The organism is Chromobacterium sp. HL1 (assembly GCF_057418835.1).
The window spans coordinates 784,864-1,002,388 of record NZ_CP162399.1; the positions used below are offsets into that span (position 1 = coordinate 784,864).

Annotated in this window: 237 protein-coding genes and 4 tRNA genes (1 of these 241 cut by a window edge); 126 read left to right on the forward strand and 115 right to left on the reverse strand. The window is 63.2% G+C overall.

What is annotated here, in order from left to right; all coding sequences use genetic code 11:
* Positions 1–120 precede the first annotated feature (120 nt).
* The 7 genes from grxD to purM form a co-directional block, all read right to left on the reverse strand.
* Positions 121–432: a Grx4 family monothiol glutaredoxin gene (gene grxD, locus AB1Z25_RS03580; RefSeq protein ID WP_107798222.1), complete on the reverse strand. Its 312-nt coding sequence runs from the start codon at positions 430–432 to the stop codon at positions 121–123.
* A 79-nt stretch (positions 433–511) separates the two neighbouring features.
* A complete protein-coding gene (locus AB1Z25_RS03585; protein ID WP_107798223.1) occupies positions 512–1,894 on the reverse strand; it encodes a chloride channel protein in 1,383 nt (460 codons plus the stop codon).
* Positions 1,895–2,005: 111 nt separating this feature from the next.
* Complete coding sequence (locus AB1Z25_RS03590) at positions 2,006–3,256, reverse strand: RsmB/NOP family class I SAM-dependent RNA methyltransferase (RefSeq protein ID WP_370445212.1); 1,251 nt, start codon at positions 3,254–3,256, stop codon at positions 2,006–2,008.
* Entirely contained in the window at positions 3,252–4,421 is a 1,170-nt protein-coding gene (locus AB1Z25_RS03595) for a DUF3108 domain-containing protein (RefSeq protein ID WP_486636574.1), read from the reverse strand. Before AB1Z25_RS03595 ends, AB1Z25_RS03590 begins: the two co-directional genes overlap by 5 nt.
* Positions 4,422–4,425: 4 nt before the next feature.
* Positions 4,426–5,055 carry a phosphoribosylglycinamide formyltransferase gene (gene purN, locus AB1Z25_RS03600; protein ID WP_486636575.1) on the reverse strand — a complete coding sequence of 210 codons (630 nt, stop codon included), beginning with the start codon at positions 5,053–5,055 and terminating at the stop codon, positions 4,426–4,428.
* Entirely contained in the window at positions 5,052–5,279 is a 228-nt protein-coding gene (locus AB1Z25_RS03605) for a hypothetical protein (RefSeq protein ID WP_146176566.1), read from the reverse strand. Before AB1Z25_RS03605 ends, purN begins: the two co-directional genes overlap by 4 nt.
* Positions 5,248–6,285: a phosphoribosylformylglycinamidine cyclo-ligase gene (gene purM, locus AB1Z25_RS03610; protein ID WP_107798228.1), complete on the reverse strand. Its 1,038-nt coding sequence runs from the start codon at positions 6,283–6,285 to the stop codon at positions 5,248–5,250. The genes AB1Z25_RS03605 and purM overlap by 32 nt, the downstream gene beginning before the upstream one ends.
* An 86-nt stretch (positions 6,286–6,371) precedes the next feature.
* Between purM and AB1Z25_RS03615 the strand changes: the two genes are divergently transcribed.
* From AB1Z25_RS03615 to AB1Z25_RS03625, 3 genes are read left to right on the forward strand one after another with little or no spacing between them, the layout of a single operon-like run.
* Positions 6,372–7,466, forward strand: a complete 1,095-nt coding sequence (locus tag AB1Z25_RS03615; RefSeq protein WP_486636576.1) for an AI-2E family transporter — start codon at positions 6,372–6,374, stop codon at positions 7,464–7,466.
* A gap of 10 nt (positions 7,467–7,476) precedes the next feature.
* Positions 7,477–8,151, forward strand: coding sequence for a DnaA regulatory inactivator Hda (gene hda, locus AB1Z25_RS03620; RefSeq protein WP_043591991.1), 675 nt, complete (start codon positions 7,477–7,479; stop codon positions 8,149–8,151).
* On the forward strand, positions 8,148–8,837 hold the full coding sequence (locus AB1Z25_RS03625) for a histidinol-phosphatase (RefSeq protein WP_107798230.1): 690 nt from the start codon (positions 8,148–8,150) through the stop codon (positions 8,835–8,837). Before hda ends, AB1Z25_RS03625 begins: the two co-directional genes overlap by 4 nt.
* Before the next feature lie 89 nt (positions 8,838–8,926).
* On the opposite strand, the gene AB1Z25_RS03630 is transcribed toward AB1Z25_RS03625, so the two are convergent.
* The gene (locus AB1Z25_RS03630) at positions 8,927–9,202 is read right to left on the reverse strand and encodes a hypothetical protein (protein ID WP_146176567.1); all 276 of its coding nucleotides are present in this window, start codon (positions 9,200–9,202) and stop codon (positions 8,927–8,929) included.
* Positions 9,203–9,224: 22 nt separating this feature from the next.
* On the opposite strand from AB1Z25_RS03630, the gene AB1Z25_RS03635 reads away from it, so the two are divergent.
* The 7 genes from AB1Z25_RS03635 (at position 9,225) to trhA (ending at position 13,750) form a co-directional block, all read left to right on the forward strand.
* Positions 9,225–9,839 carry a MotA/TolQ/ExbB proton channel family protein gene (locus tag AB1Z25_RS03635; protein WP_107798231.1) on the forward strand — a complete coding sequence of 205 codons (615 nt, stop codon included), beginning with the start codon at positions 9,225–9,227 and terminating at the stop codon, positions 9,837–9,839.
* Positions 9,840–9,841: 2 nt separating this feature from the next.
* The gene (locus AB1Z25_RS03640; protein WP_107798232.1) at positions 9,842–10,255 is read left to right on the forward strand and encodes an ExbD/TolR family protein; all 414 of its coding nucleotides are present in this window, start codon (positions 9,842–9,844) and stop codon (positions 10,253–10,255) included.
* A 4-nt stretch (positions 10,256–10,259) separates the two neighbouring features.
* Positions 10,260–11,282, forward strand: coding sequence for a tetraacyldisaccharide 4'-kinase (gene lpxK / locus AB1Z25_RS03645; RefSeq protein WP_486636577.1), 1,023 nt, complete (start codon positions 10,260–10,262; stop codon positions 11,280–11,282).
* Positions 11,272–11,454: a Trm112 family protein gene (locus AB1Z25_RS03650; RefSeq protein ID WP_048408720.1), complete on the forward strand. Its 183-nt coding sequence runs from the start codon at positions 11,272–11,274 to the stop codon at positions 11,452–11,454. The genes lpxK and AB1Z25_RS03650 overlap by 11 nt, the downstream gene beginning before the upstream one ends.
* Positions 11,451–12,224 (forward strand): 3-deoxy-manno-octulosonate cytidylyltransferase, encoded by a 774-nt coding sequence (gene kdsB / locus AB1Z25_RS03655; protein WP_486636578.1) that lies wholly within the window; start codon positions 11,451–11,453, stop codon positions 12,222–12,224. Before AB1Z25_RS03650 ends, kdsB begins: the two co-directional genes overlap by 4 nt.
* Before the next feature lie 70 nt (positions 12,225–12,294).
* On the forward strand, positions 12,295–12,951 hold the full coding sequence (gene adk / locus AB1Z25_RS03660) for an adenylate kinase (protein ID WP_486636579.1): 657 nt from the start codon (positions 12,295–12,297) through the stop codon (positions 12,949–12,951).
* Positions 12,952–13,132: 181 nt separating this feature from the next.
* Positions 13,133–13,750: a PAQR family membrane homeostasis protein TrhA gene (trhA, locus tag AB1Z25_RS03665; RefSeq protein WP_019100472.1), complete on the forward strand. Its 618-nt coding sequence runs from the start codon at positions 13,133–13,135 to the stop codon at positions 13,748–13,750.
* A 108-nt stretch (positions 13,751–13,858) separates the two neighbouring features.
* Here trhA and AB1Z25_RS03670 read toward each other — a convergent pair whose 3' ends face one another.
* From AB1Z25_RS03670 to AB1Z25_RS03740, 15 genes are all read right to left on the reverse strand, one after another.
* Positions 13,859–15,457 carry a DUF3369 domain-containing protein gene (locus AB1Z25_RS03670; RefSeq protein ID WP_107798236.1) on the reverse strand — a complete coding sequence of 533 codons (1,599 nt, stop codon included), beginning with the start codon at positions 15,455–15,457 and terminating at the stop codon, positions 13,859–13,861.
* On the reverse strand, positions 15,454–16,998 hold the full coding sequence (locus AB1Z25_RS03675; protein WP_107798237.1) for a sensor histidine kinase: 1,545 nt from the start codon (positions 16,996–16,998) through the stop codon (positions 15,454–15,456). The genes AB1Z25_RS03670 and AB1Z25_RS03675 overlap by 4 nt, the downstream gene beginning before the upstream one ends.
* A 77-nt stretch (positions 16,999–17,075) precedes the next feature.
* The gene (locus tag AB1Z25_RS03680) at positions 17,076–17,993 is read right to left on the reverse strand and encodes a DMT family transporter (protein WP_486636580.1); all 918 of its coding nucleotides are present in this window, start codon (positions 17,991–17,993) and stop codon (positions 17,076–17,078) included.
* Positions 17,994–18,108: 115 nt separating this feature from the next.
* Positions 18,109–19,599: an NAD(P)H-hydrate dehydratase gene (locus AB1Z25_RS03685; RefSeq protein WP_486636581.1), complete on the reverse strand. Its 1,491-nt coding sequence runs from the start codon at positions 19,597–19,599 to the stop codon at positions 18,109–18,111.
* A gap of 45 nt (positions 19,600–19,644) precedes the next feature.
* Positions 19,645–20,280 (reverse strand): flavin prenyltransferase UbiX, encoded by a 636-nt coding sequence (locus AB1Z25_RS03690; RefSeq protein WP_107798240.1) that lies wholly within the window; start codon positions 20,278–20,280, stop codon positions 19,645–19,647.
* A 34-nt stretch (positions 20,281–20,314) separates the two neighbouring features.
* Positions 20,315–21,157, reverse strand: a complete 843-nt coding sequence (rapZ, locus tag AB1Z25_RS03695; RefSeq protein ID WP_486636582.1) for an RNase adapter RapZ — start codon at positions 21,155–21,157, stop codon at positions 20,315–20,317.
* Entirely contained in the window at positions 21,138–22,094 is a 957-nt protein-coding gene (gene hprK, locus AB1Z25_RS03700) for an HPr(Ser) kinase/phosphatase (protein WP_019104261.1), read from the reverse strand. Before hprK ends, rapZ begins: the two co-directional genes overlap by 20 nt.
* Positions 22,087–22,548: a PTS IIA-like nitrogen regulatory protein PtsN gene (gene ptsN / locus AB1Z25_RS03705; RefSeq protein ID WP_107798242.1), complete on the reverse strand. Its 462-nt coding sequence runs from the start codon at positions 22,546–22,548 to the stop codon at positions 22,087–22,089. The genes hprK and ptsN overlap by 8 nt, the downstream gene beginning before the upstream one ends.
* Before the next feature lie 121 nt (positions 22,549–22,669).
* On the reverse strand, positions 22,670–22,984 hold the full coding sequence (hpf, locus tag AB1Z25_RS03710) for a ribosome hibernation-promoting factor, HPF/YfiA family (protein ID WP_019104259.1): 315 nt from the start codon (positions 22,982–22,984) through the stop codon (positions 22,670–22,672).
* Between the two features lie 67 nt (positions 22,985–23,051).
* Entirely contained in the window at positions 23,052–24,473 is a 1,422-nt protein-coding gene (locus AB1Z25_RS03715) for an RNA polymerase factor sigma-54 (RefSeq protein ID WP_235084266.1), read from the reverse strand.
* 3 nt (positions 24,474–24,476) lie between these two features.
* Positions 24,477–25,205: an LPS export ABC transporter ATP-binding protein gene (lptB, locus tag AB1Z25_RS03720; protein ID WP_227107056.1), complete on the reverse strand. Its 729-nt coding sequence runs from the start codon at positions 25,203–25,205 to the stop codon at positions 24,477–24,479.
* Entirely contained in the window at positions 25,202–25,756 is a 555-nt protein-coding gene (lptA, locus tag AB1Z25_RS03725) for a lipopolysaccharide transport periplasmic protein LptA (protein WP_107798245.1), read from the reverse strand. Before lptA ends, lptB begins: the two co-directional genes overlap by 4 nt.
* Positions 25,746–26,315: an LPS export ABC transporter periplasmic protein LptC gene (lptC, locus tag AB1Z25_RS03730; RefSeq protein WP_107798246.1), complete on the reverse strand. Its 570-nt coding sequence runs from the start codon at positions 26,313–26,315 to the stop codon at positions 25,746–25,748. The genes lptA and lptC overlap by 11 nt, the downstream gene beginning before the upstream one ends.
* A complete protein-coding gene (locus AB1Z25_RS03735; RefSeq protein ID WP_107798247.1) occupies positions 26,312–26,836 on the reverse strand; it encodes a KdsC family phosphatase in 525 nt (174 codons plus the stop codon). Before AB1Z25_RS03735 ends, lptC begins: the two co-directional genes overlap by 4 nt.
* Before the next feature lie 25 nt (positions 26,837–26,861).
* Positions 26,862–27,842: a KpsF/GutQ family sugar-phosphate isomerase gene (locus tag AB1Z25_RS03740; RefSeq protein WP_107798248.1), complete on the reverse strand. Its 981-nt coding sequence runs from the start codon at positions 27,840–27,842 to the stop codon at positions 26,862–26,864.
* Between the two features lie 119 nt (positions 27,843–27,961).
* Between AB1Z25_RS03740 and AB1Z25_RS03745 the strand changes: the two genes are divergently transcribed.
* Complete coding sequence (locus AB1Z25_RS03745) at positions 27,962–29,935, forward strand: monovalent cation:proton antiporter family protein (RefSeq protein ID WP_107798249.1); 1,974 nt, start codon at positions 27,962–27,964, stop codon at positions 29,933–29,935.
* A 79-nt stretch (positions 29,936–30,014) separates the two neighbouring features.
* On the opposite strand, the gene AB1Z25_RS03750 is transcribed toward AB1Z25_RS03745, so the two are convergent.
* The 4 genes from AB1Z25_RS03750 to pdxR all read right to left on the reverse strand — a co-directional run bounded on the left by AB1Z25_RS03750 (position 30,015) and on the right by pdxR (position 34,395).
* Complete coding sequence (locus AB1Z25_RS03750) at positions 30,015–32,165, reverse strand: AsmA family protein (RefSeq protein ID WP_107798250.1); 2,151 nt, start codon at positions 32,163–32,165, stop codon at positions 30,015–30,017.
* Positions 32,166–32,228: 63 nt separating this feature from the next.
* Positions 32,229–32,302 (reverse strand) — tRNA-Gly (locus AB1Z25_RS03755).
* 120 nt (positions 32,303–32,422) lie between these two features.
* Positions 32,423–32,902, reverse strand: a complete 480-nt coding sequence (locus AB1Z25_RS03760) for an SRPBCC family protein (RefSeq protein ID WP_227107062.1) — start codon at positions 32,900–32,902, stop codon at positions 32,423–32,425.
* 44 nt (positions 32,903–32,946) lie between these two features.
* A complete protein-coding gene (gene pdxR / locus AB1Z25_RS03765; RefSeq protein WP_235084263.1) occupies positions 32,947–34,395 on the reverse strand; it encodes a MocR-like pyridoxine biosynthesis transcription factor PdxR in 1,449 nt (482 codons plus the stop codon).
* A gap of 123 nt (positions 34,396–34,518) precedes the next feature.
* On the opposite strand from pdxR, the gene AB1Z25_RS03770 reads away from it, so the two are divergent.
* Both AB1Z25_RS03770 and AB1Z25_RS03775 read left to right on the forward strand, forming a co-directional pair.
* Complete coding sequence (locus AB1Z25_RS03770; protein WP_486636583.1) at positions 34,519–35,583, forward strand: FAD-binding oxidoreductase; 1,065 nt, start codon at positions 34,519–34,521, stop codon at positions 35,581–35,583.
* Between the two features lie 37 nt (positions 35,584–35,620).
* Positions 35,621–36,313: a M24 family metallopeptidase gene (locus AB1Z25_RS03775; RefSeq protein WP_486636584.1), complete on the forward strand. Its 693-nt coding sequence runs from the start codon at positions 35,621–35,623 to the stop codon at positions 36,311–36,313.
* A gap of 164 nt (positions 36,314–36,477) precedes the next feature.
* On the opposite strand, the gene AB1Z25_RS03780 is transcribed toward AB1Z25_RS03775, so the two are convergent.
* Positions 36,478–36,954 (reverse strand): nuclear transport factor 2 family protein, encoded by a 477-nt coding sequence (locus tag AB1Z25_RS03780; protein WP_486636585.1) that lies wholly within the window; start codon positions 36,952–36,954, stop codon positions 36,478–36,480.
* 190 nt (positions 36,955–37,144) lie between these two features.
* Between AB1Z25_RS03780 and treR the strand changes: the two genes are divergently transcribed.
* The 7 genes from treR (at position 37,145) to AB1Z25_RS03815 (ending at position 44,534) form a co-directional block, all read left to right on the forward strand.
* Positions 37,145–37,852: a trehalose operon repressor gene (treR, locus tag AB1Z25_RS03785; RefSeq protein WP_199225800.1), complete on the forward strand. Its 708-nt coding sequence runs from the start codon at positions 37,145–37,147 to the stop codon at positions 37,850–37,852.
* Positions 37,853–38,085: 233 nt separating this feature from the next.
* Positions 38,086–39,516 (forward strand): PTS system trehalose-specific EIIBC component, encoded by a 1,431-nt coding sequence (gene treP / locus AB1Z25_RS03790; RefSeq protein WP_486636586.1) that lies wholly within the window; start codon positions 38,086–38,088, stop codon positions 39,514–39,516.
* Between the two features lie 16 nt (positions 39,517–39,532).
* Complete coding sequence (gene treC, locus AB1Z25_RS03795) at positions 39,533–41,185, forward strand: alpha,alpha-phosphotrehalase (RefSeq protein ID WP_486636587.1); 1,653 nt, start codon at positions 39,533–39,535, stop codon at positions 41,183–41,185.
* A gap of 96 nt (positions 41,186–41,281) precedes the next feature.
* On the forward strand, positions 41,282–42,502 hold the full coding sequence (locus AB1Z25_RS03800; RefSeq protein ID WP_253313854.1) for a maltoporin: 1,221 nt from the start codon (positions 41,282–41,284) through the stop codon (positions 42,500–42,502).
* A 122-nt stretch (positions 42,503–42,624) separates the two neighbouring features.
* Entirely contained in the window at positions 42,625–43,416 is a 792-nt protein-coding gene (locus AB1Z25_RS03805) for an arylamine N-acetyltransferase family protein (protein ID WP_107798260.1), read from the forward strand.
* 73 nt (positions 43,417–43,489) lie between these two features.
* Positions 43,490–44,176 carry a DUF1345 domain-containing protein gene (locus AB1Z25_RS03810; RefSeq protein ID WP_227107074.1) on the forward strand — a complete coding sequence of 229 codons (687 nt, stop codon included), beginning with the start codon at positions 43,490–43,492 and terminating at the stop codon, positions 44,174–44,176.
* Positions 44,177–44,198: 22 nt separating this feature from the next.
* Positions 44,199–44,534 carry a YnfA family protein gene (locus AB1Z25_RS03815; protein WP_166450669.1) on the forward strand — a complete coding sequence of 112 codons (336 nt, stop codon included), beginning with the start codon at positions 44,199–44,201 and terminating at the stop codon, positions 44,532–44,534.
* Between the two features lie 82 nt (positions 44,535–44,616).
* On the opposite strand, the gene AB1Z25_RS03820 is transcribed toward AB1Z25_RS03815, so the two are convergent.
* The 4 genes from AB1Z25_RS03820 to aceB form a co-directional block, all read right to left on the reverse strand.
* Positions 44,617–45,228: a glutathione S-transferase gene (locus AB1Z25_RS03820; protein WP_048415078.1), complete on the reverse strand. Its 612-nt coding sequence runs from the start codon at positions 45,226–45,228 to the stop codon at positions 44,617–44,619.
* Positions 45,229–45,325: 97 nt separating this feature from the next.
* The gene (locus AB1Z25_RS03825) at positions 45,326–46,015 is read right to left on the reverse strand and encodes an SIMPL domain-containing protein (protein WP_107798261.1); all 690 of its coding nucleotides are present in this window, start codon (positions 46,013–46,015) and stop codon (positions 45,326–45,328) included.
* Between the two features lie 63 nt (positions 46,016–46,078).
* Positions 46,079–47,272 (reverse strand): GGDEF domain-containing protein, encoded by a 1,194-nt coding sequence (locus tag AB1Z25_RS03830; protein ID WP_486636588.1) that lies wholly within the window; start codon positions 47,270–47,272, stop codon positions 46,079–46,081.
* 235 nt (positions 47,273–47,507) lie between these two features.
* Positions 47,508–49,103, reverse strand: a complete 1,596-nt coding sequence (gene aceB, locus AB1Z25_RS03835; RefSeq protein ID WP_107798263.1) for a malate synthase A — start codon at positions 49,101–49,103, stop codon at positions 47,508–47,510.
* A gap of 185 nt (positions 49,104–49,288) precedes the next feature.
* On the opposite strand from aceB, the gene AB1Z25_RS03840 reads away from it, so the two are divergent.
* From AB1Z25_RS03840 to AB1Z25_RS03855, 4 genes are all read left to right on the forward strand, one after another.
* Complete coding sequence (locus tag AB1Z25_RS03840; protein ID WP_227107082.1) at positions 49,289–50,179, forward strand: LysR family transcriptional regulator; 891 nt, start codon at positions 49,289–49,291, stop codon at positions 50,177–50,179.
* Between the two features lie 4 nt (positions 50,180–50,183).
* Positions 50,184–50,645, forward strand: coding sequence for a DUF4136 domain-containing protein (locus tag AB1Z25_RS03845; RefSeq protein WP_486636589.1), 462 nt, complete (start codon positions 50,184–50,186; stop codon positions 50,643–50,645).
* A 320-nt stretch (positions 50,646–50,965) separates the two neighbouring features.
* Positions 50,966–52,354 (forward strand): branched-chain amino acid transporter BcaP, encoded by a 1,389-nt coding sequence (gene bcaP / locus AB1Z25_RS03850; RefSeq protein ID WP_486637341.1) that lies wholly within the window; start codon positions 50,966–50,968, stop codon positions 52,352–52,354.
* Between the two features lie 93 nt (positions 52,355–52,447).
* Positions 52,448–52,972 carry an O-acetyl-ADP-ribose deacetylase gene (locus AB1Z25_RS03855; protein ID WP_486636590.1) on the forward strand — a complete coding sequence of 175 codons (525 nt, stop codon included), beginning with the start codon at positions 52,448–52,450 and terminating at the stop codon, positions 52,970–52,972.
* Here AB1Z25_RS03855 and AB1Z25_RS03860 read toward each other — a convergent pair.
* Positions 52,965–53,840, reverse strand: coding sequence for an ion transporter (locus tag AB1Z25_RS03860; protein ID WP_486636591.1), 876 nt, complete (start codon positions 53,838–53,840; stop codon positions 52,965–52,967). The two genes, AB1Z25_RS03855 and AB1Z25_RS03860, sit on opposite strands and share 8 nt — an antisense overlap.
* Before the next feature lie 194 nt (positions 53,841–54,034).
* On the opposite strand from AB1Z25_RS03860, the gene cysK reads away from it, so the two are divergent.
* Together cysK and AB1Z25_RS03870 are read left to right on the forward strand one after the other, a co-directional pair.
* Positions 54,035–54,970 (forward strand): cysteine synthase A, encoded by a 936-nt coding sequence (gene cysK, locus AB1Z25_RS03865; RefSeq protein WP_486636592.1) that lies wholly within the window; start codon positions 54,035–54,037, stop codon positions 54,968–54,970.
* 90 nt (positions 54,971–55,060) lie between these two features.
* Complete coding sequence (locus AB1Z25_RS03870; RefSeq protein ID WP_107798269.1) at positions 55,061–55,933, forward strand: ATP-binding protein; 873 nt, start codon at positions 55,061–55,063, stop codon at positions 55,931–55,933.
* Here AB1Z25_RS03870 and AB1Z25_RS03875 read toward each other — a convergent pair.
* Entirely contained in the window at positions 55,925–57,634 is a 1,710-nt protein-coding gene (locus AB1Z25_RS03875; protein WP_107798270.1) for a potassium/proton antiporter, read from the reverse strand. The two genes, AB1Z25_RS03870 and AB1Z25_RS03875, sit on opposite strands and share 9 nt — an antisense overlap.
* 818 nt (positions 57,635–58,452) lie before the next feature.
* Between AB1Z25_RS03875 and AB1Z25_RS03880 the strand changes: the two genes are divergently transcribed.
* From AB1Z25_RS03880 to AB1Z25_RS03890, 3 genes are all read left to right on the forward strand, one after another.
* Positions 58,453–58,656, forward strand: coding sequence for a hypothetical protein (locus AB1Z25_RS03880; protein ID WP_107798271.1), 204 nt, complete (start codon positions 58,453–58,455; stop codon positions 58,654–58,656).
* A gap of 125 nt (positions 58,657–58,781) precedes the next feature.
* Entirely contained in the window at positions 58,782–59,720 is a 939-nt protein-coding gene (locus AB1Z25_RS03885; RefSeq protein ID WP_486636593.1) for a Nudix family hydrolase, read from the forward strand.
* Positions 59,717–60,145 carry a hypothetical protein gene (locus tag AB1Z25_RS03890; protein WP_107798273.1) on the forward strand — a complete coding sequence of 143 codons (429 nt, stop codon included), beginning with the start codon at positions 59,717–59,719 and terminating at the stop codon, positions 60,143–60,145. Before AB1Z25_RS03885 ends, AB1Z25_RS03890 begins: the two co-directional genes overlap by 4 nt.
* An 11-nt stretch (positions 60,146–60,156) precedes the next feature.
* On the opposite strand, the gene AB1Z25_RS03895 is transcribed toward AB1Z25_RS03890, so the two are convergent.
* The 3 genes from AB1Z25_RS03895 to AB1Z25_RS03905 all read right to left on the reverse strand — a co-directional run bounded on the left by AB1Z25_RS03895 (position 60,157) and on the right by AB1Z25_RS03905 (position 61,973).
* Positions 60,157–60,609, reverse strand: coding sequence for a DUF4442 domain-containing protein (locus AB1Z25_RS03895; RefSeq protein ID WP_107798274.1), 453 nt, complete (start codon positions 60,607–60,609; stop codon positions 60,157–60,159).
* 89 nt (positions 60,610–60,698) lie between these two features.
* Positions 60,699–61,211: a superoxide dismutase [Cu-Zn] SodC gene (gene sodC, locus AB1Z25_RS03900; protein ID WP_253313860.1), complete on the reverse strand. Its 513-nt coding sequence runs from the start codon at positions 61,209–61,211 to the stop codon at positions 60,699–60,701.
* 99 nt (positions 61,212–61,310) lie between these two features.
* Entirely contained in the window at positions 61,311–61,973 is a 663-nt protein-coding gene (locus AB1Z25_RS03905; RefSeq protein ID WP_107798276.1) for a cytochrome b, read from the reverse strand.
* A 337-nt stretch (positions 61,974–62,310) separates the two neighbouring features.
* On the opposite strand from AB1Z25_RS03905, the gene gspG reads away from it, so the two are divergent.
* The 18 genes from gspG to AB1Z25_RS03995 all read left to right on the forward strand — a co-directional run bounded on the left by gspG (position 62,311) and on the right by AB1Z25_RS03995 (position 93,030).
* Positions 62,311–62,739 (forward strand): type II secretion system major pseudopilin GspG, encoded by a 429-nt coding sequence (gene gspG / locus AB1Z25_RS03910; protein ID WP_107798277.1) that lies wholly within the window; start codon positions 62,311–62,313, stop codon positions 62,737–62,739.
* Positions 62,729–63,196, forward strand: a complete 468-nt coding sequence (locus AB1Z25_RS03915) for a transglycosylase SLT domain-containing protein (RefSeq protein WP_107798278.1) — start codon at positions 62,729–62,731, stop codon at positions 63,194–63,196. The genes gspG and AB1Z25_RS03915 overlap by 11 nt, the downstream gene beginning before the upstream one ends.
* 1 nt (position 63,197) lies before the next feature.
* The gene (locus AB1Z25_RS03920; protein WP_486636594.1) at positions 63,198–64,379 is read left to right on the forward strand and encodes a type II secretion system F family protein; all 1,182 of its coding nucleotides are present in this window, start codon (positions 63,198–63,200) and stop codon (positions 64,377–64,379) included.
* 9 nt (positions 64,380–64,388) lie between these two features.
* Positions 64,389–65,969, forward strand: coding sequence for a GspE/PulE family protein (locus AB1Z25_RS03925; protein WP_253313863.1), 1,581 nt, complete (start codon positions 64,389–64,391; stop codon positions 65,967–65,969).
* Between the two features lie 7 nt (positions 65,970–65,976).
* Positions 65,977–66,696 carry a hypothetical protein gene (locus tag AB1Z25_RS03930; RefSeq protein WP_486636595.1) on the forward strand — a complete coding sequence of 240 codons (720 nt, stop codon included), beginning with the start codon at positions 65,977–65,979 and terminating at the stop codon, positions 66,694–66,696.
* Positions 66,684–67,217 carry a hypothetical protein gene (locus tag AB1Z25_RS03935; RefSeq protein WP_486636596.1) on the forward strand — a complete coding sequence of 178 codons (534 nt, stop codon included), beginning with the start codon at positions 66,684–66,686 and terminating at the stop codon, positions 67,215–67,217. The genes AB1Z25_RS03930 and AB1Z25_RS03935 overlap by 13 nt, the downstream gene beginning before the upstream one ends.
* A gap of 8 nt (positions 67,218–67,225) precedes the next feature.
* The gene (locus AB1Z25_RS03940) at positions 67,226–67,804 is read left to right on the forward strand and encodes a GspMb/PilO family protein (protein ID WP_486636597.1); all 579 of its coding nucleotides are present in this window, start codon (positions 67,226–67,228) and stop codon (positions 67,802–67,804) included.
* Positions 67,801–68,244, forward strand: a complete 444-nt coding sequence (locus tag AB1Z25_RS03945; protein WP_486636598.1) for a hypothetical protein — start codon at positions 67,801–67,803, stop codon at positions 68,242–68,244. The genes AB1Z25_RS03940 and AB1Z25_RS03945 overlap by 4 nt, the downstream gene beginning before the upstream one ends.
* 49 nt (positions 68,245–68,293) lie before the next feature.
* A complete protein-coding gene (locus AB1Z25_RS03950) occupies positions 68,294–70,132 on the forward strand; it encodes a secretin N-terminal domain-containing protein (RefSeq protein ID WP_486636599.1) in 1,839 nt (612 codons plus the stop codon).
* Positions 70,133–70,139: 7 nt separating this feature from the next.
* Positions 70,140–70,616, forward strand: coding sequence for a type II secretion system protein (locus AB1Z25_RS03955; RefSeq protein ID WP_107798285.1), 477 nt, complete (start codon positions 70,140–70,142; stop codon positions 70,614–70,616).
* On the forward strand, positions 70,591–70,977 hold the full coding sequence (locus tag AB1Z25_RS03960; protein WP_107798286.1) for a type II secretion system protein: 387 nt from the start codon (positions 70,591–70,593) through the stop codon (positions 70,975–70,977). The genes AB1Z25_RS03955 and AB1Z25_RS03960 overlap by 26 nt, the downstream gene beginning before the upstream one ends.
* Entirely contained in the window at positions 70,964–71,422 is a 459-nt protein-coding gene (locus AB1Z25_RS03965; protein WP_107798287.1) for a type II secretory pathway, pseudopilin PulG, read from the forward strand. Before AB1Z25_RS03960 ends, AB1Z25_RS03965 begins: the two co-directional genes overlap by 14 nt.
* 241 nt (positions 71,423–71,663) lie before the next feature.
* Positions 71,664–72,353: a response regulator transcription factor gene (locus AB1Z25_RS03970; RefSeq protein WP_227107114.1), complete on the forward strand. Its 690-nt coding sequence runs from the start codon at positions 71,664–71,666 to the stop codon at positions 72,351–72,353.
* A gap of 177 nt (positions 72,354–72,530) precedes the next feature.
* Entirely contained in the window at positions 72,531–74,795 is a 2,265-nt protein-coding gene (locus AB1Z25_RS03975; protein ID WP_486636600.1) for a sensor histidine kinase, read from the forward strand.
* A gap of 137 nt (positions 74,796–74,932) precedes the next feature.
* Positions 74,933–76,399, forward strand: coding sequence for a lytic polysaccharide monooxygenase (locus tag AB1Z25_RS03980; protein WP_486636601.1), 1,467 nt, complete (start codon positions 74,933–74,935; stop codon positions 76,397–76,399).
* A gap of 263 nt (positions 76,400–76,662) precedes the next feature.
* Entirely contained in the window at positions 76,663–78,099 is a 1,437-nt protein-coding gene (locus AB1Z25_RS03985) for a lytic polysaccharide monooxygenase (protein ID WP_486636602.1), read from the forward strand.
* Positions 78,100–78,485: 386 nt separating this feature from the next.
* The gene (locus AB1Z25_RS03990; RefSeq protein ID WP_486636603.1) at positions 78,486–92,555 is read left to right on the forward strand and encodes a hypothetical protein; all 14,070 of its coding nucleotides are present in this window, start codon (positions 78,486–78,488) and stop codon (positions 92,553–92,555) included.
* The gene (locus AB1Z25_RS03995; protein WP_253314319.1) at positions 92,545–93,030 is read left to right on the forward strand and encodes a hypothetical protein; all 486 of its coding nucleotides are present in this window, start codon (positions 92,545–92,547) and stop codon (positions 93,028–93,030) included. Before AB1Z25_RS03990 ends, AB1Z25_RS03995 begins: the two co-directional genes overlap by 11 nt.
* A gap of 129 nt (positions 93,031–93,159) precedes the next feature.
* Here the strand turns inward: AB1Z25_RS03995 and AB1Z25_RS04000 are convergent, their stop codons facing one another.
* The gene (locus tag AB1Z25_RS04000) at positions 93,160–93,489 is read right to left on the reverse strand and encodes a hypothetical protein (protein WP_486636604.1); all 330 of its coding nucleotides are present in this window, start codon (positions 93,487–93,489) and stop codon (positions 93,160–93,162) included.
* A gap of 1,184 nt (positions 93,490–94,673) precedes the next feature.
* Between AB1Z25_RS04000 and fliQ the strand changes: the two genes are divergently transcribed.
* The 44 genes from fliQ to AB1Z25_RS04220 all read left to right on the forward strand — a co-directional run bounded on the left by fliQ (position 94,674) and on the right by AB1Z25_RS04220 (position 133,831).
* Complete coding sequence (fliQ, locus tag AB1Z25_RS04005; RefSeq protein WP_107731646.1) at positions 94,674–94,940, forward strand: flagellar biosynthesis protein FliQ; 267 nt, start codon at positions 94,674–94,676, stop codon at positions 94,938–94,940.
* Positions 94,941–94,951: 11 nt separating this feature from the next.
* Positions 94,952–95,716 (forward strand): flagellar biosynthetic protein FliR, encoded by a 765-nt coding sequence (locus AB1Z25_RS04010; protein WP_253314317.1) that lies wholly within the window; start codon positions 94,952–94,954, stop codon positions 95,714–95,716.
* Positions 95,717–96,778 (forward strand): EscU/YscU/HrcU family type III secretion system export apparatus switch protein, encoded by a 1,062-nt coding sequence (locus tag AB1Z25_RS04015; protein ID WP_486636605.1) that lies wholly within the window; start codon positions 95,717–95,719, stop codon positions 96,776–96,778.
* A gap of 37 nt (positions 96,779–96,815) precedes the next feature.
* Positions 96,816–98,867, forward strand: coding sequence for a flagellar biosynthesis protein FlhA (gene flhA / locus AB1Z25_RS04020; protein ID WP_235084207.1), 2,052 nt, complete (start codon positions 96,816–96,818; stop codon positions 98,865–98,867).
* A 12-nt stretch (positions 98,868–98,879) separates the two neighbouring features.
* Positions 98,880–99,560, forward strand: a complete 681-nt coding sequence (locus AB1Z25_RS04025) for a flagellar hook-basal body protein (RefSeq protein ID WP_486636606.1) — start codon at positions 98,880–98,882, stop codon at positions 99,558–99,560.
* Between the two features lie 15 nt (positions 99,561–99,575).
* A complete protein-coding gene (gene flgG, locus AB1Z25_RS04030) occupies positions 99,576–100,355 on the forward strand; it encodes a flagellar basal-body rod protein FlgG (protein ID WP_166451307.1) in 780 nt (259 codons plus the stop codon).
* Positions 100,355–101,278 (forward strand): flagellar basal body P-ring formation chaperone FlgA, encoded by a 924-nt coding sequence (flgA, locus tag AB1Z25_RS04035; protein ID WP_486636607.1) that lies wholly within the window; start codon positions 100,355–100,357, stop codon positions 101,276–101,278. The genes flgG and flgA overlap by 1 nt, the downstream gene beginning before the upstream one ends.
* Positions 101,279–101,308: 30 nt before the next feature.
* Complete coding sequence (locus tag AB1Z25_RS04040; RefSeq protein ID WP_486636608.1) at positions 101,309–102,433, forward strand: flagellar basal body P-ring protein FlgI; 1,125 nt, start codon at positions 101,309–101,311, stop codon at positions 102,431–102,433.
* 14 nt (positions 102,434–102,447) lie between these two features.
* The gene (locus AB1Z25_RS04045; protein WP_166451304.1) at positions 102,448–102,789 is read left to right on the forward strand and encodes a flagellar basal body rod protein FlgB; all 342 of its coding nucleotides are present in this window, start codon (positions 102,448–102,450) and stop codon (positions 102,787–102,789) included.
* The gene (locus AB1Z25_RS04050) at positions 102,790–103,233 is read left to right on the forward strand and encodes a flagellar basal body rod protein FlgC (protein ID WP_486636609.1); all 444 of its coding nucleotides are present in this window, start codon (positions 102,790–102,792) and stop codon (positions 103,231–103,233) included.
* A complete protein-coding gene (gene fliE, locus AB1Z25_RS04055; RefSeq protein WP_235084201.1) occupies positions 103,230–103,508 on the forward strand; it encodes a flagellar hook-basal body complex protein FliE in 279 nt (92 codons plus the stop codon). The genes AB1Z25_RS04050 and fliE overlap by 4 nt, the downstream gene beginning before the upstream one ends.
* A gap of 180 nt (positions 103,509–103,688) precedes the next feature.
* Complete coding sequence (fliF, locus tag AB1Z25_RS04060) at positions 103,689–105,071, forward strand: flagellar basal-body MS-ring/collar protein FliF (protein WP_253314311.1); 1,383 nt, start codon at positions 103,689–103,691, stop codon at positions 105,069–105,071.
* Positions 105,071–105,610: a hypothetical protein gene (locus tag AB1Z25_RS04065; protein WP_486636610.1), complete on the forward strand. Its 540-nt coding sequence runs from the start codon at positions 105,071–105,073 to the stop codon at positions 105,608–105,610. The genes fliF and AB1Z25_RS04065 overlap by 1 nt, the downstream gene beginning before the upstream one ends.
* Positions 105,603–106,286, forward strand: a complete 684-nt coding sequence (locus AB1Z25_RS04070; RefSeq protein WP_486636611.1) for a FliH/SctL family protein — start codon at positions 105,603–105,605, stop codon at positions 106,284–106,286. The genes AB1Z25_RS04065 and AB1Z25_RS04070 overlap by 8 nt, the downstream gene beginning before the upstream one ends.
* A complete protein-coding gene (locus tag AB1Z25_RS04075) occupies positions 106,283–107,605 on the forward strand; it encodes a FliI/YscN family ATPase (RefSeq protein ID WP_486636612.1) in 1,323 nt (440 codons plus the stop codon). The genes AB1Z25_RS04070 and AB1Z25_RS04075 overlap by 4 nt, the downstream gene beginning before the upstream one ends.
* Entirely contained in the window at positions 107,606–108,043 is a 438-nt protein-coding gene (locus AB1Z25_RS04080; RefSeq protein ID WP_486636613.1) for a flagellar export protein FliJ, read from the forward strand. It abuts the gene before it with no gap.
* Positions 108,040–108,726, forward strand: coding sequence for a hypothetical protein (locus AB1Z25_RS04085; protein ID WP_486636614.1), 687 nt, complete (start codon positions 108,040–108,042; stop codon positions 108,724–108,726). Before AB1Z25_RS04080 ends, AB1Z25_RS04085 begins: the two co-directional genes overlap by 4 nt.
* 2 nt (positions 108,727–108,728) lie before the next feature.
* Positions 108,729–109,145: a flagellar hook assembly protein FlgD gene (locus AB1Z25_RS04090; protein ID WP_166451295.1), complete on the forward strand. Its 417-nt coding sequence runs from the start codon at positions 108,729–108,731 to the stop codon at positions 109,143–109,145.
* Entirely contained in the window at positions 109,142–110,335 is a 1,194-nt protein-coding gene (locus AB1Z25_RS04095) for a flagellar hook-basal body complex protein (protein ID WP_253314305.1), read from the forward strand. The genes AB1Z25_RS04090 and AB1Z25_RS04095 overlap by 4 nt, the downstream gene beginning before the upstream one ends.
* A complete protein-coding gene (locus AB1Z25_RS04100) occupies positions 110,332–111,117 on the forward strand; it encodes a FliM/FliN family flagellar motor switch protein (RefSeq protein ID WP_486636615.1) in 786 nt (261 codons plus the stop codon). The genes AB1Z25_RS04095 and AB1Z25_RS04100 overlap by 4 nt, the downstream gene beginning before the upstream one ends.
* Positions 111,114–111,431: a FliM/FliN family flagellar motor switch protein gene (locus AB1Z25_RS04105; RefSeq protein ID WP_253314303.1), complete on the forward strand. Its 318-nt coding sequence runs from the start codon at positions 111,114–111,116 to the stop codon at positions 111,429–111,431. Before AB1Z25_RS04100 ends, AB1Z25_RS04105 begins: the two co-directional genes overlap by 4 nt.
* A 5-nt stretch (positions 111,432–111,436) precedes the next feature.
* Positions 111,437–111,850, forward strand: a complete 414-nt coding sequence (locus AB1Z25_RS04110; RefSeq protein WP_486636616.1) for a flagellar biosynthetic protein FliO — start codon at positions 111,437–111,439, stop codon at positions 111,848–111,850.
* Between the two features lie 5 nt (positions 111,851–111,855).
* Positions 111,856–112,569 carry a flagellar type III secretion system pore protein FliP gene (gene fliP / locus AB1Z25_RS04115; protein ID WP_486636617.1) on the forward strand — a complete coding sequence of 238 codons (714 nt, stop codon included), beginning with the start codon at positions 111,856–111,858 and terminating at the stop codon, positions 112,567–112,569.
* Between the two features lie 6 nt (positions 112,570–112,575).
* Entirely contained in the window at positions 112,576–113,292 is a 717-nt protein-coding gene (locus tag AB1Z25_RS04120; RefSeq protein ID WP_253314301.1) for a sigma-70 family RNA polymerase sigma factor, read from the forward strand.
* A gap of 163 nt (positions 113,293–113,455) precedes the next feature.
* Positions 113,456–114,130, forward strand: coding sequence for a flagellar basal body L-ring protein FlgH (locus tag AB1Z25_RS04125; RefSeq protein WP_253314300.1), 675 nt, complete (start codon positions 113,456–113,458; stop codon positions 114,128–114,130).
* Between the two features lie 28 nt (positions 114,131–114,158).
* Entirely contained in the window at positions 114,159–114,752 is a 594-nt protein-coding gene (locus tag AB1Z25_RS04130; RefSeq protein ID WP_486636618.1) for a hypothetical protein, read from the forward strand.
* Between the two features lie 27 nt (positions 114,753–114,779).
* Positions 114,780–115,157, forward strand: a complete 378-nt coding sequence (locus tag AB1Z25_RS04135) for a hypothetical protein (RefSeq protein ID WP_166451287.1) — start codon at positions 114,780–114,782, stop codon at positions 115,155–115,157.
* Positions 115,154–116,296 carry a tetratricopeptide repeat protein gene (locus tag AB1Z25_RS04140; RefSeq protein WP_486636619.1) on the forward strand — a complete coding sequence of 381 codons (1,143 nt, stop codon included), beginning with the start codon at positions 115,154–115,156 and terminating at the stop codon, positions 116,294–116,296. The genes AB1Z25_RS04135 and AB1Z25_RS04140 overlap by 4 nt, the downstream gene beginning before the upstream one ends.
* A 726-nt stretch (positions 116,297–117,022) precedes the next feature.
* A complete protein-coding gene (locus tag AB1Z25_RS04145) occupies positions 117,023–117,544 on the forward strand; it encodes a fimbrial protein (RefSeq protein ID WP_253314297.1) in 522 nt (173 codons plus the stop codon).
* A complete protein-coding gene (locus AB1Z25_RS04150; protein ID WP_227107118.1) occupies positions 117,525–118,319 on the forward strand; it encodes a fimbrial biogenesis chaperone in 795 nt (264 codons plus the stop codon). Before AB1Z25_RS04145 ends, AB1Z25_RS04150 begins: the two co-directional genes overlap by 20 nt.
* Positions 118,320–118,329: 10 nt before the next feature.
* Positions 118,330–120,906, forward strand: a complete 2,577-nt coding sequence (locus tag AB1Z25_RS04155) for a fimbria/pilus outer membrane usher protein (RefSeq protein ID WP_486636620.1) — start codon at positions 118,330–118,332, stop codon at positions 120,904–120,906.
* Positions 120,907–120,914: 8 nt separating this feature from the next.
* The gene (locus tag AB1Z25_RS04160; RefSeq protein WP_235084182.1) at positions 120,915–122,330 is read left to right on the forward strand and encodes a fimbrial protein; all 1,416 of its coding nucleotides are present in this window, start codon (positions 120,915–120,917) and stop codon (positions 122,328–122,330) included.
* Positions 122,320–123,087: a fimbrial biogenesis chaperone gene (locus AB1Z25_RS04165; RefSeq protein WP_486636621.1), complete on the forward strand. Its 768-nt coding sequence runs from the start codon at positions 122,320–122,322 to the stop codon at positions 123,085–123,087. The genes AB1Z25_RS04160 and AB1Z25_RS04165 overlap by 11 nt, the downstream gene beginning before the upstream one ends.
* A gap of 112 nt (positions 123,088–123,199) precedes the next feature.
* Positions 123,200–123,802, forward strand: coding sequence for an HD domain-containing protein (locus AB1Z25_RS04170; RefSeq protein WP_227107123.1), 603 nt, complete (start codon positions 123,200–123,202; stop codon positions 123,800–123,802).
* A gap of 109 nt (positions 123,803–123,911) precedes the next feature.
* On the forward strand, positions 123,912–125,246 hold the full coding sequence (gene hemG, locus AB1Z25_RS04175; protein WP_486636622.1) for a protoporphyrinogen oxidase: 1,335 nt from the start codon (positions 123,912–123,914) through the stop codon (positions 125,244–125,246).
* 37 nt (positions 125,247–125,283) lie between these two features.
* On the forward strand, positions 125,284–126,018 hold the full coding sequence (locus AB1Z25_RS04180) for a substrate-binding periplasmic protein (protein ID WP_158274228.1): 735 nt from the start codon (positions 125,284–125,286) through the stop codon (positions 126,016–126,018).
* Between the two features lie 137 nt (positions 126,019–126,155).
* Positions 126,156–127,046 (forward strand): glycine--tRNA ligase subunit alpha, encoded by an 891-nt coding sequence (glyQ, locus tag AB1Z25_RS04185; RefSeq protein WP_107798300.1) that lies wholly within the window; start codon positions 126,156–126,158, stop codon positions 127,044–127,046.
* A 44-nt stretch (positions 127,047–127,090) separates the two neighbouring features.
* Entirely contained in the window at positions 127,091–127,516 is a 426-nt protein-coding gene (locus AB1Z25_RS04190; protein ID WP_227107127.1) for a surface-adhesin E family protein, read from the forward strand.
* A gap of 14 nt (positions 127,517–127,530) precedes the next feature.
* A complete protein-coding gene (glyS, locus tag AB1Z25_RS04195) occupies positions 127,531–129,591 on the forward strand; it encodes a glycine--tRNA ligase subunit beta (RefSeq protein ID WP_486636623.1) in 2,061 nt (686 codons plus the stop codon).
* 48 nt (positions 129,592–129,639) lie between these two features.
* Positions 129,640–130,185: a D-glycero-beta-D-manno-heptose 1,7-bisphosphate 7-phosphatase gene (gene gmhB / locus AB1Z25_RS04200; RefSeq protein WP_019103520.1), complete on the forward strand. Its 546-nt coding sequence runs from the start codon at positions 129,640–129,642 to the stop codon at positions 130,183–130,185.
* Between the two features lie 26 nt (positions 130,186–130,211).
* Positions 130,212–130,988, forward strand: a complete 777-nt coding sequence (locus AB1Z25_RS04205) for a lysophospholipid acyltransferase family protein (RefSeq protein WP_107798303.1) — start codon at positions 130,212–130,214, stop codon at positions 130,986–130,988.
* On the forward strand, positions 130,948–131,658 hold the full coding sequence (locus tag AB1Z25_RS04210) for a M48 family metallopeptidase (RefSeq protein WP_486636624.1): 711 nt from the start codon (positions 130,948–130,950) through the stop codon (positions 131,656–131,658). The genes AB1Z25_RS04205 and AB1Z25_RS04210 overlap by 41 nt, the downstream gene beginning before the upstream one ends.
* Before the next feature lie 19 nt (positions 131,659–131,677).
* A complete protein-coding gene (gene gloA, locus AB1Z25_RS04215; protein ID WP_227108547.1) occupies positions 131,678–132,058 on the forward strand; it encodes a lactoylglutathione lyase in 381 nt (126 codons plus the stop codon).
* 363 nt (positions 132,059–132,421) lie between these two features.
* Positions 132,422–133,831 carry a sodium:proton antiporter gene (locus tag AB1Z25_RS04220; RefSeq protein WP_107798304.1) on the forward strand — a complete coding sequence of 470 codons (1,410 nt, stop codon included), beginning with the start codon at positions 132,422–132,424 and terminating at the stop codon, positions 133,829–133,831.
* Between the two features lie 58 nt (positions 133,832–133,889).
* Here the strand turns inward: AB1Z25_RS04220 and AB1Z25_RS04225 are convergent, their stop codons facing one another.
* Positions 133,890–135,992, reverse strand: coding sequence for a multicopper oxidase family protein (locus AB1Z25_RS04225; RefSeq protein WP_253314290.1), 2,103 nt, complete (start codon positions 135,990–135,992; stop codon positions 133,890–133,892).
* A gap of 225 nt (positions 135,993–136,217) precedes the next feature.
* On the opposite strand from AB1Z25_RS04225, the gene mpl reads away from it, so the two are divergent.
* Positions 136,218–137,597, forward strand: coding sequence for a UDP-N-acetylmuramate:L-alanyl-gamma-D-glutamyl-meso-diaminopimelate ligase (gene mpl / locus AB1Z25_RS04230; RefSeq protein ID WP_486636625.1), 1,380 nt, complete (start codon positions 136,218–136,220; stop codon positions 137,595–137,597).
* A 63-nt stretch (positions 137,598–137,660) separates the two neighbouring features.
* On the opposite strand, the gene AB1Z25_RS04235 is transcribed toward mpl, so the two are convergent.
* Positions 137,661–138,215, reverse strand: coding sequence for a flavodoxin family protein (locus AB1Z25_RS04235; protein WP_107798306.1), 555 nt, complete (start codon positions 138,213–138,215; stop codon positions 137,661–137,663).
* 243 nt (positions 138,216–138,458) lie between these two features.
* Complete coding sequence (gene aceA, locus AB1Z25_RS04240; RefSeq protein ID WP_019101049.1) at positions 138,459–139,757, reverse strand: isocitrate lyase; 1,299 nt, start codon at positions 139,755–139,757, stop codon at positions 138,459–138,461.
* Positions 139,758–140,218: 461 nt separating this feature from the next.
* On the opposite strand from aceA, the gene grpE reads away from it, so the two are divergent.
* The 6 genes from grpE (at position 140,219) to AB1Z25_RS04270 (ending at position 147,279) form a co-directional block, all read left to right on the forward strand.
* Positions 140,219–140,767 carry a nucleotide exchange factor GrpE gene (gene grpE, locus AB1Z25_RS04245; protein WP_107798307.1) on the forward strand — a complete coding sequence of 183 codons (549 nt, stop codon included), beginning with the start codon at positions 140,219–140,221 and terminating at the stop codon, positions 140,765–140,767.
* Between the two features lie 116 nt (positions 140,768–140,883).
* Positions 140,884–142,815 (forward strand): molecular chaperone DnaK, encoded by a 1,932-nt coding sequence (gene dnaK, locus AB1Z25_RS04250; protein ID WP_107798308.1) that lies wholly within the window; start codon positions 140,884–140,886, stop codon positions 142,813–142,815.
* A 143-nt stretch (positions 142,816–142,958) separates the two neighbouring features.
* Positions 142,959–144,083 carry a molecular chaperone DnaJ gene (gene dnaJ / locus AB1Z25_RS04255; RefSeq protein WP_486636626.1) on the forward strand — a complete coding sequence of 375 codons (1,125 nt, stop codon included), beginning with the start codon at positions 142,959–142,961 and terminating at the stop codon, positions 144,081–144,083.
* A 274-nt stretch (positions 144,084–144,357) separates the two neighbouring features.
* Positions 144,358–145,869 carry an alanine/glycine:cation symporter family protein gene (locus AB1Z25_RS04260; RefSeq protein WP_227107141.1) on the forward strand — a complete coding sequence of 504 codons (1,512 nt, stop codon included), beginning with the start codon at positions 144,358–144,360 and terminating at the stop codon, positions 145,867–145,869.
* 152 nt (positions 145,870–146,021) lie between these two features.
* Positions 146,022–147,026, forward strand: coding sequence for a porphobilinogen synthase (gene hemB / locus AB1Z25_RS04265; protein ID WP_107798311.1), 1,005 nt, complete (start codon positions 146,022–146,024; stop codon positions 147,024–147,026).
* Between the two features lie 61 nt (positions 147,027–147,087).
* Positions 147,088–147,279, forward strand: coding sequence for a hypothetical protein (locus AB1Z25_RS04270; protein ID WP_107798312.1), 192 nt, complete (start codon positions 147,088–147,090; stop codon positions 147,277–147,279).
* Here the strand turns inward: AB1Z25_RS04270 and AB1Z25_RS04275 are convergent.
* The 3 genes from AB1Z25_RS04275 to AB1Z25_RS04285 all read right to left on the reverse strand — a co-directional run bounded on the left by AB1Z25_RS04275 (position 147,276) and on the right by AB1Z25_RS04285 (position 149,843).
* On the reverse strand, positions 147,276–148,055 hold the full coding sequence (locus AB1Z25_RS04275) for a DODA-type extradiol aromatic ring-opening family dioxygenase (RefSeq protein WP_227107143.1): 780 nt from the start codon (positions 148,053–148,055) through the stop codon (positions 147,276–147,278). The genes AB1Z25_RS04270 and AB1Z25_RS04275 overlap by 4 nt on opposite strands.
* Before the next feature lie 147 nt (positions 148,056–148,202).
* A complete protein-coding gene (locus AB1Z25_RS04280) occupies positions 148,203–148,343 on the reverse strand; it encodes a hypothetical protein (protein ID WP_486636627.1) in 141 nt (46 codons plus the stop codon).
* A 516-nt stretch (positions 148,344–148,859) separates the two neighbouring features.
* A complete protein-coding gene (locus tag AB1Z25_RS04285; protein WP_227107145.1) occupies positions 148,860–149,843 on the reverse strand; it encodes a recombination-associated protein RdgC in 984 nt (327 codons plus the stop codon).
* Positions 149,844–149,937: 94 nt separating this feature from the next.
* Here AB1Z25_RS04285 and AB1Z25_RS04290 point away from each other — a divergent pair.
* From AB1Z25_RS04290 to AB1Z25_RS04305, 4 genes are all read left to right on the forward strand, one after another.
* Positions 149,938–150,014: transfer RNA gene (locus tag AB1Z25_RS04290), tRNA-Pro, on the forward strand.
* 81 nt (positions 150,015–150,095) lie between these two features.
* Positions 150,096–150,172 (forward strand) — tRNA-Pro (locus AB1Z25_RS04295).
* Between the two features lie 153 nt (positions 150,173–150,325).
* Positions 150,326–150,401 (forward strand) — tRNA-Thr (locus tag AB1Z25_RS04300).
* 336 nt (positions 150,402–150,737) lie between these two features.
* Entirely contained in the window at positions 150,738–151,493 is a 756-nt protein-coding gene (locus AB1Z25_RS04305; RefSeq protein WP_486636628.1) for a class I SAM-dependent methyltransferase, read from the forward strand.
* Positions 151,494–151,580: 87 nt separating this feature from the next.
* Here the strand turns inward: AB1Z25_RS04305 and AB1Z25_RS04310 are convergent, their stop codons facing one another.
* Genes AB1Z25_RS04310 through tadA form a run of 3 tightly spaced genes read right to left on the reverse strand, consistent with a single transcriptional unit; the run spans position 151,581 to position 153,389 of the window.
* On the reverse strand, positions 151,581–151,994 hold the full coding sequence (locus tag AB1Z25_RS04310) for a DUF2721 domain-containing protein (protein ID WP_019104308.1): 414 nt from the start codon (positions 151,992–151,994) through the stop codon (positions 151,581–151,583).
* On the reverse strand, positions 151,994–152,650 hold the full coding sequence (locus AB1Z25_RS04315) for a L,D-transpeptidase family protein (RefSeq protein WP_486636629.1): 657 nt from the start codon (positions 152,648–152,650) through the stop codon (positions 151,994–151,996). Before AB1Z25_RS04315 ends, AB1Z25_RS04310 begins: the two co-directional genes overlap by 1 nt.
* 4 nt (positions 152,651–152,654) lie before the next feature.
* Positions 152,655–153,389, reverse strand: a complete 735-nt coding sequence (gene tadA, locus AB1Z25_RS04320; protein ID WP_227107151.1) for a tRNA adenosine(34) deaminase TadA — start codon at positions 153,387–153,389, stop codon at positions 152,655–152,657.
* Positions 153,390–153,493: 104 nt separating this feature from the next.
* On the opposite strand from tadA, the gene AB1Z25_RS04325 reads away from it, so the two are divergent.
* Entirely contained in the window at positions 153,494–154,486 is a 993-nt protein-coding gene (locus AB1Z25_RS04325) for a hypothetical protein (protein WP_486636630.1), read from the forward strand.
* Here AB1Z25_RS04325 and AB1Z25_RS04330 read toward each other — a convergent pair whose 3' ends face one another.
* From AB1Z25_RS04330 to AB1Z25_RS04410, 17 genes are all read right to left on the reverse strand, one after another.
* Entirely contained in the window at positions 154,487–154,765 is a 279-nt protein-coding gene (locus AB1Z25_RS04330) for a hypothetical protein (protein WP_107798318.1), read from the reverse strand.
* Positions 154,762–155,151 carry a phage holin family protein gene (locus AB1Z25_RS04335; protein ID WP_107798319.1) on the reverse strand — a complete coding sequence of 130 codons (390 nt, stop codon included), beginning with the start codon at positions 155,149–155,151 and terminating at the stop codon, positions 154,762–154,764. The genes AB1Z25_RS04330 and AB1Z25_RS04335 overlap by 4 nt, the downstream gene beginning before the upstream one ends.
* A gap of 3 nt (positions 155,152–155,154) precedes the next feature.
* Positions 155,155–155,472 carry an ElaB/YgaM/YqjD family protein gene (locus AB1Z25_RS04340; protein WP_048415023.1) on the reverse strand — a complete coding sequence of 106 codons (318 nt, stop codon included), beginning with the start codon at positions 155,470–155,472 and terminating at the stop codon, positions 155,155–155,157.
* Positions 155,473–155,608: 136 nt separating this feature from the next.
* Entirely contained in the window at positions 155,609–156,916 is a 1,308-nt protein-coding gene (locus AB1Z25_RS04345; RefSeq protein WP_107798320.1) for an MFS transporter, read from the reverse strand.
* A 358-nt stretch (positions 156,917–157,274) separates the two neighbouring features.
* On the reverse strand, positions 157,275–157,607 hold the full coding sequence (locus AB1Z25_RS04350) for a hypothetical protein (protein ID WP_486636631.1): 333 nt from the start codon (positions 157,605–157,607) through the stop codon (positions 157,275–157,277).
* Between the two features lie 37 nt (positions 157,608–157,644).
* Positions 157,645–158,148, reverse strand: coding sequence for a hypothetical protein (locus tag AB1Z25_RS04355; protein ID WP_486636632.1), 504 nt, complete (start codon positions 158,146–158,148; stop codon positions 157,645–157,647).
* Position 158,149: 1 nt separating this feature from the next.
* Positions 158,150–158,581 (reverse strand): lysozyme, encoded by a 432-nt coding sequence (locus AB1Z25_RS04360; protein WP_486636633.1) that lies wholly within the window; start codon positions 158,579–158,581, stop codon positions 158,150–158,152.
* 58 nt (positions 158,582–158,639) lie between these two features.
* A complete protein-coding gene (locus tag AB1Z25_RS04365) occupies positions 158,640–158,915 on the reverse strand; it encodes a phage holin family protein (RefSeq protein ID WP_486636634.1) in 276 nt (91 codons plus the stop codon).
* An 18-nt stretch (positions 158,916–158,933) separates the two neighbouring features.
* Positions 158,934–159,224: a DUF5658 family protein gene (locus AB1Z25_RS04370; protein WP_486636635.1), complete on the reverse strand. Its 291-nt coding sequence runs from the start codon at positions 159,222–159,224 to the stop codon at positions 158,934–158,936.
* Positions 159,209–160,291 carry a tail fiber domain-containing protein gene (locus AB1Z25_RS04375; RefSeq protein ID WP_486636636.1) on the reverse strand — a complete coding sequence of 361 codons (1,083 nt, stop codon included), beginning with the start codon at positions 160,289–160,291 and terminating at the stop codon, positions 159,209–159,211. The genes AB1Z25_RS04370 and AB1Z25_RS04375 overlap by 16 nt, the downstream gene beginning before the upstream one ends.
* Positions 160,284–160,520: a hypothetical protein gene (locus AB1Z25_RS04380; protein WP_486636637.1), complete on the reverse strand. Its 237-nt coding sequence runs from the start codon at positions 160,518–160,520 to the stop codon at positions 160,284–160,286. Before AB1Z25_RS04380 ends, AB1Z25_RS04375 begins: the two co-directional genes overlap by 8 nt.
* A complete protein-coding gene (locus AB1Z25_RS04385; protein ID WP_486636638.1) occupies positions 160,517–160,879 on the reverse strand; it encodes a hypothetical protein in 363 nt (120 codons plus the stop codon). The genes AB1Z25_RS04380 and AB1Z25_RS04385 overlap by 4 nt, the downstream gene beginning before the upstream one ends.
* A gap of 10 nt (positions 160,880–160,889) precedes the next feature.
* Entirely contained in the window at positions 160,890–164,936 is a 4,047-nt protein-coding gene (locus AB1Z25_RS04390; protein ID WP_486636639.1) for a TipJ family phage tail tip protein, read from the reverse strand.
* Positions 164,927–165,310 carry a hypothetical protein gene (locus tag AB1Z25_RS04395; RefSeq protein WP_486636640.1) on the reverse strand — a complete coding sequence of 128 codons (384 nt, stop codon included), beginning with the start codon at positions 165,308–165,310 and terminating at the stop codon, positions 164,927–164,929. Before AB1Z25_RS04395 ends, AB1Z25_RS04390 begins: the two co-directional genes overlap by 10 nt.
* A 9-nt stretch (positions 165,311–165,319) precedes the next feature.
* A complete protein-coding gene (locus tag AB1Z25_RS04400) occupies positions 165,320–165,796 on the reverse strand; it encodes a DUF1833 family protein (RefSeq protein ID WP_486636641.1) in 477 nt (158 codons plus the stop codon).
* 253 nt (positions 165,797–166,049) lie between these two features.
* Positions 166,050–166,397 carry a hypothetical protein gene (locus tag AB1Z25_RS04405; protein ID WP_486636642.1) on the reverse strand — a complete coding sequence of 116 codons (348 nt, stop codon included), beginning with the start codon at positions 166,395–166,397 and terminating at the stop codon, positions 166,050–166,052.
* 8 nt (positions 166,398–166,405) lie between these two features.
* Complete coding sequence (locus AB1Z25_RS04410) at positions 166,406–169,471, reverse strand: phage tail tape measure protein (protein ID WP_486636643.1); 3,066 nt, start codon at positions 169,469–169,471, stop codon at positions 166,406–166,408.
* 66 nt (positions 169,472–169,537) lie between these two features.
* Between AB1Z25_RS04410 and AB1Z25_RS04415 the strand changes: the two genes are divergently transcribed.
* The gene (locus AB1Z25_RS04415; RefSeq protein WP_486636644.1) at positions 169,538–169,921 is read left to right on the forward strand and encodes a hypothetical protein; all 384 of its coding nucleotides are present in this window, start codon (positions 169,538–169,540) and stop codon (positions 169,919–169,921) included.
* A 38-nt stretch (positions 169,922–169,959) separates the two neighbouring features.
* On the opposite strand, the gene AB1Z25_RS04420 is transcribed toward AB1Z25_RS04415, so the two are convergent.
* From AB1Z25_RS04420 to AB1Z25_RS04430, 3 genes are all read right to left on the reverse strand, one after another.
* A complete protein-coding gene (locus AB1Z25_RS04420) occupies positions 169,960–170,673 on the reverse strand; it encodes a phage antirepressor KilAC domain-containing protein (RefSeq protein WP_486636645.1) in 714 nt (237 codons plus the stop codon).
* A 1-nt stretch (position 170,674) separates the two neighbouring features.
* Entirely contained in the window at positions 170,675–170,920 is a 246-nt protein-coding gene (locus AB1Z25_RS04425; protein ID WP_486636646.1) for a hypothetical protein, read from the reverse strand.
* Positions 170,921–171,014: 94 nt separating this feature from the next.
* Entirely contained in the window at positions 171,015–171,185 is a 171-nt protein-coding gene (locus AB1Z25_RS04430) for an Arc family DNA-binding protein (RefSeq protein WP_141111155.1), read from the reverse strand.
* A gap of 108 nt (positions 171,186–171,293) precedes the next feature.
* On the opposite strand from AB1Z25_RS04430, the gene AB1Z25_RS04435 reads away from it, so the two are divergent.
* Positions 171,294–171,605 (forward strand): Arc family DNA-binding protein, encoded by a 312-nt coding sequence (locus tag AB1Z25_RS04435; protein ID WP_486636647.1) that lies wholly within the window; start codon positions 171,294–171,296, stop codon positions 171,603–171,605.
* 30 nt (positions 171,606–171,635) lie between these two features.
* Here AB1Z25_RS04435 and AB1Z25_RS04440 read toward each other — a convergent pair whose 3' ends face one another.
* The 18 genes from AB1Z25_RS04440 to AB1Z25_RS04525 form a co-directional block, all read right to left on the reverse strand.
* Positions 171,636–172,061, reverse strand: a complete 426-nt coding sequence (locus AB1Z25_RS04440; protein ID WP_486636648.1) for a superinfection immunity protein — start codon at positions 172,059–172,061, stop codon at positions 171,636–171,638.
* A gap of 60 nt (positions 172,062–172,121) precedes the next feature.
* On the reverse strand, positions 172,122–172,484 hold the full coding sequence (locus AB1Z25_RS04445) for a DUF1799 domain-containing protein (RefSeq protein WP_486636649.1): 363 nt from the start codon (positions 172,482–172,484) through the stop codon (positions 172,122–172,124).
* On the reverse strand, positions 172,436–172,747 hold the full coding sequence (locus AB1Z25_RS04450; RefSeq protein ID WP_486636650.1) for a phage tail assembly chaperone: 312 nt from the start codon (positions 172,745–172,747) through the stop codon (positions 172,436–172,438). Before AB1Z25_RS04450 ends, AB1Z25_RS04445 begins: the two co-directional genes overlap by 49 nt.
* Positions 172,748–172,760: 13 nt before the next feature.
* Complete coding sequence (locus tag AB1Z25_RS04455) at positions 172,761–173,405, reverse strand: phage tail protein (protein ID WP_486636651.1); 645 nt, start codon at positions 173,403–173,405, stop codon at positions 172,761–172,763.
* Positions 173,406–173,456: 51 nt separating this feature from the next.
* Positions 173,457–173,891 (reverse strand): hypothetical protein, encoded by a 435-nt coding sequence (locus AB1Z25_RS04460; protein WP_486636652.1) that lies wholly within the window; start codon positions 173,889–173,891, stop codon positions 173,457–173,459.
* Positions 173,891–174,241, reverse strand: coding sequence for a DUF3168 domain-containing protein (locus AB1Z25_RS04465; protein WP_486636653.1), 351 nt, complete (start codon positions 174,239–174,241; stop codon positions 173,891–173,893). Before AB1Z25_RS04465 ends, AB1Z25_RS04460 begins: the two co-directional genes overlap by 1 nt.
* Before the next feature lie 2 nt (positions 174,242–174,243).
* Positions 174,244–174,765 (reverse strand): HK97 gp10 family phage protein, encoded by a 522-nt coding sequence (locus AB1Z25_RS04470; RefSeq protein WP_486636654.1) that lies wholly within the window; start codon positions 174,763–174,765, stop codon positions 174,244–174,246.
* Positions 174,766–174,772: 7 nt separating this feature from the next.
* A complete protein-coding gene (locus AB1Z25_RS04475; RefSeq protein ID WP_203389909.1) occupies positions 174,773–175,075 on the reverse strand; it encodes a phage head closure protein in 303 nt (100 codons plus the stop codon).
* A 1-nt stretch (position 175,076) separates the two neighbouring features.
* Positions 175,077–175,394 (reverse strand): head-tail connector protein, encoded by a 318-nt coding sequence (locus AB1Z25_RS04480; protein ID WP_203389910.1) that lies wholly within the window; start codon positions 175,392–175,394, stop codon positions 175,077–175,079.
* On the reverse strand, positions 175,375–175,713 hold the full coding sequence (locus AB1Z25_RS04485; RefSeq protein WP_486636655.1) for a hypothetical protein: 339 nt from the start codon (positions 175,711–175,713) through the stop codon (positions 175,375–175,377). Before AB1Z25_RS04485 ends, AB1Z25_RS04480 begins: the two co-directional genes overlap by 20 nt.
* A 48-nt stretch (positions 175,714–175,761) precedes the next feature.
* A complete protein-coding gene (locus AB1Z25_RS04490) occupies positions 175,762–177,003 on the reverse strand; it encodes a phage major capsid protein (RefSeq protein WP_486636656.1) in 1,242 nt (413 codons plus the stop codon).
* A gap of 73 nt (positions 177,004–177,076) precedes the next feature.
* On the reverse strand, positions 177,077–177,871 hold the full coding sequence (locus AB1Z25_RS04495) for a head maturation protease, ClpP-related (protein WP_486636657.1): 795 nt from the start codon (positions 177,869–177,871) through the stop codon (positions 177,077–177,079).
* On the reverse strand, positions 177,822–179,135 hold the full coding sequence (locus tag AB1Z25_RS04500) for a phage portal protein (RefSeq protein ID WP_486636658.1): 1,314 nt from the start codon (positions 179,133–179,135) through the stop codon (positions 177,822–177,824). The genes AB1Z25_RS04495 and AB1Z25_RS04500 overlap by 50 nt, the downstream gene beginning before the upstream one ends.
* The gene (locus AB1Z25_RS04505) at positions 179,132–180,790 is read right to left on the reverse strand and encodes a terminase large subunit (protein ID WP_486636659.1); all 1,659 of its coding nucleotides are present in this window, start codon (positions 180,788–180,790) and stop codon (positions 179,132–179,134) included. The genes AB1Z25_RS04500 and AB1Z25_RS04505 overlap by 4 nt, the downstream gene beginning before the upstream one ends.
* Complete coding sequence (locus AB1Z25_RS04510; protein WP_486636660.1) at positions 180,783–181,292, reverse strand: HNH endonuclease; 510 nt, start codon at positions 181,290–181,292, stop codon at positions 180,783–180,785. The genes AB1Z25_RS04505 and AB1Z25_RS04510 overlap by 8 nt, the downstream gene beginning before the upstream one ends.
* A gap of 82 nt (positions 181,293–181,374) precedes the next feature.
* Complete coding sequence (locus AB1Z25_RS04515; RefSeq protein ID WP_486636661.1) at positions 181,375–181,818, reverse strand: terminase small subunit; 444 nt, start codon at positions 181,816–181,818, stop codon at positions 181,375–181,377.
* A 168-nt stretch (positions 181,819–181,986) separates the two neighbouring features.
* A complete protein-coding gene (locus AB1Z25_RS04520; protein ID WP_486636662.1) occupies positions 181,987–182,319 on the reverse strand; it encodes an HNH endonuclease in 333 nt (110 codons plus the stop codon).
* A gap of 2 nt (positions 182,320–182,321) precedes the next feature.
* On the reverse strand, positions 182,322–182,522 hold the full coding sequence (locus tag AB1Z25_RS04525; protein ID WP_486636663.1) for a hypothetical protein: 201 nt from the start codon (positions 182,520–182,522) through the stop codon (positions 182,322–182,324).
* Between the two features lie 50 nt (positions 182,523–182,572).
* On the opposite strand from AB1Z25_RS04525, the gene AB1Z25_RS04530 reads away from it, so the two are divergent.
* Positions 182,573–183,127: an ATP-dependent Clp protease proteolytic subunit gene (locus tag AB1Z25_RS04530; RefSeq protein ID WP_486636664.1), complete on the forward strand. Its 555-nt coding sequence runs from the start codon at positions 182,573–182,575 to the stop codon at positions 183,125–183,127.
* A 78-nt stretch (positions 183,128–183,205) separates the two neighbouring features.
* On the opposite strand, the gene AB1Z25_RS04535 is transcribed toward AB1Z25_RS04530, so the two are convergent.
* From AB1Z25_RS04535 to AB1Z25_RS04570, 8 genes are read right to left on the reverse strand one after another with little or no spacing between them, the layout of a single operon-like run.
* Positions 183,206–183,694, reverse strand: a complete 489-nt coding sequence (locus AB1Z25_RS04535) for a hypothetical protein (protein WP_486636665.1) — start codon at positions 183,692–183,694, stop codon at positions 183,206–183,208.
* Positions 183,695–183,717: 23 nt separating this feature from the next.
* On the reverse strand, positions 183,718–184,089 hold the full coding sequence (locus tag AB1Z25_RS04540; protein WP_486636666.1) for a PDDEXK family nuclease: 372 nt from the start codon (positions 184,087–184,089) through the stop codon (positions 183,718–183,720).
* Complete coding sequence (locus tag AB1Z25_RS04545) at positions 184,089–184,289, reverse strand: hypothetical protein (RefSeq protein WP_486636667.1); 201 nt, start codon at positions 184,287–184,289, stop codon at positions 184,089–184,091. Before AB1Z25_RS04545 ends, AB1Z25_RS04540 begins: the two co-directional genes overlap by 1 nt.
* Positions 184,286–184,669, reverse strand: a complete 384-nt coding sequence (locus tag AB1Z25_RS04550; protein WP_486636668.1) for a hypothetical protein — start codon at positions 184,667–184,669, stop codon at positions 184,286–184,288. The genes AB1Z25_RS04545 and AB1Z25_RS04550 overlap by 4 nt, the downstream gene beginning before the upstream one ends.
* Complete coding sequence (locus tag AB1Z25_RS04555) at positions 184,666–185,472, reverse strand: ATP-binding protein (RefSeq protein WP_486636669.1); 807 nt, start codon at positions 185,470–185,472, stop codon at positions 184,666–184,668. Before AB1Z25_RS04555 ends, AB1Z25_RS04550 begins: the two co-directional genes overlap by 4 nt.
* Complete coding sequence (locus AB1Z25_RS04560; RefSeq protein WP_486636670.1) at positions 185,472–186,236, reverse strand: helix-turn-helix domain-containing protein; 765 nt, start codon at positions 186,234–186,236, stop codon at positions 185,472–185,474. Before AB1Z25_RS04560 ends, AB1Z25_RS04555 begins: the two co-directional genes overlap by 1 nt.
* Positions 186,233–186,814, reverse strand: a complete 582-nt coding sequence (locus AB1Z25_RS04565; protein ID WP_486636671.1) for a hypothetical protein — start codon at positions 186,812–186,814, stop codon at positions 186,233–186,235. The genes AB1Z25_RS04560 and AB1Z25_RS04565 overlap by 4 nt, the downstream gene beginning before the upstream one ends.
* A 23-nt stretch (positions 186,815–186,837) precedes the next feature.
* A complete protein-coding gene (locus AB1Z25_RS04570; protein ID WP_486636672.1) occupies positions 186,838–187,047 on the reverse strand; it encodes a hypothetical protein in 210 nt (69 codons plus the stop codon).
* Positions 187,048–187,150: 103 nt separating this feature from the next.
* Between AB1Z25_RS04570 and AB1Z25_RS04575 the strand changes: the two genes are divergently transcribed.
* Positions 187,151–187,516 (forward strand): helix-turn-helix domain-containing protein, encoded by a 366-nt coding sequence (locus AB1Z25_RS04575; protein ID WP_486636673.1) that lies wholly within the window; start codon positions 187,151–187,153, stop codon positions 187,514–187,516.
* Between the two features lie 371 nt (positions 187,517–187,887).
* Here the strand turns inward: AB1Z25_RS04575 and AB1Z25_RS04580 are convergent, their stop codons facing one another.
* The 6 genes from AB1Z25_RS04580 to AB1Z25_RS04605 form a co-directional block, all read right to left on the reverse strand.
* Positions 187,888–188,652, reverse strand: coding sequence for an autoinducer binding domain-containing protein (locus AB1Z25_RS04580; RefSeq protein WP_486636674.1), 765 nt, complete (start codon positions 188,650–188,652; stop codon positions 187,888–187,890).
* A 70-nt stretch (positions 188,653–188,722) separates the two neighbouring features.
* Positions 188,723–189,058 (reverse strand): helix-turn-helix domain-containing protein, encoded by a 336-nt coding sequence (locus tag AB1Z25_RS04585; protein ID WP_486636675.1) that lies wholly within the window; start codon positions 189,056–189,058, stop codon positions 188,723–188,725.
* A gap of 108 nt (positions 189,059–189,166) precedes the next feature.
* Entirely contained in the window at positions 189,167–189,835 is a 669-nt protein-coding gene (locus AB1Z25_RS04590; RefSeq protein ID WP_486636676.1) for a hypothetical protein, read from the reverse strand.
* A 2-nt stretch (positions 189,836–189,837) separates the two neighbouring features.
* Positions 189,838–190,170 carry a hypothetical protein gene (locus AB1Z25_RS04595; protein ID WP_486636677.1) on the reverse strand — a complete coding sequence of 111 codons (333 nt, stop codon included), beginning with the start codon at positions 190,168–190,170 and terminating at the stop codon, positions 189,838–189,840.
* Between the two features lie 8 nt (positions 190,171–190,178).
* On the reverse strand, positions 190,179–190,367 hold the full coding sequence (locus AB1Z25_RS04600) for a hypothetical protein (RefSeq protein WP_486636678.1): 189 nt from the start codon (positions 190,365–190,367) through the stop codon (positions 190,179–190,181).
* On the reverse strand, positions 190,357–190,698 hold the full coding sequence (locus tag AB1Z25_RS04605; protein WP_486636679.1) for a hypothetical protein: 342 nt from the start codon (positions 190,696–190,698) through the stop codon (positions 190,357–190,359). Before AB1Z25_RS04605 ends, AB1Z25_RS04600 begins: the two co-directional genes overlap by 11 nt.
* Positions 190,699–191,159: 461 nt before the next feature.
* Between AB1Z25_RS04605 and AB1Z25_RS04610 the strand changes: the two genes are divergently transcribed.
* Positions 191,160–191,330, forward strand: a complete 171-nt coding sequence (locus AB1Z25_RS04610) for a hypothetical protein (protein ID WP_486636680.1) — start codon at positions 191,160–191,162, stop codon at positions 191,328–191,330.
* Here the strand turns inward: AB1Z25_RS04610 and AB1Z25_RS04615 are convergent.
* Complete coding sequence (locus AB1Z25_RS04615) at positions 191,317–191,514, reverse strand: hypothetical protein (protein ID WP_486636681.1); 198 nt, start codon at positions 191,512–191,514, stop codon at positions 191,317–191,319. The genes AB1Z25_RS04610 and AB1Z25_RS04615 overlap by 14 nt on opposite strands.
* Positions 191,515–191,938: 424 nt before the next feature.
* On the opposite strand from AB1Z25_RS04615, the gene AB1Z25_RS04620 reads away from it, so the two are divergent.
* The 14 genes from AB1Z25_RS04620 (at position 191,939) to AB1Z25_RS04685 (ending at position 199,831) form a co-directional block, all read left to right on the forward strand.
* Positions 191,939–192,211 (forward strand): hypothetical protein, encoded by a 273-nt coding sequence (locus AB1Z25_RS04620; protein ID WP_486636682.1) that lies wholly within the window; start codon positions 191,939–191,941, stop codon positions 192,209–192,211.
* Between the two features lie 130 nt (positions 192,212–192,341).
* Positions 192,342–192,527 (forward strand): hypothetical protein, encoded by a 186-nt coding sequence (locus AB1Z25_RS04625; RefSeq protein WP_486636683.1) that lies wholly within the window; start codon positions 192,342–192,344, stop codon positions 192,525–192,527.
* Between the two features lie 598 nt (positions 192,528–193,125).
* On the forward strand, positions 193,126–193,263 hold the full coding sequence (locus AB1Z25_RS04630) for a hypothetical protein (RefSeq protein WP_279720939.1): 138 nt from the start codon (positions 193,126–193,128) through the stop codon (positions 193,261–193,263).
* A 79-nt stretch (positions 193,264–193,342) separates the two neighbouring features.
* Entirely contained in the window at positions 193,343–193,684 is a 342-nt protein-coding gene (locus AB1Z25_RS04635; RefSeq protein ID WP_486636684.1) for a hypothetical protein, read from the forward strand.
* A 37-nt stretch (positions 193,685–193,721) separates the two neighbouring features.
* Positions 193,722–194,627, forward strand: a complete 906-nt coding sequence (locus tag AB1Z25_RS04640; RefSeq protein ID WP_486636685.1) for a recombination-associated protein RdgC — start codon at positions 193,722–193,724, stop codon at positions 194,625–194,627.
* A complete protein-coding gene (locus tag AB1Z25_RS04645) occupies positions 194,620–194,901 on the forward strand; it encodes a hypothetical protein (RefSeq protein ID WP_486636686.1) in 282 nt (93 codons plus the stop codon). Before AB1Z25_RS04640 ends, AB1Z25_RS04645 begins: the two co-directional genes overlap by 8 nt.
* On the forward strand, positions 194,901–195,194 hold the full coding sequence (locus AB1Z25_RS04650) for a hypothetical protein (RefSeq protein WP_486636687.1): 294 nt from the start codon (positions 194,901–194,903) through the stop codon (positions 195,192–195,194). Before AB1Z25_RS04645 ends, AB1Z25_RS04650 begins: the two co-directional genes overlap by 1 nt.
* A gap of 94 nt (positions 195,195–195,288) precedes the next feature.
* Positions 195,289–196,710: a DNA cytosine methyltransferase gene (locus AB1Z25_RS04655; RefSeq protein WP_486636688.1), complete on the forward strand. Its 1,422-nt coding sequence runs from the start codon at positions 195,289–195,291 to the stop codon at positions 196,708–196,710.
* An 88-nt stretch (positions 196,711–196,798) separates the two neighbouring features.
* Positions 196,799–197,098, forward strand: a complete 300-nt coding sequence (locus AB1Z25_RS04660; protein ID WP_486636689.1) for a hypothetical protein — start codon at positions 196,799–196,801, stop codon at positions 197,096–197,098.
* A 12-nt stretch (positions 197,099–197,110) separates the two neighbouring features.
* Positions 197,111–198,292, forward strand: a complete 1,182-nt coding sequence (locus AB1Z25_RS04665) for a hypothetical protein (protein WP_486636690.1) — start codon at positions 197,111–197,113, stop codon at positions 198,290–198,292.
* 240 nt (positions 198,293–198,532) lie between these two features.
* Positions 198,533–198,721 carry a hypothetical protein gene (locus AB1Z25_RS04670; RefSeq protein ID WP_486636691.1) on the forward strand — a complete coding sequence of 63 codons (189 nt, stop codon included), beginning with the start codon at positions 198,533–198,535 and terminating at the stop codon, positions 198,719–198,721.
* Positions 198,722–199,028: 307 nt separating this feature from the next.
* A complete protein-coding gene (locus tag AB1Z25_RS04675; protein WP_486636692.1) occupies positions 199,029–199,355 on the forward strand; it encodes a hypothetical protein in 327 nt (108 codons plus the stop codon).
* Entirely contained in the window at positions 199,348–199,521 is a 174-nt protein-coding gene (locus AB1Z25_RS04680; protein ID WP_486636693.1) for a hypothetical protein, read from the forward strand. The genes AB1Z25_RS04675 and AB1Z25_RS04680 overlap by 8 nt, the downstream gene beginning before the upstream one ends.
* Positions 199,522–199,570: 49 nt before the next feature.
* On the forward strand, positions 199,571–199,831 hold the full coding sequence (locus AB1Z25_RS04685; RefSeq protein ID WP_043635992.1) for a helix-turn-helix transcriptional regulator: 261 nt from the start codon (positions 199,571–199,573) through the stop codon (positions 199,829–199,831).
* A gap of 2 nt (positions 199,832–199,833) precedes the next feature.
* Here the strand turns inward: AB1Z25_RS04685 and AB1Z25_RS04690 are convergent, their stop codons facing one another.
* The 4 genes from AB1Z25_RS04690 to smpB form a co-directional block, all read right to left on the reverse strand.
* The gene (locus tag AB1Z25_RS04690; RefSeq protein ID WP_486636694.1) at positions 199,834–201,258 is read right to left on the reverse strand and encodes a tyrosine-type recombinase/integrase; all 1,425 of its coding nucleotides are present in this window, start codon (positions 201,256–201,258) and stop codon (positions 199,834–199,836) included.
* A 98-nt stretch (positions 201,259–201,356) separates the two neighbouring features.
* Positions 201,357–202,940, reverse strand: coding sequence for a glutamine-hydrolyzing GMP synthase (guaA, locus tag AB1Z25_RS04695; RefSeq protein WP_107798321.1), 1,584 nt, complete (start codon positions 202,938–202,940; stop codon positions 201,357–201,359).
* Between the two features lie 86 nt (positions 202,941–203,026).
* The gene (locus tag AB1Z25_RS04700; protein ID WP_107798322.1) at positions 203,027–203,380 is read right to left on the reverse strand and encodes a hypothetical protein; all 354 of its coding nucleotides are present in this window, start codon (positions 203,378–203,380) and stop codon (positions 203,027–203,029) included.
* On the reverse strand, positions 203,380–203,835 hold the full coding sequence (gene smpB, locus AB1Z25_RS04705) for an SsrA-binding protein SmpB (RefSeq protein WP_081546054.1): 456 nt from the start codon (positions 203,833–203,835) through the stop codon (positions 203,380–203,382). Before smpB ends, AB1Z25_RS04700 begins: the two co-directional genes overlap by 1 nt.
* A 196-nt stretch (positions 203,836–204,031) precedes the next feature.
* On the opposite strand from smpB, the gene AB1Z25_RS04710 reads away from it, so the two are divergent.
* Entirely contained in the window at positions 204,032–204,469 is a 438-nt protein-coding gene (locus AB1Z25_RS04710) for a type II toxin-antitoxin system RatA family toxin (protein WP_107798323.1), read from the forward strand.
* A gap of 1 nt (position 204,470) precedes the next feature.
* On the forward strand, positions 204,471–204,770 hold the full coding sequence (locus AB1Z25_RS04715) for an RnfH family protein (RefSeq protein WP_235089797.1): 300 nt from the start codon (positions 204,471–204,473) through the stop codon (positions 204,768–204,770).
* 172 nt (positions 204,771–204,942) lie between these two features.
* On the opposite strand, the gene AB1Z25_RS04720 is transcribed toward AB1Z25_RS04715, so the two are convergent.
* The 5 genes from AB1Z25_RS04720 to pyrG form a co-directional block, all read right to left on the reverse strand.
* On the reverse strand, positions 204,943–206,751 hold the full coding sequence (locus AB1Z25_RS04720; protein ID WP_486636695.1) for a GGDEF domain-containing protein: 1,809 nt from the start codon (positions 206,749–206,751) through the stop codon (positions 204,943–204,945).
* 79 nt (positions 206,752–206,830) lie between these two features.
* Complete coding sequence (ftsB, locus tag AB1Z25_RS04725) at positions 206,831–207,121, reverse strand: cell division protein FtsB (protein WP_019103546.1); 291 nt, start codon at positions 207,119–207,121, stop codon at positions 206,831–206,833.
* Between the two features lie 4 nt (positions 207,122–207,125).
* A complete protein-coding gene (gene eno, locus AB1Z25_RS04730; protein ID WP_107798326.1) occupies positions 207,126–208,409 on the reverse strand; it encodes a phosphopyruvate hydratase in 1,284 nt (427 codons plus the stop codon).
* A gap of 82 nt (positions 208,410–208,491) precedes the next feature.
* A complete protein-coding gene (kdsA, locus tag AB1Z25_RS04735) occupies positions 208,492–209,343 on the reverse strand; it encodes a 3-deoxy-8-phosphooctulonate synthase (RefSeq protein ID WP_107798327.1) in 852 nt (283 codons plus the stop codon).
* Positions 209,340–210,986 carry a CTP synthase gene (pyrG, locus tag AB1Z25_RS04740; protein ID WP_107798328.1) on the reverse strand — a complete coding sequence of 549 codons (1,647 nt, stop codon included), beginning with the start codon at positions 210,984–210,986 and terminating at the stop codon, positions 209,340–209,342. Before pyrG ends, kdsA begins: the two co-directional genes overlap by 4 nt.
* Positions 210,987–211,277: 291 nt before the next feature.
* Between pyrG and rpmB the strand changes: the two genes are divergently transcribed.
* Positions 211,278–211,511, forward strand: coding sequence for a 50S ribosomal protein L28 (rpmB, locus tag AB1Z25_RS04745; RefSeq protein WP_011137003.1), 234 nt, complete (start codon positions 211,278–211,280; stop codon positions 211,509–211,511).
* A gap of 36 nt (positions 211,512–211,547) precedes the next feature.
* Positions 211,548–211,703 carry a 50S ribosomal protein L33 gene (gene rpmG / locus AB1Z25_RS04750; RefSeq protein ID WP_017506994.1) on the forward strand — a complete coding sequence of 52 codons (156 nt, stop codon included), beginning with the start codon at positions 211,548–211,550 and terminating at the stop codon, positions 211,701–211,703.
* A 119-nt stretch (positions 211,704–211,822) separates the two neighbouring features.
* Here the strand turns inward: rpmG and AB1Z25_RS04755 are convergent, their stop codons facing one another.
* The 6 genes in view from AB1Z25_RS04755 to cheZ are tightly spaced (at most 51 nt apart) and all read right to left on the reverse strand, a layout consistent with a single transcriptional unit that may run on beyond the window.
* Entirely contained in the window at positions 211,823–212,665 is an 843-nt protein-coding gene (locus AB1Z25_RS04755) for a uracil-DNA glycosylase (RefSeq protein ID WP_486636696.1), read from the reverse strand.
* Positions 212,662–213,105, reverse strand: coding sequence for a ribosomal protein S18-alanine N-acetyltransferase (gene rimI, locus AB1Z25_RS04760; RefSeq protein WP_107798330.1), 444 nt, complete (start codon positions 213,103–213,105; stop codon positions 212,662–212,664). The genes AB1Z25_RS04755 and rimI overlap by 4 nt, the downstream gene beginning before the upstream one ends.
* Positions 213,102–213,776, reverse strand: a complete 675-nt coding sequence (tsaB, locus tag AB1Z25_RS04765; RefSeq protein ID WP_107798331.1) for a tRNA (adenosine(37)-N6)-threonylcarbamoyltransferase complex dimerization subunit type 1 TsaB — start codon at positions 213,774–213,776, stop codon at positions 213,102–213,104. The genes rimI and tsaB overlap by 4 nt, the downstream gene beginning before the upstream one ends.
* A gap of 46 nt (positions 213,777–213,822) precedes the next feature.
* The gene (locus AB1Z25_RS04770) at positions 213,823–215,046 is read right to left on the reverse strand and encodes an EAL and HDOD domain-containing protein (RefSeq protein WP_486636697.1); all 1,224 of its coding nucleotides are present in this window, start codon (positions 215,044–215,046) and stop codon (positions 213,823–213,825) included.
* A 19-nt stretch (positions 215,047–215,065) separates the two neighbouring features.
* On the reverse strand, positions 215,066–216,967 hold the full coding sequence (locus AB1Z25_RS04775; RefSeq protein ID WP_486636698.1) for a chemotaxis protein CheA: 1,902 nt from the start codon (positions 216,965–216,967) through the stop codon (positions 215,066–215,068).
* A gap of 51 nt (positions 216,968–217,018) precedes the next feature.
* Positions 217,019–217,525, reverse strand: partial view of a protein phosphatase CheZ gene (gene cheZ, locus AB1Z25_RS04780; RefSeq protein WP_107798333.1) — the 3' portion only. 252 nt of this gene lie beyond the right edge of the window; 507 of the gene's 759 nt are visible here — the last part of the coding sequence; its start codon lies off the right edge, out of view; it ends in the stop codon at positions 217,019–217,021.

Below are 217,525 nucleotides of genomic sequence, written 5' to 3' on the forward strand. Positions count from 1 at the left end.
CGATTTGGGTCGGGCAAGCGGATGTCACCCTGATTGTATGACATGGCGGGTGTTTTCGAAACGCTAAATTCCGCTTCAAAAACAAAGGTCCCGGGCATGGCCGGGACCTGGGAGAGGCGCTTACAGGTCTTTCAGCAGCTCTTGCAATTCACCGTTTTGGAACATTTCATACATGATGTCGGAGCCGCCGACGAACTCGCCTTTGACGTAGAGCTGCGGAATGGTCGGCCAGTTGGAGAAGTCCTTGATGCCCTGGCGGATGTCGGCGTCTTGCAGCACGTCCACGGTCGCGAACTGTTCAAGGCCACAGGCCTTGAGGATTTGCACCGCGCGGGAGGAGAAGCCGCATTGCGGGAATTGGGCCGAGCCCTTCATGAACAGCACTACCGGGTTGTCGGTCACGGTTTGCTGGATGGTTTGTTGCGCGCTCATTCAGTGGTCCTTGCTTGGATCGTCAATGTGGCTGCGGGGCCGCCTGCGGCGAAATACCCGAGCGTTTCAATGGGTTATTTTACTTTTCGGCCGCCCGCGGGTCAATTTGCTTCGCAGCGGGCGCCGCCTGCGCGGCGTGCCATTGCCGCAGGAAGATGTGCACCTGGCCGTCGTAGAGCGCGCGGCGGGTAATCAGCCGCGACACATTGGATGCCAGCAGCGCGGTGGCCATCAAGGGGATGATCATCGCCGAGGAGTCGGTCATCTCCATCACGATGATGAAGCCGGTCATCGGCGCGCGGGTCATGCCGGCGAAGAAGCCCACCATGCCCAAGAGCACGATCAGGGTCTGCGGCAGAAAGGGCAGCAGATTGGCCATGTTCAGGCCGAAGCCGGCGCCCACCGCCAGCGACGGCGCGAACATGCCGCCGGGCACCGCGCTGATGAAGCTGATGAACATGCTGAGCAGTTTGAGCAGGCCGTAGCCCTGCATGCCGGCGCCGCTGCCCTCGATGATTTCGCGGGCGCGGAAATAGCCGGTGCCGAAGGTGACGCCGTCGCTGGCGATGCCGATCACCGCCAGCGCCAGGCCGCAGCCGGCGGCGAACAGCACCGGTTTTTGCAGCCGCCAGCCGTGCAGCGGGCCGGGCAGGCGCTGGGTCAGCGCCAGCATGATGCGGCAGCAGACGCCGCCGAGCAGGCCGCCGATGATGCCGCAGACCGGGATGGCCAGCCAGGACTGCTCCAGTTCCATATTCACCGACACCATGCCGAAATAGCTGTAATTGCCGAGGATGGCGGTGGCGGTCAGGCCGGAGACGATCACGGACAGCAGGATGGTGGAACTGGCGCGCAAATCGAAGGTGCGGCCCATTTCCTCGATGGCGAACACGATGCCGGCCAGCGGCGCGTTGAAGGCAGCAGCCACGCCGGCGGCGCCGCCGGCCAGGATGAAGCTGCGCGCCGCGCCCTCGTGGCGCAGCGCCGCGTGGCGGTTCAGCGAGTATTTGATCGCCGCGCCCACCTGCACGATGGGGCCTTCATAGCCGAAGGTGGCGCCGGAGCTGATGCCGATCAGGGTCAGCAGCATTTTGCCGATGGCGGCGCGTATGGTCAGGATGCGCTCGCGCAGCGCCTGCATGCCGCCTTCCAGCGCGGCGATGGACTGCGGGATGCCGCCGCCGGCGGAGCCGGGAAAGTAATGGCGCATCAGCCAGATGGCCAGGGCGAGGCCGGCCGGAGTGATCAGCAGGCTCCAGTACGGTGAGTTGTCGTAGATGCGGGTGAAGATGGCGTGCGACAGATGGCTGCCGTTGGCGAAGACGCTGGCCATCAGGCCAATCAGAATGGCGGCGGTCCAGATCGGGATGTGGCGGCGCCACAGGACTGCGGACAAGTAGAGGTAACGCAGGCGGCGCTGGACGCGGCTGCGGACTTGTCTGGCAGTGGGGGTGTCTGGCATGGAGCCGGCCTTTGCGAATGAATATGTGAGATTTTTCTAATATTCAATGGTAAGGCGTATTGCCCGGAATGACAAACCCCGGCCGCATCAAGGGCCGGGGTTTGAGCATGCTCAGGCGTTTTTTTCCAGCACCGCGGCGAAGAAGCCGTCGGTATTGTGCAACTGCGGTTTCAGTTCCAGATAATCGCCCATTTGCAGCGAGATCTTCTGCTCCGCCAGCACCTCGTCCATTTTCACCAGCTTGAACTCGGGGTGATCGGCCAGGAAGGCGGCGACGATGTCCTGATTCTCCTGCGGCAACAGGCTGCAGGTGGCGTAGACCAGGCGGCCGCCGGCGCGCACCAGGCGGGCGGCGGAGGCCAGGATGGACGCCTGTTTGGCGTTCAGCTCGGCCACGCTCTCCGGGCTCTGGCGGAATTTCAGGTCCGGATTGCGGCGCAGCGTGCCCAGGCCGGAGCAGGGCGCGTCCACCAGCACGCGGTCGGCCTTGCCGGCCAGGCGCTTGACCTTGGTGTCGTTTTCCGAGGCCAGCAGCTGCGGGTGGACGTTGGACAGGCCGGAACGCGCCTGGCGCGGTTTCAGCTTGGCCAAGCGCTTTTCCGAAACGTCGAAGGCGTACAAGCGGCCGCTGGAAGCCATCTGCGCGCCCAGCAGCAAGGTCTTGCCGCCGGCGCCGGCGCAGAAGTCGACGACCATTTCGCCGCGGCGCGCGCCGGTGATCAGACCCAGCAGCTGGCTGCCTTCGTCCTGCACTTCGAACACGCCGGCCTTGAACAGCTCGTGCTTGGCCAGCGAGGGCTTGGTTTTGAGACGGATGCCCAGCGGAGAGTAGGGCGTGGCTTCGCACTCGAGGCCGTCGGCCTGCAGCCGGCCCAGCAATTCGTCGCGCTTCATCTTCATGGTGTTGACGCGCAGATCCAGCGGCGCGCCTTCGGCCAGGCCCTTGCCCAGCGCGATCACCTGTTCCGGCGTCTGTTCGCCCAGGCGCTCTATCACCCATTGCGGCAGTTCGGCGTCCACTTCCAGGCTGGCCGGCAGCGCCTTGCCCTTGATCTGGCCCAGCCATTCCTTTTCGCCGGCGCTGGCGGCGTCGCCCAGCTCCTTGACGTTGAGCCTGTGGATTTTCAGCAGGGCCACCAGGGCCAGCCGGCGCGGGGTGGCCTTGTCCGGCGCGATCAGCGCGCGCAGTTGCAAGAGGCGGCGCAGCGCGCCGAAGGCGGTTTCGGCGATGATGTGGCGGTCGTTGGCGCCCAGTTTGCTGTGTTCGCGGAAATAGGCCGACAGCACCGCGTCGGCCGGGCGGTCGAAGCGTATCATCTGGCCGATGACGGTTTCGATATGTTTCAGTTGATGGTGATTAATAGTCATTCTTGTGTTTTCTCGTGGGTTGCGGCGGCAGCTTCCATTGCGGCGCGCCGTTCACGTCGATGCGGACGGCTCTGAGGTCGATCCGCTTGTCCTTGTCGATGCGCTTGATGCGCACCGGCAGATTGGAGAATTCCGGCGCCAGCCAGAATTCATTAATGTCGCCGTCGCCCTCGGCGCGGAACACGATGACCCGGATCTTGCCCGCGCCGGTGTCGTAAACGGCTTCGCCGCTGGGGCGCATCGGGTACTCGTACACTTTTTTGCCGGTGGTGATCTGGATCGCTTCCGGTCCCAGTTCGCCGCCTTTCAGCCCCAGCTGGAAAGCCAGGCTGAATACGTCCTGCGCGCCGGGCTTCAGGTCCAGCAGCTTGTCGCCTTGGTCGCCGTAGCGCAGCTGACCCGCATTGTAGTCGAAATGCGCGGACTCTTTGGCTTGCTCGCCGCGCCAGGCCTGCAGGCTGTCCGGCCGCAACCCGTTTTTTAGCTGGAAGCCGCCCTCGGAAAGATAGCGCAGCTTCGGGCCGATAAAGGGATTGGCGCTGATGTCCAGGCGATAGCCGCCGTTGCCGCGGCTCCATTCCAGCGTGCCGGTGCCGGCCATGACCGAACCCCAGAACACTTGGTAGCCCAGTGTGGCCTGGCGCGGAAAGCCGCGCAGCGCGCCCTTGGGATGAATGTAGCCGTCATCGGCGGCGGTTTCGGCCGCCGGCGCGCTGGCTTCGTCCTTGTCGTTCGCCGCCATATTGTCCGCGACCGGCGCCGACGAAGCGAGTTTGTTCTCCGCGTCGGGCATGGAGGCGTCGGGCTTGGCCTCCGCCAGCGGCGCGCTGCCGGCGTTCTTGTTTGGCCGCGCCTGGGCGGCCATCGGCTCCGACGCCGCCTGCGGCGCCGACGCCTCCGTCTTCTTGGCGGCGGGCTTGGGCTTGGCCGGCGCCGGTTTGGGCGCAGCCGGCCGCAATTGGGCGACCGCGCCTTGCGGCGCCGGCTTGGCCGCCGGCTCATCGGCGTCCAGCGCCTGCATCTTGACGCTGATGCTGCGCAAGTCCTGATCCGGGGGCAGTTCCAAAGCCGCTTCCGGCAGCAGGCCGGAGCCCAGCACGCCCAGATGCAGGGCGAGCGACAGGGCCAGGGCCAGCAGGATCAGGCGACGGCTTTTCATGGGTTCAGGGCGCGGGCGCCATCAGGCTGCCGGCAAGCGCGGCGCGGCTGGCGATCTTGCCGGCGACGATGTTCAGCTCGCCGGCGACGAAGCGGCGCACTGCGGCCGGGTAGAGTTGGTGTTCCAGTTGCAGCACGCGTTGGGCCAGCGTGTCGGCGCTGTCGCCGTCCAGCACTTCCACCACACCCTGGGCGACGATGGGGCCGTGGTCCAACTCGGCGGTGACGAAGTGCACGGTGCAGCCGGCCACCTTGCAGCCCATTTCCAGCGCGCGCTGGTGGGTGTTGAGGCCGGTGAAGGCCGGCAGCAGCGAGGGGTGCACGTTCAGCATGCGGCCTTCGTAGCGGCGGGTGAAGCCGGCGCTGAGGATGCGCATGAAGCCGGCCAGCACCACCAGGTCCGGCTGGTGGCCGTCTATCAGCTGCGCCAGCGCGGCGTCGAAGTCTTCGCGGCTGGCGAAGGCTTTATGGTCCAGCGCCGCGGTGGCGATGCCGCGCTCGGCCGCCCAGGCGAGGCCGGCGGCGTCGGGTCGGTTGGAGATCACCGCGGCGATGCGCGCGCCGGCGATCTTGGCGTCGACGATGGCCTGCATATTGGAGCCGCGGCCTGAAATCAGGATGACGATATTCTTCATGATGGAATCGACGGAGACTTTGCCAGATAGTGTTCCCAGTCGGCGGCATCGGTGATGCAGCGCAACTCTTGTTCGTGCCAGCCGCCGCCCAGGTCCAGGCAGCGATCGAGGTCGGCCAGGATGGCGGCCTCGCGATAAATGACAAACGCCGCCAGCAGGGCCAGCGGCGCCAGTAGCATCCAACGCAGCGCTTTAGGCGATCTGAGTTTGATGTTCGTCTCCATTGCGGGCGCGCACCGCGCCGATCCGGTACGCGGTCTCGCCTTCGGCCTGCAGCAGGGCGACGGCCTGTTCCGCCTGTTCCGCCGCCACGATCACCACCATGCCGATGCCGCAGTTGAAGGTCCGGTACATTTCCTGGCTATCGACCTTGCCTTCCTGTTGCAGCCACTGGAACAGTTTGGGCTGCGGCCAAGCCGCGGCGTCGATCTGGGCGACGACATGTTCCGGCAGCACGCGCGGCGTGTTCTCGGTGATGCCGCCGCCGGTGATGTGGGCCATGCCTTTGACCGGCAGCGCCTGCATCAGCTTGAGCAGAGGCTTCACATAGATGCGGGTGGGGGCGATGATGGCGTCGCGCAGGCTGCGGCCGTCCTCGAACGGTGCGTCCAGGTCCGGCTGGGCGCGGTCGATGATCTTGCGCACCAGCGAGTAGCCGTTGGAGTGCACGCCGTTGGATTTCAGGCCCAGCACCACGTCGCCCGGGGCGATGTCGCGGCCGCTGATCACGGCGCTCTTCTCCACCACGCCGACGGCGAAGCCCGCCAGATCGTATTCGCCGGTCGGGTACATGCCGGGCATTTCCGCGGTCTCGCCGCCGATCAGCGCGCAGCCGGCCTGTTCGCAACCGGCGGCGATGCCCTTGATCACGTCGGTGGCTTGGGGCACGTCCAGTTTGCCGCAGGCGAAATAGTCGAGGAAGAACAGCGGTTCCGCTCCTTGCACCAGGATGTCGTTGACGCTCATTGCCACCAGGTCGATGCCCACGGTATCGTGACGATTCCAGTCGAAGGCCAGTTTCAGCTTGGTACCGACGCCGTCGGTGCCGGAAACCAGCACCGGTTCCTTGTATTTCTTGGAAATCTCCACCAGTGCGCCGAAACCGCCGATGCCGCCGATCACCTCCGGGCGCATGGTGCGCTTGGCATAAGGCTTGATGTTCTCGACCAGCGCGTCGCCGGCATCAATGTCGACGCCGGCATCACGGTAACTGAGGGAAGTGGTGTTCAAGGTAAACTCGCTTTCTGCAAATCTTGAAGTATTTTTACATCAAGCTTTCGCCGACGCGAAAGCAGCACATTTTAACTGAAGTCGCGATGAAACGCTCCCAAAACCGTCTGATTCCCTGGGTCATCGGCGCAACAGCCCTGCTGTTCGCCGGCTGGCTGTTGCAGCAGTTGGCAGCCGCGCTGACGCCGTTCGCGGTGGCCGCGGTGCTGGCCTATGTGCTCAATCCCGCGATGCGCTATCTGGCCGGCAAAGGCCTGCCGCGGCCGCTGGCCGCCGGCTTGGTGACGCTGGCCGGCATGGCCGCCACCTTCGCCTTGCTGCTGGTGGTGGCGCCCATGCTGTTCAAGCAGACCCAGGGCCTGATCGACCGCCTGCCGGTCTTGGTGGACTTCGCCCAGGGCCGGGTGCTGCCCTGGCTGCGCGCCGAGTTCGCCATCCAGCTGGAGCTGGACGCCGCCGGCTGGAAGCGGGTGCTGGCCGCCAACGCCGGCGCCTTGAAGAGCGCGCTGTCGGCGGTGGCCCTGCGCGCCACCCAGAGCGGTTTCATGCTGGCCGGCCTGTTGTTCAATCTCTTGTTGCTGCCGGTGCTGCTGTTTTATTTCCTGCAGGACGGGCCGCGGATGGCGGCGACGCTGGCCACGCTGGTGCCGCGGCGCTGGGCGGACGAGGTGGCGGCCCTGGCGCGGGAGCTGGATAGGGTGCTGGGCGAATTCCTGCGCGGCCAGCTGTCGGTGATGCTGATCATGGCGGTGATCTTCGCGTCCAGCCTGGCCTTGCTGGGCCTGGAGTCCGGCATCGCCATCGGCGTGGTGGCCGGCCTGCTGGTGTTCATTCCCTATCTGGGCACTTTTCTCGGTTTCGCGCTGGCGGGCCTGGCCGCCGCGCTGCAGTTTGATTCCGCCGGCGAGGTGCTGCTGGTGCTGGGCGTGTTCGGCGCCGGACAATTGCTGGAAAGCCTGCTGATCACGCCTTGGCTGGTGGGTGAGCGCATCGGCCTGTCGCCGGTGGCGGTGATCTTTTCCCTGCTCGCCTTCGGGCAGTTATTGGGCTTCGCCGGCCTGCTGCTGGCCTTGCCGATGGCGGCCGCCACCTTGGTGATCTGCCGCTTTCTGGCGCGCGCTTATTTCAACACACGCTTTTATCAGCGTAAAATCAGGAATAGACATCAAAACCTAGTTTGATCGCCTTCACTTGGACCAGTTAATACTTGATTTGACGCCCACCCCCTTGCCGGCCTTCGACAATTTCCTGGCCGAACGCAACCGCGAGGTGATTACCGCGCTGACGGCCGAGGCCGGCGAGCGCTTCATCTATCTGTGGGGCGAGCCCGGCTGCGGCAAGACGCATCTGTTGCAGGCCTGGATCGCCCACGCCGAGCGGCTGGGGCGCGCCTCCATCTATCTGGATGGCAAGACCGAGCATCTGCCGGACTTCGCGCGCGAAGCCAGCTTCATCGCCGTCGACCATGTCGACGACCTGGCGCCGGACGACCAGATCACTCTGTTTTCCTTCTACAACTCGCTGAAAGAGAGCGGGGAGTCGCGGCTGTTGATGGCCGGCCGCCAGCCGCCGATGGCCTTGGCGGTGCGCGACGATCTGCGCACCCGCCTGGGCTGGGGCCTGGTGTTCGAAGTCAAGGCGCTGTCGGACGAGGACAAGCTGGCCGCCTTGCGCAGCCACGCCGCCAGCCGCCAGCTGTCGATTCCGGACGATGTCTACCGCTACCTGCTGACCCATTGGCGGCGCGACCTGTCCAGCCTGATCGGCATGATTGACATATTGGACCGCTATTCTCTGGCCATGAGGCGGCCGATCACCGTGCCGCTGGTGAAAAACGTTTTGCAAACCGCAAGCCCGGAACCATGACCGACACTTCTGCATTGCGCAATCTGGCGCTGTTCGACCTAGACCACACCCTGATCGCCGGCGATTCCGATTTCGAATGGCCGCGCTTCCTGATCCAGCGCGGCATTCTGGAGCAGGCGCATTACGACGAGCGCAACAATTATTTCTACCGGCAGTATCAGCAGGGCACGCTGGACATCCACGAATACCTGGTGTTCGCGCTGGAGCCCTTGAAGCGTTTCAGCCGCGCCGAACTGGACGCCTTGCATGCGGACTACCTGGAACAACACATCAAGCCCATCATCACCCGCAAGGCGCGCGATTTGCTGGCCGCGCACGCGGCCCAGGGCGACGAGATCATCATCATCACCGCCACCAACCGCTTCATTACCGGGCCTATCGCCCGCGAGCTGGGCGTGGAGCATCTGATCGCCATCGAGCTGGAGGAAGACGAGCAGGGCCGCTTCACCGGCCGCGTCAGCGGCGTGCCCAGCTTTCAGCAGGGCAAGATCACCCGTTTGCAGCAGTGGCTGGACGAGCGCGGCCTGAGCATGGACAGCTACGGCCAGAGCTTTTTCTACAGCGACTCGCACAACGATCTGCCCTTGCTGAAGCTGGTGGATCATCCAGTGGCGGTGGACCCGGACGACACCCTGCGCGCCCACGCCGAGCAAGAGGGCTGGCGGGTGATTTCGCTGCGCGATTGAGGCGCGGCAATTATCCACAGCGGCGGCTGAATAACCTTGTGGATAACTGTGTGGATCGCTTGCCAGGGCTTGGCTTTTGCTGGCAAAGGTTAAAAAAGCGGCAGCCTCCAATCATGGCGCGGATCTTGATAGTCTGGGTTGAAAGCCTTGCCTGGCGCGGCTTTCGCCGGCTTGAGTTTCGAGCGGCGCCGATGAAATGGGGCCGGCATTCGAAAGCCTTTATAAAAGATGGGTTTAGACGGCTTTGTTGACAACTCTGCGTAGTTTTCGCCGCTAAGCGCCTGTTTGAGGGCGCGGCGGCGGCGGCGCGTAGCGGAGCCGGTTGCTGAACCGGCATGGATGCCGCTAAAGTTCAGCGTTTGCAATCGTTTTTCGGAGAACCTCCTCGTGTGGTCAATCATTGAAGCGGCCGGCTGGCCGATCTGGACCATCATCGCCGCCTCGGTCGTGTCGCTGGCGATTATCTTTGAACGCTTGTTCAGCCTGAGGAAGAGCAGCGTGGCGCCGGAGGGCCTGCTGGGGCAGGCTTTGCAGGAGTACCGCCGCGCCGGCGCCAGCGAGGAGCTGTTGCGCAAGCTGCAGGAGCATTCGCCGCTGGGCCGCCTGTTCTGCGCCGGCCTGCGCAATGTCGGCGGCAATCGCGAAGTGATGAAGGAAGCGATCGAGGACGAGGGCCGTGTGGTGGCGCATCAACTGGAGCGCTTGCTGACCACGCTGGGCACCATCGCCGCGATGGCGCCCTTGCTGGGCCTGCTGGGCACGGTGATCGGCATGATCGAGATCTTCGGTTCGCAGTCGCCGGCGGGCAACAACCCGCAAGCATTGGCGCACGGCATTTCCATCGCGCTGTACAACACCGCCTTCGGCCTGATCGTCGCCATTCCCAGCATGATGTTCTATCGCCATTTCCGCTCCAAGGTGGACGGCCTGCTGGTGGAGATGGAGTCGCAAGCGGTCAAGCTGGTGGAAGTGCTGCACGGCGAGCGTAAAAACGGGGGTTGAGCATGAATTTCCGCCGAGGCCGCAGCCGCGAAGAGCCCGAGATCAACTTCATTCCCCTGATCGACGTGCTGCTGGTGATCCTGATCTTCCTGATGGTCACCACCACTTATTCCAAGTTCGCCGAACTCAAGATCAATCTGCCGGCCGCCCAGGGCGAGCAGGCCAAGACCAAGTCGTCGGAAATCACCGTGGCGGTGGCCGCCAACGGCGAAATGGCGGTGGGCGAGGCCAAGTTGGCCGCCGGCGACAAGGCGGCGCTGTTGAGCAAGCTGAAGGACGACGCCGCGGGCAAGAGCGATGTGATCGTCATCGTCAACGCCGACGCCAAAGCCACCCACCAATCGGTGGTGACGGTGATGGAGGCGGCGCGCGAGGCCGGTCTGAACCAGCTGACCTTCGCCACCCGTTCGCAATAGCCGTATGCATTGGATAGAACGGCAATGGTATCGGCCGCGCTGGTGGCTGACGGCCCTTCTGGCTCCGCTGGAAGGGCTGTTTGCCCTGTCGGCGGCGACCAGGCGGCTGGCTTACCGCCGCGGCTGGCTGCGCGCGGAGCGCCTGGCCGCGCCGGTGGCGGTGATCGGCAACATCAATGTGGGCGGCGTCGGCAAGACGCCGCTGACCCTGGCCCTGTTGCGCGATTTGCAACAAGGCGGCGTCAAGGCGGGGGTGATCAGCCGCGGTTACGGCGGCAGCCACCGCCAGCCCACGCTGGTGCGGCCGGACAGCTCGCCGGAAGAAGTGGGCGACGAGCCGCTCTTGCTGGCCGCCGCCGGCGCGCCGGTGGTGGTGGGGCGCGACCGGGTCGCCGCCGGCCGTCATTTGCTGGCGCTGCATCCCGATTTGGAATTGATACTGACCGACGACGGTCTGCAGCATTACCGCTTAAGCCGCGATCTGGAGATCGTGGTGCTGGACGGCGCGCGCGGCGGCGGCAACGGGCGGCTGCTGCCGGCCGGTCCCCTGCGCGAGCCGTGGTCTCGGCTGTGCTCCGTCGGCGCGGTGGTGATCAACGGCGGGGACGCCGCCGGCCTGGCCTTGCCGGCCGGGCCGCGGCGTTTTGCCATGCGTTTGCGTCCGGCCGCGCTGCAGCGGCTGGACCGGCCCGAGGAGACGCGGGCGGCGGCGGATTTCGCCGGCTTGCGGCTGGCGGCGATGGCCGGCATCGGCCACCCGCAGCGCTTCTTCGACACGCTGGCTGGCCTGGGCCTGCGGCCTGAGCTTTGCCTGGCCTGGCCCGACCATCATCAATTCGCCGCGGCGGACCTGCCGGCCGACATGGACGCGGTGATCGTCACCAGCAAGGACGCGGTCAAGCTGCGGCGGGTGATTCATGATGCAGCGCAGCGTGCTAGACTATGGGTTTTGCCGGTTCAGGCGGAGTTGGAGCCTGATCTGAGCGCTTGGATTCTGGATCGACTGAAGATAAAACATGGACGCTAAATTCCTGGATATTCTGGTGTGCCCGCTGTGCAAGGGCCCGCTGGTTTTCGACAAGGCCAAGCAGGAACTGGTCTGCAAGGGCGACCGACTGGCTTACCCGATCAAGGACGGCATCCCGATGATGCTGGAAGCCGAAGCCCGCGAGCTGGCGCCGGAAGAAGAAATAAAATGAGCCGCGGCTTTTGCGTGGTGATCCCGGCGCGTCTGGCGTCCAGCCGCTTGCCGGGCAAGCCGCTGGCCGATCTCGCCGGCAAGCCCATGGTGGCGCGGGTCGCCGAGCAGGCGGCCAAGAGCGGCGCGACGCGGGTGATCGTGGCCACCGACCACGCCGATGTGCTGGACGCCTGTCGCGCTCACGGCGTCGAGGCGTTGATGACGCGCGCCGACCACGCCAGCGGCACGGACCGGCTGGCCGAAGTGGCGCAGGCCTTGAACCTGGCCGACGATGAGATCGTGGTCAATGTCCAGGGCGACGAGCCGCTGATCGATCCGGCGCTGATCGATCAGCTGGCGGCGCTCCTGGCCGCCGGCGACGCGCCGGTGGCGACGCTGGCGCATCCGTTCCGCGACGCCGCCGACATGTTCAATCCCAATGTGGTCAAGACGGTGCTGGACCACGCCGGCCGCGCATTGTATTTCAGCCGCGCGCCGATTCCCTATGCCCGCGACGCCTTCGCACAGGATGCGAGCGCGCTGCCCGCGGACCTACCGGTGCTGCGGCATATCGGCATGTACGCCTATCAGGCGGGTTTTCTGAAGACCTATAACCGTTTGGAACCGGCGCCGCTGGAGCGTTTCGAAGCGCTGGAGCAGTTGCGGGTGTTGTGGCACGGCTTCGCCATCAAGGTGGCGGTGGTCGAGTCCGCGCCGCCGGCCGGCGTGGATACGCCGGAGGACCTGGAGCGGGTGCGCCGCTTGCTGGGCGCCGGACGGAACTCATAAGCCGGGCCGCGTCGGCGCGGCCCGGATTTCGATATCAAATCATCTTATTCAAATTGACGGAGCGATCTTCATGCGACTGATCCTGTTGGGGGCGCCTGGCGCCGGCAAAGGCACCCAGGCCAATTTCATCAAGGAAAAATTCGGCATCCCGCAAATCTCCACCGGCGACATGCTGCGCGCCGCGGTCAAGGCCGGCACGCCGCTGGGCCTGGAAGCCAAGGCGATCATGGACGCCGGCGGCCTGGTGCGCGACGACATCATCATCGGCCTGGTCAAGGAGCGCATCGCCGACGCGGATTGCGCCAACGGTTTCCTGTTCGACGGCTTCCCGCGCACCATTCCGCAAGCCGAGGCGATGATCGCCGCCGGCGTGGACATCGATTACGTGGTGGAGATCGACGTGCCGGACGCGGCCATCGTCGAGCGCATGGCCGGCCGCCGCGTGCATATGGCCTCCGGCCGCACCTACCACATCAGCTTCAACCCGCCCAAAGTGGCCGGCAAGGACGATGTGACCGGCGAAGAGCTGGTCCAGCGCGACGACGACCGCGAAGAAACCGTGAAGAAGCGTTTGTCGATTTACCACGAACAGACCGCGGTGCTGGTGGGCTTCTACGGCGAGCGCGCCGCCAGCGGCGACGCCAAGGCGCCGAAATACGTCAAGATCGACGGCACCCGCGCGGTGGAAGTGGTGCGCGACGAGGTGCTGAAGGCGCTGGGCGCCTGAGAACCTGTTCCGGGTTCTCCAAGAAGACAAGCGGGCCTTATGGCCCGCTTTTCTTTTGACGTGTAGAGAAAGGGCTGGCGCGGCGGCGGCAACAGGCGGACAATTGAACCCGGAGCCCGCGAGCGGCTCCAAAAGTTTTTGTGCGTCAAGCCGGCGCGATGCCGGCGCAAGGATAATACCTATGTATCACGGGGAACGTTTCAACGGGATTTCCCATTTGATCGGCACTTTGCTGGCCATTACCGGCCTGGTGGTGCTGGTGACCATGGCCGCGCGCGAGGGCGACCCCTGGAAGGTGGTCAGCTTCAGCCTGTACGGCGCCACGCTGGTGGCCTTGTATCTGATTTCCACGCTGTATCACAGCTTCCGCGGCCGCGCCAAGGCGGTGCTGCAGAAGTGCGACCATTCGGCGATCTATCTGCTGATCGCCGGCAGCTACACGCCGTTCGCGCTGGTGACTTTGCGCGGCGCCTGGGGCTGGAGCCTGTTCGGCGTCAGCTGGGGCCTGGCCGTGTTCGGCATCATCCAGGAACTGACCCTGGGCCGGCGCACCCGTTTGCTGTCGATGATTCTTTACGTGGTGATGGGCTGGCTGGTGCTGGTGGCCTTGCCGCCCTTGATCGAGTCCTTGCCCAGCGGCGGCCTGTTCTGGCTGGCCTTGGGCGGGATTCTGTACAGCGTCGGCATCTATTGGTTTCTCAACGACGAGAAAATCCGCCACGGCCACGGCATCTGGCATTTGTTCGTGCTGGGCGGCAGCGTCTGCCAGTTTGTCAGCGTCTTGTTCTACGTGGCCTGAGCCGAGGCTTGAAGTCCTCCGCACCGCGGCGGGACGAAGAAGAAGGGCGAAACCAGCGCAAACGCTGCTTTCGCCCTGTTTTATTGCGGCGTGGACGCTGGCGCTCGCTCAGGCGTCCGGCAAGTCCTGCAGCCGGCGCTCCTTGACCAGGGTTTCCAGCGCGCGCACCACTTCCGGATCGAACTGGCTGCCGGAGCGGCCGGAAATGTATTCCATGGTGTCGTGCAGCGTCCACGGCTCCTTGTAGGGCCGCTTGTTGAGCAGGGCGTCGAATACGTCCACCACCGCGACGATGCGCGCCGACAGCGGGATTTCGTGCGCTTTCTGCTTCCTGGGGTAGCCGTTGCCGTCGAAGTGCTCGTGGTGGCCGCCGGCGATTTCCGAGCCCAGGGACAGATAACTCATCCCCTCCACCATGCTGGCCGATCTGGCCAGAATCTGCGCGCCTATGGTGGCGTGCTGCTCCATGATCACCCGTTCGTCCGGGTCCAGCTTGCCTGGTTTGAACAGGATGTGGTCCGGCGTGCCCACCTTGCCGACATCGTGCAGGATGCTGGCCATGCCCACCATGTCCATGAATTCCTTGCCCATCAGTTCCGGATAAGCGCCGTTGTCCCGCATCTGCCCGGCGATGGCGTCGGTCAGCCGCTGCACGCGCAGCACGTGATTGCCGGTGTCGGTGTCTCGGAATTCCGCCAGATCCGCCAGCGCCACCACCGTGGCCTCCTGCGCGCTGCGCAGCTGGCTGTAGAGGTAGAGATTGTCGTAAGCGGCGGAAATGCGTTGGCAGAACACGTCGAGCAGATCGCGCTCCACTTCTTCCAGCGGCCATTGCGGGGTGAAGTGGATGATGAACTCGCGGCCGTTGCGCGAGGTGATGTAGAGCACGTCGTAGGGGTGTTGGTAGATGCTGCGCTTCTCGGCGAAGGAACGCAGGATCACCTGCTCCAGCTCGGGGAAGGGACTCAGGTCGCCGCTTTGCCCCAGCGGTTCGTAATTGCCGGAGGCGGCCAGGATTTCCAGTTCCGGCCGGCCGTTGCTGCTGTCGTTGCGCACGCAGAGGATGCCGTCGCTGCCGATGTCCAGCAGCGCGCTGATCTGGCGCAGCACGCCGGAGGCGAACTCGCGCAGCGAATACAGCTGGTACAGATCGGACGCGCTTTCCAGGATCTTGGACAGGCCTTGGCGGTTCTTCTCCAGCGACAGCAGGTTTTCGTAGGCGCGCAGCGAGGAGATGATGGTGGTGAACAGCTTTTGCACCGTCAGCTCGGTCTTGGTCTTGTAGTCGTTGATATCGTAGTTGAGGATGACTTCCTGCTCCGGCGCCTGTCCGGGCTGGCCGGTGCGCAGCACGATGCGCACCAGGCCGTTCTTCAGGTCCTGGCGGATCTGGTGCACCAGCTTCAGGCCGGCATCCTCGCTCTCCATCACCACGTCCAGCATGATCAGCGCGATGTCCGGATGCTGGCGTACCACTTCGTAGGCTTCCTTGCCGGAGTGGGCGCTGAGCAGTTCCAGCGGCCGTTCTTTGTAGCGGATGTTGCGCAGCGCGATGCGGGTGGCGGTGTGCACGTCCTTCTCATCGTCGACGATCAGGATTTTCCACGGGTGGCGGCCGTCGCCGGCGGCGGAGGCTGGGGAGGACGCAGACGGAGCGTCATCATCGTCCAGCAGCCAGTCGTCTTCCTGGTTGGTGATGTCGCTCATGCTATGTTCTCCTTGCTCTGATTGACCGGGGCGGAGCAGGGCATGGTGATGGTGAAGGTGGTGCCTTTATTCACTTCGCTGTGCACCTCGATCGACCCGCCCAGGCGTTGCCGTACGATGTTGTAGACGATGTTGAGCCCAAGACCGCTGCCGCCGCTGCCGCGGCGGGTGGTGAAGAAGGGGTCGAACACGCGGCTCAGGTTTTCCGGCGGAATGCCCTTGCCGTCGTCGCTGAGCGTCAGCGTGATGTAATGCGGATTGTTGCGCCTGGCCTCGATCAGGATTTTGCCGCTGCTGCGGTTTTCAAAGCCGTGCACCAGGGAGTTGACCATCAGATTGGTGACCACCTGGGCGAAGGAGCCCGGATAGCTGTCCAGCAGGATGTCTTCCTCGCACTGCACGCTGATGGTGGTGTTGGCGTGCTTGAAGCGCGGCTTCAGGCTGGTGATCACCTCGTTCAGATAATCCTGCAACTGGAAGCTGCGCCTCGCCTCGCTGGTCTGATCCACCGCCACCTGCTTGAAGCTGTGGATCAGGTTGGCCGCGCGCTCGGCGTTGGACAGGATCAGATCGCTGCATTCCTTGGCGGTGTCCAGATAAGCCTGGAAGTCGCTTTTCTTGACGGTGCCGCCGTCCACCTTTTCTATGATGTGGCTGGTGGCGGTGCCCAGATGGGAAGCGGTGGTCAGGGTGATGCCCACCGGGGTGTTGATCTCGTGGGCGACGCCGGCCACCAGGCTGCCTAGCGAGGCCATCTTCTCGGTTTCCACCAGGGTTTGCTGCGCTTCCATCAACTGGCGGTAAGCTTCTTCCGCGCGGTCGCGCTCGGCGCGGGCCACCGCTTCGGCCTCGGTGCGCTTGGCCAGATCGCCGGCGGTGCGAGCCACGATGCGGTTGAAGCCGTTGACGATGCCGCCGATCTCGTCGTCGGCGACGTGGGTGACTTGGGCGCCGCTGGCGTCCGGCGCGCGGATGGCGGTGTTCAAGGCCTGTTGCAGCCGCGCCAGCGGCTGGAACAGGAAGCGTTGCAGATTGAAGGACATGATCATGAAGATCATCACGTCCAGCAGCAGGATCTGGGCGGACAGTTCGATCAACTGGTCGCGCTGATGCTTGGCCAGCGCCTGGCGCGACAGATAGACGGTGGCGTTGCCCAAGTGCTCCTTGCCCTGGTAGACGATGGGAATGTTGAGCATGTCGTCGGAACGCGGCTCCTCCGACGGCGGCATGTCGCGGATGCTGCCGTCGCTGTCATGGCTGCGGCCCAGGCTGAGCCCGGATTCCCCCTTGACGCTGATGGCGATGATGGATGGCCAGCTCAGCTCGCTGTCCAGCGTCAGCCTGACGTTTTCATCGTCCAGCTGCCAGACGCTGTGCGGCAGCGACATCGCCAGGCGGGCTTTGACCGCGGCGCGTTGGGATTGGTAATCGGCCTCATTGCGTTCCTGGTTGTGCAAATAGGAAAACAGGCCCGTCGTCCCCAGAATGGCGGTGATCCAGGCCATCAACCAGAACATCAATTTGGTTTTTATGCTTTTCATTATGTTCACAGTTCCAAGTGCCCACACTGAATCCTAGGCAGTTCTGGCGCGAATACCAAATCCGGATGCGCGCGGAGCTAGCCGCCGCCGTCGGCGCTCAGCGCCGCGGCGGGCTTGGCGCGCGGGGCCAGTTTTTGCAGCGCCAGCCCGCTCAGGATCAGGCCCAGACCGACCAGGGTGGAGGGCAGGATGGCCTCTCCGATCAGGAAATGAATCAGCGCCAGCGACAGCAGCGGCGACAGGAAAATCAGGTTGGCGATGCGGGCGGTGCTCGGCGTCAGCTTCATCGCCGTCAGCCACAGAACAAAGGTGAAGCCCATCTCGAAGGCGCCGACATAGGCGGCGCCGGCCAGGCCCTGCCAGGCCACCAGGCCCAGCTGTCCGGTATAGGCGCACCAGGCCAGGCTCAGCGGCAGCGAGAAGGCGAAATTGAGCGTCAGGCCTATCACCGGCTCGCGCGCGTCGCGGGCGTTGAAAATCCAGTAGCCGGCCCACAGCAGGGTGGAGGCCAGCGCCAGCGCCACGCCCAGCGAGTCGGAAAAGCGCAGCTCCAGCACCTGGCCGCGGGTGCCGATCACCAGCACGCCCAGATAGCAGACCAGCGCGGCGGCGATGTCGCGGCGTTGCAGCTTTTGTTTGAGCAGCGGCACCGCCAGCAAGCTCATGGTCAAGGCCCAGGTGTAGTTGATGGCCTGGGCCTCCTGCGCGGGCAGCAGCGCGTAGGCCTGGAACAGAATCAGATAATACAGCGCCGGATTGACGGCGCCGAAGATCAGGGAGGCGCGCCAGTGGCGGCGCAGGGCCGGGGCGAGCTCCGGCAGCCTGCCCTGGACGGCGAGCAAGCCCAGCAGGCAGAAGAGAGAGGCGGCGCTGGCGTAGAGCACCAGCTGGGCCGGGCTGAGGTGGGCGAGACTGATCTTGAAGGCGCTGGCCACCGTGGACCAGGCCAGGACGGCGGCGAGTCCGTAGGCGTAAGCTTTAGATTGTGACTGCAAGGTAATCCCCAGGGTGACGGATGAGGGGCCGCGGGACGGCCATGCCGCCGGCCCGCGCGCCGATGACCCATTCTAATGCAAATGGATTTCCCCGGGGGCTTGCGGGGTCTTGGATCTAGGTGGCCTGTTCCTGCGCGCGTTCCTGGATCAGGCGGTTCAGCATCAGGCTGGCGCGCCAGGCGGTGTCGGAGGCGGACAGGCCGATGGGGCCGCCGGTTTCCATTTCGAAATCGTCGCCGGCCAGGCCATGGATGTGCACGGCCAGGCTGGCGGCTTCGAACGGCTCCATGCGCTGGGCCAGCAGCGCGGCGATGATGCCGGTCAGGACGTCGCCCTGGCCGGCCACCGCCAGCGCCGGGCCGCCGCTGGTGTTCAGATGGTAGAAGCCGTCCGGGCCGACGATCAGGCTGCCGGCGCCCTTGAGCACCACCACGCAGTTGAAGTGGTTGGCCAGCCGGCGCGCGGCCATCAGCCTGTCCTTTTGCACCGTCTCGGTGCTTTGTCCCAGCAGGCGAGCGGCTTCCGCCGGATGCGGGGTCAGCACGGTGCCGGCCTGGCGTTTGGCGATCAGGGCGGCGGCGGCGTGGTCGTTGGCCAGCAGGTTCAGCGCGTCGGCGTCCAATACCAGCGCCTGCGGCAGCTGGATGACTTGGTCCAGCAGGCGGCCGGCCCGTTCTTGCTGGCCCAGGCCGGGGCCGACGGCCAGCACGTCGGCGTCGGGCAGGCCGGCCGCTTCGTCCAGCGCGGAAATCATCAGCTCCGGCACCACCGGGTCCACCGGCAGCCGGTTGTCCAGCGGGCAGACATGGACTTTGCCGGCGCCGCAGGCCAAGGCGCTGCGCCCGGCCAGCAGCGCCGCGCCCAGCATGCCCGGCGCGCCGCCTATTACGCAGACGGTGCCGAACAGGCCTTTGTGGCTGTTGCGCGGCCGCAGCAGCGCGCGGACGTCCGGCTGGTTGATGCTGCCGTCCGCCGCGGGGATCAATCTGGGCGGGCAGTCCAGCAGTTCCAGTTCCACATTGCCGGCCAGATCGGCGCCGGAGGCGCTGAACAGGCCGGGCTTCTGGCACAAAAAGGTCAGGGTGTGGCTGGCCTGGATCGCGGTGTTGGCCGGCACGCCGGTATAGGCGTCCAGGCCGCTGGGGCAGTCCAGCGCCAGGATGGGGCTGCCCAGCTGGTTGATGCGGTCGATCAGCGTGGTCCATTCCAGGTCGAAGTCCCGGCTCAGGCCCACGCCGAACAGGCCGTCTATGACCAGTTGCGGCGCGCGGTAGTCGCGCGGCAGATCGAACATCACATGGCCCTGGGCCTGCTCCAGCTCATGCAGGGCTTCCGAGGTGGCGGGGCTAGTGGGCTGGGTGGGCACCAGCACGTCGACGCGGAAACGACGGCGCATCAGTTCCAGCGCCGCGTACAGCGCGTCGCCGCCGTTATTGCCGGGGCCGGCGCAAATCAACAGCCGGGACGCGCTGGGCAGGTGGTGGCTGACCCAGTCCGCGGTGGCCATCGCCGCGCGCTGCATCAGGTTGTAGCCGGCGTCGGTGGCTTGGCGCTCCAGTTGGCGCAAGGCGTCCAGGCTGAGAATGCTTTGGTCTTGTGTCGGCATCCCAAGATTCCTCTTTGACCGGGCCGCAAGCGGCGCGGCGGCTGGCTAGGGGGCCGCGGGGCGGTCCGGGGCGGGCTCGCCCCAGCGCGGCGTCAATTGATTGTCGATGCGGAGCTGATCCAGAATTCGCGCCACCACGAAGTCGATCATATCGTCCACGGTCTTGGGATGAGTATAGAACCCCGGAGACGGCGGCAGGATGACAACGCCGAGACGAGCCAGCTTGAGCATGTTTTCCAGATGGATGGCGGAGAACGGCGCCTCGCGCGGCACCAGCACCAGCTTGCGCTGTTCCTTGATGCTGACGTCGGCGGCGCGTTCGATCAGATTGTCGCTGCTGCCCTGGGCGATGGCGGCCAGGGTGCCCATCGAGCACGGGCAGACCACCATGGCGTCGGCCGGGTTGGAGCCGGACGCCACCGGCGCGAACCACTCTTCGCGGCCGAAGACCGCCAGCTGGCCGTCGCGCGCGCCGCTGCGTTGCATCAGCCATTGCCGGGCTTCGGCCGGGCGCGAGGGCAGGGTCAGGTCCATTTCCTGTTTGGCCACCACTTGCGCGGCCTGCGAATACAGCACCCAGACGCGGACGCCGGCGGCGATCAGGCAATCGATCAGCCGCAGGCCGTAGGGCAGTCCGGAGGCGCCGGTCAGGGCAACGGTGACGGTTTGGATCGGGCGCATGAATGTCTCCTGTAGGCGGGCGGCCCGAATGCGTTCAGTTCTGGCGGTAGAGCTGGCGATGGCGCACCAGCACCTGTTCGGCGGCGAACAGGCGGGCAAGGTGTTCCGTGATGTAGACCGAGCGGTGCTGACCGCCGGTACAGCCGACGGCGACGGTCAGATAGCTGCGGTTTTCCATGCTGAAACAGGGCAGCCATTTGCTGACCATCTGCTGGATGTCGTCCACCATCTGCTGCACTTCCGGCGTTTGCTGGAAGAAGTCGATGATGGGCTGGTCGCGGCCGGTGAACGGGCGCAGCTGCGGGTCGTAATAGGGATTGGGCAGGCAGCGGACGTCGAAAACGAAGTCGGCGTCCCGCGGCAGGCCGTGCTTGAAGCCGAAGGATTCGAAGATCAGGGTCAGCCGGCTGCTGTCGGCGTCCACCAGCTCGCGCACCCAGCTGCGCAGCGCGTTGGCGGACAGCTCGCTGGTGTCGATGCGGGTGCCCAGCTCCATGATCTCGGCCAGCATGTCCTGTTCCAGCAGAATGCTTTCCTCCACCGTGACGTCGGCGCCGGACAGCGGGTGGCGGCGGCGGGTTTCGGAGAAGCGCTTGACCAGGGTGGCGGGCGTGGCTTCCAGGAACAGCAGGCGCACGTCCACATGTTGGGCCCGCAGCTTTTCCATTTCCGCCGGCAAGGCGCCCAGCGACGGGCCGGAGCGGGTGTCCACGCTGATGGCAATCTGTTCGTAGCCGTAGTCGGCGTACAGCGACATCGCCTCGTGCAGCATGGTGGCCGGCAGATTGTCCACGCAGTAGAAGCCGGCGTCTTCCAGCGCGCGCAGCGCCACCGACTTGCCGGAACCGGACAGGCCGCTAATCAATATCAGGCGCATTTTCCTGGTCTCTGAGGAAGTTGGTGTGGCGTTCGATGAATTCGCGGGTGCTGTCTATGCCGCGCAGCTGCAGGATGTAGTTGCGCACCGCGGCTTCCACCAGCACCGCCAGGTTGCGGCCGGCGGCCACCGGCAGCACCACTTTGCGGATGGTGACGCCGATGATGTCCTGGGTTTCCGACTGAATGTTGAGGCGGTCCAGCGCCTGCATCGCCTGGTCGTTGGCCTTGACCAGGTGGATGATCAGCCGCAGCACCTTCTTCGGCCGCACGGCGGTTTCGCCGAAGATGGTGCGGATGTTGAGGATGCCCAGGCCGCGCACTTCCAGGAAGTCGCGCAGCAAGGGCGGGCAGCGGCCTTCCAGCGTGTCGGGGCCGATGCGGTACAGCTCCACCGCGTCGTCGGCCACCATGCCGTGGCCGCGGGAAATCAGTTCCAGCGCCAGCTCGCTCTTGCCCATCGCCGAATCGCCCATGATCAGCACGCCGATCTCGAACACGTCGAGGAAGACGCCGTGCAGCACGGTGGACACCGCCAGCGCCCGCGCCAGATAGATGCGCAGCACATCCATCAGGTAGGGGCTTTCCAGCTTGGTGGTCATCAGCGGGACGTTGTGGGTGTGGCAGTAGTCGCGCAGCAGCTTGGGCACCGGCTGGTCGTTGGCCACCATCACCACCGACATGCTCTTGTGGAACAGTTGGTCCAGCGCGGTCTTGGCGGCGGACTGCTCCAGCCGGTTCAGGTAGTCCACCTCGGCGAGGCCCAGCACCTGGACCCGGTTGGGGTGGATGAAATTGAGGTGGCCGACCAGCGCCTGCGTGGGGCGCTGTTCGTCGTTGCCTATCATATTGTCGGCGCCGCCGGTGCCTGCGACCCAGGTCAGGTTGAGCTTCTGCTGGTTTTCCTGGTACAGCCGGCGGACGCTGATGCTAGGCATTGGGCACCCAATTATTGAGCAGCTGATAGAGCTCGTCGCGCAGGGGGATGCCCAGCATCTGCTCGCGCATCTGGCGGCTGGAGAACAGCTGCGCCAGTTCGGACAGCACTTGCAGGTGCAGGTCCGTGGCCTGTTCCGGCACCAGCAGCACGAACAGGCACTGCACCGGCTTGCCGTCGGGCGCGTCGAAGGGAATCGGGGTCTTCAGACGGATGAATACGCCCATCGCGTCCTTGAGGCCGCGCGCGCGGCCGTGCGGAATCGCCACTCCCTGGCCAAGGCCGGTGGAGCCGAGCTTTTCGCGGGCGAACAGGCAATCGAAGATTTCGCTGCGCGCGATGCCCCGGGTATTTTCAACCAAGAGGCCGACTTGCTCGAACACGCGCTTCTTGCTGGCGACGTCCAGATCCAGCAGGACGTGTTCGGGTGTCAGGATTTTGCCGATGAGGTTCATATTGGATTATGCATGCGGCTGAGAAAAACCCGGCAATTCTACGTTGCCTTGATAGTACTGAAAACGGGCAAGTGCAAAGAAAAGCGGGAACCCGCAGGCCCCCGCCTTCCAATTCAAGGGATTACAGGCTGGCTTCAGGCGCCGGAGCACGGTGTTCAGACTGCTTTTCCTTGTGTTTCAGCACTTGACGGTCCAGCTTGTCGATCAACAGATCGATGGCGGCGTACATATCGGATTCGGTGGCTTCCACGTGGATGTCCTTGCCGGACAGATGCACGTTGACTTCGGCCTTTTGCACCAGTTTATCAACAGACAGAGTAACGGAAATGTCGATCACATGGTCGACATGTCGAGTAACGCGCTCCATTTTGGTTTCAACGTATTCGCGCAGGGCGGGAGTTACTTCCAGATGCAGTCCAGTTACTTTGAGGTTCATACCCTAGCTCCTTCTGGTGTTGACAGTCCGGTCGGGTCGGCCGGATCGCTGTATTCCGCCGCCTGGGTCACAGCGTCTTGCGCTGGTTGACCGGCGGTATCTGCATGGCTTCACGATACTTGGCTATCGTGCGTCTGGCAACTTGTATTCCCTGTTTGGCCAGCGCTTCGACCAGGGCGCTGTCGGACAGCGGTTTGCTCGGCGATTCGGCGTCGATCAGGCTGCGGATGTGGGCCTTGATCGCGGTGGCGGAGCACTCGCCGCCGCTGTCGGTTTCCAGCGCGCTGCCGAAGAAATACTTGAGCTCGAACAGGCCGCGCGGGCAGAGCAGGTATTTCTGGGTGGTGACCCGGGACACCGTGGATTCATGCAGGCCCAGCTCGTCCGCGATGTCGCGCAGAATCAGCGGGCGCATGGCCACTTCGCCGTGTTCAAAGAACGATTGCTGCCGTTCAACGATAGCTTCCGCCACTTTCAGGATAGTGTCAAATCGCTGCTGGATGTTCTTCACCAGCCATTTGGCCTCCTGCAGCCGCGAGGACATTTCGCCGTTGCCGCCGCGGTTTTCCGCCAGCAGCCGCGCGTACATCTGGTTGACGCGCAAGCGAGGCACGGCGCCGCCGTTGAGGGCGGCCACCCAGCGTCCCTTGCGTTTTCTGACCGAGACGTCGGGGATCACGTACTGGGTGTCGCTGGCGCCGAAACCGGCGGTGGGGCGGGGGTTGAGGCGGGCGATCAGCGCCTGGGCGGCGCGCAGCGCGGCGTCGTCCACGCCCAGCTGTTTTTTCAGCCGGGTGTAGTCGCGGTTGCCCAGCAAGGCCAGGTGGTCGCGGACGATGGCCAGCGCCAGGCCGCGCTGCGGCTCGTCCGGGTCCAGCCGCTGCAATTGCAGCGCCAGCGCTTCCGGCAAGGAGCGCGCGCCGACGCCGGGCGGGTCGAACTGCTGCAGCAGGCGCAGGCCTATCATCAGTTCGTCGGCCTCGATTTCCAGTTCCAGCGGCAGGTGGCTGGCGATGTCTTCCAGCGTCTGGCCCAGATAGCCGTCGTCGTCCAGCTCTTCAATCAGCAGCTGGACGATGGCCTGATCGCGCGTAGGCAGCGCCACTTCGCCCAACTGCGCCAGCAGGTGCTCGCGCAGGCTGATAGGACAGGGCACGTTCAGCATCGGGTCCAGCTCGTCGTCGCCGTCGCCGCGGCGTCCGCCGCTGCCCCAGTCGCTCAGTTCGCCGGTCTCCGCGCCGCGTTCGCCGTCGTCGCCGGAGGCGTCGTCGCGGCTTTCCGCCGGGGCCTCCGGTTCCTGGGCGGCGGCGTCCGGCGCTTCGCCCTGCGGCGCTTCGTCGCCGCGCTCCAGCAAGGGATTGTCCAGCAAGAAGCGCTCGACTTCGGTCTGCAGGTCGAGGGTGGACATCTGCAGCAGCTTGATCGATTGCTGCAGCTGCGGCGTCAGGGTCAGCTGCTGCGATACCTTGAGCTGAAGTGTCTGTTTCATCGCTTACAGGTGGAAGTGTTCGCCAAGGTAAACTTCGCGCACCTTCTCGTTGTTGACCAGTTCTTCCGGCTCGCCGGAGGCGAGCACCGAGCCTTCGCTGATGATGTAGGCGCGGTCGCAGATGCGCAGGGTTTCACGCACATTGTGGTCGGTGATCAGCACGCCGATGCCGCGTTCCTTCAGGAAGGAGATGATTTTCTGGATGTCGATCACCGCGATCGGATCGACGCCGGCGAAGGGTTCGTCCAGCAGGATGAAGCGCGGCCGGGTGGCCAGCACGCGGGCGATCTCCACGCGGCGGCGTTCGCCGCCGGACAGCGACAGCGCGCTGCTGTCGCGCAGGTGGCCGATATTGAGGTCGTCCAGCAGCAGGTCCAGTTCCTTGTCCAGTTCCTTGCCTTTGAGGCCGGACACTTCCAGGATGGCGGCGATGTTCTCCTCCACCGTCATGCGGCGGAAGATGGAGGCTTCCTGCGGCAGATAGCCGAGGCCCAGGCGCGCGCGCTGGTGGATGGGGTAGTGGGTGATCACCTGATCGTCCAGGCGAATCTCGCCGTCGTCGGCGCCGATCAGGCCGACGATCATGTAGAAGCTGGTGGTCTTGCCGGCGCCGTTGGGGCCGAGCAGGCCCACCACTTCGCCGCTGGCGATTTCCAGCGCCACGTCCTTGACCACGGTGCGTTTCTTGAAGCGCTTGCGCAGGCGCTCCACCTTGAGCACGCTTTGCGTCATTTGGCGGCTCCGCTGGCGGGTTTGGCCGTCGCCGGCTGGGAGGCGGTGTTCTTGGGCTGCAGGATCACGGTGACGCGGCCCTTGTTGGGGCCGGTGGCGGTGCCGCCGGTCACTTGGTAGGTTTCGTTCTGGGTGTTGTAGGTGATCACATTGCCCACCACCAGGTCGCCTTCGCGCTTGACCCGGGCGTTGCCGGTCAGCACCGCGAGGTTGGCCGCGCTGCTGTAGTCGAGGCGGCTGGACTGGCCTTCCACCCATTCGTTCTTGCCGTCCATTTTCTGGCGGAAGGTGACGATGCGGCCGGTGGCCACCAGGGTCTGGTTGCCTTGCTTGTCCTGGGTGGCGACGACTTTGTCGGCGTTGAGCCGCAAGGTGCCCTGGATGATCACCACATTGCCTTCGCAAGTGGAGACGCCCTTGATCTGGTCCATGGTGCAGCCGTTGTCGCTGGTGATTTCCATCGGCTTGGTGCGGTCGGCTTGTTCGGCGTGGGCGACGGAGGCGGCGGCCAGCGCCAGGCCGGCCAGCAGGAGACGGAGCTTATTTTTCATAAATGATCTTGGTGTGAGACAGCAGGTTCAACAAACCTGTCTGTTGCTGGTAGACGAAGCCCACGGAGTTGCCGTGCGATTTGCCCTGGAAGAATACGGTGGGCGCGGCGGAGCGGGCGATTTTCTTGCCGGTGTCGACATGCATGGCGCTGGTGACGACCTTGGTCTCCGGCTTGTCCGCGGCGGCGGGCTGGATCATGGTCGCCTTCTTGTCGAAATAGGCTTGCTGGGTCTTGTTGTTGTAACGGCCGACGTCGCCGATCAACTGGTATTGCAGCGCGCCTTGCTGGTACTGGTAGAGCTCGGGGTTTTCGAAGAAGGCGTCGTCCTTGCCCGGGTATTGCCACATGCGCGAGGCGATCAGCCGCTCGTAGAGCTTGCCTTGCGGGTCGAAGCGGGTGGCGATCAGGTGTTCGGCCACGTACTCGGGCTTGTCCGGGTCCAGTTCGCGGCGGTTGCTGTCCCAGCGCGAGACCTGGTCCAGCCACACGGTCAACAGGCCGGTCAGGCCCACCAGCAGCAGCGGGAACAGGCGGTGGGAGCGCAGCAGGCGGATCATGCCAGATACCTGGCCAGGATGGCGTCGAAGGAACCCTGGGCCTGCATGATCAGCTCGGCCAGCTCGCGCACCGCGCCCTTGCCGCCGGAGCAGCCGGTCACGTAGTGGGCGCGCTGGCGCACCAGGGCCGGCGCTTCCGGCACCGCGACGGCCAGGCCGACGCGGGTGATGATGGGCAGGTCGATCAGATCGTCGCCGATGAAGGCGCATTCCTCGGCCGTCAGGCCGGTGAGTTCCAGCAGTTCGCCCAAGGCCAGTTTCTTGTCGTGCACGCCGCCGTAGTAGTGGTCGATGTGCAGCGCCTGGGCGCGATGCTCGACGCAGCGGTCGGCGCGGCCGGAGATGATGGCCAGCTGGACCCCGGTGGATTGCAGCAGGCGCAGGCCCAGGCCGTCCTGCACATTGAAGGATTTGCTTTCTTCGCCGTGGGCGTTGTAGTAGATGCGGCCGTCGGTCATCACGCCGTCCACGTCCATGATCAGCAGCTTGACCTTGCGGGCCTGCTCAAAAATGCTTTGCATGCTTGTCCTTGCTAATGCCGGCGACTCAGATCACGCCGGCCCTGAATAGATCGTGCAGATGCAGCGCGCCTATCAATTTGTTGCTTTCATCTACGACCAGCAGGCTGGTGATCTTGTTCTGTTCCATCAGGAACACCGCCTCGGTGGCCAGCTTTTTGGGGCTGATGGTGCGCGGCGAGCGGCTCATCACCTGATCGATGGTCAGATCGTAAAGGTTGGCGGAACGTTCCAGCGTGCGGCGCAGGTCGCCGTCGGTGTAGACGCCCAGCAGGGCGTCGTCGGCGGCGCAGACGGCCAGCATGCCCAGGCGCTTGCGGGACAGTTCCAGCAAGGCGTCCTTCAGCGGCGTGCCCGGCGCCACCCGCGGCAATTCCTCGCCGCTGTGCATGATGTCGGAAACGTGGACCAGCAGCTTGCGCCCCAGGCTGCCGCCCGGATGCGACAGCGCGAAATCGCCCTGGCCGAAGCCGCGCGCGTCCATCAGCGTGACCGCCAGCGCGTCGCCCAGCGCCATCTGCACCGTGGTGCTGGTGGTGGGGGCCAGGCCCAGCGGGCAGGCTTCCTTCTCCACGCGGGCGTCCAGGTGGATGTCGGCCTCCTGCGCCATGGTGGAGCTTTCGCGTCCGGTCATGCAGATCAAGCGCACGCCCTTGCGCTTCAAGGCCGGCAGCAGGGCGATGATTTCGTCGCTTTCGCCGGAGTTGGACAGCGCCAGCACGATGTCCTGGGCGGTGATCATGCCCAGATCGCCGTGGGCGGCCTCGCCCGGGTGAACGAAGAAGGCCGGCGTGCCGGTGCTGGCCAGCGTGGCGGCGATCTTGCGCGCCACGTGGCCGGACTTGCCCATGCCGGTGATCACCAGACGGCCGGCGCTGGCCAGGATCAGGTCCACGGCGGCGAGAAAGTCGCCGTTCAGGCTGCGCGACAGCGCGGTGAGGGCTTCGGACTCTATCTGCAGGACTTCCCGGGCCAATTGGAGCCGGGACGGAGCTTGTACTTTTTCCATAATTCGAAAGTATATCAAAGGTTATAATCGCTGAACGCAGGCTGGTGCATCTTTTGCTTGGCATGTGTTAAAAATTGCAGTCTTTTTCCTTTCTCTCGCTTCAGGAGCCCCGCCGCGCGATGCATTCGTCACTAGCCCCTATCGTCTTGGTTCTGCTGGCCGCGGTGTTGTCGGTGACCTTGTGCCGCAGCCTGAAAGTGCCGGCCATGCTCGGTTATCTGGTGGTGGGCTTTCTGGCCGGCCCCGGCGTGATGAATCTGATTCCGCAAGGCGAGGAAACCGCCTTTCTCGGCGAGATCGGCATTGTCTTCATGATGTTCTCCATCGGCCTGGAGTTTTCCCTGCCCAAGCTGCGCGCGATGCGGCAGCTGGTGTTCGGCGTCGGCTTCGGCCAGGTGGCGGCCACCATGTTGCTGGTGGGCCTGGCGGTGGGCTGGCTCAGCGGCAGTCCGCTGACCGGTTTCGCCGTCGGCGGCGCGCTGGCGATGTCGTCCACCGCCATCGTCAGCAAATTGCTGAACGAGCGTCTGGAGCTGAACCAGGCCCATGGCCAGCTGGCCATTGGCGTGCTGTTGTTCCAGGACATCGCGGTGGTGCCCTTGCTGATTCTGTTCCCGGCCTTCGCCGGCGGCAGCGACACCTTGTGGATGGATCTGGGCCTGGCGGCGCTGAAGGTGGTGGTGGTGCTGGCCTTGCTGCTGTTCTTCGGCCAGCGCCTGCTGCGGCCGTGGTTCCATCTGGTGGCGCGCCAGCGCTCGGGCGAGCTGTTCATGATCAATGTGTTGCTGGTGACGCTGGGCGTGGCCTGGCTGACCGAGCTGTCCGGCCTGTCGCTGGCCTTGGGCGCCTTCGTCGCCGGCATGTTGATTTCGGAAACCGAATACCGCTATCAGGTGGAGGAGGACATCCGGCCGTTCCGCGACATTCTGCTGGGCTTCTTCTTCGTCACCGTGGGCATGAAGCTGGAACTGACGGTGTTGTTCGAGCGTTTCGGCGAAGTGCTGCTGATGCTGGCCCTGCTGCTGCCGATCAAGGTGGCGGTGGTGTTCGGCGTGGCGCGCGGCTTCCGCCACAAGTCCAATGAATCCATGCGCGCCGCGCTGGCCCTGGCCCAGGGCGGCGAGTTCGGCTTCGTGCTGCTGGCGCTGGCCTTGAACCTGCATCTGGTGCCGGCCGGCACCGCTCAGGCGGCGATCGCCGCGATTCTGATCTCGATGCTGATCGCGCCCTTCCTGATCCTGTACGGGGACAAGATCACCCGCCGTCTGATCAAGCAGGATTGGATGTTCCAGGCGCTGGACCTGCACCATATGTTGGTGGAGAGCATGTCCAAGAGCGACCACGTGGTGATCTGCGGCTACGGCCGCAGCGGTCAGGCGCTGGCGCGCTTGCTGGAGGCGGAGGAGATCCCGTTCTTCGCGCTGGACATGGACCCGGAGCGGGTGCGCGAGGCCGGCGAGGCCGGCGATCCGGTGGTGTTCGGCGACGCCGGCAAGCACGAGGTGCTGGTGGCGGCCGGTCTGATGCGCGCCAAGGCGGTGGTGGTGACCTTCGCCGACACCCACGCGGCCTTGCGTATTTTGAGTTCGGTGGAGCATGCGCGGCCGGGGCTGCCGGTGATCGTGCGCACGGTGGACGACAGCGATATGGATCAGCTGCGCCACGCCGGCGCCGACGAGGTGGTGGCCGAGGTGATGGAGGGCAGCCTGATGTTGGCCTCGCAGGCGCTGCTGGTGGTCGGCGTGCCGCCGAGTCGGGTGGTGCGCCGCATCCGCGCGGTGCGCGAGGAGCGCTACGGCCTGTTCCGCGGCTTCTTCCGCGGCGTCAGCGATGAGGGCGAGGGCATGGACGAGGCCTTGGTGCCGCGGCTGCAGAGCATTCAGGTCTGCACCGGAGCGGCGGCGGTGGGCCAACCGTTGGCCAATCTGCATCTGCGGGATTTGGGCGTGGAATTGAAGGCGATCCGCCGTCAGCGGGTGCGGCGCACCGATTTCGACGACAGTTTCGAGGTGGAGCAGGGCGACGCGCTGGTGTTGCTGGGCACGCCGGAGCAGCTGGCGCTGGCCGAGTACCGGATTCTGCAGGGGGAATAAAGGTCAGGCGGGAGGACGTCGAACGGCCCTCGCGGCGTGAGCCGCGGGGGCCGTTCGTTTTGATGCTGTTTGTCGGGCGTTAAGGCAGGATGGTGGTGATCTGCTTCTGCAACTGCTGCTTCAGCGCCTGCTGTTTTTCCACCTCGGTCTTCTTGCCCTTGACCATGGCGTTGAAGTCCAGCGCGTAGACCGGCGCGTTCAGCGGGCCGGTGATCTTCAGCGGCACGTTGACGCCCTTGAGGCGGGCGAAGGCCAGCGGGTTGGCCTGCACGTCCATGGTGTAGTCGACGATGCTTTGCTTCAGGTCTATCTTGCCGCCGCCGCCCACATTCATCAGCTGCGAGGCCAGTTTCAGGTCCTGGCTGCGCGCCACGCCCTTGTCCAGGCGGAAGCTGCTGGACAGTGTGGCGAAGGTGGTTTTCTGGTCGTTCTGCGCGGCGCTGTTCCATTCCTTAAGCTCGGCCGGCAGGTTCTTCAGCGCCGCCACCAGGTCGATGCCGGTCAGCGCGCCGTTGTTCAGGCTCATCTGCACATTGCCGCTCAGGGTGTCGCGCAGCTGGGCGAAGGATTTGCCGTCGGCGTTGATGTCTATCTTGCCGTTGCCCTTGCCGTCCAGGCGGCTGAAGTTGAACAGGTCCACCAGCAGCGGGCGGATCTTCATGCCCTGCAGCGTCTGGTTCACTTTCAGTTGCGGCACGTCGCGGCGGCTGAGGCTGGCGTCGCCTTGCAGCCTGCCTTCGTAGATGTCGGCCGACATCTGGTCCAGCTCCAGCTCGCGCGGGTTGATGCGCACATTGCTGCTGATCTGCTTGATGCGGAAGCGGCCCACCGCCAGCTCGCCCACCGCCACCTTGCCGGTGAGGTCGAACAGGTCCAGCCAGTCCAGCGGGATGTCGCCGGTGTTCTGGAAGATGGCCACCGGATCGCCCTTGCTTTCCGGCAGGTAGCGGTTCAGGTCCAGACGGCCCACCGACACCGTGGCTTCGTGGCGCGGCTTGATCAGGCCGTACTGGCTGACGGTGACGGCGAGGTCGGAGCCGTCCATCTTGCCGGCGACGCGCAGATTGAAGCGCGGCTCGTCCAGATCGCCGTCCAGCGCGCCGTCCATGGTGGACACCAGCTTGCCGCGCGGCAGCAGCGGGGTGGTGATGGTGGAGGTCAGCGCCAAGGGCTGCATCCGCAATTGATTCATGCCGGCCAGGGACAGCGGCGCGTTGAGCTTGACGTTGACCTTGGTGGAGCCGGCCAGCCAGTTGAAGTCGCCGTGCAGCTTGTCGGCGTACAGGCCGGCTTCGTTGAGTTTGAGGTTTTCCAGCGCGGCTTCCAGCTGGTACTGGCTGCGCGCGTAGCTGAGCTTGGCGCTCAGCTGGCCGGAAGGCATGGTCAGCTCGTCGAAGCTGGCGTTGATCTGCGGCAGCGCCAGGTGGACTTCGCTGCTGGGCCGCTCGCTGCTGAAGGCGAGCGCCACATTGCTGCCGGTGGCCTGCAAGGTGGCGAAATTGAGTTTGTACTGGCCGCTGACGGTGAGTTTGCTTTCGCCCAGGCCGGGAACCTGGGTCATCGCCACCGCGTCCAGCGCCTCCAGGCTGACCTGGTCGTCCTGGATGGACAGCGGCGTGTTGACCGCCAGGCGCACCGGGCGCGAGCCCTGTTCCAGGATGGCGCCGGCGCTGAGGCTGGCGCCGCCGCGCAGATCGTCCGCGTCCAGGCTGATGCTGGCGACGCGGCTGTCGGTATGGGTCATCTGGTCGGACAGCACCAGGGTGCCCTCGCGTATCTTCAGCGTGTCCAGCTTGATGGAGAAGCTGCTCTGACTATGGCGCTGAAACAGATCGGCGATGGACAGGCGGCCGTCTTCGCCGCGGCTGATGTTGGCGCTGGGGCCGTACAGCGCCACCGAGCTCACTTCGCGGTTGCCGAACAGCAGCGGCCACCAGGCCAGGCCGACGCGCAATTCCTCCACGCGGGCAAACGGCGTTTGCTGGCCCGGTTCGGAGACGGAGAGCTTTTCGATCTGGATGCCGGGGGAGGGGAACAATATCGGGGTGACGCGGCCTTCGATGCTGATGACGCGGCCGGTGTCCTGCAAGGCGTGCGACAGGGTGCCGCGCACCTGAGCTTCATTAAATTGCCAGTAGATCAGCGATTGCACCAGCACGACGACCGCCACTAGCGCGGTGAGGCTGTAAACAGCGATGCGAAGCCACAGCCGGCCGGAGTTCAATTTCATGGGTGGATGCTCGGATGGGCCATGCCAGCGGTTTGATCTAGGTTACGGGTTGGGAAATCGGACTGGAGCGGGTGAAGGGAATCGAACCCTCGTCGTAAGCTTGGGAAGCTTCTGCTCTACCATTGAGCTACACCCGCGCGTTTTCGGCTAGAGCGCCCGAATGTAGCGTTTTTTGCCTGTTTTGGCAAGGCGCGCCGCCGCTGTGGGCGGTTCCGGCGACGGCGCGGGCGCTAAGCGATTGATAAAAAAGCACACGCTCAAGCGCCTCCGCCCAGCCCGGCCAGCAGGTCTTCCAATTGATCGGTGGCCTGGCCCCAGCCGCTGGCGAAGCCCATCGCCTCGTGTTCGCGCAGGTCGGCCTCGGTCCAGTGCAAGACGTCCGCGCGGTAATGCGTCTTGCCGTCGCGGGGCTGGAATTCCAGCGTCACGGTCATGAAGGGCTTGGCCGAAGGCAGCCAGGCTTCGGTGTAAGCGTCGGTGAACACCAGGCGGCGCCCGGGCCGCACTTCCAGATAGACGCCGCGATTGGGGAAGTCCTGTCCTTCCGGACTGCGCATCACCACCAGGCTGGAGCCGCCGGGCCGGACGTCCAGTTCGGCCGAGGCCACCGTCCACGGCCGCGGGGTGAACCATTGGCATAGCAGTTCGGGGTCGGTCCAGGCGCGGTAAACCTGTTCCGGCGGAGCGTCGATCAGGCGTTCCAGCGTTAGCCGGTAGGGGGCGTGGGCTTGGCTCATGCGCGGCCTTTCGGGTGAGGGTGTCGGCTCAGATTAGTTCTTTGTCATGAGCTCCGCAATCCCGTCGCCGGAATTTGCCGGCGCAGCGCCTGCGCCAGGCGGGCGACGCCTTGCTCCAGTTGCTCCGCTTCCAGCGCGCCGAAGCCCAGGCGCAGCGCCGGGATGTCGCGGCCGTCGTCGGCGAAGGCGCCGCCGGGCAGAAATCGCACGCCCGCGCTGCGCGCGTCCGCGCCCAGCCGCGGCATGTCCACCCAGGACGGCAGCCGCAGCCAAAGCGCCAGCCCGCCTTCCGGCAGCTCGTATTCGGCCAGGCCGGCCAGATGGCGGTCTATCGCGTCGGCCAGCGCCTGGCGGCGCGCGCGGTAGATGCGCAGCGCGCGGCGGAGATGGCGTTTCAGTTCGCCGCTGTGCATCAGTTCGGCCACCGCCAGTTCGGTGACGGCGTTGCCTTGGCGGTCTATCAGCATGATGTCGGCGGCGCAGCGCTGGATGAGGGCGGGCTCGGCCACCAGGTAGCCGACGCGCAGCCCCGGCGCCAGCACTTTGGACAGGGAGCCGACGTAAACGATGCGCTCGGCGGCGTCCAGGCTGGCCATGGGCAGCACCGGGCTGCGGCTGTAGTGGAATTCGTGGTCGTAGTCGTCCTCGATGATGGCGAAACCGTAGCGTCGCGACAGGGCCAGCAATTGCAGCCGGCGTTCGGCCGGCATCATCCGCGTGGTCGGATACTGGTGGTGAGGGGTCAGGTAGACGGCCTTGACCGGCTGGCTCCGGCACAGCCGCTCCAGCGCGTCCGGACGCATGCCGGCGGCGTCCTGTTCCACGTCCAACGGCCGCGCGCCCAGAGAGCGAAAGGCTTCGCGCGCCGGCGGATAGCTGAGCGCGTCCAGCGCCACCGCGTCGCCGGGCCGCAGCAGCGCGCGGCCGGCCAGATAGATGCCCATCTGGCTGCCGCGCACCAGGCAGATGCGTTCGGCGTCGGCGTTGAGCCCGCGCTCCATGTCCAGCATTTCCGCCAAGGCCTGGCGCAAGGGCAGTTCGCCGCGCGGGTCGCCGTAGGCCAGACGCCCGGCGCGGGCCGCGGCGATCAGCGCGCGGCGGTAGGCGCGGCCCAGCACGTCGAAGGGAATCAGCCGCGAATCCGGCACGCCGTCGCCAAAGTCGATGTCGTCGTGCGCGGGGACGCTTGCGGGCGTTCGCGCGGCGGCCGGCGCGGACCGCGGCGACAGCAGCGGCAGGCTGGGCGCGACGAAGGTGCCGCGCCGGCCCTGGGTCAGCAGCCAGCCTTGCGCCGCCAGTTCCTCGTAGGCCAGCACCGCGGTCTTGCGGTTGATGCCCAGTTGCGCCGCCAGTTCGCGGCTGCCCGGCAGCGGCGCGCCCGGCCGCAGCCGGCCGCGTTGGATGTCGGCGCTGATCTGCTGGGCGATTTGCAGATGCACCGGCAGCCCGCCGTCTCTATCCAGGCTCAGTTGCAAATCCCATTTTCGCAGCATGCCGCGGACTCCTTTCCTGGTTCTCGTTCCCGTTTCTGGACCATCGATCTTATCAAAACTGGATGTTTTTGCTGGTCCAGCGGCGGCTTAAAGTGATCGAGATGGACATTCAAGGAGCGGCAAATGACACAAGAGGCAGACAGCGGCGCAGGCCGCTACCGGCTGGCGGCGATAGAGAGGCTGGGGCGCGAGGTCTGCGGGCTGCGGCTGGAGTGCGCCGACGCGGCGCCGCTGTTTTTCCGCAGCGGGCAATTCGTTTCGGTGACGGCTCCGGGCGGGCTGACGCGCAGTTACTCGATGGCGGCTCCGCCGCGCGCCGACGGCGGCGTGGAGTTGCACGTGCGGCTGCAGCCGGGCGGGGCGTTTTCGGAATGGCTGCGCCGGCAGGCGCGGCCGGGCGACGCGCTTTGGCTGCAAGGGCCCTATGGCGATTGCGTGTGGCGGGAGGACTCCGGCGTCGATCAGGCCGTGATGCTGGCCACCGGCACCGGGATCGCGCCGCTGCGGGCGATGTTGCAGCAGGGCCTGGGCGCGGCCGGGCGGCGGCGGGTGACCCTGTACTGGGGCGGCCGCAACGCGGACGACCTGTATTTGCTCGAGGAGCTGCGAGCCTGGGAGCGCGAGCGGCCGGGATTCCGTTTCGAGCCGGTGCTGTCCGAGCCCGATCCGGGCTGGGACGGCCGGCGCGGTTTCGTCCAGCAGGCGGCGGCCGAGGATTTTCCCTGTTTGCGCACCGCGGAGGTCTACGCCTGCGGCGCGCCGGCGATGGTGGACGCGGCGCGCCGATTGCTGACGCGGCAGCGCGGCTTGCCGGAAGAGCGTTTCCTGGCCGACGCCTTCCAGCCGGCGGCGCCAGCCGCGCCGAGTGAGGCCGTCATGGCGGTGAGCGTTCGCGCCGCGGACGGCGGGGAGCGGCGGCTGGAAGCGCCCGCCGCCGGCAGCCTGATGCAGGCGCTGGCCGCCGCCGGCCTGATGCGCGGCGTCTGCGGCGGGCAGGCCGCCTGCGGCACTTGCCTGGTGCGCGTCGAGCCGGACTGGCTGCCGCGTTTGCCGGCGATGGAGCGCGCGGAGCGTCGGCTGCTGGCGGCGCTGGAGCTGTCGGAGGCGGACGAGGGCCGCTGCCGGCTGGCCTGCCAGATCGCCCTGCAGCCAAGCTTGCACGGTTTACAGATAGCCATACCCGGGTAGGCGACCGCCTGCCCGTACTCAAGCACAGGAGCATGAAATGGTAGCAAGCATTGAACAATCGGCGCTGGAGGGCGTGGGCCCGGCCTTCGATCCGCAGCAATTGATGGCGGTGCGGGACAAAACCCGGCAGGCGATCGCCCTGATCGCCGCGGCGATGCGGCCGGGCATGCTGGAGGAGGACGCGGTGGAACAGGCCAAGGACATCCTGGCCGAGCGCGGCATGCTGCGCGGCTGGCACGACGTCTACGTGCGTTTCGGCCGCAACACGCTGAAGACTTTCGGCGCGGCCTCCGATCCCGGCGTGCGTCTAGGCGAGGACGATATTTTCTTCATCGACATCGGCCCGGTGTGGAAACAGTGGGAAGGCGACGGCGGCGACAGCTTCGTCACCGGCGCCGATCCCGAGATGGCGCGCTGCGCCGCCGACGCCCGCGCCATCTTCCACGAGGTGAGGCGCAAATGGGCGAACGAGGGCTGTAGCGGGCGCGAGCTGTACCGTTTCGCCGAGGACTGCGCCGCCGGCCGCGGCTGGGCCTTGAATCTGGATCTGTCCGGCCACCGGCTGGCGGACTTCCCGCACGCGGCCATCCACGAGGGGCCGCTGGCGGAGGTGGACTTCACGCCGGCGCGCATGCTGTGGGTGTTGGAGATCCACATCCGCCATCCGTCCCGGCCCTTCGGCGCTTTCTTCGAGGACATGTTGCTGGAGGATGCCTGCTTCGCGGAGTGAGGGCCGCCTAGGTCTGGTTTAGGGCCTGTTCAAAGTCTCGCGAGCAAGGGCGAGACAAGGCGAAAACGAGCGAAAAAGCGGAATGTACTCGTGGTACATGAGCATTTTGAGCTTGTACTCGCCGTGCAAGGCGGCCTGAAGCGCAGCAGGCTTTGAATAGGTTCTTACAAGCCCAGTTCGCTCAGACCGGGATGATCGTCCGGCCTGCGCCCCAGCGGCCAGTGGAACAGGCGCTCGTCCTCGCGGATGGCTAGATCGTTGATGCAGGCGTAGCGGCGTTGCATCAGGCCGTCGGCGGCGAACTCCCAGTTTTCGTTGCCGTAGGAACGGAACCACTGGCCGGCCTCGTCCCGCCATTCGTAGGCGAAGCGCACCGCGATGCGCTCGCCGTCGTGGGCCCATAGTTCCTTGATCAGCCGGTACTCGTGTTCGCGCCGCCATTTGCCGGCGAGGAACTCGATGATCTGCGCGCGGCCGCGCGGGAATTCGGCGCGGTTGCGCCACTGGCTGTCTTCGGTATAGGCCTGAGCCACGCGTTCCGGATTGCGGCTGTTCCAGCCGTCTTCGGCCAGGCGGACCTTGAGGATGGCGCTGTCGCGATCGAAGGGCGGCAGCGGCGGGCGGAGTTCTGGTGCGTGCATGACGACGTTCCTGTCTGGTGAGGGAAGGCGCCCAGTGTGCGCCGGGCCGGCGGCAGGCGGAATATCCGCGGCGGACAATGCAGTGTTGCGCGGAGCGGAAGAACGCGTCCGGCGCGGACTGGCGCGCCGCCCGCGCTTGAGGCAGACTGCCGGACTGGGGCGCTCCGCCAGATCTTGCCGAATCCACGCCGTGAACAAATACAGCCAAATCTTTTCCGACATCGTCGCCGACATCGACAACCAGCGTTACCAGCAAGGCGACCGCATTCCTTCCGAAACCGAGCTGATGCAGGGCTACGAGGCCAGCCGCGGCACCGTGCGCAAGGCGGTGGACATGTTGCAGGAGCGCGGCTATGTGCAGAAGATTCACGGCAAGGGCGTGTTCGTGCTGCGCTCCGGCAATATCGAGTTCCAGCTCAGCGGCATCGTCAGCTTCAAGGAGGCGCATCAGCACCTGGGTCGCCGCGTCAGCTCCCGGGTGGCGGAGATGGAGACGGTGCCGGCGGACGCGCAACTGGCGCGTCTGCTGGACGTGCGCGAGAAAACCCCGCTGCTCAAGATCAAGCGGGTGCGCAATATCGATAATGAAAACGTGATCCTGGACATCAATTACTTCGTGGCCAGCCTGGTGCCGGGCCTGGACCGGGAGGCCGCCGCCGGCTCCATCTACGAATTCATCGAACAGCGGCTGGGCCTGAACATCAGTTACGCGCGCCGGGTGATAGAGGCGCAGGCCTGCGGCGACGACGATCGCCGCTATCTGGATCTGAACGGCATGGACCACGTGATCGTGGTCAAGAACCACACCCATCTCTACGACGGACGTCAGTTCGAATACACCGAGTCCCGCCACCGGCTGGACAAATTCTTCTTCTCCGACGTCGCCCGCCGCAAATAGCGGCGCGGCGGCGCGCGCCGTCATTCCTTGATCTGAAGCGATCCGTCGCGCCTGTTGCGTTCACGCACGGAGGCGTTTGATTTTGCGCAAACTCGTCTATACGAGTGTTGACACAACTCGTCTGTACCAGTTAGCGTGCCATCAGCATCGGCGGCGCTTGCCAATATCGCCGCCAGGTTTGATAACGGGCTAGACGGCGCAGACCGTCGGCCGAGAGATACAGGGACCCTCAGATGAGCCACGATTACCAGAAGATAGCCGCGCAGATACTCGAAGCGGTGGGCGGCCGCGACAACCTCCAGCAGGCCGCGCACTGCATTACCCGGCTGCGCCTGTCCTTGAAGGACGAAAGCCGGGTGGACCAGGAGGCCTTGCGCCAGGTGGACCTGATCAAGGGTCAGTTCAGTCACGGCGGCGTGTTTCAGATCGTGATCGGCTCCGGCGACGTGGACCGGGTCTACCAGCCCTTGATCGAACTGGCGGCGCTGCAGCGCGCCACCGTGGCCGAGGTCAAGGCCAGCGGCGATCAGAAGCAGGGCCGCTTGCAACAGCTGGTCAAGGTGTTCTCCGACGTGTTCATGCCCATCCTGCCCGCCATCATCGTGGCCGGCCTGCTGATGGGCTTGAACAATCTGCTGGGCGCCAAGGGCATGTTCATCGACGGCAAGAGCCTGCTGGACGCCTACCCGGGCCTGGACGGGGTGTGGGGGCTGATCAATATGATGGCCAACACCTCCTTCGTCTTCCTGCCGGCGCTGGTGGGCTGGTCGGCGGCCAAGCGCTTTGGCGGCAGTGAGGTGCTGGGCATCGTGCTGGGCCTGCTGCTGGTGCATCCGGACCTGCTCAACGCCTGGAACTACGGCAAGGCCGCCGCCGGCCTGGACGGCGCCGCGCTGCCGTATTTCGATGTGCTGGGCTGGTTCCGCATTGAGAAAGTGGGCTACCAGGGGCAGATTCTGCCCATCCTGGCCGCCACCTGGGTGATGTGCAGGGTGGAGCTGTGGCTGCGGCCGCGGGTGCCCAATTCCGTCCAGCTGCTGGTGGTGCCCATCGTCACCATCGTGGTCAGCGGGGTGCTGGCGCTGGCGGTGATCGGCCCGGTGGCGCGCCACCTGGGCATCGCCATCACCGACGCGCTGGTCTATGTGTTCAACCTGGCGCCCGTGCTGGGCGCGATGCTGTTCGGCGCCTTGTACGCGCCGCTGGTGTTGACCGGCATGCACCATATGTTCATCGCGGTGGATCTGCAGCTGATCGCCAACCAGGGCGGCACCTTCATCTGGCCGATGATCGCCTTGTCCAATATCGCCCAGGGCAGCGCCGCGCTGGCGATGTTCTGGCTGGCGCGCGCCAGCAATGAGAGGAGCATGGCGTCCACCTCGGCGATTTCCGCCTTCTTCGGCATCACCGAGCCGGCGATGTTCGGCGTCAACCTGCGCTACAAGCTGCCGTTCTACGCGGCGCTGGCCGGTTCCGCGCTGGCGGCGGCCACCATCACCCTCAGCCATGTGCGCGCTTCGGCGATAGGCGTCGGCGGCCTGCCGGCCTTCATCTCCATCATTCCGCAGCAGATTCCGATGTTCCTGGTGGGCATGGTGGTGGCCCTGGTGACGCCGTTCGCGCTGACCTGGGTATTGGCGCGCCGTCAGCTGCCGCAGTCCTGATACGAAAGCCGTTCCGATGAACAAGAATTTGAAATCCGCGGTGGTGTACCAGATTTACCCCAAGAGCTTTTACAGCCACCACGGCACGGCCACCGGCGATCTGCTGGGGGTGGCGGACAAGCTGGACTACCTGGCCTGGCTGGGGGTGGATTATCTCTGGCTGACGCCGTTCTACCGCTCGCCGCAGCGCGACAACGGCTACGACGTCAGCGATTACTACGCCATAGACCCGGCCTACGGCAGCATGGCCGATTTCGAACTGCTGCTGGCCGAGGCGCGGCTGCGCGGCATCGGGGTGATGCTGGACATCGTGGTCAACCACACTTCCACCGAGCATCCGTGGTTCCGTCAGGCCTTGCAGGGCCGGGACAATCCCTATCGGGATTTCTACATCTGGCGCGACCGGCCCAATAACTGGCGCTCCAAGTTCGGCGGATCGGCCTGGGAGTGGGACGAGGCCAGCGGCCAGTATTATCTGCACCTGTTCGACAAGACCCAGGCGGATCTGAACTGGGACAACCCGGCGGTGCGGCGCGCGGTGTTCGACATGATGAACTTCTGGGCGGACAAGGGCGTGTCCGGTTTCCGGCTGGACGTGATCAATCTGATTTCCAAGGACCCGGCCTTTTCCGAGGACGACAGCGACGGCCGCCATTTCTACACCGACGGCCCACGAGTGCACGAATACCTGCAGCAGATGCACCGCGAGGTGTTCGCCGGCCGCGATCTGATGACGGTGGGGGAGATGTCGTCCACCTCGCTGGAGCACTGCGTCGCCTATTCGCATCCCGAGCGGCGAGAGTTGTCGATGACCTTCAACTTCCACCATTTGAAAGTGGATTACCCGGACGGCGAGAAATGGCGCGCGGCGCCCTTCGATTTCATCGCGCTCAAACGCATCCTGTCTGATTGGCAGCGCGGCATGCACGAGGGCGGCGGCTGGAACGCGCTGTTCTGGTGCAACCACGATCAGCCGCGAGTGGTGTCGCGCTTCGGCGACGCCGGCCGCTACCGGCTGGAGTCCGCCAAGATGCTGGCGACCACGCTGCACGGCCTGCAAGGCACGCCCTACATCTACCAGGGCGAGGAAATCGGCATGGCCAACCCCGGCTTCGCCGATATCGACGACTACCGCGACGTGGAAACCCGCAACGCCTATCGCCAGCTGCTGGCCGACGGCCTGGGGCGGGAAGAGGCGATGGCGGCGATCCGGCAGAAGTCGCGCGACAACTCGCGCACGCCTATGCAATGGGACGACGGCCGCTTCGCCGGCTTCTCGCGGCGCGAGCCGTGGATAGGGCTGGCGCCGGACGCGGAGACGGTGAACGTCGCCGCCGCGCGCCGCGACCCGGACTCGGTGCTGCAGCATTACCGGAGTTTGATCGCGCTGCGCAAGCAGTACCCGATCTTCAGCGACGGCGATTACCGCTGCCTGACGCCGGACGATACGGCGCTATGGGTCTACGCGCGGACCGGAGCGCGCGAGAAGCTGCTGGTGATCAGCAATTTCAGCGCCGAGGAGCGCGACTATTCGCCGCCGGCCGACTACCTGGGCCCGGATCACGCCTGGCAGCTGCTGTGCGCCAATTACGCCGACGCGGCGGCGCATCCCGCCCGGGCGCGGCTGCGGCCTTACGAATCGTTGATGTACCGCGCCGTTCTGAACTGAGCCTCAGATTTTCGAGGAGTGAATCCTCTGCGAGCTGCCGGCATTCCCGGCCGGCAGGCCGCGCTGTGCCCAAAACTAAGGGAAATGGAGAGAACAATGACTCAATTCGCACCCCGCGGCCTGGCCTTGCTGGCCTTGTCCGCCCCCTTGCTGCTGCCCGCCGCCGCCCAGGCGCTGGACTTTCACGGCTACGCCCGCCTGGGCGCCGGCGGATCGGACGGCGGCGGCAAACAGAGCTGCTTCCAGCTGGCCGGCGCCGAAACCAAGTACCGGCTCGGCAACGAATGCGAGCAGTACGCCGAACTGGAACTGGGCCAGCAGCTGTTCCAGGCCGACAACGGCAGCAAGCTCAGCGTGGTGGGCATGGCCAGCCTGTACAACCGCAACGGCCATTCGCTGACCTTCCAGGGCGACAACGGCAATGTCCGGCTACCGCAGGCCTACGCCAAATGGAGCGACATCCCGCAGCTGAACGGCGCCACGCTGTGGGCCGGCCGGCGCTACTACAAGCGTCACGACGTGCATATCGCCGACTTTTATTTCTGGAACCCCAGCGGCACCGGCTTCGGCCTGGAGGATTTCAAGCTGGGCCGGGAGCTCAAGCTCAGCTACGCCTTCTCGCGCAACGACAATTGGTGGCAGGCGGACCAGGCTAATAAGCACGATCTGCAATTGGGCGGCATCGCCGTCAATCCCGGCGGCGAGCTGAGCCTGGGCCTCAGCTACATCCAGCGCGCCGGCCAGGTGGCGGGCGCGAACAGCGGCTGGTCGCTCAGCGCGCTGCACGAGCAAAAAGGCGTGTTGGGCGGCCGCAATCTGTTCTCGCTGCAATACGGGGTGGGACCGGGCACCGGCCTGGGCGGCACCGGCAGCCTCGTCAGCGACAGCGGCGCGCGCCGCAGCCGCCTGGTGGAGGCGCTGGACTGGCAGGCCACGCGCGAGTTCGGCGGCCAGCTGATGCTGGCCTGGCAGCGCGACGCGCGGCCGGACGGCGGGCAGACCTGGTGGTCGGCCGGCGCGCGGCCGGTCTACGCCTTCGGCGAGCGCTTCAAGCTGGCGGCCGAGCTGGGTTTCGACCGGGTCAAGGCCGCCGACGGACAGGTCCGCACTCTGAGCAAGTTCACCATCGCGCCGACGCTGGCGCTGGACAAGGCGTTCTGGAGCCGGCCGGAACTGCGCTTCTTCTACACCTACGCGCGCTGGAACCGCGCCGCCCAGCAGGCGGCCGCGCCCGGCTCGACGCTGGCCGAAGGCGGCGCCTTCGGCAACGCGCTCAGCGGCTCCACCTTCGGGGTGCAGCTGGAACATTGGTGGTGAGCGGCGTTTGAGCGCAAGGGGGCGGACCATCAAATTTTTTGAACGTCTCGCCCGGATAATTGATCTGTCGATCCCGTCCGGCGACTGTTAGATTGCCTGTCTGACGCTAGACGGGAGGGACTATGCCGGACATCAACGCTCTTTTTCGGGCCCGCGTCGGCTGGGACGCGCAGCGGCCGCTGGCTTTCGAGGACATCGACGCCTTGCTGCGCGAGACGGCCTTGAGCCTGCCGTTTGAAAACCTGAGCCTGTTCCAGGGCGGGCCCGAGCCCATCAGCGAGCACAGCCTGCTGGAAAAAATCGCGCTGCGCGACGAAGGCGGCCTGTGTTACGAACTCAATCCCTTGCTTTATCTCTTCCTGCGCCGTAACGGCCTGGAAGCCAGCCTGATCCGCGCGACGATCTTCGATGAAGACAGCCAGGACTGGTTGCCGCTGGGCGGCACCCATGTCGCCATTCTGCTGTGGCATCAAGGCCAGGGCTATCTGCTGGATTGCGGCTACGGCCTCAAGCAGCCGCTGCGCATGGTGCCGCTGTGCGGCGAAGTGGCGCGCTCCGCCAACGGCGACTACCGAGTGGCCTGGCCGGCCGGCGCCGGCTTCGCGCAACTGGAGCGGCGGCCGCCGGGGGAGGGCGAGAGCTGGCGCATCGCCTACGGTTTCGATCTGGACGACGAGATCGCCGATTGCGGCGCGCTGAGCGAGATCCAGCGCCGCATCGCCGAGGATCCGCGCTCGCCGTTCAACAAGAGCCGGCTGATGGCCCTGCTGACCGCCGAAGGCAGCCGGGTGCTGACCGAGGACGCGCTGACCGAGACCCGCAACGGCAGGCAATGCCGGCTGACGCTGGCGCCGGGCGAGTTCGAGACCTTCCGCCGGCTGTTCACCCGGCGCTTTAGCGCGTCGCCGGGCTGAGCGGCGAGGGCTTGCCGCCCGCGCCGGGACAGGTACACTGAGGCCCTGATCCATTGCCGGGAGTTTCGCCGCCATGTCCGCCCTGTTTCGCTCCGTCCGCCGGTTCGCGCCGGCGCGCATGCTGCTGGCCCGTCCGCGGCTGGTGATCGCCGCCGCCGTCGGCCTGCTGACCGTGCTGGCGCTGCCCTGGCTGTTGCCGATGCGGGAGATCACCCGCTACATCGTCGGCTGGAACGCCGGCGCCGCGCTCTATCTGGCGCTAGTGGCCTGGATGATGTTCAGCGAGGGCCGTCAGCACATCCGCCATTGGGCCAGGCTGGAGGACGAGGGGCAGACGCTGGTGATGACGCTGGCCGTTTTGGCGGCGCTGGCCAGCCTGGCCGCCATCGTGCTGGAGCTGGCGGCGGTCAAGGACCTGCACGGCTGGCCGCGCGCCGTCCACGTCGCGCTGGCCATCCTGACCATTTTTTCCTCCTGGGCCTTTATTCACGTGATGTTCGCGCTGCATTACGCGCGCGCCTACTACGCCGCCCACGCGCGCGGCCTGGCGCCGGGCCTGGAGTTTCCCGGCAAGGAGGAGCCGGATTACGGCGACTTCCTCTATTTCGCCTGCATCATAGGCACGTCCGGACAGACGGCCGACGTCAGCTACACCACCAGCGCCATGCGCAAGGTGGGCACGCTGCATTGCGTGCTGTCCTTCTTTTTCAACGCCACGGTGTTGGCCTTGATGATCAATATCGCCGCCGGCCTGATCTGATGCCGGCGCGCAGCGAGACCCCATGTTGAATGCTTTGAAATTATTGCTCTTGTTCGGCCTGACCGCGGTGGCGGAAATCGTCGGCTGTTACTTGCCCTGGCTGTGGCTGCGCAAGGAGGGGCCGTGGTGGCTGTTGCTGCCGGCGGCGCTGGCCTTGACGCTCTTCGTCTGGTTGCTCAGCCTGCATCCGGCGGCGGCGGGCCGGGTCTATGCCGCCTACGGCGGCGTCTACGTGGCGGTGGCGCTGTTGTGGCTGTGGCTGGTGGACGGCGTGCGGCCCAGTGTTTGGGACATGGCCGGCGCGGCGGTGGCCTTGTGCGGGATGGCCATCATCATGCTGGCGCCGCGGCCGGTCTGAGAACGGATTGTCTATCCGCCGCGTGGCGAGACGACATGAAAAAACCGGGCTTGGGCCCGGTTTTTTTTGACGGCGGCGCGGCTCAGGCGGCCGGCGGCAGGGTGTCGGCGAAGGACGGCCGCGTCATCAGCCGCTCCAGCAGGCTGGCCAGATTGGGATGGCTGTCGCGCCAGTCTATTTCCGGGAAGCGGAAATCCAGATAGCCCAGGCAGGCGCCGACGGCGATATCGGCCAGGCTGTAGCTCACGCCGTTGCACCATTGGCGGTCGGCCAGATCGGCGGCGAGCGCGGCCAGGCCGCGGTCTATCTTGCCGCGTTGGCGCGCGATCGCTTCCGGCATCTGCTTGTCGTCCGGGCGCCGTTTTTCCAGCACGATGGCCACCGCGGCGTCGACGATGCCGTCGGCCAGCGCTTCCCAGCGGCGGGTGGCGATCAGCAGGCGGTTTTCCTGCGGCAGGATGCGCGACACCGGGGAGATATTGTCCAGATACTCGGCGATGACGCGCGAGTCGTACAGCGTCGAGCCGTCATCCAGTTCCAGAACCGGCACCTTGCCCAGAGGATTGTAGTCGCCGACGCGGGTATCCGCGTTCCACGGCACGTCCTCCTCCAGCGGGCAGTCTATTTTCTTTTCGGCCAGCACGATGCGCACCTTGCGGGCGTAGGGGCTGGTCAACGAGGCGATCAGTTTCATGTTTCGGGTCGTTCTGGATGATGGCTGGCGAAGTGCTCGCCGGACGCGAGGCCTGGCGAGCGACTACTTTAGCGCAATGCCGTGGCGGCTGGAAGGCTTACTTCAACTCCACCTTGCCGCTGACTTGCAGTTGCAGTTGCGATTGTCCTGGCTGCAGGTCCGGTTGGGCCACTTCCGCGTTGGCTGCCATGCCGGCGGCCTTCATCATCATCGGCGGGCGGAAGATGGGCGACTGGCTGCCTATGTCCAGTTCCTTGATATTGCTGACGTTTTTGCCAATCGCCTTGGCGGCGATCTTGGCCTGGGCTTCCAGATTGGCGATGGCCTCCGGCAGCATGCTCTGCTCGGCTTCCTTGCGCGCCTGGTCGGACACGCTGAATTGCAGTCCTTGCAGCAACAGGTTCTGTTGCAGTTTGGCCATCAGTTCGGCGGCCTGGGTGAAGTCGCGGCTCTTCAGCTGGATTTCCACCCGGCCTTGCCAGCCCTGAATCTTGCCGTTTTTGTCGTAATTGGGCCAGGTGTTGTAGCCGCCGCTGGACAGCTGCACCTTGGAGTAGTTGCGGCCCAGCGCAATGCCCTGGGCGGCGGCCTTGTTAAGCCTATCGGCCAGCACCGCCGGCTGGGCGTTGCTCATTTGCTGGTAGAAGGTGGCGCTGATCTGGTCGTTGGCCACTTCGCGCTGCGCGCTGGCGGACAGATTGAGCTGGGTGCTTTCGGCCAGCGCCGGGGCGGCGCTGACGGCGAACAGGGTTCCGAGGCTGGCAAGCAAGAGAGTTGGTTTGTTCATGTGTCGATTCCCATGACATTGTTGTCTTGATCGGAAAAGTCCGATTTGCAGTGTGTAGGCCCATCATGCCCGAGAAAAGTTTCCGACGGCATACTGCCCTTCGGCCAGTTCTATCCGGTTGCGGCCGTTGCGCTTGGCCCGGTAGAGCTGGCCGTCCGCGGCGCGGAACAGGCTGGAGAGGCCGTCGTAAGGCTGCTGGCTGGTGCTGGCCACCCCGATGCTGACGCTGACGCGCAAGGGCGGGGCGGCGGCGGCCGGTTGCGGCCGCAGCGCGTCCACCGCGCGCAGGATGCGTTGCGCGGCCGCGTGCGCGTCCTCCAGGCCGGTGCGCGGCAGCAGCATCACGAACTCCTCGCCGCCGTAACGGCCGACGATGTCGTCGCGGCCCGCCTCCGCGCGCAGGCAGGCGGCCAGTTGCTGCAGCACCAGGTCGCCGCACTGGTGGCCGTAGCGGTCGTTGATGCTTTTGAAGTGGTCCACGTCCAAGAGCAGCAGCGCCAGCGGCTTGCGCTCGCGCCAGGCGCGGCGGCAGGCGGCCTCGGCCAGTTCGCGGAAGCGGCGCTGGTTGAGCAGATTGGTCAGGCCGTCGTGGCTGGCCTGGTGCTGGGTCCGCTCCAGCGCGCGCTCGTAGCAGATGTACAGCGCGCACAGGATGAAGCTGAAGCTGAGCCAGTGCATGCCCAGCGAACTGAGCATGGTGAAGCGCATCGCGTCGGCGTCGTAGACCTCGCCGGCCCAGCCGGCGTGGACGATGCGCGCCAGCGCCAGCAAGGCGTACAGCAGGCAGACCGTCAGCGCCATCTTGCGGCCGGCGCCGCCGATGCGGGAATGTCCGGGCCACAGCTCGCGCGCGGCCAGCAGCCAGGCGATCAGATAAACCAGGCAGACCGCGGCGGTGCGGCGTCCCATATCGGCCGGGCCGGCCAGTATATAGGCGCTCATGCCGGCGGCCGCCAGCAACAGGCTTTGCCAGACGCGCGGACGCTTGCCGTTCAGGTGGCGGATGCCGCAGAGCGCGACGGGATGGAACAGCATCCACAGCAGATTGTTGAACACCAGTTGCGGCCACGGCGGCAGGCCGATGGGCAAGAGGCTGAACACGCCGCCCAGGCTGACGCAGACGCCGGCCGCGCAGAAATACAGAAAGGCCCGCTCGTCGCGGTTGCGCAGCCAGAACATCGTGATGACGGCGGTCAGCACCAGGCCGTAACCGGTGGTGCTGAGCACGGTGGCCTGGAAGTCGAGGATGCTTTGCATGTAGGAGTCTGTTCAAAGTCCGCTGCGCGCGTTGAAAGCTCGCGCGGCGAGCGCGGCGCCCTGTGTCGCGGGCGGGCGCCAGAGCTTGAACAGGCTCCGAGGCGGGCGCGCTTTGCAAGGTGAATTATGACAAGCGGCCCATCATAGGGCCCTTGTCCATGCTCTTCAATCCGCAAAGCTACGCAGCCGGGCTGACAAATCCCGACAATGAGGCCGCCGGGATTCATTTGTCCTGTCAGGCCAGGTATTCGTATCCCGGCAGCGTCAGGAACTCGACGAAATCGTCCGAGGTGGTCAGCAGATCGAACATCGCCGCCGCGTCGTCGTACTGGCGGGTCCAGCGCGCGCCGTACTCGGCCTTGAGCTTGGCCGTCTCCGCCGCGTGCAGCTGGCGGAACAGCTCGACGGTGACTTTGCGGCCATCGTCCAGCACGCCCTTGGGGCTGCGCATCCATTGCCAGATCTGAGAGCGGGAGATCTCGGCGGTGGCGGCGTCTTCCATCAGATTGTGGATGGGCACGCAGCCGTTGCCGGAAATCCAGGCGCCCAGGTACTGGATGCCGACATTGATGTTCATCGCCAGCCCGGCTTCGGTGATCGGCGCTTCCGGCTGGAAGTTGAGCAAGTCGGCGGCGCCGACCTGAACGTCCGGCCGCTGCTTGGCGATCTGGTTGGGCGCGTCGCCCAGCACCTTGCCGAAGGCCTCGGCGGCGATGGGCACCAGGCCGGGGTGGGCCACCCAGCCGCCGTCGTAGCCGTCGGCGGCGTCGCGTTCCTTGTCCGCCCGGACGCCGGCCAGCGCCTTCTCGTTGGCCTCCGGATCGTTCTTGATCGGAATCAGCGCCGCCATGCCGCCTATCGCCGGCGCCGCGCGGCGATGGCAGGTTTTCAGCAGCAGCAGCGCGTAGGCGCGCATGAAGGGCACCGTCATGGTGATCTGGGCGCGGTTGGCCAGGCAGAAGTCGCGGTTCTGGCGGAATTTCTTGATGCAGCTGAAGATGTAGTCCCAGCGGCCGGCGTTGAGGCCGGCGCTGTGCTCGCGCAATTCGTACAGGATTTCGTCCATTTCGAAGGCGGCGAGTATGGTTTCGATCAGCACCGTGGCCTTGATCGTGCCCTGGGGGATGGACAGCTCCTGTTGGGCGAAGACGAACACCTCGTTCCACAGCCGCGCTTCCAGATGGCTTTCCATCTTGGGCAGGTAGTAATAAGTGGCGCTGCCCGAGCCGCGCAAGAATTCGATGTTGTGGAAGAAGGACAGGGCGAAGTCGAACAGCGCGCCGGAGACGATGTCGCCGTCCACCTTGACGTGCTTTTCCATCAAATGCCAGCCGCGCGGCCGCAGCAGCAAGGTGGCGGTGTCGGCGTTGAGCCGGTATTGCTTGCCGTCCGGGTTGGCGAAGGAAATGGTCTTGCGGTAGGCGTCGCGGACATTGATCTGGCCGTTGATCTGGTTGTCCCAGCTTGGGCAGTTGGAGTCCTCGAAATCCGCCATGAAGCTCTTGGCGCCGGAATTGAGCGCGTTGATCATCATCTTGCGGTCCACCGGGCCGGTGATTTCCACGCGGCGGTCCAGCAAGTCGTCCGGCAGCGGAGCGATCTTCCAGTCGCCGGCGCGGATGGCGGCGGTGTCGGGCAGGAAGTCCGGCAGCTTGCCGGCGTCCAGTTCCGCCTGGCGCGCGGCGCGGGCGGCCATCAGCTCGCGGCGGCGCGGCTCGAAGCGGCGGTGCAGCTTGGCGACGAAGGCCAGCGCGTCGTGGCTGAGGATGTCGGCGTAGGCCGGGGTGAGCGTAGCGAGGATTTCCATCCCCTGGGGAAGCGCGGCTGCCATGCTGGGACTCCTTTGCATCGTTGGACGGGGCGGCGAGCGGACGCGCCGGGACGGGCGGCGCCCGCGTCCGGACCTGGGACAGTGAAACGGGACCTGGCTAGTCTATCTAGGCAAAGCGTAAAAAAAAATGCATATATAGACATATCATCTTTTACTTTTTGTTAGCTAATCGTGGGGCGGCCCGGATGTTGAAACAATTGGAGACCTTTGTCGCCGTGGTGTCGCAGGGCAGTTTGTCGGCCGCCGCGCGCCAGGAGGGCGTGGTGCCGGCCATCATCGGCCGGCGCATTGACGCGCTGGAGGAGAGGCTGGGCGTCAAGCTCCTGACCCGCAGCACGCGCAGCCTGGCGCTCACTCAGGAGGGCGCGGCCTTTTTCGAAGACTGTCAGCGCATCCTCGCCGACCTGGAGGACGCCGAAGCGGCGGTGGCTTCCGGCAGCGGCCGCGCGCGCGGCCATCTGCGGGTGTCGGCGCCGGCCGGCTTCGGCCGCAAGCATGTGGCGCCGCACATCGCCGGTTTCCAGCTACGCCATCCGGACGTCAAGGTGACGCTGGATCTGTCGGACCGGCTGGTGGACCTGCAGCGCGACCGCATCGATTGCGCGATCCGCATCTCCGACCTGGCCGATTCCTCGCTGGTGGCGATCCGGCTGGCGGAAAACCGCCGCGTGGTGGTGGCGGCGCCGGCCTATCTGGCGCGTCACGGCCTGCCGCGCCGCTTGGAGGATCTGGCCGAGCACAACTGCCTGTCGCTGGGCGAGAGCCAGAGCCGTGGCTGGGCGTTCCGCCGCGACGGCGAGGCGGTGAACCTGCGCGTGAGCGGCCGGCTGGAGTGCAACGACGGCGCGGTGCTGCACGACTGGGCCTTGCAGGGCCTGGGCCTGGCCTGGCGTTCGCTGTGGGAGGTGAAGGACGATCTGTCCGACGGCCGGCTGGTGACGGTGCTGGATGAATTCTCCGCGCCGGACTATCCGGTGTGCGCGGTGGTGCCGCAGCGCCGCCTGCTGCCGGCGCGGGTACGGCACTTCGTCGACTATTTGCGGTCAGTGTATGCTGACGCGGCTTATTGGAATTGAGGCGATGAAGATGAAAACAGCGATGGCGGCGCTCTTGGCGCTGCTGGCGGCCGGCCCGTCCTGGGCCGGCGCGAGCACGGTGGGACTGAGCTGCCTGCCGTCGGCCGGCGCCGGCGTGGACATGCGCGAGTGGCTGCTGGACCGGCTGGTCTTGAAGGGGGCGGCGGTGGACGAGGCGCATCCGCAATGGAAGCTGTGCTTCAAGCAAAGCCAGCAGCGCCAGGTGTATTGGCCGGCGGACGGCTGGTACGCCGGCGGTTGGCGCGATTGGCGCTACGGCGGCGGCATGTATTGGTCGCCGGACTATCAGGTGCGCACGGTGCGCACGCTGGCGCTGGAAGTGGTCAACAGCGCCGACGGCGCCGTGCTGTGGCAGGGCCAGCAGGAATTGGGCGACGGCGACAACGGCCGTCAGCAATTGGAGAACGCCGCGCGCAAATTGATAGATTTAATGCCATTGCCATGATTTGTTTTGCGCTATGATGACACGCAGGGTTTGATGGCCGCGGGCTATATGGGGTTTCCCGTATTGCCGGCGGCCGGCCCTGCGGTACTATCGCATTCTTCCCCGGCATGAACTGCGTGGATCGGCGGCTTAAGCACCGCGCTCGACAACGGCAAGCCCTTGTTATCGCGTTTATTTAAAGCCAACGACAGACAGAGCAGCGGGGAGAGGACACAACAGATCATACAGGCCCTATCCGAGTATGAAGCGCCCGCCGGGACAGCGGGCGCTTTGTCGTTGTACCGGACGGCCGTTACGGGACAGTGAAACAAATGAGTTTGATGCGCAAAAAGAGCGTCCAGGGAATGCTGGCTACCGCTCAGACCTCGCGTGGGCTTCGCAAGGAGCTTTCCGCTTTCGACCTTACCATGCTCGGCATCGGCGCCATCATCGGCACCGGCATCTTCGTGCTGACCGGCACCGGCGCCACGGTGGCCGGCCCCGGACTGGTGCTTTCCTTCGTGATCAGCGCCTTCGCCTGCGGCTTCGCCGCGCTGTGCTACGCCGAGTTCGCTTCCATGCTGCCGGTTTCCGGCTCCACTTACACTTACGCTTACGCCACGCTGGGCGAGATGATCGCCTGGATCATAGGCTGGGACTTGCTGTTGGAATACCTGCTGGCCTCGTCGGCGGTGTCGGTGGGCTGGTCCGGTTATTTCCAGAGCCTGCTGTCCGGCTTCGGCGTGACCCTGCCTGAATACCTGACCGCCGCCGCCGGCTCGCTGCCGGGCAAGCAGACGCTGTTCAATCTGCCGGCCTTCTGCGTGGCGATGGTGATCACCGCCTTGCTGGCCTTCGGCATCAAGGAATCCAAGCGCGTCAACAATGTGGTGGTGCTGATCAAGGTGGGCGTGGTGTTGCTGTTCATCGGCATCGGCGTGTGGCACGTCAAGCCGGTGAACTGGCAGCCGGCACTGCCCTTCGGTTTCTCCGGCGTGTTCCACGGCGCCGCCATCGTGTTCTTCAGCTTCATCGGCTTCGACGCGGTGACCTGCGCCGCCGAGGAAGTGAAGAACCCGGCCAAGGACATCCCGCGCGGGGTGATCTGGTCGCTGGGCGTGTGTTCGCTGCTCTATGTGGTGGTGGCCGCCATCATGACCGGCATCGTGCCTTATATGCAGTTCGCCGGCGTCGACCACCCGGTGTCGCTGGCCTTGCAAGTGGCCAAGCTGGACTGGTTCGCCGGCTTCGTCGACCTGGGCGCCATCCTCGGCATGATGACGGTGATCCTGGTGATGACTTACGGCCAGACCCGCATCCTGTTCGCGATGTCGCGCGACGGCCTGCTGCCCAAGATCTTCTCCGAGGTGAACCCCAAGTACGGCACCCCGTACAAGGCCACCTGGCTGATCGGCACCATCATCGCCTTGCTGGCCGGCTTCGTGCCGCTGCACACCCTGGCCGAGCTGGTGAACATCGGCACCCTGGCCGCCTTCACCCTGATCGCGCTGTCGGTGATCGTGCTGCGCAAGCGCGAGCCGGATCTGCCGCGCAAATTCGTCTGCCCGGGCGTGCCCTACATCCCGACGCTGGCCATCCTGTGCTGCGGCTTCCTGATGACTCAGCTGTCGCTGCTGACCTGGCTGTGCTTCATGGCCTGGTTGTTGATCGGCCTGGTGGTGTACTTTGGCTATTCGCGGCGCAATTCGCTGTTGAACAATCCTGCTTAAGGCGGAAAAAGGAAAAAGCCGGCGTCAGCCGGCTTTTTTTGCGCCCGGCGCCGGCGGGCGGATAATGGCGGCTTGGACGGAGGAGGGGACGCAATGGAAGCGAAGACCGAATTGACGGCATGGCAGGGCGACATCACCACGCTGGCGCTGGACGCCATCGTCAACGCCGCCAACACCCGCTTGCTGGGCGGCGGCGGCGTGGACGGCGCCATCCACCGGGCCGCCGGACCGGAACTGCTGGCGGAATGCCGGAGCTTGCACGGCTGCCGCGTCGGCGAAGCCAAGCTGACCGCCGGCTACCGGCTGCCGGCGCGGCATGTGATCCACACCGTGGGCCCGGTGTGGCAGGGCGGCGCTCACGGCGAGGCGGAGCTGCTGGCCGCTTGCTACCGCAACAGCCTGGTACTGGCGGCGCGGCATGGTTTGGACGGCATCGCTTTCCCGGCGATCAGCTGCGGCGTCTACGGCTATCCGCAGCAGCAGGCCGCCGCCATCGCGGTGGAGACGGTGCGCGATTGGCTGGTGCGCGAGCCGCATGGCCTGCGGCGGGTGTTGCTGGTGGCCTTCGACGACGCGATGGCCGGCCGCTACCGGCAGTTGCTGGCCGGCGTTAGCTGACCTCGCCCTTGGACGGACGCGGCAACTGTCCGCCGCAGTGCTTGCAGAAGCGCGCGTCCCAGTCGTGGCCCTCGGTGAAGCAGTGCGGGCACAGCCGGGTGCCGGACACCGCCTCCGTGGTCTTGCTCTTGGCGCCGCTGCCGCGCGCGATTTCGGCGGTGACGATGCCGGTGGGCACCGCGATGATGCCGTAGCCGGTGATCATCACCACGCTGGCCAGCGCCTGGCCCAGCGGCGTCTTGGGCGTGATGTCGCCGAAGCCCACCGTGGTCAGGGTGACGATGGCCCAGTAAATGCTGACCGGGATGCTGGTGTAGCCGTGCTCCGGTCCTTCGATCACGAACATCAGCGTGCCCAGAATCACCACCAGCAAGACCACGGTGACCAGGAAGACCGTGATCTTGCGGCGGCTGGCCAGCATCGCCCGTTTCAGTTCGCTGGCCTCGCCGATATAGCGCGTCAGCTTGAGGATGCGGAACATGCGCAGCAGCCGCAGGATGCGGATATCCGCCAGGAAGCGGCTTTCCGGGATGAACAGACCCAGATACATCGGCAGCACCGCCATCAGATCGATGACGCCGAAGAAGCTTTTCACATAGCGCATCGGTTTATGGATGCAGATCAGCCGCAAGGCGTATTCAATAGTGAACAGAATGGTGAAACACCAGTCTAGAATCTTGAGCTGGACGCCCCAGGCCGCTTGTATGCTTTGCACGCTCTCCAGAATCACCGTCAGCACCGACAGCAGGATGGCGACGATCAGGGCCAGGTCGAAGATGCGGCCGGGCCGGGTGTCTGCCTCGTAAATGATGATGTAGAGCTTGCGGCGCCAGCCGGTGAGCGGGATCAGGGTTTCCTGTGTGGGCATAGGCGGGGAATGGACCTTGGTCTGCGGGTGATGGGCGATGGTTTCAGTGTAGCCGCCGGGCCGCGGAGAGCGCGTGGCCGGCTGAGACTGCCAAGTTTGTCGATTATAAGCAAACAATATTTTGGATCGTCGCTCGGCTTGTTTATGATGCTGGGTAATATGGTTTTCTTCAAAACTGTCTGTGGAGAATAAAGATGCGAATTGCCAATGCAGTGACGGATTTGATCGGCAACACCCCGCTGGTGCGGCTTAATCGGGTGACCGACGGCTGCGGCGCCGCCGTGGCGGCCAAGCTGGAGTTCTTCAACCCGGCTCACAGCGTTAAGGACCGCATCGCGGTGGCGATGATAGACGCCGCCGAGCAGGCCGGCAAAATCGGCCCGGACACCACCATCGTCGAACCCACTTCCGGCAATACCGGCATCGGCCTGGCCATGGTCTGCGCCGCGCGCGGCTACAAGCTGGTGATCACCATGCCGGAAACCATGAGCCGCGAACGCCGCCAGCTGCTGCGCGCCTACGGCGCCGAGCTGATCCTGACCCCGGGGCCGGACGGCATGGGCGGCGCCATCGCCAAGGCGCGCGAGCTGGTGGAGCAGAATCCGGACAGCCATTTCATGCCGCAGCAGTTTGAGAACCCGGCCAACCCGGCCATCCACCGCAACACCACCGCCGAAGAAGTGTGGAACGACACCGACGGCCAGGTCGACATCTTCGTCGCCGGCGTGGGCACCGGCGGCACCATCACCGGCGTGGGCGAAGTGCTGAAGGCGCGCAAGCCCGGCGTGCAGATCGTGGCGGTGGAGCCGGACGCCTCGCCGGTGCTGTCCGGCGGCGCCAAGGGCCCGCACCCCATCCAGGGCATCGGCGCCGGTTTTGTGCCGGCCATCCTCAACACCGGCATTTACGATGAAATCATCCGCGTGAAGAACGAGGACGCGATGGAGACCGCGCGCGCGGTGGCCGCGCGCGAAGGCCTGCTGGTGGGCATCTCTTCCGGCGCGGCGGTGTGGGCGGCGCTGGAACTGGCCAAGCGTCCGGAAAACGCCGGCAAGCTGATCGTGGTGGTGATTCCCTCCTTTGGCGAGCGCTATCTGTCCACGCCCTTGTTCCAACATCTGGCGGACTGAGTTCGGCCGCGGCCGCGGCCGCGAATATCGACAGCCTGGCGGCTTTCTGCCAGGCTGTTTGTTTTTGTCGTTTCGCATCGAGGGGAAATCATGGAGCAGTTGCAAGCCTTCCTGGCCCGGGCCGAAGCCATGCTGGCGCGCCTGGAGCCCTTGCTGCCGCCGGCGCGGCCGGAGCCGGATTGGAGCGCATTGGCTTTCCGCTGGCAGCGCCAGGGCATGGCCGGCTGGCTGGAGGCGGTGGCGGAGCCGCACGCGCCGGAACTGGAGCGGCTGACCCATATCGACGCTCAGCGCGCGCAATTGCTGCGCAACACCCGCCAGTTCGTCAAGGGGCGGCCGGCCAACAATGTGCTGCTCACCGGCGCGCGCGGCACCGGCAAGTCCTCGCTGGTCAAGGCGCTGTTGCCGGCCTTCGCCGCCAAGGGCCTGCGCATCATCGAGGTGGACAAGGCGCAGCTGGGCGATCTGAACCGCATCGTCGAGATGGTGGCCGGACGCAAGGAGCGTTTCATCCTGTTCTGCGACGATCTGTCCTTCGAACAGGGCGACGACGCCTACAAGGCGCTGAAGACCGCGCTGGACGGCGGCCTGGCGCGCCGCGTCGACAATGTGCTGGTGTACGCGACGTCCAACCGCCGTCATCTGATGCCGGAAAAAATGAGCGAAAACCGCGAAGGCTGGGTGCAGGACGGCGAAATCCATCCGGGCGAGGCGATAGAGGAAAAGGTGTCGCTGTCCGACCGTTTCGGGCTGTGGCTGTCCTTCTATCCCTTTGATCAGGACGCTTATCTGGCGGCGGCGGCCGAGTGGCTGGCGCATTTCGGCCTGAAGCTGGACGCGGAGGCGGAAAAGGCGGCGCTGCACTGGAGCCATCTGCGCGGCAGCCGCTCCGGCCGCGTCGCCTGGCAGTTCGCCTGCGACTGGGCCGGGCGCGGCGCCAAGGAGCGCAAAGCCTTATTGTGATTTCAAATAGCGCAGGCCCACGCTCTTGACCTGGCCGTCGGCGGCCGCGCGTATCACCATCTCCAACCGGTCCAGCCGCAGCACGTCGCCGGCCACCAGCGGATAGCCGCAAGCGCGCTTGCAGTAGTCGGCGATGCTGTCGGCGCGGTCGCGGTCGCTCAGATTCAGGCCGTAGCTGTCGGCCAGATCGGCCAGCCGCGCCAGGCCGGACACGGTGAAGTAGCCGTAATAGGGGTCTTCGCCGGGCGGGTGGAAGGCCTCGCCTGCCGTTTCCAGCGCCGGGCCGGGGCCGATCAGGCAGGCCCAGTCGCCGGCGCGCAGCGTCTGGCTCGCCGTCGGTTCCAGCGCTTGTTCGTCGCGGTACAGCGCCGCCAGCCGCACGCCGCTGGGCAAGGCCAGCTCGCCGGCCAGCTGGCCTTCGGCCGGGCTGTCGGCGCGCACCTGGCAGGAGGCCGCCTCGTAGCGGGCTTCCTGGCCGCTGACCACCGGCACCCGGTGTTCCACGTCCGGCCGCGCCGGCAGTTTCAACTTCAGCCTTTCAGCCAGCGGCGCGATGGTCCAGCCCTGGAACAGCAGCGACATCATCACCACGAAGAAGGCCACGTTGAAGAAGAGCTGGCTATTGGGCAGCCCCGCCATCAGTGGAAAAATGGCCAGAATCACCGGCACCGCGCCGCGCAGGCCCACCCAGCTCATGAACAGCTTTTCCGCCTTGGGCACCGGGAAGGGCAGCATGCACAGCCATACCGCCAGCGGCCGCGCCACCAGCATCAGCACGATGGAGATCGCCAGCGCGTAGGGTGCCACCGGCAGCAGATTGGACGGCGTCACCAAGAGGCCCAGCACCAGGAACATGGTCACTTGCGCCAGCCAGGCGTAGCCGTCGTGGATATTCAATAGATTGGGCAGGTCCGCCACCCGGGCGTTGCCCACCACGATGCCGGCCAGGTAGATGGCGAGGAAGCCGCTGCCGCCGGCCGCCGTGGTCAGGCTGAACAGCGCGCCGGCGGTGCCCAGGCTGAACAGCGCCAGCATCGCGCCGCGCGGCCCCAGGCGCTGGAACAGCCAGACCATGGCCTTGCCGCCGGCCCAGCCGGCCAAGGCGCCCAGGCCCATCTGTTTGACGAACAGCCACAGCATGGCGGCGACGCCGGCGTCCTGGCCCTGCTGGCCCAAGACCCCGATCAGCGCCGAGGTCAGGAATACCGCCATCGGATCGTTGCTGCCGGATTCTATCTCCAGCGCGCTGCCGACGCGGCGGTTGATCTCCAGGCCGCGGCCGGACAGGAGGGCGAACACCGCGGCGGCGTCGGTGGAGCCGACGATGGCGCCGATCAGCAAGCCCTCCAGCCAGCTTAGATTCAGCACCCAGGCGGCGAACAGGCCGGTCACGCCAGTGGTGATCAAGACGCCCAGCGTGGCCAGCACTCCGGCCGGCTTCAGGCTGATGCGGAAGCTGTCCTGGCGCGTGCGCAGGCCGCCGTCGAACAGGATCACCACCAGGGCGATGGTGCCGACCACATAGCTGAGCTGGTAATTGCTGAACACGATCTTGCCGGGGCCGTCCTCGCCGGCCAGCATGCCCAGCGCGAGGAAGACCAGCAGCAGCGGCGCGCCGAAGCGGGAGGCGATGGAGGACACCACCAGGCTGGCGAGGAATACCAGCGAGCCGGCCAGAATGAGTGAGTTTAAGGTGTCCAAGTGCAAGCTCCTTCGGCGGGATGGGGGAGGTCATGACGAAATCGATCAAGCCCGGCGGCGGAGCGCAAAAGGCCTTCCCAGTGTCGCTACACGCGGCAACGAAATGACAATCGGGATAAATGTGCAGATTTCGCAGGTTTACGGAGCTAATGGTAACACTTTGAGGCTTATCGGCCGTGCTTGAAACGGGCAATCCGTTAATTTTTGCGCTCTAACGGGGCATGATCATTTTATTTTGGGTGTTAATACTGCCAAATATATGACGAAACAGTTATTTTAATGCTTAGATTAATGTATATTAATTATGCATTTTTTGTTTGTATTTAAATGATAAATAATTATTGAGGTGAGTATGATTATCCGTAAAATTGCCCTGCTGGTGGCGGGTCTGAGCGTGTCCTGGATGGCTTTTGCTTCCATGGCTCCTTGGTACCTATGGGAAAGCAAGTCCGACGGCCATCTGGTGTGCTCGCAATTCTCCTATGGACCGGGTTGGGTTTTGCTCAATAGCATTCCTTACAAAGACGCGGGTTGCCGCGTTCAAGGCCGTCCTGGCTGATCGGGGGCTGCTGCCGACGGCTACGGCCCAGAGCAGCGCGCGCCATTCCGGACGCGGGTAGGAAGACGAGGGCGCCGCGGCGCCCTTATTGCTGCGCGTTAGTCAGGGGGAGGCGCGCAGAGCTTGGCGCATTCTTCCAGGCAAAGTGGCATGAGGCGCTTTATGCCAACAGTATGATGCAGTATATTGTCATGGCATTTTCCTGCCTGGCCGCTTCATCTTGGCCGTGGTGTCCTTCACTTTGTCTGAGGTATGCGCAATGACTCGCAAAATCATTCTGGCCCTGGCGGCCTTGTCCTTCCCCTTGATGACCCTGGCCGCGCCGGCGCCCTGGTATCTGTGGCAAAGCAAGCTCGACGGCAAGCTCGCTTGCTCGCAATTCTCCCTGGGGCCGGGCTGGACGCAGTTCAGCTCCCAGCCTTATAAGGACGCCGGCTGCACCAAGCCGGGCCGCCCGGGTTGAGGTCTTAGACAGTTGGTTGAGTCAATAAGGGCGCCGCGGCGCCCTTATTGCTGGGGAGCGCTTGCGGTAGAATGCGCTGCCGGCCGCGGAGAGCCGGAACGATATTCACCGGGCAAGACCAAGCAATGAGCGACAGCAAGATCATCGAGGTAGTGGCCGGCGCGCTGATGCGGCCGGACGGCAGTTTCATGCTGGGCAGCCGGCCGGAGGGCAAGCCTTACGCCGGTTACTGGGAGTTTCCCGGCGGCAAGGTGGAGCCGGGCGAAAGCGGCGAACAGGCGCTGGCGCGCGAACTCTACGAGGAAATGGGCATTGAAACGCTGGCCGCGACGCCGTGGCTGAGCAAGGTCCATCATTATGAGCACGCCTCGGTGCGGCTGCGTTTCTTCCGGGTCTGGTCCTGGCGCGGCGAGCCGCAGCCGCGGGAAGGCCAAAGCTTCGCCTGGCAGAAGCCAGGCGCTTGCACGGTGCAGCCCATGCTGCCGGCCAACGGGCCCATTCTCAAATCGCTGGAATTGCCGGCGGCCTACGCGATCACCTGCGCGCACGAAATCGGCGTGGACGCCCAATTGCGGCGGCTGGAGCAGGGGCCGGCCTGGGGCATGGTGCAGGTGCGCGAGCCGCAGATGGCGCGCGCCGAGCTCGCCGATTTCGTCGCCAAGGCGGCGGCCATCGTCCATGAGCGCGGCGGCAAGCTGATGGTCAACGCCGATCCGGCCTGGGCGGCGGAATGGCCGGTGGACGGCGTGCATCTGAATGCGGCGCGGCTGGCCTCGCTGAAGGAGCGCCCGGCGTTCGCCTGGGTGGGCGCCTCGGCGCACGAGGCGGCGCAGGTGGCGCGGATAGGTGAACTGGGGCTGGATTACGCCTTGCTCGGCCATGTGGCCGCCACCGCCAGCCATCCCGGCGCGGCGCCCTTGGGCTGGGACGGTTTCCGGCTTTGTCTGGCGGACGGCGCGCCGACGCCGGTCTACGCGCTGGGCGGCATGAGCATGGATGATCTGGAGGCCGCCCGCCGCCACGGCGCGCATGGGGTGGCGCTGATGCGGGGGGCTTGGCGATGACGGCCAAACAGCGTAAATGGCTGGCGCTGGGCGGCGTTTTGCTGCTGCTGGCCTGTATCAAGTTCGGCCTGATTTACCGCTGGTACAGCGAGCGGCAAGCGGTCAAGCCGTCGCCCTTGGCCTGCGTCGCCGGCCAGGCGAGCTGCGCCCTGCCGGGCGGCGGCGTCTGGCGTTTCGCCTCGCCGCCGCAGCACGGCAGACCGTTTGAAATCCGCTTGCAGGGCGTCGCGGCGCGGGAAGCGCCGCAGGTGGAGTTCAATATGGCCGACATGGACATGGGCTTCAACCGTTACACCTTTGTGCGCGACGGCGCGGACTGGAAGGCGACGGTGACGCTGCCGCTGTGCGTCAGCGGCAGCCGCGACTGGCTGGCCGTCCTGAGTCTGGACGGCAAGCGCTACCTGCTGGCGTTTTCCGCGCGCTGAAGCGCGGCGCCTCATTTCTTCTTGCGTTTGATGTACAGCGTCTTGAACACCCTCGCCACCAGCTCGTTCTGTTGATCGACGATGTCCACCTGCAATTGCGGCAGGTATTTGTCGCCCGAGGCGGTGCGCAGCCTGATGTCCTCCAGCATGCCCGGCGCCAGCCGGAAGCGCGCGCTCACCGTGCCGCGGCCCGGCTTGACGTAGTCGATGCTGCCGCTCTTGTCCCACACATAGTAGTCCCGCCCCAGTTGGTGCATCAGCATCAGCATGAAGAAGGGATCGGTCATCGCGTACAGGCTGCCGCCGAAATGGGTGCCGACATAGTTGCGGTTGCTGAAGCCCAGTTTCAGCCGCACTTCGATATCGCTGAAATCGGCGGCCAGCCGTTTGACGCGGATGCCGGCGCCCAGGAAGGGCGGCCACAGATTGAGCAGGAATCGGAACAGCCAGGCGGGTGGTTTCATCTCGGTTGAAACGGTCGTTTGAATTCTGTCATCGTCAATAAAAAAACCGGCCTTGTCAATCGCGCCGGTTTTTCCTTGCCGAGTACGGTTTATTCGACCACGCCGCAGGCCATGCGCGCGCCGCCGCCGCCCAAGGGCTGCGGATGATCGCTGTGATTGTCGCCGCCGGCGTGCACCATCAGCGCGTGGCCGGAGAAGTCCGCCGCTTTCAGCCGCGGCGCCAGCACCGGATAACTCGCCTTGCCGTCGGCGCCCACGTACAGCGCCGGCAGATCGCCCTTGTGGCCGCGGCCGTAAGGGCCGGCGTGCGCGCCGGTCTTGTCCGGGTCCCAGTGGCCACCGGCGGCGCCGGCCGGCGTGACCGCGCCGTTGGCGCCGACGGACGGCGCGCAAGAGGGTTTTTCATGGACGTGGAAACCGTGCACGCCGGGCGGCAGTTTTTCAAGCTTGGGCGTCAACAGCGCGCCGTAGGGCGTGTCCTCGATCAGGACGCTGCCGGCCGGGCCGGCGTCGCCCTTGGCGTCGACGAAGGACAGCTCCACGCTTTGCGCCAGGGCCAGCGCGGGCAGACAGCACAAGACGGCGGATAGGGGACGTAACATGGGTAGGTTCTCCGTATAGGCGGGGGAACAGTCAAGACCTCGATTGTGCCATCCCGGTTCCAGGCCGGAGCCTGGCTGTTCGGGTGGGGCGGGCGCGCGTCAGGAGGCCAGCCGGTCCGCGGACGTCAGTTCCTCGTTCTGCGCCAGGGTGTCCGGCGAGCAACGGTGGCAGTCGGCCGCGGCGGGAGCCGCCGCCGGCGCCGGCCGCCGCCAGCTCATGCGCCGCAGCGTGTCGTCCTTCAGCGCGACATGGTGCCAGACGGCGGCGGCGATGTGGACGGCGAGCAGACCGTAGAAGATCCAGCCCAGCCATTCGTGCAGGCCCACCGTCGCGGCGACCAGGGCCGGGTCGGCCGCGACCAGGCGCGGGAAGTCGAAGCCCAGCAGCGGCATCGGGATCGCCAGCCCCTTGGCGTTGACGATGATCCAGCCCAGCAGGCAGGACGCCAGAATGAGGCCGTAGATGGCCAGATGGGCGGCATGGGCGCAGGCGCGCTGCGCGCGGCTGCTGCCGGCCAGCGGCGGCAGCGCCGGACCGGCCAGCCGCGTGGCGGCGCGCAGCAGGGTCAGGAACAGCAGGGCCATGCCGCAGCCTATGTGCACGATCATCACGCTGCGCATGTCGGCGACGGCGTGGCCGGCCAGCAGGTGACGCAAGCCGCCGGCCAGCGCCAGGGCGGCCATCAAGAGCACGCTCAGCCAGTGAAACAGGATTTGCAGACGCGGATAGCCAGGGTTGGCGGCCGGGGCGGAAGAGGGCATGCGTTTCTCCAAGGCGCGGCCGCTGGGACGGATGCCCGCGGCGCGTTCGATTAAAAACGCTATTCAAGCGCCGCCGCCGGCGACGGCGCCATGATTCTGAAACCATTCTCAAGCCGCCCGTCCGCGCCGCCGGACGCCCTTCCCGGCGCCGGCCGTCAGGCCCCGCCGCGGTCGTTTTAGATTCCTTTCAGAAATATTGAGAACGGCGAAAGCCCCGTGTGAGCATGCGCTGGCAAGGGGCGGAACCGTCGCCGTCCCTGCCGGGGTCCGGCGCGGACGCCGCTTATATCTTCCAGCGCACGCTCTTGCGGCGCGGTTTTTTGGACAAGCGAATCTTATGACGACGATGAACGCTAGACGGCGCTCCGCCGGACAAGGCGGCTTCACGCTGCTGGAATTGCTGGTGGTGCTGCTGATCATCGCCCTCTTGGCCGGTTATGTCGGGCCCAAGCTGTTTTCCCAGGTGGACAAGGCCAAGGTCAAGGCCACCCAGGCGCAAATGAAAACCCTGGGCGACGCCTTGGCGCAATACCGGCTGGACGTTGGCGGCTATCCCAGCGCGGAGCAGGGGCTGGGCGCGCTGCTGAAGGCGCCGCCTGGCGTGGCCGGCTGGCATGGGCCCTATCTGGCCAAGGATGTGCCGATGGACGCCTGGGGCCGGCCGTATCAATGGCGGGTGCCCGGCGGCGAGAGCGAGGCTGAGATCGTATCCCTGGGCGAGGCCGGGCGGGCGGGAGGCGACGGTGAACTGGTCCATGCGCTGTAAGGGACTGCTGCCGCTGCTGGCCGCCTGCGCCGCGCTGGCCGACGGCGCGCAGGCGGCGGCCAATTGCTGGCGCGAGGCCGGCGCGCGCCACCGGGTGGATCCGCTGCTGCTGTATTCCATCGCCAAGGTGGAATCGGCGCTGAATCCGCGCGCCGTCAACTACAACAAGGACGGCAGCCACGACATCGGCCTGATGCAGATCAACAGCCTTCATCTGCCGGGGCTGGCCAAGCGCGGCATCACGCGTCAGCGCCTGCTGGACGAGCCCTGTTTGAGCATACAGGTGGGCGCGTCCATCCTGGCGGACTTCATCGCGCGCTACGGCTACACCTGGCGCGCGGTGGGCGCTTACAACGCCGGCGGCGCGGCGACGCGCGAAGGCGCGCGCAAGCGCTATGTGGACAAGGTGTGGCGGCAGTATCTGCAATTGCGCGCCGAGCGCGAGGCGAGGGGCTGAGATGGCGGCCTACCGGATCAGCGTCCTGGCTCAGGGCGAGGTGAGGACGCGCCTGGTGCGGGCGGACAACGAGGCCGCCGCGCGGGCCCAACTGGGCGCGGACGACGGCCTGGTGCTGGAGGCGAGGCGCGAGGCCGGCGCGGAGGGCGCGCTCAAGGGCGCGGCGCTGGGCTTGCTGCTGCAGGAGCTGTCGGCGTTGCTGGAGGCCGGCCTGGCGCTGATCGAGGCGCTGGAAGCGCTGCGCGACAAGGCCGGCGGCGGCGACAAGGCCTTGCAGGGCGTGCTGGACCGGCTATTGCAAGCGCTGTACCAGGGCCAGCCGCTGTCGCGCGCGATGGAGGCCCAGCCGGAAGCCTTCCCGGCCTTGCTGGCGGCCACCGTGGCCGCGTCCGAAGGCAGCGGCCAGCTGCCGGCGGCGCTGAAGCGCTATCAGTATTACGAGCTGCGCATCGTCGCCATCCGCAAGCGGGTGACCGGCGCCCTGGTCTATCCGGCGCTGGTGCTCTCCGTCGGCTTCGGCATTCTGCTGTTCATGCTGTTCTTCGTGATTCCCCGTTTCGCCGTGGTGTTCGAATCGCTGCGCGAACTGCCGGCCAGCGCCGTCGCCATGCTGTGGTGGGCGCGCCTGGTCCAGGCTCACGGCGGCTTGCTGGGCGCGGGCCTGGCCGTCGGCCTGACGGCGCTGTGCCTGCTGCTGCGCGCCCGGCGAACCCAGCGCGCGCTGCTGAGCTTGTTGTGGACGCTGCCCCGGCTGCGGGATGTAGCGCGCCTGTTCGTGCTGGCGCGCTTTTACCGCACCGCCGGCTTATTGATCGCCGGCGGCACGCCGGCCTTGCCGGCCTTCGACTTGTCCGCGGGGCTGTTGCCGGACGCCTACGCGCAGCGCTTGGCGCGCGCGCTGGAGGAGTTGCACGCCGGCCGGCCGGTGGCGGACACCCTGGCGCGCCACCAACTGACCACGGCGGTGGCGGAGCGCTTATTGCGCGTCGGCGAACAAAGCGGCGATCTGGGCGGCATGTGCGAGCGCATCGCCCAGTTCCACGACGGCGCGCTGGATCAGGCGATCGAGGTGTTCAGCAAAGTGTTCGAGCCGATTCTGATGTTGGCGGTGGGCGGCCTGGTCGGCCTGATCGTCGCCCTGCTGTATATGCCGATATTCGAACTGGCCGGCGGCATGGGCTGAGGAGACGTGATGCGAGCATTGATGGACCCGACGACGACGGCCGGCTGGCAATGGCGGCGCGAGAGCGGAGAGGAAGACCTGCCGATGGCCGAGCTGCTGAACCGGCAGCTGGAGCGCGAGCCGGCCAGCCTGCCGCAGGCGGCGCGGCTGCTGGGCCTGGCCGCGCTGAGCGAGGCCCAGGTGGGGGAGGCGGCGGCGCGCTTCGATCTGCTGCCGCTGCCGGAAGCGCTGTCCTGCCGGGCGGCGCCGCTGGAGTGGCGGGGCGAATTGTACCTGCTGCTGGCCGAACCGCTGCGGCTGGACGCGCGTCTCGGCCTGCAAAACCGACTGCTGGGCCGCGGCCAGCGCTTCGCCCTCAGCCTGCCCGGCGTGGCCGACGCCTGGCTGAAACAGGCCGAGGCCCGCGAGCGGGTGATGGACGGCGCGGCGGTGGACCTGGCCGAGGACAGCCTGGCCAAGGCGGTGGAGTCTATCTCGCTGACCAGCCTGGCCAAGGACGAAAGCCCGGTGATCCGCCTGGTCAACATGACCTTGTACGACGCGCTGCAAAGCCGCGCCAGCGACATCCACCTGGAGTCCCGCGACGACGGGCTGCAGATACGCTACCGCATCGACGGCGTGATGCAGGCCATACGCAAGGTGCCGGGGCAGTTGGCGGCCAGCCAGACCATGTCGCGGCTGAAAGTGCTGTCCAGCCTGGACATCGCGGAAAAGCGCGTGCCGCAGGACGGCCGCTTCAAGGTGGCGCTGCAAGGCCGCGAAGTGGACTTCCGCGTGTCCATCATGCCGGGCGCCCACGGCGAAAACGCGGTGCTGCGCCTGCTGGACAAATCCCAGCGCGGCGACAGCCTGAACCTGGACAGCCTGGGCTTTCACGGCGAAACCGCGCGCCGCGTGCGCGCGCTGGCGCAACTGCCCTACGGCCTGACCCTGATCACCGGGCCCACCGGCAGCGGCAAATCCACCACCTTGTACGGCGCGCTGGCGGAGATCAATACCGGCGAGGAAAAGATCATCACCATCGAAGACCCGGTGGAGTACGAGATGGCCGGCATTCTGCAAATCCCGGTCAATGAGAAAAAGGGCCTGACCTTCGCCCGCGGTCTGCGCTCCATCCTGCGCCACGATCCGGACACCATTCTGGTGGGCGAGATCCGCGACGCCGAAACCGCGGCCATCGCGGTGCAGTCCGCGCTGACCGGCCACCGCGTGCTGTCCTCGGTGCACGCCAACGACGCCTTCAGCGTGATAGACCGCTTTCTCTACATGGGCGTGGAAGCGGCCACTTTCCTGGAAGCGCTCAACGGCGTGGTGTCGCAGCGCCTGGTGCGCCGGCTGTGCGTCGCCTGCGCCGGCGCCGGTTGCGAGCACTGCCGCGGCGGCGGCTTCCACGGCCGCATCGCGCTGGCGGAAGTGCTGCGCCTGGACAGCCGGCTCAAGGAAGCGCTGCTGGAGCGCTCGCCGCAGAAGCGCCAGCAGGCGCTGGCGCAATGCGCCGATTATCAATCGCTGCGCGACGCCGCCCTCGAGGCGGTGGCGCGCGGACTCACCACCTATCAGGAGGTCAGCCGTGCCGTGGCCATGGAATGACAGAACCGTGTTGATCGACGCCGAACTGGCGACCTTGCTGCCGCCGGCCGGCGCCCCGGCCCAGCCGCGGCGTTGCCGCCATCACGGCAAACCGGCGGAGGCGCTGGCCATGCTGCTGGGCGGGGCCGCGCGCCGGCGTCCGGCCTGGCGCAACCGCGTGCGGCTGCTCTTGGGCTATCCGTGGGCGCACAGCCAGCTCTTGCCGTGGCAAGACGGCTTGTCCGGGCAGCGCGCCCAGTGGCGCGCCTATGCGCGGGGTCTGCTGCGCGAGCGCGGCGTCGCGGGCGAACTGGACATTCGCCTGGCGCCGGCGGCTTACGGCGCGGCGCGGCTGGCCTTCGCCGCCCAGGCCCCGCTGCTGGCCGATTTGAGCGCGGCGGCGCGGGCGGCCGGCTGGCGCTTGGCCGGCTGCCGCGATCTGCTGTCGTCCTGCCTGCAAGCCCATCCGCGCGCGTTGGCGTCGGACGCGCTGGTGTTGGCGGAGGCCGGGGCCGTCACCTGCCTGTGGCGCGGCGAGCGCGGCTGGGAGGATCTGATCACCCTGGCGCTGGCGCCGGGACAGAGCGCGGCCGAGGGCGTGGCGGCGGCGGAGGCGCTGTGCGGCCGCGAGCCCGGCGGCGACTACGATTGGTGCGCGACCCATGACCCGGCACAGCCGCCGGCGGCGCGGGCGCGTTGGCTGGGCTTTGCCCATCCCCTGCTTGCGAGCCAGCCATGCGCCGCCTGAACGCCCGCGGTCTGGACTTCAGCCGTCCCGAGGCGAGCGCGCCGCTGGCCGGCGTCGCCGCCATGCTTTTGTTGATGCTGCTGGCGGCGCTGGGCTGGCGGCAGTGGGAGTTGGAACGGTTGGCGGAGGACACCGCGGCCTGGGAGCGGCGGCAGGAGCAACAGCGGTTTCTGCGCGAGCGCGAACAGCGCCGCGCCCAGGCCGCCTCGCCGGAGGCGAGCAAGGCCCAGGCGTTGCTGCTGGTCCAGGGCGACGATCAAACCCGGCTGCGCCCGGCGCTGCTGCGGGCGATAGAACAAGCCTGGTCGCCGCGGCTGGGCATCTTGTCCCTGCATCTTGAGGGCGCGGGCAAGCAGGCCCGGCTGGAACTGAGCGCGGCGGACGTGCGGGAATTGTTCCATTTCGTCGAGAGGCTGAACCAGTCGTCCGGCCATGGTCGGGCGCGGCTGCTGCGGCACGGGCTTAAGCCCGGCGATCCCAATCAGGCGGTGCTGGCCACGGTGCAGGTGGCTGAGCGATGAGGGCCTGGATGCGAGACACCGGCCGCCGGCTGGCGGCCTTTAAACGCGGCGGCCGGCCGGCCGGCGGCGGAAGTCATTGGCGGGCCCGGCTGCGCTGGCATCGGCAGACGCTGGCCTGCCGGCTGGGGCGAGGCGGCCGGCTGTCGCTGGCGGCCTGCTGTCTGCTGTTGGTCTTCGGCGCGCTGGAGCAAGAGACGCGGCAGGCGGATTTGCAACAGCGCCGTCAGCAATTGAGCGCGCCGACGCCCGCCTTGCCGGCGACGGCGGGGCGCGAGCGGCAATGGCAGGCCCAGCTGCGGCTGGCGCTGGCCCCGCGCAAGCTGGCCTTGCTGGAGCAGCTGCGCCAGTCCGGCCTGAGCGTGCATGAGGCCAGTTATCGCGAAGAGGCGGAAGCCGGCGGCGCGCTGCGCCGCGTCTCGGTGGAACTGAGCGCCAGCGGGCGCTATCCGGAACTGAAGGCGGCGCTGGGCGCGCTGACGGCGCAGCCGCTGTTGCGCTTGGAGGCGCTGACGCTGGACCGGGCGCGAACCGATGCCGCGACCTTGAGCATGCGCATGCGCTTCAGCCTGCTGGGAGCCGGACAATGAGGCGGCGGGCCCATTGGCTGAGCGGCCTCGCGCTGGCCTGGGCGGCCTTGGCCCAGGCGCAAGAGCCGCGGGCCGACGGCGTCGACCTGTTTCCGGTCCAGAGCTGGGCGTCGCTGCGCGAAGAGGCCAAGCCCGTCGTCCCGGCGGCGGACGCCGCTCCGGTCTTGGCGGCGCCCTTGCCGCCGCCGCCGCTGGAAGCCGCGCCGCCGCCGTTCAGCGCCGTGGGCGAATGGCGGCAGGACGGCCAGCGCGTGGTGGTGCTGGAAGGCCGGGCGCGCAGCTACCTGCTCTGCGTCGGCTGCAAGACGCCCAATGCGCTGCAGCCGGGCGCCCGGCTGACGGAGCAATACACGTTCAAGGCCCTGGAGGCGGAGCGCGCGCTGCTGTTGGACGCCGAAGGGCGGGAGCACTCGATCCCGCTGACTCCATTGGCTCACTGAGGCGTCGCCGCCACCGCGACGACGCCGTTTTCACCAGGCATTAGGCATCATGAAACATTGCAAACCCACACTGCTGGCCCTCGCCCTCGGTTTGACCCTGGGCGGATGCGCGCTGCCCGGACCGGTCAAGAAAATCTTCGGCCCGGCCGATCAGCCCGGCGCGGAAGAACAATTGCGCGCGGCCGAAACCGCCTTGCGGCAGAAGCCCGACGATGTGGAACGCCGCAAAAACGTCGTGGCCAAGAGCGCGGCGCTGGCGGAGGAGGCCTTGCGGGCGGCCAAGACCAAGATGGACGCCGGCGACGACGCGGCCGCGCTGGCGGAGGTGAGCCGGCTGCTGGCGCTGGCGCCGGAACATATGCGCGCCCAGCAGCTGAAACGGCAGCTGGAGCGCCGGCTGCGGCTGAAACTGGAGCTGGACGCCGCCGCCGAGATCGGCGCGCAGCGCCCGCAAGAGGCTTTGGAGCGGCTGGGCCGCATCCTGCAGGAGCAGCCCGGTTACCGGCAGGCGCAAGCCTTGCGTGACGAGCTGCAAAGCCGGGAGGCCGCCCGCCGCGACGCGCGTCCCAGCCTGGCCGAGGCGTTGCGCCAGCCGGTGACGCTGAACTTCAAGGTTCAGCCGATTTCCAGCATCTTCGACGCCATCTCGCAATTGGCCGGCATCGATTTCGTGTTCGATCCGGAAGTGCCCGTCGCCGCCCCGGCCAGCATCGTCGCCAGCCGGACCACGGCGGAAGACGCCATCAATCTGCTGCTGCGCACCCATCAGCTGGAGAAAAAAGTGCTCAGCCGGCACAGCATGCTGATTTATCCGGCGCGCTCGGAAAAAGCCAAGGAATACCGGGAGCTTATGACCCGCGCCTTCTACCTGAGCCAGGCCAACGCCAGCCAGGTGCTGGCCGCGCTGCGCCAGATCAGCTCGCCCAAGAACGTGCATCTGGACGAGCGCACCAATGCGGTGATCGTGCGCGACACGCCGGAAGTGATGGCGGTGATAGAGCGGCTGGTGGCCAGCCTGGACATCGCCCAGTCCGAAGTCACCATGGACGTGCAAGTGCTGGAAGTGAACACCAACGACGTGCTCGACGTCGGCGTCGACTATCCGGCGGAACTGCGGTTTTCGGTGCTGCCGAAAGAGGGCTCGGACAGGGTGACGGTGGGGGATCTGCTGGGCCTGAACCGCGACGGCATCGGCGTCGGCGGCAGCAACGGCGGCGATCTGGGCGCGGCGATCAAACTGCTGCAAAGGCAGGGCAAGACCAAGGTGCTGGCCAACCCCAAGATCCGCGTGCGCAATATGGAAAAGGCCAGCATCAAGATAGGCGAGAAAGTGCCGGTGGTCACCACCACCAACGCCAACGGCGTGGTGACGGAATCGGTCAACTACCAGGACGTCGGCCTGATCCTGCAAGTGGAGCCGCGGATCAGCCTCAGCAACGAGGTCAGCGTCAAGGTCAATATGGAAGTCAGCAACCTCAAGAGCGAAGTCAAGACCGCCGGCGGCGGCACCGTCTACCCGATGAGCACCCGCAACGCCGAAACCGTGATGACCGCGCGCGACGGCGAAACCCAGGTGCTGGCCGGCCTGGTCAAACAGCAGCACGACCGCAGCAGCAGCGGCCTGCCCGGTCTCAGCACCCTGAGCTGGCTGGGCGGCCTGTTCGGCAGCCAGAAGCGCGGCGTCGAAAACACCGAGCTGATCCTGCTGCTGACCCCGCGCATAGAACGGGCGCTGGACCTGCCGGCCGCCTCCAACAGCTATTTCCATTCCGGCACCGAAAGCCGGCTGAGCGTGGAACCGCTGCGGACCGAGGCGCAGCCGCCCGCCGCCGCGCTCGCGCGGGACGCTTCCGCGCCGGCGCTGGACAGCCCGCTGGCCGCGCCCTGAGGTGCTTATGCCGCGTCAAACCGGTTTCACCCTGATCGAGACGCTGGCCGCGCTCACCCTGTTGGCGCTGTTGCTGAGCGCCAGCCTGCCGCTGAGCGAACTGGCCAGACGGCGGGCCCAGGAGGCCGAGCTGCGCCACAGCCTGCGCCAGATCCGCACGGCCATCGACGCCTACCGGCAGGCGGTGACGGACAAGAAGATAGACGCTTCTCCGGATCGGAGCGGCTATCCGCCCAGCCTCGCCAGCCTGGTGGACGGCGTGCCGGACAAGAGCGACGCCGCCGGCGGCAAGCTCTATTTTCTGCGCCGTCTGCCGGCGGATCCGATGTGCGAAAGCTGCGACGGCGCGGACCCGGCGGCGAGCTGGGACACGCGCGGCTACGACAGCTCGGCGGAAGCCTTCGCCTCCGGCGGCGACGTATACGACATCCGTTCCAAGAGCCTCAGAAAGGGCATCAATGGCATACCCTACCAACAATGGTGAAGCGGCGCGCGGCTTCACCCTGATCGAGCTGCTGGTGGTGATGAGCATCATCGGCGCGCTGATGGCCCTGATCGGCCCCAACTATTTCAAACAGCAGGACCGCGCCCGCGAAACCGTGCTGCGCCACAATCTGGCCGCGCTGCGTCAGGCGATAGACGACTACCGCGCCGACCACGGCGCCAATCCGGCCGCCTTGCAAGAACTGGTGGCCGGCCGCTATCTGCGCGAACTGCCGCTCGATCCCATCGCCGGCCGGCGCGACGGCTGGCAAGCCAAACCGGCGGAGGAGGGCGGCGTCGGCGACGTGGCCAGCGGCGCGCCGGGAACCGGCCTGGACGGCAGCCGCTATGGCAGCTGGTAAGCAGCGCGGGCTGGCCTATCTGGGGGCGCTGACGCTGGTGCTGGCCATGAGCGCGGCCCTGGGCGCGGCGGCCGGCGCCTGGAGCCGGCAACAACAAGGCGACAAGGAAGAAGAGCTGCTGCACATCGGCCTGCAATTGCAGCGCGCCATCGCTTCCTACCATCGTTCCGGCCCCGCGCCGGCCTATCCCAAAACGCTGGACGCCCTGCTCAAGGATGAACGCGTGCCCTTCACCCGCCGCCACCTGCGCCGCCTCTACGCCGATCCGCTTACGGGCAAGCCGGAATGGGGGCTGATCAAGGGCGCGGACGGCGGCATCGTCGGCGTGCACAGCCTGGCGGAAGGCCGGCCCTTGAAGCAGCGGGGCTTCGCCGCGGAGCTGGGCGATTTCGCAGACAAGGGCAGCTATCGGCAATGGGTGTTCCTGGCGCCGGCCGCGCCGTGAGGCCGGCGGCGGGCGGATTTATTCTAAAGGCATGATTTGTGTTTTGTTTCGGCTCAATGCATCCGGATTAATTTAGGAATTATTGAGAAAGTTAGGAGTACTCCTATAGATTCCCGGACCATGCTTCCGTAAGAATCACCCTCTTTGGCGACCGATGACAGCGGCTTTCCAACGCTTTTGCGCCCGCAGCCGCGCCGCTTCCGCTCCCGCCGCGAGTCCGTCGCTTTCAACCGAAACGCATATGATGATTGTTGCTATTTTAGAAGACTGTCCGCTCCAAACCGCCAGCGTGGTCAAGCTGCTGGAACAATATGGCCATCAAGCCGTCGCCTGTGCCGACGGCGACCAGTTCGTCGCCCAATTCCGACAGCAGCGCTGCGACGCGATGCTGCTGGATTGGGAGGTGCCGGGCCGAAACGGCGTCGAGGTGCTCAAATGGGCGCGCGCCAAGCTGCCGTCGGCGCTGCCCATCCTGATGGTGACCCAGCGCGACGACGAAGAAGACATCGTATTGGCGCTGGAGCACGGCGCCGACGACTATCTGCAAAAACCGATCCGCGAGCGCGAGCTGCTGGCGCGGCTGAACGCCCAGTTTCGCAAGCAGCAGCGGCTGGGCAATCCGGAGGCCTCGTTCGAGGCCGGCGGCTACACCTTCCATCCGGAAGCGCGCAGCGTCAGCTTGCCCGGCGGCAAGGCCGCCACGCTGCCGGCGCGGGAATTCGCGTTGGCCACGCTGCTGTTCCGCAACCTGGGCCGCATCCTGACCAAGGACTTTCTCAGCCAGCGCATCTGGGGCCAGGCGGACCGCAAATACGACGCCAGCCTGGCCACCTATGTCAGCAATCTGCGCTCGGCGCTGGGCCTGCGGCCGCGCAACGGCATGGTGATCTCCACCGTGTACAACTACGGTTACCGGCTGGAGCGGGTCTGAGGACCCGCTTGCAACCCGCTGCGCGTTGACTCTGGCATTGCGCATCGACGGCCGTCTCCCGAGCCCGCATTTCCCGCATGCGCGCCCAAGGGCTTCGGCCGGTCTCGCCTTGAGCTGCTCCTTGAATGAGGCGCCGGCTCGGCCGGCCGCGTCCTTTTGTCGCGCTTGGGCCGTCTTATGAAATGGCTTTGCCAAGCGTTCCGGCGCGGACACCGGCACGACGCGCGCTTTCTGATCGCCTTCGTCCTGCTGCTGGTGGTGTTCGCCATCCCCAACCAGGACGCCTTGTTCCACTCGCTGGACCGGCTGTACTTCGAACTGCTCTCCGCCTTGCAGACCGAAGACGACGAACACGATGTCGTGCTCGTCAATGTCGACCAGGCCACGGTGCAGGCGCTGGGCCATGAGGAAGTCAACGGCAACGTGCTCTACGCCGTGCTGCTGCAAAGACTGGAGCAGGCCGACAGCGTGGCGCTGAACATGAACCTGCTGTCGCGCCGGGACGAAGGCATGCTGGCGAACGCCATCCGGCGCCACGGCCGCGTGGTGCTGGCCTTGCCGCCCGACGCCCCCGCCGCGCCGGGGCGGGACGGTCCCGAGCCCTCCGCCGTTTACGCCGCCGCGGCCGGGCTGGGGCACCGCGACCTCTTGATAGGGGACCGCAGCGTGGTCACCGGCATCGTCCCCTACAAGCAACATGGCCGGAAGCTGGCGCCGCATATGGTGATGGAAGCCATCCGCGTCGCCGGCTATGAACTGCCGCCGCGGGAAAACACCCGCTGTCTGACCGCGTTCTGGCGGCGTTGCGCGCCGCAAGCCGACGGCTGGCTGCTGGTGTTGCCGGCCCACCACCGCATCCAGCAGTATTCGATGCTGGACGTGCTGACCGGCGCGGTGCCGCGGCAGGCGTTTCACAACAAGATCGTCTTTGTCGGCCATCTGGCGCTGGACCCGTTCAAGGGCCTGCGCTCCAACCGTTACCCGCTGGACCGCGAAGGCCATACCCGCAGCCAGATCCTGGCCTTGCAAACCCAGACCCTGATGAACCACGGGCCGGTCACCCTGCTGGCCGCCCCGTACAAGCTGCTGGTCAACTTCGGCCTCATGTTCGGCCTGCTGCTGGTCTGCCTGCTGGCGCCGCCGGCGCGCATGCACGGCCGCGCCTGGCTGTGGCTGGGCGGCTGCTGGCTGACGTCCACCCTCTTGTTGTTGCAAACCCAGATCTGGATTCCGGTCAGTTCGCCGCTGACAGGCGGCTTGCTGATCTACGCCGGCTGCGCCTGGCGCTGGCAGACCAAGACTCATCTCCTGCTGCGGCAGGAAATGGAGGCGATGCGGCAGAGCTTGCGCGAAGCCGGCATGGACCTGCCGCTGCGCGGCCAGGAGTCCGAGTCCGGCGCCGACGAAATCGAACGGCTGATGCGGCAGATGCGCGCCTGGCAAAACTCCTACGTCAGCGTGCTCAATATGCTGCCCTATCCGATCTTCTTCGAGCAGGGCGGCAAAATCATCCTCAGCAACCAGGCGGCGCGCAAGCTGCTGTGCGAGCAAGGCGCGCCGGAGGAGGCCGAAGCCTGGGTGCTGGGCCTGGCCGGGCGGGCGCGAGAAAAAGCGCTTCACAGCGGCAACATCGGCGTGGAGGAAGTGCGCAGCAGCCAGGGCGAACACATGTTGCTGGTCACGCCCTGTCCGGAACTGTGCGACGGCCTGTCCAGCAGTCTGATCAGCCTGGTCGACCTGCAAAGCGTCAAGGCCAGCGTGTCCGGCGACCGGCGCGTGCTGCGGCAGATGGCGCACGATCTGCGCAATCCGCTGACCACCATGCTGGCGATGATAGAACAGCGCGGCGGCGAGACCGGGCCGCGGCAGGACCAATTCTTCAACGATCTGCGCCGGCAAGTGAACTACAGCCTGCGCGTGGCGCAGGACTTCATGCGCCTCTCCCGCGCCGAGCAACTGGACCCGGCCGGCTTTCTGCCGGTGGCCTTGGCCGATCTGGCCGAAGACGCGATGGACCAGATCGAGGCCGGCGCCCGCCAAAAGCGCATCGTGCTGCACGGCCCGGAGGCGATGGAAGCGCTGTGGGTGCGCGGCCATTACGACATGCTGCTGCGCGCCGTGGTCAATGTGCTGGACAACGCCGTCAAGTACTCGCCGGCCGGCAGCCACATCGTGCTGCGGCTGGCGCGCTGGGGGGACATGGCCGGCATCAGCGTGGTGGACCAGGGCATAGGCATTCCGGAACACGCCTTGCCGCGGCTATTCGAGCCGTTCTATCAGGTGGATGAAGGCCGCCGCGACGGCGCCGGCCTGGGCCTGCCCTTCGTCAAGGCCGTGATGCAGGCCCACGGCGGCCGCGTCGAGGTCAAATCCAGAAGCCGGCTGGGCAGCGAATTTCTGCTGCTGGCGCCGTGGGTGGAGAGCGAGGGAGGAGAGCGCTAGGCGCGGCCGCCGGCTTGAGCTTCTGTTGAGATTGATTGGGGGCCGCACCAGGGTTTGGAACAATGCGGGTAAGCCCTTCCCAGCCGATGGCGGCTGGAGAGGGCTGTCACCCAACCCCTTAATTTAAGGTTTCAACAATGACCGCACCCCGCTCCGCAGGCAAGTTCGCTCTGCCCGCGCTGGTACTGAGCCAGATCGCCGCTTCCCTGATGCTGCTGGCCCCGGCCGCCGCCTCCGCCCATGGCTCGATGGAAGAGCCGATCAGCCGCATTAAATATTGTCATGGCTCCGATAATCCGGAGAATCCAAAAACCACGGGATGCCAGGCGGTCAAAAAAATTGGCGGCTCGCAAGCCATCTATGACTGGAACAGCGTGCGCCAGGGCGACGCCAGCAGTAATCACCAGCAAGTGGTGCCTAATGGCCAATTGTGCGCGGGAGGCAATGCCGGAACCTTCGGTGGCCTGGATGCGGCCGTCGACTGGCCGGCCACCACCATCCAACCGGGACCGGACGGCAAATACACGATGACCTATCATCAGACCGCCCAGCACCAGACCGCCTATTTCAAATCCTATATCAGCAATGACTCCTATGATTTCACGCGTCCGCTGCAGTGGAATGACCTGCAACTGATCGGCGATTCCGGCGCGGTGGCGCCCAGCGAAAAGACCAAGCTGAACGTCAAGATTCCGGCCGGCATGCAGGGCAAGCGCGTGATCTACAACGTATGGCAGCGCAGCGACAGCGGCGAGGCCTTCTACAGCTGTTCCGACGTGAACATCGTGGCCAACAGCGCGGACTTCAAACCGCTGGGCGCCTTGGTCTCCAGCCCGTTCGAGGCCAAGCCCGACTCCACCATCTCCCTGCGCGTTTTCGACAAGCTGCGCGGCGGGGATCTTGAAAAGCATTCGATCAAGATCGCCGCCGGTCAAACCGCGGCCAAAGACTGGACCTATGCGCTGGCCACCGCGGTCAACGCCAAATCCAGCGTGGTCAAGGTGGGCCAATTGCAAAACGGCCAAGTGGTGCCGGTCAAGAACGCCACCGGCAACACCGTGTTCGGTCTGGGCAAGGAATACAGCTTTGCCTTGGAACAATCGGATGAGGGCGGCAAGCCGCCGGTGGACGAGATCGCGCCGGGCAAGGTCACCGTCAAGGGCCAGAGCAGCGTCAACAGCGGCGATATGGTCAGCCTGTCGGCCCAAGCCGCCGCCGGCACCAACCTGAAATACCGGTGGACGGTGTCGCCCAGCATCGCCGGCCTGACGCTGAACGCCGCCACCCTCAATTTCAAGGCGCCGGAGCCTAAGCAGGACACCAGCTATAACTTCACGGTCAAAGTCAGCAATGCGCTGGGCAGCAAGAACGCCGAGCACAAGCTGGAGGTCAAGGCCAAGGATGAAGGCGGCAAGCCGCCGGTAGCCGGTGCCTGGGACGCGGCCAAGACCTATGCCCAGCCTTGCGCCAAAGTGACATATCAGGGCGAGGAATGGATGAACGGATGGTGGACCCAAGGCGAAAAGCCGGGCACGGGCGGCCAGTGGGGCGTATGGCGTCCGGTAAGCTCGACCGACATGCATGGCCAGTGCAAGGGTAAGTAATGTCCGGATGGCCGCGCGTTTCAGGCTGAGCCCCAGCTGGACGCAGGTTTAAGACCCGGTTTTGGGGTCTGCCCGGCAGGCGTAAGCCTGCCGGGCTTTTGCCGTTTGATGGCCGATATTGATTAAAAATCGCTGAACTTTAGCTTTTATTGAGAATGATTGGGCGGCGGGCAAGGGTTTGGAACAATGCGGGCAAGCCCTTCCTCGGCCGACGGCGGCCAGGGAGGGCGGCAACCCAACCCTTAAGATCAAGGTTTTAGAACATGACCGCACCTCGCACCGCCGGCAAGCTCGTCCTGCCCGTGTTGGCCCTGAGCCAGATCGCCGCCTCCCTGATGGCCATTGTCCCGTCCACCGCCAGCGCCCATGGCTCCATGGTGAACCCGCCCAGCCGCGAATACGCCTGCGCCACCTTCGATACCCCGTGGGGCAACCCGACTTATGCCAGCTGCGGCAAGATCGCATCGCTGAGCAGCAACTGGATGTCCAATGTGCAGGGCGGCGTGAAAAGCAACCATAAAGAGAAGGTCGAAGACGGCCTGCTGTGCGCCGGCGGCAAGATCGACTGGAAAGAGCTGGATGCGGCCGATTTCAAAGGACGCGTCACCACGGTGACCCCGGACGCCCAAGGCAAGGCCGTGTTCGAATACAAGCAAACCGCAGGCCACATCTCCAGCTACTTCAAGACCTATATCAGCACAGATGACTATAAGCCGGAGCAGGGTTTGCGCTGGAGAGACCTGAAAGAGATTGGCAATAGCGGTCCCCTGCCGCGTCCAGAAAGCGGCAGCATCACCAAGCTGGAGGTGCAGATTCCGGCGGAGCTGACCGGCAAGCGCGTGGTGTACAGCGTTTGGCAGCGTGATCCGAGTGATAACGCCGAAGCCTTCTACGCCTGCTCCGACGTGGACGTGGTGGCCAACAATATCGAATGGAAGGCCAGCGGCGCGCTGGAAGGCGGCCAGGTCAACACCGGCGTCACGCTGACCTTGCGCGTATTCGATAAAGTGCGCAGCGGCGACCTGGAAAAGCACAGCATCGTGGTGCAGGCTGGTCAGGAAAAGCCGGAGCAATGGATGCATGCGTTGGCCACCAAGGTCAATCAAAGCTCCAGCGTGGTCAAGGTGGGCAAGCTGATCGGTTCGGACATCACGCCGCAATTCAGCGCCACCGAAAACCAGGTGTTTGGCCGCAATAAGCAGGTGAGTTTCGCCATCGACCAGAATAACGGAGGCACCAAGCCGCCGCCGGATGAAATCGCGCCGGGGAATGTCACGGTCAGCGGCCCGGCCAGCGTCAACAGCGGCGCCAACGTCAGCTTGTCCGCCGCGGCCGCTTCCGGCACCAATCTGAACTACCTGTGGGAAGTGACGCCCAAGATCGCCGGCCTGGCGCTCAACGCCGCCACGCTCAATTTCAAGGCGCCGGCGCTGGAGCAGGACACTGCCTACAGCTTCAAGGTCAAGGTCAGCAACAGCAAGGGCGAGAAAACCGCAGCGCATGCGCTGACGGTCAAGGCCGACGACAGCGGCCCCACGCCGCCGTTGGAGGGCGATGTCTGGAAAGAAGGCGCAAGCTACAAGGCCGGCCAGGTCGTCGTCTTCGAAGCCAAGCAATACCGCTGCTTGCAGCCGCATACCGCTTGGGAAGGCGCAGGCTGGACGCCGGCTTCGCAGCCCGCACTGTGGGCGCCGCTTTAAACTAAGCGTCTGATCCGGCCGGCGGCCGCGCGCCGCCGGCTGGAAATGAAAGCCCCTTGCCTCTTGGAGCAAGGGGCTTTTTTAATTGTTCATTGAGCAAGGCGGGCGTTCGGCCAAGCGCTACATCAAGCACCTTGTCTGTGGCGTGAGCAAATTGTCGTCGGTCATGCGCAGCTTGGGCATGGCGCCGCAAGGCGCTTGGAGACCGCCGCATGACTATTGGCGGCGGGCTGCGGCTATGGCGGGCAGAGAGTTGCCCCAGTTAGTTACGGAAAGTGTGAATTTTACCGCCGTCTTGGCATGAGTTTTTTGCATTTCATCCTAAACTTTTGATCCATTTCCCAGATAAGACTTCTCGAATAATCTGATTTTCGAGAGGTCGCATAATGGTTGCAGTGGTGTCGGGCGTGGGTTTGGGCTTGCAGAACAGTTCGTTGGCGGCCTTGGGCGGGCAGGGTCAGTTGGGCGAGGCCGCCTTCGGCCGCGGCGGCGAACGGGTCTACGTCAACGCCGGCAACGGCAACCTGGTGCTGCAGCGCCGCGACGAATTCCTCGCCGGCAACGGGCTGCCGATCCAGCTGGTCCGCACCTATAACAGCCAGGGCCAGGGCGGCGACACCGGCAACTGGCGCCTGGGCTACAGCCGTCAGCTGTTCGACTTCAGCGGCGCCCCGGGCAGCGCCGGCTCGCAACTGCGCCGTCAGGCCGAGGACGGCAGCGACACCCTGTACCGCTACGACGCGGCGCGCGGCCTCTACCTGGCGCAAGGCGGCGCCGGGGCCGAAGACACCGTGCGCTGGGACGGCCAGGCCTGGATCTGGACCGACGGCGACAGCCAGAGCCAGGAGCGCTACGACGGCGCCGGCCGGCTGCAGCAAGTGCAAAGCCGCGACGGCCAGACCATCGCGCTGGGCTACGACGGCGCCGGCCGCATCGTCAGCCTGCACAGCGCCGACGGCGAGACGCTGTTCATCGACTACGACGCCCAGGGCCATCTGAGCCAGCTGCGCAGCGTGTACCGCGACGGCGAGCAGAACAAGACCCTGACCCGCACCCGCTACGGCTACGACGAGCAGAACCGGCTGAGCAGCGTCACCACCGACCTCAGCCCCGACGACAATAGCGTCGCCGACGGCCAGGTCTACACCACCCGCTATGTGTACGACGGCGCCAGCCAGCGGCTGGCCAGTCTGCAGCAGAGCGACGGCAGCCGGCTGGACTTCGCTTATGCGCAGGTGGACGGCGATTACCGCGTGCTCAGCGTCAGCGACGTGCGCGGCGAGCAGACGTTGACCACCACCTTCGACTACGACGCCGCGGGGCAGCGCACCGTGGTCCGCGACGCCGCCGGGCTGCGCACCGAACTGAACTACCGTGACGGCCTGTTGCAACAGGTGGCCGGCGGCGGCGTCGAGCAACGCTTCGACTACGACGGCCACGGCCGAGTCAGCGCGATCACCGACGGCCGCGGCCAAACCGCCCGTTTCGACTACGACGCCGCCGGCAACCGCGTCGGCGTGCGCGACGCGCAGAACCAGCAGACCCGACGCCGTTACAACGCCCAGAACCAGCTGCTGAGCGAAACCGTCGACGGCGCCGGCACCCGGCGCAACGTCTACGACGCCAGCGGCCTGCGGCTGCGCTTCAGCCTCAGCGCCGAAGGCCGGGTGGAAGAGCGCCGTTACGACGCCCAGGGCCGCGAAGTCAGCCGGCTGCTGTACCAGGGCGGCGTGTTCGCCGGCGCCGACGACGCCACCGGCGAAGCCGAACTGCAAGCCTGGGCGGCAAAGCAGGACCTGTCCCGCGTCGAACGCAGCGACACCGGCTACGACCTGCGCGGTCTGGTGGCCAGCACCACCCGCTACGCCACCCTGGACGCCGAGGGCAAGGGCGTGACCGACGGTCGGCACAGCAGCGTGCGCTATGTCTACGACCCGGCGGGCAATCTGCTGCAGAAGCTGGACGGCGTCAGCGGCGCGGTGCTGGCCGACTACCTCTACGACGGCCTGAACCGCGTGGTGCGCAGCCGGGACGGCGCGGGCGTGGCCACCACCACCGTCTACCAGGACGCGCAGCGGCAGACCCGGGTCAGCCTGAGCAACGGCCTGAGCACGGTGAGCAGCTACGACGCGGCCGGCCAGTTGCTGGCCGTGGTGCAGCAAGACGCCGGCGGCCCGCTGGGCACCGCGCGCAGCGAATACAATGCGCGCCACCAGCCGGTCAGGCTGATCGACGCCAACGGCGCCGCCAGCGTCCTGCTCTACGACGAACGCGGCCGCAAGGTCGGCCAGATCGATCCTGCCGGCGACGTCACCGAATGGCGCTACAACGGCAACGACCAGATCATCGCCAGCCTGCGCTACGCGACCCGGATCGACATCGCCCGGCTGAGCGGCGACCCGGCGGCGCTGTCGCTGGCCGCGCTGCGTCCGGCGGCGAATCCGGCGGAAGACCGCATCGAACGCCGGCTATACGACAGCCTGGGCCGCCTGGTCCAGACCGTGGACGCCGAAGGCGGCGTCGAGCGCCACCAATACGACGCCGCCGGCCGGCTGACCCGCAGCACCCGCTACGCCACGCGGCTGAGCGCCGAACAACTGGCGGCGCTGGCGAGCCAGCCCGGCGAACTGGACCCGGCCGACGTCCAACTGCAGCCGGCGGCCGATCCGGCCGGCGACCGCGTCAGCCGCCGCTACTACGACCGCGACGGCCTGCTGCTGGCCAGCCTGGACGGCGAAGGCTATCTGAGCGAAACCCGCTACGACGGCGCCGGCCGCGCGATCGAAACCGTGCGCTACGCGCAGCGCGCCCGCGCCGGCGACACGCTGGAGGCCCTGCGCCCGGCCAGCGACGGCGCCGACCAACGCACGCGCAGCCTGTACGACGGCGCCGGCCGGCTGGTGGGCCGGATCGACGCCGAAGGCTACCTCGACGAAACCGTTTACGACGCCCAAGGCCGCATTGCGCAAACGATACGCTACGCCACCCGCGTCGGCGGCGGCGACACGCTGGCCGCGCTGCGCCCGGCGGCCGACCGCAACGACCGCCAAGTGCAGCGCCAATACGACGCCGCCGACCGGCTGCTGCGCGAAGAACACCGGCCGAGTGGTCTGATCGTCCGCTACCAATACGACGCCCAAGGCCAAGTGATCGCCGTCACCCGCCAGGCCGGCGACGACGCGCGCAGCCAGCTCAAGCGCTACGACAGCCAGGGCCGGGTGACGCAAGAACTGGCCGGCGAAGGCGCCCAGGCGCTGGCCGCGCTCGGCGCCGACGCCGGCGCCCCGCAAATCGACGCCGTCTGGGCGCGCTGGGGCACTCGCCACTACTACAACGCCGGCGGCCAACGCACCGCCAGCCTGGGCCCCGACGGCCAGGGCGGTGCCGGCGCGCGCACCCTGTACTACTACGACGCCGCCGGCCGCCTCAGCCACACCCTCAACAGCCTGGGCGAAATCAGCGAAGTGCGCTACAACGCCTTCGGCGACGTCGTCGCCACCCAGCGTTACGCCACCCGGCTTGGCGCCGGCGCGCTGGCCGCGCTGAACGGCGGCAACCAAAGCGGCCTGCCCGGCGGGCTGAGCAGCGAGGCCGACCGCCTCGAAACCAGCCAATACAACCGGCTGGGCCAACGCCTCGCCGCCGGCGACCGGCTGGAAGCCGAACGCGAACAATGGCGCTACAACGCCTTCGGCGAAGCCGTGGCTTATCGGCAGCGGCTGGACGCCGCGCGCAGCAGCGTGCAGACCAGCGCCTACGACCGGCGCGGCCTGCTGCAAAGCCAGACCCGCGACGCCGAAGGACTGGCGCTGGGATCAAGCTCGAGCTACGACGCCTTCGGCCGGCAGACCGAGCGCGTCGACGCCAACGGCCACCGCAGCCGGATCGACTACGACAAACTGGGCCGCCAGATCAGCGTCCAGGACCCGCAAGGCGGCCGTCAAAGCCACGCCTACGACGCCTTCGGCCGGGTGCTGCGCCAGATCGACGCGCTGGGCCGCGCCACCACCACCGCCTACGACGAAGCCAGCGGCCGCGTCACCGTCACCCAGGCGGACGGCGTCCAGACCATCACCCAGAAGAACGGCCACGGCGACATCGTGCAACTGATCGACGGGCTGGGTCAGGCGACGACCTACCAATACAACCGCGACGGCCAAGTGCTGAGCACCACCACGCCGGCGGGGACCACCCGTAGCGGCTACGACAGCGCCGGTCATCAGATCGAGAGCGTCGACGCCAACGGCGCCCGCACCGTCTACCAATACGACGCGGCGGGCCGGGTGCTGCAACGCACCGTGGACCCGGACGGCCTGAAACTGAGCAGCCGCACCGAATACGACGCGGAGGGCCGCGTGCTGCGGCAAACCGAGCCCAACGGCCGGGTGACCGAACAGCGCTACGACGCGGCGGGCCGGCTGCACAGCCTGATCGTCGATCCGGACGGGCTCAAGCTGACGACCACCTACGGCTACGACGCCCAGGGACGGCAGATCCGGGTGACGGAAGCGGCGGGGACGGCGCAGGCGAAGACCACCGAATACGAATACGACGGCGCCGGTCGTCGGGTGCGGGAGACGGTGGACCCGGAGGGGCTGAAGCAGAGCACGGTGTATCAATACGACGGCCAGGGCAATGTGGTGTCCAAGACCGACGCGATGGGCAAAACCGCCCACTACATCTACGACGACAATGACCGCTTGCGTTACAGCCTCAATGTGCAAGGTCTGATGACGGAAACGGTATACGACGCGGCGGGGCAGGCGGTGCAAAGCCGACGCTACGCGACACCGGTATCGGTGTATGGCCTGAGCTCCACGCTGACGGCGGCTGAACTGGCGGGGCGGTTGATAACCCATGAGAAAGACCAGAGCACGCGCACGGTGTACGACGCGGCGGGCCGTCCGAGCCTGAGCATCGATGAGGCGGGCTATGTGACCGAGCGGCGTTACGACGCGGCGGGGCGGGTGACGGACACCATACGCTACGCTAAGCCGATTAGTGGCAACCTGGTGAGCTATCCGCATGGCGGCCCGGACTGGGCTGGCAGTGTGCAGAGCGTGAGTGCCCAACAAGTGGGCTTCCCTGGCAGCGGCGACGCTATTCTGCAACCGGATCGCGATAGCTACGCCAGCGGCATGATCGCGGTCAAGGAAGGCGAGGTCTACAGCTTCGAGATGGATGCCATCCGTGGCGGCACGGATGACGGCCGGACGCCGGCGCCGTTTGGCATTGGCTTCCAGTATTCGCTCGACGGTGTGAACTTCATCGACTCCTGGGTGGGGGCGAGCTATAGCGACGCTAGCCAAGCGGACCTCCAGCATGTGAAGGGCAGTTTGACGATTCCGCCGGGGATCAAAGGCGCACGGGTGTGGCTGCAGGTTGCTGCGGGTTGGGGGCAGACCAACCGCTGGTATGCGCGCAATGTGGAAGTGCGTCGTCAGGGGGGTAGCCAGGGCAATGAGGCGACCAATGCCGTGTCGCAGTGGGACGAGGTGGCGATACGGCGGCGCCTACTGACCTCGACGGTTGACCAAGTGACTCGCCAAAGCTACGACGCAGCGGGTCGCCCAACGTTGAGTCTAGACGCGCAGGGTTATGTGACTGAACGGCGTTACGACGCAGCGGGCAATATCACAGATACCATCCGCTACGCCAAGCCGATCAGCGGCAATTTAGTGAACCATCCGCATGGCGGTCCGAGCTGGGCTGGCAGCGTACAAGGCGTAAGAGCCAACGAGGTGGGCTTCCCAGGCAACGGCAAGGCCATCCTGCAGCCGGATCGCGACAGCTACGCCAGCGGTATGATCGCGGTCAAGGAAGGAGAGACCTACAGCTTTGGGATGGACGTCATCCGTGGCAGCATGGATGACGGCCGGACGCCGGCACCGTTCGGCATCGGCTTCCAGTACTCGAACGATGGTGTAAACTTTATCGACTCTTGGGTGGGGGCGAGTTATAGCGATGCTGGCCAGGCGGGCCTCCAGCATGTGCAGGGCCGCTTAACGATTCCACCAGGGATCAAAGGCGCGCGGGTGTGGCTGCAGGTTGCCGCGGGCTGGGGGCAAACCAATCGCTGGTACGCTCGCAATGTGGAAGTCCGCCGTGAAGGCGCAGCCCAGAGCCAGGAGGCGGCCACTGCCGTGTCACGGTGGGACGAGGCGGCGATTCGAGAGCGCCTGCTGACCTCGGCGGCCGACCAAGTCACCCACCAAAGCTACGATGCCGCCGGCCGCCTGATCCAGGAAACCCGCGGCGACGGCGGCAAGCTGGCCGCCGCCACCCGCTATCAACTGGACGCCAAAGGCAATCGCATTGCCGAAACCGACGCGGGCGGCCACACCACCCGCCGCGACTACGACCTGCTCGGCCGGCTGATCCGCGAAACCGACGCGCTGGGCGGCGTCACCGTCACCGAATACGACGCGGCCGGCAACGCGGTCAAGATCACCGACCCGCGCGGCTACAGCGGCTACAACTATTACGACGCGCTCGGCCGCCAGACCCTGCACATCGATCCCGAAGGCTACGCCACCGCCACCGAGTACGACGCGCTCGGTCATACCACCCGCATCACCCGCTACGCCCAGCGCGTCGACACCGCCGCGCTTAAACCCGGCCTGACGCCGACCCTGATCGTCGACGCCCAGCGCGACGCAGTGACCCGGATCGAACACGATGCGCTGGGACGGCAGACCCGCATCTTCGACGCCGAAGGCGGCGTCGAGCGGATGGCTTATGATGCTTTTAATAACAAGTTGAAATACTTCAACAAACTGGGCGGTACCTACCACTACATCTACGACGCGCAGGGCCGGGTGCTCAAAGAGACCAGTCCGTCGGGCATCGTCAAACGCTTCGAATACGACGGCTTCGGCAACCGCACGCTGCAAGTGGAAGCCGAAGGCAAGCCGGAGCAGCGCACCACCCGCTACCAATACGACGCCAACAACCGGCTGATCCGCCAGACCGGCGACGCGCTGCCGATCTACACCCTGGACGGCGGCGAAGCCACGGTCAGCCCCAGCCAAAGCTGGCGCTACGACGCCGCCGGCCGGCAGATCGAATTCACCGATGCCAACGGCAAGATCACCCGCAGCCGCTACGACGCGCTGGGGCGTAAAATGGCGGAGCGCAACGGCGACGGCGTGTTGAGCGAATGGGACTATGACGCGGCGGGCAACATCCTCGTCCAGCGCGTCTACGCCAGCCCGGTGGGCCTGTCGGCGGACGGCGGCGTGCCGGCGCCGGCGAATGCCGACGTTCGCGAAACCCGCTACGTCTACGACGGCAACAACCGCCTTAAGCGCACCATTGTGCCAGAGCAACAGGTTGTGGTTCTGCATCGTCAGCCAAACGACGATAACGGCGATAAAAGTAATTACGATATTTTGTCCCATACCGATCTGGTTAGCAGCCGCGAGTACGACGCTAATGGCAATGTAATTCGGGAAACCGACGCAAACGGGAATCTGGCGCATGCTCGTGGTGAAACCGGGCGCAGCATACACCGCTGGTATGACCGTGCCGGACGCAAGTTGCTGGAGGTGGATGCCGCTGGTTACGCTGTGGCTTGGAACTACAACGCCGCCGGCAAGCCGGTGAGAGAAACGCGCTATGCCGCCGCCGTGACGGTGCCGGCTGAGGGTATTACGCTGGATGCAGCGCGTGGTCTGCTCAAACCTGGTGCCCAAGACCGTGTCAGCGAGTTTGATTATGACCGCATGGGCAGGCTGGTGGAAGAACGTCGGCTGAATGTCGACTATTACGAGCAGGCTAGTCTGGATGTTTCTAGTAAGCCCGAAGAAGATGCTATTGCGCAAACCCGTCAGACCGGCACCGTGCGTACCCTGTATCGCTACAACGCTTTAGGGCTGCTGACGCAGAAAACCGATGCCAAGGGTGCTGTCACCGACATCCGCTACGATGCGTTGGGCCGCGAAGTCCATCGCGAGGAAGCGGTATTTATCGATCAGGCTGGGCAGAGCATAAGACCGACCACCGATACCAGCTACAACGATTTGAGCCTGACGACCAAGATTGTCAAGGCCGGAGTGGACGGCGTATTCAGCGAAACCCATTACAGCCTGGGCGGCCGTGCAGATTGGGCGCGGGATGCCGAAGGCAATATCACGTTCTACGACTACGATGCGGTGGGCAATGTGACGCGTACCCGCCGTGAGCGCAAGGAGGCGGCGGGAGGGCAGGATGTCACCCTGTATGCCTACAATGCGGCCAAATTGCAAACGGCTAAACAGGATGTCGCGACTGGGGTGTGGCAGGAGGTGAGCTACAACGCTTGGGGGCAAATCACAGGCAAGCGGACTAGTGTTAATCGTCAAGGAGCTTGGCAGGAGTTCAGTGAATATGACACCGCAGGTCGGCTGATTCGCGGCAACACGGGGGGGGTGACCAAACTGTATGGTTATGATGCCAACGGCAATGCCACGATGACGGTGGAGTCCGGCTCGGATAGCCAGAATTTGCTGCGTAGTCAAGATTTGCAATTGGTATTAAACAGGCTGGCGGACACCAAGAGCGCTAACTATCAGCAATATCTGAATGATTACCGCTTGAAGCTGGATGATTACGATGCGCGTAATCAGCACGTAGCCACTTATCAGCCAAAGATCGCCAACGCCACCGATACGCAGTCGGTACAAGTGAAGGCCTGGGAAGTGGCCAAGCCCTTAACCGGCAATGGAGATGCGGTAACAGTGGGGCCGGTGGAGACGAGAAAGCCTGTAATAACCAGCCCTATTGTTGGTGGTAGCGCGGATATCTCTAGTGGTGATGCGGCGAAAATATCTATTCTCGTTAAAGGCATGAGCTGGTGGTGGGATGGCTGGAAGGGGGGGGTAGAGCAGGTTAGCGCGAATGAAGTAGATGTTGAGGTAACACTGCCTGGTCCGTTAGATTTTTATGGGGATGGTCCAGTTGATTTGAAAATAAACGGCTTGGTTGGGTGGCAGGGAGTAACGCTTACAGATAGAAAAATTGCAACAGGTAACAAAATCAAGTTTTCATTCAGTTCTGTGTACTTTATGGTGAATGACTTGAAGTTCTCCATATCTCTTGTGAAATATACCGGAAATGGGGCGGTTGAAGTTGCGAAATTTAGTATCAATGGATCTGATGGTCCTACTGGGAGTCATAGGGTTGGAAGGTATGATGAGTATTATGATGATTTTACTATTTCAAAAAATATAACTGGTGGAGTGATGTCCGATGAAGTGTTGAGGAAAGTTTACTTTAAAAATCAACACCCCAAAGCCAGTAAACTATTGCTCTTGACTAGGCCGGTGGAAGGTTCTGCTGGTTGGCAGTCTACAAGTGTTCCTCCCATGCAAGTTAATGGAAAAAACCTAGGTGGATGGTTTATTCATGACTACTCTTCAATGGGGAAGGGTGATTATGAGTATCGCTATTTCTCATTGGATGATCAGGGAAAAGTGTGGAATGCCGAGCAAGGCCTGATGAAGATAGGCGATACACCATCTCTCGTTCCGGCAGGCTCTATTCCACTGAATGATGGCATTTACTCCTATATGGAGGCTGATGGGTCCTTGCATTTTTTGGGAGTGGATCCGACTGCGGTTCAAGCTAATATTGTTTTTCGCAAAAAAAATGAGGAATGGAGCAAGGTATTTAAGTTTGATAAGCCGTCGGAACAGATGAAGGACGGTCTTTTTGTTCTTGATCCCGCTCGCTATGGCTTAACCGTTGGTGATGAGTATGAGTATCAAGTGGAGTTTGTCGCCGGCGGATGGACTGATATGGGTATTTCCGGCAGGGTCCCAAAGCCGGTATGGGTGCTGCTTTTTCAAAAGCCTCTGAATAAAATTATGGGCCGCTTTCATCCTGGAGCGCCGCTGTCGGTCGTTCAGCCCGTTCCTTGGAGTAGCCAAAAGCAAATTGTTCATCTGATCAACCAGTCAACATTGGCGGCCAGTGGCAGCGTGCGTTTTCGTCCTGTGGGCAGCCAAGGTGATTACATTGTAAAAACATTGACGCCAAACGCTGACGGTCCTGGGCGTTTCGACTGGGATACCGGCGAAGATGGCATGCCGTCGGGGAACTACGAATTCGAATACCGGATTTTCAACTCGGGCGGCGACATGATCAATCGTCTGAGCGGACAACTGGCCTTGGGGGGCGACAAGGAGGTCAAACTGGATCAAAGCTCGGGCCTGACGCTGCCCTTGTATGTTCAGTTCGACCCCAAACAGGTAAATGCCATGCGGCTGGACCTGTCGTATCGCGTTAAAGGCGGCGCCGGCGACTGGGTACAGACTCAGACCATGCGTAATGCCGCCGGTAACTTTTTGCTCAATGTGGATGACTGGAAAGAGGGCGACTACGAGTACCGTTTTGTGCTGCGCGATGCTGCGGGGCAAGTGCTTAACGGCGCAGATGGCTCGGCTTTGGAAACTAGCGGCTACATCCATCGAGGTCGAACGAATAGCGAGCTCAAGAACGAGTCGTTGCAATGGGTTGTGGATAAGTCACTTTACAACGCAACTGTGGTGCGCCGCCAAGTCTACAACGCCTTCGGCGAAGTGATTAGCGAAACCGATGGTGCCGGCAATAGCATTCGCACTGAATACAATACGGCCGGCAAGCTGGTCGCCAAGCGCGAAGCTGCGCTCAAGTTGCGCGACGACAACGGCGATGTGCTGAAGAATATCGACGGCAGCGACAAACTGGGCGACGAAGCTGTTACGCGTTACGGCTATGACGCGGTGGGAAATTTGGTGTCCAGCATAGACGCCAATGGGCATGAAAACCGCCAGCGTTGGCTGGCAGGCAGCCAGGAGGGGCAGGGCAAGGTACTGCGTGAACGCCATGCAGATGGCAGCAGCAAGGAAATGGCTTACGACAGCCTGGGCAATCTGCGCATCGTTACAGTTAATGGCCAGCGCCAACAAGATTATCAATACGACAAGCTTGGCCGCCTCAAGCGGCTGGACCGCGCTCAGCGGGTGGACGGCAGCCGTGGTTATGACGAGTACGACTATGATAGCGCTGGACAGCGAATTGCCCACCGTACAAGCGACGGCAAGACGGTGTTTGCGGAGGCGACGCGTTACGACAGCTTGGGCCGGGTGTTGGAAACGGTCAGCGCGGCCTCTCGCCATACCACTTACAGCTATGCCTGGGATGCTCAGTTGAAGGGTGCCGGCGGCATTGTGGTGGGCGGTTGGCGAACTACCACCACCAACGCCAACAATATGACCATGCAGGATGCGGTGGATTTGTTCGGCCTCAAGAGCGAACACCGTGATCTGGGCGGCCGGGTGACTCAGTACCAGTACAACAACGCGGGCCAGTTGATTCGCCAACAGAGCGATAAAGGCCAGAATATCCTGTACACCTACTATGGCAATGGCAATCTGCAGGGCATGGAGGATAGGGCTGCTAATCGTTTTACGCTGTATGGCTACGACGACGACGGCCGTAAAAACTATGAGGCTTACGCCAGCGGTCCGGACCGCGACCACCTGACGTTCTACCAACAGTCCGTTATGCGCTACGACGAACGCGGCCGGGTGATCGAAATCAAGGATCCTCGTTTCCTCAGCCGCTATCAGTACGATGCGGTGGGCAACCGTCAGCGCGTCTACAGCGAATATCAGGATGGCAAGGATGGCAGCAAGCAAGTGCAGGACAACTGGTACGCCTATGATGCGATGAACCGTTTCACCGTAACCCAGGGCAGCCGTGACGCCTCCGGCAATATTATGGCGGGCAGCCGCGGTATCCGGATCGAGTGCGATGGCTTCGGGCAACGGGCCAAGGCGAGCAATGGCGGCGATGGCACGGTGGAAACGTACAGTTACACCGCAGACGGTTTTCTGACGGATACCCAGATCAACGGCAAGCTGGCGTATCGGCGCAGCAATGACTTGTTGGGCCGGGTGACCGATGCGGAAAGCTTTAGCTGGGATGGCCAGGCCAAGGCCCGCAAGACGCATACGGATTACGACGCGGACAACAAAATGCTGCGGCAGGTGGTGGACGGTAAAGCGACCAAATACGGCTTGATGGCAGACGGAACCTTGAAATCCACTCAGCAAGAGGACACCACCACAGTCACCACCTATTACGAGTACGAATGGTGGGATGAGGCCAAGCAATCCAAGATTACCGCTCAACCGTACAACAAAGATGCGCCGGATTGGCGGCCTGGGATCTCGCATTTGACCTACGATGTCAACGGTCACCTGAAAGAGGCTATCGACGAACAGGGTCAGCGCAGCCTGCGTTACATCAACGATGCCCAAGGGGTGGTGATTCGACGCGAGGAACTGGATAAGCAAAGCGTTTACAAGCGCCAAGACTATTACTACGTTGACGGCAAGCAAGTGGGCGCGGTGGGCAATGATGGCCCAAGTCGCATGGACTTTGCGCAAGCATTGGCCCAAGGCCAACTGGGCGGCAAGAAAGACCAGTACCGCTTTGGCGTGGCGGTGAGCAGCGCCGACTTTGATCAGAACTACGAACCAATTGCCCCCAATTATCCGGGACAGGCCCCAAGCACGGTAACCGTGCGTGGTGGTGATACGCTGCAGAGTTTGGCTGCAGGGCTGTGGGGCGACAAGTCGCTGTGGTATTTGCTGGCCGACGCCAATGGTCTGACCGGCAGCGAGACCTTGGCTGCAGGTCAGGCGCTGCGGGTGCCGAATAAAGTCACCAACCTTCACAACAGCAGCGGCACCTACCGAGTGTATAGCCCGGGTGAGGCGATTGGCGATGTGACCCCGACGCTGCCGGATCCGCCGCCGCCGCCGCCTCGTTCGGGCGGGGGCGGTTGCGGTGGCTTGGGAACCTTCATCGTCATGGTGATAGTGATGGTGGTGGCCTACTATGTCGGTCCCTTGGTGTCCAGTTGGCTGACTGGAGGGGCCGGTGCGGCAGGAGCGGGAGCCGCCGGCGCAAGCGGAGCTGCGGCCGGCGCGGGAACGGCCGGGGCAACCGCCGCGGGGGCGGGAGCCACGGCGGCTGGCTCAACGGCTGCCGCAGGAACGGCGGGAGCATGGGGCGCAACCGTGGCGGGCAGTTCGATCACTTACGCCGAGATTGCCGGCGCGGTTGTCGGCGGCGCAGCGGGTTCAGCTGCCGGACAAGGCGCTGCCATGGCGATGGGCATGCAGGATCGCTTTTCCTGGCAGCAGGTGGGGCTGTCCGCCATCACCGCCGGGGCGATGCGTTATACCGGCGGGGTCAATCTCTTTGCGGATAAAGCCTTCAATTCCGCAGCGCAGGCCATGGTGGGCAGCACCTTGGCGCAAGGCGTGGCCATGGCTACGGGTTTGCAAAAATCATTTAACTGGACTGCGGTGGGCGTAGCCGGGGTGGCGGCTTGGGCGACCAGCGGCATCAAGCCGGACGGAGAGATGAACTCCTTTGCCAATGTGGGCTATGGCACCGTGCGCGGCATGGTTGGCGGCGCTATCCAATCTGTATTGGGAGAGAATCACCAGCCGAACTGGAGCGACCTGGCGGCTAATTCGTTTGGCAGCGCGCTAGGCGACCAGGTGGTGAGCGGTATTCAGAAACGGGATGAGCAGCCCAAGCCTAAGCCAGAAGCAGAGCGCATGGCTCAAGCAATGGAGGAGATGCTGATCGAGGCCAAGCAAAGCCGCTACGACAAGCGTGGAGTGATGGTGGCGGATGCCAGCAAGTGGCAGCGCGGGCAAGAGGTGATGAGTGATGCCGGGTCGGGCTACTCGGTGGATGGCAATGAGGCAAGGTTGCCGACGGTGTCGGTGGTGGCGGAGAGGCCCCGATACGGTCTTGAAGCTCTGGGTTACAGGAGTGGTGCTGATACGGTCAGTGATTTGGGTAGTGCGTTGTGGAATGCCGGCTTGAATTTGGTAGAGGGCAGCGCTAACCTCTTTGGCGGCTTTGCCTTGCCGGGGGGCAGCGACTATGTCCCCTTCTTGGATTCATTCCGCTCAACTTATAAAGATGCTGAGTTTGGCCAGGTGATGGAGGTGGGAATCGGGTTGGGTGCCGGAGGCCTGGGGGGCATGCGGGCGGCAACCCGGGTGGGTAAAGAAGGGGTAGAAGTCCTGGGTGCGGTTAAGGCATATCGTGTTGAAGGAACCCCGAACCAGAGGTTTGTAATCAGTGAGTATGGGCAAGTTTCGTTAGTGCCTGGCAATAATTCAGTTGTTTGGTTGAATTTTGGTCAAGAAGGCCGAGCGACCCAGTATCTTCAGACTAAGATTGAGAAGGGGTTGCCAGGGGCAGAGTTGAAGTCGTTCGACGTTGATTTGAATTTGGTGAAAAAAATTCGTACAGAAGCAGTGCCAGAACGATTTGCTCGTCAATATCCAGACAAGCCAATTGTTAGTAGGGATCCATATCCTGATCAGTTTGGGTTGCCAAAGGCTTATTTTGATGAGCTGATGAAATCAATTAGTCAAGGAACCGGTAGAATTGGAAAATAAAGTTGAGCTTGAGAGAATTAAGTTAAGGAGTTCGCTTGATTCAATGCCAGCTAATCCATGGGAATTTAATGTTGACTTGGGTGCTGATCCTGAGGGGGCAATGGAAAAGTTGATGACTATAGTAAGTATGATCGCGGAGCAGTCAGTAAGAAATTGGCCATCTGATGATGAGTGGAAAGCAATGCTCCCTGATTGGCTAAAACGTGAAATACCAGAGCTTTCAAAGGAAGAAACAGATAAGTTACTTGCCATAACTCCTCAGCAAAACTGGGATTCTTTACCGTGGGAATTTTTATCTTGGCTTGATGCCATTCGTGATCGAGGATGGCGGTGGTGGGGATACCAACAGGACGAATCAATGGCAACGATTGTGCTGCATATAGCTATGTTTCCAGAGCGCATTGATGCTTTTAGAGAACTGCTTCGTGCTGTAGGTATGAATATCACTGATGAGCGTTATATAGCGTTACCCTAGCAAGTAGGGTGGGCAAGCCAAAAGGCTTGCCCACGCGGCACCTTGGCAACACGACCTTTGGCAGCGCCGTAACTTATAAGCCCAAGCCTCCCCAAAGCCCCTTCCCGGGGCTTTGGTCGTTTATAAGGCTCAAGCCAGTTCCTGCATCTGCATCGTGGTTTGCTGCAAGCGGTGGGCGAAGGGTTCCAGCAGGCAATACACCTGCTCGCATTCCAGCGTGTCTAGCTTGGATTGCTCCAGCATTGCCGCCAGCGCCGACAAGGCGGTGCTGACTTGATTGAATTCCAGGCTGATTAGATGAAGGTTGTGATCGAAGTGTTCGCAGTACTCGTCGAGTTGCCGCAATAGCGGGTCAATCGGGTGGAGCGTGGCATCCTGCTGACGCAAGCTTTTCAGTTGGAAAAGCAAAGTGGAGAGAGAAGGGATGTGGTGGGAATGAGCATGAACGGGGCTAGTCATGACGACTCCTTACTGAGCGTTAAACCTGCCCCCTTAGCTGCCAAGCGTGGAGACAGGCGCGTGGCAGGGTTGGCAGACCGGCAGTAAGGACCCGGCGCGTGCAAGCACGCCCCCACCACGGCCAGCCTTAGCGTAAGACTTACCCTGTGGTGTGCAACGGACGTAAAAATGCCGCGTGCGGCGGCTGTCCGCCTTACTGGTTCGAGCTGCCAAGCCCGGTGCTGAGTCACAGCACGGCCGGATTATCACGTGCTTGCGGCGGGGAGGCAAGGGGCTTGCGTCGTGCCAGACCCTAGCGCGTGTCCGCGTGGCTTGCGGCGGGGATGGCGTAACGGAGCTGCTCTTTGCGCCTTGCTGTATCCTTCTTTACTTCTGGCGATGGACGGCTTCGCCACCGCGTTTCAACCAGATCCGTGTGGCGTTTTGAAGAGCTTGTCGGGAGCCCCTCGTTTGGCGGCCACAGGGGGTTTGTGTCTGTTCCTTGTCTGTTCTTCCCTGTCTGCTGGCTGCCCTCTATTAAGTGGGCGGCCATCGTTTTACTCTTGTTTCCCCTGGTTTCATGCCTGCCGTACTGTCCGGCCACGCTTAGGCGCTGCCGCAGTCGGCATGAGGGTGCGCTTTCTCCTTCTTGCTGCGTTACTACCGGGTTGAGAAGTTTCTGCAATATCTGTCAAGGCGCCGGAGGTGGTGTGAAGGGGGGGCTTTGCTCTCTGCCTTGCCTGGGATTTGTAAGAATCTATTCAAAGTCTGTTGCATTTCGTCAGACATCGCACGGTGAGTACAGCATTCGAAATGCTCATATAGCGCTTGTGCAGTCCGCTGTCTCAGCGGTTTTCTCCTCATCTCACTCTTGTCCGAGAGATTTTGAACAGGTTCTAAGCCGCTGTGCGCTTGAATGGTTGCCGTTATATCGCGGTTTAATCTTGGCGGCGGCTTTGCATGGCGTGATTTTTACTGCTGATAAAGAAGCTGAACTCATGATTACAGCGGCTGAAAATGGCTGAAATTTTGAATTTGTACTTAAAAATCATGCATTTAAATTGGGTTTTCTGTGTTTGTAAATATTGTCATGGTATGTTGTAAAAAAGTATGAATATCGTTAATATCCGTATCATTTGTGCGGTTTGGTTGTTTTTGCGTTGATTGCGCATCAAAAACCAGGCCGCCGCATGAGGGCGGGTGGAATGACGGGCGATCAATCACTGCAGTTGATGTCGCAAATGATGTGGATGGCCTTGGCCATTGCCGGCCCCGTGCTGTTGTTCAGCCTGGTGGTGGGCATCTTGGTTAGCGTGATCCAGGTAGTGACCCAGATCCAGGATGCCTCTTTGGCTTTCGTGCCCAAGTTGCTGGCGGTATTCGCGGCCCTGCTGTTGTTTGGCCCGTGGATGCTGAAGTCGCTGGTGAACTACGCCGCGGGCGTGATCGGCAGTATCCCGTCCTTGTTCTGAAACGCTTCTCAATGTCTTTTCCCCTGGATTTGGCCTGGCTATACGCCTCTTTTTTGCTGTCGCTGCGTTTGGCGCCGGTCTTGTTGCTAACGCCGGTGATAGGCGCGGCCAATGTGCCCGGGGTGGTACGCGGCTTGCTGGGTTTGAGCCTGGCGGCGCTGATGACGTACGGCCTGGGGTTGAGGCTGGCTTTGCCCGCCAATGGCTGGGTGCTGGCCGGGCAGGCTTTGACCGAGTTGTTCATCGGCGCCGTGCTTGGTTTTGGCGTGCAGTGCGCGTTTGGCGCGCTGGCGTTTGCGGGACGTTTGTTGGATACCCAGATCGGCTTTGGCTTGTCGGGCGTGATCAATCCGTTGACGAAGCAATCCGGCGCGGCCATGGGCCTGGCGTTCGAGCTGCTGGCGGTGGCGTACGTCTATGCGGTGAACGGGCACCACATGTTGTTGCAGGCGATGGTCTTTTTGTTGGAGGCCCTGCCTGTGGGCGAGCCGGTCAGCCTGCTGCTGGCGGAGCGGGCGCTGGGGCAGTTTGGCGTGCTGTTTGCGTTGGCGCTTTCATTGGCGGCGCCGCTGTTGATCGCCTTGTTCGCCATTGATGTGGGCGTGGCGCTGATTTCCCGCTCCATGCCTCAGTTCAATGCTTTCGTGATGGCCATGCCGGTGAAGGTGGGCGTGGGCCTGGCGGTGCTGGCGGTGATCTTGCCGCGTTTGGGCGGTTTTTTTGAACGCTGGTTTGCCTCGATATTGAATTATCTGGCGAGCTTCCAGGGGAGCTAGGTGGCGGAGCAAGAGCAGGACCGGTCGGAAGAGGCGACGCCGCATAAGCGCGAGGAGGCCCGCAAGAAGGGGTCGGTGGCGCGCAGTCAGGATGTCTTGGGCGTGGTGTCGGCCCTGACCCTGTTGCTGGCGCTGATGGCCTTGGGTCCCGGCATGGCGCGGCATTGTCTTGGTCTGTTCTCTCTGTTGTTGTCGCATGCGGGGGAGTGGTCGTTTGCGCAGCAGGCCTTGTCGGTGTGGATGCGGCAATTGGCGCTGGAGTTGTTTCAGACCCTGCTTCCCTTATGGCTGTTGTTGGCGCTGACGGCGGGCGTGGCCGGAGCCGCTCAAGTGGGGCTGCTGTTCTCCACGGAGCCCTTGAAGCCGGATTGGCAGAAGCTCAATCCGATGGAGGGTTTAAAGCGCTTGTTTACCTTGAGATCCGTGTTTGAGGCGGCGAAGTCCAGCATCAAGTTTCTGGCTTTCTCTCTGGTGCTGTACTGGATCATCCGGGAGATGCTGCCGGACTGGCTGTTGTTGACCGGCGCGGGGCCGGGCCGGGTGGCTGCGGCCACCGGCAACGCCCTGCTGCAAGTGCTGCGTTATATGGCCTTGGTCATGTTGTTGGCGGCGGTGGTGGATTGGCTGTTTGTGAAGCGCACGCTCAGCAAGAAGCTGCGGATGTCCAAGCGCGAGGTGAAGGAAGAGTACAAGCGGCGCGAAGGCGACCCGCGGATCAAGTCCAAGCTGAAGGAAATCCGCCAGCAGTTTTTGCAAAAGACGCGCGCCGCGTCGCGGGTGCCTGAGGCGGATGTGCTGGTGGTGAACCCCCGCCATCTGGCGCTGGCGATCCAGTACCAGCGCGGCAAGATGGCGGCGCCGATGCTGCTGGCCAAGGGGGCCGGCGAGATGGCTTTGAAGATGAAAGAGACCGCCAGGCGGCATGGCGTGCCGATTCTGGAGAACCGGCCGTTGGCGCGCGGTTTGTTTCGCGATGTGGATGTGGATGAATGGATTCCCGATGCTTATTTCAGCGATGTGGCCAAGGCGCTGGTTTGGGCGTTTCGGGTCAAGAAGGGTTGAACCGCCGGAGACAGGCGGTGTTGCGATGGCGTTTTAGATGAGTAGCTTGCTCAAGTTGTTCAAAGAAGGGGCGAATGTGTCGATCATCCTGCTGATGGTCGGCATTTTGTTCGTCTTGTTCACTCCGGTTTCGGCCCGAGTGCTGGATGCGCTGTTGCTGGGCAACTTCAGTTTGGCGCTGTTTGTGCTGTTGCTGACCTTCTATGTGCGCAAGCCGGTGGATTTTTCCACCTTCCCGTCGGTGTTGCTGATCGCCACTTTGCTGCGTCTGGCGCTGAACGTGTCCGCCACCCGGCTGATCCTGTCCGACGGCGACGCCGGCCGGGTGATCGGCGCCATTGGTTCCTATGTGGTGGGCGGCAACTATGTGATCGGGGTGATCGTGTTCCTGATCCTGGTGGTGGTGCAATACGTGGTGGTGACCAGCGGCGCGCAGCGGGTGGCGGAGGTGGCGGCGCGGTTTACGCTGGACAGCATGCCCGGTCAGCAGATGAGCATCGACGCCGATCTGAACATGGGCTTCATCGATCAGACGGAGGCGCAGCGTAGACGCAAGGAGCTGGAGAAAGAGGCGGGCTTCTATGGCGCGATGGACGGCGCCAGCAAGTTCGTCAAGGGCGACGCCATCGCCGGCATCATCATCATGCTGATCAATATCGTGGGCGGTTTCGCGGTGGGGGTGGCCCAGCACGGTATGCCGTGGCAGGAGGCCTTGCAGACTTACACCTTGCTGACCATTGGCGACGGCATCGTGACCCAGGTGCCAGCGCTGGTGATTTCGGTGGGCACGGGCATCATCATCACGCGCTCGGCGTCGGACGACAGGCTGAGCAGCGAGGTGCTGGGTCAGTTCACCGCCTATCCCAATATTTTGCTGATGGTGGCGGGCGCGTTGGGGCTGGCCGCGCTGCTGCCCGGCTTGCCGGCCTTGCCTGCCTTGATGCTGGCCGCTTTGTTCGCCGGCGGCGGCCTGGCGCTGCGCCGTTTGCGGGGCGGCGCCGAAGACGGCGGCCTGGTGGATGAGGCCGCCGCGGAGACGGAGGCGGCCGACGCCTCGCTGTACGACGAACTGAGGGTGGATCTGTTGTCCATCGAGCTGGCGCCGGATCTGATGCCGCTGATGGGGCAGGACGGCAGCCTGCTGTTGGAGCGTATCGCTCTGTTCCGCAAGCAATACATGCTGGATTCCGGTCTGGTGCTGCCCAAGGTGAAGGTGAGGGAAAGCAAGAGCTTGCGCGACGGCGCTTACCAGATCCGTTTGCAGGGCGACAAGGCGGGCGAGGGGCGTTTGGAGCCCGGCGCCTGGTTGGCGATCCATCCCGGCGGCGAGCGCGGCAAGCTGGAAGGCACGCCCACTACCGATCCCGCCTACAACCTGCCCGCCATCTGGATTCAGGACGCGCAGCGGCCGCGCGCGCGCGAGCTGGGCTACACCGTGGTGGACGCCGCCACGGTGTTCATGACGCATTTTTCCGAAATCGTGAAGCGACACTCCGCGGACTTGCTGACCCGAGAGGAAGTGGAGCGCCTGGCGCAGCATTTGCGCCAAACCCAGGCCAGCCTGTTGGACGAGCTGCTGCCCAATGTGATGACGCTCAGCGAAATCCAGAAGGTGCTGCAGGCCTTGTTGCAGGAGAAGGTGTCTATCCGGCGCATGGACACGATTCTGGAGGTGCTGGTGGACGCGGCGCGCGCCAGCAAGGACGTGGACGAATTGACCACGCGCGTGCGTCAGCGTCTGGGCAGCGTGATTTGCGCGCCGCTGCTGGATGGCGACGGCGCTTTGCACGTGATCACCTTGGACGGCGGCATCGAGCAAACCTTGTACGACGGCTTGCGCCGCAGCGAGGGCGGCGCCGCTTCGCTGGCGCTGGACCCGCGGTTTGCCGAGCAACTGCTGAAGAAGATGTTGGCCGAGTCCGAAAGGATGGCCGGCGCCAATCATATGCCGGTGCTGTTGTGCGCGCCGGAGGTGCGCGCCAATTTGCGCAAGCTGACCGCGCGGATGATGCCGCACCTGCATGTGCTGGCCTTGAACGAAGTGCCGCCGGGCGTGGGCTTGAAGGCCTTCGCCGCAGTGACGTTTTGACGGAGGGCTCGGATGAGCGAGTTATTGAACGCGATGGCGGCTTCGATGCAAGCCGATATGAACCGGGTCAATACCGTGGCCCACAACATCGCCAACAGCAATACGACGGGTTACAAGCGCTTGTTCACCCTGGGCGGGGACGTCCAGGCCGGCGCGCTGGCGGATGGGCGGCAAGGCGCGATGAGCCGTACGGGTTCCGATTTGGATCTGGCGATAGAGGGTCCCGGTTATTTCTCCGCGCAGGATAACGGTGGCGCTTACCTCAGCCGCGGCGGCGCGTTGCGGCTGGACAGCCGAGGCAGGCTGGTGCTGGCCCAATCCGGCATGCCGCTGGAGGGGGAGCAGGGGGAGATCTTTCTGCTGCCGGGCGCTTTTCGCGTGGCTGACGATGGTCAGGTTTTCCAGAAGGAGCTGGCGGTGGCCCGCATCAAGCTGGTTTACCCGGCCAAGGACGCGCGGCTGGAGGCCGCCGGCAACGGCTTGTACCGGGTCAGCGGAGCCATGGTCGATCCCAAGGACTTGGGCGGCCCGGGCCGTTTGCGACAGGGTTTTCTGGAAATGTCCAATGTGAACTCCACGCGGGAAATGGTGGAGTTGATGGAGGCGACCCGCCATTTCGAATCGGTGCAGAAGGCGGTGCAAGGCATGGACGCGGTGTGGGACAAGGCGCTGCGCAGCTTGGGCGAGTTTTAAGACGAGGACGGAATCGTGATTGATGCATTGTATGTGGGCGCCACCGGCATGGCGGCGCAGCAAGGCGGTTTGGAGGCGGTGGCCAATAATCTGGCCAATATGAACACGCCGGCTTACAAGCGTTCGCAAGCGGTGTTCGAGGATCTGGTCTACCGCGAATCCGCGCGGCAGACGCCGGCTCAGGGCGAAACCGCCGGCGCGGCCTATTTGGGCCTGGGCACGCGGCTGAGCGCGGTGGAAAAAGTGTTCAGCCAGGGAGATTTGCGGCCGTCGGAGTCGGAGTTCGACGTTGCGCTCAATGGCGAGGGTTTTGTCGCCGTCGGCAACCCGGATGGCAGCCAGCTGTTCAGCCGCTTGGGTTCGTTGCGGGTGGGCGAGGACGGTTTGTTGCAGCTGCGCAGCGGTCAGCCGCTGGAGCCCGCCATTACGCTGCCGCGAGACGCCCGCGGCCTGCGGGTGGCCGAGGACGGCCGGGTTTCCGCGTTGACCGAGGACGGCAAGACGCTGGACGTCGGCCGGATCGAGCTGGCCATGTTCAATAATCCGGCTGGGCTCAAGCCGGTGGGAGAGGGCCTGTATCAGGCGACCGAGCAGTCCGGCGCCGCGCAGATGGGGCTGGCCGGGGAAGAGGGGCGCGGCAAGTTGGCGCAGAAGTACCTGGAAGGCTCCAATGTGAAGATGGCGGACGAACTGGTCAGCATGATGCTGGCCCAGCGCGCGTTTGAAGCCAATTCCCGCATTATCCAGGCCGCGGACGAGATGCAGTCCATCGTCAACAATTTGCGGCGCGGCTGATGAAGCGAGCCGCGCTGCTGGCGGTGTGGGCGGCGTCGATTCCGGCTCAGCCGCTAACAGCGCGGAGCGCGCTTGAAGTGGCGGGCCGCAGCGTCAACCTGGCTCAGGCGTTGGAGGGGGAGGTTCCCGCCGCGTTGCGGCGCGCGCTGGAGGCGCGGCCGCTGGCCACCGGCCTGAAGGCCGGAGAAACCCGGACACTGGGGCGCGCGCAGTTATTGAGCGCGTGGCGGATGACGCTGGGAGTGGAGGCGGAGCGCTGGCCGGTACGGTTGCCCGAGCGGCTGACGATTACGCGCGCGGGCGGAGAACCGGCGGCGCCTGCGCTGGCCAAGGAGGCGGAGCAGGCTTTGCGCGCCGGGTTGGCCGGCGAGTGCGAGCGTTTGGAGCTTCAGCCTGAGCGGAACGAGATCAAAGCGCAGCTGCCGGCTCAAGGCGTCCGCCTAGCGGCGCGTTTGTCCGCCGCGCCCGCTCTGGCGAGACGGATGGCGGTGTGGCTGGATGTGTTCGAAGGGCCTGAGTTGTACGGCAGTTGGCCGGTTTGGTTTCAGGTGAGTTGTTTGCGGCCGGTGTATCGCGCCAGCCGGGCGGTGGCGAAAGGCGAAGCCTTGTCCGCGGCCAATGCCGAGCAAACGCTGGCGGACTGGACGGAAGCAAGGCCGCTGTCCTCTTTGCAGGGCATGGCCGCCGCCAGGGACCTGGCAGCGGGAACGGTGCTGCGGCTGGCGGACGCCAGGCCGGCGGCGCGGGTGCGCAAGGGAGAGCGGGTGTTGGCTCGTTTGAGCAGCGGGGCGATCCGTTTGGAAGTGGGCGCGGAAGCCTTGGGCGACGGTGCCATCGGGCAGCTGGTTTACGTCAGACGGGAGCGGGATCAATCCGTGTTCAAGGCCATCGTCGTGGCTGACGGCGTGGTGGATGTGTTGTGACAACAGGCGGCCTGGCAGGGTCGAGCGGAAATGAATAAGAGAACATGGTGCTTGCGGGTGTTGCAAGGCGGTGCGTTGCTGGCGCTGACCGTTGCGCTGGCCCAGGCAGGCGAGCGTATCAAGGACTTGGGCCGCTTCAATGGCTGGCGTGACAACCAGTTGATCGGCTATGGCCTGGTGACGGGCCTGGCGGGGAGCGGCGACAGCGCGCGCAGCCAGATGACCCAGCAATCGCTGGCCAACCTGCTCAAGCAGTTCGAGGTCAATTTAGGGCCGGACCAGGTCAATAGCCGCAACGCGGCGGCGGTGATGGTCACCGCCAATATGCCGCCCTTGCTGGAGCCCGGCGCGCGAGTGGACGTCACCGTGACGTCCATCGGCGATGCCCGCAGCTTATTGGGCGGCAGTTTGCTGCAGACGCCGCTGAAGGGCGGCGATGGCCAGGTCTACGTGCTGGCGCAGGGGGCGCTGTCGGTTGGCGGCTACCGTTACGACAGCAATGGCAACCGGGTGCAGAAAAACCATCCCACGGTAGGACAGATTCCCGCCGGCGGCATTGTGGAGCAGGCTGTGGCCACCCGCTTCATCCGCAACGGCATGGCCGAATTTCTGCTGTCCGCGCCGGACTTCACCACGGCCGAGCGCATTGCGCGGGCGATCAATCAGAAGCTGGGCGGCAATCTCGCCAGCCCGCTGGGGGCCGGCAAGGTGGGGATTCGGGTGGACGCGGCTTCGGCGGCGGGCACGACCAGCCTTTTGAGCCGGATCGAAGCGATCGAGGTGACGCCGGACGACCGCGCGCGGGTGGTGGTGAACGAACGCACCGGCACTGTGGTGGCGGGCGGCAATGTGATGCTCTCCGCCGTCACCGTGGTACATGGCGACTTGAAAATATCGGTGGAAACCGATTATCTGGTGTCGCAACCGCCTTCGCTGTTTGGCTCCGCGCGCGACGTGCGGACAACGGTGGTGCCGCAGACCCGCGTCGCGGTCCAGGAAAAGCCCTTGCCGGGGATCAGCCTGAAAGGCAATTCCACCATCGCCGATCTGGTTGCGGCGCTCAATCGCATTCAAGCCAGTCCGCGCGACGTGATCGCGGTGTTGCAGGCGGTCAGAACCGCCGGCGCGCTGCGCGCGGAACTGGTCATTCAATAAGGGAGGAAGGGGCAATGCAAATCGCTTCGCTTGGCGAAACCGTCTCGCGCTCACTGGACGGCCTGGTGCTGCGGCAGCAGGTCATCGCGCAGAACATCGCGAATCTCAATACCCCCGGTTATACGCCGCTGCGCGTGGACTTCGAATCCGCCTTGCAAGGCGCGGAGGGCGCCGGGCCGCGCATTCTGCCGGATCGGCGTCCCGCGATTGCTCCCGGAGCGGCGGGTTCCGCCGCGGAGTTGAGCCACCAGGTGTCGCAGCTGGCGGATACCACGCTGCGTTACCAGACCCTGATCAAGGGCATCAATAAGCAACTGGCCATCATGCAGTTGGCGATTTCGGACGGGAGGCGCTAAGTGGCCGGGCTTTGGGAGTCGCTGGCGATCAGCCAGAGCGGCATGGACGTGGAGCAGCTGCGGGCGGAAGTGGCCGCGCGCAATATCGCCAACGCCAATGTGGCGGCGGCGCCGGGCGCGCCGCTGGCCAAGCCCTTGCGGGTGATGATCCAGCCGGTGGGCGCGCAGTTTGGCCAGGCGCTGGCGCGGGCGGAGGCCGGCTTGCCTCCGCCTGGGGGCATCCGCGCCGTGGTGGTGGAGTCCGACGCGCCGGCCCGCAAGGTGTTGGAGCCGTCCAGCCCCCTGGCCGACGCGCAAGGCTATGTGCAATACGCCGGCGTGAACACTTTGGAAGAGATGTTTGCGCTGACCATGGCGGTTCGGTCTTATGAAGCGAATGTGACCGCGTTCAACGCGGGGCGCTCGATGATGCAGAAGGCGCTGGAAATTGGAGGCAAACAATGATTGAGGCCATTGCCGGCAGCGCGCTGGCGGATTCTCTGTCCGTCGCGACGGCCAAGCCCTTGGCGCCGACCGGATTTGAAAAAGTGCTGACCCAACTGGAGAAGTCCGAAAACAGCCTGGGCGGCTTGCTCAACGACGTGGCGACCGGCCAGGCGGGCAGCTTGCACCAGGTGATGTTGCGGATGGAGGAGACCCGCATGCAGTTTGAGCTGTTCATGCAGGCGCGCAACAAGGTGCTGGACGCTTATCAGGAAGTGATGAGGATGCAGGTGTGACGAGCGGTTTAGGACCGATACGATCTGCTGCGCGTCGTCTTAACGTTGCGCGGTGAATACATCTTCGGAGTGTTCATTGATTTGATGGCAACTCCGCTTCCTCTGCTGTTTTCGCCTGGTCTCGCTCAAGTTCGCGAGATCGTAAACAGCGATATGGATATTTGATTGGATAGGCGAGAGATGGTCGATTTTTTCAAGGCGCTGTGGCAGCGCTCTTCGGGCGCGGGGCGCGCCCTCCTGGTGGCGGGCGCGCTGGCGGCGGTGGCGTTGCCGGCCGGTGCGTTCTGGTGGTCCGGGCGCGTTGATTACCAGGTGTTGTTTGCCGATCTGGACGCGCGCGACGCGGCCAGCGTGGTGGCTGCGCTGGAAAAGCAGAAAACGCCCTATCAGCTGACGGATGAAGGCAAGACCGTCCAGGTGGAAAAGGATTTGTTGTACAAGACCCGGATGAAGCTGCTGGGCGGCGGCCTGGATCTGAAGAGCTCGGTGGGCTTCGAGCTGTTCAACAATGCGGAGTTCGGCGTGACCGAGTTTGCGCAAAAGATCAATTATCTGCGCGCGCTGCAGGGCGAATTGGCGCGCACCATCATGGGCTTCGACGAAGTTCAGAATGCGCGCGTTCACCTGGTGTTGCCGGAGGGCGGAATGTTGCGCAAGCGCGGCGCCAAGGCCAAGTCTTCGGTCTGGGTGACGCTGAAAGGCGGCAAGAGCCTGCAGCAGGAGCAGGTCAGCGGCATCCAGCGGCTGGTCGCGGCTTCGGTGCCGGACCTGGACGCCGCCGCGGTGACGGTGCTGGACCAGCGCGGCGTGGCCTTGTCGGCGCGCGCGCAGGACGAAGAAGGCGTGGCGGGCATAGATGCCGGCTTGCAGTTGAAAAAGGAAACCGAAGCTTATTTGGCCGACAAAGTGAGCCGCATTCTGGATACGGCGCTTGGGCAGAACCAGGCGGCGGTCAGCGTGGATGTGGCCTTGGATCTCTCCTCGCACAAGCTGACGCGCGAGTCGGTGATCGGCGATGGTTCGGACAAGGGCATCCTGGTTCGCCGGAAAGAGCAATGGCAGGACGGCGATGCTTCGCGGCTGGCGCCGTCGTCGGCCGGGGGCAATAAATCCCTGGACGCGGAATACCAGGTTGGCCGCGAGTTGCGGCAGACCAGCAGCGGCGGCGGGGCGGTCAAGCATATCAGCGTCGGCATCGTGACCAATACCAGCTTGTCCGACGCCACGGTGGAGCGGCTGCGCGAAGTGATCTCCATGGCGGTGGGACTGGATAGCGGCCGCGGCGACGGCATCGCTTTTTCCGTGATGGACAATGTGACCCCAGTGGCGGCGACGCAGGCGGCGGAGGCCGTGCCGGCTTCGCCCGCCCGCCAAAAAGAGCAAGGCGTCGGCGAATGGGTCTTGTGGGGCGGCGCGGCCATACTGTTGGCGCTGGGCTTGATCGGCGGCGGTTTGCTGCGACGCAGAACGACTGCGCGCACACTGACGGAGTCCGAGCGCGAACGCTTGCTGCGGCAGGTGCAGCGCTGGCTGGCGGCGGAGCAGGCCGGAGGCGGCAAGTGATGGGGCAGGAGGGTTTGCGAGCCGCCTTGGCGGTGTCCGCGCTGCGGCCCGAAGAGCGGACTTGGCTCGAATCCCGGTTGACGGAGGAGGAGCGCGTTTTGCTCGGCCAGGCGCTGGAGCAATTGGACGATAGGCCGTTGACCGAACAGGCGGATGAACTGGAGCCGCCGGCGTCTTCTGCCGGCGCGGATCTGTTGAACCGCGGCGCGGAGCCCTTGCTGGAGGTTCTGCTGGCCGAGCCGGTGTGGATGCTGGCGGCGCTTGGGCATGCGCTGGGCGCGGAGCAGCGCGGCAAGCTTCTGAACGCGGCTCAGGATGCGGAAGCCTGGCGCGGGCGCATTGACAGCCTGCGCCGTGAGTGGTCCGGCGGAGAGACGCAAGCGGCGCCGGCTTTGCGTGAAGCCATGCGGGAGCGCTTGCAAGCGTTGACGGCGGCGGTGCCGGAGCGGCCTTCGGTGCGTTCGGCCGGCATGGAGCAGGCTCCGACCGGCTTGGGTTTGAGGCTGCGGGCCTGGTTGGGGAGGCTGCGCCATGAGTGAGATCCTCCGTAATCCCGGCATTCGAGAAAGCGCGGATTCGGCCGCCGCCCCTGAGCGGCCGCGTGCGGATTCGGCGCCTTCCCAGGCGGCTCGGCAGCCGGCGCTAGAAGAGATCCAGGCCATGCGCGAGCGCGCGATGGCGGAAATCGACGCCGCGCGCGCCAAATGCCAGGCCGAGTGCGAAGAGCTGCGCGCCGCGGCGCGCCAGAAAGGGTATCGAGAGGGCATGGCGCAGGCCGAGGCCGAATCGCTCCGTGTGCGCGAGGCGCTGGGCGCTCAGGGCAAGGCCTTGCTGGCCGCCTTGGGCGGCGTCCGCGAAGCGGTGCATGAGGAGGTGGAGCGCATGCTGTCGCCGCTGCTGCTGGAAGCGCTGGCGCGCATGATAGGCGAGATGCCGCTGTCCGCCGAACTGGCGCGTTCCTGCGTGCGTAATGCCTTGAGCGAGGCGGCGGGACGCGAACCGGTGCGAGTGCGCCTCCATCCGGCCGATGCGGCCTTGCTTGCGGGCGACGATGCGGCGTTGAGCGAGGCGGGCCGCGAGGTGAGCGTGGTGGCGGACGCCAGTCTGGACGGGGGCGGCTGCATCGTTGAAACCCTGCATGGCGATATCGACGCACGCATGACCACGCAGATGGAGCGTTTGCGCCGGAGCCTGCAAGAGGCCAGAGCGCGATGACGCCCGGACTTGAGCAATTGCGAGCGGCGATCCACGCCTCCGATCTGGTGGAACGCGTGGGCTACGTCAGCCGTAAAGTCGGTCTGTTGGTGGAGTCTTGCGGACCCGCCGGCATTGGCTTGGGCGATCTGTGCCATATCGAGCTGGCCGGCGACAGACCGGCGGTGTTGGCCGAAGTGGCCGGCCTGGATCGGGACCGCTTGCAGTTGCTGCCCTACGGCCCGGTGGACGGCCTGCTGCTGGGCGCCCGAGTGGTGTCCGCTGGGCACGCGTTTTCGGTGCCGGTGGGCGATGCGCTGCTGGGGCGGGTGGTGGATGCGTTTTGTCGGCCGCTGGACGGCAAGGGAGAGATCGAGTTTGCCGGGCGAAGGCCGGTGCGCAGCGCGCCGATTCCGGCGTTGGGCCGCAGCCGGATCAACCGGGTGATGGAAACCGGCGTCCGGGCGATAGACAGCATGCTGACCATAGGCTACGGGCAGCGGCTTTCCATCATGGCGGGCAGCGGCGTGGGCAAAAGCACGCTGCTGGGCATGCTGGTTCGCAATTGCGCGGCCGACGTGGTGGTGGTGGGCCTGATTGGCGAGCGCGGCCGCGAAGTGCTGGAGTTTATCGAGGAAAGCCTGGGCGAGTCCGGGCTGGCGCGTTCGGTGCTGGTGGTCGCCACCGCCGACGAGCCCGCGCTAGTGCGCGAGGCGGCGGCCTTGAGCGCGGTGACGGTGGCCGAGCATTTTCGCGATCAGGGCCGCTCGGTGTTGTTGATCGTGGATTCGCTGACCCGCTATGCGATGGCCCGCCGGGAAGTGGGCCTGGCCATTGGCGAACCAGCCACCTCGCGCGGTTACACCCCGTCGGTGTTCTCCGAGCTGGCCGGCATGCTGGAGCGCTGCGGCACGCGCAAGGAGGGCGGCTCGATCACCGGCTTGTTCACCGTTTTGGTGGAGGGCGACGATATTCACGATCCGGTGGCCGATAGCGTCCGCGGCATTGTGGACGGCCACATCGTGCTGTCGCGCGAACTGGCCAATGCCGGACATTTTCCTGCGATCGACGTGTTGGGCAGCGTCAGCCGTCTGTCGTCGGCGCTGGCCTCGGAGGACGAGCAAGACGTTATGAAGGCTTGCCGCAAAACGCTGAGCGTGCTGGCGGCGAGCAAGGACTTGTTGGAGTTGGGCGCCTATCGTCCTGGCGGCAATCCGGAGCTGGATCAGGCTTTGGAGCGCAAAAGCGGCTTGGAGGCTTTTTTGCAACAGGATACTCGGCAGCGCGAGGGCAGAGCGGCGGCGCTGACGAGTTTGGCCGCTGTGCTGCAAGGAGGCTAAATGACGGGTTTTCCTTACCGCCTGGAACCCTTGCTGGGCTTTCGCCAGTCATCATTGCAACTGGCGCGTCAGGCCTTGTCGGCGGTCGAGAGCCGTCTGGAGGGCGCTCGTCAGATTCTAAGTCGGGCACAGGAGGACATGCGCGTTTGCGAACAGGCCTTGGGCGTGTTGGCGGGCAACCCGCCCCTGTATTTGTCCGCCCTGAATTTCTTGCGGGAGCAGCGGCTGCGCTGTCAAGCGCTGTCGCAGGACGTGAGCGAGGCAGAGCGGGATTGGGTGCAGGCGCGGGCCGTTTTGCAGCATGCGCGCACGGAACTGAGGCAGGTGGAAAAACATAAAGAGCGTCATCGGCTGGCCGCGCGCGAGCGGGAGCAACGCAAAGTGTTCCGCGAGCAGGACGAGGCTTGGCTGCAACGCCGCAGGCAAGGAGGCGCATGAGCGTCATCGTGTTGGATGGAGAGCCGGGCGGCGCGCCGGCGCGCTCGCGGCGCGAGGCGCCGGAGCCGCAGGCGGGCCGGCAATGGCAAAGACAGCTGGAGGCCGAACTGGCCAAGCACAGCGTGTGCAGGGCGATACGGCTGGGCGATGGGATGGACGCGAGCGCCGAATTGGCTGTCGAGGGCCGGCCAGGCTCCTTGCCAAATGAGGCCGAAGCCTTGCCTTGGATCGCCCCGCGCGGCGCCGAACCGGCCCCGAAGGGCCTACGCGCCGTGGACGCGGGAACGCCGGTCGCGATGGAAAGCTTAGGCTTGAAGGCGGTGGCGAAGGCGAGGGCAGAGGGTGGACAGGCGGCGCCGGTAAGGCCGGCGGCGGACGGCGGGGACGGCGGGGACGGCGCGGAAGCGCCGCTCGCCACGGAGGCGGCCTTGGACGCCGAGACGGCGGCGACGCTGAGAACTTGGTTGAAGCCCTGCAAGATTACGGTCTTCGCCGATCAGGGCGCAGTGCGGGTCTGGGTGAGGGATGCCAGGCTTGACGCCGGAGAGGCCGAGGCTCTGGGGCAACGGCTGGCTCGTCAGCTCCGGGACAAGGGAGGGCGGCTGGCGATGCTGGCCGTCAACGGCGCGGTGGTCTTCCAGGAAAACGCCGCAGGCGGCTTGCCTATTTTGAAACAGGGGTGAACATGGCAACTACAGGTTTGGGCATTTCGAGCGGCGGCAGCGTTGCGCAGACGAGGGGAATCACCCAGCAGGATTTTCTGCGGATTCTCTCCACGCAACTGACTTTCCAGGATCCGCTGAAGCCTATCGACAATCAGCAATTCATGGCGCAGATGGCGCAGTTCTCCTCCTTGGAGCAGACGAGGATGTCCAATGAAAAGCTGGATACCCTGCTGGCGCAGCAAGCGGCCAATCAGTCCTTGGGGCTGATCGGCAAGACGGTGGAGGTGGCGACGGCGAGCGGCAACGTGCCAGGCCAGGTCACCACTATTTCCTTTGCCGGCGGCCAGCCCATGCTGACGGTGAAGTCCGCCAGCGGCGAACTGATGACCGGCGTGTCGCTGACCCAGGTGGCGCTGGTGCGCGGGAGCGCGACATGATCGATACCATGTTCGTCGGCTTGAGCGGGCTGCGCACCTTCCAGAAAGGCTTGTCCAATATCGGCAATAACGTTGCCAATCTGAACACGCCGGGCTTCAAGCGCACTTCGCTGCAATTCACCGACATGATGTACCAGTACGACACCCAGGGCGGCAATGGCGGCCAGCACGGCGTGGGCGTGAAGATAGGTTCCACGGTAACGGATTTCTCCTCCGGTGAGCTGCAAGCGTCGGCCAACCCTTTGGATGTCTCGGTGGACGGCGCCGGTTTCCTGGTTTCCAAGAACGGAAACCAGCTCAATTACAGCCGGGTGGGACAGTTTGAACTGGATCTGGACGGCGTGCTGAGTTCTCGGCAAGACAAATCGCGAATCCAGATGCTGGGGCCCAACAAGGAGTTGCAGGACTTCTCCATCGGCGCCTTGCGCAACCAGGCCGCCAAGCCGACCTCCACCATCAAGTTTGCGGACAACCTGTCCACCGGCGCGACCAACAGCAGCGTCGAAACCACGGTGTTCGACAAGGACGGGGTTGCGCGGCAGTTGAAGATCAGCTTCACCGGCACCGGCACGCCCCGCAATTGGAAGGTGGAGGTTCAGGACAAAGTGGCCTTGAGCACGCTGGGGAGCGGCGAGATTCGTTTTGACCCGGACGGCTCGCCGTCCTTTGGCTACAACCAGGTCTCGGTCCGTTTGAACACGCCCAGCAGCGGAGGCGGCATTCTGAAACTGTTCTTCGGCGAACCGGGCTCCATCTCGGACACCACCAGCCTGTCCGGCGGCACCTCGTCCACCATCCGCGTGGCCAGCCAGGACGGCTATGCGTCGGGCGCGTTGACCAAGCTGAGTTTCGATCAGGACGGCAAGGCGCAGATCAGTTACTCCAATGGGCAAACCGCGGTCGCAGGCAAGCTGGCGCTGGCCTGGTTCGCCCAGCCGGATCAGCAGTTGGAGCGCATTGGTTCCGGCTACTACCGCGCGCGTCCGGGACAGACGGCCGAGTACGGGGCGGCGGGCAGCGGCGTTTTCGGCAAGGTCGCGGCAGGCAAGGTGGAGCTGTCCAATGTGGAGCTGTCCGCCGAATTCAGCGACATGATGATCACGCAGCGCGGCTATCAGGCGGCGTCCCAACTGATTTCCGCCGCCAATGAAATGATGCAGCAGGCTCTGCAGATGAAGGGGGGGCGATGAGCGTTGCCCTGCCGTATCGCCTGTACGCCGGCGCGGAGCTGGCGCAAATCGAGTCGCGCTTGCGCGAGCGGTGCTCGCATTGGCTGCGGGATTGGTCAATTGCGGAGGGCGAAGTCGACCTAAGGCTGCGCCCGGTCGCCTTGTCGGATCTGGCCGGCTTGGCGTGGCTGGATGGCGGCGAAGCGCTGCCGGCGATGGCGAACGATGCGGAAGCGGACGGTTTTTTCTCTGCCTTATGCCTTGGCGTGAAAAAAAGCCGCGCTGCGCTGGACGCGTCGAGCCTGGCCGGCCCGGTGCTGGACGCCGCCCGTCTGGCCTTGGGCCGTCAGCTGACCGCGGGAGACGACGCTAGCCTTTACCGGGACAAAGCGGTGAGCGCGGCGGAGTTGTCGCCCTTGTATTCCGTGCTTGGCGCGCTGTGTCTGCAACTGAGCGCGGCGGGCCAGACATTGGTTGTGCTCTTGTCGCCGGAGCAGGCCGCGGGCTTGTTGCCGGCCAGGGCGCAGCCAGCGGCGTTGGAGCCGCTGAAGTTGAGGGATTTGCCGCTGGAACAGCTAGTGGAGCTGGAAGTGCGCGCCGCGCCGGCACGCTTGTCCTTGGCGGACCTGGAGTCCTTGCAAGCAGGGGATGTGCTTCGGCTGGATCAGAAGGCGGATGGATTATTTGAGCTTTGCCTGCCTGACGGCATGGCTTTAGGACGGGCGAAGTACGGTGTGGATCAGGGACGTCTGGCGGTGAAAGTCGTCCGACCGGCGCGGCCCATCAAAAAGAGTGAAACATGAGCAAGGAAGTTGAAATTTTCAATCCAGCCCCTTTGGACGCCAAGGCGGATGCGGCGGCGCAGGGTTTGCTGGGGGGCCGTCTTGAATTGCTGAAAGACGTGGAAGTTCGGTTGGATACCCGGATTGGCCGCTGCCAATTGAGCATCGCCGCACTGGACGCGCTGAAGGAGGGCGAGGTGCTGGCCCTGGACAAGACGCCGGGGGACCCGGTGGAGATCCTGTTGGGCGGTCAGGTGGTCGCGCGCGGCGCCCTGGTGGTGGCGGGCGACCATCTTGGCGTCCGCATCGAGCAGGTGGCGCGTTTTTCCGCGTGAACGGCATGATGAAGATGAAATACGCGTTTGCCCTGATAGTGTGCGTCCAAGGCGCGAGCGCGCTTGCCGGTGTGTGCGCAAGCGGGACTTCCGCGCCTGCTTGCGCGGTTTCGGCATCCGAGCCGGCGCGGGCTCCGCTGCAGTTTCGTCGTGATCCGCCGGCAAGCAGCGGCGGTCTGCTTGGCCCTTATGAAATATTGGGCGGCTTGGCGCTGATCGGCGCTGCGGCGTGTTGGTGGCGATTGCGTCGTCCGCACCTTGGCCAAGCCGGGACCGGCGCGGATAGTCTGCGGGTGGTGGATAAATGCCGCTTGTCCGCCAAATCAACGGTGTATGTGGTCCAGCACCGCGACCGTGAAATCATGTTGGCGGAAAGCGAGCATGGCGTCACGGTGCTCAGGGATGAGTCCAGAGCATGAGAAAAATGCAGCAATGGATTTGGGCGCTTTGCTGGCTGCCCCTGGCGGCCAACGCCCAAACGCAAATGGTGGACGTGGCGCTGAACGGCGCAGGCGTCAGTCAGGCGGTCAACATCGTGCTGGCGTTGACCTTGGTGGCCTTGCTGCCGGGCATGATGGTGGCGATGACTTCGTTTACCCGCATCGTGATCGTGCTGTCCATGTTGCGGCATGCGATGGGCATGCAGGAAACTCCGCCCAATGTGGTGTTGATCATGCTGGCCGCGTTCCTGACCTTGCTGTCCATGGGGCCCACCTTCGAGAAGCTGGATCAGCAGGTGGTGACGCCCTTGTACCAGCAACGTTTGCCGGCTTCGTCCGCTTTGCGGCAAGGAGGCGTCATCATGAAGGAATACATGATAGGCCGGACTCGCGAGCAGGATATGAGCTTTGTGCTGAGCAGCGCGGGCAAGGACATGCCCTACAATGCCGAATCCATCAGTCTGGTGCATGTGGTGCCTGCCTTTCTGTTGAGCGAACTTAGGCTGGCCTTCCAAATCGGTTTCGTGATCTTCCTGCCTTTCCTTCTAGTGGACATCATCGTTTCCAGCGTTTTGATGGCGATGGGGATGATGATGGTGCCTCCGGTTTCCATCGCTTTGCCGATCAAAGTGCTGATGTTTGTATTGATCGACGGTTGGACGCTGGTGGCCAGGGCGGTGTTGTCCGGCGGCTCATGATCCGCGATGCCCGCCCTGAATTCGTCCTTGGATGCTGAGGCGCGCGATGTGCTCCAAGCCGCCGCCGCCTCAGCCGAAGCCCGAGCCGCTTTGGTGGAGGCTCATCAGCCCTTGGTGCGCATTCTGGCGGCGCGGATTTATGCGCGGCGGGTGGGGGACAGTTACGAGTTTCACGATGTGTTCCATTGGGGGGTGATAGGGCTGCTGGAGGCGATTGACCGTTATCGTCCCGAATGCGGCGTGGCGTTCAAGACCTATGCCGAATATCGGATTAGGGGGGCGATCTTGGATCAGCTGGCGCGAACGTCGGAAGTGGCGAGCCAAGCGTCCGCGCGCCGGAAAGCCTTGCAGGAACGGGTTGAGGCGATGGAGCCGGATGCGGCGGAACCCTTCGATATTTTGCGGGAGTTGTCGGTGGGGCTGGCCATCGGTTTCATGCTGGAGGACAGCGGGATGTATTTGGCCGAGCCGGAACCGGCGTCCGAGGATCTGGCCTACCGTTCGCTGGAGTTGAAGGAAACGAAGCGGGACTTGTTGGCCGGCTTGAGCGGGGTGCCGGACAAAGCGCAAAAAGTGCTGCGACTGCACTATCTGAACGGGGTGCCGTTTTCCGAGATCGCTCAGCTGATAGGGCTGAGCAAGGGGCGGGTTTCGCAGTTGCACAAGGAAGGCTTGGCCGCCTTGCGCGCCAGCCTGTCTTCGGCGAAAGAGAGGGAGGCCTGAAAAGATGCGTGAGGCGCCTAAACTTTTCCGCCGCGGACGAGATAAGACTGTTACAGGCGTGTGCTGTCGAGCGGTAGAGACGAGCCCTTGGTTTCGCTTGCTGCGGATGGACTGCCGTCCAATTGAAAGACCGATTATGTCTTGTTGTGCCAGAATAATGTTGTTGTTTACCGTCTTGTCCGCGCTGGGCGGATGTGTAGCAACGCCCAAGCCATTGGTTTCCGGGCCGACCAGCGCGGATCCCGCGCCTGTTCCCATGGCGCAGACCACCCCCGGCAGTCTGTATCAGCCTGGCCGTTATCGTTCCTATTTCCGCGACGATGTGCCGTCCCGCGTTGGCGACAGCCTGACGGTGGTGATTCAGGAGCGCGCCAGTTCCAGCTTGTCCGAAGAGGCCAGAGGCAGCCGGGATACCCGGCTAGGCAACGAGATCGGAGTGGAAATGGACGCTCCCGCAATCAACCGGATGTTTGGCTGGTCCCCGGGAAAGAAGTCCTTGTCCGGCGAACTGAGCGCCTCCGGCGGCGAGAAGATGGATGGCCGAGGCAGCCGCAACAACAGCAGCAGTTTTACCAGTTCCATCTCAGTGACCGTGGTGGGGATTCTGGCGAACGGATATTTGCGGGTGAGCGGTGAGAAGCAGGTCCAGATAAACGAGGATAGCGAGCAGATCCGGCTGTCCGGGACAGTCAATCCTCGCGACATCCTGCCTGGCAACCTAGTGTCCTCCACCAAGGTCACGGATGTTCGATTGGAGCAGCAGACCGCCGGTAATCAGAGCTTGTTCGCCAAGCCCGGCTGGCTGACTCGTTTTTTCATGAGCGTGCTGCCGTTCTGATGCGGCGATGTGTTGAAATGGAGTACTAATGGATTACGCGGTATTGGATCAGGAAGAGCTTTTTCAGTTGGCTTTGCAAGCGATGGAAAGCCAGCAACATGCGGAAGCGGTGGCGCTGCTGAAGCAGGGGGTGAGAAACGATGGCGAAGATGCCCGCCTGCGTTACTTGCTGGGAGCGGAGTATGCGCAGATCGGCTTGTTTGACCGCGCTGTGGTCGAAATGGAGCAGGCGGTGGCTTTGCAGCCGGGGCTGGTGATGGCGGTTTTCCAGTTGGGCCTGTTGCATCTGACCCAGGGGCAGCCGGACCGGGCCGAGCAAGCGTGGCAAGGGCTGGGCGAGTTGGCGGAGGATCATCCGCTGCAACTGTTTCGCCAAGGCCTGCTGCATCTGATCCGGGATGAGTTTGCCGATTGCCGGGAGCACTTGACGCGAGGCATCGCGGCCAACCAGGCCGCGCCCATGCTGAACGAGGACATGCGGCGGATTCTGGCGCAGATCGATGCCCAGCAGGGCGCCGGCTCTGAGGCGCCGATGGTGGAGGCCGAGCCGGCCGCGGGCGCCTCGGCAGGCAACTTGCTGCTGCGAGGGTACGCCTCCAGCGGAGACGATAAGCTACATTGATGCAGGTGTTTGGCTGGAATTGAACCGATGGAGCCGATAGACAAAGCCAGTATTTTACAGCGCTTGTTGGCCAGAAACCGATCGGTAGAGGGCCAAAGGCCGGCCGGATCAAAATCCGCGCCGGCGGCCGGCACGGCCAAGGCCGCCGGTAGCGCCGACGTGCGTCGACAGATTGCCAAGCAGTTGCGGGCGATCGATCCAAGCTGGCCCGATGCGGAGTCGCGCGTGCTGGAAGTGCATGTGCGCGCTTTGCTTGCGGAAGAGTTTGGCGCCGGCGCGGCAACGGATCCGGCTTTCGGCGGCTTGGTGGCGGATGTGGCTGCGGCCCTTCGTCAGCACCCCCAATATGAAAAGCTGGCCGCGTACTTGCGGCAGCAATTGCAACAATCCCATAAGCAAGCATGATGACCGAACCCAATCAGCGATTAAGCCAATTACAGGCTTATCTAGCGGCCGATCCGGCCAATCCTCATTTGCTGCTCGAACTGGCCGATCTCCATTTGCAGGCCGGCAGCCTGCATGAGCATGAAGCCGCTCTGCGGCAATTGTTCGCGGCGGCGCCGGGACACTTTGGCGGCCGCTCCTTGCAGGGCGTCGCCTTGATGCGGCAGGGACGTCTTGACGAGGCGGTGGCGGTGTTCCAGGCCTTGCGGGACGAAGCTTGGGAGGAGCCCGCCTTATTCTACAACCTGGCCTACGCGCTGATGTTGCAAGGGCGTTATGAGGAGGCGGAGCCCCAAGCCGCCAGAGCGTCCAAGAGTTTGGCGCTCTTGCCTCAAGCCGGCCCCTTGCATGTCCGCGCCTTGCACTTTTTAGGCCGGCTGGAGGATGCGGTTGTAGCGGCGGAAACGGCTTTGCGGCAGTTCCCGGAGCACCTGAGTCTGTATGGTTTGTTGGCGACCTTATATCTGGATCAAGAGAATCTGGCCGCTGCGGAACGCGTCGCTCGTCAAGTCTTGGAGCTTTCGCCTTCCGATCCGGATGCGGCGACAGTGTTGGGCATGTTGGCCTTAAGCAAGCAGGACCTGACCGTCGCAAGCCCCTTGTTGCGGCAGGCCTGCGCCAGCAAGCCGAATTCAGGCCGGGCGCAGATGGGGCTGGGTCTGGTTTCCATGCTGGAAGGCAAACTGGATGAGGCGGAGTCCAGCGTGGCTCAAGCGCTGCGTTCGATGCCGGGGCATGTGGGCAGTTGGCATGTGCTGGCCTGGTGTCGAATCTTGGGCAATCGACCTGCGCAGGCCAAGGAGGCTTTGCTGGAAGCCTTGCGGCTGGATCGGAACTTTGCCGATACCCATGGCGGCCTCGCCATCGTCGCGATCATGGAGGGGCATTTGCAAGAAGCCCAGCAGTCCGCCAGACGGGCTTTGGGATTGAACCCCGACAGCTTCCCCGGCCAATATGCGCAGAGCTTGTTATTGCAGTCCACGGGCCAGGCCGAACAAGCCAGGCTCATTCATGAGCGCTTGTTGAATAGCGCGGTATTGCCTGATGGCACCAAGCTTAGTGAAGCGGTGGCCAGAGCGATGGCCTTGTCGTCGTTTTAAGAGCCTGTTCAAATTTCTCGGTCGCAAGGTCTTGTCTCGCTCTTGCGCGTGAGATCGTGAACCGGTTCGACATATAATGTCAGCTTGCTTGATGGTTGTCTTGCTGTTGTAGACAGCTGGGATTAGTTGTATGGCATGGCCCCTTGTCCTCTTGGCGGGACAAGGGGTTTTTTGTTTTTATAAACTCTCCTGCCAGGCGTGGCGCTTGACATGATGTTCTCTGAAGTTTTGATAGGTTCTTTTTGTGAAATGGATAGGGTGTTAGCTGTTAAGGATAGTATTAAAACATAACACTGCCTGAGATGAATTCATTAGGAGGGGGCGCTTGAGGTCTAGGAGATGTCAGATTCAAGCTCGGTTGGAAAACGCTGATGTGGCGCATGATATGGCAATGTTGGCTGAGCGGACGGCGCATATTGCCTGGATGGCACCCATGTAAGCAGGGGACTGAGTTGGTGGTTTTGGTTATCTATAAATAGATCCATTATGTAATTTTTGAGAATATTCTGCTTGTTATGAATATATTAATTTTATCATTATTGTAAATTCGTTTTTGGTAAATGCGTTTGCGTTTTTTTGTGTCGCCATGATTTTTTTAGGAAAAATCCTATTTGTCTGTTTAGGGGGGCTAAGTACAATCGGCCTGTCTTTATTTTGGGCTCGATTAAAAGGGTTTTCGGCGAGTTTGAAATTGAAGATATTTAAATATCAATGGAGAGTCGTTTCATGAAAAAGATCGTCGTTTTGGCCAGTTTATTTCTGCCGACTTTAGCGCTGGCGGGCAACACCATTAACTTCCAGGGCGAAGTGTCTTCGCAAACTTGCAAGGTGGATATCAACGGCAATGACAGCAACCCGGTGGTTCTGTTGCCTACGGTGCCGACGACCAGCCTGAGCGCGGCGGGGGCGGCGGCGGGGCAAACCGATTTCACCATCCGTTTGACCGGTTGTGAAGCGGCGCCCACCGGCGGCACCGAGATCAAGACCGTGTTCGTCGCCAACAGCCTGACTAAGGACGGCAATATCGTTAACACCGGCACCGCCAAGAACGTTGCCCTGCAATTGCTGGACCCGGCTGCTCCGGCTAATCCGTTCGACCTGGCCGGCGGCTACAAGGCGTCGGGCCTGGTATTGGAAGCAGGCAAAACCACGGCTGAGCACAAGTTCGCCGTCCGCTACTACGCCGAAGGCGCCGCCACCGTAGGGTCGGTGCTGGGCAGCGTGCAGTATGCGGTTTCCTACTTGTAAACCTAGCGGCAGTCAGCCGGAGCGCGGCGCGTTTAGCGCCGCCGCGCTCCGGCGCGCGCTGCTGCCGGGACTGATTCTGCTGACGGCGTGGCCGGCGGCCTGGGCCAGCGTGGTGCTGAACAACACCCGCATCGTTTATCCCGGCCAGGCTCGCGAGAGCAGCATCCAACTGAGCAACGAAGACGCCACACCCAATGTGGTCCAGGTCTGGCTGGATTCCGGCGACGTGGACTCCACGCCGGAGTCCGCTTCGGCGCCGTTCGCCGCCATGCCGTCGGTGTTCCGCATGGAACCTAAGGCGGGTCAGACCGTGCGGCTGGTGTTCGACGGCAGCGAGCTGCCGCAGGACAGGGAGTCGGTCTACTACTTCAACATGCTGCAGATCCCGTCGGTTACCGGCGAGTTCTCGGAGCAAAACCAGATGCTGGTGATGCTGCGCAGCCGGCTCAAGCTGTTTTATCGCCCGGCGGGCATTCAGGGCCGGGTTGAGCAGGCGCCGGAGCAACTGCGTTTCTCCTTGCAGCGTCAGGGCCGCGCATGGCAATTGGTCGCGGACAACCGCAGCGGCTACTACCTGACGCTGATGGGCGGCGAGGTGATGAGCGGCGGCAAGGCCCACGCTTTCAAGGCGGACATGCTGGCGCCGTTTTCCCGAGCCAGTTGGCCGGTATCGGGGCTGACGCAGACCAGCGCGCCGCTCTCCGTGCGTTACAAGCATGTCAATGATTACGGCGGCGTGAACGAAGTCGAGTCCGCCGCCGTGGCAGCGGAGTGATTCCCCGGATATGACTTCAACTTCCTATCGCGGCCAGTGGCTTCCTGGTCTTCCCCCCATGCTGGCCGCCGGCGCGGTCTGCCTGTCGCCTGGCTTGGCCTGGGCCGAGCCGGGTACGGCCGAGGCCGCGCCGGCGCTCTTGGCTTACCGTTTCGACAAGCGGCTGCTGCAAGGCAACTCGCTGGCGGACGACATCGAGCGCTTCAACAAACCCAGCCAGGTAGACCCCGGCGAGTACCTGGTGGATGTTTTCGTCAACAACACGTTTTACTCTCGCCAAACCGTGAGCTTCCGGCGCGAGGAAGACCACCCCACGTCCGCTTGTCTGGATCGGGCTTTCCTGATCAAGGCCGGGGTCTTGCCCGAAAGCTTGCCGCCGGACGAGGAGGACGCGGCGGCGTGCTGGCCGCTGGCGCTGCGCATTCCCGGCGCCGGCAGCGAGTTCGACCTGCCGCGGCTGCGTCTGAATCTGTCGGTGCCGCAGGCGGCGATGAAACGGCTGCCGCGCGGCTACGTGGCGGAAGAGGATCTGGACGTCGGCGCGGCCATCGGCTTCCTCAACTACGACGCCAACAGCTACCGCTCCAGCACCGGCGATATCAGCAACACCTATCACTACGTTTCCGCCGACGCCGGGGTGAACCTGGGGCTGTGGCGTTTGCGCCAGCAATCCAACTACAGCAGCGGCATGGCAGGAGGCGGACGCTGGAATCATATCCGCAGCTATGTGCAGCGCGCCTTGCCCGCCCTGCAGAGCGAGCTGACGCTGGGGGACAGCTCCACCGGCGGCAGCCTGCTGAGCGGGCTCAGCTATCGCGGCGTGCAGCTACGCAGCGACGACCGGATGCTGCCGGAAGCCGTGCGCGGCTACGCGCCGGTGGTGCGCGGCGTGGCGGACACCAACGCCAGGGTGGTGGTGCGTCAGGGCAAGCAGGAAATTTATCAGACCGTGGTGGCGCCCGGGCCCTTCGTGATCGACGATCTGTTCCCCACCAGCTATCAGGGCGACCTGGAGGTGGAGGTGACGGAGGCGGACGGACAGGTGAAGCGTTTCACCGTGCCGTTTGCCGCGGTGCCGGGATCGATGCGGCCGGGCCAGACGCGTTACAGCCTGACGGTGGGCCAGCTGCGCAATACGCTGGAAGACAAGCCGGTGTTCGCCGATTTCACTTATCAGCGCGGCGTCAGCAACGCCTTGACCGCCAATATGGGCGCGCGGGCGGCGTCCGATTACGCCGCGCTGCTGGGCGGGGCGGTGTGGGGGTCTCGCTACGGCGCCTTGGGCGCGGACGCCACCTTGTCGCGATCCCGCGACAGCGACGGCAGCCAGATCCACGGCTGGCGCGCGGCACTGACTTACAGCCACACCATCCAGCCCACCGCCACGTCCATTACTTTGGCGGGCTATCGCTACTCCACTCGCGGCTACCGCGATCTGGTCGACGCGCTGGGCGCGCGCGAGGCCTATAAGCAGGGCCGGACCTGGAACTCCGGCAGCTTCCAGCAGCGCAACCAGTTCACCGTCAGCGTCAACCAGCGGCTGGGCGATTACGGCAGCCTGGGACTGTCCGCCGCGATCAGCGATTACTACAACGGCAAGGAGCGGGACACCCAGCTGCAACTCAGCTATCAGAACCAGTTCCGTTCCATCAGTTACGGGGTATCGGTGGCGCGCCAGCGCATGGGGCAGTCGCAAGACGGCGGCTCCAGATTTCAGCCGCTGGACAGCGGACGGGTGCGCAATACGGTGATGTTCAATCTATCCATGCCCTTGGGGAAGGTCCGGCGCGCGCCGATGTTGGCGGCCTCGACCAGCCGCAGCGACGGTGAAAACAATCTGCAACTGTCCTTGAGCGGCACCGCGGACGAGGCGCAGACGGTCAGCTACGGCGTCAACGTGTCGCAGACCTCGCAAAACAGCGCCACCGCATTGGGCGGCAATGTGCAAAAGCGCTTCCCGCTGGTCACCGTGGGCGGCAGTTATTCGCGCGGACGCAATTTCACCCAAACCGGCGCCAGCGCGCGCGGCGCAGTGGCGGTGCACCGCGGCGGCGTGACCTTCGGCCCCTATCTGAGCGAAACCTTCGGCCTGGTGGAAGCGCCGGGCGCCAAAGGCGCGGAAGTGCGCTACGGCATGGGCGCCAAGGTGGACCGCGCCGGTTACGCGCTGATCCCGTCGCTGACCCCTTACCGTTACAACGACGTGTCGCTGGACAGCAAGGGCCTGGCCGATGGCGTGGAGCTGCAAGGCGACCAATTGCGCACCGCGCCTTACGCCGGCGCGGCGGTCAGGCTGAAGTTCGCCACCCGCCGCGGCCAGGCGCTGTTGATCAAGGGGCGGCTGGCAAACGGCCAGGCCCTGCCCATGGGCGCGATGGTGTACGCGGAAGACGGCTCCAATATCGGCATGGTGGGCCAGGGCGGGCAGGCCTATGCGCGGGTGGCCTCCCGCAAGGCGCGCCTGCTGGTGAAGTGGGGCAAAGAGGCGGACAGGCAGTGCGCGCTGCCGTATGAACTGGCCGACGACGCGCCAAGCCGGCCGATTATCCGCCTGGAGGCGGAGTGCGCGCCGCCGCTCAAACAATGAGGACCAAGATGAAATTTCAAACTGACGCCGCGGCGCGGAGGCATGGCGCGGCGGCCTTATTGGCCGTGCTGCTGGGTGGGCTGTGGAGCGCGCAGGCGGAGGCCGCGTGCTATCGCGTGTCGCGCCCCACGCCGTCGACCAATCCCAACGATGTGGATTATGTTGAACCGGGCAAGGGGGTGGTACGGTTGTGGGAGGGCGCGCGAGACGATGCAGGGCAGCAGGCGATGGCGATGACCCTCAATATCAATAACGAGATATTCCAGCCTGACGGCACCTTGTTGGGCAGCAAGGTGTTGAGCATTTACGACTTGGGTTTCGGCAATATCGGCGGCTATACGCCGGAACAAGTGCTATTCCGTTGCACGAAAGAAGAAGAGGGAAAACTGTTTGAATACTACTCGACCAATGGCGACAACGAATGGGCCGGCAGGGATGAGGTTGGCAGCGCCATCGGGCTGGCGGATTCTTACCGTACGATGCAGCGCGGGCTGATTTCGCGAGTGACCAATCTGAATACCGGAGAGCATGCGACGCGGAAGTGGAAACGCCGAGCATTGAAACTGACGGCTGAAGACATCGATTCACAGAAGTGGCTTCTGATCAAGGTCAAGCATTTCAGCAACTACAAGGTGGAGTTTTTCAAATACAGCGAGGCGAAGGGCTATCCGGATATAGTCTGGCAGGATAGCGAGCTTGGCCAGAGCTGGGTAAATAGCCAGCCGATAGCTTACAGCGCGTTTCAAGGCGGCGGCTGGTCGCCAGGTTTGTTTATAGGCGCCGATCACATAAACAATTGGTCCGGTTTCTACAACGCCTGGCCCGGCGCCATCAACCCGTATAACACCGTCAAGATCCGCAGAACCGCCAGCTGTCGGGTGGAAATGGTGACGCCGGTGGTGCTTTTCCCGTCCATCAGCGCGGTTGAGATGGAGAAGGGCGGGCAACGTACGCTGCCGATCGAGATCAACCTGCAATGCCAGACGGGCTCGCCGGCCAATATCGGCCTGTCCGGTTTTCAAAGCGGAACCAGAACGGGACAGACGGCGATGGGGGTGTTGGTGCAAGCCGACAATTACCAAGCGGCCTTGAAAGAAGGCTTGGGCGCCCCCGGCGGTAGTGGGGTCACGCATCTGCTGTCCGACGGTTACGGGGTCAACCCCGCCGTGGCCACCGGCGTGGGCGTGGCCTTGAGCCGGCCGGGCGGCCAGCGCTTGAACCTGTTGAGCAATGAGCTGATCACCGGCGGCGGAGCCCCAGACGGCTGGTATCCGGTGTTGCAGGACGCGGAAGCGACGAGTAACCAGAGCGGTCTGACCCATTACCGTGCCCGGATGAGCGCGACGCTGATCCGCCTGCCGGGCAAGAAGGTCAAGCCGGGTTCCTTGAACGCGACCGCGCAAGTGGTGGTCCGTGTCCAGTAGCGCGTGGGCGCGCTGGAGCGCGGGTGGTCTGTTGTGCCTATTGTGCGGCAGCAGTTGGGCCGGGCTGATGGCGGAGTCGACACGGGTGGTGTTCGAGGCCGGCGGCGCCGAGCAATCGCTGCAACTGGTCAATCTCAACCCCTATCCGGTGGTGGTGCAGGCCTGGGTCGACGACGGTCATTTGGAGTCCGGCCCGGACGCGGCCGGAGCGGCGGGCGCGGCGGTGATGCCCATTCCGCCTATCTTCCGCTTGAACCCGAAGGGACAGATCAGTCTGCGCCTGCTCGCCACCGGCGTGCCCTTGCCCATGGATCGCGAGTCGCTGTTCTGGTTGAACCTGTACGAAATCCCTCCGGCGAGGACGGATTTGCCGGCGGATGCGCAGACGCTGACCGTCACGCTGCGGACTCAGATGAAGGTTTTGATGCGGCCGGCCAAGCTGCCCGTCTCGGTTGAGGACTTGCCGGAGCAACTGCGTTTCACCCTGGAGCAGCGGACGGACGGTCCGCGTGTGCGCATCGACAACGCCAGCCCTTATTACGCCACCTTCCGCGCGCTGGAACTGGCCTGCTCCGGGGCGCCGGCGCAGCCATTGGCGGCGGAGATGGTGGCGCCCTTAACGGCGGAGACGCTGGCCTTGGATTCGTCCCCGCCCTGCGCCGTCGAGCAGGCGGAAGTCCGTTTTTTGCTGGTGGGCGACGATGGCAACCCGGTGGCGGGCAAGGCGGCCCTGGCTTCGAGCGTCAGCGGTTCCTGATGGATGTTTATGAAAATAGAGTAGAATTGAAATGATTTTGATCGTTTTGGCATTGTCGGGCCGACCCTGGCGCTGAGCCGGAACGCGAGCCGCCGCATCCACAGGAGCCGTGATGACGAGTAATGCCGCCTTAAGCCAGAGCATCCAGTTTTTCCTTGAACTGGATAAATTGAAAGAAGTGATCCGCAAAAACTGGATCGCTTCGCAGCAGAGGCGGGAAAACTCCGCTGAGCACAGCTGGCAGGTGGCGATGCTCGCCATGGCCTTGCAACCGCACGCCAACGAGCCGGTGGCGCTGGACCGAGTGGTCAGGCTCTTGCTGGTGCACGATGTCGGCGAAATCGTCGCCGGCGACGTCAGCGTATTCGACCGAGGAGAAGGCCCTGAGGAGAAAGAGGCCGAACGCGCCGGCGCGGCTCAGGTGTTCAACCTGCTGCCGCAGGCGCAGGCGGAGGAAATGTTGGCTTTGTGGGACGAGTTCGAACAAGGCTTTACCGCGGAGGCGCGTTTCGCCAATGCGATAGACCGGCTGGCGCCGGCCTTGTTGAACCTGCACTCCGACGGCAAGGGCTGGAAGGAGCAGCAGGTGCGCAAGTCCCAGGTGCTGGAGCGCGTGATGCCGGGGGTCAGGCAGGGTTGCCGCGCCGCGGCCGGATGGCTGGAACAGGCCTTGGAGCAGGCCGAGCAACGCGGCGTGTTCCCGCCGGAACGCTAGGCCGGCGCGCCGGCTTGCGGCGGATCAATTGGCCGGCCGGCGTCTTGCCGCATACTGTCTTCCATCGAGGGCCGCCGCTGGGCGGCCTTTTGGCTTTGAGGGGGACGAAATGATTGCGGTGATCGGCGCGGGAATGTCCGGCCTGGCCTGCGCCTGGCAGTTGCGCCGGCGCGGCGAGGACGCGGTGGTGTACGAGGCCTCCGACCGGGTGGGCGGCAAGGTGCTGAGTCTGGACCTGGCGCCGGGCTTGATGGAGGCGGGGCCCAATACTTTGCTGGCGGACGAGGCCTTGTGGCAATGGCTGCTGGAGCTGGGACTGACGCCCTTGGCGCCGGCGGCGGGGCCGCAGCGGCGCTTCGTGCTGCGGCACGGCCATTACCGCGCCTTGCCCGACGGTCCCGCCTCCCTGTTGGCCGGCGGCTATTTCAGCCCGGGCGCCAAATGGCGGCTGTTGAGCGAGCCTTGGCGCCGCCCCGCCGAGCCGGACGCGTCGGAAACGGTGGCGGCCTTTTTTCGGCGCCGCTTGGGCGAGGAGGTGCTGGCCACCCTGGTGGACCCGTTCATCGGCGGCGTGTTCGCCGGCGATCCGGAAGAATTGCTGATGAGGGAATGCCTGCCCGCATTGGCGGCGGCGGAGCGGGAGGCGGGATCGCTGGCCTTGGGCATGTGGCGGCGCTGGCGGCGCGGCGAGACCCGGCGCAAGCGGATGTGCACGCTGGCGGGCGGGCTGTCCAGCCTGGCGGAGCGGCTGGCGAGAGATCTGGACGTGAGGCTGGGCTGTCCGGCGCTGGCGCTGGAACGCGCGGGCGAGGGCTGGCGTTTGTGGACGCCGCAGGGGCCGCAGCCGGCCAGCGCGGTGGTGTTGGCTTTGCCGGCGCCGCAGGCGGCGCGGCTGCTGGAACCCTGCGAGCCGGAATGGGCGCGGGCCTGCGCGGCGCTGCCCTATGCGCCGCTGACCGTGGTGGCCACCGTGGCGGCGGAGCGGACGCTGCGCCGGCCGCTGGAGGGTTTCGGCGGCTTGCACCCGGCCAGCGAGCAGGCTTTGGCCTTGGGGCATTTGATGTCCAGCCGGATCTATCCGCATACGGCGGCGCCCGGCTCGCGCTTGTTGACCAGCTTCATCGGCGGCCGTCGCCAGCCGGAGTTGGCCGCTTTGCCGGATCAGGCCTTGTTGCGGCGCTTGAACCTGGAGCTGGCGCGCCTGTTCGGGCTGGAGGGCGAACCCTTGAGCCAGCGCATCGTGCGTTGGCCGCAGGCGCTGCCGCAGGGCACGGCGGCGATGGCGGCCTTGCGGCCGCTGGCGGCGGCCGCGAGCGAGCGCGGCCTGCATGTCTGCGCCAACTGGCTGGACGGGGTGTCGCTGCCGGACTGTCTGGCCAAGGGGCGGGCGCTGGCAGATCGGCTGGCGGCGCAGGCTTTGCATTGCCGCGGATCCGGCATATAACAAATCGTCGCGGACAGCGGGACGAGAGGAGAGGCCGATGCGGGCGAGTCTAGGGATGACGGCTGCCGGGGCCTGTCTGCTGGCGGCGGGCGCGGCGGCGCAGGCCCCGATCAAACTGTGCGGGGTGGAGTGGCAGCCGTTCAGCTATGTGAAGAACGGCAAGGTGGATTCCGGCATCAGCCACGACGTGCTGCAAGAGGCCTTCCGCCGGATGAAGGTGCCGGTGACGATGGAGGCCGCGCCTTGGGAGCGTTGCCTGCGCGGGGTCAAGACCGGCGATTACGACGCGGTGATAGACAATGAAGTGGCCGCTCAGACGCCGCGTTTCAAGAACGTCTATTCCAGCTATCCGGTGGCCTTGTGCGTCAAGCGCGGCTCGCCGGTCAAATCCTTCGACTGGAAACTGGTGCAAGGCCAGGCGGTGGGCATGGTGCGCGGTTACACCTATACGCCGAAGATTCTGAACTACCCCAACTGGAAGCTGGAGCCGAGCAACGACGAGGATCAGCTGTACGCGATGCTGACCGGCGGCCATCGTCGGTTCGTCTTGTGCGATGTGTGGGGCGCCTCCCTGCGGCCGAACGTGGAGATCTTGCAGCCGGTGATAGACCGCACCGATCTGTCGCCCAATTTCAGCGCCCGGCAGGCGGCGCTGGCGGCCAGGCTGGACGCGACGATAGGCGATCTGATCCGCGACGGCAGCGTGGAGCGCATCTACGCCAAATACACCCAGCGCAAGTTCCGGGATATGGTGCCGGCGGCGGGCAAATGAGGGCGCCGCTGCGCGAGGCGGGCCGGCGCGAGGGCGTTTCGCCGGCCTTTTTGATTTGCCGCCAACGGCTTGGCTTTGCGCGGGGGGCGCTAGGCGGTAGAATCTGCCTTTGACTTTTCACTTTGCTTGCCACCTCTATGCTTACCTTCCAGGAAATCATCCTCACGCTCCAGCACTATTGGAACCGCCAGGGCTGCGCCTTGCTGCAGCCTTACGACACCGAAGTGGGCGCGGGGACTTCCCACACCGCCACCTTTCTGCGGGCGCTGGGGCCGGAGCCGTGGAACGCGGCCTATGTGCAGCCGTCGCGTCGACCCGCGGACGGTCGTTACGGCGAAAACCCCAACCGCCTGTTCCAGCATCATCAATTCCAGGTGGTGCTGAAGCCGGCTCCGTCCAATATCCAGGAACTGTATCTGGGTTCCTTGAAGGAGCTGGGCCTGGATCCGACGGTGCAGGATATCCGCTTCGTCGAGGACGACTGGGAAAACCCGACCCTGGGCGCCTGGGGCCTGGGCTGGGAAGTGTGGCTGAACGGCATGGAAGTGACCCAGTTCACCTATTTCCAGCAAGTGGGCGGCCTGGACTGCAAGCCGGTGCTGGGCGAGATCACCTACGGTCTGGAGCGTCTGGCCATGTATCTGCAGGGCGTGGAGAACGTCTACGACCTGATCTGGACCCATCTGCCGGACGGCCAGCCGGTCACGTACGGCAATGTGTTCTTCCAGAACGAAGTGGAGCAGTCCAAGTACGCGTTCGAACACAGCAACGTCGAGCTGCTGTTCCGCCAGTTCAACGACTACGAGGCCGAGGCCAAGTCGCTGCTGGAGGCCAGCCTGCCGCTGCCGGCCTACGAGATGATTCTCAAGGCCGGGCACACCTTCAACCTGCTGGACGCGCGCGGCGCGATCTCGGTGACCGAACGCGCCACCTATATCGGCCGCATCCGCACCCTGTCCCGCGGCGTGGCGCAGGCGTATTACGACGCCCGCGAAGCGCTGGGTTTCCCGATGTGCCGGCAGGCCTGAGCTTGGCTTGCCGCCCCGGCCGTTTCTTGACAGAGGGAATGCGCATGAAGGCCTTTTTCGCATGTCTGTGCGCCGCGCTGGCGCTGCCGGCGCAGGCCGAGCCCGCCGCCGACTGGGTGGCGTATCAGGACGGCAAGGCGCTGCAATTGGCGATAGACGGCAATTCGCTGTGGCTGGGGCAGGACGGGCTGGTGCACTTCGTCAACCAGGAACGGTTCGACAAGATCCAGTACGAGAAAAGCTACAAGCTGAAATTCAATATCCGCCGCAGCGTAGGCTACGCCGACTGCGGCAAGTACCAGTACGTGTTTGTCAGTTCCGATTATTTCGATCGCAACAACAAGCACCTGTTCTCAACCCTGTTTCCAGTGCCGCGTCACGCCTGGAAATGGCAGCCCGTGTATAACGGATCGGTCGCCGACGCCATGATGAAGGTGATCTGCGAAGCCGCCGGGGCCGCCAAGCGTTAAGTTTTAGAGTGAATATGAACCAGACATTGCTGATTGAGCTGCTCACCGAGGAGCTGCCGCCCAAAGCGTTGGAAAAGCTGGCCGCCAGCTTTGCCCAGACCATAGGCGACGAACTGAAAAAGATGCAGTTCGCGCCGGCCGACGCCGAAGCGACGGTCTACGCCTCGCCGCGCCGCCTGGCGGTGCAGCTGGCCGATGTGGCCGCCTTGCAGCCGGACCAGAAGATTAGCCGCAAGGGCCCGGCCGTGGCCGCCGGGATGAAAGACGGCCAGCCCACGCCGGCGCTGGCCGGTTTCGCCCGCTCCTGCGGCGTGGACGTGTCCGCGCTGTCCACGATGAGCGACGGCAAGCAGGACGTGTACGTCTACGAGAGCGTCAAGCAGGGTCAGCCGCTGGCCGCGGTGCTGGCCGACGTGGTGGCCTTGGCGCTGAAAAAGCTGCCGGCGCCCAAGCTGATGCGCTGGGGCAGCCTGGACGTGCAGTTCGTCCGTCCGGTGCACGGCCTGATCATGCTGCACGGCGACGCGGTGGTGCCGGGCGAGGTGCTGGGCCTGCACAGCGGCCAACGCACCCGCGGCCATCGCTTCCTGTCCGAGGGCGAAGTGACCGTGGCCAACGCCGACGCTTACGCCCGCACCCTGCATGAGTCCGGCAAGGTGGTGGCCAGCTTCGACGCGCGCCGCGAACTGATCCTCCACAAGCTGGCCGAGGCCGCCGCCCGCCTGAACGCCACCATCGCCGCGCCGGAGGCCTTGTTCGACGAGGTGACCGGCCTGGTGGAATGGCCGGTGGTGCTGGAAGCCGGCTTCGAGGCCGAATTCCTGCGCGTGCCGCAGGAATGCCTGATCCTGACCATGCAGCAGAACCAGAAATACTTCCCGCTGCTGGACGCCTCCGGCAAGCTGATGAACCGCTTCCTGCTGGTGTCCAACCTGGAAACCGCGGACCCGTCCTTCATCGTCGGCGGCAACGAGCGCGTGCTGCGCGCGCGCCTGTCCGACGCCAAGTTCTTCTTCGAACAGGACCAGAAGGCGCGGCTGGACAGCCGGCTGCCGCGTCTGGCCAATGTGGTCTACCACAATAAGATCGGTTCGCAGCTGGAGCGCGTGGAGCGCTTGCAGAGCATCGCCGGCGCCATCGCCCATGAGCTGGGCGCCGACGCCGCGCTGGCCGCCCGCGCAGCCTACCTGGCCAAGGCCGACCTGGTGTCCGGCATGGTGGGCGAATTCCCCGAGCTGCAGGGCGTGATGGGCATGTATTACGCCCAGTTCGACGGCGAGCACGCCGAAGTGGCCGCCGCCATCGAAGGCCATTACCACCCGCGTTTCGCCGGCGACACGCTGCCGGAAGGCAAGATCGCCACCGCGGTGGCGTTGGCGGACAAGCTGGAAACCATCGTCGGCATCTGGGGCATAGGCCTGATCCCCACCGGCGACAAGGATCCGTTCGCCCTGCGCCGCGCCGCTCTGGGCGTGGTGCGCATGGCGCTGGACGCGGATCTGGACCTGAAGGCGCTGCTGAACATCGTCGCCGCGGCCTTCCCGGCCGGCAAGCTGTCCGCCACCGTGGCCGACGAGGTGTTCGGCTTCATGATGGACCGCCTGAAGAACTTCCTCGCCGCCGATTACAAGGGCGACGAGATCGACGCGGTGCTGGCGCTCTCGCCCAGCCGGCTGGCGGAAGTGCGCGCGGTCTTGTCCGCCGTGGCCGCCTTCAAGGCGCTGCCGGAAGCGGCCGCGCTGGCCGCCGCCAACAAGCGGGTGAAGAACATCCTGAAGAAGGTGGAAGGCGAAGTGGGCGCGGTGAATCCGGCGCTGCTGGGCGAAGCGGCCGAGCAGGCGTTGTTCGCCGCCGTCGAGCAGTTGGCGCCGCAGGTGGACGATAAGTTCGCCGCCCGCGACTTCGCCGCCGCGCTGACTCAGCTGGCCTCGCTGCGCGCGCCGGTGGACGCCTTCTTCGACGGTGTGATGGTGATGGCGGACGACGCCGCGGTGCGCAACAACCGCATCGCCTTGCTGGCGCGTCTGGCCGGCTTGTTCAACCGCGTGGCGGACATCTCGCTGCTGGCGGAGTAATCCGATGGGGCGGCCGCGGCCGCCCCGGCGCTCTGGACGGGGAAAACCGTGAAACTAGTGATACTCGACCGCGACGGCGTGATCAACGAAGACCGCGACGATTTCGTCAAATCGCCGGCGGAATGGGTGCCGATCGAACACAGCCTGGAGGCGATCGCCAATCTGACCCAGTCCGGTTGGCGCGTGGTGGTGGCCACCAATCAATCCGGCATCGGCCGCGGCCTGTTCGACATGCAGGCGCTCAACGCCATGCACGAGAAGATGCATAGGCTGGTGGGCCAGGCCGGCGGCCGCATCGACGCGGTGCTGTTCTGTCCGCACGGCCCCAGCGCCGGCTGCGACTGTCGCAAGCCGCTGCCGGGCATGGTGCTGGAGATCGCGGAGCGCTTCAATGTGAAGCTGGACGGTTTGCCGCTGATCGGCGACAGCCGGCGCGATCTGGAGTCGGTGGCGGCGGTGGGCGGCCTGCCCATCCTGGTCAAGACCGGCAAGGGCGCCAAGACGCTGGCCGACGGCGAACTGCCGGCCGGCACCCTGGTGTTCGACGATTTGTACGACGCCGCGGAATATCTGATCGATTCCCGCGAACGTTGATTTCAGAAAAGGATAGTGTTCCAAGCATGCTGAGTTTATGGCTTCGTAACCTGCTGTACTGGCTGGTGCTGATGATCGTCACGCCGCTCTTCTTCTTCCTGCTGCTGCTGTCCGCGCCGCTGCCGCGCCGCGCGCGCCATGTGTTCGGCGTCAGCTGGGCCTTGAGCCTGCTGTGGATGCTGGAGCACGTGATCGGCCTGAAATACAAGGTGCTGGGCGCGGAAAACCTGCCTGAGCAGCCGTCGGTGATCTGTTCCAAGCACCAGTCCGGCTGGGAAACGCTGGCCTTGCAGAAGATCTTTCCGTGGCAGGTGTACGTGGCCAAGCGCGAATTGACCTGGATTCCGGTGTTCGGCTGGGGCCTGGTGCTGATGAACCCCATCATCATCAACCGCTCCGACCGCGCCAACGCCAACCAGCGCCTGCTGGAGCAGGGGCTGGAGCGCAAACGCCACCGCTTCTGGATCACGGTGTTCCCGGAAGGCACCCGCACCAAGCCGGGCGTGGCGGGCAAATACAAGCTGGGCGCGGCGCGCATGGCCAAGCAGTTCGACATGCCGCTGGTGCCGGTGGCGCACAACGCCGGTGAATTCTGGCCGCGCAACGCCTTCCTGAAATACCCCGGCGAGATCACCGTGGTGGTGGGCAAGCCCATCGTGCCGAGCGAAGAGCTGGGGCCCGAGGCGATGATGAAGGAAGCTGAGCAGTGGATCGAGGCGCGTCAGCGCGAGATCGGCGGCGTCGGCCCGTTCGCGGACGCGGATGAAAAGCGCAAACGTCTGGCTGCGTCTGCCGCTGCCTGACGGCGAAGTGGACGTGGTGCTGACCCGGCGCCCGCGCAAAAGCGTGGGCATACGGGTCAGCGCGGGCCGGGTGGAGCTGGTCGCGCATCCGGCGGTCAGCGCCGCCCGTCTGCGCGAAGTGCTGTTGGAGCGCCGCGACTGGATCGCCGGCCATGTGGCGCGGCAAAGGCAGGCGCGGCGGCAAGCCGAGGATCTCAGCCAACTGAGTTGGCAGGGTCAGGCTCTGCCCATCGTTCTGACGGCCGGCGTGCGGCGCACGGCCAGGCTGTCGGCGGAGGGCTTGATTGTTACCGGTATCGTCGAGGGCGACGCGGCCGCTTTGAAGCAGGCGGTATGCCGTTTCTTCAAACGAGAGGCGGCTTTGCGTTTTCCGGCGCGGATGGAGGCACTGGCGCGCGCCTGCCGGCGCCGGCCCAGCGGCCTGCAGCTGTCGTCGGCGCGCACGCGCTGGGGCAGTTGCACCGCGGCCGGGGTGATCCGGCTGAACTGGCGCTTGCTGCAGGCGCCGCCGGCGGTGCTGGATTACGTGATTGCCCATGAGCTGGCTCATCTGGAACACATGAACCATTCACCGGCGTTCTGGGCGGAGACCGCGCGCCTATACCCGGACTGGCAGGCGGCGCGGCGCTGGTTGAAGCTGCACGGCGCCGGGCTGTTCCATTTTGATTGATGAATTAAGGAGAGTGATGATGCGTTTACTGCACACCATGCTGCGAGTGGGCAATCTGGAGCGCTCGCTGGCGTTTTACCAGGAAGTGCTCGATATGAAATTGCTGCGCCGCCAGGATTATCCGGACGGCCGCTTCACCCTGGCCTTTGTCGGTTACGGCGCGGAAGAAGAGCAGACGGTGCTGGAGCTGACCCATAACTGGGACACCGACTCCTACGAGTTGGGCAACGCTTACGGCCACATCGCCATCGAAGTGCCGGACGCTTACGCCGCCTGTGACATGGTGCGCGCCAAGGGCGGCAAGGTGACGCGCGAAGCCGGTCCGATGAAGCACGGCACCACGGTGATCGCCTTCGTCGAAGACCCGGACGGCTACAAGATCGAATTCATCCAGCGCTGAGGCGTTCGTTTCCGCAGACAAGGCCGACGGCGTAGCGCCGCCGGCCTTGTTTCATCAAATGCTTAATTAGCGTGGCAATCGCGCAAAAACACTTGCTTCCGATACCGGTTTTCCTTGTCCGGACTGCCCGAGTTATGGGACGATGTAACGCTTTGTAACCGTTTGGGCCTAAATCAAGCGCGCCGCTTCCGCGCCGCGCGGATGCATGCCGGCCTGACTGGGAAGCGTCAGCGCAAGGGTATCCGGCTGCTCTTGCGCTTCAACAATATCGCCGGAATCCATACTTTGCATAGCCTGTCCAAGCTCGTCTTGAAGCAGGCGATGGCGCTTTTATCAATGGGCGTCATGCCCTCGGGAAGATAAATGACCAAAACACTCTTGAGCGCCGCCGCGCTGGCCCTGCTGCCGGCGCTGGCGCAAGCCGCCGAACTGGACGGCGCCACGCTGAGCCTGGCCTGGGGGCTGCCGTTCGCCGGCATTCTGCTGTCCATCGCGCTGTTCCCCATATTCGCGCCGGGTATCTGGCACCATCACTTCGGCAAGATCACCGCGGTGTGGACCGTGCTGTTCCTGGCGCCCTTCGCCGTGTCTTACGGCCTGGGCACTTCGACGGCGCTGATCGTCCACGCGCTGTTCGGCGAATACATACCCTTCATCGTGCTGCTGTTCTCGCTGTACACCGTGTCCGGCGGCATCCTGGTGTGGGGCTCCTTGCACGGTTCGCCCAAACTCAACACCGCCATTCTGGCGATAGGCACGGCGCTGGCCTCCATCATGGGCACCACCGGCGCGGCGATGCTGCTGATCCGCCCCCTGCTGCGCGCCAACGAGAAGCGCAAGCACAATGTGCACGTGGTGGTGTTCTTCATCTTCCTGGTGGCCAATATCGGCGGCGGTCTGACCCCGCTGGGCGACCCGCCGCTATTCCTGGGCTTCCTCAAAGGCGTCAGCTTCGGCTGGACGGTGCAGCATATGGCGCTGCCGGTGTTGGTGTTGTCGCTGGCGCTGCTGGCCATTTTCTACGCGCTGGACAGCTATTTCTTCAAGAAGGAAGCGCAGGCGGGCGCGCTGCCGGAAATCGACCGTTCCAAGGACAAGCCGATCAAGCTGCACGGCAAGCGCAATCTCTTCCTGCTGGCCGGCATCGTCGGCGCGGTGCTGATGTCCGGCGTCTGGAAGCCGGGCGTGGTGTTCGACATCATGGGCACCCCTGTGGAGTTGCAGAACATCGTCCGCGATCTGGCGCTGATCGGCCTGGCCTTCGCTTCGCTGTGGATCACGCCCAAGCAGGTGCGCGCCGGCAATGAATTCAACTGGGATCCCATCCTGGAAGTGGGCAAGCTGTTCGCCGGCATCTTCATCACCATCGGTCCGGTGATCGCCATCCTGCGAGCCGGCGCCGACGGCCACCTGGCCGGCCTGGTGCACATGGTGTCCGACGCCAACGGCCAGCCGGTCAACGCGATGTATTTCTGGATGACCGGCATCCTGTCCAGCTTCCTGGACAATGCGCCCACCTATCTGGTGTTCTTCAACCTGGCCCACGGCGACGCCCAAGTGCTGATGGGGCCGATGGCGGACACTCTGCTGGCGATCTCCATGGGCGCGGTGTTCATGGGCGCCAACACCTATATCGGCAATGCGCCCAACTTCATGGTCAAGGCCATCGCCGAGCACCGCCATGTGAAGATGCCGAGCTTCTTCGGCTATCTGGGTTGGTCCTGCGTCATCTTGCTGCCGCTGTTCGTGCTGATGACGCTGATTTTCTTCTGAGTCGGCCGTCCTTCGGTAAAAAAGCCCGCTGTCGCGGGCTTTTTTCATGGCGGGCCGGTCAATGATGGCCGAGGGCGGTGCCGCCCCTGCCGTCCGGCAGCGCGATGCGAATATTCTGCATCATGCCCTGGTCCTCGTGATCCAGGATATGGCAATGCAGCACGAAGTCGCCGATATAGCGCTGATAGCGGGTGCGGATGGTGATGGTGTAGCGGCCGGCCGCGGCAATTTTCGGATCATTGCTGGCTTCGATGTTTTTCACCCATAAAGTGTCTTTCCAGACGTTTCTCAGGCCGCTGTATTGCGTATCGCCCGGGTCCATCGAATCCGGCGCGCCTTCCGCGCTAATGTCCTTGCCCTTGGGGTCTACTATCTTGACGATCTGGAACGGGTTGACGTGGATATGGTAGGGGTGGCTGACGAAGTCGGAGCGCAGCGTCCACTCGTCCACGCCGCCCAGCTTCAGGGTGCGGTCTATGCGTTCGCCGGCATAGGGTTTGCCGTCCACCTGGAAGAAGGCGGCGCCGGGTTGGGACACGTCGATGTTGAACGTCAGCGTCTGGGTTCCCGTCACTTCCTGAGGGCTTATGTCCGGATGCGGCACAAAGCTGCTCAGCTTCATCCCGTTGCGCAGTTCCGCGCTGACCTTGGTGGCGACGGCGGGCGGGAAGTGGGCGCGGGCGGCGCCGATCAACACCTCCTGCAACGGACGCGAAGCCTGGCCGGGCGCAACGTCCACCACGCCCAGCAAGCGGGCCGACGGCGCCGAGCGGTCTATGGTGCTGCTGACCTTGACGTCGTTGATCAGGCAGTATTTGCCGGCGTTGGGGAAGGACACCAGAGCGTCCCAGCGATAGCCGGGCTGGAACACCACGCTCTTGCGGGTTTGCACCTTGCCCATGGTCAGGCCGTCTGCGGCGATCAAGGGCAGGTCCAGCTCCGTGCCGCTGCTGCAATAGCGGGCGACGTAATCGTCCATCTGCCTGGCGAACAGGCCGGCCAGCGGCGGCGCATTGTCGCTGAGGCGGCGCAGTTTCAGGTTGATGGTGTCGCGCACGCCGGCGTGCACCATTCTCCAGCGTTCCACGTCGCCGGCCCGCGCCTGGGCCATCTTGCCCAAGACCACGCCGTTGATGCTGGTGTAGCGGCCGGACTCTTGCCAGGTCTTGGGGCCGAACTGGTCGTAGCCTTCTATGCCGCCCACGTCGTCGCCGTCGCAGCGATAGCGTTGGTCCTCCTCATTGGGCGGGGTGGCGGTGTTGCCGTAGGTCTTGATCATGCCCTTGTATTGTCCGGTCTTGAAGCGGCAGGCGTACTGGATCTGCTGAAACACCAGCACCCGTTCGCGGAAGTTGACCCCGGCATAGGGCCGCAGCAGGGTGTCGATGTCGCCGTTCTGTTGCTGGGTGGGTTGCCGCGTGCCGCGTACGATCAGCGCGCCGGCCATGCCGCTGGACACTTGCAGCGCGGTGGAGCCGTGGCGATGGGTGTGATACCAGAAGGTGCCGGCCGGGTGATCGGGCGGAATGTTGTACTCGTACTGGAAGCTGACGCCGGGATTGATGGAGATCAGCACATTGTCGCTATTGCCCGCCGGATTGATCCAGAGCCCGTGGGTATGCAGATTGGTGCCGTTGAAACAATGGGGCTGGTTGCCGCTGCCGCCCTGGTCGGTACAGCTGGGGTCGCGGATGGGTTTGCCGTCGGCGTCGCGATTCAGCTTGTTGTTCAGGCCGATGCGCACGGTTTGTCCGGGGTAGACCTCGATCAGCGGGGCGATGAAGGGCGTGGCGCTGGGCTGAGAGGATGCCGGCGTCGCGACCGGGCTGAGCGCGCCGGGCAGGTAGCTGCGCAGCGCGACCTTGTCGTAATGGATCTGCCCGGGACGTTCCAGCGAAGGATTGCGAATCCAGCCGTAGCGATAGCGGATATCCAGATCGTAGGCGACTTCGCGCGGGGCGGCCTGCGGCTGGTCAAGCTCCAGCGGCGCGCGGAGCAGGGCGGCGGTATTGAGCGCGCCGGCGGGCTGAGCGGTCGGGATAGCCAGCAGCCGCGGCGGGTTGTCTATCTGCGGGAGGTCTTCGCCGTGGCCGGGCGCCGCGAGCAGCAGCGCGGCGAGGCCCAGCGGAAAGGGAGCGAAGCGAGCTTTGAGCATATTCATCTTGGTCTCCGAATTGGCGTGTTTGCCCATGAACAGTTGCAGGGCGGCCAATTCAGCCTAGTTCCAGATCGACGCCGTTTAAGCTGAATGTCATGTTTTGTCGGACGGGCCTGATCCGAAGGACAGGCGCGGCCGGACGCGCCCCGGCTGGCGAGCCCGGATGTCGGCGGCGGCCGCTTTCCGGTATGCTTGCCGTTTTGCCGTTTCAATACGCTGAACCGAACTATGCACATCCATATCCTGGGCATTTGCGGCACCTTCATGGGGGGCATCGCCGCTATCGCCAAACAGGCCGGTCACAAGGTCACCGGCTGCGACGCCAATGTTTACCCGCCGATGAGCACCCAGCTGGAAGCCATGGGCATCGAGCTGATTCAGGGCTTTGGCGCGGAGCAGGCCGATATCGGCGCGGACATCTTCGTGGTGGGCAATGTGGTGACGCGCGGCAAGCCGCTGATGGAGGAAATCCTCAACCGCGGGCTGCCGTATATTTCCGGCCCGCAGTGGCTGGCGGAAAATGTGCTCAAGGACTTATGGGTGCTGGCGGTGGCCGGCACTCACGGCAAGACCACCACCAGCTCGATGCTGGCCTGGATACTGGAGGACGCCGGCCTGGCGCCGGGTTTCCTAATCGGCGGCATTCCGCAGAACTTCGGCGTGTCGGCGCGCCTGCCCGGCGCGCCGCGCCAGGACGTGGCCAGCGTCAGCCCCTTCTTTGTGATCGAGGCCGACGAATACGATACTGCCTTCTTCGACAAGCGCTCCAAATTCGTTCATTACCGGCCGCGCACCGCGGTGCTGAACAATCTGGAGTTCGACCACGCCGACATCTTCGCCGACCTGGCGGCGATAGAAACCCAGTTTCATCACCTGGTGCGCACGGTGCCGGGCCAGGGCCTGATCGTCAGCAACGGCCGCGAGGCCAGCCTGGATCGGGTGCTGGAGCGCGGCTGCTGGACGCCGGTGGAGCGCTTCGGCGCGGACGCCGGCTGGCAGCTGGGCGCGGCGGAGGCTAACGGCCACTTCGACGTGCTGCTCGACGGCCGGCTTCAGGGCCGGGTGCGCTGGGATCTGATGGGCGAACACAACCGTCTGAACGCGCTGGCGGCGATCGCCGCCGCCCGCCATGTCGGCGTGGCGGTGAGCAGCGCCATCGATGCGCTGTCGCGCTTCCAGAACGTCAAGCGGCGTATGGAAGTGCGCGGCGTGGCGGCCGGCGTCACGGTGTACGACGACTTCGCCCATCATCCCACCGCCATCGCCACCACCCTGGCCGGCTTGCGTCACAAGGTGGGCGGCGAGCGCATCCTGGCCGTGCTGGAGCCGCGCTCCAACACCATGAAGCTGGGCACGATGAAGGCGGCGCTGCCGGCCTCTCTGGCCGACGCCGATCTGGTGTTCTGCTCCGCCGCCAATCTGGGCTGGAATCCCGGCGAGGCGTTGGCCGAGCTGGGCGAGCGCGCGCAGACCTTCAACGATTTCGACGCGCTGCTGCGAGCGGTGGCCGCCGCGGCCCGCCCCGGCGACCATGTGCTGGTGATGAGCAACGGCGGTTTCGGCGGCATTCACCAGAAGCTGCTGGAGCAACTGGCCGCGCGCGGCTGAGGCGGGGCGCGGGCAAGAAAAAAGGGGGCCGCTTGGCCCCCTTTGACTTGTCTGAACGAGCTTTTAGCCGCGCAGCTTGGCGGCAATGCCGGCCACGCGCTGGCCGTAGGCCTTGGCGGTGTCCAGGTCGCCTTGCGGGATTTCGTCGACGCTGGCGTCGGACGGGGATTGCACCAGCAGGCCCACCGAGCCGCCCAGGTTGTTGATGTCCTCGCGGCTGGCGTTCTTGGCGTTGCTGGGCAGCAGGCCCAGGCTGACCCACAGACCGCCGTGCTGGGACGCCAGGGTTTGCAGATAGATCAGCGAAACCTGCTTGTCGCCGTTCAGGCTGGCGCTATTGGTAAAGCCGCCGAACACCTTGTCCTGCCAGCCGCGGGTGAACCAGACCTTGGAACTGGCGTCGGCGAATTTCTTGAACTGCCAGCTCGGGCTGCCCATATAGGTGGGCGAGCCGAAGATGATGGCGTCGGCGCTGTTCAGCAGATCCCAGGCGCCGGCGGGCAGATTGCCCTCGGCGTCGATGGCCAGCAACTGCGCACTGGCGCCGGCGGCGACATGCTGGGCCACTTGCTGGGTGTGACCGTAACCGGAGTGATAAACGACGACGACTTTTGCCATGAGGGGCCTTTCATATTGCCGTGAATGAAGAAAGGCCTGCCGCGCGGCAGGCCTTTGCCCAGTATTGGCGATGATGAAGAATTGAAAAAGTGCCGCCGTATGAATTAATTATTTAGCTGAATTAAACAATCCCATCGGCTTGCTGCGTTGCGGGCCCTGCGTCCGAAGAGCGGTGTTTTACTGCGCAGAACACATAAAAACGCCCACGGTCGTGGGCGTTTTCCCGGCGTGAACGGCGGCGGTTTAGTGGAACTGCTCTTCCTCGGTGGAACCGGTCAGCGCGGTGACGCTGGACTGGCCGCCCTGGATCACGGTGGTGACGTCGTCGAAGTAGCCGGTGCCCACTTCCTGCTGATGGGACACGAAGGTGTAGCCGCGTTCGCGAGCGGCGAACTCCGGCTCCTGCACTTTCTCGACATAGGCGGACATGCCGCGGGCAACGTAATCTTGCGCCAGGTCGTACATGTTGTACCACATATTGTGGATGCCGGCCAAAGTGATGAACTGGTACTTATAGCCCATCGCGCCCAGCTCGCGCTGGAATTTGGCGATGGTGGCGTCGTCCAGATTCTTCTTCCAGTTGAAGGACGGCGAGCAGTTGTAGGCCAGCAGCTTGCCCGGATGCTTGGCGTGCACCGCTTCGGCGAACTTGCGCGCGAACTCCAGATCCGGAGTGCCGGTCTCGCACCAGACCAGATCGGCGTAGTCGGCGTAGGCGATGGCGCGGCTGATCGCCTGCTCCAGACCCTTCTTGGTCTTGTAGAAGCCTTCGGCGGTGCGCTCGCCGGTCAGGAAGGGGCGGTCGCGCTCGTCGCAATCGCTGGTCAAGAGATCGGCGGCTTCGGCGTCGGTGCGGGCGATCACCAGGGTGGGCACGCCGTAGACGTCGGCGGCCAGGCGCGCGGCGATCAGCTTCTGCACCGCTTCCTGGGTCGGCACCAGCACCTTGCCGCCCATGTGGCCGCATTTCTTCACCGAGGCTAGCTGGTCCTCGAAGTGCACGCCGCCGGCGCCGGCGCGTATCATCGCCTTCATCAGCTCATAGGCGTTCAGCACGCCGCCGAAACCGGCTTCGGCGTCCGCCACGATGGGGGCGAAGTAGTCGATGAAGCCGGCGTCGCCCTGGGCCACGCCCTTGGAATGCTGGATTTCGTCGGCGCGGGTGAAGGCGTTGTTGATGCGTTCCACCACCTTGGGCACCGAGTCAACCGGATACAGCGACTGGTCCGGATACATTGCGGAGTATTCATTGTTGTCTGCGGCCACTTGCCAGCCGGACAGATAGATGGCCTTGACGCCGGCCTTGACCTGCTGCATGGCCTGACCGCCGGTCAGCGCGCCCAGACAGTTGATGTACGGCTCGCTGTGGAGCAGGCCCCACAGCTTGTCCGCGCCGTTGCGCGCCAAGGAGTACTCAATCTGCAACGAGCCGCGCAGGCGCTCCACATCGGCGGCGCTGTAGCCGCGCTTGATGCCTTTCCAGCGGGGATTCTCGTTCCAGTCTTTCTGGATGGCTGCAATGCGTTGTTCGCGAGTCGTCATGCTAAAACCCTTCTCGATACGTTTCTGTGCGCGCCGGCAGACGCCGGCGTCCTCATTAAGCGATCTGGCTATCCGGTTTTCCGGATTTTCTTGCGGTCGGCCCTCATGGGGCCGGCTCGGCATGTCCGCCGTGTCAGCCTTGGGGATAGCGGCTGTTCGGGCGGAGCACTTGCGGGTGTGGCTCAATTATTAGCACAAATAAAAACGCTTGTGTGCAGTGCAGCACAAAGAAAATGTTTGATTTTCAAAAGCTAACAGCAACTTTCCTAAAACGAATATTGCGACTCGCTCAAGCGTTTGCTTTTAGAAAATAAAAGTCCGCAAACGCACATCGGGGTTTGGGACGCCTAGGATGACGGTCTGAAGCCGTTCAGTCGTTCTCAGGGCTTGAATTCCGCGACGAAGCCCCTACCTTGAGTCGGGACTATTCGTACCGCTGAATCCAAATCCGAGGAATCGCCATGCAGGACAAGCAAAACATCGCGGCAGACGCCGTGGACAATGACAATATCGACGCGACGGTGGCGGAGCAGGCCGTAGAGCAAGAGCTGAGCGCGGAGCAACGCATCGCCGCGCTGGACGCGGAAGTGGCCGAACTGAAGGACGCGCTGCTGCGCGCCCGCGCCGATCTGGAAAACCAGCGCCGCCGCGGGCAGGAAGACGTGGCCGCCGCGCACAAATACGCAATCTCCAAGTTCGCCGGCGAGCTGGTGTCGGTGAAGGACTATCTGGAAATGGCGCTGCTGGACCAGAGCGGTCAGATCGACACCCTGAAGATGGGCGTGGACATGACGCTGAAGCAATTGGTGTCCGCCTTCGACAAGGCGCAGATCAAGGACATCGCTCCCCAGGCCGGCGACAAGCTGGACCCGCATCAGCATCAGGCGATGAGCGCAGAAGAGGCCGACGCCGAACCCAACACCATCGTGCGCGTGATGCAAAAAGGCTACCAGATCTCCGATCGCGTACTGCGTCCGGCCATGGTTGTGGTCGCCAAGGCAAAAGCATAAAAAAGGGCGGCGTGCTCCTCTTGAAATAATGGGCATAGCCAATACCTATTGAGACAACAGGCGGTCGCTATCGAACAAATGGCCGCTGAAACGAATTGAGATAAAGGAACTTCGACATGGGTAAAATCATTGGCATCGACTTGGGCACCACCAACTCCTGCGTATCGGTCGTGGAGGGCGGCGCGCCCAAAGTGATCGAGAACGCCGAAGGCGCTCGCACCACTCCGTCCATCATCGCCTATATGGACGATGGCGAAATCCTGGTCGGCGCGCCGGCCAAACGCCAGGCGGTGACCAACCCGCGCAACACCATTTACGCCGCCAAGCGCCTGATCGGCCGCCGCTTCGAAGACAAGGAAGTGCAGAAAGACATCGACCTGATGCCTTTCGAAATCCTGAAAGCCAAGAACGGCGACGCCTGGGTCAAAGTGCGCGACCAGGAACTGGCTCCGCCGCAACTCTCCGCCGAAGTGCTGCGCAAGATGAAGAAGGCCGCGGAAGACTATCTGGGCGAGGAAGTGACCGAGGCGGTGATCACCGTGCCGGCCTACTTCAACGACAGCCAGCGTCAGGCCACCAAGGACGCCGGCCGCATCGCCGGTCTGGAAGTGAAGCGCATCATCAACGAACCGACCGCCGCGGCGCTGGCTTTCGGCCTGTCCAAGCAGGAAGGCGACCGCAAGATCGCGGTGTACGACCTAGGCGGCGGCACTTTCGACGTGTCCATCATTGAAATCGCCGACGTGGACGGCGAGCACCAGTTCGAAGTGCTGTCGACCAACGGCGACACCTTCCTGGGCGGCGAAGACTTCGACCAGCGCGTGATCGACTACATCGTGACCGAGTTCAAGCGCGAACAGGGCGTGGACCTGAAGAACGACGTGATGGCGCTGCAGCGTCTGAAGGAAGCGGCGGAAAAGGCCAAGATCGAGCTGTCCAGCGCGACTCAGACCGAAGTGAACCTGCCCTACATCACCATGGACGCCACCGGCCCGAAACACTTGGCGATGAAGATCACCCGCGCCAAGTTCGAAAGCCTGGTGGAAGACCTGGTCGAGCGCTCCATCGAGCCGTGCCGCGTGGCGCTGAAGGATGCCGGCCTGTCGGTCAACGAGATCTCCGACGTGATCCTGGTCGGCGGCCAGACCCGCATGCCCAAGGTGCAGGAAAAAGTTAAGGAATTCTTCGGCAAGGAGCCGCGCAAGGACGTGAACCCGGACGAAGCCGTGGCCGTGGGTGCCGCGATCCAGGGTTCGGTGCTGTCCGGCGACCGCAAGGACGTGCTGCTCTTGGACGTGACCCCGCTGTCGCTGGGCATTGAAACCCTGGGCGGCGTGATGACCAAGCTGATCCAGAAGAACACCACCATCCCGACCAAGGCGTCGCAGGTGTTCTCCACCGCCGACGACAACCAGACCGCGGTAACCATCCACGTGCTGCAGGGCGAACGCGAGAAGGCTTCCGCCAACAAGAGCCTGGGCCAGTTCAATCTGGGCGACATTCCGCCGGCGCCGCGCGGCATTCCGCAGATCGAAGTGGAATTCAACATCGACGCCAACGGCATTCTGCACGTGTCGGCCAAGGACAAGGCTTCCGGCAAGCAGGCCAACATCACCATCCAGGCTTCCTCGGGCTTGTCCGAAGCCGAGATCCAGCAAATGGTGAAGGACGCCGAGGCCAACGCTGAGGAAGACAAGAAGCTACACGAGCTGGTGACCGCCCGCAACCAGGCGGAAGGCCTGATCCACAGCGTGAAGAAATCGCTGGCCGAGCACGGCGACAAGATCGACGCCGCCGAGAAGGCCAAGATCGAAGACGCGGTGAAGGCGGCCGAGGAAGTGGCCAAGAGCGAAGACAAGGCCGAGATCGAAGCCAAGACCGAAGAACTGGCCAAGGCCAGCCAGAAACTGGGCGAAATCATGTACGCCCAGGCTCAGCAGGCTGAAGCCGGCGCCCAGCAGGGCGGCGCGGACGCTCAGGCCGGCAAGCAGGAAGACGGCAACGTCGTCGACGCCGAGTTCGAAGAAGTGAAGAAAGACAAGGCTTAATCGCCAGCCGATGTCTTGACGCCTGATGACCGGGCCGGGCCCGCCGGAGTGTTCCGCGGCCCGGACCGGTCATTGGCGTATGGTGGCCGGCCGCGCTAGGGGGCTTGCTTCCCGAGCCGACTGAATTTGAGAGAGACAGGAACATGTCCAAGAAAGATTACTACGATGTGTTGGGCGTCAACCGCGACGCCTCCGACGACGACATCAAAAAGGCTTACCGCAAGCTGGCGATGAAGTATCACCCGGACCGTAATCCGGACAGCAAGGAAGCGGAAGAGAAGTTCAAAGAGGTCAAGGAAGCCTACGAGATTCTGTCCGACAGCCAGAAGCGGGGTGCTTACGACCAGTTCGGCCATGCCGGCGTGGATCCGCAGGCCGGCGCCGGCGGCGGCGCGGGCTTTGGTGGTTTCGGCGACTTCGCCGACATTTTCAGCGATATCTTCGGCGGTGGCCGCTCCGGCGGCGGAGGCGGGCGTTCCAACGTCTATCGCGGCGCGGACCTGCGCTACAACATGGAAATCTCGCTGGAAGAGGCGGCCCGCGGCTGCGAGAAGCAGATCCGCATCCCTTCGCACGAAGAATGCGAAGTCTGCCACGGCAGCGGCGCCAAGCCCGGCACCCAGCCCAAGACCTGCTCCACCTGCGGCGGCCACGGCCAGGTGAGGATGAGCCAGGGCTTCTTCTCCATTCAGCAGACTTGCCCCACCTGCCACGGCACCGGCAAGCAGATTACCGATCCCTGCACCAGCTGCCACGGCGCGGGCCAGAAAAAGACCAACAAAACGCTGAACGTGAAGATTCCGCCCGGCGTGGACGAGGGCGACCGCATCCGTCTGTCCGGCGAAGGCGAGCCGGGCCAGAACGGCGGACCGTCCGGCGACCTTTACGTGGTCACCCACATCAAGCCGCACGCGGTGTTCCAGCGCGACGGCATGGACCTGCATTGCGAGATGCCGATCTCCTTCTCCACCGCGGCGCTGGGCGGCGAAGTGGAAATCCCGACGCTGGACGGCATGGCCAAGGTCAAGATCGCGGGGGAAACCCAGAGCGGGCGCGTCTACCGCTTGCGCGGCAAGGGCGTGAAAGCGGTGCGCGGCACCGATTACGGCGATCTGCATTGCCATGTGGTGGTGGAAACCCCGGTCAAGCTGACCGAACGTCAGAAAGAGCTGCTGCGCGAATTCGACGCCATCAGCCAGGGCGACGTGGCCACTCACAATCCGCGCTCCAAGTCCTTCATGGACAAGTTGAAGGATTTCTTCGGTTAAGACGTCTCTCAGCGGCCCTCGCGGTCGCGGACGACAAAACGGCAAGCACGCGCTTGCCGTTTTTTTGTTGGAACATAAATATTTTTTGTGGTCAACTATTTTTGAGTAACTTGTTGTAATGAGCGATTTTTTAAAATGAATTATCTGGAGGGTTCCGGTATCCGGCCTTATCTTGGTGGGGCTCCGGAACCCCGCTCCGGAGCGAAAACATAAAAATTATCCGGGCCACCCTGCATCAGCGCGGTGAGCTTGGCTTCGCTCAAAGGAGAATGTCATGGAAGATTTGGTCAACGCCGTCAACGGCGTCATCTGGAGCCCGGCGCTGATTTACCTGTGTCTGGGCGTGGGTCTTTACTTGTCCGTGCGTACGCGTTTCCTGCAATTGCGCCACTTCCGGGAAATGCTGCGCCTGATGTTCAATACCGAGAGCAGCGCCAGCGGCGTGTCCTCGTTCCAGGCGCTGGCGATGACGCTGGCCGGCCGCGTCGGCACCGGCAATATCGCCGGCGTCGCCACCGCGATCACTTTCGGCGGCCCGGGCGCCATCTTCTGGATGTGGATGGTGGCCTTCCTCGGCGCCAGTTCGGCCTTCGTCGAATCGACGCTGGGCCAGGTCTACAAGGAAAAGATCGACGGCCAGTATCGCGGCGGACCGGCTTTCTACATCGAGAAGGGTCTGGGCTTGAAGTGGTACGCCTGGCTGTTCGCCATCACCACCATCGTCGCCACCGGCGTGTTGTTGCCGGGCGTGCAGGCCAATTCCATCGCCGCCTCGCTGAACACCGCCTTCGGCATCGCGCCCACCGTCACCGCGGCGGTGCTGGCCATCATTCTGGGCTTCATCATCTTCGGCGGGGTCAAGCGCATCGCGCTGTTCGCCGGCGCGGTGGTGCCCTTCATGGCCTTGGGCTACATCATCGTGGCCTGCGTAATCATCGCCTTGAACATCGAGCAGCTGCCCGGCGTGATGGCGCTGGTGCTGAAAAGCGCGTTTGGCATGGAGGCCGGTTTCGGCGCCATTCTCGGCCTGGCCATCCAGTGGGGGGTGAAGCGCGGCGTGTATTCCAATGAAGCCGGTCAGGGCACCGGCCCGCACGCCTCCAGCGCCGCGGCGGTGTCGCATCCGGCCAAACAGGGCCTGGTGCAAGCCTTTTCGGTCTATATCGACACCTTGTTCGTTTGCTCCGCCACCGCCTTCATGCTGCTGATCACCGGCCAATACAATGTGCAGGGTCCGGAAGGCCAGGCCATGTACACCGGCATCGCCGGCGTGGCGGCGGGGCCGGGTTATGTGCAGATCGCGATGGAAAGCATCATGCCGGGCTTCGGCTCCATCTTCGTGGCGCTGGCGCTGTTCTTTTTCGCCTTCACCACCATCGTCGCCTACTACTACATCGCCGAAACCAATATCGCCTACATCAACCGCAAGATTCAGCTGCCCTGGCTGAGCTTTGTGCTGAAGATCGCCTTGATGGCGGCAACGGTGTACGGCACGGTCAAGACCGCGGATCTGGCCTGGGGTCTGGGCGATATCGGCGTCGGCCTGATGGCCTGGCTCAACATCATCGCCATCGTCTTGATGCAAAAACCGGCGCTGGCCTGCCTGCGGGACTATGAGGTGCAGAAAGCGCGCGGCCTGGACCCGGTGTTCCATCCGGAAGCGCTGGGCATCGTCAACGCCGCCTACTGGGAAGGACGGCGCGCGGAGGACAATCTGGCTGCGGAATTGGCGGCGCAGGCCGGCAAGGCCGCGGAGGAAGGCGAGCTGGCGCCGCGTAAGCGCTGAGCTCAGGAGAACGCGGACGGCGGCGGTTTCCGGCGCTGTCCGCAAAGCCGGCGTGCAAAATCCAGAACACTCTGTTTTGCCGGCCGGCATCCGCTGCGGGTCGGCGGCAACAGGCGTACAATGGCCGGGCTAATCCTTCTAATGGAATTGTCATGATTTTCGCCAATCGCTATTTTCCCGCCACCCGCATGCGCCGCATGCGCAAAGATGAATTCTCCCGCCGCCTGATGCGTGAAAACGTGCTGACCGCCAACGATCTGATCTATCCGGTATTCGTGATGGAAGGGCAGAACCGGGTGGTGGAAGTGCCGTCGATGCCGGGCGCGCCGCGCCAAACGCTGGACAAGCTGCTATACACCGCCGAACAGGCGCTGGAACTGGGCATCCCGATGCTGTCGCTGTTCCCGGTGATCGAATCGGGCAAGGACAATAGCGCGCAAGAGGCCTACAACCCCGAAGGCCTGGTGCCGACCGTGGTGCGCGAATTGAAGAAACGCTTCCCCGAGCTGGGCGTGATGACTGACGGCGCGCTGGACCCGTACACCATTCACGGCCAGGACGGGGTGATGGACGAGAGCGGCTACGTGCTCAACGACGAAACCACCGAAATCCTGATCAAGCAAGGCCTCTGTCATGCGGAGGCCGGCGTGGACATGTTCGGTCCGTCCGACATGATGGACGGACGCATCGGCGCGATCCGCGAGGCTTTCGAGGAGGAGGGCTTCATCCACACCAAGATTCTGGCGTATTCGGCCAAGTACGCGTCCGGCTTCTACGGCCCCTTCCGCGACGCTTTGGGTTCGTCCGGCAATCTGGGCAAGGCCGACAAGAACAACTACCAGATGGACCCGGCCAATCTGGACGAAGCGATCCAGGAAGTGGCGCAGGATCTGGAAGAGGGCGCCGACGCGGTGATGATCAAGCCGGGCATGCCCTATCTGGACGTGATCCGTCGAGTGAAAGACACGTTCCGGGTGCCGACCTTCGCCTATCAGGTGTCCGGCGAGTACGCGATGTTGAAGGCGGCCTTCCAGAACGGCTGGCTGAACGAGGAAAAGTGCATGCTGGAAAGCCTGATCGCGTTCAAGCGCGCCGGAGCGGACGGCATCCTGACCTATTTCGCGCTGGACGCGGCGCGTTTGCTGCGCCAACGCTGAGCGCAGGCGGACAAGCCATCGCGCCCCGGCTCAGGCCGGGGCGTTTTGCATGGGAGCGGACATGGATTTGATGCATTCCACCCTGTTCTGGATTCTCATCGCCGCCGCGCCGGCGGCGACGGCGCTGGGCATCCTGATCCGGCTGTCCCGGCGTGAGCCGCCGCCGGATCTGCCGCCCGGGGTCAAGCCCTTGGGCTGGGACGACGAAGACGAGGAAGACGACGACAAGGCGCCGCCGGCGGCGGGCGGCTAGTCGAAGCGCCAGCTGGCCATGGACAGATTGCCCATGCGCCAGTCGTCGTGCAGCTTGAGCGCGGGCGCGCCCGGCGTGCCAGCGCCCAGCGCCACCCACAGCGGGGCGATGTGTTCGTCGCTGGGATGGTTGTGGCGCGGATAGGGCGCTTGCTGCAGCCAGTCGGCCAGCGTGTCCCGGGCGTCGTTCAGCAACTGCTGGTCCAGCCAATCGCGGAAGGCCAGCGCCCACGGCGCCGGCGCAGAGCCTTCCGGGGCCAGCGCGCGCAGATTGTGGGTGTAGCTGCCGGAGGCGATGATCAGGACGCCTTCGTCGCGCAGCGGGCGCAGCGCCTCGCCTATGCGCATCAGTTCAGCGGCCGGCGCCTGATGCGGCAGCGACAGATTGACGATGGGGATATCCGCCTGCGGGTACATCAGCATCAGCGGCGTCCAGGCGCCGTGATCCAGTCCGCGTTGTTCGGTGCTTTGCGCCGGCAGTCCGGCGGCGGCGAACAATTCGTGCAGGCGCGCGCAGAGCTGCGCATCGGTGCGGGCCGGGTAATTCAACTGGTACAGGGCCTCGGGAAAGCCGTAGAAGTCGTGGATGGTTTCCGGATTTGGCTTGTGGTTGACCACCAGGCCGCGGGTTTCCCAGTGCGCGGAAACGATGACGATGGCGCGCGGGCGCGGCAACTCCGTTCCCAGCTGGGCGATGAAATGGCGGCTTGGGCTGTCTTCCAGCACCAGGGTGGGGGCGCCGTGCGAGATGAACAGCGCAGGTAGGCGAGCAGTCATGGCTGAAGCTTTCATTCAAGTGATGGCTTCAGCTTAAGCCACGGCGATTCTCTGATAAACCGCAGTTTATTGGCTTTATTGTTTACTCGTTGGAAACAATTTGGCGATGCGGCGGCTCGTCTTGCAAAGGGACGGCCTACTCCGGTTTTAACTCAATCCGCCAAGCAGGATGGCACAGCCGGCAATGAAGATGAGGACGCCCATGATGCGCCGCCAGTTACGCTTGCTCTGCCCGTCGCTCAATGGCTGCCGTTTCAACCTTCTCAGCTGTTGTCGATACATGGTCATTTGACGCTCCTATAATTGAATGATAATCATTCTTGTTTGAATGTCAAAATAAACGCTCGCTCAGGAGTGGCCGCTGTGGCGGAAGGCTTGAAACGGGAGCGTTGAAGCCGGGGGCCGGAGCGGAGGAGAAAGGCGGAATCCTTCGCTCCGCCAGGGGGCCGTAAGGCGGTATCAGGGCTTTGTTGGTCGCTCTATTGCAGCCAGGCGAAGCCGGCCCATACTTCCAGCCAGAGCGCTTGCCAGTCGAATGCTTTCATTGCGATCTCTCTTGCTAAGGTATGCGGAGTATCGCTCAAGGCTTTGTATTTGTTAAATTGATTGTTTTTGCTTGCTGCTTAGCTGATTGCTATGAGGCTTGCGAACGGAGAGATGAAGAGCCGCCCCCGCAAGCGTGAAGCGCTTGCGGGGGCGGGAAGGCTCTGCGAGCCGGTCCAAGTCTCGCTCGTCAGAGCGAGACTTGGCCTTGCGGTCAAAGAGTTGGGCGGCGCACGCTGCATGCGAGCATCGAACCCTCTCTTAGTCCCAGGGCACTTCCGCCGAGTTTTCGTCGACGACGGCGGGTTGCTTGTCCTGCGCCGGGGCGACAGCCGCCGGGCTGGGCGCTTCTTCCAGGCCGCCCAGCGCGGCGACCAGCGCGTCCACCAGTTCGCCCAGTTCTTCGCTCATCAAGGTGAAGGTGGCTTCGAACAGGCTTTCGCGGTCATCACCGGCCTGGCTGGCTTCGTCTTGCAGCAGGTCCAGGAACTGCAGCCGCTTCAGCTGCAGCATATCGGTCAGCTGGAAGCGGATCTTTTCCTGCCAGATCAGGCCAACCCGGGTCACTTGCTTGCCGGTGGCGATGTGCTGGCGGATCTCGTCCGCGGTCAGGTCGATGCGCGCGCAACGCACTACCGCGCCGTTTTCGCCGCTGTCCTTGAGCTCGCAATCGGAATCCAGCTCAAAGCCGGCCGGCGCCTCGCCTGCCGCCAGCCAGTCCGTCATCGCGGTGTGCGGGGCGATCTTGGTGCGCGGCAGCGCGGCGGGGAAGGGCGGCAGTGCTTCGCGCAGCTTGGAGACCAGCGCTTCCGCCTTGCTGGCGGCTGCCGAGTCCACCATCAGCCAACCGCGGCGGGTGTCCAGATAGGCGCTCATCCGGCTGCTGCGCACGAAGGCGCGCGGGAGCAGGTCGTCGGTGATCTGCTCTTTCAGGGCCAGCTTTTCCTTGCGGCCCACCTTGCGCAACTCCTTGTCTTCTATCTCGGCGACTTTCAAATCGACGAAGTCGCGGATCACCGAGGAGGGCAGCACTTTGTCCTCGCGGCGCAAAGACACCATCTGGCAGCCGCGCACAGCGTAGACCGGCGCCTCCAGGTGGCCGGCGGCGGGCACCCAGCCCTCGCTGAACCAGTCCAGTCCCATGCAATGCTGGAATGGACGCTTTTCCAGCGCGGCGGAAAGCTGTTCGTTGTTAGGGGCGTCGTCTTGATTCAAACGGTAAAAAGATAGTTGCCTAAACCACATATTTGTTCCATAATGCGCGTCCTCTGATGCCACAGATTGTACCGCAGCCAAGACAGCAGCGGGGTGGTTTTCGGACAAGCTTGAAGATGGTCGTCGGAGTGTAGCTTAGCCTGGTAGAGCGCTACGTTCGGGACGTAGAGGCCGGAGGTTCGAATCCTCTCACTCCGACCAGTCAATTAGAAAAAGCTTGTCAGAAAGCATCGGATGTAGTAAATTTCTGCTCCTCGGTGCTTGGCGCTGAAGGCAGTAAAACGGAGTGTAGCTTAGCCTGGTAGAGCGCTACGTTCGGGACGTAGAGGCCGGAGGTTCGAATCCTCTCACTCCGACCAGATTCAAAACCCTGAATTCAAGTATTTGAATTCAGGGTTTTTGCATTGGGGACTTAAAGAATCAAGCCGGTTATTTGGAAATGGCCGACGCCCCTTTTCAAATCGCAGGAAACTGTTTATTATTACGCGCTCTGCTTCAGGGCGGAGTGATGTGCCGGTATAGCTCAGTTGGTAGAGCAGCGCATTCGTAATGCGAAGGTCGGGGGTTCGACTCCTCTTACCGGCACCACAATCCCGCTTTAGAACAGCAATCAGCCCGCCATGCGGGCTTTTTTGCGTTTCCGGCGCGCCTCTTGCCGGTTTTCCCCCGTCCCGCCTATTTGATTCCCCTTGGCTCGCTTTGCGAATCCGGAGCCGGACGCCGTCGCGACGGCTGGCGATTGCCGACAGATTATGATATAAGCATTTTTGTGGCCGGGCACGATGGACAGAAGTCCGCCCGCATTGCGGGCGGCTTGAGAATGCGCCTGGGCTGAAATATATTGTGAACGTCTGTTATGACGAATGGACATGACGGTCTAGGCTGTCATCTAATGGAAAGCTACAGCAATTGTAGAGAGCGAACATGCTATCCAATTCCGTTGCTACTTTCAGCCTGTATTCGGATTTATACGCCCGGTTTCGTCCGGCGTATCCGGAGGCCTTGTATCAGTGGCTATTGCCGCAGTGCGCCGAATATGGGCGAGCCTGGGATTGCGCCACCGGCAACGGTCAGACCGCGGTGAGGTTGGGGGACAGTTTCGCGCGCGTGGACGCCACGGACATCAGCTCCGCGCAGCTGGGTCAGGCCGAGGCGCATAATCAGGTGTATTACCGCGAGTGTCCGGCCGAGGTCACGCCGTTCGACGACGCCGCCTTTGATCTGATCACGGTGTCGCAGGCTTTGCATTGGTTTCATTTCCCGTCGTTCTGGCCGGAGGTGGGACGGGTGCTCAAGCCGGGCGGCGTGTTCGCCGCCTGGGGTTATCATCTATGCAGGGTGTCTCCCGAAGTGGACCGCGCCGCGGCGATTTTGACGTCCATCATCGAACCGTTCTGGTCCAGCCGCTGCCAGATACTGTGGGACGGCTACAGCACCGCGGGCTGCCCGCTGCCTGTGCTGGAAACGCCGGATCTGGCGATTGATTGCGATTGGACGCTGGAGCAATACCTGGGCTTTCTCAACACGCTGTCCGCCAGCAAGCTGTGCAAACAGACCCTGGGCGAGCATGTGCTGGACGATGCCTCCAGCCGCATCGCCCGTGCCTGGGGCGATGGCGATCAGGTGTGCCGGGTCAGCATGCCGCTGAGCCTGCTGGTGGCGCGGCGCCCGGTGTCTTAGAACAGGTTTTAAGACCGATTCCGCGCCATCTGCCGGCGCAAGCAATCCAGCACCGCCCGCCGCGCGTAGCCGGCGGCGGGCCGGCTTTCAGCGCCGCTTGTCGTATTCCGCTTGCAGATCGGACAGCAGGATGTTGAGCGCGTCGGACGAACGCAGCAGTTCGATCAGCGACACCGCCAGCGAGCAGATCATGCACAGCAGGCTGATGCCGAAAGTCAGCTCCCCCCAAGCCTGCCAGCCGGTATAAACCTGGAACATCGCCACCGTGCATAGAAATAGGCTGGCGATGCCCAGGCATTGCATCCATTTGATCAAGGTGATGCGGGTGCGCAGATTGCCGATCTGGCGGAGGATCTTCGGGTCCTGGCTATCGCGGTACTCCTCGTACAGATTGCGAATGATGCCGGCCAGGCCGAGAAAACGGTTGGTATAGGCCAGCAACAGCAGGGAAATGGCGGGAAACAGCAGGGCGGGCGTGGTCAGGGTCAGCGCGGAGTGCATCAGGCGTTCTCATCAATCAGGACATCAATGCCGTTGTCGGTGGCGTCGAATAGTTCGATTACGTCCGGGTTCTTCATGCGGACGCAGCCGAGGGAGGTGGGGGTGCCCCAGGGCACGTGGTCCCCGGCACCGTGGATGTAAATGGCTCGATTATAACTGTCTACTTCGCCGCCTTGGTTCTTTCCGGGCTCTTCGCCGCACAGCCACAGAATGCGGGTGAGGATCCAGTCCTTGTTCGGGTACTGGATGTGCAGTTCCGGCGTGTACTTCCAGGGCGTCACTTTGCGGCGGAAAATAATGGTGTTGGCTTCCACGCCGGCGCCGATGCGTTCGCAGACCCGGTGCCAGCCGCGCGGGGTCTGGTAGCTGCCGCTGACTTCTCCCACGCCCTTGCGCGCGGTGGACACCTGATATTCGCGTTGCAACAGCCCCCAGCCGTCGTAACGGCGCAGGGTCTGGCTGCGCACGCCGACCAGAATCCAGGGCGCGCCGTAATGGCGCGGATTGGGGGAGGTGTCCAGCAAGGGCACGGCGGCCTGCTGCTGAACCGCGAAAGCCGCCGCCGCCAATGGGTCCATCGCCAGCGCGGCGTCGTCTTCCGTGTCGCCGGCGAAGGCGGACGCGCTCACGGACAGGGCGAGCATCAGTCGCAGCATGGCATCAGCCTTTCCGACGGGTTTGGAAAAACGCCGTCAACGGTTGCGCGCAGGCGTCCGCCTGTTGCTGGCCGAACACCGCGGCATGGTGATTGAGGCGGCTGTCGGCGAAAACGTCCAGCACGCTGCCGGCGGCCCCGGTCTTGGCGTCGGGAGCGCCGTAAATCACGCGGGCGATGCGGGCGTGCATGATGGCGCCGCTGCACATCAGACAGGGTTCCAGCGTCACGTACAGATCGCAGCCGTCCAGGCGGTAATTGCCCAGCAGGCCGGCGGCGTCGCGCAGGGCCATGATCTCGGCGTGGGCGCTGGGGTCGCGTCGGCCTATAGGTTGATTGTAGCCGCGTCCTATCACTTCGCCTTGTCGGACGACGACGGCGCCGACCGGAATCTCTCCCTCCGAGCCGGCCTGGGCGGCCAGCTCCAGAGCCAGCGCCAGATGACGGGCGATCTCGGCCTCGGGCGGCGGGGCGGCCACGGGCGGATGCGCGGCCAATTGCCGCAGCAAGGCGTCTTTGGCTTCGTCGCCGAGTTGGTTCCAATGAATGCCGCGGCAGGCGGCCTCCAGCGCGAACAACAGCTTTCGGGTAGCGGTGCGTCCGCGGCTTTTCAATTGCAAGAAAGCCAGGACCGGGCCGCGTTGCCTCAGGGCGTCGGCGTCTACAATGCCGATTTCGGCGAGCCAGGCGATGGCCGCGGGCGGCAAGGGGGGCGAGGCCAGCTGAGCGCGGCTCGCCATGGTTTCAGCGGGTGGGACGGGTTTGTCTTGCATGATGTCGATTTTAGCGTAAAGAAATCCCCTGCACGGCCGATAGAATGTCATAACCATAGGTTTTTTCTTATATGCCCGTGATAAAGCCCTATTCCGCCTCCTATGCGCTGTCCCAATCCAAGCCGCCGGCCGGTCGCGCCGCGCCAGCGGCTTCAGCTGCGTCCGCCGAGTCCGCAACGGCCCAGACCGCCGCTCCAACGGCTTCCTTGCAGGCTGGTCCGGCGCAACAAGCGCGTCAGCAGTTGCAATCCTCCTTGCAGCAAAGCTTGGGCAAGTTCATGCAGCAATTGAAGGTGACCTTGCGGCCCTTGCCCAAGCGTTCGCCCGAAGTGGACGGCATGCAGAAGGAGATGCTGAAAAAGAAGGTGGATATGTTGCTGCAGATGGCGCAGATGGCGGGCCGGGACAAGGCCAGCCTGAAAGCGCTGGCGGCGGAGCTGGCGCGCGCGGTCAAGGAGCTCAAGCAGCTGGTGGCCAGCATGACGCAGAACGCCGCCGATTCGATGATGCCGATCAGCGTAGGCAGCGACGCGGCGGCGGCGGCAAGCGCGGCGGCTTCGAGCGAGGCCGCGCCGGAGTCGACCGGCGGCGGTGGAGACGTTTCCGGCGCCGCCGCCCAGGCGCAGATTGAAGCCAAGGCGCAAACCGCCGAGGACGAAACGCGGCAGACAAAGGATGGGGAAGGCAATGTGTCGGCCGCCGGCGCGCGTGGCGACGCGGCCGCGGCCAATGGCGACAAAAGCGCGGGAGCGACCGCGCGCGACGACGGCGCAACGCCGCGCGCCGGCGGGGGCAATCCGCTGGCCGGCGGCAATCCGGTGGCGGGCGACCGGGTGATCCAGGACATCATGATGAAGTTGAAGCAGCTGCAAAACTGGCTCAAGCAGCAGACGCGTCAACTGCAGGCCGATCAAGAGCTCAGGAAAATGATGAAGGAGATGGACAAGGACATGGCCGGCATCGAGAAGATGTTGGCGACCGGGGAAGTGTCGGAGAACGGGGAGATGGACGTCCAGGTCCACCTTGAGGGGGAAGCCGGCGGGGGCGTGAACGTCCAGGCTTGATTAGCGGCGCAGCCAGCGGCGTCCCAGCTGCCACAGCGCCCAAAGCCGCGCGCCGGTGCCCAGCCAGGATTGCAACCTTCCGCCCGGCGGCAGCAGGCTGCCGAGCACGGCCAGAATCTTGCCGAGCCCGCGGTGCCGGCCCCAGGCTTTCAGGCCTTCCCCAGCGGCGCCGAGAGGATGGCGGCGCAGGGTGTCCAGCTCCAGGCGCAGCTTGACCCTGAGCGCTTCGCCCTTCATCACCAGCAATTGTTTCTTGATGGCGCGGTCTCTCGGGTTCACGGCGCGTCTCCGCCGCCCAAGGCCGCCCAGTCCTTGCGCACTTCTTCCAATGTGGTGGCGAAGGCCGGTCCTTGCTCGCGCAGCCGTCGACGCAGACGGAAGGCCAGCCAGGCGCCCGCGCCGCAGAACAGCAGCGCGCAGGCGGCAAGCGCCCAGGCGCGCAGAGTCGGCGGAGTCAGCGTCCAGACCAATAGCAGGCCCGCCATCAGGCCCACGGCGATCAGGATCAACGCCAGCATGCCGGTGAACAGGCTGCCGATGATGTCGTCTTTCAGTTCCTGAGCTTCAAGCGACAGCAGTTCCGCCCGGGTCAGCAGCAAGGAAGCCACCCCGCCGGCGAAGGAGCGCAGGCTGCCGGGGCGGGGCGGAGATTGGCGTTGCGGCATGCCTTAGCGGCGGGAAACCAGCATGCCCAGCAGGAAGGCGACGCCGGCGGCGATGCCGATGGATTTCCACGGGTTTTCATGCACGTATTGATCGGTCGCTTTGGCGGCGACCTTGGCCTTGCCGACCACCACTTGCTCAGCGTCCAGCAGCTTGGCCTTGGCGAGCTTCAGCTTTTCGTTGACGCGCTGGCGGATTTCCTTGCTTTTCTGGCTGCCGTCGTCCAGCGAGGCGTCGATCAGCTCTTCGGTGCTGACCAGAACCTGGCGCACGTCATCCAGTAATTGTTCTTTTTCCTTGGCGATTGCAGCGGCATTGGACATAAAGATCTCCTGGTGAAAATGAATGGGAATTCCGCGAAGTCACGACTCTCGCGGTGCAGCAATCAAGCTGGCTACCATGAACCTATCAGGCTGGGCCAATGACGTCAAACACTGGATTTGACCGCTTTCGCCTGCGTCAAATCCGGCCGTAGGCGACGTTTTCCCACTGCGGAAGCCGTGGCGCGCGGAAACGGCTGGCCGCGTACAAGCCCACGCCGCCCATGGCCAGGCTGAACAGGGCCGAGATCCAGGGGCTCCAGGGCGTGGCGGCGATCAGCAGCAGCGGCGCGGCGCTGGCCCACAGCGAATAAGCGATGTTGTAGGTGACGGCGATGCCGGAGACGCGGATGTCGGCGGGAAACAGACTGATCATCGCCGAGGGCACCACGCCGACGATGCCGCAGCACAGACCGGCGACGGCGTAGGCGAGGCCGGGCCAGCGCCAGCCGCCGATCAGGCTGGCGTAGAGCAGGCCCACGCCCACGGGCAACAACAGGCTGTAGAGGATCAGGCTGCGCAACGGGCCGACGCGGTCGGTGACGCGGCCGGCGATCACGCAGCCTATGTTGAGGAAGACGATGCCGAGGCTGCCCAGGGCGAAGGCGTCCTTGGCCGGCCAGGCGAAGTGCTGCTGCAGCAAGGTGGGGGTGACCACCACCGGAATCACCACGGCCGAAGTCAGCACGCAGGTCAGCAGCGCCGCCGGCAGCAGGGTGCTCCGGTGCGCGCGCAGCACTTCCAGCAGCGGGTAGGCGCGCTCCTGCCGTTGAGAACGCAGGGACAGGAATACCGGCGTTTCATTCAGCCAGCGGCGCAGCCAGACGCCGAACAGGCCGAGCGGGCCGCCGAGCAGGAACGGAATTCGCCAGGCGTAGTCTTGCATTTGCTGAGGGCTGAAGACTTCGGCCAGCAGGGTGGCGGTCAGCGCGCCCAGCAGATAGCCCATGGTCAGGCCGGCTTGCAACAGACCCAGCGCGTAGCCGCGATGGCGCGCCGGCGCGTGTTCGGCGACAAAGGTCCAGGCGCTGGGCACCTCGCCGCCCACCGCCGCGCCTTGCAGCAGCCGCAGGCATAGCAGCAGCAGCGGCGCCAGATAGCCGATCTGGGCGTAAGTGGGCAGCAGGCCGATCAGCAGACAGGGGCCGGCCATCATCAGCATGCTGAGGCTGAACATGCGCTTGCGGCCCAGGCGGTCGGCGAAGTGGGCCATCAGGATGCCGCCCAGCGGCCGCGCCAGGTAGCCGGTGGCGAAGATGCCGAAGGTTTGCAGCAGGCGCAGCCATTCCGGCATCTGCGGCGGGAAGAACAATTGGCTGAGCGTGGCGGCGAAGAAGGCGAAGACGATGAAGTCGTAGATTTCGAGCGCGCCGCCCAGCGCGGCCAGTCCCAGGGTGCGGTAGTCGGAGCGTGAAAGTGCGGCGGCGGGCGTGGCGATGGCGTTCATGACGGTTCGGATGACGGTGGCGCGAAGGAGGGGCTGGAGTCGGATTCAATGCGCGCCGGCAAGGGCTGGACGCAGGGCTGGAATCTGCTTAAGGCAATGCGAATATGGCGGTATGGCAAACATGCCGCCAGTTTAGCGCGTGTCGGGAAATGTTGCGATAGTCAATTGCATTTTAACGGCATAAATTGCGCCGGGCGCGGACAAAAAAAAACCCCGGCGTCTGCCGGGGTTGAGAGGAGGGCGCTTATTCCCACTCAATTGTTAATTGAAGGGCCGTAATCCTTGCTAGGCAACGGTTGTCGGTGGGTTTGAAAATAACTATACCGTCAAATATACCGTCACCAAGGAAATGTACCTATCAATATGGCTTCGCCGGCTTGCCTCCCATCACCTCATGATACCTCTCTTTGACTGCGTTCTGCAGCAATGGCACTTCCGCCATTTTCAGCTGACCGTGCAATCCAAGTTCGCGATATCTCCCAAGCAATTTATCCGTATCACCGATCAGCATCAGCATCCACGTCGCCAACTCAAGCTGCCGCCCGTCGGCGGGGAACAGGTCGCCGGTCAGCGGCTCAACGCCGCGAAACGAAGCGACAATCCGCGCACCTTGCCCCAAGGTGAGCGTCTTGCTCCGGCCCAGGTGGTCGAACGCGGCAGCGGCGCGCTCTAGAATTTCATCGGGTGGCATGCTGGAATCCGGTGGTTGCCAGATTCCAGCATAGACATCACTCGACGCCGGTGCGGTCGGTGGCCAAGATCACCTGGCAGGCGTTGAGCCGCCCGGCCGATTTGTCGGCATCGCTGTCGATTGAGTACTGCTCAACCCCAAATCGATCAAGAGCCTCTGCAAGTTTTGCTCGCTGCGCTTCAGAAAATTCGGCTCCTGCTTCGCCATTATGTTCGCCGGCGCCGGCGGCAGTTGCGGGCAGATTGCTACCGTCGGCGAGTTGGTCGCGCAGCCGGAGCTGAGCGCGCAAACGAGCAATAGCCCCGTGGAGTTCCACTTTTCCATTCTCTAGTTCCTCTTCATAAGCGGCCGCGGCCGCGCTGTCGCTGCGTGCGGTTTCCTGCTCCTTCGTCCTGGCCGCCTTCTCGCCGGCCGCCACACGCTCCGCCGCCGCCGCGCGCTGTGCTGCGGTGTCGCGCTCGGCAAGTACCGCGCGGTAATGCCAGCCTGCGGCGGACACGGCCACCAGCAAAATGCCGGCAAGAATCAGTCTCCAGTTCATCTTATTTCCCCAGAAACATTGCCTGTTCGGCGGCGCGGCGCCGGGTTAGGCCCGGAAGCTCCTTGCCGCCGGCCTTGTTCCAGCGCGGGAACTGGGCGGCTGCGCCGGCGCAGTCGCCAGCGTTGAGCAGTCGCAGCAGCGTAGAGCCTTGCAGCGCGCCGAGACCCAGGTTAAAGCTGAAGCAGACCAGCGCATCGAACTGGTTCTGGGTCAGCTGCACAGAGACCAGTCGAGAGACGCCGGCTTCAAACCGCTCCAGATCGCGCGCCAGCAGCGCGTCAGCCTGCGCCTGGGTGATGACTTGTCCAGGCGTAACGTCCGGGCCTGTGTGGCCGTAGCCGTTCGTCCAGATGCCGGCCGGGCATTTGTATGCGACCAGCTTCAGGCCCTCGGAACTCTTCAACAGCGTGATTCCTGCATCGCTTGTTTTCATGCATGCCTCCAAAAGAAAAAGCCCGCTCTTGGCGGGCCATTGGGTTTTGAGCCGATTGTTACTGCATCACGTCTGCGCGTTTTTTGAGCCACGCTTCAAGGTACTGGGCCCCCAGAATGCCGAGGCCGGCGCCGATGCCGACAAGCGCGGGCAGCGGCAGGTTGGGGAACTGCATCAACGCCACGCCGGCAATCGTCGAAGTTGCTCCGCCGAGGATTGCGCGTCCGAGCGCCAGGCGTACGGTGATCTCCTCCTGGCTTGCCAGCAGCTTGCCGATCCCGATCAGCGCACCTACCACCAGCAGTGCCAACAGCCCCTTTTCGTGTTCTTGCATGCTTCCTCCCTAAATGAATCAGGGCCGGTTTTTCCGGCCCTGTTGGATTGCTCGAAAGTTGTTGATCAGCACCGCGGTGTAGATCACCGCGAGGATCGCGTAGGCTGGCCATGGCGGCCGCAACCACCAGCACGCCGCCAGCAACGCAAGCTTGGTCAGAAGCAGTGCGGGTAGCATGCCGATGTGGCTCATCACGCGGGCCAGCCAGCTGTTTGCCTCACGACCGATGCCGGTGCGCAGGGCATACCAGGTGCTGGCAATGTCCAGTAGTTGCTGGATTACAATCAGCCAGACTAGGAATTCCGCCATGAACCGCCCTCCAATTCGTTGACGCGATGCGACAGGAAGTCGACCTGCAGGCTCAGCTCGCGGATTGCCTCCACCAGCAACGCGGTCACGTTACCGTATGCCACTGACAGTGTTTTTTCGTCGTCTACCCCCTCAATGACAGCTTCAGGCAGCACGGCCCGTACTTCTTGAGCGATCAGACCCGCTTGTCGTATTTTGTTGTCAAGACGGTCGTAGGTGTAGCCGCCCAGCTGCTTGACCTTATCCAGCGCATTCGGAATACGGCGAACATTGGTTTTCAGCCGAATATCAGATAAGCCGGTGACGCTGCCAGCCGCGGTCATGTTTCCATTCCGAGCGTCAACATACCAGCGCCACGGCGATGCGCTCCAGCCCCCAAGACCAAAAATTCCATCATGACGCAAACCTAGCTTGACGGCGTAATAGCCCTGACAATGAAATGCCATTCCGGCTATTCCTTCGTCACCCGAGGCGTTTACTAAATTTCTAACCTCCAAACTTGATCGGATACTTGTGCCCATATCCGTATTTACCTGGCCCGTTCGAATATAACCGCCAGCAGTAATATTCCCAGGTGCCTCATAATCCCCACCCGTCCACCCATGGGAAAAAACCGCCCCTCCCCCGCCAGAGAGATGCATAACAGCAGACACCGCATTTGAGTCGGCATTATTAGCATGCACATCAAACGCCGCCAGATGCCTAGCGCCATACTTTACTGCCCGCCAAACCGCATACGCGGAATCGTTACGCGGACAAGACAGCACAACCGCAGCAGCCCTATCGGCCCACGCAACATAAGGCCCGCCCCCAATTGCAGACTGAATTGGAGAATCAAACGTCTTCTCAGCCGTGATCGTTTGTGTGGTATTTAAAGTCACTCCATTCGCGACAGCCTGCGAGAGCGCGCACCAACTTGGAACTACTCGTGCACTGCCATCTTCAGCGGTAATTGTGGCCGTATCCGAGTTTGGATCAAACACGCTCCAGTAACTGCGCTGGGTGACATACCAGATCTGCTGCATTTTCCCCAACTGCGCCGAGAGACCCGCCCAATCATCAGCCATTGTTATTGTCCTCCAATGAATCAGCCCCGCCGGATGAACTCGGGCGGGGCTTCGGGAAATTTGTCTTGATTGCCTTGATGCGATCCAGCATCTGCCGCATCTCATCGTTTAGCAACTCCGGCGGCAGCGTGGACACCCAGCGCCACAGCACGTCCCACTGGTCACCGAGTGGGGGGTACTGCGATTTGCGCGCCGCGCGGTGATCTCCGCAATGATGGATCTGCATCATGTTGTCACCTCAAATGTGGCCGACTGCATCGGCCAGGCCTCAACCTGGACGTGATGCGTCCCGCGCAGTGAAAACGACAGCTCGCATTCTGCGTCGTCGCAGTCGTATGCAGTGCCGTCCAGGACCAGTACGCATGGAGCCGGCAGATCGTGTAACACCATTCCGGCCAGGCTGGCCGGATTCGGTGGCCGCGACTCGATAGCACCATCGCTGCGGATGTATTGAGTCAGCGGGTCAGCCTCGCCTTGCAGGATGAGCTTGCCAAGTGATATTTCAAGCTCAATGTTTTCAAGCGAGGCGAGGCCGGTTTGTAGGATTCGTCCATCCTCGTCGTACTCGATGATGCTGATTTTTTCCATAGCCTTTCCTCTAGCGTCGGAAGAGCACTGCCCCATAACGCATTTGGCCGTATGCACTGTATCCGCCGGGGCCAGAAATCGTTATCGTCACGGCTTCTCCTGCAGATACATCAAGGACCAGCACTCCGCTGGCGGCGCCGATTGGCGTCGACCGATTACGAGCCTGGAGGGTGACGTTTGCGAATGGCGAATCCCCAAAGACCAGCAGCGTACCGCGGTCTGAGCAGTAGAAGGAAAACGAGTACCCAAACGCGGACACCCAGCCATTGGCAGTAACTGTCCTCGTGTCGTTCTTGCTGACCGCTTCGCCTTTGATCTGCAGCGTGTCGACCATCAGATTGCGGATGTATGTCGCATCCATCCCATTGGCGTCAACGACGACGACGCCATCTGGCCTCTTCACCGTCAGGCCACGAGTGTCGATCTGGCCGGCCTGCAGCAGCCCTTTGATGAAGGCTGCGCCCATGCCCGTCATATCGACGACCACATTGCCGGCGGTGTCACGTATGGTCAGTCCACGGGTGTTGATCTTCGCCGCATCAACAGATTCATCCACCAGCACTCGCCGGCCGATCAGGGAGCCATCCGCAACCAGATCACCAGCCAGGCCCAGCGCAGGCGTGCCGTTGATCGTTGACAGCACAAACACCGTGCGCGAGCCCGAGCCGTCCGGCAGCGAGACAACGAACCGATCAGCCAGGATGTCGACGGCGCTACCGGCAGCGTCGGCGCGCAAGCCAATGCCGGAAACTTTGCCGGAGGCATTCAGCTTGATGATCTTTTCAGACATCACGCCGTCTACCGTCCTGCTGACCTCCTGCAACGATGCGGTATGGTTGCCGACCGTGGTCTGCATCGTCCCTATCCGCTCTGTCAGTGCAGAGTCTGCAGTGGCGCGCGCCCTGGACTCCTCGGCGATACCGGCGGCGGCCTCGTCCACCCTGGCCGCCAGCAGCAGCCGCTCACTCGCCTCTTGCCGAAGGCTGTCGCCCAGCGTGCTGAGCTGCCGTTTCGCAAATGCGTAGTGATTGCCCTGCGTGCTGCGGATCTCGTCCGCCGTTAGCATCTGCTGCATCTGGGCCTGGATCAGTGAGTTGACGCTACCCTGAACGCCCACTGCTTGCTCGATTGGCGTGCGCAGCGACTCCTGAAGCTGGGCTGAGGTGATGCTGTTCTTCAACTGATCCAGCAGCACGGCTGGATCGCGGATCACGGTGGCTTGTGCCGTGGCGGCGGCGCCGACATTCCCCCAGGTGTCGATGATGCGCAGTTGGTATTGCACGGTGACGCCGGCCATCAGCCCGAGATGAGTGTAAACCGCTGCAGGGTAGGCGATGTCGGCCAGCTTGACCCATGCCTGCCCATCGGTGCTGGCGAACAACTGCGCGCCACGCAGGTCTGTCCGAGCGGGGTAAGACCAGCGCAGCGTGATCTGCATCATCTCGCCGATCGCAGTAAACGCGGCAGCCGTTGCCGGCGGCATCGTGTGCCCCTGGATCTTCAACGAGGCGACAGCTGGCGCAGACATTGAGCCGTCGGCGAAAACAGCAACAACCGACACTTCCAGATCCTGCGGGTCCGCATCCCAACTGAACGAAGTGTCCGGCACCACCTGAGCCGCCCATGCGCCGCCGGCGCGGCGGTACTTCAATTGGTAGTTCACCGCACCGCGAAGTGATGGCCATGCCGCGGTCACCACGGCAACACGCCGGCCGTCACCGGTCACTCGGCTGGACTCCGACAGCCGCAGGAAACCCAGCGCCGGCGGTAAGGTTGGCGCAGGGCCGTTGTTGTTGAAGCTGCCGCTTTCGGCCGCGTAGTACTCCGGGCGATCGTCGATGGCGGTGAACTTCACGCCCTCGGCGCTGGGCTTCACATCCACGATCTTGACGCGCCGGCCCGGCTGCGTTGAGGCGTCGTAGAACCACATCCAGTCGTATGGCACCGCATCCGGGGACTCATCAGGCACCGGCAGCGGGCCGCCAGCGTCCGACGCGGGGATCAGATCGCGCAGTTGCAAGGTGTCGCTACTGCCTGATCCCACATTGACTCGATAGGTGCCATAGCGGCCATCTGGGAAGCGAATGCCCACCCAGCCGCTGGCGCCCAGCGGAACGGAGCGATCCAAGCGCAGTTGCCCGCGGTCGCCGGCCAGCAGCCGGCCGGAGTGCGACCAGTTGGCAAGGTCATGGCTCAGCAGGACCACGTCGCCGCGCGTCGCCACCAGTCCCTCGAAATCGGTCTCCCAGCTCACCCGCCGGCGGTGATAGAGCTGAGACGCGGCGATCAGATTGGCTTCTCTGCCTGCCATGTTGGTATCGCAGCAGCCGATGAAGTCCAGCGTCACCGGATTGGTTGGGGTGCTGACGCCAGGCACGGCGACGCGCACCTGGTCGATTTCGTAGCCTTTGTCCTTGTTCGAAAAATTGACGATGACCTCGTCGGCCACCTTCTCGTTGACGTACTCGATCCTGAACGAGCCGGCGCGGATGTTGGCCGGGCCAAATACCGCGACTGCTGGCAGGTTGGCCGCATCCCAGATCACGCCGAGCTTGCCGGATTGCCAGGTGTAGCGTCCGCGACCGCAGCGCGCAATCAGGCCCAGCACTTCGGCGATGCTGTATTGACGGTCCAGCACCAGGCCAACGCTCAATTGCTTGGCGTCGCACCACGCCGCCCAAACCTTGATGGCCTCGAAATCAATTCGGCCATCCGGCAGACCCGCGCCGTACATCCGGCGGCCTTGGCCGTCAAAAGCGCCGCGCGCGAACCACAGATACCACCATGCGGGATTGGTCGTTGGCTGATTCGACCAGGTCGAGCCGGTCCAGACCGGGCAACTGGCCACGGCCATCGCCGACAGCTCGTCCACTGCGCCGTTGAGCTGGCTGCTGGCTTTGATCTTGAGGCCGACCCGACGCTGACCGGAATAGCTGGTCGTGTCCTTGCGGTATGCGCGCAGGCCGGCTAGGGCGAACTCGTTGCGCTCCCGACTGGACATCACGTCGCCGCTGGTTTTACGAACCCGGACTTCGTACTGCGAAACCGGCAGTTCCTGCATCAAGGTGCGGCGCACCGGCGTGATGCTGTTGCCTGGCAGCCGGTACTTCCCATATTGGTCATCGCCATAGGGCTGCCATGCGCCATCCGGCAGCCGGCGGTATTGGATCTCGGAATCGACGTTGCGCCATTCCATATCACCATTGTCGTTGGCGTAATAGCCGACGCCCTGCAGGTCCATGCCGATGCCGATGGTCTCGCGCGCCAATTGGCGCACCACCCAGCCGTCGCTGGCCTTGATCTCGCGGCCGGTGTCGCTGCTGACATTGCCGAACGCCGCCGGCAGCTGTCCATCCGCCGCCGCATGGAACAGCTCGACGCCCTGGTAATTGCCAATCGGCGTGTCACCGATGCGGAAATCGGACAATTGCAGATCGGGTTGCAGCCCGAAGTGGTAGGTCTGGTACAGAAACTGATCCTGGCCAGAGAACTCTGTAAACGGGTTGCCACACGCGTCTGGCACGAAACGGCGCTGGCCGATCACCAGCGGCATCGGCGCAAAGGTTCGGGCACGGTTGCGAGCGCCGGACAGCGCGTAATTGTTACTGACCGAGTAATCGCGTCCGCCCAGGCCGCCAAGCTCTGGCATGGGTGGCGGCAGCAGGGCGTTGATCAGCATCGACCCGCCAAGCATGACGAGAGCCGTCCCGACCGTTGCGGACACACCAATCGTGCCAGCCAGCATTGGGCCTAACTGTGGCGCGGCCAGAACCAGAGCAACCATGGCGACAGTACGCAGGATCTTGCCGCCGCCACCGCCGGCAACCACCGCGCGGACTTCGATAAAATCACCGCCTCTCAGACGGTAGCGGCGCCAGTCGGCCAGCGGCCGGCCGTTGACCTGCACCGCAAATGGGGCGCGGTCGACTTCAATTTGCAGCCGGCGCAGGTAGCCGCCCAGGGTCTCATTGCGGCGGAATGCTTCGTAGATCACCTGCCGGCCATTGGTGGTCAGCGGGTGCGGAAGATGCACCAGTTTCGGTTTGGTCACAGCCATTCGTAGAACCCTTCAACTTGATAGCCTTGCCGCGGCATGTCGCGCAGCCGTTGGCGCACCACAAACCCGGCGGCTTCGTCGGCGTGTAGCACCCACCACTCGCCGGCTAGCCAGCACATCACGCCGATGTGCTGAGCCCGGCCGCGAGCAATCAGCAGCACCGGTTGACCGTCCGCCGGCGCATCGACTCGCCGTGCGAAAGCGTCCTGGTGCTGCTGGATGAGCGCATTGCGCCCAAATGGCCCGGGGCGACGCTCGCCTGGGAGCTGGACATCAAGGCCAAGCACTTCGCGCGCGACCGTGCCGGCGAGTACGGCGCAGTCGGCCGTGTCGGCGACATAGTCTTGGCCGACATAGCGATCAGACCAATGCATGGGAAAACCTCAGAACAGGGCGGGGGCGGTTTCCGGCCGGTAATAGACGGTGACGGCGGGCTGGTTGAGCAGGTCGGTGAAGCAGAGCTTGCCGCTAACGGTTGACTGGTCCATCGCCAGGCCGGTCAAGTCCATGGTGATGTCGAATTCGATCAGGTCCGGCGTGGCGCGCATGACCTGCATGATCCGGCAGGTGGCGCCGGCGCCGCCACCGCTTTGCTCCAGCCACTGGGTCAACTCGCGACCGATGTTGTCGATTTCAAGCTGGGCTTCGGGCAACTGATTGTCGGAGTCGTCCGGCAGCGTGATGTTGAACGCGCAGGCGATGAACTCGTTGCTGGCCACCACGATGTTCTGCATGTCGTTGACCACCCGTACCGGCACGGCCAGCAGAGGGTGCCGAATCTCCAGCAGGACAAGCATGATGTCGTCGGCGCTGGTGGCGTTGAGCTGCTCGCGCGCGTGTTGGGAATAGGGGCGGGCCATGTGGACTCCAGAAATGAAAAAGCCCCGCAGGGAGCGGGGCTACGTTTTATGGCCTGTGAAGCCACGCGTGCAAACAGCTCAACATGAGCAGCACGACAGAAGTGATACGAGCGCCTGGACTTGAGTAGTCAATAATCAGAACGAAAAAGCACAGCTGGACAAGATAATTTTTCATGATCCATTTCACTTTTGCATTTATGGATCATCAAATTGTCGAGTGCACCGGAATCTCATTCCTCTTGTGGGATTTCCGTTATCCAACAGTCTCCACAGTGGCCGTCGCCATCCACGCATCAGGCCCGCTAGGCCGAAATGACAGCGGCTCGGTGAAGCGCGCCCGGGCGGTCTTGCCGAACAAGCTCAGCGTGAACCAGTCAACGCCGCCGCGCAGCGTCTCCCGGTGCCAAGCGTCGAAGGCGTCGCGGCTGGCCGCTCCGTCGATCAGCAGCGTCATGCCGCGAGTCACGATCGGCAGAGACCACCGCGCACGCTGCTTCGGAATGCCGCCATCCATCGGCGAGCGCTGCACGCCGAAGTCGGCCTTCTCGCTGTAGCCCTCCATGTCGATCATCACATAGTCGGGCAGGGCGGTGATGGGCATAGCTTTCCTTATCTACCGCCGCGGCGCAGGCCGTAGGCGGCTTCCATGGTGGACGACACCGGGCCGCCGCGCCGCACGTCGGTGACGAGCATGTCGATGATGACCTTGCCGAACTGATCGATGCGCGGCTGCCCTTGCTGCTGGGCCTGCAGTGGCTGGCTGCTCTGATTGATCACGTTGACCTGGACATCCACCGACGGCGCCGAGCCGGCATTGCCAGCAGTGCGCACCCCCAGCCGGCCGGCAGCGTCGCGGGTCAGAGGCATGATAGCCTCGGGCCCCGCTTCGCCCATCACCCCCAGCCCGCCGGCGTGGGAAAACGCCGTAGGCTTGCTGACGATGCTGTTGGTGAAGGCACCGCCACTGGCGAACATCTGCACGCCGCGCAGCCAGGCACCGCCGGATGACTGCATGACGGTTCCTGCCTCAATGGGGGCGGCGGGGCCGCTGCGCTCGAAAACCCCGGACAACAAGCCCGGCAGCATGCCTGCCAATGGTCCGGTAACACTTTGCCGGATCTGGATGCGGATCATGTCCTCGATGATGCTGTTGGCCAGATCCTTGAAGCTGGCCTTGCCGGTCATCACGAACTTGGTCAGCGCATCCTCCATGCCGCCCATGCCACGGGTCCACGCCGCGCCAACCTCATCGGCAATGTTGATGGCGTTGTCGGCGTAGTCTTCCAAGGCGCGGCGCGAGCTGACCACCCAGTTGCTGCCCATGGCGAGTCGGTCATTGACTGCCTGAACCGCGGCTTCCACCTTTTTGGCGCCCTCCATTTGCAACAGGCGCTGCTCGCCTTCCAGATCCTCGACGATTTTGGACCGAACCGCCTTGGCGCCAGGCGTGGATGCGGCTGACTCATCGGCACGCGCCTGGTTGAGCTTGATTTGCAGGTCCAGCAGTTGGCGCTTGGTTTCCTTCTCCGCTTCCCAGGCGGCCTGCGCTTTCTCGCGCTGGGCCATGTTCATGGTCAGGAACTCCAACTGCTTGCGCACATCCTCGCTTTGCAGATCCTGCTCGCCGGCGCGGCGCTGGTCCGCTTCGTCCAGGGCTTTCTGGACGCTGATTTGCTCCATCAGCGCCTTGGTCAGTTCCTGGCGATAACCCAGCTCGTCGGCCAGGCTGGCGCGCAAGCGCAGGTTGGCTTTGGCCGCATCCGTTACCGCCACGCCTTCCTGCTGGCGAAACTTTAGTGCCAACTTCGCGCCTTCGGTCATTTTTTCGTATGCGGCGCCGTTTTGCCGCATTGCCGCGGCGATCTGGTTTTCAGCCTCGATCCGAGCGCGCAGGTCAGCCACTTCACGGTCTTCGGCCTTGCCGAATGCAGACGATTTCCTTTGGTGCGGATCTTTAAACTTTTCTTCAACAGCAGCACGCGCAGCTTTATATTCAGCAAGAGCTCTTTGAGCATTCTTGCCATGCGCGAGCAACATCCCTTCGGAAAGCAAGCTCAAATCATTTATTTGATCTGTTCCGAATTTTTCGGCATTACCTTTTCCGAAGTAGCTCGCGTTGAGCTTTTTGAAGGCGCTTAGTCGTTTTTCTGATTTCGACATCTGGGATTCGATTAAGCGCTGATATTCAATTGAATCCTCTGATGCCTCAGCTTCAGCTTGTTTTAAACGATTCTTCCTTGCCTGTGCGGTGATTTGTGTCGCAAGCTCATCCCTTTCTTTTATCTGGGCTTGCAGCTGTCTTTGCAGTGTTTCTTTGGCGGCGGGGGTAAGTAATTTACTGCTCAGGTTTTTAAGTGTTTGCTGAACAGCTTGATCTGCATCGGAAAAGAGTTTCTCTACTGGTGATGATGTGCCAATACGCTTCATCGCTTCCCACACATCATCAATTGCATATCCCCAGCCTCGCCATATCTTCACAAGCAATCCAAGATTCTCGCTATCGCTGGTTGCAAATTGACGGTGCAGTTTGTCAGAAACAATCCGAATAGCTTCTTGTTTGTCTCCACTCTCTTCAAGAGTTTTTATATATTCGTACTCTGTGGCAGTGATGAAATGCATGGATTTATTATGCTCAGCAGCCCAATCTGCAACTCCATCCGCCATCTTCGAGAAGTCTTTAGCAACAGATTCCGCTTTTTCTCCCGACACTTCAGCGTATGCAAGTGCGGCCGCTGATATCGCTTTGAGCGAGTCTCCGCCGACCCGCCCCGTTCTTGCTATAGCATCAAGCATTTCTCTTGATGCCTGAGTGCTCGCATTCGCGGACATCTTTATTGCGTGAGCAAATGCTTCAACTTCACCCCTGCTAAGACCAAGTGAGCCTCCTGTCAATTTGACCGTATCTTTGAATCTACTCACGTTCTCGTTTCCGAGATACGCGGCATAACCCACGGCAGCAAATGCCGCAGCAGTGACGGTGAGCGGCGTAACAAGGCCGAGAACATAAGTGGCCATTGCCTTTGCGGCCGGCCCGACACCGCCAAACATATCTTTGATTTGGCCACCTTGCTGCAAGAAAACAAGCATCGGGTTCTGGCCGCCAGCGAGCGAAGTGGCGATATCGGTAAACTGGGCGGGCAGCATACGCATGGCGTTCGACATTTCACCAGCGGTCAAACCAACACGAACTTGGCGTGCCGATACTGCTTCCAACTGTTTCAGGTAGGGCTCCAGCACCCCCACATCAACGCCGCGCTGGCCAGCGAGAACCCGGAAATACTCCGCGCTGTTGCGGTCGCCAACGCGCATCGTGACCATGGTGCGCTGGATCGAGCTGATCATGTTGCGGGTTGCCGCATCCAGCTTGCGCGCGGCCTCGTTGCTGGCGTCGCCGATTTTCTCAAGCGACCCACTAACTGCCTCCGCCGGCGCCGCGCCTTCACGCAGGCTGGCCAGGGTTTTCTTAACGCGCTGTCCAGATTGCTCGGTCTTGCCAGCCGCCTTTTCCGCACCCTGGCCGATCTTGTCGATGCCGGCGCCGGCTTCCGTGCCGGCCTTGGCGGCGGTTTGCCCGAGCTCAGTAACTGCGGCGCCAATTTTTGCTATCGCGGCAGTGGCGCCATTCTCGTTAACCTCAACCTCCATAACGCCGCGATAAATTTTCTCTTCTGACATATACTCTCCAGAGGTCGTGTTTAGATCTTTTTAACTATTCAAATTAAGATAAAGCGAGTGATGGGCATGTCTCAACTACGTGAAGACTTGATTGGCGAGAGTCGGTCGAGTATTCAATGCGATGATTATTTGGAAGTGCCTGATAATTCGTCTCATGCTGCCAGAATGGTTGGCGGGGACTTGGTGCTTAGTTTTCTGGATGTAAATGAGCTTTTACTATGCAAGCCTAATGACAAAATCCGACTTTGGAGTAAATCGCATCTTGATTTTGTTAACGCATATCGGCCAGGCACGCTTGGTGGTGATGGTTTGGTATTTTCAATGCTTAAGTCTGAGAATATAAATATTGCTGAAATTGTAGACTCAGGGGATTGGGTTTGGGCTGAGATAAATGTTATTTCGGACACTTCGCGAGAGATAACAATTCACAGAAGTAATGGTGATAAATAAAACCCGCCGTGGGGCGGGTTGAGTAGATAACAGGCGATTTAGTGCATCGTTCGGACATTCTCAGCAAGTTTGGCCAGCCCCTTGGGCGTCACCAGCACCTGCTCAACCACTTTTTCACTACCATCGCCGCGGCTGACGGTGGTGACTTTGTGCTCCAGCACGCCGGCCTGGATTTTGTCTTGGTAGGCGGTCCATGATGCGCTACCGGGGCGCTTGTAAATCCAGCGGTGCCGATTGAGGTAGGTGAACAAGTCCTTCGGCCGCAGTTGCAAGGCCTTGGCAGCATTAGTGATGCATGATGCGCCTTCGGCTTCCGAGATGCGCTCCAGGGCTTGGACCTTGGGTGCCATGGATTCCACTTTGCTTTCCAGTGACAAAACCTTCTCACTGTAAGTCAGCAGCAGGCCGCGCATTGCTGCCGGATCATTCAGCACCTGAATCGGGTCGGGCTGTTGCGCTTTCTGCTCTAACTCCATCCAGCGCTTGATGATGCGGTTGCGCAGTACTACGTTGTAGCCGGCGACCAAGGTCAGGGTAAGGTCTTTTGGCAGCTGGAAAATGGAGTATTCCTGGCCATTTTGTGGGTTGCGGTGGGTGTCCTCAAATTTGAGGGCACCCCCTTCGCCGTACAACTCAGCCAACATGATGCGGATATCGCGCATTACATTGTCATGGCGCTTGTCGCACAGCTCCGCGATCTCCCGGCTACTCATGGTCAGCGGCTGGCCGGCGCTCAAAGTCATCAGCTCCATGTCACACTCCCAAGGCGATGGATTCGGCTTCCTCGCGGAAGAGGTCGGCCTCGTTGTGCAAGTCGCCCGCTACAGCTCTTCCAAGCGATGCCAGTTTAGTGATCGTGTCGTCTTGCGACAGCCTGGCAATAGCGGCAAGGATTCCGGCGAGGCTATCCGCGTGAATCATGGTGATGTCGGCGGCGTCCATGCTACGGGCTGCCATGGTCTTGACTTGACTTTGTTTGATTTTTGCGCTAGTTTCCATAGCGAAATCTCCTTGAATTACTTGGTTCAAGATTTTCGATACCGAAGCCTCAACAGTTCCCGCTGTTGGGGCTTCACTCATTTCTGAGGTGGTCTTAGGCTGCCTCGTCAACTTGCTCCTCCTCGCGTTTACGACTCTCCTCAAGCCGCGCAACAATCTCACCATTCAAGCTGCGGTAATTGTCGATGGCCTTATGTTTGAGCCAGTTCTTCAGCTCCTCAGGGATTCGTATCGGGGTTGCTGTTATGTTTCGAGCGTTTTTCATCAAAACCCTTTCTGTGTGCTGTTAGTGTGGACTCATTGTGGACTCTCTTATTGTGGATGTCAAAGTGACTCGTTGCTATGAGTCACTTTGGTGTCCACAATATGCAACATGAGCGATAGACACACGATACAGCCTTACCCCTTAAGGCTTCAGCCAGAACTCAGAGCAAGCCTTGATGCCGCGGCAAAAGAAAATGGACGGTCCTTGCATGCAGAAATCGTTCAAAGACTTGAAGCCTCATTAATGCGCGATAGCCTTGCTTCAGAAGGGGCTATCGTTGCGACCATCCCGGTTCTGATGGAAGAGCCCGGTGGGGAGCTGCTTATCCGGGAGATCATTGATCGGGTTGTGGATCGAGTCTTGAGCGAAGATGAGATGGAACGGTTTCAAGCACTACAGAACAAGAAGAAGCCCAAGTAAAGAAGCCGCCCATGGGCGGCTTTCTTCATATCAGGCTTTCGCAGAAAGCAACTTCTCTTTCTGCTGCTTGAACTCATCGTCTGTCAGCACTCCTCGGTCCCGAAGGTTTGCCAACTTTTCCAACTCCTGAGCAACACTTGTCGTGCCTTCATACTCCGGCTCATTGGAAGCCTTCACGGCCGGATGGTCCTTCTCCTCTGTGAGAGACCAAGCAAATGCAACCACCCAGCCGACCAAGGTCCAGCCCAGAAGAAGGTTTACCGCAACGATTGGTGAGAAGTTCTTCTTGTTATTTCTGGCGGCGACTATCGATGGGAAAAAATACAATACAAGGGCAAAAAATAAGAAGAGAATGGCGGCAACAGCCGCAATTATGTTAGTTCCTTGGCCAATCCCAAACATGATTGCTGTTGAAATGGCTAGCAGTACTGCAAAACCAATTTCTGTCATATTCATCCCCAAAGCTGCAGGTAAATGACGTTATCGTAGCACCGCCATTGCCTTTTGGCACCGGTCCTAGCTAAGCGACTCAGCCATCACCCGCAACGCCTCAAGCTCCATTACCTGGACGTCCTCTTCCAGTTCCTCCGCCTCGACGTCTTCCAGCTTGAGGCGACCGATCATCCGGTACAGTACGTTGTAATCCAGTCCAACAGCCCCTCCGAAGCCGACCCGCCATTGCGTGCGCATTCGAGCAAACAGGGTGACGGCCTGCCAATTATCCGGCCATACCTCCACGTCCTGTTCGTTCATATCCTCTGGCCGGAGCCCGAATGATGCCAATTTGGCCGCATCGGGCGCCGGCTCGTAGAGAGCGCGCGCGGCGGCCTTCAGTTTCCCTGGCGAACCCCAACGAGCTCTTGCAGGTAAGCGCCCCAAATTGCCGACCAGGCGCCATGGTGGTTTTCCAGCAGCAGCACCAGGTTGGCCCGGTTGAAGTCATCGTCCAGATCCCAGCCGGCGGTGCAGGATTCGATCAGGTCGATATCGCTGGTTTGCTCCAGTTTCTCTATGCGCTTGCGCAGTTCAGACTTGGTGCAGTGCTTGAAGGTGAACACCACTTCGGCGGTGCCGCCGCCCGGCACGGGGATGGCTACGGTGGCGGGAAAGGTCGGCGCGGCGGCCAGGGTCAGTTTTGCCATGGTGGCCTCCAGATCAGTAGCGGGTCGGGCGACCGATCAGCGAGAAGCTGACCTTCACCGACATGATGTTGCCTTGGGACAGCTCTGGGGTGTCGTTGAACGACACATAGCCGTTGTAGAGCAGCACGCCACCGTTGGGCAGGGTCAGCAGCATTGCCGTGGGCTTGCGGCTGTCGGACGCCGCACGCAGCACGGCGTAGCAGGGCAGGGTCGGGTCATCGGCCAGCTTGATGGCGATGGACATGGCCGAGCGGCCGCTGGGAATCTGCTGCTCTTCGTCCGACTCCAGGAACTTGTAGTTTGCGTAGGTGGTTTCGCCGCCATTGGTGTTGAATTCCAGCACCTGCGGCATGGGCACCCAGCCGGAGACGGCGCGGGCACTGCCAACACCCAGTCCAGCCGGATAGGTTTTCGTGTCAGAGGTATCAATGGTGTCCAGCTTGAACTTGTCGGCGGCCGGCGCCGGACCAACGCGGACGATGCGGCCATTCAGCCGTTGCCAGCCGCTGGTCAGCTCGACGATGTCGGCAGCGGCAAAGCCATGGCCGACGGCGCTGGCCTCGCCCGGGTTAGCGTTGGTGATGGCGGTGATGGTCTTGGCCGCGCCGTAAGCGCTGGCGATCTGCAGGGTGCTCCCGCTGGGCAGGGTAACAGCCATGTCGGTCCTCTCTTCGTAAAAAGTAAGGCCCGCGCAGGGCGGGCCAGTGGGTTAAGCGATTTCGATCGGTGGCGCGGTCAGCACCAGGGTGAAGCGCCGGGCAAGCAGCGCATCCGGCGACCTTCCGCCGATGGCGCGCGAGGTGACCAGCGCGGTGAACCAGAATCCACCGGCGGGTTGCGCCAAGTGGAAAGCGGCGGGGCCGCGTTGGCCAAATGCCTGCATCAGCAGCGCCTGGCCGGCATCGTCTACCTGCAGCAGATCAACGTCCTGCTGGATGGCGCTGGGCCAGGTCTTGGCGACATGCGGGTAACTCCGGTTTGCCAGGTTGGTGACGCTGGTCTGCCACTGCTCTGCCATGTCGCCAACCGTGCGCACGCCGCGGACTCGGGTAAACCCCAGCGCGGCAAAGCCGGCGGCGTCAGCCGTGACCGGCAGCGCCAGCGAGATGGCCAGCTCGGTGCCGGCTGCCAGCGTCGGCTGCATTACGGGTCTCCTGAAAAGTGGAAGTCCTGACGGCTGCCGCGGTATCCGACTGCCGGGTCGTATAGCGCCACCGCGCCGCCGGCAATCAGCCCGAACAACGGTCCTGCCACCAGCAGACGCTGAGCGGCGCGCTGGAGCTCAGCGGCTTGCAGCCGGGACTCCGACCAGATGGTGATTTGCACACGAGGCATGACACAACTGCCAACGCCTTCCAGGAACTGCACCGGCATGCCACCGACTTGCTGGTAGAGGATGTAGGGCGGCGCAGTGCCTGGCGGCGCGGTATCCGGGAACACGTTGCCGGCAACCAGCGGCCCCAGGGTGTTGAACAATTGTTCTTCCAGCGGCACGGTTATCCCTCCTGCAGTTTCTGGCGCATGCGATCCCGGGTGGCATCCAGCGCGGGGCCGATCTTGGCGTCGTAGGCCGGGCGCAGATAGGGTTCGGCTGGCACCCAAACCGGCTGAGCCAGCCGCTCTTTGGTCGGTACCCATTCGCCACTTTTCAGTTGCACTAAGCGGTTTACGCGCCAGTGGCCATATTCGATCAGGTGCCAATGCTTGGCGGTGCGCTTGTTGACGCCGATGGCGTAGATATGCCGCTTCTCGTCTGAACGCTTCTTGACGTAAAACCGGTAGATGGACGTCTTCAGCCGGCCGGACTTCTCTGGCACGTTGGCATGGATTTCGTCATACAGCACGCGCGCGCCGGCAGCAGCGCCAGAGAGCATGGCTTCGCTCAGCTTGGCCACCAGCTCGTTTAAGCCGGCGGAGATGTCCGAGTGATCGAAGCCAATGCCGACGCTGCCGCGGTCGAATAGCTGCTCCGATTTGCTATGGCCGCGGCCACTGCCGCTTCCTCTCCGTCTTCCCATCGCCGTCTCACTTGATTGCCTTAACCGCGAGGTCCAGGTATTCGCCGCGCTGATCCGGCAGCACTGCTGATATTTCGTAGATCACACCGGCGTGGCGCACCCGCATGCTCGCGGTGACCGTCCGGCGCCGGATGCGGATGCTGGCCACTGTTTCCTGCTGCTGACGATCGGCGCTGATGTACTCGCGGCCGTTCATGAAGCGGACATTTGCCCAGATGGGCGGCAGATCCTGCCAGGTGTTGGTCGGCTGGCCGGCGCGGTCGCGGCCGTGGACCAACTGCTGCAGGATGACGCGTTTGTCCAACGTCATGTCACGATCCCCACGTTTTGATCGGGTCGAGCAGACCAGCGAGGAAAGGCGAAGGGCAGAGCTGCCGAATTGTCGCCGCCTCAGGGTTCTGAATCCAGTGGACGCACTGAGCAATAATCCACAACCGAACGGACTGCGGAAGCGGCTTCAGGTCGGCAAGTTTACGCTCGGTTTGATGCTCAGCCACTTCACACGCTGAGGCGATCAAAGTCGGAATCAGCGCGTCGTAAGCGTCGATGTCGGCGTCAATCCGGGCGGCCAGTTTGACTTCAGCAATGCTGACCAGCTCGCCCTGGATTTCATTCGTCGGGCCAGTCATCGTGCAGGATCTCCTTTCCGCCATCGGCCAACGCCATGGCAATAGCGTCGGGGTGGTCGTCCAGCGCATCCGCGTGCTGTTGCGCCAGCACGGCCGGCAGCGTCAGAACGGTGTTGGGCTGGTAACGCGTGTCGCCGATGGTGACAGCGGACAGAACGCGAACGGTGATCACATCCTCCTGCGGCGCCAGCGCGGGTTCAGCGCTTGCCTCCGGCTCGCTGGCGGGCTCGGATGGGTGAGTCACTTTTTCCGGCTCCGGTTGGATGACAGCATCCTCCTGCGGCGCCGGCGGCTGGGTATTTTGGGGCTTCGGGGGCATGGTTCAATCTCCAGTGGAGCCCGGCCGTGGCCGGGCTCAGGTTGAGGATTAGGACGCGGCGTTCTGGTAGTACTTCACCGCACCGCCGACATCCAGCAGGTTGCCACCGGAGCGCATGAACGCAACGAAGCCGACCTGACCCTGCAGGGTGTATTTGGAGTCGGTCATGCGGAACAGCGTCAGGTCCATCACGTCGCGGATCAGGTACTTGCTGAAATCGCCAAACAGAATCGATTTCTTGCCGGCACCCATCGGATCCATGTTTTGGTTGATGACGATTTCACGGCCCAGCAAGCGGTCCGGCGCGCCGCCGGGGTTGCCTTGCTCATAGCCAGGTACAAAGATCGGGCGGTTGTTGGTGTCCTTGATCTTGCGTACAGCCCTCAGGCTGTCGTCATGCATCATCAAGCGGCAGGCGCTGCGATACACCGGGTCAACGCTGTGTTCCAGGTCAACCAGGTCATCGTAGGTCACACTGGCAACCTGGCCGGTGGCGCCGGCCTTGCCCAGCAGCGCGCCAGTGACAATGCCTTTGGGTTGACCCGTTCCGGAACCCTGGGTGTGATGACGGTTCTGGATTCGCCACAGCCGCAGTTTGAGCAGCTCCTGGAGGTAGGCCTCGATGTTGATCATCGAGTCCTGCAGCAGTTCGAAGGGCACGGCAATGGATTTGGAGCTGTACTTGTACACGCTCATATTTGCTTGGCCGAAAGTCGTGTCCTGATTGTTGGTCGGAACGTTTTCGCCAACGATCTCGCCTTCCTCCGCAGTGGCATCGGCAGTGGGGAAAAGCATCTGCGCGCCGGTAGCGGTTTTGATGTTGGAGGCCACGCTGCGTACGCCACCCATCAGTTTCAAAGCCTCGAGCAGATTGCGCGAGAATTCGGTTGCAACGGTGTAGCCGCCTTCGGTGCTGGTGGTGGTCGACATCGCCGCTTTAATGTCCGGGCTTTGACGGGCGAACATGGCCTGGCGCTGCTCCTGAGACAGCGCGGACAGGCCGCCGGTGAGCATGGCGCGCAGCGCGCCGGACTCGTCGGCTTGACCACCTTGGCGCGTAGCGACATCTCGCGCGCGTTCCTGCTCAGCATTTTCATCGCCGGCGATCTGGTTCAGGCGGTTTTCCCGCGCGATCTCGGCATCAATGGCCTCAATCTCATTCAGCACCGCGTCCAGCTTTTCGGCGTCGGCCGCGGGCATGCGCTGGTCGGCCGGGTACTTGTTGTTCAGTTCGGTGGCTTCGCGTGCCTTGGCATCGCGGCGCGCGCGCAGTTGAGCGATCTTGCTCATGTGACTTCCTTTCTAGGTGTGGAAACAAGAAGACCCGCCATTGGGCGGGTCTGGTCTGGGCGCGCGGCGCGCGTCAGAGTCTGGCTACGAGCTGCAAGCGCTGGGCTTGTCTGGCTCGGTGGTCTTCGCTGGCGAAAACGGAGACGGGCGGCTCTTTGTCTTGGCCGTCGTCGGGGTCGGTGTCGGGCTGGCGATCGGATGGATCAGCCTGGGGCGCATTGAGATAGGCGCTCAGATTCCATTGGCGATTGGCCGCAGCACTCGGGGAGGGGGCTTCCAGAATGCTATCGATGAAGCCATGCTCCAGCGCCTGCTCGGCGTTGAACCAGGTTTCGGCTTTACACCATTCCACAATCTGATCTCGCGGCTGACCGGTGCGGCCCATGTAACGCTCATACATCGATTCGTCGCAATTGCGCAGCAGGTCCACCACCTTGGACAGTTCGTCGTCGTTGCCAATCGCCAGCGTCCACGTCTTGTGGATCATGTACTTCGATCCGGAGGTGGCCACCACCTCATCGCACGCGCAGGCGATGGAGGTCGCCGCGCTGGCGGCGTAGCCTTCGATCTGCATGGTGATGTGGGCCGGGTGTTCGCGCAGCGCCTGGCAGATGGCCTCAGAGGCAAACACGTCTCCGCCGGGGCAGTTGGTGTAGAGCCGGATGTTTTCGGCCTTCAACTGGCGCAGCGCCGGCACGAAGTCCTGCGGGCAGATGCCGCCCCACCACTCGGCGGTGACACGGTCGCCGACAATAGGGTCGTACAGGTAGATGGCGGTTTCGCCATTGTCCTGCGCGACAATCTTGCTCTTCACCGGCTCAAACGGCCGTCGGTTCTGCGCCAGCAGCTGGAGCAGTCGGTTGCGCATTGGAGCCTCCATTCCGTTGCAGGTTATCGTTTGCCGGCAGGTTTTCCAGCCGGCGAATCTCGTTGTGGTCCATGAAGGGCATCTCGCCGGCGCGGCCCAGCGCAATGCGGTAGGCCTCGTAGCGAGATTTCAGATCGCCCCGCTCAAGAGCGGCGGTGATGTGCTCGACGTAATGCTTTTCACGGACCGGCCAAAGCTTGCGGTTCAGCTCCTGGGCAATCGGCGTCAAGTGCCGTTGCAGCGTGTAGCGGACGAAGCCAATCCCCATGTTTTCCACGCCAGAACCCCAACTGGTTGTTTTGTCCGTATGACCAACCAAATGGGGCGGAACACCCAGAATTCGGCAGATTTCCTCCACGGTGAATAGCCGGGTAGCTAAGATTTCTGCGTCTTTGCTATTGACCGAGAGCTGGGCCGGCGTCAGTCCGCCATCCAAAATCAACGGGCCGCGGCCACCGTTTTGCAGCCGGGCCAGCAGGCTGGCGCGCAGGGCGTTGAGTTGGTCCGTTTTTAGCTTGCTGTCGGTTTTCAACGCATAGTCGAACTGGGCGCCGTCCGAAAAAAAGCGACCGGTGTAGCGTTGACCGGCCAGTGCGGTGCCGATGGCCTCGCGCGCGGCGTAGGTGATCGGGCTGGGGCTGGTCAGCCCGTCAAACCCCAGGCTGGGCAGATGCAAGATGTCGGCGCTATCCAGCACCTGGGACGGCTCGCCGTGAGGGTTGATGCGATACAGCACCCGTCCATCCTTCTTGAACGGCTGAACCGAAAGTGGGTGCAGCGGCTCCCAGCCGATCACGCGATTACTGACCGGGCTCGGGCGTATCCACCTGGCGAAGCCATCCCCGTAGAACAACTTGCTGCTAATCACATATTCCCACGCAGCGGCGGAGGTCCAGTTCTCGCTGGCCTGCTCGTTGAACAGGAACCAGTAGGGGTGATCGGCCTTGCTCGGCCCATTGTCGGTTCGTTGGTAGATGCCTACGGGCAGGGTGGCGATGGCGCCGGCGATCAGCGACACGCAGCCATATACGGCGGACACCCGCAGCGCGGTATCGCGGGTTACTTGCTCCCCCGATGAACTTCGTGCGTTTGCGCCCAACAGGCTAGCCAGCTCAGCAAAGCTCGTGCCGCTGCTGGTGATCTCGTTTTCTCCGAGATTCGTCAGCCCGGCCCGCTCCGCTGCACCGTCGCGCGAGGCGATCCAGTCGGCCAGCACCCGAGATCCATACTCGCCGGTATTTACTGTGATGTTGGTCGTGTTCATAGGGTATAGATACCAGGTCCGCCGCGGGCCTCTGGGTTCAGGGCCATCAGTTGGACTGCGTTGAAAAGGGCCATCAGCGGATCGATCTTTGCCGTTCCGCTGGCCGCCTTGGTGATCAGCATGGCGTTGCCGCGCGGTTCGGCCCGAGCGTTGCTGACGCACCATGCCATCATTGGCGATCCGTCATGTTCAAGGACGCCTTCAGCGAGTTTGCGCTCGGTGGTTTTGATGGCGCCGGTCAGCTTCCAGCCTTGGCTGATGCCGATGATTTTCTCCTGGTCCACCTCGGCAGAGACCAGCGCATCCAGTACCGCGCCGATGCCAGCGGGATCAAGGCCGGCTTTGTCTAGTAAGTCGTATTCCTCAATCTGCGCGACATAACCCGCCAGTTGCTCCACGTCCTCCCCAATCCGATTAACCAGCGTCAAGTTGCCGGCACGCGCAAAATCTTGGAGGACGGAGGCAATTTCCTTGCGTCGCTCAAGAACAGAGGGGTGCGCCCAGGCGTGCATCCACCCCAGCCATTTGCCGGTGTCGCCATCGCGGCCGACCGCGGCGAACCCGAGCAAATCGTCTAGGCCGCCACCATCAACACCAACGGTGATCACCTCGCTGCGCTCGATGAGCTGTTCCAGGGTCAACCCGGGACGAGCCTGAGGCAGCCAGAAATCAACGCCGGCCCAGCGGTCCATCCGCAGCGCCAGACCGATTTCAACGTTGGCGTGTTTTGCAAGAAAGCCTCGGAGTGATCCCTCGCCACTTGCCTGTGCCTTGGTAAACTCGCGCCGTAAGAACTCCTCGTCGACGGAGTACCCAAGATTGGGGTTTACCATCGCGATGTTTTCGACTTTCAAGTGCTCATTAGCCGCAACCATGTCGGGCGGGTGCTCGAAAATTATGGGAACGAAACGGTTATCCTCGATCTTCCCGTCACGCACATCGCGCGCATATTGAAGCTTCTGCCGGAACACGCCGGCCGGTGGATCTGCGGACTGGGTTGTCAGATAGATGACAAAGCCCTCCGGCCGCGATGCTAAACCACCGGTTGCCTCTCGAAACATCTGCTCAGCAGACGCTTGAGAGCCGAACAGGTGAAGCTCATCAATGAGCGTACCTACACTCTTTTTCCCACCGACGGTGTTTTCGTCGGCGGCGACCACTTTCAATGTCGCACCCGTCGTTCGATGCGTGATCGTCTTAATATGTGTCTGCACATGGAAGAGGTCGTCGAGTTCCTCCTCGTGCTTCACGATGTCCCGGCTCGGTGCAAAGCTGTTGTTCGCAACTTCGATTGTTGGTGCGAGAATCGCGTACTCGGCAGACATCCTCCAGTTCAGGATCATGGCCGTCATCATGATTCCCGCGGCCAAGCTAGATTTCGAGTTCTTTTTCGGGATACAGACAAACCATTCAGTGATAAGGCGGCGCCCGCTCTCCGGGTCATACGCACCGAATACGGACGCAACGAGATCGAACACCCACTGCGCACCAGCCTCGCCAAAGGTTGGCGAACCTGGTGCGTCTACGATCTTCAACTGCTTAAAGATGCCGAGGGCTTGCTCAGCCTGGTCAGGGAATATCGGTGGCGGAATGATCGACTCTCCGCGCTTGATCCGTTCCCCCCAGTCTGGGCATGCAGTCGTCCATTCAGGCATCTCGTAACACCGGTTGGAATGTGTGAAGAGTGGCCTTGGCGCGCGCATACGCATCCGCGGCTGCTGCAATCGTATCGAATAGGCCTAGATGGAACTTCTTCCTGTCCTTCCAGATATAGGCGCACCACCTACCCGTCTTACGATGAAGCGAAACCCCTGTATGTCCACTCGTGTTTGTCTTGCGCAGGCCGAAGTTCTGGCAGTTCTCCGCTAGAGTTCCAATGCGTAGATTTTCGATCGCGTTATTCGATGGATTTCCATCTTTATGGTCGATCGTCTTTGTAGGCCATTCGCCTTTGCAAAGCAGCCACGCCAGGTGGTGCTCATAAACAAGAACTCCATCGATAGATATCCGCCTGTATCCGCCACCACGATTGGTTCCAGCACGTCGTCCGGCAATCGCGCGGTTGCTCTGCGTCTTGATCCACGTGAAAACTCCAGTTACCGGGTCATACTTGACTACTTCCCGGATTCGATCAGCGGTTAGATCTGCCTTGGCCATGAGAGCCTCGATTAAGTCTGAATGGACAGAAGCCCGGTAAGCGCGTCTACGCTTCCGGGCTTCACCTTGTTGTGGATCCGATTCATTTGCCGCTAACGAGCTTCAATGGAGGTGCCAATGCGCCAAACTTGTTTGCAGCGCGCTTTGCAGCCTCGTCCTTCTCGTCCTTCTTGCCACCTTCGCCAAGCTTCTTGTGCGTGAATGGCAACATCGCCTTGGCCGCATCGATGCGCAGTCGCGGCTCCAGTTCGGGGTCGTTCATGGCGGCCTTCAGGAATACCAGAGGGTCGCTGTGCTGCAGAGCCTTACCAAGGTCGAACGATGGGGCGGACGGAGGTGGCGAGCCGTTTTCTACTGCTTTGCGGTGTTTCGCGAGGTATTCGACGACATCCGGGTCTTTAACAAGACGCGACCCCGCCGCCGACGCCGTTTTTTCGCTGTATCCCGCAGCGATTGCCGCGTCCTTATTGGATTTGCCGGCTAACACGGCATCCGCGAACGCCCGTTTGCGTGGTGTTAAAGCCATTAACAAAATCCGTAGAAGGGGGAAAAAATCTGCGCGTGGGAATACAGCCGGTCTAGGGTCCATGCCTCCCAGGCTTTTGACCACCCCCTCCCGTCGGCAGGGGGCGAGTTGATGCTTGGAACAGGGTAGCGCAGGCCCATAGATGGCCGCTGCTACACGATCACATCGTCAGCCGCTGCGCTCCTGCTTCTGCTTCTCGCTGCTATGGCAAGGCGTGCACAGCGCCTGCCAATTGGTCTTGTCCCAGAACTTAGCCTGGTCGCCTTGGTGTGGTTCGATGTGGTCAACCACCGTTGCCGGCTCAACCATCCCGCGCGCTTGGCACATCACACACAGCGGGTGGCTGCGCAGGTAACCCTCCCGCGCCTTCTGCCAGCGGTAGCCGTAGCCACGCTGCGCGCTGGTCATCTCGCTTGTACGCCAACTACCGGCCTGCATCGTTTGCACGCGGGCGGTGTTCAGCGAGCCGATTCGATTGCCCAGTGTCTTGAGCCTGGCCATGGCTACACTCGCACCAGCTCAGACACCCGGTGCCGCAGGATGACGACGCAGTCATCGCGGTTAGCGCTGCCCAGATACCGAAACTTAATTGTCGCCTGATCGATCTCGCAGACCTGAGCGGCACGGCCGGAGGCCATCAGCACATGCTGCCCTTCGCGGAGGTGGCAAGCATCGAGGACTACATGGGCATGCTTCATATGCATGACATCATCCTAATGGTATATTGATAGGATTCACAAAATCTGGAGGCTTTATGTCAATCCATACTGTTCACTTTTTTTGCCCCGTAAACGTGTCAACCGTTTCGCATCTTCAAGACCAGTGCCTTAAAGCTATCGGCAATGGGGCAACAAAGATTAACCTCCACATTTCCAGTTCTGGAGGGGATACCGTATCAGGATTCACTGCATACAATTTTTTAAAGTCCTTGCCAGTACCGTTATCGACGCACAATCTCAGCAATATTGAGTCGATCGCCAATGTGATTTTCTTGGCTGGCTCGGAACGTTTCACAAACCAACTCGCTAGATTTTTATTCCACCCTCTTCACTGGGGGTTCGGTGGAGCCCCTGCCGTTGATCACGACAGATTGGTTGAGTGGACCAAAAGTCTTGATAATGACCTTGCGCGATTTGTTGATGTTTTCAATCTCGAGACAAAGTCAGGAAATGGCCTAGTTGGCTGCCTTGATCTGATAAAGTCTGCCGCAATTTTGGATCCAGAGGCCGCCAGCAGGTATGGTATTACCCACGGAACTAAAGCAGCGACATTGGCAGGCTCTGAATATAACTGGTGGGTGACATGTTGATTACATAACTCTAGAAATGCAAAAAGCCCGAACTCTGGACGAAGTTCGGGCTGCTGTAAAAATTGTAGATTCGTAACATTACGCTGTCAAGCGTCGGCTATGCTGGACATGGTTCAGAACCTCGATCATGTCGCTTTCCAGCGTCATGTAGGCCTTCTTCATCAGCACCTCCAGTTGGGCGATGATCTGTCGTCCGTAGCGGTGAATGGTCATGTGGCTGACGCTGTGGCGATCGCCGATGTCGCGGCAGCCAGGCCCTTCGCCAGTTGCCCATTTCCGGATGATGTCCAGGTCAGTGCGCCAGTCCCAACGGCAGGGCGTGAGCGTGGTCAGATAAATCATCTCGGTTTCACGCTGGACGTGCAGAGCCCACAGCACCGCGCGCTGGTCCGGCGGCAGCCGGCCGATCTTTGCCATCACCATAGCGGCCTGGGCCTTCAGGTCCGAAGGGGACAGTCCATCGAAGGCAGCAGACGGCGTTGAGCCATACTTCTGCACCTGGACCATCACCACGGTTTCCATTTGGAACGACCAGCCCACCATACTTTTGACCGACGAAAAATTCATACTTCCCCCGATTATCGTTTTTGTTAGAACTCTTCGACGGACCAGCCGCCACCGTCTTTCTTTGCCTTGACCTGCACGGCGATAAACCGGAACGGGTACTGGTCGGCGGCGATCTTGATCTTGGCCCGTGCATCGTCCTGCCAGTAGCCCTTGACTTCGTGCATCTCGATCTGGCCATTGGCGAGCATCACGGCGAAATCCGGCGTATAGAACGTGCTGTCCGCCAGCCGCAGCTTGACGCCCTCGAACTTGAACCAGGCCACCTCGCCGGCGAAGCGCCGCTGATCCAAGGCCTGGGCGTAAGCCGCCTCGGTCTTGTTCATCACACCAGCGGGGAGACGTCCAAGCGCTTGAACGCGCGCTTTGCTGCTGGGTTGTTTCTTGAAGTTCAGCATCATTTCCCCTTGGCCTTGGCGGCGTGCTGCTCGCAGGTGTTCTTGAAATCGTCGCTCGGGCCGGCGCCAACAGCCAACATGACGCCATTCGGTGCAAAAGCGCGGTAGACCGCACCGGCGGCAGACTCATTGCCCAGTCGCTCAATCCGATACCCGTTCCACTCGAGGGTGTCCTCGTCCGTTCTGATCCACTCGTTCACTTGGCAAGCTCCTTGAGCCGGGCCTTATCGATCACCACCACACCAGCCAACACCAGCTGTTCCAGCGTCTGGACGATGGCGCGGTCCATCTCGCGCCGGCGGTGCTCCAGCGACCAGCGGTTGCCGTTGTCTATAGTGCCGTGGCAATGCATGCAGAGCGCGGCGGTCAGGCAGTCGGGGTTCTTCAGTCCCATGCCCTTGCCTTCGTTGCGGTGTGCGACCTGAACGGCATCGGTGCTGCCGCAGCGAACGCACTTGTGGATAGTGCCGACGGCGGTCAGCCAATCCTTGTTCTCCCGGAAGTCCTGGCGCCGGCCAGTGCAAAGGGGGTCAAAGCCGGGCCGCGGGACGATCTTGGAGGGGCGGGCGGTAGCGCTCATGCGGCCTCCTTCGCGCGGTAGTCTTCCCAGTCGAACACCAGCACCTCGCAGCCATCCTCCTTCAGGCGGCTGAAGAGGCGAGGGCCGATGCAGTCCTTGATGCCGTCGCGGTCCAGGTTGCTCAGGAAGATCGTTGGCTTGCGCGCCTCATAGCGGCCATTCACCACGGCGAACAGCGAGCGGTGTTCCGTTTCCGTGCCGGACTGGATGCCGACCTCGTCGATGATCAGCAGGTCAGGGTAGGTGAACAGCCCAATCGTGGCGGATTCGCTCATGGCGCTGGAGAAGCTTTTCGCCTCCCGGATCCGGCGTGCCATGTCGTCCAGCGTGGTGAAAACGGCGGTGCGCTTGAAGCGGTGCATGATGCGCAGGGCAATGGCGCAGGCCAGGTGGGTCTTGCCGGTGCCGATCTCGCCCAGGAAGATCGCGCCGCGGCCGGAGTGGCCGGCCTCGAACTCAGCGGCGTAGGCCTCGCAGAAGTCGACGGCGGTCTGCTGCCCCTCGCAATCCGGCCGGTAGTTCTTCAGCCCGCGGTCTTGAAAGCGGGGAGGGATGCCAGAATCCCCGATGGCATGCAGCCAGTCGGTGCGCTTGCGCTCCTCGGCAAACCGGGCATCAATGGCGCGTTGGGCTGCCTCTTCGGCAGTCTTGGCTTCCTCGGCGCATTCCGGGCAGCGGGTCCAGACGCGGCCAATCGGGTTCCGCGATTCGTACTCGCCGTGGCGCTCGCAGATTTCCTTCCGGGGCGGCTGCCCCTGGCTCAAGGCGCCCAGGGCGGCGCCAATGTGGGTCAGATCGCTCATCACAGTTTCCCGCTCTTGCCGTAGTCTTTGGGGAGGTCGTTGGGGCGGCGGTGCGCCAGCTCGGCGTAGTCGCCTTTCACCGGGAACAGCCCCTGCCAGGAATTGAACACCGACTGCTCCAGCACGGCGCGGGGGTCATGGCCATCGGCCCGGAGCGACACCAGCTTGTCCACGGCGAGGCGGGCAGCATGGTCGGTCATCGGCTTACGGAGTTTCTTGCGCATCTCGACGAATGCGGTCCAGGCATCCACCGGCAGCCAGGAGGGGAGCTCTTGCGCGGTATTGGTGGTTAATTGACTGTTGCTTTTGGTTCTTGACTGTTCGGGTGACACAGCTATGTCACCCTTTCTGTCGCAGATGTCACCCTTTATGCTCTGGATGTCACCCTTTTCGTCGCAAATGTCACCCTTTTGAAAGGGTGTCAAAATGTCACCCTTTTCGTCCGATGACAAAATGTCACCCTTTTCGGAGAGCGAGATGTCTTCGCCAGCCAGCCACTCAGGGCTGATGCAGTACTCGTTTGTGATGCCGCGGCCGCCGCGCGTCTCGGACATCAGGATCAACCAGCCGGCGCGCACCAGGCGATCAAGCTGCCGCTGAACGGTGCGGCCAGACTGACGGGTCTTCTGTGCCAGGCTCTGGACGGAAGGGTAGATGTGAGATCCGTCGTCGTGGGCGTGGTCGGCAAGCTTCAAGGCCAACACCATCAAGCCGCCGCCCTCGGGGAAGCGATCAAACACCGCATTCATCACTTTGACGCTCATGGCTTGCTCCCCGAGATCGTGGTCAGCACGCGGTCAAACTCCTGCTCCCATCCTCCCATCTGGCCTTTCAGGATCCACATCTGCTGACGCGCGCGGATGATCTGCTCGTGGTCGTTCTCGTCGATCACGCTGTCGGCCATGATGTTGCCGAGGGCGGCGATCATGTCCGTGGTGGTGCGCATCGTTGTGACGAAGCTGGCGAGGTCGGCACGGTTGACCTCGGGGACCGCGGTGATGTGGTGTCGCCCCAGCAGCTCGGACAGGCAGCCGGCCCGGTACATGCCCTGCAGGGTTTCGATCCATGCGTCCAGGATCTCCAGCGGAAGCTTGATCACCCCCTTCACCCAACGCTCTACGGCCAAGGCGTTTTTCTTGCAGATGGCGTAGTACTCATCCGCAGTGGCGTCGCGGGGGACCTCGTCAAGAGGGCAGATGCGGCGGCCTTCGGGCGTTATCCTGAGGTAGCTCGCGGTCAGCTCTTCGGAAAACTTGGTCAAGGGCTGTTTGGTTTCCTCCATCTGCCGTTTGGCCCAGTTGAGGAGGACGTCCGTCGGTGACTGGAAGTGTGTGTATGTCATCGTGGTATGCCTTGTGTGCGATGTCATAATTGGGATGCCGCAGCATGCTGCTTGATCAGCTTCCTGAGCTTGTCCAGGTTCTGAAGGACAACATCGCTGGGAATGCCGCGGCGGTGCCAGTTGTTCACACGTTGTGGAACGCCTTTATCGGCAGGATCGAGTCCGATCAGCTTGGCAAATGCGGAATCACCGCCGGCGGCCTTGATGATCTTGGAGCTTGTAATGGGGTCCATACGGGCCTCTCGTCGTCACTTACCGGTATTACACACCATGTTTACTAATTGCGCAACATTATGTGAAACAACACCCTGTTTACTTGCGGTAAGCTGCGGCGATATGGATAGCGTTTATGATCGGCTGCTTGATGCGGCCCAAGAATTGCGACCGAACGACGTCACCGGGGCTAGAAGCCTCGCGGACTTCCTTGGCGAGTCGCCGCAAACAATAAGTAACTGGAAGACTCGTGGCGTGCCGCGCGCAAAAATCACGACGCTGGCGGCCAGGGTTCACGTGACGTCCGAGTGGCTAGAGACGGGTCGCGGACTCAAACGGCCGGCTACGGAGATAGATAGCGATGGGAAACTGATCAGCGGAGATGTTACGCCTCTAGAGCTGATCGAAGAGGCGGCAAAGCGTAGCGGCATGTCTGTTGCGGAGATGCTTGCGGACTACATCATCCATCAAAAGAAAAAGGGCGGTTGAGCGCCCATTTTTCACCGGTTGTTCTTCAGCGCTACCCTCAGCGCTTCGACATTTCCAGTCTCAGTATATTTTATTGATTGGTCTGAAAAGACCGCATATGAGGCGATTCCCCTCATTGTTCCGTGCCCTTGCGAGCAGCTTTTAGCGAACATCGGGCATGCCTGCGCGTGAGCGCATTGGTGCGGTTCTTCTTGGGTGTTGCTCATTTCTAAACTCCGTCTCGTCGAGCCAAGGGCCTATCTGTCATTCGTCAGTCATACTGATCTTTTATGCAAATATTGTCCCATCTGACGCCGTTCAGAGTCACTGTGTAAAGTTCTAGTTCACAGAAATATTCTGTACTGATGGCGAGTTTAGAAAAACTTAACAAGCTATGAGTTTTCACCCGCGCCAAGTTTGAACATCAGCTGCTCCATCCTGGTGCAGCCGTACTCGGCCTTAAGCTGATCAAGGCTGTATCTCAGCCCATTCAGAGACATGTTCAATTGTAATGCTGCCTGCCGCTGTGTTAAGCCCTGGTTCAATATCAGGTTTATTATCATTCTCTGATTGACTGTCATTTTTGCTAGTAATCTGTTTGATGCAAAAACTCTATAGGCTACGTCGGCGAAGTCAGGCATCAGGATTTCCAGCAGCTCGCGGGCCGGGCGCTGGGTCTCCACGTCTTCGCCGATCAGGGACAGAATCAGCCGGCAGTCTGGCCATGCCGCTTTGTACGAGAGGCCATGCGTCAGGCCACTTGCGACCACGCCACGGTGGAATCGCTCTTCCAACTGCGTCTTGGGCTTCATGCCCAGCAGCAAGGGCGACCAAGGGAACACAATGCCGGCGGGGCCGAGTGCGACGGGGTCTACGGTGTCGTAGCGCGCGGCGGCGTATTGCTCCAGCCAGGCGGCCGGCCAGCCAAGATTGATGTGCATGCCCTCGTCGAAGCCGTCGTCCCCGAAGAACGCGACGAGGATCAGCGGCGCGCCGCCAGTGGTCACTCGTACAAGGGATAGCGCGGCCGCCAGGTCATCCTTTGTTTTGACCCGGATCAGCAGCCGGCGAAGCACCGCGGTGTCGTGTACGGCGGCGCCGGCCCGATTGCGGAAAAGTTCGATAGCTTCGGGCAGATTCGACAGGGTTATCTGCATTTAAAATGGCCTCCTCTGTTCAAGGTAGGCCATTCATTAGCGCAAAAAAACCCTGCCGCGCGTAGAGGTTTCAGCGCGCGGTTTTAAGGAGGAGCTGAACCAGCTGCCAGACTTCGTCCGGGCCTTTGCTCAGCATCTGCTCTGCGACGTCTTCAATCGAATCTGCGGAAAGATAGGGCTGGTCGGTGGAGGCAGGCGGCATCTTGTTGCCCTTCCCTGTCTCCAGCCACTGCGGCGTGACACCCAGCGCCCGGGCAATGTCCAGGATTCTGGTTGTGTCGCGGTTACGGCCGTTCTCCAGATCACCGATCAAGCCGCGGCTGACGCCGGCCTTGCGCGCCAGGTCTTCCTGACGCCATTTGCGGCGCACGCGCTCCGCCCGTATTCGTTCACCTCGTCCATTCATTGACCCATTTTCGGGTACAGGTGGGACGTGATGGCAGCTTGCTGTGACGTGATGCCGGAATTGTTGAAATGAGAAAAGCCCGCAGTTGCGGGCTTAACTTAGGAGTCTCTACTTCGCTTTAGGAGGCTGAGGGACAGTTGAGGTCGATGGCTGCGGAACCATGTATACAACTGGAGGAACTTGAGGAGGAGGCGCTTCAGCCTGTCTCAGCTGCATGTATGCGACCCATATACCTCCAATAGCAACAGCAATGCCAATGACCCACTGGAGCATATTGATGGATGACTTGAGGCCATCAATTTTGCCTTCAAGACCTTTCTCGACCCCGTCAATCTTTGCGCCTAGCGTGTTGAGAGTCGACGTTTGGGCTTGGATCAGCGACTTGATTTCAGAAAACTGGATTTGGTTGTCCGCACGCAAAGACGCCATCTCCGCTTGCATGCCGGCAGCGGTTGCCTTCACTTCGGCCACATTGGCCTCAAGTTTGGCGTCAAGCTCTTCACGCGTAATTGATGTGCTCATACTAGCAGTATGGGGCTTGACGCCCTTGGCTTCAACCTTCTCCACCATCTCCGCACTGAATTCAGACACAGTTTGCGTGGCGAGCAGGTCCAGAATATCCGATGTCAGTGGATACCATGAAGAGGTGTCAATGCGTACATCATCGCCGTTGAAGGCACGCCCGTAAGTAGCCTCCGCCTCTATTGCCCCTTGGGCCATGGCCAGCTTGTACTGGGGATGCTCCCTCAAGTCACTTACCTTTGCTCCTTTAGCCACATTCACTCCTGCTCATCTTCAGGTGGTGTGGCCGAATTTTCGTCCAGCCATTTGCGAATCTTGACTGCGTTGTGGAATTTTAGGTAACCACACTTCTCGCATTCAACCTGAACGGTAGTTCTACCACCTAGCTTTCTAAAGGTTGCGATAGGAGAGACCATTAGGACCATTACAACCTGCCCTTCACCTTCATCAACGCTTGAGGAGATCGAGAAAGTTGAGTTGGCACAAACAGGACAGACTTCGTCTGGGGCGACATTTGTGAAAAACTTTACGGCCTCTTCATAGGAGATTCGGATTTTCTCATTGTCGTTTTTAGGCGTTTCCTCAGTCATCTTTTCCCTTATTGCAAGCCTTTTGGCTGCGGTTTTTGCTCAACAACTTCTGCTGTGTTTGAGGCTGATTTCTTAGACTTCCGGTCCAGGGGCCGCCCCGAGTTGACGATGGTCATCAGCACCAGGAAGGCGAGGACGCCGACCGCGGCGTACACCGCCCATTGTGGGTACTGCTGTTCTTGCTTCTTAGATTGCATTCCAGAACCACTTGATGATTTGCCAGGCGACGGTTAGGACGAGCGCGCCTGCAGCTATTGTCACGATCATCATGCTCAGCCAGTAGAGCGCGGCGCCGCCGGCCACCGCCCCGAGTAGGGTCGGGATCACGCGCAGCAGCTTAGGCCACTCCGCGCCGCCGTGGCTCATGATGAAGCTCCACGTCAACCATCCCCCGCCGAAGAACCCTATCAACATCCCGAGGCCGCGGATCTTGTCCTCTCTACTCCTATCCTCTGCGGCCTGCATCTCTTGGGCATTGTTGTAGTGCGCCGTCACACCATCACTGAAGCGTTTGCTGTATCTGGTCATTGGCAAGGTTTGATTCACTATTTGACATTGGCATTTTAATCCACTTGCTCCCAGAGGTCGATTTCACACCGTGTGTACTTTTGGCAACACGGAGTGGCATAAATTCGTCAAAAAATACACGTCATGTTGATTTGTTGATAAACGTATTGTTTAATTGGGTCAACAGCACAGCAACACCGTGCAGCCAGCAGGCCAAGTGCCTGTCCCACACCGACAACGGAAAGCCTAAGCGGGCGCGAAGAGCGAAGCGCAGGTGAACAGCAAGGGTCGGTTCAGCGGATGAAGCGTGATAGCGCGGACGCGGGGGTCAGATAAGGACGGATGATTTCGAGCCGCCGTCCTCGTGGTCGCCACTGGGCGCGGCGCTGATTGGTGGGAGATCTTTGATAGCCGCTTCACCGAGGCGGCACACCCAAGCACCGTGACAGGGGGCTTGGGTGTTCAACAGCAAGGAGTACGGCATGGAAGAGGGCAAGGGTCTGCAGGCAGGGCAAAGCCTGGACATGAAGCAGAAGGAACTGATTCTCTCGGCGATTTGCGAACTGGCGTCCAGCTTCCCCGGGAATGTGGCGCAGCTGGACGGCATTACCAAAGAACTGATCAAAAGCGCGAAGCTGATTAACGAAGCTTAATGTTGTTGAGAGTTACTTCTTCAGAAATATCCTCTTGAAGTCTGGAAGACAACTGCTTGATAAAGTTTGCGACAAGGTCGGCCTTAACAGGATCTGCAGAGGAGGATGCTAGGAACTTTGGATCAGTATTAATAATTTGGATGGTGATGTTAAGGGCAAGAGTATCCGCTCTGAGTTTATCCATTGATGATCTCCAAAAATGTCAAATGGATTTCCAGTCTAGCATGTCAGACGGCCGGCCAGTCACCTGGCGCTGGACAACGTAACCGGCAGATGGCCTTGGCAACAGGGCCATCACCAAAGCGTCGTGACAGGGCGCTTTGGTGGTTAAAAGGAGGGAGTGCAATGGCGACAAATTTAGACGAGTGGCGGGCAAAGTTCACCGCATATCACCCTGAGTTTTGCCGAGTGCAGCGCGAGGCTGACTTCCTCGTGGCAAAAGCGGGACTAGTTTTCGAAGCCCAGTTCCTAAAGCAAAACCCGAGACTGGCCTTCCTGCCAGAGGTCTTGCAGGGGAAAGTGGTCAGGGCCGAGGGCGCAATGCGATCGCGCCTGTATCGCGATCTTGGGCTCACTGGCAATTACGTTGCGCACTGACCGGGGATGCCATGATCAAATCAGCGGCAACCAGCCTGAGCCCCGTCCGCGGGATCGCTAAACCGCACATCACCTACAGCCACAAGCTGCAGTCCTTTTATTGTTACGGCGGCGGGTCGGGAGCGGATGGCGGCTCCATGGTTGAGGCTTTCCGAGCATGGCAGTGCCGCAAGGGTTTTATGGACGCGTGCTTTGACCTGATCGAGATGGATGACTGGGTACAGGCATGGGAAGGGTGGTTTGATTCAAGTAAAGGCAGTTTTGATTTTCGGCATTGCAAGTAGTTAACAGGGGAGCGGCGCCCTGGCCCAACGGCTGAATCCTCCGCGCTGGCGAGGTTAAAGGCCAGCACCTACACAGCCGCTCGGTCACCTGGCCGGGCGGTTTCTTTTTGCACGACGCACAAGGGCAACAATGGAAACCATCATCAAAGGCCGGCAACTCGCAGACCTCGCGATCGAGGCCGCCAAGAAGGCGCGCAGCTCCGGGCACTGGTGCATGGCGCGCTGGGCCATGAAGCGCGGCGTGCCGGTTAATGCATACCTGGCTGCGCTCCGGATGGAGCTGGCTACCCGTAGCAAACAGGCGCCGGCGGCCTGACGAAACGCCAACAACTGGAGATCAGCATGATCAATATCGGAGACCTGGCCGTTTATAGATCCGGCCGGAAGAAGGATGCGGACAAGGTCGTGGAGGTCGACTCCATGACCGAGTGCCGGGTGCGCGTTGTCGAGCGCATCGAGGGGGGGCGTACCGCATGTTCAACGTCTCGCCGGCGAAGCTGACCAAGCTTAGCGGCGGGCTGCTGGAAGGGGGCGACCTTGCGACTGGTGCTCACTGACGGCCAAAGCAGGGCAGTTCTGGGAGAGTTCCCAGGCGGCTCTTTCAACGACTGCGCAAAGCGCGCGGCTCGTAAGTACAAGGGGATGATCGCCAGGCTGGAGATCAAGAGCAGCTGGATCATCCAGGAGGAGGGCAACCCGCGGAACCAGATCCCGGTTTCGTCAGTAGCGTGAAGGGCGTGGGGCATTTCGCCCCACTAACACGAGAGCGGAGGGAAGACCCAAGCCGGGCAGTATCGGCCGGCCCGCTGCCGTGTTGGTGAGCCTCCGCACATCAGCAGCCGGCTTGCCGGCAACCCATCGTCCCTGTGTTTTGGCCCCGCCTCGTGCGGGGCTTCTTTTTTCCAGGAGGCAACATGCGTCCCGAAATCATCATCGGCTGGATAAGCGACGAAGTGGCCGCCCACCTCCGCCGCCAGGGCAAGCGCCTGCATTTCGAATTCGTGAGCCGGCACGGTCAGCCGGTTCACACCGTCCGCCGGGTCGTGCTGTGATGCGATCCGCTTTCGTCAACCTGCTTGTTTGCTCTGCCGTGGTGGTTGTGCTCGCCGTGGCCGGGCAGTGGGGGTAGTCATGTTCCGCAAATGTTTGTTCTCCGCCGCGCTGAAACACACCAGCCAAGAACTGATAAAGACCATGCAGCAGCTTGAGGACCGGCGTGATGACTTTGAGCTGGTCGAAACCGTAACTAAGGAGCTGGTGGCGGTGGGTGTTGACGCCTCAGCCGCATTCCATCCGCCGTCTACGCCGTTCCTTCGTGTCAATGGCTGGGGCGTTGCAGATGTCGAGACGCGGCTCAAGTCGGTTGCTGCAACTCTTGGCCTAGCTGTTGCACGTAACGGCACCGAAGGCTGGTTACTGGTAGCGGCCGGGGCCGGCGGGCCGAAGCTGGCGATCGAGGTCGCCGCGTCTTAATTCATGCGGCCGCACGCCGCCCATCAAGGAAATTCGAATGACCTGGTTTAAACAAGCATCGTTCTACTTTCTCGGCGCCAGCGTCGACAGCGCGCTGTTGACTGCCGCACTGGAGCAGCGTCCCTTCACTCAGCCGGCTGGCCTGGATTGGTTTGGCGAAGGCTGGGGCGAAATCGCATCGTTCCACAGCAGCCCGGTCCTGAGCATTCAGCAGCGCCATTTCGTTCGGCTGAAGCGCGAAGACAAGGTTCTGCCGCCTGCGGTGATACGCAGAGCCGTCGACGCCAAGGTGGTAGAGATCGAGGCCAAGGAGCTGCGCACGGTAGGGCGAAAGGAAAAGCTGGCGCTGAAAGAACAGATCACCGACGACCTGCTGCCGCGGGCGTTCACCCGCCAGTCCAGCTTGATGGGCTATGCCGACAACACCAGCAAGATTCTGGTGGTGGCGTCTGCGACGTCGTCGCGCGCCGAGGGCTTTGTCAGCAAGCTGCGCGAGGCCTTGCCGCCGTTCCCCGCCACGCTGCCGCGCACCAGGATCGCACCGCACACCGCCATGACGGATTGGCTGGCCGCAGGCGCGGCGCCGCATGGCTTCGAGCTGGACAGCGACGCTGTGCTGCGCGACAGCGGGGAGAGTGGAGCCCAGGTTCGGGTCAGCCGCATCGACCTGACCGCGGACGAGATCCGTCAGCACATCGCCACCGGCAAGCAAGTGACCCGAATTGGCCTGATCTGGCAGGAGAAGATCCGCTTTCAGCTGACCGACACCTTGCAGCTGCGGCGCATCCAGTTCCTGGATCTGCTGCAAGACCAGGCCAGCCAGACCGGCGACGACCGCGAGTCCCTGCTCAACGGGACGCTCACCATCATGTCAGAAGAACTTGGCGCACTGATCGCGGACGTCGTCCGCGTGCTCGGTGGTCTGGAGAGTAATCATGGTTGATCTGGATGAATTGGAAGTGGTGAAGGCGAAGCTCGCCGCCGTAGACCTGACCCTGCACCTCGAGCGCCGGGCACTTGTGGTGATGACCGCGCAGCGCGACGCCATCACCCGTGATTTTCGGGACAGCGTAGAAGAGGCCAAGCGGCTGGACGGCGCGCTCGTTGAGAAAACGCTGCTGTGCGACAACCTGCTGCTCGCAAACATGCTGTTGCATCGCCATGCCCAGCAGCTGGTCGCCGAGAACTTGACGCTGCGGATGGGGCGGGTGGCGTGATGTACCCCGACATCAAGAGCGAGCCGCGCGTTGTGCCCGGGCTCGCGCACCTATTCTACCGGCCTGAGCCGAAGAAGCGGCGGCCGGCGGGCGCACGGTACTCGCTTGACCGGGTGGAGCACAGGGTCGAAGACATGCCGCGCGGCGAGTTCACGAGCGCTGATGTCGCCAAGCTCTTGTGCCTCAGCATCGAGTCCGCCCGGCTGATCTGCACCGACGCCGTGAACGCCGGGCTGCTTCGGATCGTGCGGCGGGAGCGGCAGCTCAAGATCTACAGGAAGGCGACCTCATGACCGAAGACGACCTCGCCGCCTGGCGCCGACTCAATCCCGGCGCTCCGATCAACCAGCCGCCCAAGTGGGCGGCTTTGCTTTTGGAGGTCTCGCGATGATCCGCGACCAATTCATGCTCGACCTGAACCGCGAGCTCATCGTAGACAACTTTGCCGGAGGTGGCGGCGCCTCAACGGGTATTGAACTGGCGCTGGGGAGGCATGTAGACATCGCCATCAACCACGACCCGGAGGCCGTGGCGCTCCACAGCATCAATCACCCTCAGACCGAGCACCACTGCGAAAGCGTGTGGGACGTGAATCCGCGCGAGGTTACGCAAGGAAGGCCTGTCGGGCTGATCTGGTTCAGCCCAGACTGCAAGCACTTCAGCAAGGCTAAGGGCGGAAAGCCTCGGAACAAGCGCATCCGCGGCTTGGCCTGGGTAGCGCTGCGTTGGGCATCGCTCCCGTATCCAAGTAAGCCGCGTGTGATCTTCTTGGAAAACGTGGAGGAGTTCCGGACCTGGGGGCCGCTGCTGGCCGATGGCAAACCATGCCCGAAGAACAAAGGGCGCACATTCAACAGTTTTCTGAACGCACTTGCGCGCCAGGGCTACAAGGTTGAACACCGGGAGCTGCGCGGCATGGACTACGGTGCGCCGACTATCCGTAAACGCCTGTTCCTCATTGCCCGTAGTGACGGCCAGGCCATCGTCTGGCCAACCCCCACCCATGGAGACCCGGACAGCGCCGATGTAAAAGCCGGCAAGCTCAAACCGTGGCCAACGGCGGGCAATGACGTGATCGACTGGAGCATTCCATGCCCGAGCATTTTCGAGCGCACGCGTCCGTTGGCGGAGAACACACTGCGGCGGATCGCCCGCGGCATCAACCGCTATGTCATGAACACGGCGAAGCCGTTCATCAAAGAGAACCCAGCCGGCGCGCCGCATGCGATGGGAGTTGTCGCCACCCATCTGGTCCGTCAATTCGGCAACAGCGACGCAGCGCCGGCCGATTCGCCGGTCGGAACTGTCACTGCCGGCGGCGGAGGCAAGACCCAACTGGTGGCCGCCAACCTGCTGAAGCTGTACGGCACCAGCCAGGACGGACAACCCGCCAGCCAGCCCATGCCTACGGTGACCGCAGGCGGCAACCACATCGCCGAAGTCCGCGCCTTCCTCGTGAAGTACTACAGCGAGGGTGGTCAGGATCAGAGCCTGTACGACCCGCTGCATACCGTTCCCACCAAGGACCGCATGGGCCTGGTGACCGTCGCCGGCGTCGAATACCAAATCGCCGACATCGGCATGCGAATGCTGGAGCCGCGCGAACTCTACGCGGCGCAGGGGTTCCCGAAGACCTACGTAATCGACCCCGTCATCAATGGCCGGCGCTTGCCTAAACACGCGCAAGTTCGGATGGCAGGCAACAGCGTCTGCCCACCCTTGGCGGAAGCCTTGGTGCGCGCGAACTGCGCGGACATGATGGCGTGGAGCGGTGCCGAGCTGAAGCAACGCCGCGGAATCGCCGCATGACCGGCCGCTGGGTCCACACCGGCTATCGAGATGGCCGGATGGTAATTCGATGGGTCGCACACGCGACCCTTACTTATTGGGAGTTAGCATGCAACAAATTCCGACAATAAAACCGCTTATCGACGCTGCCAAGGCAGTAGTCGACGCTCACAAAAATGGCATGCCGATGGACGACAAGATTCAACTACTTGAATGCATGGCGGGATCGCTATGTGACGACCAAGGGCGACCCTTCATCATCATTCCGCTTTCAGTCGCTGCAACAGTCGACAAAGCCTTCCTTCCTCAAAACCCCAACAAGTTGAGAACAGGCGGAGAGACGGTAAAAGAGGCAGCGCACCAATTCCGCGCCGCCGTCATCGCCGCAGTTATTCATTCCAAAGGATAAGGAGACAGCAGCATGCACACCCTAAGCAAACTCCCCACTTACGAAGAAGCGACCGAGGCAATCAAAGCCGGCAAAGTAACCGCGCTGACCCGCTTCATTTACAGCAATGAGCCTGCCGGCCCTACCGAGGAGGAATTCCGAGAAGGTCTTGCCGCTGTGATCGAGGAGGCGAGGACGGTGAATGCTGAGGCGGAGCCGGTGGCGTACAAGTTGCTGCGGAAAAACTACGACGGCCATTGGGTTGATGATGGCCGCTATTGGATTGACGGGCCTCCGGACGCTGGAATCATGGAAAACGTCCGGAACAACCCAGAACAGTGGACTGTGCTGCACGCATTTAGCCGGCCTCAGCCCGCCAGCGCCCAGCCGGCGACCGTGCCGAATGCCGTGACGTGGCAGGATCTGTGTCGAGAGTTGTCGCTGTTCTGCTTTGGACTATCGCGTAACGAACGCGCGCCCAGCATGGAGCCGGACGCATTCAGCAGAGCAATTGAGGCGATGGTGGAAAATGGTGATTGCGCGTTGCGCAAGGTGAAAGCCCTGCTCGCCGCCGCGCCGCCGGCAACCGTCAAGGATTCCTCGATAGTTCAGCAAGCGCCAGCCGGCCGGCTGTCGTACTTTGCTTACGACCCAGACACGGGATTTGAACAGTTCAACACCGAAGCCGAGGCCATGGTTTTTGCGCAGGCAGCCATCGACGCGTACCGCGAGGTGGCTGGCGATGGATGGGACGAGTGCGTCGAGAATGTGTGCTGGGGCATAGTCCACGGGACGACTCAGCAAGTCGCCGTCGAAGATGACTACGACGGGCGCGACGGCCTGGGCGACATGCTGTTCGTTGATTACATCCTCACAGGCCCTGCTCCGGCGTCGGCCCAGGTCGAACAGCAGGCGCCGGAAGGTAAAGCAGTGGCGCTGTCTGATGATGAAATCTGCGCCATGGCGAAGTCGTATCGACGCGTGGAGTGCCACGTGCCTGTGTACGCGTTCAATCGGCGTGAGCTCGTGACATTCGCAAGACGAGTTGTCGCCACCCAATTACCGCCAGAGCCGGCCATCACCGCTGAGAAGATCGTCGAGCAGATCGCCCAGCAGTGGGACGAGTGCGATTACGACGGCATCGACATCGGCGCAGCAATCCGCGCGGCGGCCGCGCGCCTGGCGGCCGAGGCGAAAGGGGGGCGTGATGATTAGACTTACGACAACAGCAAGTGCGGTACGGGAAGCGGCCGATGTACTGCGAAGTGCTGCAGCTGATCTTGAATTGGTAGCAACACGATTAGAACAAAGTGGCGACCTTGGGCATGTCGCGCGCGCGGTAGCAATCATCGCAAACGTGGTTCCAAACTGCCGGCTCGATCTCTTCGTATCGCGCCCACTTCATGAAATGCAGGTTGCAACAGCCCTCTCAGAGGTGCAGGAAGGCGGCGAGGCATGAGCAAATCCATAGAGCAGTTGCAGGCCGAGAACGCGGCCCTTCGCGCTTGCGCCCTGAAATACATCGACTGGCTGAATGTCGACCTCGACCCGGAGCTGATGCTGGATCAGGACATGCGCGACCCTGAGATGGTCGGCTCGGAGCTGGCTGGCAAACTGGCGCAGTCGAAGGAAGGGGGCGAGTGATAGCGTGCGAGCACTGCACCGGACTTGAGGGCGACGTCTGCTATCCGCAGTACGGCCACGCCCCGCACGTCCACACCCCGCACGTCCACACCAGGGGCGGCACCGTCTTCGTCGGCGAGCCGCCGGCCAACTTCATCCCGGACCCGGACGCGCCAGGACTGGGGACTTGGTATTGCCCGAGCTGCAAGGAAGGCATACCGGATGATCTGGACGCTCAGCAGCTCATGGCTGAGCTTGGCCCGGCAAGCGAAACAATCGACGTGGAAGCAGGCGCTAGTGGCCAGCCGAAGCGGAGAGGATGGAAACAATGGACGCTGAACTGAAGAGGCTGCTTGAACTGTCGGCCAAGGCCATGGAAATCGACGGTCTGACGTGGATTCGTAGCGGCCAGTGCTTCTACTACGACGACCCTGAAACCGGTCGCGAAGAGTGGAAGCCCGACAACTGCGACGGCCTGAGCCGGCGATTGCAGGTAAAGCTGCAGATCGACACCCAGCACGGGGACAAGGAGATCAAGGCCTGCAACGGTGACTACTGCTGCGCCGTTGTCAAGATTGGAGACGATGCGGCAGCGGCCATGCGGCGCGCAGTGCTCGAAGTGGCCGCCCAGGTTGGTGAGGTAATGGATGGCTGACCAGCAAGCGCCCATCCACCGCTACATCCAGCGGCGCGCCGGCGAAGTCATCTACCTGGGCCCGGAGCGGCCGACACCTGGCACGAGCTGCACCCGCAGCGAGTGGATGCCGGACAAGGCGGCGGAGTGGGGCGGGGAGTGGTCACCGCCGGAAATTGTGTTTTGAGGGCTGCCAGATGGCGGCCCAAATCATTTTATAGAGATAAGGAATTGCAATGAATACCAACCTGAAACGCACCATCCGCCGCGACGAACTGCGCAAGATGGTCCCGCTGGCTGACTCGACTATCTACGAGATGGAGCGCCGCGGAGAGTTCCCGAAGCGTTTCCCCCTTACCGCGCGCTGCGTGGTCTGGGATTATGACGAGGTAGTGGCCTGGATTCAGGCGCGCAAAGAGGCCGTCAACGACGCAGAAAAGGTTCATGGGCCGGATGTCCATCAGCGCAAGACTCGGCCCACCAAGAAGGCCGCATGAGCCTACATCGTGGGCGGCAGAAGCGAAGGCTTGTAGGGCTTGCATGCGATCCAGCCGTCCACCATGCTTGCCCACTCCTGCAGCATATGCTGCCGCTGCACAGAGTATTCCGCCTTGTTGTACACCGCGCGCACGCCTTTCTGCTCGTGCGCCAGACACTTCTCGATCCAATCGCTATTGAATCCCGCCTCATGGAGGAGCGACGAGCCAGTCCGCCGCAGGTCGTGGACAGAAAACGGCTCCAGCGCCAGGCCCTGCGCCTGCGCCCGCTCCACCGTCACATCAATGACCCGGTTCAGGGTCGAATTCGACATTCCCTTATCCCCTTCATAGCGCGACGGCAGAATGAACTTCGAGCCGCCGGCGCACGTCTTGAGCGCCACCATGATGTCGAAGGCCTGTTGGGCCAGGTAGACGTTATGCGGCCGGCGCGCCTTCATCCTGCCCGCCGGTATGGTCCACACCGCATCTGTAAAATTCACCTCGTCCCAAGTCGCATTGAGCAGTTCGCTCTTGCGCACCATCGTGAGCAGTACCAGCTTGAGCGCTAGACGGATAGTCGGCAGCGTGCTGACGTTCTCCAACTGTGCGAAGAAGATCTGGATCTCGTCCGGAGATAGGGCGCGATCCTTTGGCTTGAAGGTTGCGATTGAAGACGCGCTGACGGTATCAGCCGGGTTCACAACCTTCTGCCCCTTCCCTATGGCCCAGCGGTAAATCTGCTGGACGATCTCGCGCGCGTGCACGGCCGTCGCCGGCGCGCCGCGGTCCTTTATCTTGTCGCATAGGTCGCGCAAGTCTTCGTCGCTTATCTCGCTGAGCTTCCGATTCTTGAAGGTGGGCAGGATGTCGCGGTTCAGGATGCTCTCGCGCATGGCCTTGGTGCTCTCGGCCATGGCGTAATCTTCCAGCCAGGCGACGGTAAACTCGCCGAAGGTCTTGGCGGCCCGTTCTTGCTTTTTACCGCGCTGCTTTTCCTTGGCCGGCGACTTTCCGGCGGCGATGTCCTTCTTGGCCTCGATCAGGGCCTCGCGCGCGGTGGCCAGGGTGATGCCGGCCGGCCCATATCGGCCAATGGTCAGGGTTTCGCGACGGTTGTTCAGACGGTAGTCGTAACGGAATGTGATTGTGCCGGCAGGGGACACGGCTACATAGAGGCCGTCGCGGTCGGCGACCTTGTAAAGCTTGTCCTGTGGCTTGAGATTCTTCAGCTTGGTATCTGTCAGCACGGTTACCGTCTCCGGGTGCGGGTTTTTACCGTCATCGCCAGGGCTGGCGGTAAAACCGCTACAAGCCGCGCCAGTGCTGAATGTCAGCCTGATTAATACCGTCGAGATGCGCTTTGCGCAGTGACGGTATGGTATTTTGAGTCGATGAAACGGATAGGGAATACCGTCAAGAATACCGGTAAAAAATTCCGTCTTCAATCGATAGTTGTCGAAAGCAGAAAAGAGAAAGCCCCGAGCTAATGCCCGGGGCTGCTGATTTGTACGATAGCTGCTGAAAGTCAGCGACTAATGCAATATTATTCCCACTCGATGGTGGCCGGCGGCTTGCCGGACACGTCGTACACCACGCGGTTGATGCCCTTGACCTCGTTGATGATGCGGTTGGACGCGCGGCCCAGCAGGCTGTACGGCAGCTCCGCCCAGTGAGCGGTCATGAAGTCGCTGGTGACCACGGCGCGCAGCGCGACGACGTAGTCGTAAGTGCGGCCGTCGCCCATCACGCCCACCGATTTCACCGGCAGGAACACGGCGAAGGCCTGGCTGGTCAGTTCGTACCAGTTCTTGCCGCTCTTCTCGTCCACGGTGTTGCGCAGTTCTTCGATGAAGATGGCGTCGGCCTGGCGCAGCAGATCGGCGTACTCTTTCTTCACTTCGCCCAGGATGCGCACGCCCAGGCCCGGGCCCGGGAAGGGGTGGCGGTAGACCATGTCGTGCGGCAGGCCGAGCGCGACGCCCAATTGGCGCACTTCATCCTTGAACAGCTCGCGCAGCGGCTCCAGCAGCTTGAGGTTCATGTCTTCCGGCAGGCCGCCCACATTGTGGTGGCTCTTGATGGTGTGGGCCTTCTTGGTCTTGGCGCCGGCGGATTCGATCACGTCCGGGTAGATGGTGCCTTGGGCCAGCCATTTGGCGTTGCTGAGCTTGCCGGATTCACGGTCGAACACCTCGATGAATTCCGCGCCGATGATCTTGCGCTTCTTCTCCGGGTCGCTCTCGCCGGCGAGCTTGCTCATGAAGTCGGCTTCCGCCTGCACGTGAACCACTTTCACGCCCAGGTTCTGCGCGAACATTTCCATCACCATCTTGCCTTCGTTCAGGCGCAGCAGGCCGTGATCGACGAAGACGCAGGTCAGTTGCGGGCCGATGGCGCGGTGGATCAGCGCGGCGGCCACCGAGGAGTCCACGCCGCCGGACAGGCCGAGGATGACTTCTTCGTCGCCCACTTGCTCGCGGATCTTCTTTACCGCTTCGTCGATGTAGTTGGGCATGGTCCAGCTGGGTTTGCAGCCGGCCACGTGCAGCACGAAGCGATGGATCATTTCCGTGCCGCGCTTGGTGTGGGTCACTTCCGGATGGAACTGCACGCCGTAGAGGCCGCGGCTCTCGTCGGCCATGGCCGCGATCGGGCAGGACGGGGTTTCGGCGATGACGTTGAAGCCCGGCGGCAGGCCGGTGACCTTGTCGCCATGGCTCATCCAGACGTCGAGGAAGCCGTTGCCGGCGTCGTCCACCTGGTCTTGCAGGCCTTCCAGCAGTTTGGAGTGATGGCGGGCCTTGATCTGGGCGTAGCCGAACTCGCGCTTGTCGCCGGCTTCCACTTTGCCGCCGAAGGTCTGGGCCATGAACTGCATGCCGTAGCAGATGCCCAGCACCGGAACGCCGAGTTCGAACAGCGCCGGATCGGCCTGGTAGTCGGATTCGTACACCGAGTTGGGGCCGCCGGAGAGGATGATGGCTTTGGGCGCGAAGGCGCGGATTTCTTCCAGCGGCATGTCAAACGAATGAAGCTCACAGTAAACGTGAGCTTCGCGTACGCGGCGGGCAATCAGTTGGGTGACCTGAGAGCCGAAATCGAGAATGAGGACTTTGTCCATGCCTATCCTTCAGGAAATGTTGTGGGCCGTGCGGCCGTGATGATTGAGATAGTGTCGCAGGCGGCTGGGCGCGCGGTGGCTCGGGCCTGCTTTCATTGTTCGCCGTCCCGAGACGGCAGCCGGAATCTGCGGCTGCGCTCCGGCACGTGTTCGCTGCGGGCCAGCAGCATCAGCAGTCCGGCGAGGATCATGCCGAAGGACAGCAGATGGCTGGGGCGTAGGCCTACCGCGTCGTAGAGGTAGATGGCGCCGCCGGCGTAGATCAGCAGCGGGCTGGTGACCAGGGTGGATTTGTTGAAGCCGTCCACGACGAAGAGCAAAACGCCCGCGGCGGCCAGCAACAGAGAGAGCAAGGTGGCGGTGTTGGGCAGCAGCGAGGTGCTTTTCAGGAACCAGACCGATCCCAGGCAAATGAGCACGATGGGCAGGGCCGCGCTGCGGTTCATCAGGCGGCTCCACGCTGGTTTTTCATGAAGCGCTGTTTTTCGCGCTGCCATTCGCGGTCTTTTTCGGTGTCGCGCTTGTCGTGCAGCTTCTTGCCCTTGGCCAGCCCCACTTCGACCTTGATGTTGCCGCGGGTGTAGTGCAGGTCCAGCGCCATCATGGTGTAGCCGGCGCGTTCCACCTTGCCGATGAAGCGGTTGATCTGTTCTTGCGACAGCAGCAGTTTGCGCGGGCGCACCGGGTCGGCCTTGACGTGGGTGGAAGCGGATTGCAGCGGCGTGATGTGGCAGCCGATCAGCCAGAAGGCGCCGTTTTTCCAGTCCACGTAGCTTTCCTTCAACTGGACGCGGCCGGCGCGGATGGCCTTGACTTCCCAACCTTCCAGCACGAGCCCGGCTTCGAGCTTTTCCTCGATGAAGTAGTCGTGGAAGGCCTTGCGGTTCTGGATGATGCTCATGTCGGCTATCGGAGTAATCTGTGGAATGAATCCTCCATTGTACCAGAAGCCGGCGGCTTGCCAAAGCCATGAAAATACAGCGCTTTGACGGGAGGCAGGGTGGGGCGCGCCGTATTTTGTTAAACTTGAGGTTTTTACCGATGCTGACGATTCCCGTGGCAAAGACGGGACAGCGGTGACGATAAGCGAGCAATGGATGCAGGTGGTTGAAAAAAGCGTGTTGGTGGCGCACACGCCGGCGCAGATGTTTGCGCTGGTGGACGATATCGAGCATTACAGCCGGTTCCTGCCCTGGTGCGGCAAGGCCGAGGTGTTGTCGCGCGAGGGCGATCAGGTGGTGGCCAGCCTGCATATCGATTACCTGAAGGTGAAGCAGCACTTCACCACCCGCAACACCAATCAAGCGGACGAGGCCATCCTGATGGAACTGGTGGACGGGCCGTTCGAGCATTTGGAAGGGCGCTGGCACTTCAAGCCCTTGGGCGAGATTGGCTGCAAAGTGGAGTTCCGTCTCAGCTACCAGTTTTCCAGCAAGATTCTGGAGATGATCATCGGGCCGGTGTTCGGCCATATTTCCGGCACCCTGGTGGACGCCTTCATCAAGGAAGCCGACAAGGTGTACGGCGATGACTGAGCTGATGCAGGTGGAAGTGGTGTTGGCCTTGCCCGAGCGTCAGGAGCTGGTGGTCTTGCAGGTGGCGGCGGGAACGACCGCGCGCCAGGCGGCGGAGTTGTCGGGTTTGCTGGCGCGCTTCCCGCAACTGGAGACGGAGAGCCTGAAGCTGGGCGTCTTCGGCAAGGCGGTCAAGGACGACGCGCCGTTGCGCGAGCACGATAGGGTGGAGATTTACCGGCCCTTGATCGCGGACCCCAAGACGGTGAGGCGACAACGCGCCGAGGCGGGGAAACAGATGAAAAAAGGCGGCGGGCACTAGCCGCCGCCGAGAGGATGTCTAAGAACCTGTTTACGATCTGCTACGCGTTGGCGATACGGCGTTGAAAATCACTTCGAAATGCTCATGTACCGTGTGTACACTTCGCTTTCTCAGCGGTTTTCGCCTTGTCTCACCTTAGCTCGCGAGATCGTAAACACGTTCTAAACGCGGTTTATAGCTGCGGCGCCATCAGCGACGGCGGCTGCTCCTCCGCCGAATGCACGCGGTTCTTGCCGTTGAGCTTGGCTTGGTACATGGCTTGGTCGGCGCGCTCCAGCACGTCGGCCTCTTGCTCGCCCAAATGCCATTTGGCCACGCCGGCGCTGAAGGTGATCAGCAGGCGGTCGTTGTTGGCCAGGAAGAAGGTTTTGGTCAGTTCGCGCTGCAGCCGCTGCACGGTGGCGACGGCCTCGTCTTCCGGCGTGTCCGGCATCAGGATCACGAACTCCTCGCCGCCGAAGCGGGCGACGATGTCGGCCGGACGCAGGCTGTGCTTGATGGTGTCCACCAGGTATTTCAGCGCGTCGTCGCCGGCCAGGTGGCCGTATTTATCGTTCAGCTGCTTGAAGTTGTCCACGTCGAGCAGGGCGACGGACAGCGGCGCGCCGGTGCGCTCGGCGCGACTGATTTCGCGCTGGAAATGTTCGGCCAGGCCGCGGCGGTTGAAGGCGCCGGTCAACTGGTCTTCGCGCACCTTGGCGCTGGCGGCCTCCAGCGCGCCTTCCAGTTCGGCGATTCTTTGTTCGGCGGCTTCCACCTGTTCCTTGGCGGACAGCAGTTCGTCGCGGGAGCGGGTCAGGTCCAGTTGCATCAGCGAGGTGTCTTCCATCAGGGAGCCGATGATGCTGCCCAGTTCCTCTACGTTCTGCGACTGTTTGATGCGGGTGCTGTGGTCCTTGATCTTGTTCTGGAAGTCGTCGGTGCTGTCCGTCATCATCGCCAGACGCGAGATGAAGCGGTCCAGCAAGGAGCGCAGCGAGCTGGCCGCCTCGTCCAGCGAGGTTTTCAATTGGCCTTGCTTGCGGATCACGTCCTTGAGGCTGGACTCCATCTGATAGACCTGCTGCATGGACAGCGGCTCGTGGCTGAGGATGTCCTGCAGCGAGTGCACCTGGCCCACCAGATAGGTGTCCGAGTGATTGAGCTCGGCGATGTTTTCCAGCAGCAGGCGCAGCAGATTGGTCATCGCCGACACCAGGCGGTCGTCCTGCTGCGATTGCAGTTCCAGCTTGATCATGAATGCCCGCAGCTTGGGCATGTAGGCGTTGAGCGCGGCGTCGTCGGCCACTTGATTCAGTTCGCCCAGCAGCGCTTCCAGCGCGTCCACCAATTCCGGATAGTTGATCAGCCGCGGCTCCAGGCCGTGCTTGAGCGCGAAGCTCAGCGTGCGCTGCCAGGCCAGCCAGCTGTCGCTGGGGACGTCGGCGTCGTCGTCGTCGGGGCTGTTTGCGGGAGCGGAGGCATCGGGGAGGGCGGCGCCGTTGCCGTTGGACGACGGCGCGGACTGGGTCCAATTCTGGATCAGCGTGGCCAGCTTCTGGTTCAATTCGTCGGGCTGGTTGCCGTAATTGATCAGCACCCGTTCCAGCGTGGATTGCTTGTGGTGCTGAGGCATATTGGGCAGGCGCAGGTCCCAATTGCGGATCAGGTTCTGGATCAGCGTGCCCCAGCTGTGCTGCTGTTGGCTGGCGCTGAGCGAGGCGCGCAGAAAGTCTATGATCAGTTGGGGGGCTTGTTCCCAGCGGTTTTCATCGCAGACTTGTTTCAGGCGGGTGAGCGTGACTTTGGCCTGCACGCTTTCTTGAGGCAGCGTTTCCAATGCGCGCAGCAACAGCACCGCAAGCTTGTTGTCGCGGTCGACCGGCGTTTGCGTCAGCTCGTGATAAACCCGCTCAAAGTTTTCCGGTGTCGGCAACAGCTTGCGCACCGTCAGCTGTTTGAGCGTTTCTCGTGCGACTTCGATGGGGTTTTGTGTTGTCATTGCCCAAACCTTGGACTTTTTTAGACCGGACGTCATTCTTGTTGTCTGTTCAGCTCTACAGTGCGGTCCGGGCGGATATTTAGCGAGGCGTTGGCTTCACCGGATCCAGCAATTGGAAAAATACTTCACCATTCCGAATCATGCCAAGTTCATTGCGGGCTCTCTCCTCAATGGCGTCCGTCCCCTGTTTCAAATCTCGCACTTCCGCGTCCAGCGCGGCGTTGCGGGCCACCAGCTTTTGGGTGGTCGCCCGCTGTTCCTGTAGTTGCTTGTCCAGCTGCCAGACTCTGAGCCAGCTACCTTTGCCAAACCACAACGGCCATTGCAGGGCCAGTATTACTGTCACCAGAGTCAGGGTCAGCCAGCGCATACGATTACTTCAGGTGGTAAAAGGCAGCTTTGCCCGGATAGTAGGCAGCGTCGCCCAGCTCTTCTTCGATGCGCAGCAACTGATTGTATTTAGCCATGCGGTCGGAGCGGGACAGCGAGCCGGTCTTGATCTGCATGCAGTTGGTGGCAACGGCCAGATCCGCGATGGTGCTGTCTTCGGTTTCGCCGGAGCGATGACTCATAACGCTGGTATAGCGGGAACGCTTGGCGAGATCAACCGCTTTCAGCGTTTCCGACAGCGTGCCGATCTGATTGACCTTGACCAGCAGCGAGTTGGCGAGGCCGCCTTCGATGCCCTTGGCCAGGATCTTGGGGTTGGTGACGAACAGATCGTCGCCGACGATCTGCACGCGGGCGCCCAGGCGTTCGGTCAGCAGTTTCCAGCCGTCCCAATCGTGCTCGCTCATGCCGTCCTCGATGGAGAGGATGGGGTAGTGGTTGACCAGGGTTTCCAGGTAGTCGGTGAACTGTTCGGAAGTGAGCTGCAGGCCTTCGGCGGTCAGATGGTATTTGCCGTCCTTGTAGAACTCGGAGGAGGCGCAGTCCAGCGCCAGCATCACGTCCTGGCCGGCGACATAGCCGGCGGCGTCGATGGCTTCCAGAATCAGCTTGATCGCGTCTTCGTGGCTGTTCAGATTGGGCGCGAAGCCGCCTTCGTCGCCCACGGTGGTGGCGTAGCCTTTCTGGTCGCAGATTTTCTTCAGGCTGTGGAAGATTTCCGCGCCGCAGCGCAGCGCTTCGCGGAAGGTTTGCGCGCCCACCGGCATGATCATGAACTCCTGGATGTCCAGGGTGTTGTTGGCGTGCGCGCCGCCGTTGATCACGTTCATCATCGGCACCGGCAGGGCCATCGGGCCGGCGCCGCCCAGGTAGCGGTACAGCGGCAGGCCGGCGTCTTCGGCGGCGGCGCGGGCCACGGCCATGGACACGGCCAAGAGCGCGTTGGCGCCGAGGCGGGATTTGGTTTCGGTGCCGTCCAGCTCGATCAGGGTCTTGTCGATGAAGGCCTGGTCGCTGGCGTCGAGGCCGATGATGGCTTCGCAGATTTCGGTGTTGATGTTTTCCACCGCCTTCAACACGCCCTTGCCCAGGTAGCGGCTTTTATCGCCGTCGCGCAGTTCCAGCGCTTCTTTTTCGCCGGTGGAGGCGCCGCTGGGCACCGCGGCGCGGCCCATGACGCCGGACTCCAGCAATACGTCTGCTTCCACGGTCGGATTGCCGCGCGAATCCAGAATCTCACGAGCTACCACATCGATGATCGAACTCATTTACATTTCCTTCAAAGGCTGGTTGTGTTCGGGCGGAGGGCAAGCAACCGGCCGGAGCCGGTTGCGATCTGCGCCTGCCGGTTTACAGGGTGTGTTCCGGCCAGGGATTGTGCTTGACCAAGTCGTCCAGCGCCTTGAGCGTGGTCAGCAGTTCCTTCATGCGCGGCAAAGGCCAGGCGTTGGGGCCGTCTGACATTGCGCAGGCCGGGTTCGGATGGGTTTCCATGAAGATGCCGGCGATGCCGGAAGCCACCGCGGCGCGCGCCAGCACCGGCACGAATTCGCGCTGGCCGCCGGAGGAGGTGCCTTGGCCGCCGGGCAGCTGCACCGAGTGAGTGGCGTCGTAGACCACCGGGCACTGGGTGTCGCGCATGATCATCAGCGAACGCATGTCGGACACAAGGTTGTTGTAGCCGAAGGAGACGCCGCGTTCGCAGGCCATGAAGCTGTCCGGCTCGAGGTTGGCTTCCTGCGCGGCGGCGCGGGCCTTGTCGATGACGTTCTTCATGTCGCCCGGGGCCAGGAACTGGCCCTTCTTGATGTTCACCGGCTTGCCGCATTGGGCGACGGCGCGGATGAAGTCGGTCTGGCGGCACAGGAAGGCCGGCGTTTGCAGCACGTCGACCACGCTGGCCACTTGCACGATTTCGTTCTCGCTGTGCACGTCGGTCAGCACCGGCACGCCGATCTGGCGTTTCACTTCCGAGAGGATGCGCAGGCCTTCATCGATGCCGAAGCCGCGGAAGGAGGAACCGGAGGAGCGGTTGGCCTTGTCGTAGCTCGATTTGTAGATGAAGTTGATGCCCAGCTCGGCGGTGATCTCCTTGAGCTGGCCGGCGGTGTCCAGCGCCATCTGTTCGCTCTCGATCACGCAGGGGCCTGCGATCAGGAACAGCGGCTGGTTGAGGCCGACTTCGAATCCGCACAGTTTCATGCCTTGGGTCCTTGCTTGTCCGCTTGGTATTGCAGCGCCGCTTTCACGTAGGAGATGAACAGCGGATGGCCGTCGCGCGGAGTCGAGGTGAATTCCGGGTGGAACTGGCAGGCGAAGAACCAGCGGTGATTGGCCAGTTCTATGGTTTCGACCAGCTTCTCATGACCGGCGGAGCGGCCGCTGATGGCCAGGCCGGCCTGTTCCAGACGCGGAATGTAGTAGTTGTTGACTTCGTAACGGTGGCGATGACGCTCTACGATCTCGCCGGCGCCGTAGATTTTCGCCGCCAGAGAGCCCGGCTCCAGATCGCACTGCTGGCCGCCCAGGCGCATGGTGCCGCCCAGATTGGAGTTTTCGTCGCGCTTTTCCACCTTGCCGTCGTGGTTGACCCACTCGTCGATCAAGGCCACCACCGGGAAGTTGGTGTCGAGGTCGAATTCGGTGGAGTTGGCGCCGGCCATGCCGGCCACGTCGCGAGCGTATTCGATCAGCGCGATTTGCATGCCCAGGCAGATGCCCATATAGGGGATGTCGTTCTCGCGAGCGAACTTGACCGCCTTGATCTTGCCTTCCACGCCGCGCTTGCCGAAGCCGCCCGGCACCAGGATGGCGTCCATGTCCTTCAGGGAGTCAGCGCCGTCGCGCTCGATTTCCTCGGAGTCCACGTAGATGATGTTGACGTTGGTGCGGGTATGGATGCCGGCGTGCTTCAGCGCTTCGGTCAGCGACTTGTAGGACTCGGTCAGATCGACGTATTTGCCGACCATGGCGATGTTGATGCTGTGGTCCGGGTGCTCGATCGCGTCAATGATGCGGCCCCACACCGACAGATCCGCCTTGGGCAGGTCCAGTTGCAGTTGCTCGGCGATGATGTCGTCGATGCCCTGGTTGTGGAGCATGGCCGGCACTTTGTAGATGGAGTCGGAGTCGTAACAGCCGATGACGGCGTTTTCTTCCACATTGCAGAACAGCGCGATCTTGCGCTTTTCGTCTTCCGGCAGTTCGCGGTCCATCCGGCACAGCAGCACGTCCGGCTGAATGCCGATCTCGCGCAGTTCTTTCACCGAGTGCTGGGTCGGCTTGGTCTTGATCTCGCCGGCGGTGGCGATGTAGGGCACGTAGGACAGGTGCACGTACAGGGTGTTCTTGCGGCCCAGGTTGGAGCGCATCTGGCGGATGGCTTCCAGGAAGGGCAGCGATTCGATGTCGCCCACGGTGCCGCCGATCTCGACGATGGCGACGTCGGCGTCGGCCGCGCCTTCATGCATCTTCAGCTTGATTTCGTCGGTGATGTGCGGGATCACTTGCACGGTGCCGCCCAGGTAGTCGCCGCGGCGCTCCTTGGTGATCACGGACTCGTACACCTGGCCGGTGGTGAAGTTGTTGCTTTTCTTCATCTTCGCGTGGATGAAGCGCTCGTAGTGGCCCAGATCGAGGTCGGTTTCCGCGCCGTCTTCGGTGACGAACACCTCGCCGTGCTGGAACGGGCTCATGGTGCCCGGATCAACGTTGATGTAGGGATCGAGCTTCAGCATGGTGACTTTCAGCCCGCGAGACTCGAGGATGGCGGCGATGGACGCAGCGGCAATGCCCTTACCCAGGGAGGACACCACACCGCCGGTTACGAAGATGTACTTGGTCATGAGATTACGGCTCTATGGGAATCCGGGATTCTACCCTGAAATCGTTGCGATTTGAATCGCTTCGAACCATGTTGTTGCAAGTCGCGCCGCCGTCCCCGAGCGCGGCCGGCCAGACGCGTTTCGCCGCTTGGCAAAGAAGTGCTCGCATCTCTGTGGCGAATACGGTACAATTGCCGCCGACTGTTTCATACACGATCGCGCCCATGCTGCAAAAGGGTGCGTTTTCTGCTTGAGTGTCTGGCTTTGTCTATGATATAAAGCCAGCTTTTACCGGTTTTGGGAGTGTTCAACATGGCGCGTGTTTGCAAAGTCACCGGCAAGCGTCCGATGACCGGGAACAATGTTTCCCACGCCAACAATAAGACTAAACGTCGTTTTCTGCCTAACCTGCAATATCGCAAGTTCTGGGTTGAGAGCGAAAACCGCTGGGTGCGTCTGCGCGTATCCAACGCGGCACTGCGTACCATCGACAAAGTTGGCATCGATGTAGTGCTGGCTGATCTGCGCGCTCGCGGCGAGATCTGATTGCGGTCAACCAGAAAGCTACTGAGGTAATAACACATGCGCGATAAAATCAAGCTTGAGTCCACTGCTGGCACCGGCCACTTCTACACGACTACGAAGAACAAGCGTACGATGCCGGAAAAAATGGAGATCAAAAAATTTGATCCCGTTGCTCGCAAACACGTTCTGTACAAAGAAACCAAGCTGAAATAAGCCGGTTTCCGCGGGAACGCGAAAGCAAAGAGCCCTTCTCTGGTGCACGGAGAAGGGTTTTTTTCTTTATGGTTCGGCACTAAAACCCCCGCCAAGCATGCTTGGCGGGGTTTTTGCGTTTAATCGGCGCTGAGGCGGCCAAAGGTTTTTTTGGCGAACACCAGATCTTGCCAGGCCTTGAGTTTGTCCGGCTGGTTGCGCAGCAGGTAGGCCGGGTGGTAGCTGACGATCAGGGGAATGTCCTGATAGCTGTGCAGTTTGCCGCGCAATTGGCCGATGCCCTTTTCCGTTTGCAGCAGGGTCTGGGCGGCGAAGCGGCCGAGCGCCAGGATCAGCGTGGGCTGGATATGGCGGATCTGCTGGATCAGATAGCTCTGGCAGGCGGCGATTTCGTCGCCGCCGGGATTGCGGTTGCCGGGCGGACGGCATTTGAGCACGTTGGCGATATACACGTCGCGGTCGCGATCCAGTCCGGTGGCGGCCAGCATATTGTCCAGCAACTGGCCGGCTCGGCCTACGAAAGGCTGGCCCTGCCTGTCCTCCTGTTCGCCCGGCGCTTCGCCGATCAATAGCCAGCGCGCCTGTCGATTGCCGCGGCCGAAAACGGTTTGGGTGCGGGTTTGGCACAGCCGGCAGTCGCGGCAGTCGCGCACTGCGCGTTCCAGCGCGTCCCATTCCAGCAGAGGCAGGACTTCGGGCGCGGGGGAGGCGATCGGAGGGGGCTCGGCGGAGAGCGGAGGGAGCTTGGCGGAGGGCTGCGCGGCGACGAGCGTCGTCGGTTCGGGCTGCGAGACAATGTCCGTCCGCGGCGGAGCCGGGGGCTCCACGGGCGTCAAGTCGACGTCGGCCGGCGCTTCCGCTTGGCGGCTCAGCGCCGCCGGGTGTTGTTCGAACCAGCCGGGGCGCGCTTCCCAGGCGGGGCCCAGTCCGATGACGCTTTGAATCAGCGCGGCGCGGCTCATAGGTCGGTCTCCATCAGGATGGCGTCTTCGCGGCCGTCGGCACAGGGGTAGTAGTTCTTGCGCCGGCCGTTTTCAATAAAGCCCTGGCTTGAGTACAGGGCGCGGGCGACGGCGTTGCCGGCCCGCACTTCCAGAAACAGGCGTCGCGCGCCGGCGGCGGCCAGAGCGGCGCTCAGTTCCCGCAGCAGCCGCTTGCCCAAGCCCTGGCCCTGCCATTGCGGATCCATCACGATATTGAGCAGTTCCGCCTCGTCCAGCACGCTCTGGGTGACGGCGAAGCCTTGCAGGCGCCCGGCGGCGAACAGGCCGTGGAATTGGTGGCCGCAGCGCACGGAGTCTTGGTATTGAGCTGCGGACCAGCCGTGAGCACAGGCGCGGCTCTCCAGCTCGGCGAGTTGAGCGGCGTCGTCGGGCAGGAAGGCGCGATAGACGGAACTCATTTTTGGCGCGCCTGCTGCTGTTCCTGCGCGGTCAGGGCGACTTTATTGCGCACATACAGCAGCTCCGCTTCGCGCGGATGGGTTTGCGGATAGCGGCCGCTGCGCGCCAGCGGGAAGTAGGCGAGGGCGTTGGGCTGCAGATCCGCGCGCACAACGGCGTCGCCGGCGCTTTCTTGCAGGACGGGGTAGCGTTCGAAGCCGTCGCCGGCGCCGATGACGGCGCGTTCCGGCCATTGGACGGCTTCCGGCGCGCCGACGCTGATCGGGCCGAGGCGTTCCGGTTCGCCGTTGTCGGCGACGCGGTAGCCGGCGCTGTAGACCTGCTGCATTCTGGCGTCGAGACAGACCAGCACGGTGCCGGCGCCGGCTTGCTGCGCGATATTGTCCAGCGTGGGTATGGCGATGACCGGAATGCCGGCGGAGAAGGCCAGGCCCTGGGCCAGACCGCAAGCGATGCGCAAGCCGGTGAAGGAGCCGGGGCCCTGGCCGAAGGCGATGGCGTCGAGTTGCTCCAGCCGCAGTTCCGCCTGTTCCAGCAGGCGAGCCAGTTCCGGCAGCGCGCGTTCGGCGTGCTTCTGCTCGACTTTCTCGTGGAAGGAGAAAATGCGCGAACCGTTGTCAACGGCTAGGGATAGAAACGAGGTGGAGCAATCAATGGCAAGCAATTTCATCGGGGAATTCGGTCTCAAGCTTAAGAGCGTGCTGCAAGACTGCGAATTATAAGCCGAGTTCTTCCACCCAGGCGAGCGCGGAGACATGGGCCTGGTTGAACTGCTCGCTGCTGAGGTTCAGTTGGGCGCAGAGTTCCGGCACGCCGGTCAGTTGTCCGTCTTCGCAGGCTTTGACCAGCTTGAGGAAGCGGCTCATCGTGCCTTTCTCGTGCAACAGGGCCTCGGTGATGGCTTCGGGCAGCTGTAGATGCTCGATGATGTTGGCCATCGGCATGTCGAACAGCACGTCCAGCAGGCTGAACATGCCGATGATGAACAGATTGTCGCAGGTGTCGTGACGCTCGCCGTGGGCCTTGCCCAGCAGTTCCATGAAGCGGCCGCGGGTGACCGCGGTTTTTTGCAGCGCCGGCGGCGCGTGCCCTTCGTCGGAGGCGGTGACCAGCAGCAGGGTCAGCCAGCGGTAGAGCTTTTGATAGCCCAGCACGGTGACGGCGTGGGAGAAGGAACTGATGCTGGTGTTCAGGCCGGCCGCGGCGGAGTTGACGTAGCGCAGCAGCTTGTAGGACAAGGCCAGGTCGCGTTTGAGCACCTGCTCGACGTCGCGGATGTCGGCGTCCAGGCGCAGCAGGTTCAAGAGCTCCAGGGTGTTGCGGAAGGAGGGGTGGATGACCTTGGCGGACAGGGTTTCCGGCTGGGCGAAGTAAAAGCCCTGGAAGCCGTCCATGCCCAGCTCTTTGCACAGATGGAACTGAGCGTGGGTTTCCACGCGTTCGGCGATGCGGATCACCGGATAGCTGCGCAGCCGCGACGCCAGCATCTGGAAGTGGTTGGTGTCCTGATGCTGGATGTCCAGCTTGACGTAGTTGGCCAGCTCCAGAAAGGCCGCCGCCGGCGATTCGAAGCTGAAGTCGTCCAGCGAAATGCCGAAGCCCAGCGAACGCAGGTGCCGCGCGCGCGACAGCAGTTCGTTGGAGGGTACGATGCGGGGCGAGATGTCGAGAATGACGCGGCGCGGCGGCAGCAGTTCAAGGAACTCGCTGCTGAGCATGGCTTCGCCGATATTGATGAAGGCCAGCTTGCTGCCTATCAGCCAGCTGGTGCCCATATTGTTGAGCGTGTTGACCAGCACCTGGGTATCGGCTTGCAGTTCGGTATGCTTGCCGACGCCGGAGGCCTCGCCGCTGGGACGAAAAAGCAGCTCATAGCCAATGAGCTGCTGGTTGCGGTTGAGAACGGCCTGCCTGCCTATGAAGGCGCTCGTCGAGGTCATTGTCCCGGTATGCCTTTGCTCAGGTGGCGATCAGGTCCGCGGATCGGGTGACGGTGTTGCTGGCCTCGCTGGAGGTGAGCAGGTCTTCCATGTCCAGCACCAGCACGACGGAACCGTCGCCGGACAGGGTGGCGCCGGCCACGCCTTTCGGGCGGATGTTCTGCAGCGGCTTGATCACCACGTCGTCGCGGCCGACGAAGGAGTCGATCGCCAGGATGAAGGATTTTTCCGCGGACTGCATCAGCACGCCGAAGTAAGGCTTTTGCGTCGGCTCCCAGCCCAGCAGGCCGGCCAGGGTTTTCAGCGGCAGGATTTCGTCGCGCACCACGATGGTGGGCTTGCCGGAGACTTCCTGGATCGCGCTCGGGTCGATGGTGATGATTTCGCGCACCATCGCCAGCGGCACGGCGAACGGCTGGTTGCAGGCGCGCACCACCAGCACCGGCAGGATGGCGAGGGTCAGCGGCAGCGAGATGCTGATGCGGGTGCCTTCGCCCTGCACCGAGTTGATGTCGATGCGGCCGTTCAGTTTCTGGATATTGGTGCGCACCACGTCCATGCCCACGCCGCGGCCGGACACGCTGGAAATTTGATCCTTGGTGGAGAAGCCGGGCAGGAAGATCAGCTGCAGGCATTGCTTCTCATCCAGCGAGTTGGCGCTTTCCTGGTCGATCAGGCCTTTTTCGATGGCCTTGCGGCGCAGCGCGTCGGCGTTCATGCCTTTGCCGTCGTCGGTGATCTCGATCAGGATGTGGTCGCCCACCTGTTCGGCGGTCAGCTGCACCAAAGCCTGCGGCTTCTTGCCGGCGGCGATGCGCTCTTCAGGCTGTTCGATGCCGTGGTCGACGGCGTTGCGCACCAAGTGGACCAGCGGATCGTTCAAGTCCTCGATCATGGTCTTGTCCAGCTCGGTCTCTTCGCCGGACAGCACCAGTTCGACTTCCTTGCCCAATTGGCGGGCGAGGTCGCGAGCCAAGCGCGGGTATTTCTGGAACAGGCGGCCGATCGGCTGCATGCGGGTTTTCATCACCGCGTTCTGCAGGTCGCCGACCAGCAGGTCCAGCTGGCTGATCGCCTCGTCCAGCGAGCGCAGGGTATTGGTGTCGCGGTTGCCTTGCAGGATTTCCGTGCGCAGCGTGGTCAGACGGTTCTTGGTCAGGCCGATTTCGCCGGACAGGTTGAGCACCATGTCGAGACGCACGGTGTCGATGCGGATGGTGTTTTCCTGAGGGCCGCTGCTGCTGGGCGCGCTGGCCGCCGGTTTGCTCGGAGCCGGCTTGGCCGCCGGTTTGGGAGCAGGCGCAGCGGCAACCGGGGCCGGAGGCGCCGCCGCCGCTTGGGGCGCGGGCGCCGCCGCAGGGGCGGCGGGCGCGCCGCCGGGGGTGACGGCTTGATAGAGCTGATTCCAGTCCGGGCCTTGACCGTTGCTTGCGGGCTGCGGCGCGGCCGCAGCGGGCGCCGGCGTTGCAACCGGAGCAGGAGCTGCCGCTGGGGCCGGTTCGGCCGCCGCGGGCTCTTCGGACAGCGCCTCGCCCGCCAGCGCGGCGTCCAAGGCCGCCAGGATGCGCGGGTCGGCTTCGCTGGGCATCAGGCCCTGGCCCATGGTGCCGAACATATCGCGCACGATGCCGGTGGCGTCAAGAATCACGTCCATGATGCCGGCGGTGATGTGCAGCTGGCCGTTGCGGAGTTTGTCGAACAGGTTTTCGGTGCGATGGCATAGATTGATCATCGGGCCGACATTAAGAAAGCCCGCGCCGCCCTTGATGGTGTGGAAGCCTCTGAAAATGTCGTTCAGCAGCGCTTTGTCTTCCGGGCGCTTTTCCAGTTCGACCAGTTTATTGTCTACATCGGAAAGGAGGTCCGTAGACTCCATCAAGAAGTCTTGCAGCAGCTCTTCCATGCCGGCGAATTCGCTCATTTTCCACTCCCGCCACGCCTTGCTCGCGTGCTCTGTTCTGCGTGTTGTTCGTTAGAAGCCCAGGCTTTCCAGCAGGTCGTCGACCTGTTGCTGGCTGCTGACCACGTCGGTGCGGCCTTCCGGATTGATGACCGGGCCATTCAGCAGATTGGTGCCCATGCCCAATTCTTCTTTTTTCGCCTCCGGCGAAAATTCGATCAGGAAGTTGACCAGCTCGCTTTCCAGCAGTTGGACCATGCCCATCATCTTCTTGATGACTTGGCCGGTCAGATCCTGAAAGTCCTGGGCCATGACGATTTCCAGCAACTGGGTGCTGGTCGCCTGGGTCTGGGCCGGCACTTCATTTAAGTAGCCGCGCGTGTCGGCCGCAAGTTGTTGGAACTCTTCCACGCTCAACAGATTGGCGTACAGCCGTTCCCAGCGCGAGGACAGCTCCAGCGCCTTGCTTTCCAGCTGGTCCTGATACGGCTTGGCCAGATCCGTGGCGTTGAGCACGCGTTCGGCCGAATTTTCCGTCAGGGTGGCGATGTAAGTCAGCCTGTCCTTGGCGTCCGGAAT

What these genes read in the sequence shown, in the direction of transcription:
- AB1Z25_RS03940 (WP_486636597.1), top strand. Translation starts at nt 67,226, where the DNA reads ATGCGAGACACCGGCCGCCGGCTGGCGGCCTTTAAACGCGGCGGCCGG.
- AB1Z25_RS03800 (WP_253313854.1), top strand. Translation starts at nt 41,282, where the DNA reads ATGACTCAATTCGCACCCCGCGGCCTGGCCTTGCTGGCCTTGTCCGCC.
- AB1Z25_RS03625 (WP_107798230.1), top strand. Translation starts at nt 8,148, where the DNA reads ATGACCGACACTTCTGCATTGCGCAATCTGGCGCTGTTCGACCTAGAC.
- AB1Z25_RS04770 (WP_486636697.1), bottom strand. Translation starts at nt 215,046, where the DNA reads ATGACCTCGACGAGCGCCTTCATAGGCAGGCAGGCCGTTCTCAACCGC.
- AB1Z25_RS03605 (WP_146176566.1), bottom strand. Translation starts at nt 5,279, where the DNA reads ATGGAGACGAACATCAAACTCAGATCGCCTAAAGCGCTGCGTTGGATG.
- AB1Z25_RS04205 (WP_107798303.1), top strand. Translation starts at nt 130,212, where the DNA reads ATGCTGAGTTTATGGCTTCGTAACCTGCTGTACTGGCTGGTGCTGATG.
- AB1Z25_RS04455 (WP_486636651.1), bottom strand. Translation starts at nt 173,405, where the DNA reads ATGGCTGTTACCCTGCCCAGCGGGAGCACCCTGCAGATCGCCAGCGCT.
- AB1Z25_RS04270 (WP_107798312.1), top strand. Translation starts at nt 147,088, where the DNA reads ATGGATTTGATGCATTCCACCCTGTTCTGGATTCTCATCGCCGCCGCG.
- AB1Z25_RS03915 (WP_107798278.1), top strand. Translation starts at nt 62,729, where the DNA reads ATGCGCTGTAAGGGACTGCTGCCGCTGCTGGCCGCCTGCGCCGCGCTG.
- AB1Z25_RS03760 (WP_227107062.1), bottom strand. Translation starts at nt 32,902, where the DNA reads ATGAGCCAAGCCCACGCCCCCTACCGGCTAACGCTGGAACGCCTGATC.
- AB1Z25_RS04600 (WP_486636678.1), bottom strand. Translation starts at nt 190,367, where the DNA reads ATGCAATCTAAGAAGCAAGAACAGCAGTACCCACAATGGGCGGTGTAC.
- AB1Z25_RS04645 (WP_486636686.1), top strand. Translation starts at nt 194,620, where the DNA reads ATGGTTGATCTGGATGAATTGGAAGTGGTGAAGGCGAAGCTCGCCGCC.
- AB1Z25_RS03740 (WP_107798248.1), bottom strand. Translation starts at nt 27,842, where the DNA reads ATGGAAAAAGTACAAGCTCCGTCCCGGCTCCAATTGGCCCGGGAAGTC.
- AB1Z25_RS04395 (WP_486636640.1), bottom strand. Translation starts at nt 165,310, where the DNA reads ATGCATTGGTCTGATCGCTATGTCGGCCAAGACTATGTCGCCGACACG.
- AB1Z25_RS04595 (WP_486636677.1), bottom strand. Translation starts at nt 190,170, where the DNA reads ATGACTGAGGAAACGCCTAAAAACGACAATGAGAAAATCCGAATCTCC.
- AB1Z25_RS04220 (WP_107798304.1), top strand. Translation starts at nt 132,422, where the DNA reads ATGACCAAAACACTCTTGAGCGCCGCCGCGCTGGCCCTGCTGCCGGCG.
- AB1Z25_RS04470 (WP_486636654.1), bottom strand. Translation starts at nt 174,765, where the DNA reads ATGGGAAGACGGAGAGGAAGCGGCAGTGGCCGCGGCCATAGCAAATCG.
- AB1Z25_RS03855 (WP_486636590.1), top strand. Translation starts at nt 52,448, where the DNA reads ATGGAAGCGAAGACCGAATTGACGGCATGGCAGGGCGACATCACCACG.
- AB1Z25_RS03920 (WP_486636594.1), top strand. Translation starts at nt 63,198, where the DNA reads ATGGCGGCCTACCGGATCAGCGTCCTGGCTCAGGGCGAGGTGAGGACG.
- AB1Z25_RS04475 (WP_203389909.1), bottom strand. Translation starts at nt 175,075, where the DNA reads ATGACGTTGGACAAACGCGTCATCCTGCAGCAGTTGGTCCACGGCCGC.
- hprK (WP_019104261.1), bottom strand. Translation starts at nt 22,094, where the DNA reads ATGCCTAGCATCAGCGTCCGCCGGCTGTACCAGGAAAACCAGCAGAAG.
- gspG (WP_107798277.1), top strand. Translation starts at nt 62,311, where the DNA reads ATGACGACGATGAACGCTAGACGGCGCTCCGCCGGACAAGGCGGCTTC.
- AB1Z25_RS04400 (WP_486636641.1), bottom strand. Translation starts at nt 165,796, where the DNA reads ATGGCCCGCCCCTATTCCCAACACGCGCGCGAGCAGCTCAACGCCACC.
- AB1Z25_RS04010 (WP_253314317.1), top strand. Translation starts at nt 94,952, where the DNA reads ATGTCTTTTCCCCTGGATTTGGCCTGGCTATACGCCTCTTTTTTGCTG.
- AB1Z25_RS04550 (WP_486636668.1), bottom strand. Translation starts at nt 184,669, where the DNA reads ATGAGCGCTACCGCCCGCCCCTCCAAGATCGTCCCGCGGCCCGGCTTT.
- AB1Z25_RS04085 (WP_486636614.1), top strand. Translation starts at nt 108,040, where the DNA reads ATGAGCGTCATCGTGTTGGATGGAGAGCCGGGCGGCGCGCCGGCGCGC.
- hemB (WP_107798311.1), top strand. Translation starts at nt 146,022, where the DNA reads ATGATTTTCGCCAATCGCTATTTTCCCGCCACCCGCATGCGCCGCATG.
- lpxK (WP_486636577.1), top strand. Translation starts at nt 10,260, where the DNA reads ATGCATTGGATAGAACGGCAATGGTATCGGCCGCGCTGGTGGCTGACG.
- AB1Z25_RS04440 (WP_486636648.1), bottom strand. Translation starts at nt 172,061, where the DNA reads ATGAATATGACAGAAATTGGTTTTGCAGTACTGCTAGCCATTTCAACA.
- AB1Z25_RS04335 (WP_107798319.1), bottom strand. Translation starts at nt 155,151, where the DNA reads ATGCCGCAACGCCAATCTCCGCCCCGCCCCGGCAGCCTGCGCTCCTTC.
- AB1Z25_RS04570 (WP_486636672.1), bottom strand. Translation starts at nt 187,047, where the DNA reads ATGGACCCCATTACAAGCTCCAAGATCATCAAGGCCGCCGGCGGTGAT.
- AB1Z25_RS03935 (WP_486636596.1), top strand. Translation starts at nt 66,684, where the DNA reads ATGCGCCGCCTGAACGCCCGCGGTCTGGACTTCAGCCGTCCCGAGGCG.
- AB1Z25_RS04370 (WP_486636635.1), bottom strand. Translation starts at nt 159,224, where the DNA reads ATGGCGGAATTCCTAGTCTGGCTGATTGTAATCCAGCAACTACTGGAC.
- AB1Z25_RS03845 (WP_486636589.1), top strand. Translation starts at nt 50,184, where the DNA reads ATGAAGATGAAAACAGCGATGGCGGCGCTCTTGGCGCTGCTGGCGGCC.
- AB1Z25_RS04135 (WP_166451287.1), top strand. Translation starts at nt 114,780, where the DNA reads ATGGAGCCGATAGACAAAGCCAGTATTTTACAGCGCTTGTTGGCCAGA.
- AB1Z25_RS03640 (WP_107798232.1), top strand. Translation starts at nt 9,842, where the DNA reads ATGAATTTCCGCCGAGGCCGCAGCCGCGAAGAGCCCGAGATCAACTTC.
- AB1Z25_RS04350 (WP_486636631.1), bottom strand. Translation starts at nt 157,607, where the DNA reads ATGCCACCCGATGAAATTCTAGAGCGCGCCGCTGCCGCGTTCGACCAC.
- lptA (WP_107798245.1), bottom strand. Translation starts at nt 25,756, where the DNA reads ATGAAAAATAAGCTCCGTCTCCTGCTGGCCGGCCTGGCGCTGGCCGCC.
- glyQ (WP_107798300.1), top strand. Translation starts at nt 126,156, where the DNA reads ATGCTTACCTTCCAGGAAATCATCCTCACGCTCCAGCACTATTGGAAC.
- AB1Z25_RS04310 (WP_019104308.1), bottom strand. Translation starts at nt 151,994, where the DNA reads ATGCACTCCGCGCTGACCCTGACCACGCCCGCCCTGCTGTTTCCCGCC.
- AB1Z25_RS04070 (WP_486636611.1), top strand. Translation starts at nt 105,603, where the DNA reads ATGAGTGAGATCCTCCGTAATCCCGGCATTCGAGAAAGCGCGGATTCG.
- AB1Z25_RS04530 (WP_486636664.1), top strand. Translation starts at nt 182,573, where the DNA reads ATGTCAATCCATACTGTTCACTTTTTTTGCCCCGTAAACGTGTCAACC.
- fliP (WP_486636617.1), top strand. Translation starts at nt 111,856, where the DNA reads ATGCAGCAATGGATTTGGGCGCTTTGCTGGCTGCCCCTGGCGGCCAAC.
- AB1Z25_RS04040 (WP_486636608.1), top strand. Translation starts at nt 101,309, where the DNA reads ATGAATAAGAGAACATGGTGCTTGCGGGTGTTGCAAGGCGGTGCGTTG.
- AB1Z25_RS04170 (WP_227107123.1), top strand. Translation starts at nt 123,200, where the DNA reads ATGACGAGTAATGCCGCCTTAAGCCAGAGCATCCAGTTTTTCCTTGAA.
- AB1Z25_RS04095 (WP_253314305.1), top strand. Translation starts at nt 109,142, where the DNA reads ATGATCGATACCATGTTCGTCGGCTTGAGCGGGCTGCGCACCTTCCAG.
- AB1Z25_RS03990 (WP_486636603.1), top strand. Translation starts at nt 78,486, where the DNA reads ATGGTTGCAGTGGTGTCGGGCGTGGGTTTGGGCTTGCAGAACAGTTCG.
- AB1Z25_RS03750 (WP_107798250.1), bottom strand. Translation starts at nt 32,165, where the DNA reads ATGAAATTGAACTCCGGCCGGCTGTGGCTTCGCATCGCTGTTTACAGC.
- AB1Z25_RS04560 (WP_486636670.1), bottom strand. Translation starts at nt 186,236, where the DNA reads ATGAGCGTCAAAGTGATGAATGCGGTGTTTGATCGCTTCCCCGAGGGC.
- AB1Z25_RS04670 (WP_486636691.1), top strand. Translation starts at nt 198,533, where the DNA reads ATGAGCAAATCCATAGAGCAGTTGCAGGCCGAGAACGCGGCCCTTCGC.
- AB1Z25_RS03830 (WP_486636588.1), bottom strand. Translation starts at nt 47,272, where the DNA reads ATGCAAAGCATCCTCGACTTCCAGGCCACCGTGCTCAGCACCACCGGT.
- AB1Z25_RS03880 (WP_107798271.1), top strand. Translation starts at nt 58,453, where the DNA reads ATGACTCGCAAAATCATTCTGGCCCTGGCGGCCTTGTCCTTCCCCTTG.
- AB1Z25_RS04685 (WP_043635992.1), top strand. Translation starts at nt 199,571, where the DNA reads ATGAATACCAACCTGAAACGCACCATCCGCCGCGACGAACTGCGCAAG.
- AB1Z25_RS03840 (WP_227107082.1), top strand. Translation starts at nt 49,289, where the DNA reads ATGTTGAAACAATTGGAGACCTTTGTCGCCGTGGTGTCGCAGGGCAGT.
- AB1Z25_RS04495 (WP_486636657.1), bottom strand. Translation starts at nt 177,871, where the DNA reads ATGCGCAACCGACTGCTCCAGCTGCTGGCGCAGAACCGACGGCCGTTT.
- AB1Z25_RS04100 (WP_486636615.1), top strand. Translation starts at nt 110,332, where the DNA reads ATGAGCGTTGCCCTGCCGTATCGCCTGTACGCCGGCGCGGAGCTGGCG.
- AB1Z25_RS04605 (WP_486636679.1), bottom strand. Translation starts at nt 190,698, where the DNA reads ATGACCAGATACAGCAAACGCTTCAGTGATGGTGTGACGGCGCACTAC.
- aceB (WP_107798263.1), bottom strand. Translation starts at nt 49,103, where the DNA reads ATGGCAGCCGCGCTTCCCCAGGGGATGGAAATCCTCGCTACGCTCACC.
- AB1Z25_RS04410 (WP_486636643.1), bottom strand. Translation starts at nt 169,471, where the DNA reads ATGTCAGAAGAGAAAATTTATCGCGGCGTTATGGAGGTTGAGGTTAAC.
- AB1Z25_RS04225 (WP_253314290.1), bottom strand. Translation starts at nt 135,992, where the DNA reads ATGAATATGCTCAAAGCTCGCTTCGCTCCCTTTCCGCTGGGCCTCGCC.
- AB1Z25_RS04430 (WP_141111155.1), bottom strand. Translation starts at nt 171,185, where the DNA reads ATGAAAAACGCTCGAAACATAACAGCAACCCCGATACGAATCCCTGAG.
- AB1Z25_RS04675 (WP_486636692.1), top strand. Translation starts at nt 199,029, where the DNA reads ATGGACGCTGAACTGAAGAGGCTGCTTGAACTGTCGGCCAAGGCCATG.
- AB1Z25_RS03670 (WP_107798236.1), bottom strand. Translation starts at nt 15,457, where the DNA reads ATGAGCGACATCACCAACCAGGAAGACGACTGGCTGCTGGACGATGAT.
- hemG (WP_486636622.1), top strand. Translation starts at nt 123,912, where the DNA reads ATGATTGCGGTGATCGGCGCGGGAATGTCCGGCCTGGCCTGCGCCTGG.
- fliE (WP_235084201.1), top strand. Translation starts at nt 103,230, where the DNA reads ATGATTGAGGCCATTGCCGGCAGCGCGCTGGCGGATTCTCTGTCCGTC.
- AB1Z25_RS04490 (WP_486636656.1), bottom strand. Translation starts at nt 177,003, where the DNA reads ATGAGCAAGATCGCTCAACTGCGCGCGCGCCGCGATGCCAAGGCACGC.
- AB1Z25_RS03595 (WP_486636574.1), bottom strand. Translation starts at nt 4,421, where the DNA reads ATGAAAAGCCGTCGCCTGATCCTGCTGGCCCTGGCCCTGTCGCTCGCC.
- AB1Z25_RS03675 (WP_107798237.1), bottom strand. Translation starts at nt 16,998, where the DNA reads ATGAAAAGCATAAAAACCAAATTGATGTTCTGGTTGATGGCCTGGATC.
- AB1Z25_RS04155 (WP_486636620.1), top strand. Translation starts at nt 118,330, where the DNA reads ATGACTTCAACTTCCTATCGCGGCCAGTGGCTTCCTGGTCTTCCCCCC.
- eno (WP_107798326.1), bottom strand. Translation starts at nt 208,409, where the DNA reads ATGAGTTCGATCATCGATGTGGTAGCTCGTGAGATTCTGGATTCGCGC.
- AB1Z25_RS03975 (WP_486636600.1), top strand. Translation starts at nt 72,531, where the DNA reads ATGAAATGGCTTTGCCAAGCGTTCCGGCGCGGACACCGGCACGACGCG.
- AB1Z25_RS04375 (WP_486636636.1), bottom strand. Translation starts at nt 160,291, where the DNA reads ATGGCTGATGATTGGGCGGGTCTCTCGGCGCAGTTGGGGAAAATGCAG.
- lptB (WP_227107056.1), bottom strand. Translation starts at nt 25,205, where the DNA reads ATGACGCAAAGCGTGCTCAAGGTGGAGCGCCTGCGCAAGCGCTTCAAG.
- AB1Z25_RS03945 (WP_486636598.1), top strand. Translation starts at nt 67,801, where the DNA reads ATGAGGCGGCGGGCCCATTGGCTGAGCGGCCTCGCGCTGGCCTGGGCG.
- mpl (WP_486636625.1), top strand. Translation starts at nt 136,218, where the DNA reads ATGCACATCCATATCCTGGGCATTTGCGGCACCTTCATGGGGGGCATC.
- AB1Z25_RS04090 (WP_166451295.1), top strand. Translation starts at nt 108,729, where the DNA reads ATGGCAACTACAGGTTTGGGCATTTCGAGCGGCGGCAGCGTTGCGCAG.
- AB1Z25_RS04460 (WP_486636652.1), bottom strand. Translation starts at nt 173,891, where the DNA reads ATGCAGCCGACGCTGGCAGCCGGCACCGAGCTGGCCATCTCGCTGGCG.
- AB1Z25_RS04640 (WP_486636685.1), top strand. Translation starts at nt 193,722, where the DNA reads ATGACCTGGTTTAAACAAGCATCGTTCTACTTTCTCGGCGCCAGCGTC.
- tsaB (WP_107798331.1), bottom strand. Translation starts at nt 213,776, where the DNA reads ATGAAATTGCTTGCCATTGATTGCTCCACCTCGTTTCTATCCCTAGCC.
- AB1Z25_RS04235 (WP_107798306.1), bottom strand. Translation starts at nt 138,215, where the DNA reads ATGGCAAAAGTCGTCGTCGTTTATCACTCCGGTTACGGTCACACCCAG.
- AB1Z25_RS04150 (WP_227107118.1), top strand. Translation starts at nt 117,525, where the DNA reads ATGCGGTTTCCTACTTGTAAACCTAGCGGCAGTCAGCCGGAGCGCGGC.
- AB1Z25_RS04360 (WP_486636633.1), bottom strand. Translation starts at nt 158,581, where the DNA reads ATGAAAACAAGCGATGCAGGAATCACGCTGTTGAAGAGTTCCGAGGGC.
- AB1Z25_RS03775 (WP_486636584.1), top strand. Translation starts at nt 35,621, where the DNA reads ATGGTAGCAAGCATTGAACAATCGGCGCTGGAGGGCGTGGGCCCGGCC.
- AB1Z25_RS04650 (WP_486636687.1), top strand. Translation starts at nt 194,901, where the DNA reads ATGTACCCCGACATCAAGAGCGAGCCGCGCGTTGTGCCCGGGCTCGCG.
- adk (WP_486636579.1), top strand. Translation starts at nt 12,295, where the DNA reads ATGCGACTGATCCTGTTGGGGGCGCCTGGCGCCGGCAAAGGCACCCAG.
- AB1Z25_RS03980 (WP_486636601.1), top strand. Translation starts at nt 74,933, where the DNA reads ATGACCGCACCCCGCTCCGCAGGCAAGTTCGCTCTGCCCGCGCTGGTA.
- AB1Z25_RS04110 (WP_486636616.1), top strand. Translation starts at nt 111,437, where the DNA reads ATGATGAAGATGAAATACGCGTTTGCCCTGATAGTGTGCGTCCAAGGC.
- AB1Z25_RS03905 (WP_107798276.1), bottom strand. Translation starts at nt 61,973, where the DNA reads ATGCCCTCTTCCGCCCCGGCCGCCAACCCTGGCTATCCGCGTCTGCAA.
- flgA (WP_486636607.1), top strand. Translation starts at nt 100,355, where the DNA reads ATGAAGCGAGCCGCGCTGCTGGCGGTGTGGGCGGCGTCGATTCCGGCT.
- AB1Z25_RS03770 (WP_486636583.1), top strand. Translation starts at nt 34,519, where the DNA reads ATGACACAAGAGGCAGACAGCGGCGCAGGCCGCTACCGGCTGGCGGCG.
- AB1Z25_RS04405 (WP_486636642.1), bottom strand. Translation starts at nt 166,397, where the DNA reads ATGCCCATCACCGCCCTGCCCGACTATGTGATGATCGACATGGAGGGC.
- treP (WP_486636586.1), top strand. Translation starts at nt 38,086, where the DNA reads ATGAGCCACGATTACCAGAAGATAGCCGCGCAGATACTCGAAGCGGTG.
- trhA (WP_019100472.1), top strand. Translation starts at nt 13,133, where the DNA reads ATGTATCACGGGGAACGTTTCAACGGGATTTCCCATTTGATCGGCACT.
- AB1Z25_RS04025 (WP_486636606.1), top strand. Translation starts at nt 98,880, where the DNA reads ATGAGCGAGTTATTGAACGCGATGGCGGCTTCGATGCAAGCCGATATG.
- rapZ (WP_486636582.1), bottom strand. Translation starts at nt 21,157, where the DNA reads ATGCGCCTGATATTGATTAGCGGCCTGTCCGGTTCCGGCAAGTCGGTG.
- AB1Z25_RS04355 (WP_486636632.1), bottom strand. Translation starts at nt 158,148, where the DNA reads ATGAACTGGAGACTGATTCTTGCCGGCATTTTGCTGGTGGCCGTGTCC.
- AB1Z25_RS03895 (WP_107798274.1), bottom strand. Translation starts at nt 60,609, where the DNA reads ATGAAACCACCCGCCTGGCTGTTCCGATTCCTGCTCAATCTGTGGCCG.
- AB1Z25_RS03690 (WP_107798240.1), bottom strand. Translation starts at nt 20,280, where the DNA reads ATGCGCCCGATCCAAACCGTCACCGTTGCCCTGACCGGCGCCTCCGGA.
- AB1Z25_RS04045 (WP_166451304.1), top strand. Translation starts at nt 102,448, where the DNA reads ATGCAAATCGCTTCGCTTGGCGAAACCGTCTCGCGCTCACTGGACGGC.
- AB1Z25_RS03970 (WP_227107114.1), top strand. Translation starts at nt 71,664, where the DNA reads ATGATGATTGTTGCTATTTTAGAAGACTGTCCGCTCCAAACCGCCAGC.
- AB1Z25_RS03960 (WP_107798286.1), top strand. Translation starts at nt 70,591, where the DNA reads ATGGCATACCCTACCAACAATGGTGAAGCGGCGCGCGGCTTCACCCTG.
- lptC (WP_107798246.1), bottom strand. Translation starts at nt 26,315, where the DNA reads ATGATCCGCCTGCTGCGCTCCCACCGCCTGTTCCCGCTGCTGCTGGTG.
- AB1Z25_RS03965 (WP_107798287.1), top strand. Translation starts at nt 70,964, where the DNA reads ATGGCAGCTGGTAAGCAGCGCGGGCTGGCCTATCTGGGGGCGCTGACG.
- grxD (WP_107798222.1), bottom strand. Translation starts at nt 432, where the DNA reads ATGAGCGCGCAACAAACCATCCAGCAAACCGTGACCGACAACCCGGTA.
- AB1Z25_RS04580 (WP_486636674.1), bottom strand. Translation starts at nt 188,652, where the DNA reads ATGCAGATAACCCTGTCGAATCTGCCCGAAGCTATCGAACTTTTCCGC.
- AB1Z25_RS04000 (WP_486636604.1), bottom strand. Translation starts at nt 93,489, where the DNA reads ATGACTAGCCCCGTTCATGCTCATTCCCACCACATCCCTTCTCTCTCC.
- AB1Z25_RS04620 (WP_486636682.1), top strand. Translation starts at nt 191,939, where the DNA reads ATGATCAAATCAGCGGCAACCAGCCTGAGCCCCGTCCGCGGGATCGCT.
- AB1Z25_RS04610 (WP_486636680.1), top strand. Translation starts at nt 191,160, where the DNA reads ATGGAAGAGGGCAAGGGTCTGCAGGCAGGGCAAAGCCTGGACATGAAG.
- AB1Z25_RS03585 (WP_107798223.1), bottom strand. Translation starts at nt 1,894, where the DNA reads ATGCCAGACACCCCCACTGCCAGACAAGTCCGCAGCCGCGTCCAGCGC.
- AB1Z25_RS04305 (WP_486636628.1), top strand. Translation starts at nt 150,738, where the DNA reads ATGCTATCCAATTCCGTTGCTACTTTCAGCCTGTATTCGGATTTATAC.
- AB1Z25_RS04275 (WP_227107143.1), bottom strand. Translation starts at nt 148,055, where the DNA reads ATGACTGCTCGCCTACCTGCGCTGTTCATCTCGCACGGCGCCCCCACC.
- aceA (WP_019101049.1), bottom strand. Translation starts at nt 139,757, where the DNA reads ATGACGACTCGCGAACAACGCATTGCAGCCATCCAGAAAGACTGGAAC.
- AB1Z25_RS03825 (WP_107798261.1), bottom strand. Translation starts at nt 46,015, where the DNA reads ATGAACAAACCAACTCTCTTGCTTGCCAGCCTCGGAACCCTGTTCGCC.
- AB1Z25_RS04390 (WP_486636639.1), bottom strand. Translation starts at nt 164,936, where the DNA reads ATGGCTGTGACCAAACCGAAACTGGTGCATCTTCCGCACCCGCTGACC.
- kdsB (WP_486636578.1), top strand. Translation starts at nt 11,451, where the DNA reads ATGAGCCGCGGCTTTTGCGTGGTGATCCCGGCGCGTCTGGCGTCCAGC.
- treC (WP_486636587.1), top strand. Translation starts at nt 39,533, where the DNA reads ATGAACAAGAATTTGAAATCCGCGGTGGTGTACCAGATTTACCCCAAG.
- AB1Z25_RS04385 (WP_486636638.1), bottom strand. Translation starts at nt 160,879, where the DNA reads ATGGAAAAAATCAGCATCATCGAGTACGACGAGGATGGACGAATCCTA.
- AB1Z25_RS04190 (WP_227107127.1), top strand. Translation starts at nt 127,091, where the DNA reads ATGAAGGCCTTTTTCGCATGTCTGTGCGCCGCGCTGGCGCTGCCGGCG.
- AB1Z25_RS03950 (WP_486636599.1), top strand. Translation starts at nt 68,294, where the DNA reads ATGAAACATTGCAAACCCACACTGCTGGCCCTCGCCCTCGGTTTGACC.
- AB1Z25_RS04425 (WP_486636646.1), bottom strand. Translation starts at nt 170,920, where the DNA reads ATGGAAACTAGCGCAAAAATCAAACAAAGTCAAGTCAAGACCATGGCA.
- AB1Z25_RS04555 (WP_486636669.1), bottom strand. Translation starts at nt 185,472, where the DNA reads ATGAGCGATCTGACCCACATTGGCGCCGCCCTGGGCGCCTTGAGCCAG.
- hpf (WP_019104259.1), bottom strand. Translation starts at nt 22,984, where the DNA reads ATGAACCTCAAAGTAACTGGACTGCATCTGGAAGTAACTCCCGCCCTG.
- AB1Z25_RS04710 (WP_107798323.1), top strand. Translation starts at nt 204,032, where the DNA reads ATGCAGGTGGTTGAAAAAAGCGTGTTGGTGGCGCACACGCCGGCGCAG.
- AB1Z25_RS04380 (WP_486636637.1), bottom strand. Translation starts at nt 160,520, where the DNA reads ATGATGCAGATCCATCATTGCGGAGATCACCGCGCGGCGCGCAAATCG.
- AB1Z25_RS04480 (WP_203389910.1), bottom strand. Translation starts at nt 175,394, where the DNA reads ATGACTGGCCCGACGAATGAAATCCAGGGCGAGCTGGTCAGCATTGCT.
- grpE (WP_107798307.1), top strand. Translation starts at nt 140,219, where the DNA reads ATGCAGGACAAGCAAAACATCGCGGCAGACGCCGTGGACAATGACAAT.
- rpmB (WP_011137003.1), top strand. Translation starts at nt 211,278, where the DNA reads ATGGCGCGTGTTTGCAAAGTCACCGGCAAGCGTCCGATGACCGGGAAC.
- AB1Z25_RS03860 (WP_486636591.1), bottom strand. Translation starts at nt 53,840, where the DNA reads ATGCCCACACAGGAAACCCTGATCCCGCTCACCGGCTGGCGCCGCAAG.
- AB1Z25_RS04140 (WP_486636619.1), top strand. Translation starts at nt 115,154, where the DNA reads ATGATGACCGAACCCAATCAGCGATTAAGCCAATTACAGGCTTATCTA.
- AB1Z25_RS04160 (WP_235084182.1), top strand. Translation starts at nt 120,915, where the DNA reads ATGAAATTTCAAACTGACGCCGCGGCGCGGAGGCATGGCGCGGCGGCC.
- AB1Z25_RS03870 (WP_107798269.1), top strand. Translation starts at nt 55,061, where the DNA reads ATGGAGCAGTTGCAAGCCTTCCTGGCCCGGGCCGAAGCCATGCTGGCG.
- AB1Z25_RS04260 (WP_227107141.1), top strand. Translation starts at nt 144,358, where the DNA reads ATGGAAGATTTGGTCAACGCCGTCAACGGCGTCATCTGGAGCCCGGCG.
- AB1Z25_RS04625 (WP_486636683.1), top strand. Translation starts at nt 192,342, where the DNA reads ATGGAAACCATCATCAAAGGCCGGCAACTCGCAGACCTCGCGATCGAG.
- rpmG (WP_017506994.1), top strand. Translation starts at nt 211,548, where the DNA reads ATGCGCGATAAAATCAAGCTTGAGTCCACTGCTGGCACCGGCCACTTC.
- AB1Z25_RS04340 (WP_048415023.1), bottom strand. Translation starts at nt 155,472, where the DNA reads ATGTCCAATGCCGCTGCAATCGCCAAGGAAAAAGAACAATTACTGGAT.
- dnaK (WP_107798308.1), top strand. Translation starts at nt 140,884, where the DNA reads ATGGGTAAAATCATTGGCATCGACTTGGGCACCACCAACTCCTGCGTA.
- AB1Z25_RS04210 (WP_486636624.1), top strand. Translation starts at nt 130,948, where the DNA reads ATGAAAAGCGCAAACGTCTGGCTGCGTCTGCCGCTGCCTGACGGCGAA.
- AB1Z25_RS04720 (WP_486636695.1), bottom strand. Translation starts at nt 206,751, where the DNA reads ATGACAACACAAAACCCCATCGAAGTCGCACGAGAAACGCTCAAACAG.
- AB1Z25_RS04540 (WP_486636666.1), bottom strand. Translation starts at nt 184,089, where the DNA reads ATGCTGAACTTCAAGAAACAACCCAGCAGCAAAGCGCGCGTTCAAGCG.
- gloA (WP_227108547.1), top strand. Translation starts at nt 131,678, where the DNA reads ATGCGTTTACTGCACACCATGCTGCGAGTGGGCAATCTGGAGCGCTCG.
- AB1Z25_RS03885 (WP_486636593.1), top strand. Translation starts at nt 58,782, where the DNA reads ATGAGCGACAGCAAGATCATCGAGGTAGTGGCCGGCGCGCTGATGCGG.
- AB1Z25_RS03685 (WP_486636581.1), bottom strand. Translation starts at nt 19,599, where the DNA reads ATGCCGACACAAGACCAAAGCATTCTCAGCCTGGACGCCTTGCGCCAA.
- AB1Z25_RS04535 (WP_486636665.1), bottom strand. Translation starts at nt 183,694, where the DNA reads ATGAATTTTTCGTCGGTCAAAAGTATGGTGGGCTGGTCGTTCCAAATG.
- AB1Z25_RS04655 (WP_486636688.1), top strand. Translation starts at nt 195,289, where the DNA reads ATGATCCGCGACCAATTCATGCTCGACCTGAACCGCGAGCTCATCGTA.
- AB1Z25_RS04700 (WP_107798322.1), bottom strand. Translation starts at nt 203,380, where the DNA reads ATGAACCGCAGCGCGGCCCTGCCCATCGTGCTCATTTGCCTGGGATCG.
- AB1Z25_RS03815 (WP_166450669.1), top strand. Translation starts at nt 44,199, where the DNA reads ATGTTGAATGCTTTGAAATTATTGCTCTTGTTCGGCCTGACCGCGGTG.
- cysK (WP_486636592.1), top strand. Translation starts at nt 54,035, where the DNA reads ATGCGAATTGCCAATGCAGTGACGGATTTGATCGGCAACACCCCGCTG.
- AB1Z25_RS04315 (WP_486636629.1), bottom strand. Translation starts at nt 152,650, where the DNA reads ATGCTGCGACTGATGCTCGCCCTGTCCGTGAGCGCGTCCGCCTTCGCC.
- AB1Z25_RS04075 (WP_486636612.1), top strand. Translation starts at nt 106,283, where the DNA reads ATGACGCCCGGACTTGAGCAATTGCGAGCGGCGATCCACGCCTCCGAT.
- fliF (WP_253314311.1), top strand. Translation starts at nt 103,689, where the DNA reads ATGGTCGATTTTTTCAAGGCGCTGTGGCAGCGCTCTTCGGGCGCGGGG.
- pdxR (WP_235084263.1), bottom strand. Translation starts at nt 34,395, where the DNA reads ATGCTGCGAAAATGGGATTTGCAACTGAGCCTGGATAGAGACGGCGGG.
- AB1Z25_RS04485 (WP_486636655.1), bottom strand. Translation starts at nt 175,713, where the DNA reads ATGCCCCCGAAGCCCCAAAATACCCAGCCGCCGGCGCCGCAGGAGGAT.
- AB1Z25_RS03925 (WP_253313863.1), top strand. Translation starts at nt 64,389, where the DNA reads ATGCGAGCATTGATGGACCCGACGACGACGGCCGGCTGGCAATGGCGG.
- AB1Z25_RS03735 (WP_107798247.1), bottom strand. Translation starts at nt 26,836, where the DNA reads ATGCAAAGCATTTTTGAGCAGGCCCGCAAGGTCAAGCTGCTGATCATG.
- AB1Z25_RS04775 (WP_486636698.1), bottom strand. Translation starts at nt 216,967, where the DNA reads ATGAGCGAATTCGCCGGCATGGAAGAGCTGCTGCAAGACTTCTTGATG.
- ptsN (WP_107798242.1), bottom strand. Translation starts at nt 22,548, where the DNA reads ATGAACCTCATCGGCAAAATCCTGACACCCGAACACGTCCTGCTGGAT.
- AB1Z25_RS03890 (WP_107798273.1), top strand. Translation starts at nt 59,717, where the DNA reads ATGACGGCCAAACAGCGTAAATGGCTGGCGCTGGGCGGCGTTTTGCTG.
- AB1Z25_RS04635 (WP_486636684.1), top strand. Translation starts at nt 193,343, where the DNA reads ATGTTCCGCAAATGTTTGTTCTCCGCCGCGCTGAAACACACCAGCCAA.
- AB1Z25_RS03985 (WP_486636602.1), top strand. Translation starts at nt 76,663, where the DNA reads ATGACCGCACCTCGCACCGCCGGCAAGCTCGTCCTGCCCGTGTTGGCC.
- AB1Z25_RS04105 (WP_253314303.1), top strand. Translation starts at nt 111,114, where the DNA reads ATGAGCAAGGAAGTTGAAATTTTCAATCCAGCCCCTTTGGACGCCAAG.
- AB1Z25_RS04365 (WP_486636634.1), bottom strand. Translation starts at nt 158,915, where the DNA reads ATGCAAGAACACGAAAAGGGGCTGTTGGCACTGCTGGTGGTAGGTGCG.
- AB1Z25_RS04510 (WP_486636660.1), bottom strand. Translation starts at nt 181,292, where the DNA reads ATGGCCAAGGCAGATCTAACCGCTGATCGAATCCGGGAAGTAGTCAAG.
- AB1Z25_RS04575 (WP_486636673.1), top strand. Translation starts at nt 187,151, where the DNA reads ATGGATAGCGTTTATGATCGGCTGCTTGATGCGGCCCAAGAATTGCGA.
- AB1Z25_RS04615 (WP_486636681.1), bottom strand. Translation starts at nt 191,514, where the DNA reads ATGGATAAACTCAGAGCGGATACTCTTGCCCTTAACATCACCATCCAA.
- AB1Z25_RS03805 (WP_107798260.1), top strand. Translation starts at nt 42,625, where the DNA reads ATGCCGGACATCAACGCTCTTTTTCGGGCCCGCGTCGGCTGGGACGCG.
- glyS (WP_486636623.1), top strand. Translation starts at nt 127,531, where the DNA reads ATGAACCAGACATTGCTGATTGAGCTGCTCACCGAGGAGCTGCCGCCC.
- AB1Z25_RS04345 (WP_107798320.1), bottom strand. Translation starts at nt 156,916, where the DNA reads ATGAACGCCATCGCCACGCCCGCCGCCGCACTTTCACGCTCCGACTAC.
- purN (WP_486636575.1), bottom strand. Translation starts at nt 5,055, where the DNA reads ATGAAGAATATCGTCATCCTGATTTCAGGCCGCGGCTCCAATATGCAG.
- tadA (WP_227107151.1), bottom strand. Translation starts at nt 153,389, where the DNA reads ATGGCGAGCCGCGCTCAGCTGGCCTCGCCCCCCTTGCCGCCCGCGGCC.
- dnaJ (WP_486636626.1), top strand. Translation starts at nt 142,959, where the DNA reads ATGTCCAAGAAAGATTACTACGATGTGTTGGGCGTCAACCGCGACGCC.
- ftsB (WP_019103546.1), bottom strand. Translation starts at nt 207,121, where the DNA reads ATGCGCTGGCTGACCCTGACTCTGGTGACAGTAATACTGGCCCTGCAA.
- AB1Z25_RS04665 (WP_486636690.1), top strand. Translation starts at nt 197,111, where the DNA reads ATGCACACCCTAAGCAAACTCCCCACTTACGAAGAAGCGACCGAGGCA.
- AB1Z25_RS04500 (WP_486636658.1), bottom strand. Translation starts at nt 179,135, where the DNA reads ATGAACACGACCAACATCACAGTAAATACCGGCGAGTATGGATCTCGG.
- AB1Z25_RS03820 (WP_048415078.1), bottom strand. Translation starts at nt 45,228, where the DNA reads ATGAAACTGATCGCCTCGTTGACCAGCCCCTACGCCCGCAAGGTGCGC.
- AB1Z25_RS03810 (WP_227107074.1), top strand. Translation starts at nt 43,490, where the DNA reads ATGTCCGCCCTGTTTCGCTCCGTCCGCCGGTTCGCGCCGGCGCGCATG.
- bcaP (WP_486637341.1), top strand. Translation starts at nt 50,966, where the DNA reads ATGCGCAAAAAGAGCGTCCAGGGAATGCTGGCTACCGCTCAGACCTCG.
- AB1Z25_RS04120 (WP_253314301.1), top strand. Translation starts at nt 112,576, where the DNA reads ATGCCCGCCCTGAATTCGTCCTTGGATGCTGAGGCGCGCGATGTGCTC.
- AB1Z25_RS04180 (WP_158274228.1), top strand. Translation starts at nt 125,284, where the DNA reads ATGCGGGCGAGTCTAGGGATGACGGCTGCCGGGGCCTGTCTGCTGGCG.
- AB1Z25_RS04145 (WP_253314297.1), top strand. Translation starts at nt 117,023, where the DNA reads ATGAAAAAGATCGTCGTTTTGGCCAGTTTATTTCTGCCGACTTTAGCG.
- AB1Z25_RS03780 (WP_486636585.1), bottom strand. Translation starts at nt 36,954, where the DNA reads ATGCACGCACCAGAACTCCGCCCGCCGCTGCCGCCCTTCGATCGCGAC.
- AB1Z25_RS04130 (WP_486636618.1), top strand. Translation starts at nt 114,159, where the DNA reads ATGGATTACGCGGTATTGGATCAGGAAGAGCTTTTTCAGTTGGCTTTG.
- fliQ (WP_107731646.1), top strand. Translation starts at nt 94,674, where the DNA reads ATGACGGGCGATCAATCACTGCAGTTGATGTCGCAAATGATGTGGATG.
- AB1Z25_RS04660 (WP_486636689.1), top strand. Translation starts at nt 196,799, where the DNA reads ATGCAACAAATTCCGACAATAAAACCGCTTATCGACGCTGCCAAGGCA.
- AB1Z25_RS03615 (WP_486636576.1), top strand. Translation starts at nt 6,372, where the DNA reads ATGAAACGCTCCCAAAACCGTCTGATTCCCTGGGTCATCGGCGCAACA.
- pyrG (WP_107798328.1), bottom strand. Translation starts at nt 210,986, where the DNA reads ATGACCAAGTACATCTTCGTAACCGGCGGTGTGGTGTCCTCCCTGGGT.
- flhA (WP_235084207.1), top strand. Translation starts at nt 96,816, where the DNA reads ATGAGTAGCTTGCTCAAGTTGTTCAAAGAAGGGGCGAATGTGTCGATC.
- AB1Z25_RS04080 (WP_486636613.1), top strand. Translation starts at nt 107,606, where the DNA reads ATGACGGGTTTTCCTTACCGCCTGGAACCCTTGCTGGGCTTTCGCCAG.
- AB1Z25_RS04630 (WP_279720939.1), top strand. Translation starts at nt 193,126, where the DNA reads ATGCGTCCCGAAATCATCATCGGCTGGATAAGCGACGAAGTGGCCGCC.
- kdsA (WP_107798327.1), bottom strand. Translation starts at nt 209,343, where the DNA reads ATGAAACTGTGCGGATTCGAAGTCGGCCTCAACCAGCCGCTGTTCCTG.
- AB1Z25_RS03650 (WP_048408720.1), top strand. Translation starts at nt 11,272, where the DNA reads ATGGACGCTAAATTCCTGGATATTCTGGTGTGCCCGCTGTGCAAGGGC.
- AB1Z25_RS04515 (WP_486636661.1), bottom strand. Translation starts at nt 181,818, where the DNA reads ATGGCTTTAACACCACGCAAACGGGCGTTCGCGGATGCCGTGTTAGCC.
- AB1Z25_RS04325 (WP_486636630.1), top strand. Translation starts at nt 153,494, where the DNA reads ATGCCCGTGATAAAGCCCTATTCCGCCTCCTATGCGCTGTCCCAATCC.
- AB1Z25_RS04435 (WP_486636647.1), top strand. Translation starts at nt 171,294, where the DNA reads ATGAGCGATAGACACACGATACAGCCTTACCCCTTAAGGCTTCAGCCA.
- AB1Z25_RS04565 (WP_486636671.1), bottom strand. Translation starts at nt 186,814, where the DNA reads ATGACATACACACACTTCCAGTCACCGACGGACGTCCTCCTCAACTGG.
- AB1Z25_RS03715 (WP_235084266.1), bottom strand. Translation starts at nt 24,473, where the DNA reads ATGAAACAGACACTTCAGCTCAAGGTATCGCAGCAGCTGACCCTGACG.
- AB1Z25_RS03745 (WP_107798249.1), top strand. Translation starts at nt 27,962, where the DNA reads ATGCATTCGTCACTAGCCCCTATCGTCTTGGTTCTGCTGGCCGCGGTG.
- AB1Z25_RS04505 (WP_486636659.1), bottom strand. Translation starts at nt 180,790, where the DNA reads ATGCCTGAATGGACGACTGCATGCCCAGACTGGGGGGAACGGATCAAG.
- AB1Z25_RS04065 (WP_486636610.1), top strand. Translation starts at nt 105,071, where the DNA reads ATGGGGCAGGAGGGTTTGCGAGCCGCCTTGGCGGTGTCCGCGCTGCGG.
- AB1Z25_RS04520 (WP_486636662.1), bottom strand. Translation starts at nt 182,319, where the DNA reads ATGGCCAGGCTCAAGACACTGGGCAATCGAATCGGCTCGCTGAACACC.
- rimI (WP_107798330.1), bottom strand. Translation starts at nt 213,105, where the DNA reads ATGAGTTCCGTCTATCGCGCCTTCCTGCCCGACGACGCCGCTCAACTC.
- AB1Z25_RS04415 (WP_486636644.1), top strand. Translation starts at nt 169,538, where the DNA reads ATGTCTCAACTACGTGAAGACTTGATTGGCGAGAGTCGGTCGAGTATT.
- AB1Z25_RS04280 (WP_486636627.1), bottom strand. Translation starts at nt 148,343, where the DNA reads ATGACCATGTATCGACAACAGCTGAGAAGGTTGAAACGGCAGCCATTG.
- sodC (WP_253313860.1), bottom strand. Translation starts at nt 61,211, where the DNA reads ATGTTACGTCCCCTATCCGCCGTCTTGTGCTGTCTGCCCGCGCTGGCC.
- smpB (WP_081546054.1), bottom strand. Translation starts at nt 203,835, where the DNA reads ATGAGCATCATCCAGAACCGCAAGGCCTTCCACGACTACTTCATCGAG.
- AB1Z25_RS04420 (WP_486636645.1), bottom strand. Translation starts at nt 170,673, where the DNA reads ATGGAGCTGATGACTTTGAGCGCCGGCCAGCCGCTGACCATGAGTAGC.
- AB1Z25_RS04450 (WP_486636650.1), bottom strand. Translation starts at nt 172,747, where the DNA reads ATGGCAAAACTGACCCTGGCCGCCGCGCCGACCTTTCCCGCCACCGTA.
- AB1Z25_RS04755 (WP_486636696.1), bottom strand. Translation starts at nt 212,665, where the DNA reads ATGAGCCGCGCCGCGCTGATTCAAAGCGTCATCGGACTGGGCCCCGCC.
- AB1Z25_RS04585 (WP_486636675.1), bottom strand. Translation starts at nt 189,058, where the DNA reads ATGAATGGACGAGGTGAACGAATACGGGCGGAGCGCGTGCGCCGCAAA.
- AB1Z25_RS04525 (WP_486636663.1), bottom strand. Translation starts at nt 182,522, where the DNA reads ATGCATATGAAGCATGCCCATGTAGTCCTCGATGCTTGCCACCTCCGC.
- AB1Z25_RS03955 (WP_107798285.1), top strand. Translation starts at nt 70,140, where the DNA reads ATGCCGCGTCAAACCGGTTTCACCCTGATCGAGACGCTGGCCGCGCTC.
- AB1Z25_RS04680 (WP_486636693.1), top strand. Translation starts at nt 199,348, where the DNA reads ATGGCTGACCAGCAAGCGCCCATCCACCGCTACATCCAGCGGCGCGCC.
- AB1Z25_RS04285 (WP_227107145.1), bottom strand. Translation starts at nt 149,843, where the DNA reads ATGTGGTTTAGGCAACTATCTTTTTACCGTTTGAATCAAGACGACGCC.